General features: G+C 63.8%; 153 protein-coding genes, 2 tRNA genes and 1 pseudogene (1 of these 156 running past the window's edge). 67 read left to right on the top strand and 89 right to left on the bottom strand.

Annotated features, from left to right (window positions below):
- Both CFR76_RS05725 and CFR76_RS05720 read left to right on the top strand, forming a co-directional pair.
- On the top strand, positions 1-303 hold a 303-nt coding region (locus CFR76_RS05725), incomplete at its 5' end, for an EAL domain-containing protein (RefSeq protein WP_146222641.1).
- Between the two features lie 56 nt (positions 304-359).
- Positions 360-2,093 carry a putative bifunctional diguanylate cyclase/phosphodiesterase gene (locus tag CFR76_RS05720; protein ID WP_110556245.1) on the top strand — a complete coding sequence of 578 codons (1,734 nt, stop codon included), beginning with the start codon at positions 360-362 and terminating at the stop codon, positions 2,091-2,093.
- Between the two features lie 299 nt (positions 2,094-2,392).
- On the opposite strand, the gene lpdA is transcribed toward CFR76_RS05720, so the two are convergent.
- The 4 genes from lpdA to zapE all read right to left on the bottom strand — a co-directional run bounded on the left by lpdA (position 2,393) and on the right by zapE (position 10,009).
- Complete coding sequence (gene lpdA / locus CFR76_RS05715) at positions 2,393-4,132, bottom strand: dihydrolipoyl dehydrogenase (RefSeq protein WP_110556244.1); 1,740 nt, start codon at positions 4,130-4,132, stop codon at positions 2,393-2,395.
- Positions 4,133-4,201: 69 nt separating this feature from the next.
- On the bottom strand, positions 4,202-5,458 hold the full coding sequence (odhB, locus tag CFR76_RS05710; RefSeq protein ID WP_110556243.1) for a 2-oxoglutarate dehydrogenase complex dihydrolipoyllysine-residue succinyltransferase: 1,257 nt from the start codon (positions 5,456-5,458) through the stop codon (positions 4,202-4,204).
- Between the two features lie 124 nt (positions 5,459-5,582).
- Positions 5,583-8,459, bottom strand: coding sequence for a 2-oxoglutarate dehydrogenase E1 component (locus CFR76_RS05705; RefSeq protein ID WP_110556242.1), 2,877 nt, complete (start codon positions 8,457-8,459; stop codon positions 5,583-5,585).
- A 347-nt stretch (positions 8,460-8,806) separates the two neighbouring features.
- A complete protein-coding gene (gene zapE, locus CFR76_RS05700) occupies positions 8,807-10,009 on the bottom strand; it encodes a cell division protein ZapE (protein WP_110556241.1) in 1,203 nt (400 codons plus the stop codon).
- Positions 10,010-10,129: 120 nt separating this feature from the next.
- Between zapE and CFR76_RS05695 the strand changes: the two genes are divergently transcribed.
- The 4 genes from CFR76_RS05695 (at position 10,130) to CFR76_RS05680 (ending at position 12,232) form a co-directional block, all read left to right on the top strand.
- Positions 10,130-10,468, top strand: a complete 339-nt coding sequence (locus CFR76_RS05695; protein ID WP_010509207.1) for a carboxymuconolactone decarboxylase family protein — start codon at positions 10,130-10,132, stop codon at positions 10,466-10,468.
- 80 nt (positions 10,469-10,548) lie between these two features.
- Positions 10,549-11,193 (top strand): 2OG-Fe(II) oxygenase, encoded by a 645-nt coding sequence (locus tag CFR76_RS05690; protein ID WP_110556240.1) that lies wholly within the window; start codon positions 10,549-10,551, stop codon positions 11,191-11,193.
- Positions 11,194-11,295: 102 nt separating this feature from the next.
- Positions 11,296-11,628: a hypothetical protein gene (locus CFR76_RS05685; RefSeq protein ID WP_244191799.1), complete on the top strand. Its 333-nt coding sequence runs from the start codon at positions 11,296-11,298 to the stop codon at positions 11,626-11,628.
- Positions 11,629-11,689: 61 nt separating this feature from the next.
- Positions 11,690-12,232, top strand: coding sequence for a Spy/CpxP family protein refolding chaperone (locus tag CFR76_RS05680; protein ID WP_110556238.1), 543 nt, complete (start codon positions 11,690-11,692; stop codon positions 12,230-12,232).
- A 103-nt stretch (positions 12,233-12,335) separates the two neighbouring features.
- On the opposite strand, the gene zwf is transcribed toward CFR76_RS05680, so the two are convergent.
- Entirely contained in the window at positions 12,336-13,859 is a 1,524-nt protein-coding gene (gene zwf / locus CFR76_RS05675; RefSeq protein ID WP_110556237.1) for a glucose-6-phosphate dehydrogenase, read from the bottom strand.
- 285 nt (positions 13,860-14,144) lie between these two features.
- Between zwf and CFR76_RS05670 the strand changes: the two genes are divergently transcribed.
- From CFR76_RS05670 to CFR76_RS05645, 6 genes are all read left to right on the top strand, one after another.
- Positions 14,145-15,164, top strand: a complete 1,020-nt coding sequence (locus CFR76_RS05670; RefSeq protein WP_010509201.1) for an aspartate-semialdehyde dehydrogenase — start codon at positions 14,145-14,147, stop codon at positions 15,162-15,164.
- Positions 15,165-15,417: 253 nt separating this feature from the next.
- Positions 15,418-15,810, top strand: coding sequence for a succinate dehydrogenase, cytochrome b556 subunit (gene sdhC, locus CFR76_RS05665; RefSeq protein WP_081749470.1), 393 nt, complete (start codon positions 15,418-15,420; stop codon positions 15,808-15,810).
- 2 nt (positions 15,811-15,812) lie between these two features.
- Positions 15,813-16,244 carry a succinate dehydrogenase, hydrophobic membrane anchor protein gene (gene sdhD / locus CFR76_RS05660; RefSeq protein ID WP_025439744.1) on the top strand — a complete coding sequence of 144 codons (432 nt, stop codon included), beginning with the start codon at positions 15,813-15,815 and terminating at the stop codon, positions 16,242-16,244.
- Positions 16,245-16,341: 97 nt separating this feature from the next.
- Positions 16,342-18,153, top strand: coding sequence for a succinate dehydrogenase flavoprotein subunit (gene sdhA, locus CFR76_RS05655; protein ID WP_110556236.1), 1,812 nt, complete (start codon positions 16,342-16,344; stop codon positions 18,151-18,153).
- 26 nt (positions 18,154-18,179) lie between these two features.
- The gene (locus CFR76_RS05650; protein WP_110556235.1) at positions 18,180-18,962 is read left to right on the top strand and encodes a succinate dehydrogenase iron-sulfur subunit; all 783 of its coding nucleotides are present in this window, start codon (positions 18,180-18,182) and stop codon (positions 18,960-18,962) included.
- 95 nt (positions 18,963-19,057) lie between these two features.
- The gene (locus CFR76_RS05645; RefSeq protein ID WP_110556234.1) at positions 19,058-19,720 is read left to right on the top strand and encodes a tyrosine-protein phosphatase; all 663 of its coding nucleotides are present in this window, start codon (positions 19,058-19,060) and stop codon (positions 19,718-19,720) included.
- A 9-nt stretch (positions 19,721-19,729) separates the two neighbouring features.
- On the opposite strand, the gene CFR76_RS05640 is transcribed toward CFR76_RS05645, so the two are convergent.
- The 5 genes from CFR76_RS05640 to CFR76_RS05620 form a co-directional block, all read right to left on the bottom strand.
- Complete coding sequence (locus CFR76_RS05640) at positions 19,730-20,179, bottom strand: helix-turn-helix domain-containing protein (RefSeq protein ID WP_110556233.1); 450 nt, start codon at positions 20,177-20,179, stop codon at positions 19,730-19,732.
- A 271-nt stretch (positions 20,180-20,450) separates the two neighbouring features.
- On the bottom strand, positions 20,451-21,995 hold the full coding sequence (lnt, locus tag CFR76_RS05635) for an apolipoprotein N-acyltransferase (RefSeq protein ID WP_110556232.1): 1,545 nt from the start codon (positions 21,993-21,995) through the stop codon (positions 20,451-20,453).
- A 36-nt stretch (positions 21,996-22,031) separates the two neighbouring features.
- Positions 22,032-22,877, bottom strand: coding sequence for a GNAT family N-acetyltransferase (locus tag CFR76_RS05630; RefSeq protein ID WP_025439750.1), 846 nt, complete (start codon positions 22,875-22,877; stop codon positions 22,032-22,034).
- Positions 22,874-23,365, bottom strand: coding sequence for a Fur family transcriptional regulator (locus CFR76_RS05625; RefSeq protein WP_110556231.1), 492 nt, complete (start codon positions 23,363-23,365; stop codon positions 22,874-22,876). Before CFR76_RS05625 ends, CFR76_RS05630 begins: the two co-directional genes overlap by 4 nt.
- 58 nt (positions 23,366-23,423) lie before the next feature.
- Entirely contained in the window at positions 23,424-23,828 is a 405-nt protein-coding gene (locus CFR76_RS05620; RefSeq protein WP_110556230.1) for a MucR family transcriptional regulator, read from the bottom strand.
- Between the two features lie 93 nt (positions 23,829-23,921).
- Here CFR76_RS05620 and CFR76_RS05615 point away from each other — a divergent pair, with 93 nt between their 5' ends.
- Positions 23,922-24,170, top strand: coding sequence for a sulfurtransferase TusA family protein (locus tag CFR76_RS05615; protein WP_110556229.1), 249 nt, complete (start codon positions 23,922-23,924; stop codon positions 24,168-24,170).
- Here CFR76_RS05615 and rimI read toward each other — a convergent pair.
- The 13 genes from rimI to hrcA all read right to left on the bottom strand — a co-directional run bounded on the left by rimI (position 24,151) and on the right by hrcA (position 37,768).
- Positions 24,151-24,585 (bottom strand): ribosomal protein S18-alanine N-acetyltransferase, encoded by a 435-nt coding sequence (rimI, locus tag CFR76_RS05610; RefSeq protein ID WP_110556228.1) that lies wholly within the window; start codon positions 24,583-24,585, stop codon positions 24,151-24,153. The genes CFR76_RS05615 and rimI overlap by 20 nt on opposite strands.
- Entirely contained in the window at positions 24,582-25,295 is a 714-nt protein-coding gene (tsaB, locus tag CFR76_RS05605; protein WP_110556227.1) for a tRNA (adenosine(37)-N6)-threonylcarbamoyltransferase complex dimerization subunit type 1 TsaB, read from the bottom strand. The genes rimI and tsaB overlap by 4 nt, the downstream gene beginning before the upstream one ends.
- 3 nt (positions 25,296-25,298) lie before the next feature.
- Complete coding sequence (locus CFR76_RS05600) at positions 25,299-25,883, bottom strand: malonic semialdehyde reductase (RefSeq protein ID WP_110556226.1); 585 nt, start codon at positions 25,881-25,883, stop codon at positions 25,299-25,301.
- Positions 25,884-25,916: 33 nt separating this feature from the next.
- Positions 25,917-26,480: a NifU family protein gene (locus CFR76_RS05595; RefSeq protein ID WP_110556225.1), complete on the bottom strand. Its 564-nt coding sequence runs from the start codon at positions 26,478-26,480 to the stop codon at positions 25,917-25,919.
- A gap of 116 nt (positions 26,481-26,596) precedes the next feature.
- Entirely contained in the window at positions 26,597-27,979 is a 1,383-nt protein-coding gene (locus CFR76_RS05590; protein WP_025439757.1) for an ATP-binding protein, read from the bottom strand.
- Between the two features lie 11 nt (positions 27,980-27,990).
- Positions 27,991-28,764, bottom strand: coding sequence for a response regulator transcription factor (locus CFR76_RS05585; RefSeq protein WP_110556224.1), 774 nt, complete (start codon positions 28,762-28,764; stop codon positions 27,991-27,993).
- Between the two features lie 193 nt (positions 28,765-28,957).
- Positions 28,958-30,244 (bottom strand): tetratricopeptide repeat protein, encoded by a 1,287-nt coding sequence (locus tag CFR76_RS05580; protein ID WP_244191798.1) that lies wholly within the window; start codon positions 30,242-30,244, stop codon positions 28,958-28,960.
- A gap of 144 nt (positions 30,245-30,388) precedes the next feature.
- A complete protein-coding gene (locus CFR76_RS05575; RefSeq protein ID WP_010509183.1) occupies positions 30,389-31,159 on the bottom strand; it encodes a MotA/TolQ/ExbB proton channel family protein in 771 nt (256 codons plus the stop codon).
- A gap of 87 nt (positions 31,160-31,246) precedes the next feature.
- The gene (locus tag CFR76_RS05570; RefSeq protein WP_244191797.1) at positions 31,247-31,699 is read right to left on the bottom strand and encodes a hypothetical protein; all 453 of its coding nucleotides are present in this window, start codon (positions 31,697-31,699) and stop codon (positions 31,247-31,249) included.
- Positions 31,700-31,815: 116 nt separating this feature from the next.
- Positions 31,816-32,947 (bottom strand): peptide chain release factor 2 gene (prfB, locus tag CFR76_RS05565; protein ID WP_110556221.1). Its coding sequence is split into 2 segments (ribosomal slippage): positions 31,816-32,877 and positions 32,879-32,947, totalling 1,131 coding nucleotides; the frame shifts between segments, so codons are not numbered across the junction.
- A gap of 62 nt (positions 32,948-33,009) precedes the next feature.
- Positions 33,010-35,574 carry a penicillin-binding protein 1A gene (locus CFR76_RS05560; protein WP_110556220.1) on the bottom strand — a complete coding sequence of 855 codons (2,565 nt, stop codon included), beginning with the start codon at positions 35,572-35,574 and terminating at the stop codon, positions 33,010-33,012.
- Positions 35,575-35,684: 110 nt separating this feature from the next.
- Complete coding sequence (locus CFR76_RS05555) at positions 35,685-36,572, bottom strand: aldo/keto reductase (RefSeq protein WP_110556265.1); 888 nt, start codon at positions 36,570-36,572, stop codon at positions 35,685-35,687.
- Between the two features lie 116 nt (positions 36,573-36,688).
- Positions 36,689-37,768: a heat-inducible transcriptional repressor HrcA gene (hrcA, locus tag CFR76_RS05550; RefSeq protein WP_110556219.1), complete on the bottom strand. Its 1,080-nt coding sequence runs from the start codon at positions 37,766-37,768 to the stop codon at positions 36,689-36,691.
- Between the two features lie 147 nt (positions 37,769-37,915).
- On the opposite strand from hrcA, the gene rph reads away from it, so the two are divergent.
- Both rph and rdgB read left to right on the top strand, forming a co-directional pair.
- Positions 37,916-38,644, top strand: coding sequence for a ribonuclease PH (rph, locus tag CFR76_RS05545; RefSeq protein WP_110556218.1), 729 nt, complete (start codon positions 37,916-37,918; stop codon positions 38,642-38,644).
- Entirely contained in the window at positions 38,641-39,258 is a 618-nt protein-coding gene (rdgB, locus tag CFR76_RS05540) for an RdgB/HAM1 family non-canonical purine NTP pyrophosphatase (RefSeq protein ID WP_110556217.1), read from the top strand. Before rph ends, rdgB begins: the two co-directional genes overlap by 4 nt.
- Positions 39,259-39,282: 24 nt before the next feature.
- Here rdgB and CFR76_RS05535 read toward each other — a convergent pair whose 3' ends face one another.
- The 3 genes from CFR76_RS05535 to CFR76_RS05525 form a co-directional block, all read right to left on the bottom strand.
- Positions 39,283-40,227: a hypothetical protein gene (locus tag CFR76_RS05535; protein WP_025439766.1), complete on the bottom strand. Its 945-nt coding sequence runs from the start codon at positions 40,225-40,227 to the stop codon at positions 39,283-39,285.
- A 66-nt stretch (positions 40,228-40,293) separates the two neighbouring features.
- Complete coding sequence (locus CFR76_RS05530; RefSeq protein WP_110556216.1) at positions 40,294-41,568, bottom strand: AAA family ATPase; 1,275 nt, start codon at positions 41,566-41,568, stop codon at positions 40,294-40,296.
- Positions 41,565-42,194 carry a hypothetical protein gene (locus tag CFR76_RS05525; RefSeq protein WP_110556264.1) on the bottom strand — a complete coding sequence of 210 codons (630 nt, stop codon included), beginning with the start codon at positions 42,192-42,194 and terminating at the stop codon, positions 41,565-41,567. Before CFR76_RS05525 ends, CFR76_RS05530 begins: the two co-directional genes overlap by 4 nt.
- A 184-nt stretch (positions 42,195-42,378) precedes the next feature.
- On the opposite strand from CFR76_RS05525, the gene rimP reads away from it, so the two are divergent.
- From rimP to rbfA, 5 genes are read left to right on the top strand one after another with little or no spacing between them, the layout of a single operon-like run.
- Positions 42,379-42,999, top strand: a complete 621-nt coding sequence (gene rimP, locus CFR76_RS05520) for a ribosome maturation factor RimP (RefSeq protein ID WP_110556215.1) — start codon at positions 42,379-42,381, stop codon at positions 42,997-42,999.
- A gap of 20 nt (positions 43,000-43,019) precedes the next feature.
- On the top strand, positions 43,020-44,570 hold the full coding sequence (gene nusA, locus CFR76_RS05515; protein ID WP_110556263.1) for a transcription termination factor NusA: 1,551 nt from the start codon (positions 43,020-43,022) through the stop codon (positions 44,568-44,570).
- Entirely contained in the window at positions 44,518-45,237 is a 720-nt protein-coding gene (locus CFR76_RS05510) for an RNA-binding protein (protein ID WP_110556214.1), read from the top strand. The genes nusA and CFR76_RS05510 overlap by 53 nt, the downstream gene beginning before the upstream one ends.
- Positions 45,234-47,942, top strand: coding sequence for a translation initiation factor IF-2 (gene infB / locus CFR76_RS05505; RefSeq protein ID WP_110556213.1), 2,709 nt, complete (start codon positions 45,234-45,236; stop codon positions 47,940-47,942). The genes CFR76_RS05510 and infB overlap by 4 nt, the downstream gene beginning before the upstream one ends.
- A gap of 23 nt (positions 47,943-47,965) precedes the next feature.
- Entirely contained in the window at positions 47,966-48,379 is a 414-nt protein-coding gene (gene rbfA / locus CFR76_RS05500; protein ID WP_010509158.1) for a 30S ribosome-binding factor RbfA, read from the top strand.
- Positions 48,380-48,568: 189 nt separating this feature from the next.
- Here the strand turns inward: rbfA and CFR76_RS05495 are convergent, their stop codons facing one another.
- On the bottom strand, positions 48,569-49,540 hold the full coding sequence (locus CFR76_RS05495) for an MlaD family protein (RefSeq protein WP_110556212.1): 972 nt from the start codon (positions 49,538-49,540) through the stop codon (positions 48,569-48,571).
- Positions 49,541-49,794: 254 nt separating this feature from the next.
- On the opposite strand from CFR76_RS05495, the gene truB reads away from it, so the two are divergent.
- The 4 genes from truB to CFR76_RS05475 all read left to right on the top strand — a co-directional run bounded on the left by truB (position 49,795) and on the right by CFR76_RS05475 (position 54,953).
- Positions 49,795-50,715, top strand: coding sequence for a tRNA pseudouridine(55) synthase TruB (gene truB / locus CFR76_RS05490; RefSeq protein ID WP_110556211.1), 921 nt, complete (start codon positions 49,795-49,797; stop codon positions 50,713-50,715).
- A gap of 24 nt (positions 50,716-50,739) precedes the next feature.
- Positions 50,740-51,009 (top strand): 30S ribosomal protein S15, encoded by a 270-nt coding sequence (gene rpsO / locus CFR76_RS05485; protein WP_025439775.1) that lies wholly within the window; start codon positions 50,740-50,742, stop codon positions 51,007-51,009.
- Positions 51,010-51,306: 297 nt separating this feature from the next.
- Positions 51,307-53,442: a polyribonucleotide nucleotidyltransferase gene (gene pnp / locus CFR76_RS05480; protein WP_110556262.1), complete on the top strand. Its 2,136-nt coding sequence runs from the start codon at positions 51,307-51,309 to the stop codon at positions 53,440-53,442.
- Positions 53,443-53,534: 92 nt separating this feature from the next.
- Positions 53,535-54,953, top strand: a complete 1,419-nt coding sequence (locus tag CFR76_RS05475) for an NAD(P)H-dependent flavin oxidoreductase (RefSeq protein ID WP_110556261.1) — start codon at positions 53,535-53,537, stop codon at positions 54,951-54,953.
- Between the two features lie 81 nt (positions 54,954-55,034).
- On the opposite strand, the gene CFR76_RS05470 is transcribed toward CFR76_RS05475, so the two are convergent.
- Together CFR76_RS05470 and acnA are read right to left on the bottom strand one after the other, a co-directional pair.
- Positions 55,035-55,931 carry a LysR family transcriptional regulator gene (locus tag CFR76_RS05470; RefSeq protein WP_110556210.1) on the bottom strand — a complete coding sequence of 299 codons (897 nt, stop codon included), beginning with the start codon at positions 55,929-55,931 and terminating at the stop codon, positions 55,035-55,037.
- 231 nt (positions 55,932-56,162) lie between these two features.
- Positions 56,163-58,856, bottom strand: coding sequence for an aconitate hydratase AcnA (gene acnA, locus CFR76_RS05465; RefSeq protein ID WP_110556209.1), 2,694 nt, complete (start codon positions 58,854-58,856; stop codon positions 56,163-56,165).
- Between the two features lie 278 nt (positions 58,857-59,134).
- Here acnA and ccmA point away from each other — a divergent pair, with 278 nt between their 5' ends.
- Positions 59,135-59,779 carry a heme ABC exporter ATP-binding protein CcmA gene (gene ccmA / locus CFR76_RS05460; protein WP_208623938.1) on the top strand — a complete coding sequence of 215 codons (645 nt, stop codon included), beginning with the start codon at positions 59,135-59,137 and terminating at the stop codon, positions 59,777-59,779.
- Positions 59,780-59,802: 23 nt separating this feature from the next.
- Positions 59,803-60,456, top strand: a complete 654-nt coding sequence (gene ccmB, locus CFR76_RS05455; protein ID WP_038508986.1) for a heme exporter protein CcmB — start codon at positions 59,803-59,805, stop codon at positions 60,454-60,456.
- Between the two features lie 114 nt (positions 60,457-60,570).
- Here ccmB and CFR76_RS05450 read toward each other — a convergent pair whose 3' ends face one another.
- Positions 60,571-60,969 carry a copper resistance CopC family protein gene (locus CFR76_RS05450; protein ID WP_244191796.1) on the bottom strand — a complete coding sequence of 133 codons (399 nt, stop codon included), beginning with the start codon at positions 60,967-60,969 and terminating at the stop codon, positions 60,571-60,573.
- 117 nt (positions 60,970-61,086) lie between these two features.
- Positions 61,087-62,217: a type III PLP-dependent enzyme gene (locus tag CFR76_RS05445; RefSeq protein ID WP_025439783.1), complete on the bottom strand. Its 1,131-nt coding sequence runs from the start codon at positions 62,215-62,217 to the stop codon at positions 61,087-61,089.
- A 293-nt stretch (positions 62,218-62,510) separates the two neighbouring features.
- Between CFR76_RS05445 and CFR76_RS05440 the strand changes: the two genes are divergently transcribed.
- On the top strand, positions 62,511-63,539 hold the full coding sequence (locus CFR76_RS05440; protein WP_110556206.1) for a YihY/virulence factor BrkB family protein: 1,029 nt from the start codon (positions 62,511-62,513) through the stop codon (positions 63,537-63,539).
- A gap of 10 nt (positions 63,540-63,549) precedes the next feature.
- On the opposite strand, the gene CFR76_RS05435 is transcribed toward CFR76_RS05440, so the two are convergent.
- Positions 63,550-64,092, bottom strand: coding sequence for a septal ring lytic transglycosylase RlpA family protein (locus CFR76_RS05435; RefSeq protein ID WP_110556205.1), 543 nt, complete (start codon positions 64,090-64,092; stop codon positions 63,550-63,552).
- A 151-nt stretch (positions 64,093-64,243) separates the two neighbouring features.
- On the opposite strand from CFR76_RS05435, the gene aroQ reads away from it, so the two are divergent.
- From aroQ to accC, 3 genes are read left to right on the top strand one after another with little or no spacing between them, the layout of a single operon-like run.
- Entirely contained in the window at positions 64,244-64,699 is a 456-nt protein-coding gene (gene aroQ, locus CFR76_RS05430; RefSeq protein WP_010514708.1) for a type II 3-dehydroquinate dehydratase, read from the top strand.
- Positions 64,696-65,154, top strand: coding sequence for an acetyl-CoA carboxylase biotin carboxyl carrier protein (locus CFR76_RS05425; protein ID WP_110556204.1), 459 nt, complete (start codon positions 64,696-64,698; stop codon positions 65,152-65,154). The genes aroQ and CFR76_RS05425 overlap by 4 nt, the downstream gene beginning before the upstream one ends.
- Positions 65,154-66,506 (top strand): acetyl-CoA carboxylase biotin carboxylase subunit, encoded by a 1,353-nt coding sequence (accC, locus tag CFR76_RS05420; protein ID WP_110556203.1) that lies wholly within the window; start codon positions 65,154-65,156, stop codon positions 66,504-66,506. The genes CFR76_RS05425 and accC overlap by 1 nt, the downstream gene beginning before the upstream one ends.
- A 226-nt stretch (positions 66,507-66,732) precedes the next feature.
- On the opposite strand, the gene CFR76_RS05415 is transcribed toward accC, so the two are convergent.
- The 4 genes from CFR76_RS05415 to CFR76_RS05400 form a co-directional block, all read right to left on the bottom strand.
- On the bottom strand, positions 66,733-68,967 hold the full coding sequence (locus CFR76_RS05415) for an FUSC family protein (protein WP_110556202.1): 2,235 nt from the start codon (positions 68,965-68,967) through the stop codon (positions 66,733-66,735).
- Positions 68,968-69,101: 134 nt separating this feature from the next.
- Positions 69,102-69,632 carry an adenine phosphoribosyltransferase gene (locus tag CFR76_RS05410; RefSeq protein WP_110556201.1) on the bottom strand — a complete coding sequence of 177 codons (531 nt, stop codon included), beginning with the start codon at positions 69,630-69,632 and terminating at the stop codon, positions 69,102-69,104.
- Positions 69,633-69,816: 184 nt separating this feature from the next.
- On the bottom strand, positions 69,817-71,109 hold the full coding sequence (locus CFR76_RS05405) for a multidrug effflux MFS transporter (protein WP_110556200.1): 1,293 nt from the start codon (positions 71,107-71,109) through the stop codon (positions 69,817-69,819).
- An 87-nt stretch (positions 71,110-71,196) separates the two neighbouring features.
- Positions 71,197-71,901, bottom strand: coding sequence for a TVP38/TMEM64 family protein (locus tag CFR76_RS05400; protein ID WP_110556199.1), 705 nt, complete (start codon positions 71,899-71,901; stop codon positions 71,197-71,199).
- Positions 71,902-72,018: 117 nt separating this feature from the next.
- Here CFR76_RS05400 and CFR76_RS05395 point away from each other — a divergent pair, with 117 nt between their 5' ends.
- Positions 72,019-73,089 (top strand): COX15/CtaA family protein, encoded by a 1,071-nt coding sequence (locus tag CFR76_RS05395; RefSeq protein ID WP_167402058.1) that lies wholly within the window; start codon positions 72,019-72,021, stop codon positions 73,087-73,089.
- A gap of 37 nt (positions 73,090-73,126) precedes the next feature.
- Here the strand turns inward: CFR76_RS05395 and CFR76_RS05390 are convergent, their stop codons facing one another.
- Entirely contained in the window at positions 73,127-74,599 is a 1,473-nt protein-coding gene (locus tag CFR76_RS05390; RefSeq protein ID WP_110556197.1) for an ArnT family glycosyltransferase, read from the bottom strand.
- A gap of 414 nt (positions 74,600-75,013) precedes the next feature.
- Here CFR76_RS05390 and CFR76_RS05385 point away from each other — a divergent pair, with 414 nt between their 5' ends.
- On the top strand, positions 75,014-75,571 hold the full coding sequence (locus CFR76_RS05385; protein ID WP_146222640.1) for a hypothetical protein: 558 nt from the start codon (positions 75,014-75,016) through the stop codon (positions 75,569-75,571).
- Between the two features lie 189 nt (positions 75,572-75,760).
- Here the strand turns inward: CFR76_RS05385 and hemH are convergent, their stop codons facing one another.
- The 3 genes from hemH to mutY form a co-directional block, all read right to left on the bottom strand.
- Complete coding sequence (hemH, locus tag CFR76_RS05380) at positions 75,761-76,828, bottom strand: ferrochelatase (RefSeq protein WP_110556195.1); 1,068 nt, start codon at positions 76,826-76,828, stop codon at positions 75,761-75,763.
- A gap of 79 nt (positions 76,829-76,907) precedes the next feature.
- Positions 76,908-77,030, bottom strand: coding sequence for a hypothetical protein (locus CFR76_RS18680; protein ID WP_264986384.1), 123 nt, complete (start codon positions 77,028-77,030; stop codon positions 76,908-76,910).
- 56 nt (positions 77,031-77,086) lie between these two features.
- Positions 77,087-78,247, bottom strand: a complete 1,161-nt coding sequence (gene mutY / locus CFR76_RS05375) for an A/G-specific adenine glycosylase (RefSeq protein ID WP_110556194.1) — start codon at positions 78,245-78,247, stop codon at positions 77,087-77,089.
- Here mutY and CFR76_RS05370 point away from each other — a divergent pair.
- Together CFR76_RS05370 and CFR76_RS05365 are read left to right on the top strand one after the other, a co-directional pair.
- Positions 78,246-78,671 (top strand): DUF721 domain-containing protein, encoded by a 426-nt coding sequence (locus tag CFR76_RS05370; RefSeq protein WP_110556193.1) that lies wholly within the window; start codon positions 78,246-78,248, stop codon positions 78,669-78,671. The two genes, mutY and CFR76_RS05370, sit on opposite strands and share 2 nt — an antisense overlap.
- 222 nt (positions 78,672-78,893) lie before the next feature.
- Complete coding sequence (locus CFR76_RS05365) at positions 78,894-79,220, top strand: hypothetical protein (RefSeq protein ID WP_110556192.1); 327 nt, start codon at positions 78,894-78,896, stop codon at positions 79,218-79,220.
- Here the strand turns inward: CFR76_RS05365 and CFR76_RS05360 are convergent.
- Genes CFR76_RS05360 through CFR76_RS05350 form a run of 3 tightly spaced genes read right to left on the bottom strand, consistent with a single transcriptional unit; the run spans position 79,217 to position 81,046 of the window.
- Positions 79,217-79,840: a phosphoribosylanthranilate isomerase gene (locus CFR76_RS05360; protein WP_110556191.1), complete on the bottom strand. Its 624-nt coding sequence runs from the start codon at positions 79,838-79,840 to the stop codon at positions 79,217-79,219. The two genes, CFR76_RS05365 and CFR76_RS05360, sit on opposite strands and share 4 nt — an antisense overlap.
- Before the next feature lie 20 nt (positions 79,841-79,860).
- Positions 79,861-80,568 (bottom strand): orotidine-5'-phosphate decarboxylase, encoded by a 708-nt coding sequence (gene pyrF, locus CFR76_RS05355; RefSeq protein WP_110556190.1) that lies wholly within the window; start codon positions 80,566-80,568, stop codon positions 79,861-79,863.
- Positions 80,569-80,623: 55 nt separating this feature from the next.
- Positions 80,624-81,046 (bottom strand): LapA family protein, encoded by a 423-nt coding sequence (locus CFR76_RS05350; protein WP_110556189.1) that lies wholly within the window; start codon positions 81,044-81,046, stop codon positions 80,624-80,626.
- Between the two features lie 144 nt (positions 81,047-81,190).
- Between CFR76_RS05350 and CFR76_RS05345 the strand changes: the two genes are divergently transcribed.
- Positions 81,191-81,475: a hypothetical protein gene (locus tag CFR76_RS05345; RefSeq protein WP_025439802.1), complete on the top strand. Its 285-nt coding sequence runs from the start codon at positions 81,191-81,193 to the stop codon at positions 81,473-81,475.
- 65 nt (positions 81,476-81,540) lie between these two features.
- Here CFR76_RS05345 and CFR76_RS05340 read toward each other — a convergent pair whose 3' ends face one another.
- Positions 81,541-83,229, bottom strand: a complete 1,689-nt coding sequence (locus tag CFR76_RS05340) for a glucosyltransferase domain-containing protein (protein WP_110556188.1) — start codon at positions 83,227-83,229, stop codon at positions 81,541-81,543.
- A gap of 435 nt (positions 83,230-83,664) precedes the next feature.
- Here CFR76_RS05340 and CFR76_RS05335 point away from each other — a divergent pair, with 435 nt between their 5' ends.
- The 3 genes from CFR76_RS05335 to CFR76_RS05325 are packed head-to-tail and all read left to right on the top strand — an operon-like array spanning position 83,665 to position 86,796.
- Positions 83,665-85,071: a M20/M25/M40 family metallo-hydrolase gene (locus tag CFR76_RS05335; RefSeq protein ID WP_110556260.1), complete on the top strand. Its 1,407-nt coding sequence runs from the start codon at positions 83,665-83,667 to the stop codon at positions 85,069-85,071.
- Positions 85,064-86,053, top strand: coding sequence for a 4-hydroxythreonine-4-phosphate dehydrogenase PdxA (pdxA, locus tag CFR76_RS05330; protein ID WP_110556187.1), 990 nt, complete (start codon positions 85,064-85,066; stop codon positions 86,051-86,053). The genes CFR76_RS05335 and pdxA overlap by 8 nt, the downstream gene beginning before the upstream one ends.
- Positions 86,050-86,796 carry a pyridoxine 5'-phosphate synthase gene (locus CFR76_RS05325; protein ID WP_110556186.1) on the top strand — a complete coding sequence of 249 codons (747 nt, stop codon included), beginning with the start codon at positions 86,050-86,052 and terminating at the stop codon, positions 86,794-86,796. Before pdxA ends, CFR76_RS05325 begins: the two co-directional genes overlap by 4 nt.
- An 85-nt stretch (positions 86,797-86,881) precedes the next feature.
- Here CFR76_RS05325 and tldD read toward each other — a convergent pair whose 3' ends face one another.
- Positions 86,882-88,342, bottom strand: coding sequence for a metalloprotease TldD (gene tldD, locus CFR76_RS05320; protein WP_110556259.1), 1,461 nt, complete (start codon positions 88,340-88,342; stop codon positions 86,882-86,884).
- A 741-nt stretch (positions 88,343-89,083) separates the two neighbouring features.
- Here tldD and treF point away from each other — a divergent pair.
- Positions 89,084-91,483, top strand: coding sequence for an alpha,alpha-trehalase TreF (treF, locus tag CFR76_RS05315; RefSeq protein WP_408884354.1), 2,400 nt, complete (start codon positions 89,084-89,086; stop codon positions 91,481-91,483).
- 92 nt (positions 91,484-91,575) lie between these two features.
- Here the strand turns inward: treF and CFR76_RS05310 are convergent, their stop codons facing one another.
- From CFR76_RS05310 to CFR76_RS05295, 4 genes are all read right to left on the bottom strand, one after another.
- Entirely contained in the window at positions 91,576-92,340 is a 765-nt protein-coding gene (locus CFR76_RS05310; protein WP_110556185.1) for a polyprenol monophosphomannose synthase, read from the bottom strand.
- Between the two features lie 182 nt (positions 92,341-92,522).
- Positions 92,523-92,599: transfer RNA gene (locus tag CFR76_RS05305), tRNA-Pro, on the bottom strand.
- Between the two features lie 55 nt (positions 92,600-92,654).
- Positions 92,655-93,239 carry an LOG family protein gene (locus CFR76_RS05300; RefSeq protein ID WP_025439816.1) on the bottom strand — a complete coding sequence of 195 codons (585 nt, stop codon included), beginning with the start codon at positions 93,237-93,239 and terminating at the stop codon, positions 92,655-92,657.
- A 45-nt stretch (positions 93,240-93,284) separates the two neighbouring features.
- Positions 93,285-94,487, bottom strand: coding sequence for an MFS transporter (locus CFR76_RS05295; RefSeq protein ID WP_110556184.1), 1,203 nt, complete (start codon positions 94,485-94,487; stop codon positions 93,285-93,287).
- A gap of 197 nt (positions 94,488-94,684) precedes the next feature.
- On the opposite strand from CFR76_RS05295, the gene CFR76_RS05290 reads away from it, so the two are divergent.
- Complete coding sequence (locus tag CFR76_RS05290; protein ID WP_110556257.1) at positions 94,685-95,260, top strand: NUDIX domain-containing protein; 576 nt, start codon at positions 94,685-94,687, stop codon at positions 95,258-95,260.
- Positions 95,261-95,368: 108 nt separating this feature from the next.
- Here CFR76_RS05290 and CFR76_RS05285 read toward each other — a convergent pair.
- The 5 genes and pseudogenes from CFR76_RS05285 to CFR76_RS05265 form a co-directional block, all read right to left on the bottom strand.
- Positions 95,369-96,081, bottom strand: a pseudogene (locus CFR76_RS05285) (IS5 family transposase).
- A 184-nt stretch (positions 96,082-96,265) separates the two neighbouring features.
- Positions 96,266-97,000, bottom strand: a complete 735-nt coding sequence (locus CFR76_RS05280) for a methylenetetrahydrofolate reductase (protein WP_110556182.1) — start codon at positions 96,998-97,000, stop codon at positions 96,266-96,268.
- 29 nt (positions 97,001-97,029) lie between these two features.
- Entirely contained in the window at positions 97,030-97,944 is a 915-nt protein-coding gene (gene folD, locus CFR76_RS05275) for a bifunctional methylenetetrahydrofolate dehydrogenase/methenyltetrahydrofolate cyclohydrolase FolD (RefSeq protein ID WP_167402056.1), read from the bottom strand.
- Positions 97,945-98,126: 182 nt separating this feature from the next.
- Positions 98,127-99,698: a Do family serine endopeptidase gene (locus tag CFR76_RS05270; protein ID WP_110556180.1), complete on the bottom strand. Its 1,572-nt coding sequence runs from the start codon at positions 99,696-99,698 to the stop codon at positions 98,127-98,129.
- A 122-nt stretch (positions 99,699-99,820) separates the two neighbouring features.
- Positions 99,821-100,294 carry a nucleoside deaminase gene (locus CFR76_RS05265; RefSeq protein WP_110556179.1) on the bottom strand — a complete coding sequence of 158 codons (474 nt, stop codon included), beginning with the start codon at positions 100,292-100,294 and terminating at the stop codon, positions 99,821-99,823.
- A gap of 229 nt (positions 100,295-100,523) precedes the next feature.
- Here CFR76_RS05265 and CFR76_RS18675 point away from each other — a divergent pair, with 229 nt between their 5' ends.
- On the top strand, positions 100,524-100,658 hold the full coding sequence (locus CFR76_RS18675; protein ID WP_264986450.1) for a hypothetical protein: 135 nt from the start codon (positions 100,524-100,526) through the stop codon (positions 100,656-100,658).
- Between the two features lie 219 nt (positions 100,659-100,877).
- On the opposite strand, the gene CFR76_RS05255 is transcribed toward CFR76_RS18675, so the two are convergent.
- The 13 genes from CFR76_RS05255 to mnmE all read right to left on the bottom strand — a co-directional run bounded on the left by CFR76_RS05255 (position 100,878) and on the right by mnmE (position 115,542).
- The gene (locus CFR76_RS05255) at positions 100,878-101,654 is read right to left on the bottom strand and encodes a histidine phosphatase family protein (RefSeq protein WP_244191794.1); all 777 of its coding nucleotides are present in this window, start codon (positions 101,652-101,654) and stop codon (positions 100,878-100,880) included.
- 25 nt (positions 101,655-101,679) lie between these two features.
- Positions 101,680-103,788, bottom strand: a complete 2,109-nt coding sequence (locus CFR76_RS05250) for a hypothetical protein (protein ID WP_110556178.1) — start codon at positions 103,786-103,788, stop codon at positions 101,680-101,682.
- Positions 103,770-104,528, bottom strand: a complete 759-nt coding sequence (locus tag CFR76_RS05245; RefSeq protein ID WP_110556177.1) for an RluA family pseudouridine synthase — start codon at positions 104,526-104,528, stop codon at positions 103,770-103,772. Before CFR76_RS05245 ends, CFR76_RS05250 begins: the two co-directional genes overlap by 19 nt.
- Positions 104,525-107,293, bottom strand: a complete 2,769-nt coding sequence (locus CFR76_RS05240) for a DNA translocase FtsK (protein ID WP_110556176.1) — start codon at positions 107,291-107,293, stop codon at positions 104,525-104,527. Before CFR76_RS05240 ends, CFR76_RS05245 begins: the two co-directional genes overlap by 4 nt.
- A 169-nt stretch (positions 107,294-107,462) precedes the next feature.
- Entirely contained in the window at positions 107,463-108,038 is a 576-nt protein-coding gene (gene rsmD / locus CFR76_RS05235; RefSeq protein ID WP_110556175.1) for a 16S rRNA (guanine(966)-N(2))-methyltransferase RsmD, read from the bottom strand.
- Positions 108,038-108,805 (bottom strand): pseudouridine synthase, encoded by a 768-nt coding sequence (locus CFR76_RS05230; protein WP_110556174.1) that lies wholly within the window; start codon positions 108,803-108,805, stop codon positions 108,038-108,040. The genes rsmD and CFR76_RS05230 overlap by 1 nt, the downstream gene beginning before the upstream one ends.
- Positions 108,802-109,542 carry a gamma-glutamyl-gamma-aminobutyrate hydrolase family protein gene (locus CFR76_RS05225; protein ID WP_110556173.1) on the bottom strand — a complete coding sequence of 247 codons (741 nt, stop codon included), beginning with the start codon at positions 109,540-109,542 and terminating at the stop codon, positions 108,802-108,804. The genes CFR76_RS05230 and CFR76_RS05225 overlap by 4 nt, the downstream gene beginning before the upstream one ends.
- Positions 109,543-109,843: 301 nt before the next feature.
- A tRNA-Lys gene (locus CFR76_RS05220) sits at positions 109,844-109,919 on the bottom strand.
- Between the two features lie 82 nt (positions 109,920-110,001).
- Positions 110,002-110,901: a ParB/RepB/Spo0J family partition protein gene (locus CFR76_RS05215; RefSeq protein ID WP_110556172.1), complete on the bottom strand. Its 900-nt coding sequence runs from the start codon at positions 110,899-110,901 to the stop codon at positions 110,002-110,004.
- Positions 110,898-111,725 carry a ParA family protein gene (locus CFR76_RS05210; protein WP_110556171.1) on the bottom strand — a complete coding sequence of 276 codons (828 nt, stop codon included), beginning with the start codon at positions 111,723-111,725 and terminating at the stop codon, positions 110,898-110,900. Before CFR76_RS05210 ends, CFR76_RS05215 begins: the two co-directional genes overlap by 4 nt.
- Entirely contained in the window at positions 111,718-112,326 is a 609-nt protein-coding gene (rsmG, locus tag CFR76_RS05205) for a 16S rRNA (guanine(527)-N(7))-methyltransferase RsmG (protein ID WP_110556170.1), read from the bottom strand. Before rsmG ends, CFR76_RS05210 begins: the two co-directional genes overlap by 8 nt.
- Entirely contained in the window at positions 112,323-114,194 is a 1,872-nt protein-coding gene (mnmG, locus tag CFR76_RS05200) for a tRNA uridine-5-carboxymethylaminomethyl(34) synthesis enzyme MnmG (RefSeq protein ID WP_110556169.1), read from the bottom strand. Before mnmG ends, rsmG begins: the two co-directional genes overlap by 4 nt.
- A gap of 13 nt (positions 114,195-114,207) precedes the next feature.
- On the bottom strand, positions 114,208-115,542 hold the full coding sequence (gene mnmE / locus CFR76_RS05195) for a tRNA uridine-5-carboxymethylaminomethyl(34) synthesis GTPase MnmE (RefSeq protein ID WP_208623937.1): 1,335 nt from the start codon (positions 115,540-115,542) through the stop codon (positions 114,208-114,210).
- Between the two features lie 73 nt (positions 115,543-115,615).
- Between mnmE and CFR76_RS05190 the strand changes: the two genes are divergently transcribed.
- The gene (locus CFR76_RS05190) at positions 115,616-116,071 is read left to right on the top strand and encodes a methylated-DNA--[protein]-cysteine S-methyltransferase (RefSeq protein WP_110556167.1); all 456 of its coding nucleotides are present in this window, start codon (positions 115,616-115,618) and stop codon (positions 116,069-116,071) included.
- A 32-nt stretch (positions 116,072-116,103) separates the two neighbouring features.
- The gene (locus CFR76_RS05185; RefSeq protein ID WP_110556166.1) at positions 116,104-117,075 is read left to right on the top strand and encodes a quinone oxidoreductase family protein; all 972 of its coding nucleotides are present in this window, start codon (positions 116,104-116,106) and stop codon (positions 117,073-117,075) included.
- Between the two features lie 166 nt (positions 117,076-117,241).
- On the opposite strand, the gene rho is transcribed toward CFR76_RS05185, so the two are convergent.
- Positions 117,242-118,552, bottom strand: a complete 1,311-nt coding sequence (gene rho, locus CFR76_RS05180) for a transcription termination factor Rho (protein WP_025439835.1) — start codon at positions 118,550-118,552, stop codon at positions 117,242-117,244.
- A gap of 362 nt (positions 118,553-118,914) precedes the next feature.
- Here rho and CFR76_RS05175 point away from each other — a divergent pair, with 362 nt between their 5' ends.
- From CFR76_RS05175 to CFR76_RS05165, 3 genes are all read left to right on the top strand, one after another.
- Positions 118,915-121,047 carry a phosphatase gene (locus CFR76_RS05175; RefSeq protein WP_244191793.1) on the top strand — a complete coding sequence of 711 codons (2,133 nt, stop codon included), beginning with the start codon at positions 118,915-118,917 and terminating at the stop codon, positions 121,045-121,047.
- 26 nt (positions 121,048-121,073) lie between these two features.
- On the top strand, positions 121,074-122,534 hold the full coding sequence (locus CFR76_RS05170; RefSeq protein WP_244191792.1) for a discoidin domain-containing protein: 1,461 nt from the start codon (positions 121,074-121,076) through the stop codon (positions 122,532-122,534).
- 80 nt (positions 122,535-122,614) lie between these two features.
- Entirely contained in the window at positions 122,615-124,027 is a 1,413-nt protein-coding gene (locus tag CFR76_RS05165; protein WP_146222639.1) for a hypothetical protein, read from the top strand.
- 158 nt (positions 124,028-124,185) lie between these two features.
- Here the strand turns inward: CFR76_RS05165 and CFR76_RS05160 are convergent, their stop codons facing one another.
- Positions 124,186-125,499: an outer membrane beta-barrel protein gene (locus CFR76_RS05160; protein ID WP_110556254.1), complete on the bottom strand. Its 1,314-nt coding sequence runs from the start codon at positions 125,497-125,499 to the stop codon at positions 124,186-124,188.
- On the opposite strand from CFR76_RS05160, the gene CFR76_RS18670 reads away from it, so the two are divergent.
- Entirely contained in the window at positions 125,498-125,620 is a 123-nt protein-coding gene (locus CFR76_RS18670; protein WP_279628922.1) for a hypothetical protein, read from the top strand. The genes CFR76_RS05160 and CFR76_RS18670 overlap by 2 nt on opposite strands.
- Positions 125,621-125,666: 46 nt before the next feature.
- Here CFR76_RS18670 and CFR76_RS05155 read toward each other — a convergent pair whose 3' ends face one another.
- Positions 125,667-126,632, bottom strand: a complete 966-nt coding sequence (locus CFR76_RS05155) for a magnesium transporter CorA family protein (protein ID WP_110556163.1) — start codon at positions 126,630-126,632, stop codon at positions 125,667-125,669.
- Positions 126,633-126,831: 199 nt separating this feature from the next.
- Here CFR76_RS05155 and trpB point away from each other — a divergent pair, with 199 nt between their 5' ends.
- The 4 genes from trpB (at position 126,832) to CFR76_RS05135 (ending at position 131,311) form a co-directional block, all read left to right on the top strand.
- Entirely contained in the window at positions 126,832-128,061 is a 1,230-nt protein-coding gene (trpB, locus tag CFR76_RS05150) for a tryptophan synthase subunit beta (RefSeq protein ID WP_110556162.1), read from the top strand.
- Complete coding sequence (trpA, locus tag CFR76_RS05145) at positions 128,058-128,894, top strand: tryptophan synthase subunit alpha (protein WP_110556161.1); 837 nt, start codon at positions 128,058-128,060, stop codon at positions 128,892-128,894. Before trpB ends, trpA begins: the two co-directional genes overlap by 4 nt.
- Positions 128,895-129,097: 203 nt before the next feature.
- Complete coding sequence (accD, locus tag CFR76_RS05140) at positions 129,098-129,967, top strand: acetyl-CoA carboxylase, carboxyltransferase subunit beta (RefSeq protein ID WP_110556160.1); 870 nt, start codon at positions 129,098-129,100, stop codon at positions 129,965-129,967.
- Positions 129,968-129,988: 21 nt separating this feature from the next.
- On the top strand, positions 129,989-131,311 hold the full coding sequence (locus tag CFR76_RS05135; protein ID WP_110556159.1) for a bifunctional folylpolyglutamate synthase/dihydrofolate synthase: 1,323 nt from the start codon (positions 129,989-129,991) through the stop codon (positions 131,309-131,311).
- 241 nt (positions 131,312-131,552) lie between these two features.
- Here CFR76_RS05135 and CFR76_RS05130 read toward each other — a convergent pair whose 3' ends face one another.
- From CFR76_RS05130 to CFR76_RS05110, 5 genes are all read right to left on the bottom strand, one after another.
- A complete protein-coding gene (locus CFR76_RS05130) occupies positions 131,553-132,968 on the bottom strand; it encodes a sugar porter family MFS transporter (RefSeq protein WP_110556158.1) in 1,416 nt (471 codons plus the stop codon).
- A 44-nt stretch (positions 132,969-133,012) separates the two neighbouring features.
- Positions 133,013-133,558 (bottom strand): hypothetical protein, encoded by a 546-nt coding sequence (locus tag CFR76_RS05125; protein ID WP_244191791.1) that lies wholly within the window; start codon positions 133,556-133,558, stop codon positions 133,013-133,015.
- Positions 133,559-133,614: 56 nt separating this feature from the next.
- On the bottom strand, positions 133,615-134,112 hold the full coding sequence (locus tag CFR76_RS05120; protein WP_110556156.1) for a transcriptional repressor: 498 nt from the start codon (positions 134,110-134,112) through the stop codon (positions 133,615-133,617).
- A gap of 63 nt (positions 134,113-134,175) precedes the next feature.
- Complete coding sequence (locus CFR76_RS05115; RefSeq protein WP_244191790.1) at positions 134,176-134,316, bottom strand: hypothetical protein; 141 nt, start codon at positions 134,314-134,316, stop codon at positions 134,176-134,178.
- 84 nt (positions 134,317-134,400) lie between these two features.
- The gene (locus CFR76_RS05110; protein WP_025439846.1) at positions 134,401-134,895 is read right to left on the bottom strand and encodes a flavin reductase; all 495 of its coding nucleotides are present in this window, start codon (positions 134,893-134,895) and stop codon (positions 134,401-134,403) included.
- 121 nt (positions 134,896-135,016) lie between these two features.
- Between CFR76_RS05110 and CFR76_RS05105 the strand changes: the two genes are divergently transcribed.
- The 3 genes from CFR76_RS05105 to CFR76_RS05095 all read left to right on the top strand — a co-directional run bounded on the left by CFR76_RS05105 (position 135,017) and on the right by CFR76_RS05095 (position 139,080).
- Complete coding sequence (locus CFR76_RS05105; protein ID WP_110556154.1) at positions 135,017-136,075, top strand: enoyl-CoA hydratase/isomerase family protein; 1,059 nt, start codon at positions 135,017-135,019, stop codon at positions 136,073-136,075.
- Positions 136,076-136,103: 28 nt separating this feature from the next.
- Positions 136,104-137,534: a protein adenylyltransferase SelO family protein gene (locus CFR76_RS05100; RefSeq protein ID WP_110556153.1), complete on the top strand. Its 1,431-nt coding sequence runs from the start codon at positions 136,104-136,106 to the stop codon at positions 137,532-137,534.
- A gap of 64 nt (positions 137,535-137,598) precedes the next feature.
- Positions 137,599-139,080, top strand: a complete 1,482-nt coding sequence (locus CFR76_RS05095; protein WP_110556152.1) for a sugar porter family MFS transporter — start codon at positions 137,599-137,601, stop codon at positions 139,078-139,080.
- A gap of 177 nt (positions 139,081-139,257) precedes the next feature.
- Here the strand turns inward: CFR76_RS05095 and CFR76_RS05090 are convergent, their stop codons facing one another.
- On the bottom strand, positions 139,258-141,255 hold the full coding sequence (locus CFR76_RS05090) for a S9 family peptidase (protein WP_110556151.1): 1,998 nt from the start codon (positions 141,253-141,255) through the stop codon (positions 139,258-139,260).
- Here CFR76_RS05090 and CFR76_RS05085 point away from each other — a divergent pair.
- Positions 141,254-142,021: a DedA family protein gene (locus CFR76_RS05085; RefSeq protein WP_110556253.1), complete on the top strand. Its 768-nt coding sequence runs from the start codon at positions 141,254-141,256 to the stop codon at positions 142,019-142,021. The two genes, CFR76_RS05090 and CFR76_RS05085, sit on opposite strands and share 2 nt — an antisense overlap.
- On the top strand, positions 142,018-142,959 hold the full coding sequence (locus tag CFR76_RS05080) for an SDR family oxidoreductase (protein WP_110556150.1): 942 nt from the start codon (positions 142,018-142,020) through the stop codon (positions 142,957-142,959). Before CFR76_RS05085 ends, CFR76_RS05080 begins: the two co-directional genes overlap by 4 nt.
- Positions 142,960-143,071: 112 nt before the next feature.
- On the opposite strand, the gene trmB is transcribed toward CFR76_RS05080, so the two are convergent.
- From trmB to CFR76_RS05050, 6 genes are all read right to left on the bottom strand, one after another.
- Positions 143,072-143,776 (bottom strand): tRNA (guanine(46)-N(7))-methyltransferase TrmB, encoded by a 705-nt coding sequence (gene trmB / locus CFR76_RS05075; protein ID WP_110556149.1) that lies wholly within the window; start codon positions 143,774-143,776, stop codon positions 143,072-143,074.
- A gap of 206 nt (positions 143,777-143,982) precedes the next feature.
- Positions 143,983-145,170: a methionine adenosyltransferase gene (gene metK, locus CFR76_RS05070; protein WP_025439855.1), complete on the bottom strand. Its 1,188-nt coding sequence runs from the start codon at positions 145,168-145,170 to the stop codon at positions 143,983-143,985.
- 147 nt (positions 145,171-145,317) lie between these two features.
- Positions 145,318-146,109 carry a 4-hydroxy-tetrahydrodipicolinate reductase gene (gene dapB, locus CFR76_RS05065; protein WP_110556148.1) on the bottom strand — a complete coding sequence of 264 codons (792 nt, stop codon included), beginning with the start codon at positions 146,107-146,109 and terminating at the stop codon, positions 145,318-145,320.
- Positions 146,110-146,292: 183 nt separating this feature from the next.
- Positions 146,293-147,420 (bottom strand): molecular chaperone DnaJ, encoded by a 1,128-nt coding sequence (dnaJ, locus tag CFR76_RS05060; RefSeq protein ID WP_110556147.1) that lies wholly within the window; start codon positions 147,418-147,420, stop codon positions 146,293-146,295.
- 189 nt (positions 147,421-147,609) lie between these two features.
- On the bottom strand, positions 147,610-149,523 hold the full coding sequence (dnaK, locus tag CFR76_RS05055; protein WP_110556146.1) for a molecular chaperone DnaK: 1,914 nt from the start codon (positions 149,521-149,523) through the stop codon (positions 147,610-147,612).
- Positions 149,524-149,709: 186 nt separating this feature from the next.
- Positions 149,710-150,315: a nucleotide exchange factor GrpE gene (locus tag CFR76_RS05050; protein ID WP_110556145.1), complete on the bottom strand. Its 606-nt coding sequence runs from the start codon at positions 150,313-150,315 to the stop codon at positions 149,710-149,712.
- A 244-nt stretch (positions 150,316-150,559) separates the two neighbouring features.
- On the opposite strand from CFR76_RS05050, the gene CFR76_RS05045 reads away from it, so the two are divergent.
- Together CFR76_RS05045 and CFR76_RS05040 are read left to right on the top strand one after the other, a co-directional pair.
- Entirely contained in the window at positions 150,560-151,270 is a 711-nt protein-coding gene (locus CFR76_RS05045) for a response regulator transcription factor (protein WP_010508610.1), read from the top strand.
- Positions 151,271-151,279: 9 nt separating this feature from the next.
- Positions 151,280-153,058, top strand: coding sequence for a stimulus-sensing domain-containing protein (locus CFR76_RS05040; RefSeq protein ID WP_110556144.1), 1,779 nt, complete (start codon positions 151,280-151,282; stop codon positions 153,056-153,058).
- Here CFR76_RS05040 and pqqE read toward each other — a convergent pair.
- The 5 genes from pqqE to pqqA are packed head-to-tail and all read right to left on the bottom strand — an operon-like array spanning position 153,039 to position 156,213.
- Positions 153,039-154,145 (bottom strand): pyrroloquinoline quinone biosynthesis protein PqqE, encoded by a 1,107-nt coding sequence (gene pqqE, locus CFR76_RS05035; RefSeq protein ID WP_110556143.1) that lies wholly within the window; start codon positions 154,143-154,145, stop codon positions 153,039-153,041. The genes CFR76_RS05040 and pqqE overlap by 20 nt on opposite strands.
- Positions 154,142-154,423: a pyrroloquinoline quinone biosynthesis peptide chaperone PqqD gene (gene pqqD / locus CFR76_RS05030; RefSeq protein ID WP_110556142.1), complete on the bottom strand. Its 282-nt coding sequence runs from the start codon at positions 154,421-154,423 to the stop codon at positions 154,142-154,144. Before pqqD ends, pqqE begins: the two co-directional genes overlap by 4 nt.
- Positions 154,420-155,157, bottom strand: a complete 738-nt coding sequence (gene pqqC, locus CFR76_RS05025) for a pyrroloquinoline-quinone synthase PqqC (RefSeq protein ID WP_110556141.1) — start codon at positions 155,155-155,157, stop codon at positions 154,420-154,422. Before pqqC ends, pqqD begins: the two co-directional genes overlap by 4 nt.
- Entirely contained in the window at positions 155,154-156,077 is a 924-nt protein-coding gene (pqqB, locus tag CFR76_RS05020; RefSeq protein ID WP_110556140.1) for a pyrroloquinoline quinone biosynthesis protein PqqB, read from the bottom strand. Before pqqB ends, pqqC begins: the two co-directional genes overlap by 4 nt.
- A 55-nt stretch (positions 156,078-156,132) precedes the next feature.
- Positions 156,133-156,213 carry a pyrroloquinoline quinone precursor peptide PqqA gene (pqqA, locus tag CFR76_RS05015; protein ID WP_010508617.1) on the bottom strand — a complete coding sequence of 27 codons (81 nt, stop codon included), beginning with the start codon at positions 156,211-156,213 and terminating at the stop codon, positions 156,133-156,135.
- 295 nt (positions 156,214-156,508) lie between these two features.
- Here pqqA and CFR76_RS05010 point away from each other — a divergent pair, with 295 nt between their 5' ends.
- On the top strand, positions 156,509-157,783 hold the full coding sequence (locus tag CFR76_RS05010) for an AI-2E family transporter (RefSeq protein WP_408884352.1): 1,275 nt from the start codon (positions 156,509-156,511) through the stop codon (positions 157,781-157,783).
- Here CFR76_RS05010 and CFR76_RS05005 read toward each other — a convergent pair.
- Positions 157,780-158,547 carry a Crp/Fnr family transcriptional regulator gene (locus tag CFR76_RS05005; protein ID WP_110556138.1) on the bottom strand — a complete coding sequence of 256 codons (768 nt, stop codon included), beginning with the start codon at positions 158,545-158,547 and terminating at the stop codon, positions 157,780-157,782. The genes CFR76_RS05010 and CFR76_RS05005 overlap by 4 nt on opposite strands.
- Before the next feature lie 209 nt (positions 158,548-158,756).
- Here CFR76_RS05005 and CFR76_RS05000 point away from each other — a divergent pair, with 209 nt between their 5' ends.
- The 7 genes from CFR76_RS05000 (at position 158,757) to CFR76_RS04970 (ending at position 165,768) form a co-directional block, all read left to right on the top strand.
- The gene (locus tag CFR76_RS05000; protein WP_244191789.1) at positions 158,757-159,242 is read left to right on the top strand and encodes a hypothetical protein; all 486 of its coding nucleotides are present in this window, start codon (positions 158,757-158,759) and stop codon (positions 159,240-159,242) included.
- 121 nt (positions 159,243-159,363) lie between these two features.
- Entirely contained in the window at positions 159,364-160,149 is a 786-nt protein-coding gene (locus CFR76_RS04995) for an OmpW/AlkL family protein (protein WP_025439868.1), read from the top strand.
- Between the two features lie 4 nt (positions 160,150-160,153).
- A complete protein-coding gene (gene hemN, locus CFR76_RS04990; protein ID WP_110556137.1) occupies positions 160,154-161,521 on the top strand; it encodes an oxygen-independent coproporphyrinogen III oxidase in 1,368 nt (455 codons plus the stop codon).
- 55 nt (positions 161,522-161,576) lie between these two features.
- A complete protein-coding gene (locus CFR76_RS04985; RefSeq protein WP_110556136.1) occupies positions 161,577-162,218 on the top strand; it encodes a 2OG-Fe(II) oxygenase in 642 nt (213 codons plus the stop codon).
- Between the two features lie 146 nt (positions 162,219-162,364).
- The gene (locus CFR76_RS04980) at positions 162,365-164,005 is read left to right on the top strand and encodes an electron transfer flavoprotein-ubiquinone oxidoreductase (protein ID WP_110556135.1); all 1,641 of its coding nucleotides are present in this window, start codon (positions 162,365-162,367) and stop codon (positions 164,003-164,005) included.
- 72 nt (positions 164,006-164,077) lie between these two features.
- A complete protein-coding gene (locus tag CFR76_RS04975) occupies positions 164,078-164,827 on the top strand; it encodes an electron transfer flavoprotein subunit beta/FixA family protein (RefSeq protein ID WP_110556134.1) in 750 nt (249 codons plus the stop codon).
- 2 nt (positions 164,828-164,829) lie between these two features.
- Positions 164,830-165,768 (top strand): FAD-binding protein, encoded by a 939-nt coding sequence (locus CFR76_RS04970; protein ID WP_110556133.1) that lies wholly within the window; start codon positions 164,830-164,832, stop codon positions 165,766-165,768.
- 72 nt (positions 165,769-165,840) lie between these two features.
- Here CFR76_RS04970 and CFR76_RS04965 read toward each other — a convergent pair whose 3' ends face one another.
- Positions 165,841-166,044 carry a hypothetical protein gene (locus CFR76_RS04965; RefSeq protein ID WP_025439873.1) on the bottom strand — a complete coding sequence of 68 codons (204 nt, stop codon included), beginning with the start codon at positions 166,042-166,044 and terminating at the stop codon, positions 165,841-165,843.
- A 518-nt stretch (positions 166,045-166,562) separates the two neighbouring features.
- Here CFR76_RS04965 and CFR76_RS04960 point away from each other — a divergent pair.
- Positions 166,563-167,867: the 5' portion of an MATE family efflux transporter gene (locus tag CFR76_RS04960; protein WP_110556132.1), read on the top strand. It continues 132 nt past the right edge of the window; 1,305 of the gene's 1,437 nt are visible here — the first part of the coding sequence; its start codon is at positions 166,563-166,565; the stop codon falls past the right edge of the window.

The raw sequence follows: 167,867 nt of genomic DNA, 5'->3' as shown, positions 1-167,867 counted from the left end.
GAAATCAAGATCGACCGCAGCTTCATCAACGACTTTGAATACGACACCAACGCGCAGGCGGTGACCATGGCCGTGATCAGCATCGGGTCGCGCCTGGGCGTGACCGTCGTGACCGAGGGGGTCGAGACCGAGCAGCAGTGGCACCTGCTGGAAGAACTGAACTGCGACGTGATGCAGGGCTACCTGTTCGCCAAGCCGCTATCCCCCGATGACCTGGAAAAATGGGTCAGGCAGCACAAGACCATCCGTGAAATCATGCCGGTGGCGCCTGCGGCCAAAAATGTTTCCGACAAAAAGAAATAACACTAGACTGCCTACAGGTAATTACCCGTTTCCTGCTCCGTATCCGAGGTACCAGAATGTCCGCACCCCATGATAACAGGCTTCGTGCCCTAACCCATGAAGATGCCGATTTCTGGGCGGACGTGGTCGATAACGTCCTTATTGTCGCCGTGACCGACCGCAAGGGGATCATTACCTATGTCAACGACAAATTCTGCCAGATCAGCCAGTACTCGCGTGAAGAACTGCTGGGCCATACCCATCGCATCCTGAATTCGGGCGAGCATAACAAGACTTTTTTCCGGGACATGTACCGGACCCTGTATTCGGGGCAGACGTGGCATGGCAACCTGTGCAACCGTGCCAAGGATGGCAGCCATTACTGGGTGGCGACCACCATCATCCCCCACAAGAACGCAAACGGGGAAATAAGCGGGTTTGTCGCGACCCGTTTCGAGATTACCGAGCTTATGAACACCAAGGTGCGGCTGAAAAAGCAGGCCGCGACCGATGTGATGACCGGGCTGCTGAACCGTGGCGGGTTCAATGCCAGCCTTGTCACCGCCGTGGAAGCGAGCAAACGCCGCAATGCCGACCCGCAGGTGCTGGTGATGTTCGACCTTGACGGGTTCAAGCCCGTCAATGACATCCACGGCCACCATGCGGGTGACGAGGTGCTCAAGACCATTGCGACGCGCCTGATCGAACTGATCGGGTCGCAGGATGCCATCAGCCGTCTGGGCGGGGATGAATTCGCGGTGATCCTGCATCACAGCCTGAAGCTCATGCCGTTGCAGACCATCCTGAACAGGATCCAGAACCTGCTGGAAGAACCGATCATGCTGGACAGCGCCACCGTGCGCATTTCCGGCAGTATCGGGGCCACCCCCATCACCGGCGAGGAATCGCTGGAGGCCCTGCAGAAGAACGCCGATGTCGCGGTCTATGCCGCCAAGCAGGCGGGCGGCAAGCAGGCGCGCATGTTCACGCCCAGCCTGCACAGGACCACGATGGAACGCGCCAAGATCCTGTCCGAGGCCCGGCAGGGTGTCGCGCAAAAGCAGTTCGAGGTTTACTACCAGCCCATACTGAACGCCCGTACCGGCCGGATCGAACAGGCGGAAGCCCTGATGCGCTGGCACCATCCCGAACGCGGGCTGCTGTCCGCCGGTGCGTTCACCGATGTATTCGCGGATTCGGCGCTGGCCCAGATCATGGAAACGCACCTGGTGCAGTCCTTCCATGACGACATCCAGAAATGGAAGGAAGCAGGGCTGCCCAGCCTGCGGCTGGCGGTCAACCTGTCGCATCTGGACCTGCTGAACCTGGAACAGCAGATCGACCTGTTCAGCGAGATCCGGCAACTCAACCTTGACCCCAGCACCTTCATGCTGGAAGTCACCGAACAGATGCTGCAGGGACGGCGGGCGGAAAAAAGCCGCCTGCGCCTGCGCGGGCTGGCGGAAGACGGGTTCGGGCTGGCCATGGACAATTTCGGGTATGGCACGGTGCGCCTGTCCACGCTGCGGGAACTGCCGCTGCAATCACTGAAGCTGGACCGCTGCCTTGTGCGTGACATTGCGACCGATGCCAAGGCACGCAGCCTGCTGGCCTCCCTCATCAAACTGGGCCATGGCTACAACCTGGCCGTAACGGTGGAGGGCGTGGAAACACTGGAAGAGTTCGACACCGTGCGCGCGCTGGGTGTGGACTATGTGCAGGGCTTCTTCATCTCGCGTGCGGTTTCCGCCACGGAACTGATCCGCATCACGCGTGAGGATGCGTGGAACCCCGCCCCCACGACCGCGTAAACCCGCGCGTTAGGCCATAAAGAAGTTTTTGGTGAAGCTTTTTTCAAAAAGCTTTAAAGAACGCCGCCTTTTTGGAAAAAGGCGGCACCCAAAAACTTTTATTTTTATCATGAACAATAATTTGGCGTGGATTAAACTATTAAAATCACTTATATTAAATAGTTAACTGAATAAGTTTTCATATTATGGATTATATATCCATTATTATTTAAAATAAATTCAAATAGAATGATTTTTTATAAATAAAAACCCACCCAGCAGCGGACCTGCCGGGTGGGTTTTATTTCTGGCGTGCCCGTTCAGATATGGATGGCGCGCTTGTCCACATCCAGCGCCGCTTCCTTGACCGCCTCGCTCAGCGTGGGATGGGCGTGGCAGGTGCGCGCGATATCTTCCGACGATGCGCCGAACTCAATCGCCATGGTGCATTCGGCAATCAGTTCGCCCGCCATCGGGCCGATGATATGCACGCCCAGCACCTGATCGGTGGTGGAATCGGCCAGTACCTTCACAAACCCGTCCGTCATGCCGATGGCCCGCGCACGGCCATTGGCGGTGAAGGGGAATTTGCCAACCTTGTAGGAAACACCTTCTTCCTTCAGGTTTTCTTCCGTCTTGCCAACGGTCGCGACCTCCGGCCAGGTGTAGACCACGGCGGGGATGGCGCCGTAATTGACATGCCCTGCCTGACCGGCCAGCAGTTCGGCCACGGCAACGCCTTCTTCCTCGGCCTTGTGCGCCAGCATCGGGCCTGCGATCACGTCGCCAATGGCATAGATGCCCGGCACGCTGGTGGCGTAATGCGCGTTGGTCACGATCCGGCCGCGCTTGTCCAGTTCGATGCCCGCTTCCTCAAGCCCGAACCCCTTGCTGGCCGCCGTGCGGCCAATGGCCAGCAGCACCACGTCGGCTTCCAGCGTTTCCGCCGTCCCGCCCTGCGCGGGTTCCACGGTCAGGGTCACGCCCTTGGCGGATTTTTCCGCCCTGGTCACCTTGTGGCCCAGCTTCATCTTCAGGCCCTGCTTGGTCAGGATGCGCTGGAATGCCTTGGCCACTTCGTTATCGGTACCCGGCACCAGGCGGTCGAGGTATTCGATGACCGTCACGTCCGCGCCAAGCCGGTGCCATACGCTGCCCAGCTCAAGCCCGATCACGCCGCCGCCGATCACCACCATCTTCTTGGGAACGGCGGAGAGTTCAAGCGCGCCGGTGGAGGTGACGATCTGCTTTTCATCAACATCCACGCCGGGCAGACCCGCGCTGTCGCTGCCGCTGGCGATGACGATATGCTTGGCCGTGACCGGCTTGCCATCGACCGTGATGCGGCCCGTGCCCTCAACCTTGCCGGTGCCCTTGAGCCAGGTGATCTTGTTCTTCTTGAACAGGAACTCCACGCCCTTGACGTTGGCTTCGACCACGGACTGCTTGCGCGCCATCATCTTCGCCAGATCCAGCTTCACGCTGTCGATGATGATGCCCATATCGGCATATTCATCCTTGGCGGCGTGGAAATTCTCGGACTGCTGCAGCAGCGCCTTGGACGGGATACAGCCAACATTGAGGCAGGTGCCCCCCAGCGTCGCGCGCTTTTCCACGCAGGCCACCTTGAAACCAAGCTGGGCTGCGCGGATGGCGCACACATAACCACCGGGACCGGCGCCGATCACGATCACATCGTAATCCGTCTCGGCCGGGGCGCTGGCCTTGGGCGCGGGTGCGGCAGCGGGGGCTGCTGCGACCGGTGCGGGCTGGGCCGGTTTGACGGCAGCGGCAGCGGGAGCCGTGGCGGACTTGCCGCCGGCACCGGGCGTAAGCGTGGTCAGCACGGTGCCGACCTCGACCTCGTCACCTTCCTTGACGGCATGCGCGCCCAGCACGCCAGCCTGCGGGGCCGGGACTTCCACGCTGACCTTGTCGGTTTCCAGCTCGGCGATCGGTTCATCCGCATTCACGGCGTCACCGGGCTGTTTCAGCCATTTGCTGACCGTAGCCGTGGTCACACTTTCGCCCAGCGTGGGCACCTTGATGTCGATTGTCATGTCTATTCAGTCCTGCTTGCTATGCGGTTGCGCGTAGGGGCCGCGCAGTGGACGCGGCCCCGGCAGGCATCAGACCTGCAGCAGCAGACGGCGCGGGTCTTCCACGTTCTGCTTGACCCGCACAAGGAAGCTGACCGCTTCCTTGCCATCCACGATCCGGTGATCGTAGGTCAGCGCGATATACATCATCGGACGGATCACCACCTGCCCGTTCACGGCCACCGGGCGGTCCTGGATGGCGTGCATGCCAAGGATGGCCGACTGCGGCGCGTTGATGATGGGCGTGGACATGAGCGAGCCATAGATGCCGCCATTGGTGATCGAGAACGTGCCACCCGACAGTTCGTCAATCTTCAGCGTGCCTTCGCGCGCCTTCTTGCCAAAGCCTGCGATGGCGGCCTCGATCTGGGCGAAGCCCATCTTGTCCGCATCGCGGATCACGGGCACGACCAGCCCGTTGGGGCCGCCCACGGCAATGCCAAGGTTCACGAATTCACGGTAGATCACGTCATCGCCGTCGATTTCGGCGTTGATGGCGGGGAATTCCTGCAATGCCGCGATCACCGCGCGGCTGAAGATGGACATGAAGCCCAGCTTCACGCCGTTATGCTTCTTGATGAACAGGTCCTTGTATTCGGCGCGCATCTGCATCACCGCCGACATGTCCACCTCGTTGAAGGTAGTCAGCAGGGCGGCGGTGTTCTGCGCATCCTTCAGGCGACGCGCGATGGTGCGGCGCAGGCGCGTCATCTTCACGCGTTCCTCACGCGGGTCATCCTGACGCGGCGGGCGGGCGGCGGCGGCAGGCTGGGCCACGCGCGGCTGCGACAGGAACGACTGCACATCCCCCTTGGTAATGCGGCCATCCTTGCCGGTGCCGGTGCCGACCTGAGCTGCGGACACGCCCTGCTCGGCCATCATCTTGCGCGCGCTCGGGAAGGCCACGGCAGCCCCCTGGGCCGCGACATCGGACGGCGGCGTTGCCGGGCGGGCGACGGGTCCCGGGGTCGCAGGCTGGGCCTGCACGCCCGCGGGGGCGGCTTCCTTTTTCGGCGCGGGTGCCGCGGCGGCCTTGGGGGCCGCGCCGTTTCCGACCTCGATGGTGGACAGCACGGTGCCGACCTCGACTTCCGCGCCCTCGGGAACCAGCAGCGGGCCAAGCACGCCGGCCTGCGGGGCGGGAACTTCCACGCTGACCTTGTCGGTTTCCAGTTCCACCAACGGATCATCTTCGTTCACGGCATCGCCCGGATGCTTCAGCCATTTGGCAACGGTTGCAGTGGTAACACTTTCGCCCAGTGTCGGTACCTTGATCTCGGCAGACATCTTTTGATTCCCAATCCCTTGGCCACCCTGGCGCCCCAATCGCGCGCCCGGGCGGCCTTATCGTTATTCAGGGGCGCGGCCGGAACGCCGCGCCCGTATCCTTTATGCGCAAGGCCCGTTGCCCTCAGGCGCTGACGCCCAGCGCCTTGTTCACCAGCGCCGTCTGCTCGGCGACATGAACCTTCGCAAGGCCCGTGGCGGGGCTGGCCGCCGCCACGCGCCCGACATAGGTCGGCCGTGTGCTCTTGTGGCCCACGGATGTCAGCACGCCTTCGATCAGGCGATCGACAAAGTTCCATCCACCCATGTTTTCCGGCTCTTCCTGGCACCAGATCACCTTGGCCTGCGGGTAGCGGGCCAGTTCTTCCGCCAGCAGCTTTTCGGGGAAGGGATAGAACTGTTCCAGCCGGATGATGGCGACGTTGTCCAGCTTGCGCTCACGGCGCTCGGTCAGCAGGTCGTAATAGACCTTGCCCGAACAGATCACCACGCGGTCCACCTTGGCGGGGGCGGCGATCTGGTCGATTTCACCGATCACCGGCAGGAAGCGCGTGCCCGGACCGAAATCCTTCAGTTCCGACACCGCCAGCTTGTTACGCAGCAGGGATTTCGGCGTCATGATGATCAGCGGCTTGCGGTAATCCAGGAACAGCTGGCGACGCAGGGCATGGTAGTAGTTGGCCGGCGTGGTCAGGTTGCACACGCGCATGTTGTTTTCCGCGCAGAGCTGGAGGTAACGCTCCAGACGGGCGGAGGAATGTTCCGGCCCCTGCCCTTCGTACCCGTGCGGCAGCAGCATGACCAGGCCGGACATGCGCAGCCACTTGGTCTCGCCCGATGCGATGAACTGGTCGATGATGACCTGCGCGCCGTTGGCGAAGTCACCGAACTGCGCCTCCCACAGCACCAGCGCGTTCGGGTCGGCCAGCGAGTAGCCATATTCGAAGCCGAGCACGCCGAATTCGGACAGCAGCGAGTTATAGATCTCGATCGCGGCCTGGTCCTTGGCGATGTTGTTCAGCGGCACATAGGTGTTCTGGTTGATCTGGTCGATCAGCACCGCATGGCGCTGGCTGAAGGTGCCGCGCTGGCAGTCCTCGCCCGACAGGCGGACATGGTGCCTGTCCAGCAGCAGCGTGCCGAAGCCCAGCGCCTCACCCGTGGCCCAGTCGATGCCCTCGCCCGTCTCGAACATCTTGGCCTTGGCCTTGAGCTGGCGGACGATCTTGGGGTTGGCGTTGAAATCATCGGGCACATGGGCCAGCGCCGCCCCCACTTCCTTCAACCGGTCAATGGCGACGCCGGTTTCCGGTGCGGGAAGGGTGGTATCCACCGGCGGGGGCTTGAGGCCCTTCCACGCGCCTTCCAGCCAGTCAGCCTTGTTGGGCTTGTAGCCCTGGGCCGCCTGGTAGGCTTCTTCCAGCTTGTTATGGAAGCCATCCCACTCGGCCGTGACCTCCGCCTCGGTCACGACGCCCTCGCGCACCAGGCGGTCGGAATACAGCGTGCGGATGGTCGGGCGCGCGGCAATGGCCTTGTACATGATGGGCTGGGTAAACGACGGCTCATCGGACTCGTTATGGCCGTGACGGCGATAGCCCACGATGTCCAGCACCACGTCGGATGCGAATTTCTGGCGGAACTCGGCCGCAAGGCGCGAACAGTAGATCACCGCTTCCGGCTCGTCGCCGTTTACATGCAGGATCGGGGCCTGCACCGCCTTGGCCACGTCCGTGCAGTAAAGGCCGGAGAAGGAGTGGACCGATACGGTGGTGAAGCCGATCTGGTTGTTGACCACGACGTGGATCGTGCCGCCGGTGCGGTAGCCGATCAGCTGCGACATGGCCAGCGTTTCATACACGATGCCCTGCCCGGCGAACGCCGCGTCACCATGCAGCAGCAGGCCCATGTGGCGGCCGCGCTGGTGGGGGTCGTCATCATCCTGCGTCGCGCGGACCTTGCCGATCACGACCGGGTCCACCGCCTCAAGGTGCGAGGGGTTGGGCTGGAGCGAGATATGGACCGGGGTGCCCCCGATCTCGACATCGGTGGAGGTGCCGAGATGGTATTTCACATCGCCCGACCCCTGCACGTCGTCAGGCTTGAAGGACGCACCGGCGAATTCGCTGAAAATGGCGGTGTAGGGCTTGCGCACGATGTTGACCAGCGTATTCAGGCGCCCACGGTGCGGCATGCCGATGGCCACCGAGCGCACGCCGCCGGCGGCCGCCTGGTCAATGATCGCGTGCAGCGCGGGGATGGTCACGTCCTCGCCCTCTAGGCCGAAGCGCTTGGTGCCGACGTAACGCTTCTGGCAGAAGGATTCGAACCCCTCGGCTTCGGTCAGTTGCTGCAGGATGACCTTCTTCTGCTCGGGGCTTGCGCCCTTGCGCCAGTTGTCACCTTCCAGCCGCGCCTGCACCCACATGCGCTGCTCGGGGTCCTGAATGTGCATGAACTCGGCCCCGATCGGCCCGCAATAGACCGAACGCAGGGCATCGAGTACCTGGTTGATGGTCGCGGTGTCGGTCCCGATCAGGCTGGCGACGGTGTGGCCAAGGTAGATCGGGCGATCAAGGTCCTTGGGGCCGAAGCCATAGGTTGCCGGGTCAAGGTCGGCATGGGGCTGGGGCACCTGCAGGCCCAGCGGGTCCAGGCGGGCCTCGAGATGGCCACGCACACGGAACGCACGGATCAACTGGGTTGCCCGCAGGCTGTCATCCGCGGCCGCCCGCAGCCCTTCGGCTGTCACGCCCGCCGGCTTCTGGCCGCCCGGCAGGGGTTCGGGTTCGTCGCCGGTGATGATGTGCGGCCGGGGCGCCCACGACGCCCCTTCCGCATCATGAACGATTTCCGGCCCGTCCTCATGCAGTTCCTGGAACAGGGAGGCAAAGGAAGGATCGACGCTGTTGGGATCGGCCACCCAGCGCGCATACAATTCAGCCAGGTAGGCCGTATTGGCGCCGCTGAATGCGGTCGAAAGAATATCTACGCCCGCCATATTGAAGACATCTCCTCGCTGGCGGCCTTTTTTGGCCGCGCTATTGTCGGGTCCGGCATGCAATGTTCACCGGCCCGATTTGTATCGCTACCCTAGCCGCACCCTTGCCGGGATGCCGCCATCTTTCATCAGGATCAGGTCTGCTTGCCGCGCATACTGACATTTTCGTGCCTGTCCCCCGATGCGGGGGAACCGGCCTGCCAAACATCCCCATCCGTGGCGTTCGTCCCGGCTGATGCGAACTTGCCCATACCCAAGCAAAGACAGTCCGGCTTGCCTACCGCCTGACCAGTCACACCACCGCCATAACCGTCACGATGGCGTGACCCTTTCGCCGATTGCCCCCCTTATGCGTTCAGGTGCGGCAGTTGCATGTAGGCGGCACTCTGCATTTCCTCCAGCCGCGACGCCGTGCGTTCGAAGGCGGTCGCGCCCTGCCCTTTGGCATAGATGGCGTCGGGCCTGTCCTCGGCCGAGGCGAACAGCTTGACGTTCTGTTCGTACAGCGTGTCGATCAGGACGATGAAGCGCCGGGCCTCGTCAAAATTGTCCGGTCCCATGCGCGGGACGCCGTCAAGGACAAGGTTGGGGAACCGCGTGGCCAGCGCCAGGTAGTCGCCCGCGCCAAGCGGCCTGCCGCACAGGTCGGCAAAGCTGAAGCGCGCGACGGGACCAGCCGCCTGTTCCACCTTCAGGCTGCGGCCCATGATGTCCAGCGTGACCGGCACGACCGGCGCGCCATCGGCCAGCCGGGTGAAGATCGAGTCGAGTTCACGCCGCGCCGCGTCATCGACGGGGATGATCCATGTCTGCATGCCATGCGCGTTGCCCCGGCGGTAATCACGCGGGGAATCGAGGACGACGGTATCCACTTCCTTGAGCATCGTGGCGATGAACGGCTTGAAGGCATCGGCGCCGGGACGGTCCTGGAACAGGTCCTCGGGCTTCGTGTTGGATGTCGCCACCACCACCACGCCATCGGCGAACAGGTAGTCGAACAGGCGGCCGAGGATCATGGCGTCGGCGATGTCGTTGACCTGGAATTCGTCAAAGCACAGCAGCCACGCCTCCTGCGCGATCTGGCGCGCCAGTGGCGGGATGGGATCGGCCAGGTCCGGGTCGGCCACCTTCATGTCATGCAGGCGCTGGTGCACGTCCTGCATGAAGCGGTGGAAATGGACCCGGCGCTTGTGTTCCACGGGTGCAAGGCTGAAGAACAGGTCCATGAGCATGGTCTTGCCACGCCCCACCTGCCCCACCATGTAGACGCCGCGCGGACGCGGGCTTTCGGCGGGGGCATGCCCCGACAGGCCCAGCCGCGCCTTCAGCCCGCCCAGCCAGCCCGAGGCCGGTGGCGCGTGCTGCTGGACCACCGGATGGTAGTCGCGCAGTTCCCGCCACAGGCGGTCGAGCCTGCGGGCTGCCTTTTCCTGTTCCGGGTCACGATCAAGACGGCCGGAGGCCACACGGGCCTCATAGGCGGCGAGGGGGCCGGTACCTGCGGGCAGCGCCGCAGCGGACGGGCGGGCGGGGGCGATATCTGTATCCATGATATTTCGGCGATAGTCCGTAACAAATCCCCCATCAAGGCCGGAAACTCTCCAAACTGTGTCATGACAGGGGTTCTCTCCATCTGGTGAACTGAAACCATCCAAAATGGAGAGTTTGTGATGACTGACTGGAACGCCTACCGCGCCCATCTGGGCGACTCTATCAAGGCCTTTGCCGCGCTGTCGCCCGACACGATCAAGGGACTCCAGACGCTGGACGGGGCCGCCGCGCGCACCGGCCACCTGGACGCCAAGACACGCGAGCTGATCGCGCTGGCCGTGGCCGTGACCACGCGGTGCGACGGCTGCATATCCGTCCATTCCACCGCGGCGGTGAAGGCGGGGGCCACGAAAGCGGAAATCGCCGAGGCGCTGGGCGTGGCCGTGGCCCTGAACGCGGGGGCCGCCACGGTCTATTCCAGCCGGGTGCTGGATGCGGTGGACACGGTCACCGGCTGACACCCGCACGCATTGTCTTGCAGGGGGGCGTGTCCGGGCCTAATCTGCGGGTCATTCACTGACCCGCTTGCAGAGATGGCATGATCCGACCCGTCACCCCCGACTATGCGGCGCTGGAAGCGGCCGTGGTATCCACCGCGCCATTCGCCCATGTGGTGGTGCCGCATTTCATCGGGCCGGATGACCTGCATGCGCTGGCGGCCAGCCTGCCCGATATCCGCTCCGGCGGGTCCTTCCCACCCGCGGCCCTGACGCTGTCGCCGCTCATGGCGCAACTGGTGCGGGAGCTGGAGGGACCGCGCCTGCGGGAACTGATCGCACGCAAATTCGCGCTGGACCTGGAAACCGCGCCAACCATGCTGACGCTGCGCGGGCGCACGCGGGCGAAGGACGGGCGCATCCACCGCGATTCCGACAGCAAGCGCGTGACCGTCCTGCTGTACCTGAACGCCGCCGGTGACGCGGCATGGGCACGCCATGAAGGCTGCCTGCGGCTGCTGCGCAACGCGCATGACCTTGAGGATTTCGCCGCCGAGATCCCGCCCGTCAACGGCACGCTGCTGGTCTTTCCCAACGGGCCGGACACATGGCACGGGCACCGGCAATATGTCGGCCCGCGCCATACCATCCAGCTGAATTACATGACCAATGACGCCCGCGCCCGCAACGAACTGCGCCGTCACCGGTTATCCGCCCTGACAAAACGCCTGCCATGGGTCGCCTGACCCATGCCCGGCCATCGTTTCGACACGGACATCGGCCATGATTGTCCTGTTATCCGCCTTCACGACATGTCGAGGTTTCCAAAGTCCATGCATCTGCGCAAATTGACCGCTTCCCTCCTGTCAGCCAGCCTTGCGCTGGGCATGCTGGCGACAGCCGTACCCGCCGCGCAGGCCCAGCCATGGCATGGCGGCCGTGGCGGGCCGCCGCCGCGTGGCTGGCATGGCGGCCCACCGCGTGACTGGCATGGCGGCCCCCGTGGAGACGGTGGCGCGGGTCTGGCGGTCGGCAGCGGGCTGGCCGGCCTTGCGATTGGCGCCATGCTGGGCAGCACGCTGGCCGAACGTGGCGCCGCGGCCCCGCCGCCAGCCTATTATCCCACGCCCGCACCGGCCCCCCCGCCGCCAGCCTATTACCCGTATGGCGGCGGTTACTGATAACCGCAGCCCCGACACATCCCACGCATATCGACACACCCTGCGAAGGAAAACACACAACATGATGTTCCGCCGGTTCCTACCCGCTGTCGCCCTCCTGATGCTGCCCGCCATGGCCATGGCCGCCGACCAGCAGCCTGCGGCCCCCGCCCAGGCAGGGGCAGGCAAGCCCAGCCCGACCGCCCAGCTGGCCCACACCCCGCGCGACCCCGCGCCGGAACAGGTGGAAGCACACATCAAGGCGCTGCACGACGAACTGGGCATCACCAAGAAGCAGGAAGCCCTGTGGGCGCCCTTTGCACAGGACATGCGCGACAACGGGCAGCGCCTGCATGACGCGATCGAGGACCGCCGCAGCAAGCTGCCGACGCTGAACGCCGTGGAAAACATGCAGTCCTATGCCGAGCTGGTGGTCGAGCGCGCGCATGACATGCAGACGCTGAACACCGCATTCGCGTCGCTGTACGAAAGCTTCTCCAAGAAGCAGCGCAAGCACGCCGATACCCTGTTCCGCGAGGGCGACAGCGAACACGCCGCCGCACAGCAGGCCAAGGGTGCTGAATCGCAGGGCGCGACCGCACCCGCAGCCACGCCCGCACAGTAACGCGCATCTTGGTTAGGGGCTGGTTTCCTGCCCCGCCCGTGACTTTCGCGGGCGCGGTCCGGATACGGTCACGACAGGCCCGTATCCGGCACGCCTGCACCCGTCAGGCGCGGTCGAGCGGGTACCAGGCCCGCCCGTCACGGTGCAGCAGTGCATCGGCCCCGCGCGGGCCTGTCGTGCCCGCCTCGTACAGCTCCGGCCCCGCCGCATCCTTCGCCCATGCCTGCAGCACGGGATCGACGGCCTTCCATGCCGCCTCGATATTATCGGCGCGCTGGAACAGGGTTTCATCCCCCATCAGGCAGTCATACAGCAGGGTTTCGTACCCGACATTGGGGGAGCGGGCGAACACGTCCTCATAACGGAAGCGGGCCTGCACTTCGGTCAGGTCCATTTCCGGCCCTGGCTTTTTCGCCCCCAGTTCCACCGTCAGCCCCTGGGCTGGCTGGATGTTGAGGATGATGCGATTGGGAGGCAGTACCTCCGTTTCGGTTTCACGGAACATGAGCATCGGCGGCTTGCGGAACTGCACCACGATCTCGGTCCGCCGTCCCCCCAGCCCCTTGCCGGTACGCAGGTAGAACGGCACCCCGGCCCAGCGCCAGTTATCCACGTGCAGCTTCAGCGCCACATAGGTTTCGGTGTTGCTGCGCGGGGAAACGCCGGGGCTTTCGCGGTAGCCGACCATGGGTTTGCCTTCCACCGTGCCGGCCGCGTACTGCCCGCGCACGGCGTCTTTCGGGTCGATCGGGGTCACGGCCTCGAACAGCTGCTCCTTGGCGTTGCGCACGCTCTCGGCATCGAAGGTATTGGGCGGTTCCATCGCCACCATGGCGAAAAGCTGGAACAGGTGGTTGGGCACCATGTCGCGCAACGCGCCGGTGGGTTCGTAAAACGCGCCGCGCTGTTCCACGCCAATGGTCTCGGCGGCGGTGATCTCGACATGATCGACATATTCGTTACGCCACAGCGGTTCGAATATCAGGTTGCCGAATCGCATGGCGAGGATGTTCTGCACCGTCTCCTTGCCCAGGAAGTGGTCGATGCGGAAGACCTGCGACTCCTCCAGCACCGACAGCACCCGGCGGTTGAGTTCCTGCGCGGAAGCCAGGTCGGAGCCAAAGGGCTTTTCAATCACCACGCGGCGGAAGGCGCCGTCCTTCTGCGCCACCACCCCGGCCTTGCCCAGCGTTTCCACCACCGTGGCGAAAAACCGTGACGGGATGGCAAGGTAGAAGATGGCGTTGCCCGGCAGCTTTGTGCCCAGCCGGCGCAGGGCGTCCACATCACTGAAATCGGCCTGCACGTATTCCAGGCGCTGCGCCAGCCAGTCCCATTGCCCTGCATTGATGCTGGCGGGATGGAATTCGGCGTTGGGGTCGCGGGTGAAGGACTGCATCATGTCGGCCAGCCCGTCGCGCCACTGCGCGGTCGTGCTGTCCACGCGGTCCACGCCGATGATGCGGAAGCCGTCATCCAGCAGCCCGTTGCCCACCAGGTTGTACAGCGCGGGCACGAGCAGCCGCTTGGTCAGGTCCCCATGCGCCCCGAAGATGACCAGGGTGCATGGCGGCGCCCTGCGCGCGCCGGGGGGCATGGTTTTGGAAGTATCGGATGATAGGGCCATGATCTCTCTAACCGTTCTTGCCTGCGCCCTGTACCGGGACGGGTGACCGCCGGGGCCAGCCCGGCATGGCGCGATGGACCGAGCGTGCACCCGGCACGCGGAAACGGACAAGGCCTATCACCGCATGGGACGTGCCACCTTGACCTTACCCCCGATTCGATTCCCTCTCCCGGGGCGGTCCGTGCTGCTTGCGCCTTTGGCGGACAGGCTCTACGTGTCGTTGCAGTGACGGCTAACGGTCCGTCCGCCCGGATGGACCGGCATGACAGGACAGGAAAGAAGATTATGGGTTACCGCGTTGCGGTGGTGGGCGCCACCGGCGCTGTGGGGCGCGAGATCCTCAAGACTCTGGCCGAGCGCCAGTTCCCTGTGGATGAGATCGTGGCCCTTGCGTCCGCCCGTTCGGCGGGCAAGGAAGTCTCCTTTGGCGACAAAAAGGTACTGAAGGTCCAGAACCTGGAAACCTTCGACTTCACCGGCTGGGATGTCGCCCTTTTCTCCCCCGGCGGGGCGGTTTCGGCCGTACATGCGCCGCGGGCCGCGAAGGCGGGCTGCATCGTGATCGACAACACCTCCCACTTCCGCATGGAGCCGGACGTGCCGCTGGTGGTGCCCGAGGTCAATCCCAACGATGTGAAGAAGGCGAAGCGCGGCATCATCGCCAATCCCAACTGCTCCACCATCCAGATGGTGGTGGCGCTGAAGCCGCTGCATGACCTGTTCACAATCAAGCGCGTTGTCGTCGCCACCTACCAGGCCGTGGCCGGCGCGGGCAAGAGCGGCATGGACGAGCTGTTCAACCAGTCGCGCGGCAGCCTGGTGGGCGACCCGCTGAAGGCCGAGCAGTTCACCAAGCAGATCGCATTCAACTGCATTCCCCACATCGACCGTTTCATGGATGACGGCGCGACCAAGGAAGAGTGGAAGATGACGGTCGAGACCCGCAAGATCCTCGACCCCGACATCGCGGTCTTCGCCACCTGCGTGCGGGTTCCCGTGTTCATCGGCCATGCCGAGGCCATCAGCGTGGAGTTCGAGGAACCCGTTGATATCAAACGCGCGCGCGAGGCCCTGCGCGAAGCGCCGGGCGTGGTGCTGCATGACAAGCGCGAGGATGGCGGCTACGCCACCCCGCTTGAGGTCGTGGGCGAGGACGCAACCTACGTCTCGCGCCTGCGCATCGACCCGACCGTGCCCAATGGACTCGGCTTCTGGTGCGTTGCCGACAACCTGCGCAAGGGGGCCGCGCTGAACGCGGTCCAGATCGCGGAAACGATGGTCGCCCTCGACCTGCTCGGGCACTGAAACGCGCCCCGCCAGACAGCCCTGAACGGCGGTCTGGCGGGGCTGTACCGCCCTTGCGGCGGGCGGGCGTCTCTCAACCTCGTGTTCCGGGCGTGCGTTGACCCCGCCTTCCGTGCGGCGTAGGACCGAATTCAGACAAGGCGACGGAACAAACCGAAGCCATAACAGGGAAATTGACGAGACGACCATGCAGGATGTCCGTGATGCGCTCTATGTAGGGCAGCGAAGCGACGGAACTCTGACCAGGCGGCCTATGTCCCCACACCTCCAGGTCTACCGCTTCCGTCTTTCCATGTTCCTTTCAATCGCGAACCGCGCCGCCGGTGTCGCCGCCGCGGGCGGTTCGGCACTTGGCCTGTGCTGGATCAGCGCGGCGGCAAAGGGACCCAAATCTTTCAGCAAGGTCCAGAAGGTGACCGGCAACCCGCTGGGGCAGATGCTGCTCGCGGGGTGGGCACTGGCGCTGGTCTATCACTTCGTGGCGGGGATTCGCCACCTGGTGTGGGATAGCGGCCACCGCTTCTCCAAGAAGGAAATCAACGAGGATGGCCCCGTGGCCGTGGGCGTGACCGTAGGCACCACGCTGGTGCTGGTGGCCAGCATCCTTGGTGTCGCGATCTGTCGTTCCCGCAAGAAGGCGTCCTGACCATGAGCAATCCAAAGAAGCCGCATATCACGGTCATGCGCTCGCAGCTTTCGCGCGCGCGCGGCCTGGGGTCCGGCCAGGCCGGCGTCGGCCACTGGTGGGCGGAACGCGCATCGGCTGTGGCCCTGGTGCCGCTGTCGGGCTGGTTCGTGATCCAGGTGTTCCGCCTGGCGGGCGCATCGCAGCCGGAAGTGGCGAAGTGGGGCGCGCGCCCCTTCAACACCACCATGATGCTGTCGCTGGTGATCCTGACCTTCTATCACACCCAGCTCGGGCTGCAGGTCATCATTGATGACTACGTGCACGGCAAGGCGCACCTGCCGGCAGGGCTGCTGATGAAGGGGATCGTCTTCCTTCTGGGTCTGTTCGGCACGGTTTCCGTACTGAAGCTGGCGCTGGCCGGCAGCAGCCGGGGCAAGGTTGCCGCGGGCTGAAGCCCACGCAATCGCCTGAGCAGAACATGACATTCGCGGACCGGCGGGCCGCAATACCGGCCGGCCGTCCGAACGAGCATCGGGACACGTCCAAGAAATGAACGCGACCACTTCACCACTCACCGGCTCCTACAGGATCGTTGACCACGCATATGACGTGGTTGTCGTAGGCGCTGGTGGCTCCGGCCTCCGGGCCACGCTGGGCATGGGGGCCGCCGGCCTCAAGACCGCCTGCGTGACCAAGGTTTTCCCCACACGCAGCCATACCGTCGCAGCCCAGGGCGGCATTGGCGCATCGCTTGGCAACATGGCCGAGGATAACTGGCGCTGGCACATGTACGATACCGTCAAGGGATCGGACTGGCTGGGCGATCAGGACGCCATCGAATACATGTGCCGCGAAGCCGTGCCCGCCGTGCAGGAACTCGAGCACATGGGCGTGCCGTTCTCCCGCACGGAAGACGGCAAGATCTACCAGCGCCCCTTCGGTGGCCACATGCGCAACTATGGCGAGGCCCCGGTGCCCCGCGCCTGCGCCGCCGCCGACCGCACGGGCCATGCCATCCTGCACACGCTGTACCAGCAGTGCCTGAAGCATAACGTCGAATTCTTTGTCGAATACTTCGCCATCGACCTGATCATGGATGACGACGGCGCGTGCCGTGGCGTCATGGCATGGTGCCTGGAAGACGGCACGCTGCACCGTTTCCGCGCGCAGAAGGTCGTGCTGGCGACCGGCGGTTATGGCCGCGCCTACCACTCGTGCACCTCGGCGCATACCTGCACGGGCGATGGTGGTGGCATGGCGATCCGCGCGGGCATCCCGATGCAGGACATGGAATTCGTGCAATTCCACCCCACCGGCATCTTCCCCGCAGGCTGCCTGCTGACGGAAGGCTGTCGTGGCGAAGGCGGCTACCTGACCAATTCCGAAGGCGAGCGCTTCATGGAACGCTACGCCCCAACGGCCAAGGACCTGGCATCGCGTGACGTCGTCTCGCGCGCCATGACCATCGAGATCAACGAAGGTCGCGGCTGTGGCCCGGAAAAGAACTACATCATGCTCCACCTCGAGCATCTTGGCCCCGAGATCCTGCATGAACGCCTGCCCGGCATTTCCGAGACGGCGCGCATCTTTGCAGGCATCGACGTGACCAAGGAGCCGGTGCCGGTGCTGCCGACGGTGCATTACAACATGGGCGGCATTCCCACCAACTACCATGGCGAGGTCATCCGCCCCACGGCCGATGATGTCGATGCGGTGGTGCCCGGCCTTATGGCGGTGGGTGAAGCGGCCTGCGTGTCCGTGCACGGCGCGAACCGCCTTGGCACCAACTCGCTGCTTGACCTTGTCGTGTTCGGCCGCGCCGCCGCCCAGCGCGCCGCCGCCACCATCAAGAGCGAGGAAGTGATCCCGCCGCTGCCCGCAGGGGCTGGCGACGCCGCGATCGCGCGCTTCGACCGCCTGCGCTACGCCAAGGGCAAGACCCATGTGGCCGACATGCGCAGCAAGCTGCAGCGTACCATGCAAAAGCACGCCGCCGTGTTCCGCAACACCGAAAGCCTTGCGCAGGGTGTGGAGAAGATCAAGGAAATCTGGTCGGAAATTCCCGATATCTCGATCAACGACCGTTCGCTGATCTGGAACAGCGACCTTATGGAAGCGCTGGAATTCGAGAACCTGCTGGCCAACGCCACCGTTACCATGGCAGGCGCCGACGCCCGTCACGAAAGCCGCGGCGCGCAGGCGCATGACGACTATCCCAACCGTGACGACAAGAACTGGATGAAGCACACCGTCGCCCACATGACCGACAAGGGCGATGTCACGCTAAGCTACCGCCCCGTGCACATGAAAACGCTGACAAACGATGTGCAGGTCTTCCCCCCCAAGAAGCGCGTCTACTGACGTAACGGCGGAAAAGGAACGAGACGATGGTCGAATTCAGGCTGCCAAAGAACAGCACGGTGGGCAAGGGCCGCATCTTCACCGCCGCCCCCGGCGCCACCAATGTCAAGAACTTCCGGATCTATCGCTGGAGTCCGGATGACGACAAGAACCCCGTGGTCGATACCTACGAGATTGATCTGGACAAGATCGGGCCGATGGTGCTCGACGCGCTGATCCATATCAAGAACGATGTCGACTCAACCCTGACCTTCCGGCGTTCATGCCGTGAAGGGATCTGCGGGTCGTGCGCGATGAACATCGCGGGCGAAAACACGCTGGCGTGCCTCAAGCCCATCCGGGACATCGAGGGCGACATCGCGATCTACCCACTGCCGCACATGCCGATCATCAAGGATCTGGTGCCCGACCTGGATGGTGCGTACGCGCAGTTGCGCTCGATCGATCCGTGGCTGAAATCCGACACGCTGCCCCCGCCGGATTCCGAACGCCGGCAGAGCATCGAGGAACGCGCCCAGCTGGATGGCATGTGGGAGTGCATCCTGTGCTTCTGCTGCTCCACCTCGTGCCCGTCCTACTGGTGGAATGGCGACCGCTACCTTGGCCCGGCAACGCTGCTGGCGGCCTATCGCTGGATTGCCGACAGCCGTGACGAACATGCGGGCGACCGTCTGGACGCGCTGGAAGATCCGCTCAAGCTGTATGCCTGCCGCACGATCATGAACTGCACCCAGACCTGCCCCAAGGGCCTGAACCCCGCCAAGGCGATTGGCCGGATCAAGGAACTGCAGCTGGAACGCAAGGCGTAACCGGCAGTCACTTCATTCGTGATTGACGCGGAAGGCGCTGGATGTGAAAAATCCAGCGCCTTTTTCGTATCCATCCGTTTGAAAGGACATGGCTGGTGTTTGAGGGAAACCTGTCCACCCCCGCCGGCCGAAGCCGTGCGTGGATCGACAGCCTGTTCGTTGACCATGCGATCCTGCGGCAGACATGGACCAATTTCCGCGTGGTCATTCCCGGCCGTGTCTATCGCTGCAACCACCCCACGCCATGGCGGCTGCGGCTGGCCACCCGTCGCTACGGGCTGAAAACACTGGTCAACCTGCGCGGGCACCGCCAGTGCGGGTCGGACGCCCTGTCGCGCGAAGCCGCCCACCAGATCGGCCTGGCCCATATCGACATGGCGTTCGAAAGCCGCAACGCCCCCCATCGCGACCGCATAGAGCGGTTTGAACGGATTTACCGCGACATCCGCTTCCCCATGCTCATGCACTGCAAGTCGGGCGCCGACCGCACGGGACTGGCGGCGGGGCTTGTCATCCTGTTCGAAGGCGGGACGGCGCAACAGGCGCTGCGCCAGCTTTCATGGAAGAACGGCCATTTCAACAGTTCCCGCACGGGGGTGCTGGACGCCTTCTTCCTGCGTTACGCAGCCGAGGCGGAAGGGCGGCTGCCGTTCATGGACTGGGTCCGCACGGAATATGATGAAGACCGCCTGCGCGCGGATTTCCGTGCCGGGAAAATCGCGTCCTTCATGACCGATCAGGTGCTCAGGCGGGAATGACCCCGCCGTTCAGGACGCGCCCATGGACCGCACAAGGTCAAGGACGCGGCGGCGCGTGCCGCTATCCTCGATCCCGTAATAGGCCCGCACCAGTTCAATGGTCTCGCGCTGTGAAAGCAGGGCCAGGTCATCCTGCGCCACCGTGGGCAACGCGGGCGACAGCAGGGCGGCGGCGGGTTCGCCCATGCCCGGCGCATTGCCTGTATCGGGCTGGTTCGCATTACCGGCCTGCGCGGGCAGGTCCGCGAAAAAAAATCCTACCGGGACATCCAGGACGCATGCCAGGTCATACAGGCGCGACGCCCCTACGCGATTGCGCCCGCGTTCATACTTCTGCACCTGCTGGAATGTCAGCCCCAGGGCATTACCCAATCGTTCCTGTGACATTCCCAGCAATGTACGACGCAGGCGGATACGGTTGCCGACATGCACATCTACAGGATTGGAGGTAGCGGACATTTTCCCGGTCACAATAATGGTCTTACCTTCCCTGCCTGCTATTCCCAGACCGACTGGAAATTAAGATACCTTAACCAGACACGTGTGAACGTTAAGGATTTTTAAATCAAGAATGGCTATAATAAATCCGCTATTTATATGAATTTCCAGAGGATGACGGGCAGGCATTACATAAAATACCCTTTGTCATGCACCGGACGAGGATTTAGGAAAATATTCATGCACCTTAAATGCATCAATTAAGATCGCCAGATAGGCAGGCCTGCTTTTTCTAGGCGGTCCTGTCCCGCGCAACCCCGCGCCACAGGCCGCACAGCCCCAGCATGGCCGCCAGCAGCAACGGGACAAGACGCCCATAATGCCCAAAGACCGTGCATGGCAGGGCATCGGGGACTGCATGGACCAGCACGCCCTGCCTGTCCCAGCCCAGCCGTGCCAGTTCATGACCCCGTCCATCGAACACGGCCGAAATGCCGGTATTGGCGGCACGGGCAACGGGCAGTCCTTCTTCCACCGCGCGCAGGCGCACGGCGGCGAGATGTTGCCGGGGGCCGGCGCTGTTACCGTACCAGGCATCATTGGTGCTGTTCATAAGCCAGTCGGGCCGGTCGTGGGGATCAACGACCTGTCCTGAAAAAATCACTTCGTAACAGATCAGCGGACCAACAGGGGCAACCCCGGGCAGGTGCCATGTCCGCACGCCGGGGCCGGGGGTCATCCCTTCGCCCGGCACGACATGGAAAGGCAGGAAGGCGGGCTGGTATTCGCCAAAGGGCACCAGATGCGCCTTGTCATACACCATGCTGCCCGCTGCATCAGGCGGCATCAGGGCGACCATGCTGTTGCGCCAGTGATGTTCGTCCTCCAGCCAGCGCACGGTGCCGATAATGCCCGCCGCCGCCCCCTGCCCCGCCCGCATGATCATGGGGCGCGCGATGTCATCTTCCAGCAGCAGCCCCGGAAACGCCGATTCCGGCCATGCGAACACAACGGGCCGCCTGTCGCCAGCCTGCCGCAGGCCCTGTTCCACCCCCTGATGGGTCAGGGCGAGGTAACGGCGAAAGATCGCCACGTCCGAATTGCCTGCGATCTTGTCACTCTCGGGCACATTGCCCTGCACCAGCACAACTTCGGGGTTATGCAGATAGGTGTCATGTATGCTGCCGAAGCGTGCCGCGCCACAACCGGCCCAGACCACCATAAGCGCAAGGCACGCCCACCGTCCCACGCGACCATATAGCGGGACCAGCGCCACGATACAGGTCAGCAGCGTCAGGCCATCCACACCGATCCATGCGGCTGGCTGGATCATGATATCCCCTGCCAGGCCGGGAAATTCCCAGACACTGCCCGGCGGGTTCCATGGAAAGCCGCTGAATACATAAACCCGCGCCATGTCCGTCAGCGTCCATAGCGCGGACAGGACCATAAGCCGCCCGGTGCCCCGTGGCACCAGCCGGCTCAGCCCGGCGGACAGGGCGCTTAACGGGGCCAGGATCAGCGCACAGCCCGGTGACGCCAGCGGCACCAGCCACCAGAAATCATCCGCGCGCAGCAAGATGGCGTACATGAGCCAGTACAGGCCCACGGTATAAAGCCCCATCGCGAACATGAAGCCACGCCGCGCGGCCCCACGCCAGCCGGCCGCATTGTCAATCGCCAGCGCCAGCAGGCAGAAGGCGACCGGCAGCACGACAACCGCATGCAGCGGCGGAAACGCAAGGGCGTACACCCCGCCCGCCAGCAGCATGGCCAGATCCGCCCGCCACCCGTGCAGGCGCGCAAGCTTCATATACAGATCATACAGGGACATCATGGAGCGCCGCGACCCGCCTCCCCGGGTGCAGCGGGGCTAGTCCAGCGCGTCACGCAGGCGCCGTTCGTAGTGGCGGTAATACTTGTCTGCCAGCAGTTCGCTCTTGACCAGTACCGCGACATCGGTGGTGTTGAACTGTTCATCGATCACGGCGCCATCACCCACATAGCCACCCAGCCGCAGGTAGCCCTTTATCAACGGCGGCAGGCGGGCCAGCGAACGCCGGTGGTCCAGCACCTGCGGGTCCGCACGCAACATTTCCACCCGCCGTTCCGGCAGGGCGCGCACGCGCAGCGCGGGCGGGGCAAGGTGATTGTGGTACAGGTAGGTCAGTTCATCCGACAGCGCATCGGGATTGGTGCCCGGCAGGCTGGCGCAGCCAAACAGGACATCGATGCGGTGCAGGAAGATGTAGGACGCAATGCCACGCCACAACAGTTGCATGGCCGCGCGCCCGCGATAGTTCAGGTCCACGCATGACCGCCCGACTTCCAGCAGCCGGCCGGGGAATTCGGTCAGGGGAGAGATGTCATATTCGCTGGACGTATAGAATTTGCCCAGCCGCCTGGCCGCATCCCCCTGCATCAGCCGGTAGGTGCCGACCACACCCTTGGCGCCAGATGAAATGGCATGGTCGATCACCAGAAGGTGATCGGCATATTCATCGAATTCATCAATGTCGCGCTTCAGGCGCGCGGTACGGGAATCGGGTTTTGCCCCCATTTCCTCATAGAAGACACGATAGCGCAGTGCCTGGGCGGCGTCGCGTTCCTCATCCGTCGTGGCGATCCGGACACCAAGGTTGCCCCCACGCAATTCAGGAAAACCGTTGCGTTCAAGGTCCAGAGTAGAAAGGGACTGTATGGTTTTCTCGATACTCAAGGCCGTGACCTGCCTTTCTGCTGCGTTTGCGCCGTCTGGCCCGTCTGTTCTTCTGGCACGTCGGGCAGCCTGCGTGCAAACAGTTCCAGCCGATGTGATACCAGCTCGAACCCGAGTTCGGCCGTGATCCTGCGCAGCAGTTCGGCATGGTCGGCATGGGTGAATTCCACCACCTGGCCGCTTTCCACATCGATCAGGTGGTAATGGTCGCCTTCTTCCGTCGCTTCGTACCGGGCACGGCCACCGCCGAAATCCCGCCGTTCCAGAATGCCGTTTTCTTCCAGCAGGCGCACGGTGCGGTACACCGTGGCAACCGAAATACGACTGTCCAGCCGGGATGCGCGGCGGTACAGTTCCTCCACATCCGGGTGGTCATGGGCTTCAGACAGGACGCGCGCGATCACCCGTCGCTGGCCTGTCATTTTCAGGCCGCGTTCGGTGCACATGCGTTCGATACGGGTCTGAAGTCCGTTACTATCTGGTGCCATGTTTACGGGCGTAGCCGATCATGCAGAGACCTGTCCACATTACCACACTTCGTGTGGTTCAGTCCTCACGTTTGGTGCCAAGCCCGATCTTGCGCGCAAGCGACGAACGGTGGCTGGCATAGTTGGGGGCCACCATGGGATAATCGTGGGGCAGGCCCCAGCGTTCCCGGTATTCATCGGGCGTCATGTTATAGGCGGTCTTGAGGTGGCGCTTGAGCATCTTGAGCTTCTTCCCATCCTCAAGGCAGACGATATAATCGGGGAAAACCGATTTCTTGAGGGGCACGGCCGGCACCGGCTTCTCCGGCACGGGTTCCGTGCGGCCAAGCGAGGCCACGGCTTCGTAAACCCGGTGAATCAGATCGGGAAGGGTATCCGCATCCAGCTCATTACGGGACACGTACGCCGAAACGATTTCGGCAGCCAGTTCCCGTGCTTCAACTTCTGCCGCTGCATCAGCCATCAATCTGATCCTGTCACTCTGGAATAATGATGTATCCTATATAAATAATTCTCGACGGACCGCAACAGGTAACAACAAAGGTTCCATGGTAATATGTCTGATATTGGTATGGCAGAAATAGATATCACCCATGAAGTATGCCCCATGACTTTCGTGCGCACGCGGTTGGCACTTGACAGACTGCCCGCCGGGGAAAAACTGCTTGTCCGCCTGCGTGGCGCAACACCACTGGACAACGTTTCACGCAGTCTGGAGCTACTTGGTCATGTTGTAGAAGAAATACAGACAGAAACAGACGGCATGACACATCGGCTGACCGTGCTCAAATGTCCCGCCGCATGACACAGGCATCCATTCCATCGGGGTAATAGTGACGCCGCACGCCCACCTGCACGAATCCACTTGCCCGGTACAGCGCCATGGCGGGGGCGTTATCCATCGCCACTTCCAAAAACAGGGTCCGCGCGCCGGCCGCGCCGGCCTGGCGCATGCAGCACGCCAGCAGGCCACGCCCGATGCCGCGCCGCCGCCATGCCGGGTCCACGGCAAAGGTCAGGATCTCGGCTTCGTCAGGCAGGGTGCGGACCATGATGAAGCCGGGCACGTCCCCGGTCGCCATCACAACGGATACACCGGGCATGTCCAGCAGCGCCTGCATGGCCTGCGCATTCCACCTGTGGGCAGGGGGAAACGCCCGTGCATGGATATGGGCCAGCAGCGTGGCCCGCGCACCGGCAGGCCGGGGGGGCATGGTCATGGCGTATCGATGGGGGCGGGTCGCAGGCCAGCCGCGGGCAGCCTTGCCTCCGGCGCATCGACATAGAGTGGCTGGGCCGCGCGGGGCGGCAGATCACCATGGAAACGACGCAGGGCCACCGTGGCGATGTCCACGGGGTCAGGCTGCGCCAATGCGGATATCCGCACGTCTTTACGCCCCGGCATGGCCAGCGCCACGTCCTGGGCCGCATTACCAGCCAGCAGCAGGGGGCCGGGTGGCAGTTCAAGTGTCTCAAGCATATGGGCGGACACGTTGCCCGCATCCGTCCCATCCGCCAGCATTTCGACGAATACCCGCCCCCGCCGCGCGGTGGTGCAGCACAACGCCCGCGCCGCCAGTGGCCGGGCGGCGTCATGCAGGGCGCGGGCCATGGCTTCGCCCCCCGTCATGCCCATCACGGCGCAGCCACTTCCCACGCCAAGCCCATGGGCAAATGCCAGCGAGGCCCGCAATCCGGTAAACGATCCCGGCCCCACGACCACGCCCACCAGTTCGGGCATGGCATGGGTCCAGCCACATTGTGCAAAGAGTTCGGTCGCCAGCAGGGGAAACTGCTCGGCTGCCCCCCGGCCCGTGGCCGTGCGGGTTGCCAGAACGGACAATGCGCCGTCATCGCCCGACGCAAGGCAGGCAATCACGGCCTGCGCCTGCGTGCCGGTGGCGCTGCCGTCCATCACCAGAATCCGCATGGCCTATACAATCACGCAGGCATCATCAAAATCGGGGCGCGGCGCGCGCGGGGTGGGCGGCGGCCCGTCCGTATAGCCAAGGCAGACAAGGAAATTGGCCTGCCAGCCCTTCTGCGCCAGGAAGCTGTCCTCCACCATCGCGCCATCAAACCCCGACAGCGGCAGCACCGACAGGCCCAGCGCACGCGCGGCCATGATCAGGTAAGCCCCCTGCAACGTGCCATTGCGAAAGGCCGTCTCCTCCGCCAGCCCCACATCGGCCGCGAACCACTGCCGCACGTCCGGCGCGGGATTGAGTGTATCCATCCGGTCGAAGAACAGCGGGTCATGCGCCACGATCACGGTGACCGGGGCGGTCATCACGCGCTGCACGTTGCCCGCCGAAAGGGCGGGACGCAGGCGTTCACGGCAGCTTTCGGTAGTGATGAACACGAAACGCGCGGGGCAGCAGTTACCCGATGTCGGGCCAAGGCGGACCAGATCGTATAACTGCCGCAGCGTCTCCTGCCCCACGGGCCGGTCATTCCACGCCACCGGCGTGCGTGCGTTGCGAAACAGAAGATCAAGCCCAGCGTCATCAAGCGCCATGAAACATTCCCAGACTACCCGCAGGCCTGCCGATCAGGCCTCTACCTGCTCTACCGATACCACTTCCGGCACATAATGGCGCAGCATGTTCTCCACCCCGTGCTTGAGCGTCGCGCGCGACGACGGGCAGCCCGAACAGGCCCCCTGCATGGTCAGCCGCACCACCCCGTCACGATAGCCCCGGAATACAATGTCCCCCCCATCGCCCGCAACGGCGGGGCGCACGCGGGTGTCCAGCAGTTCCTTGATCTGCTGCACGATTTCCTCGTCTCCCGGCGCAATCAGGTCCTCGACCACCTGGGCGTTGCTTTCCACCACGGGCTGCTCCGTCGCCAGGTAATCCGCCAGCACGGCCAGCACCTGCGGGCGCAGGTCGTCCCACTGCGTTGCGTCGCCGCGGGTCACGGCCACGAAGTCATTGCCGAAAAAGACGCGCGCCACGCCGTCCAGATCGAACAGAAGCTCCGCAAGGCGCGACCGGCCGGCCACGGCATCGGGGCTGATGAAGTCAGCCGTGGCCCCGTTGGCCATGATCTCGCGCCCCGGCAGGAACTTCAGCGTTGCGGGATTTGGGGTATCTTCTGTTTCGATGAACATTGCTCGGTCTTCCAGACATGACGGGAAAGCGGGACATGCAAACGTACTTCCCAAGTCCTGTTATATGATCGACCCACGCGTAAATCCAACCCCGCGCGGGCAGGCCCGGCCCGCTTTTAACCGGCCGGACGTATCACAGCATTGCGTGGCAGGACAATTTCCGCGCACAGGCCGCCATTAGTCCGGTTATACAGGCGGAAGCGGCCGCCATCGCGCGCCACTTCGCGGCTGACGATCGCAAGCCCCAGCCCCAGCCCCCCCGTGCTGCGCGAACGCGACCCCTCCACCCGGTAGAAGGGCGTGGTCACGCGCCCGATCTCGGCTTCCGGCAGGCCGGGACCATTATCCTCCACCCGTATGCACAGCTCTTCCGGCCCCACCGTCAGGCTGACATGGGCATTGCCGCCGTAATTCACCGCGTTGTCGATCAGGTTGCCCAGCACGCGCTTGAGCGCCAGCGGCCGCACCACGGCCTGTGCCTGATCCGGCCCGTCATAGGTCACGTCGCGCCCCTGGTCGGCGTCATCATCCACCCGGGTCGCAAGGATCGAGGCCACATTGGCCGACCGCGCGGGTTCAGGGTCCTTTTCCCCCGACAGATAGGCCAGCACGCCGGCGATCATGGCCTCCATTTCCGTGACGTCGGCCTCGATTTCCTTCTGCGCGGCCGCATCCTCCAGAAAGCCCGCCCGCAGCCGCAGGCGGGCCAGCGGCGTGCGCAGATCGTGGGACACGGCGGCCAGGGCCTCGGTCCGGTCGGCGATCAGGCGGTTGATGCGCTCCTGCATCTCGTTGATGGCGCGGGCGAGGTAGCGGACCTCCCGCGGCCCCTTGTTTTCCAGCGGCACCCACCGGCCCGACCCGACCGTATCGGCCACGTCGGCCAGCGCGCGCAGCGGCATGCTCAGCGCGCGCACCAGCATGCCGGCCGCCAGCAGCACCGCCCCCGCCAGGATCGCCGCCGAGACAATGCCGCGCCGCATATGGTGGGGCTGCAGGATGGCGGGGGCGAGGAAGCCCACGTAACTGCCATCGGGCAGGCGCAGCGTGCCGCGCACGTCTTCCGTCGCCGCGATCGTGCCCGACAGGTTCAGCGCGTCGCCCTGCAATGCCGTCAATGGCCCGGCCATGCGGTCATGCAGCTTGCGCAACGAGGGGGATTCCACCTTCATCACCCCCTGCTGCGCGGGGGTGCGCCAGTCCACCGTCAGGTCATTGGTGGACAGCATGGCCGCCAGCACCATGCGTTGCGACGTGGGTGTCGCGGCCAGCACGCGGGCGTCGATCACCAGCCGCTCGCCTACCTGTTCCAGTTGGGCGTCGTCTATGGTGTAGGTCTCGGCTTCCTCATAAAAGACGGAACTGCCGACAAAGACGAGTGCAACCGCGGCCAGCAGCACGAACATGACGCGTCCCACCAGCCCGCGTGGCCACAGCGTGATCCGCCGGGGCGCGGGTGGCAGCGCGCGCGTGGCCTGCGCGGATCGGGACGTGGTCACGCCGCGCGCCGTCAGACCCGCTCCACCTCCGACGTGAAGATATAGCCCATGCCGCGCACGGTGCGGATCAGCCCGTCCGAATCCGGCCCCAGCTTGCGCCGCAGGCGGCTGACCAGCACGTCCACGCTCCGGTCCGACACGTCCCCCAGACGGGTGCGCGACAGTTCCAGCAGGCGGTCGCGGCCGATGACGCGCTGCGGGTTGTCAAGGAAGCTGGTCAGCAGGTCATGCTCCGCCCCCGAGATCTCGACCGCCGCACCGGACGGGTCCGTCAGTTCACGACGGCGCAGGTCCAGCGTCCAGCCGGCGAAACGCACGGTTTCCTTGCGCTGGCGCCCGGCACTCGGGGTCGTGACCCCCCCACCCCGACGGCGCAGCACTGCGCGCACGCGGGCCAGCAGTTCCTTCTGGCCAAAGGGCTTGGGCACATAATCGTCCGCGCCCAGTTCCAGCCCCTGCACGCGGTCCAATTCCTCGCCCCGCGCGGAAACGATAATGACCGGCACCTCCGTCAACGGCGCCTCGCCCGGCGCCACGGGGGCGGGCTGCGTGCGCAGGCCACGGCACAGGTCCAGCCCGTTGGTGCCCGGCAGCATGACATCCAGGATGATCAGGTCAGCCGCCTGCGCGCGCAGCGCGTCCCACATTTCCGGACCATCCTGCACACCGCGCACGCGGTAGCCATCGCCCTGCAGGGCGCGGACGATCAGGGTGCGCATGCCAGGGTCATCTTCCACCACAAGGATACGGGCGGGCAGATCATCAGTGGCAGGTATCTGTGTCATTCTCTCGGCCATGGTTCGGTTCAGGGACAGTCATGATGCCATTCATGCGACGGCCACCAGCATATCCAACGCACCGGGACGGGATAAGACCATCGTTCATATCATAAAATGTCAGTCATGGCCGGATACGAAACGAAAACGGGGCGCCGGACGGACCCGGCACCCCGCATGACACCCGCCGTGCCGGATAAGGTCAGTGCGCGGCGGCAGCGGCTGAATTCAGCTTCAGCACCCAGAACTGGGCAATGTCGCGCGCGCCGTTGGTGCCTTCCACGCTGTTGAAGGTGGCGATGGCGGCATCCTTCTGCCCGGCCGCGGCCTGCGCCAGGCCAAGGTGCAGGCGCGCGATGTTCACGTCCGACGGTCCCTTGGCGATGCCCTGCTTCATCAGGGCGATGCCCTTGTCGCCCTGGCCGAACAGGACGTAGTTGTAGCCCGCCGTCAGCATGGCGTTGCCGGTGGTGGCCTGTGCCGCCGCCGTGTCCAGGCCGGCCTTGCTGTCAGCGACGCCCTGCGTCACCAGCGCCTTCAGCTTTTCCTCACGCGGGGCGCTGGCGTCATGGCCCAGCACGCCGGTGCTGTAGCCCTGGTTGATGATATCAAGCGCAAGCTGCGGCAGCCCCGCCTGCATGGCCAGTTCGGTAATGTCCATGTATTCGGCCGGGGTCTTGACCAGACCGGATTCCAGGCGCACGCGGTCGATATCCAGACGCAGCCCCGGGGCCATGTTCGGGTTGCTCAGGACCGAATGCACCACCTGCGCCCAGTAATCGGGCTTGGGGTAATAGGTGGCCAGCAGCACATACGCCTTGGTCAGCGCCGCGCTGTCCTTCAGCTGCGCCTGACATGCCGCCAGGAGCTGGAGCTGGTTTTCCGTGGGCTTGCCACCCGCCTTGATGGTGGCGTCAATCTGCGCCAGCTGCACGCGGGCCGCGTTGGCGTAATCATGCTGCAGGTAATACGCCTGGATCAGGATCGTCAGCATCTGCGGGTTCTTGCCACCCGCCTTGATGTATTTTTCCGTAACCGTGATCGCCGTGGGGTAATCCTTGGCGGTGAAGGCCATGCTGCCTTCGGCCAGCGCCATCTGTTCCCTGGTCGCCGCCGGCGTGCGCGGGGATGCGATCAGGATGTCATAGGCCGAAATCGCGGCGGGCACATTGCCGGACTGCGCGGCCACGGCGGCGCGCATCTGCGCGATGGTATAGGATTCGAAATCGGACTTGCCCGTCACGGCATCCGCTGCGTCCACATCGGCCATGGCCTGCGGGTATTTCTTGGCGGCCAGGTCGGTCTGCGCCTTCTGCAGCGCCGTGCCGACCTTTTCCCCCAGCTGGTCCGCCGCATGGGCGGCATGGACCGGCAGCACGCCCGCCACCGGCAGCGCCATCATGACCCCGGCCAGCAGGCGCCCGCGCAGCTGGAACAGCGATTTGGATGTGATGTTTTTCAACTGGATGTCCTTCCATGAACGGGTCATGGCCCGATTGATCGGCCAGGGCATCACGATGGACCCGCGCGGCCCATCATTCAATCCGCCCCTGACCGATAGCGGCACGGCAGGCCGCATGATATGCGCCTGCCGTGCCACGACGTGAAATCAGATCATGCGCGGGGAACGGGTTTATTCAGCGGCGTCGTGCGTTTCATGGCGATAGCCGCCCATCAGGATCGACTGCACGTCGGCGGCGAAGTTGCGTACCTCATCCAGCGCGCCCTTGTTGCGGCGGACCAGCATGTTGTAGCCCAGAACCGCAGGCACGGCGGTGCCCAGGCCGATGGCGGTCATGATCAGCGATTCACCGACCGGGCCGGCGACCTTATCGATCGAGGCCTGGCCCGCGATGCCGATGGCCGTCAGCGCGTGGTAGATACCCCAGACGGTCCCGAACAGGCCCACGAACGGCGAGGTCGAACCCACGGTGCCAAGGAAGGCAAGGCCGCCCTGCAGGCGGTTCTGGATGAAATCAACCGAACGCTGGATGGACATGGTGGTCCAGGAATGCAGGTCGATGGTTTCCTGCATCGTGCCTTCGTGGTGTTCGGCGGCCTTGATGCCGGTATCGGCGATGTAGCGGAAGGGCGATGCGGTATCGAGCAGCGCGGCCCCTTCCTTGATGTCATGCGCGGGCCAGAATTTCGCCTTCACTTCCTTGGCGTCCTTCAGGATGCGCGCCTGTTCGAGGAACTTGGTGATCATGATGTACCAGGTCCCGACAGACATCACGACCATGATGATCAGCACGGTACGCGCAATGAAGTCACCATTCGACCACAGCGCGCCCAGGCCATACGGGTTGGAATCGGCAGCCGCCGCCGGGGTGGCGTAGGCAAGGGCGGGCAAGGCGGTCAGCAGCGCGGCCGCGATGACTTGATTACGATGCTGTCGGGTCATTTACCTGAAATCCTCTGACGAAAGGGCCATGGGTCTGGCCTGCAACACATTTCATGACTGTTATCTGACCAGTCCGGGAGATGAAAATCAATCCACCTGTATCGATTTCGGAACAATTTCCGGCATGTGGACCCGTCGGTCACGCCCGATGACGGGTGCGGCAATGACGGGAACCACCGGCTGGACCATGACCGGGCGCACAGGCGGGGGCGCGGGCGGGACGGGTGGCATCGGTTCGGGAATGATCCGCAGCGTCACCGGCGGCAGGGGGCGGTAGGGTTCGGGAAACATGGGCTTTGCCTTGGGCCGCAGCCCGTAGGCCAGCATGGACAGGACAACGACATGGACCGCGATGATGACACCCACCACGCGCACGTACGGCGTGCGCCGTCGCTGCCTGGCCGCATAATCCAATCCCATGACTTCGTCAGACCACATGCCATTCCCGTCCAGGCGCCACCAGCCAGCGCCCCCGGGGGCCTGCGCGCCATTAATTGCCAGATCCTGATTGGGCGTGGTCGGGGCGTATGTGTCAAGCACGATATGCAACAGGTGCGGAACAAATTTCCTGTTGCGGAACAATGACTCCCGCCCGGACATGAAAAAACCCCACGGCCGGAAGCCGTGGGGCCTGTGCCCAGGCGGGCCGTGCCGGGTTACTGCGCCTGCGCGCTGGCTTCCGAGCGGGTCGCCCCCACGCGGGCGGCAAGGGCGGCGGCCATGAAGTCGTCAATGTCTCCATCAAGGATGGCGTCCGGGTTGGTTTTTTCCACGTTGGTCCGCAGGTCCTTCACCAGCTGGTACGGGGCCAGCACGTAGGAACGGATCTGGTGCCCCCAGCCGATATCGGTCTTGTTCGCCTCGGTCTGGGCGGCGGCGGCCTCGCGCTTTTGCAGTTCCTGCTCGTACATGCGCGCCTTCAGCATGGTCATGGCCGTGGCGCGGTTGCGGTGCTGGGACCGGTCGGTCTGGCACGCCACCACGATCCCGGTGGGGATGTGGGTAATGCGGATGGCCGATTCCGTCTTGTTGACGTGCTGCCCGCCCGCACCCGACGCCCGGAACGTATCCACGCGCAGGTCGGCTTCGTTGATCTCGATCTCGATCGAATCATCGACCACCGGGTAGACCCACACGGATGCGAACGATGTCTGCCGCCGCGCCGCCGCGTCAAAGGGCGAGATCCGGACAAGCCGGTGCACGCCCGCCTCGGTCTTGAGCCAGCCATAGGCGTTGGGGCCGCTGACCTGGATGGTGGCGGACTTGATGCCGGCCTGCTCCCCTTCCGAGCTTTCCATCATGGTCACCTTGTAACCATGCTGTTCGGCCCAGCGGGTGTACATGCGCAGCAGCATCTCGGCCCAGTCCTGCGCCTCCGTCCCGCCCGCGCCGGCATTGACTTCAAGGTAGCAGTCATTGCTGTCCGCCTCCCCCGAAAGCAGGCTTTCCGTCTCGCGCCGCTTGGCTTCTTCCGCAAGCGCGCGCAGGCTGGACACCGCTTCGGCCACGACAGCCGAATCGCCTTCCATTTCCGCCAGCTCGACCAGTTCGAGCGTATCGTTCACATCGGCTTCAAGCCGCTGCACGCCCTCGATCTGGTTGGCCAGCAGCGTGCGCTCGCGCATGAGCTTCTGGGCGGCTTCGGAATCATTCCACAACTCGGGGTCTTCGGCCCGGTTGTTCAGCTCCGCCAGGCGGTCGATTGCGACATCCCAGTCAAAGATGCCTCCTCAGCAGTGCCACCGACTGCTTGATCTGGTCGTTCAGGGCCTCTGTCTCGGCAGACATGGGCTTGCTCCTCGCTCAACGGTAAACAATGCGGGCACGCGCGCGGCCCGGCATAACGGGCGTCAATACAGGCCGCCCATGCCAATGTCACCCCCGGAAGGCCGGGATGCGGCAGGGCCGGATGGTGCCGCAGGGTGACCCGCGGATGTGCTGCCATCGCCCGCCACCGCCGGGCTGCCCGGCATGGTGGCCATGTCGGTTTCGGAATCAGGCATGTTTTCAGCACCGGTATCCGCCGCCGTCAGCGCCAGGCCCGACCCCGCGCCAAGGTCAACGCTGACCCCCGGCACCTGCCCGGGCTTGAAGGCGTCGATCGCCATGCCCATCCCGGTATCATAACGGGCCAGCTGCACCCCATCAGGCACGCGGAAGTCAAGGCGCGGGCGGCTGGCCAGCGCCGCCTTCATCACCTGGTTCCAGATCGGGCCGGCGATCACGCCGCCGGTCTCGTTCTTGCCCAGCGACTGCGGGGTGTCGAACCCGATCCACACCACCGTCACCAGATCGGGGGAAAAGCCCGCGAACCATGCATCATTGAAATCCTGGCTGGTGCCGGTCTTGCCCGCGATGGGCCGGTCGATGCCCGCCCCCGCGCGCACGCCGGTGCCCCGGCGCACCACGTCCTGCATCATCGCCACGATCTGGCTGGCGGATGTGGCCGACACCACCTGCGGGCGGGTGTCCTCCATCTGCGGGCCGTCGGCGGCCATGCCGCCGGCCTTCCACGTCATGCCATCGGGGCGCCAGATGACATTGCCGTTGCGGTCCTTGATGTCATCAATCAGGGTGGGCGTGACCAGCCTGCCGCCATTGGCGATGGTGGCATAGGCGGCGGCTTCCCGCATGACGGTGGTTTCCACCGCGCCCAGCGCCGCGGGCAGCACCAGCGGCATGGAATGGGCAAGGCCAAGTTTCTGGGCCAGGTCCGCCACCGGCTTCATGCCGATCTGGGCGGCAAGGCGGATGGTGACGAGGTTGCGCGATTCCCGCAGCGCGTCATGCAGCGTGGTCGGCCCCCAGAAATCCTTTTCATAGTTGTTGGGGTGCCATTCGCCATAGCTGACGGGGGAATCATCGAATTTCTGCGAAGGGGAAATCCCCTGCTCCATCGCCGCCAGATAGACGAAGGGCTTGAACGACGACCCCGGCTGGCGCGCCGCCTGTGTCGCGCGGTTGAACTGCGATTCCCTGAACGACCAGCCACCCACCATGGCCATGACGCGCCCGGTATGCACATCCACCGTGGCCAGCGCCCCTTCCACGCGTGGCACCTGCTGCACGGCAACGCCGCCGCCATCGGCCTGCGGCTCGATCAGGATCACGTCGCCTTCCTGCACGCCCTTGCCGGTGCGCATCCATGCCCGGTCACGCGCCAGCAGGTCGCCGGTATGGGGGATGACGGGATCACGCCCCTCCAGCCAGCCCACGCGCCCGGTGGCGGGGGACAGCACGACCGCGACCCGCCACTGTTCCAGCATGGCGGCGGGCGCCGTGACATGCGCCAGCGCATTGGCCCAGTCGCCGCTTACATCGGCTGCGTCGATATGCGCGAACGCGCCCCGCCAGCCGCCATGCGCGCGGTCATAGCGCAGCAGCCCGTCGCGCAGCGCGGTGGTGGCCACCTGCTGGAGGTGGGAATCGAGCGAGGTATGGACCGACAGCCCGCCTTCCATCGTGGTGCCGATGCCGTAGCGCTCGATCAGTTCCCGGCGCACTTCCTCGGCAAACCATTCGGAACCGGGAACGGGGCCGGGGCGGGTGAAGTTGGCGGGCACCAGCGGCTCCTGCTGGGCCGCGCGCGCTTCCTCCGGCGTGATGACCTTCAGGTCCGCCATGCGGTCCAGCACCCAGTTGCGCCGGATGGTCGCCGCCTGCACGAAGCGGTGGGGGTTGTAGTTGGTGGGCGATTTGGGCAGCGCGCCAAGGAAGGCGGCCTCGGCATTGTCCAGCTGGTCCAGCGGCTTGTTGAAATAGGTCTGGGCGGCGGCCCCGATGCCGTAGGCCCCTTCGCCAAGGTAGATTTCGTTCAGGTAGATCTCAAGGATCTGTTCCTTGCTCAGCGTCTGCTCCAGCCGCATGGCCAGCAGCGCTTCCTTGATCTTGCGGTCGATGGAAACCGCGTTCGACCCTAGCAGCATGATGCGCGCGACCTGCTGCGTGATGGTGGACGCCCCGATGGGGCGGTGCTTCGTCCCGTGCATCATCATGTCGGTCAGGCCCGCGCGCGCGATGGCCATCGGGTCGACGCCGCCATGGGTGAAGAATTTCTGGTCTTCCGCCGCAAGGAAGGCGTCGCGCACGCGCTCGGGTATGGCGCTGTAGGGCACGAATATGCGCCGCTCCGCCGCCAGTTCCGCCATGACCTGGTCATCGCCCGAATACAGGCGGCTCATGACCGGGGGCTGGTAGGTGCGCAGGCCGTCAACCGTGGGCAAGCCCTCGCTCAGGCGTTCATATTCCCCCCACGCCAGCAGGGCCGCCCCACCACCACCCAGCAGCAGGACGGCAAGCGTGCTGCCCGCAAGCCAGCGCACCATGCGGTAACGTGGGCGGCGCGGGCCGCCAGCGCCGGGGCGTGAGGGTCCATCAATCCGGCCATCGCGGCCTGATCCGTCAGCAAGCGTCATCCGGTATCCAATAGGGAAAGAAAGGGGCGGTTCTGTGTCGAGGCCCCTGTCTAGCATTGTCCGCCGCCGCCGTCGCCCCCGATCCGCCGCGCCAGGGCCGTGCCGAACGCCTACGCGCCGTTACGGCTGGCCCATTCCGCGCGGCCGTCATTGTCAAGTTGCTGGAATTCCTCATGGCTCAGTTCAATCGCGGCGGACGCCGCGTTATCGGCCACATGCGCGGGGCTGCTGGTGCCGGGAATGGGCAGCATGACCGGCGCACGGCGCAGCAGCCACGCCAGCGCGACCTGTCCGGGCTGCACGCCCTTCTCACGCGCCAGCCGGGTCAGCAGCGTATCCCCCTTCGTCAGGCTGCCCGCCGCCAGCGGCGCCCATGGGATGAAGCCGATATTTTCCTTCGTGCAGTAATCCAGCACGTCCTCGGAATAGCGGTTGACGAGGTTGAAGCGGTTCTGGACCGTGGCGACAGGGAAATACAACCGCGCGCGCTCGATCATCTCCACCGTCACTTCCGACAGGCCGACATGGCGGATCAGCCCCTGCGCGCGCATGGTGGCGATGGCCTCGAACTGCCGTTCGGGCGTGCAGTCCGGCCCCACGCGGTGCAACTGCCACAGGTCGATGTGTTCGACCCCCAGCCTGCGCATGCTCATCAGCACGCACTGGCGCAGGTAATCGGGGTTGCCCACCGGCTTCCAGATGTCGGGACCGTGGCGCGTATGCCCGCCCTTGGTGGCGATGATGGTGTCCGTATAGGGATGCAGCGCCTCGCGGATCAGGTCCTCGCTGACAAACGGGCCGTACGCATCCGCCGTATCGACGAAGTTGATGCCCAGTTCGGGCAGGCGGCGCAGCGTGGCCAGCGCCGCCGCACGGTCGGCCGGTTCGCCCCATATGCCGGGACCGGTAATGCGCATGGCGCCAAAGCCAAGCCGCGTGACCTCAAGGTCACCACCAATCATGAACGATCCGGACTGCCTTGCATCGGGTGTAAACATGCCATTCTCCTTGCGCGGTGCGGGCACGCCGTGGGCGCTGTGGCCAGGACGCGCGGTTGCTGTGCGCCAAGCATAAGGCCACCCCCGCGAGTCCGGTTGCATGAAACCCCTGCGCCTCAGCCCAGCATGCGCCCGATCACCCGCGCCGTGTAATCCACCACGGGAATGATGCGGGCGTAATTGATGCGCGTCGGCCCGATCACGCCGATCGCGCCCACGATGCGGTTGGAATCGGTGCGCGCCGGGGCCACGACCACCGACATGCCCGCCATGCCGAACAGCCCGCTTTCGGCCCCGATGAAGATCCGCACCCCTTCGGATTCGCGCGCAAGGTCGAGCAGGCGCAGCATGGTCTCCTGCGTTTCCAGCCGCTCGAACAGCATCTGGATCGTGGTCAGGCGCTCGATTTCCGTCACATCGGCCAGCAGCCGGCCCTGCCCGCGTATGAACAGGGTGCCGCCGCGCTCATCCGCGTCGCTCCATGTCGCAAGGCCGCTTTCCACCACCTCCGCCGTCAGGTGGTCCAGTTCGTTGCGGTTGGCGGTCATGTCGGTGCTGACCGTCTCGCGCAGGCGGTCCAGCGTCTGGCCCGACAGGTGGGCGTTGAGGTAATTGCCCGCCTCCACCAGCGCCGAGGGCGGCAAGCCGGGCGGCGTCTCGATCACGCGGTTTTCCACCTGCCCGTCCGCGCTGACCAGGATGACCAGCGCGCGCCCCGGGCCAAGGGCCACGAATTCGATATGCTTGATGGTGGTGCCGTCGCTCTTGGGGGCCATGACAAGGCCCGCGGCGGATGACAGGCCCGACAGCATGGACGACGCCTGCGCCAGCGTATCCTCCAGCGAGCGGCCCTTCACGTCCAGCATCCCCGCGATGCTTTCGCGCTCCTCCTCGCTCAGGCTGCCGAACTGCAGCAGCCCGTCGACAAACAGCCGCACGCCCTTTTCCGTGGGCAGCCGCCCCGCCGAGGCATGCGGCGAGAACAGCAGCCCCGCATCGGTCAGGTCCGCCATCACGTTGCGAATCGTGGCGGGCGACAACGACAGCGGCAGGCGCTGCGACAGGGTGCGCGACCCCATCGGCTCACCCGTTTCGACATACTGTTCCACGATTTCGCGCAGGATCGCGGCAGAGCGCGCATCAAGCCCGGACAGCAGGGCGGGCTGCGATACCTGTGGTCGGTTTTCCATCGCCATGCCTCCCGTGTTGCACGTATCCATTCACCATGCGGACCATCCGCGTCCCCATCCTAGCAGATCCTGCCGCGTCCTGCCCACGCGGGACTGGAAACAGGAACGGGTTGCAGGTTATGCCGCCCCATCACCTTGCGGAGTTTTACGCCCATGCGCCCATCCGGCCGTGCCATTGACGCCCTGCGTCCCGTCTTCATCCAGCCCGGCTTCGCCCGCCATGCCGAAGGGTCCGCCCTGATCCGCATGGGCGGGACCGAAGTCCTGTGCGCCGCCACGGTCGAAACCCGCGTGCCTTCCTTCCTGCGCGGCAAGGGACAGGGCTGGGTCACGGCGGAATACGGCATGCTGCCGCGCGCCACCCACAACCGGGGCCAGCGCGAGGCCGCGAAAGGCCGGCAGACCGGCCGCACACAGGAAATCCAGCGCCTGATCGCCCGCGCCCTGCGCGCGGTGGTGGACCTGAAGGCGCTGGGTGAAATCTCGGTCACGGTGGATTGCGACGTGCTGAACGCCGATGGCGGCACGCGCTGCGCCGCCATTACCGGGGCATGGGTGGCCCTGCGCCTGGCGCTGGAAAAACTGGTGCGCGACGGCACCCTGCCCGCCCTGCCAATCAAGGGGCAGGTCGCGGCCATATCCTGCGGGCTGACGGATGACGGCCCGGTCCTGGACCTGGACTACAGGGAAGACAGCACGGCCAGCGCCGACGCCAATTTTGTCCTGACCGCCGATGGCGGCATTGTGGAAATCCAGGGCACGGCGGAAAAGGACCCCTTTACCGAAGCCCAGTTCAACACCCTCATGCGGCTGGCCCGCACCGGCACGGCCGAACTGTTCCGTATCCAGACCGCCATCGTGGAAGAGGCATTAAAGGCATGAACGCAACCCCCACCCGCCTGAACCGTGGCGACACGCTGGTGCTGGCCACCCATAACCGGGGCAAGATCGCGGAATTCGCGGCACTGCTGGCGGGATATGGCATCCGTGTCATCCCGGCCGGCGACCTGTCGCTGCCCGAACCGGAGGAAACCGCCGACAGCTTTACCGGCAATGCCGCCCTCAAGGCCATGGCGGCCGCGAAAGCCGCAAACCTGCCCGCGCTGGCGGATGATTCCGGGTTCTGTGTCGCGGCGCTGGATGGCGCGCCGGGTATTTTCTCCGCCCGCTGGGCCGGCCCGGAAAAGGATTACCCCGACGCCATGCGCCGCATCCATGACCGGATGGGCGATAACCCCGACCGCAGCGCATGGTTCATTTCCGTCCTGTGCCTAGCCTGGCCCGACGGGCGGACCGAAACCTTCGAGGGGCGCATTGACGGGCATGTCATCTGGCCGCCGCATGGGGAGAACGGCCATGGCTACGACCCCATCTTCGCCCCCGGCGGCGGCGGCCGCAGCTTTGCGGATATGAGCGATGCGGAAAAGAACACCATAAGCCACCGCGCGCTGGCCTTCGCGCTGTTCCGCGACACCTGCCTGCCCGTGGCGGCATAGGGGAAAAGGTTCTGGCGCGGCTCCTCAGTCCAGCGGGCTGCCCCGCCCCGGCTGGGGGGCCGCGGGATCATGCGCCAGGCGGGCGCGCTGTTCGTCGCTTGAGGCCAGCATGTCGCTGTTGAACCCGTCATGCAGGACCTGCGCCCAGCCGGCCATCCATGTATTCGTCCGCTTGACGAAATCGCTGGCGGCAGGCTGCTGGCCCAGCGTGTCCTTGGCCCAGTAATCGGGCGTGCGCAGCATCTTGGTGCTGTCGGTGTTCACGGGGTTGAGGAAGATGGTCACCGTCTCGACATTGACGTTGTGGTCGCCCGCGGGCGTGCTGTAGCTCCACCCGGCCTTCAGCAGCACGGGCGGCAGGATGAACCCTTCTTCCTTCAGCCGGTTGGCGATGATGGCCGTGCGGTTGATCGAGGCAGGATAGACCGCCGTGGTAAACCAGCATTCCATTGCCGGCGGGTGCGCGGTCAGCACGCGCGACATGTAGTTCCGGTCGTCATGGCAGCTGGAATCGATGGAGGTAATGGCCGTTTCCGGCACGGGCTGGGTGCTGCCCTCCGCCCCGATCATGCCGGTGACGACATGGCCTTCCACGCGGATCAGGACGTTTTCCAGCACTTCCCCATGCGGGCCGTTGATGATGTTCATGACCGGGTGCCACGTACCCTCGGGCAGCGGCAGGATGCGGCCGGCAAACGGGATGGCCTTGGTCAGCCGGTCGGTGATCGGCATCATGGTGATGACGCCGTCCTCGCCATTGCCGTCCCCGCCGCCGCCCTCACCCTTGGCCGGGGCGTCATGCAGGCCCAGCCGGTTATGGATGCCGGCGGACAGCGCCGACAGCCGGGGGATCAGGCGCGTCAGGTAGGCTGGCGGGAAGATCAGCGTCAGCACCGTGAACGGCAGGATCATGTAAAGGCAGAACCGCCATACCGGCGCCCGGTGCCATAAGCGCGAAAAAGCAGACATTCAGCAGTCCATGCCACGGGCCGCGACGCCTGGTCGGGGCCGGAAACGGGATACCCTCCGCATGGGTCAGGAACTGATCGGCGCGCGCTGGGCGGTGCGGTCGGCATCCGCGATTTCAGCCACGACGCCATCTTCACTGGAAACGACCCGCACCAGTTTCGCCCCCTGCTGGCGGGCGGTGATGAGCGAGTCGCTTATCATGTCCTCGATGGAGCGCGCCAGGTCACGCGCGCTGGCGGCGGGTCCCATGCGGTCCTGCCGGCGCATGACCTCAAACAGCAGGGCGGGGTCGATGCCGCCGGTTTCGACCTTCAGGCCGTAGCTGTCGATCATGGCCTCGATCTCAAGGGCGGACACACGCGCGATGTCGAGTCCTTCCAGCGGGCGGAAGATGAAAATGCGGTCCAGGCGGTTCAGCACTTCCGGCGCGAAACCGGCCTGGCGCAGGGCCTCGACCGATTCGGCGCGCATCTTGTCGGGTTCATCCACCAGCCGGTCCGCGATTTCGGTCAGGGCTTCGGTGGCGATGTTGGACGTCAGCATGAAGATGCAGCGCACGGTGGAAATCTGCTGCCCGGTGGAGGCCTCGGTCACATGGCCATCGTTCCACGCGGTCAGGAACTTCTTGAAAACGTCGGGATGCGCCTTCTCGATCTCATCCAGCAGCACCACCGCGTCGGGCTTTTCCTTCAGCCCGCCGGTCAGCTTGCCGTACGTATCCGACCCCACATATCCCTTGGGCGAGCCGAACAGCTGGGTCGCGGCGTGGGGGGAACTCATCTGCGTCATGTCAAAGTTCAGCAGCGGGCGGTCAAGCTGGCGCGCAAGCTGCTTGGACAGGTAGGTCTTGCCCGTGCCCGGCGGGCCTGCCAGCAGGAAGATGCCCACCGGCTTGCCACGCACCTGCAGCGCCAGGCGGCGGCGCAGCTGGGTCGCCACGTCCTCGCACACCTGGTCCTGGCCGATCACGCGGGCACGCAGGCTTGCGGCCAGTTCCTCCGCGTCGATCACGGTTTCTTTCTGTTCGCGCGCCAGCATTTCCTCCAGCGCGCTGCGATTGGTCAGCCTGGCGAGTACGTCCATTATCCATCCCCGTCTGCGTCGGATCCCCTTGCGGGCCAGTTTTTCGGCCCGGTTCTCGAACCACAGCCCGGTCAGCGCCAGCAAGGCGCTGGCCGCTGCCACGACCGGATAGGCCGGGGCACACCATTCCATGAAATGCCGCAGGCTGGCGAGCGAAAGATGCAACGCCATCGCGGCCTGAAAGCTGCCCAGCACCAGGAAAATGACCATGATGAGGGGTACCAGCCGCTCCATTAGCGCCGGATAGAGCGGTTTCATTGCACGACTACCCCAATCACGATTTCAGTGTCACGCGTCAGCACGGGCAGCGCCGTGGGGCCGGGCACGAACACCGCGCCCGCATGGATGCCCGCAGGCCCCGGGTCCCCCGCCGCGGTGATGGACACGTTGCCCGCCACGCGGATGGGCAGGATGACGCTTTTGGGCTGCGGGCCAAGGTGCACGGTCTGCACCAGCCCAAGCGACTGCACGTTCACCACCGCGTTGCCGCCGGTCATGTCATACATGGGCATGTCGGCCAGGATGATGTCGCGGCGCTTCAGCGCCGCCATGATCTCGGCCTGCTGCTGTATGGTATAGGATGTCTGGCGCAGCATCTCAGCCGCGCGGTCGGGCGAGATCATGGGCATCTGGCCCATCATGTCGGGCCGGTTCTGCACCGGGGCGTTCAGCATGAGGTGCGTGCCGTCGCCGGCGCCACCGCCGCCCGCCTCGGCGGCGACGGGGGGCGTCTGGCTGCCGCTGCCGCCTTCGCGCGCGGCCATGAACCCGCCCGTGCCCAGGCCGCCGCCCGCGACAACGGCCGCGATCAGCCCCACCACAACCAGCCTGCGGCTGGATGAGCGTTCACTGCGTTCCCGTGCGGGTTCCGGCGGTGAGTTCAACGGCGTCATGCGTGCATAATGTGGGTCAGGCATGTGATATGGCAAGACGTTAAGATGCAGGAAATGTAACGTCCGGCCGGACATATAGTTCTTGCGGTTACGGTGGGCGTGACCTATGGTACCGGCAATTCCTTCATCTCTGGTTTTTTCTTTGGGGGGTGGCCGCAGGGCTGCCTTTTTTGCATTGGACGCTGATCTGCCATTCCTGACGGGCCTTGATGCCCGTATTGCCGAAATGATCGCGCCCGCGCTGGCCGACATGGGCTTTGACCTTGTGCGCGTGGCGGTGCTGGGGCGCGAATCCCCCACGGTGCAGATCATGGCGGACCGTGCGGATGGCACGCTCATCGCCATTGAGGACTGCGAACAGATCAGCCATGCGGTGGGCGCGATACTGGATGTCGAGGACCCGCTGCCGGGCGCCTGGACGCTGGAGGTCTCCTCCGCCGGGATCGACCGCCCCCTGACGCGCGCCAAAGACTGGGAGCGTTTCGCGGGCCACCTTGCCCGGGCCGAGATGAACATGCCCATTGATGGCCGCAAGCGCTTTGCCGGTATCGTGCTGGGCGCGCGCGACGGCCACGGCCTGATGCGGCTGGATGACGGGACCGAGGTCGCGCTGCCTTTCGCCGAAATGCGCAAGGCGCGGCTGGTCCTGACCGATGAACTGATCGAGGCGAGCGCCCGGATGATGAAGCCGGATGCCGCCAGCGACGAAAACGGGCCGGAGGATCAAGACACCCCGGCCGGAACGCAGATGGCCCCCGGCAGGCCCGGCCACAAGCCGGCGCGCAAGGCCAACTGAACGATGTTGTGGAGACACTGATGGATACGTCCGTTGCCCGTCCCGAACTGCTGCTGGTTGCCGATGCCGTAGCGCGGGAAAAGTCGATCGACCGTGAGGAAGTGCTGGAAGCGATGGAGCAGGCCATCCAGAAGGCCGGCCGCGCGAAATACGGTCATGAAAAGGATATCCGCGCCACCATCGACCGCAAGACGGGCGATGTCCGGCTGTCGCGCTGGACCGAGGCGGTCGAGACGGTGGAGAACGAGGAAACCCAGATCCCGCTGTACATCGCACGCAAGTTCAAGCCCGAGATCCAGCTTGGGGAATACCTGATCGACCCCCTGCCGCCCATCGATTTCGGCCGCATCGCGGCGCAGACGGCAAAGCAGGTCATTGTCCAGCGCGTGCGCGAATATGAACGCCGCCGCCAGTTCAATGACTTCAAGGACCGCGTGGGCGAAATCGTCAATGGCACCGTCAAGCGCACGGAATACGGCAACCTGCTGGTCGAGATCGGCGATGCCGAGGCCCTGCTGCGCCGTGACGAACTGATCCCGCGCGAAAGCTTCCGCAATTCCGACCGCGTGCGCGCCTACATCTATGATGTGCGTGACGAGCCGCGTGGCCCGCAGATCTTCCTGTCCCGCACGCATCCGGCCTTCCTTGCCAAGCTGTTCGCGCAGGAAGTGCCCGAGATCTATGACGGCATCATCGAGATCAAGGCCGTGGCGCGCGACCCCGGCTCGCGGGCGAAGATGGCCGTCATCTCCCGCGATGCGTCGATCGATCCGGTCGGCGCCTGCGTGGGCGTGCGCGGCCGCCGCGTTCAGGAAGTCGTGAAGGAACTGCAGGGCGAAAAGATCGATATCATCCCGTGGAGTCCGCAGGCCGCGACCTTTGTCGTCAACGCCCTTGCCCCGGCCGAGGTCAGCAAGGTGGTGATGGATGAGGAAGCGGGCCGGGTCGAGGTGGTCGTCCCCGATGACCAGCTCAGCCTTGCCATCGGGCGGCGCGGGCAGAATGTCCGCCTTGCCAGCCAGTTGACGCGCTGGGACATCGACATCCTGACCGAAGCCGAGGAATCGGAACGCCGCCAGGAAGAATTCCGTCGGCGCAGCAACCTGTTTGTCGAGGCGCTGGACGTTGATGACGTCATCGCGGGCCTGCTGGTGACCGAAGGGTTCCATTCCATCGAGGAACTGGCATTCGCCGACCCCGAGGAACTGGCCAACATCGAAGGCTTTGACGAGGACGTGGCCAGTGAGCTGGTCCGCCGCGCCGAAGGCTACCTTGCGGGCCAGGAAGAAGAACTGGACAACAGGCGCCGGGCGCTGGGTGTCACCGATGACATCGCGGCGCTGGGCGTGTTCACCAACCAGATGCTGGTGACGCTGGGTGAGAAGGGCATAAAGACGCTTGATGACCTGGCCGACCTGGCCGGTGACGAACTGGTTGAAATCCTCGGCAGCGATGCGATTGACGAGGATGCGGCCAACGAAATCATCATGGCGGCCCGCGCGCACTGGTTTGATGAAGATGACAGGGCGGGCGGAAACACGGCCGACGAACAGGAGACGACCGACGTCTGAGCAGGGGGATCCAAACGCGGAAGACGCGGGCGACACGGAACAGGAAGAGCGCGGTCCGCTGCGCCGCTGCGCCGTCACCCGCGTCCGGCTGCCGAAAGAGGAAATGATCAGGTTCGTCATTTCCCCCGACGGAGTCGTGATCCCTGATCTTTCCGCACGTCTGCCCGGACGGGGAATTTGGTTGAGCGCACGTGCGGATGTGTTAGAAACAGCACGCACACGTGGCGCATTCGCACGCGCGGCACGGGGAAGGGTTGTTATTCACCCTGACCTGACCCATCTTGTTGAAGACGGGTTGCTGCGGCGCATGATGGATGTTGCAGGGCTGGCACGGCGGGCCGGGCAGATTGTCTGTGGCTTTGCCAAGGTGCGTGAGTGGGTTGTGGGCGGTCGGGCCGGTCTGGTTATACAGGCCGCCGATGGCAGCCCCGACGAGAGGAAGAGAGTTTTGTCTGGTGCACGGGACCTTCCGGTTACGGTTGTTCCTACGGCATCGGGTCTGGGTGCGGCATTTGGCCGCGACCATGTTGTTCATGCGGCGATGCTGCATGGTGAACTGGCGCGCCGATTCCGTATCGAGAGTGAACGTTTTGCGGGTTTGTCCGGCAGGACCAGCCCGAATTCGGCGGAGCGGTCCGCCGGACGGTGTGAACAGGCGGGTACATGAGCGAAGGCAACGATCAGGATCAGGGTAAGGGACGCTTGTCCCTGCGGCCGGCGGGCCGTAGGGAAGTCGGACGGACGGTGGATGCCGGTTCCGTGCGACAGAGCTTCAGCCATGGTCGTTCAAAGGTGGTTCAGGTCGAGGTGCGCAAGAAGCGCGGGGCCGGGGCCGCAGGTAACGGATCGGGGCCGGCTGGCGGTCGCGCCGGGGGACGGGGTGGTCGCGCGCTGACGGCAGCCGAGCTGGCAACCCGCCAGCGCGTGCTGGACGAACAGCGCCGCGCCGCCATCCAGCGCGAAAAGGAAGCGCGCGAGCAGGAAAAGATCACGATCCTTTCCGCCGCGGAAGAAGCCCGTCGCCAGGAAGAGGAAAATGCCCGCCGTGCCGAAGAAGAGGCACGCGCAAAGGCAGATGCCGCCGCCGAGGCCGAGGCCCGCAAGCACGAAGCCCGCAGCGCCGCGACGCAGGCCATGCCCGAACCGGCCGAGTCCACCGAGCCGGAAGGGCCGGTTGTCTCGTCCGTGCCGATTCCCGGTGAGGTCACGCTCGCGCCGCCGATGCAGCGCCTGCGTCCGCTGGCCGAACGTGCGATCATGCCGGCACAGCCGCTGCGCCCGGCGCGCCCGGCAGGTGGCGGCAATGCAGCCGGCGCCGCCAGTGGCCGCGCCGCCGCCGGTGCTGGCGAGACGCTGCGCCTGCGCAGTGGCCGTGCGGAAGGGGGCGAGGAAGAACGTCGCCCCAGCCGCCGTCCCGGCAACGCCGCACCCGGTCGCCGCCCGTCGGGCGGAGCGAAGAAGAACAATGACAGCCGTCGCGCCGGTCGCATTGACGTGCAGGCCGCGATCGAGGGGGATGACGACAAGACCCGTTCACTCGCCTCCGTCCGCCGTCAGCGTGAGCGTGAGCGCCGCCAGGCGGAACTGGAACGCCTGCGCTCCGATCAGGTCCGCGTGGTGCGCGACGTGGTCCTGCCCGAAACCATCACGGTGCAGGAACTCGCCAACCGTATGGCCGCCCGTCAGGGCGAGGTCATCAAGGCGCTGATGAAAATGGGCGTCATGGCGACGGTTACGCAGTCGCTCGACGCGGATACGGCTGAACTGGTCGTGCAGGAATTCGGCCACCGCGTGCGCCGTGTCTCCGACAGCGATGTTGAAATCGGGATCGAGGGCATCGAGGACAGGGCCGAGGACCTCAAGCCGCGTCCGCCGGTCGTGACCGTCATGGGCCATGTCGATCACGGCAAGACCTCGCTGCTAGACGCGCTGCGCACCACCGATGTCGCCAATGGCGAAGCCGGTGGCATCACGCAGCATATCGGCGCCTATCAGGTAACCCTGGCATCGGGTGCGAAGATTACCTTCATCGACACCCCGGGCCATGAGGCCTTTACGGCCATGCGTGCCCGTGGTGCATCGGTAACCGACGTGGTGGTGCTGGTGGTTGCGGCGGATGACGGCGTGATGCCGCAGACGATCGAGGCCATCAAGCATGCCAAGGCGGCCGATGCCCCGATCATCGTGGCGATCAACAAGTGCGACAAGCCGGGCGCGAACCCCGACCGCGTGCGCCAGGAACTGCTGAACCACGAAATCGTGGTGGAAAGCATGGGTGGCGACACGCAGGATGTCGAAGTCTCGGCGCTCAAGCGCACCGGGCTGGACAAGCTTGAGGAAGCCATCCTGCTGCAGGCTGAAATCCTTGACCTGAAGGCCAATCCGGATCGTGTCGCCGAGGGTTCGGTAATCGAAAGCCGCCTTGACCGTGGCCGTGGCCCGGTTGCGACCGTGCTGGTCCAGAAGGGCACGCTGCGCCGCACCGATATCGTGGTGGCCGGGGCCGAATGGGGCCGCGTCCGCGCCATGATCGACGATCGCAACCGCCAGCTTGGCGAAGCCGGTCCGTCCATGCCGGTCGAAATCCTGGGCATTACCGGGGTACCGGGCGCGGGTGAGCCGTTCGTGGTGGTGGAAAACGAGAACCGCGCACGCGAAATCTCGGAATTCCGTCAGCGCGTGATCAAGGATCGCACGGCAGCCGGCCAGACCGCCGCACGCGGCACGCTGGACCAGATGCTGGCCCGTATCCAGGCTGGTGCGCAGAAGGAAGTGGCCGTCCTGATCAAGGCGGACGTGCAGGGTTCGGCCGAAGCCCTTGAGGCGACGGTGCAGAAGCTGGAGCATGAGGAAGTCAAGATCCGCGTGCTGAACGCAACGGTTGGCCAAATCACCGAAAGTGATGTGCAACTGGCCAAGGCGTCCGGCGCCGTCATCATCGCCTTCAACGTCCGCGCCACGGCGCAGGCGCGTGAGCTGGCGCAGCGTGAGGGCGTGGATATCCGCTACTATTCCATCATCTATCAGGTTGCTGATGATGTGGAGCAGCTGGTCCGTGGCAAGATCGCGCCCAAGCATCGCGAGAAGTTCCTGGGTTACGCCGAAATCCGCAAGGTTTTCGAAATTACCAAGGTGGGCAAGGTCGCCGGTTGTTACGTTACCGAAGGCGTGGTCAAGCGTGGCTGTGGCGTGCGCCTGCTGCGTGACAACGTCGTGATCCATGAAGGTGAGCTGAGCCAGCTCAAGCGCTTCAAGGATGACGTCAAGGAAGTGGCGCGCGGTTACGAGTGCGGCCTGTCCTTTGCCGGGTATAACGACCTGCGCGAGGGTGACGTGGTCGAATGTTATGAAATGGAACTCGTCCCGGCATGAGCCGTAATTCATCCAGAAAAGGGATGAGCGAGAGCGGGCCGGCAGGGAAACTTGCCGGCCATTCCGCGTCTGGTCCCTCGCAGCGGCAGTTGCGCGTGGCGGAAGAAGTCCGTCGCGTGCTGGCGGAAATATTTGCCCGCACCGAATTCCGCGACCCTGACCTGGCCGATGTGCGCATTACGGTGACCGAAGTGCGTATCTCGCCCGATCTCAAGCATGCCACCGTATTCGTGGCGCGTCTGGGTCGCAGCGATGTGGCGGAACTGCTGCCCGCGCTCAAGCGTGTAACGCCTTTCCTGCGCACGCGCCTGTCGCACGCCTTGCGCCTGCGTGGTGTGCCCGACCTGCATTTCCAGCCCGATACGGCACTGGATTACGCAATGGAGGTCGATAACATGCTACGCCAGCCGGAAGTCCGGCGGGATCTGGAGGACTGAAGCCTCCCGCTTCAGCCGTCTTTCCATCAAGCAAAAGTTTTTGGTGAAGCTTTTTTCCAAAAAGCTTCGGGGAACGCCGCTTTCTTGAAAAGGACAGCACCCGGAAACTTCCATTGTTTCCATGAAAAAAGGCCGGTCATGGCATAATGCCGGACCGGCTTTTTTCATGGTCCCGATCCGGGACAGGGATCAGTTACGCCGCCCCATCAGCAGCAGTTGCGGGTTGCGTTCTACGTCGGTGGCGAATCCACGCAGGGCGGCGGCGGCGGCGGCAAGGTCACGCAGTGACGAATCGATATTGGAACGGTCGGCGGAGCTGGGCGCGGTAATGTCATGCAGGCCGGCCAGCGCGCCCTTGGCCTCGGTCACCGTTTCATTGGAATTGACCAGCAGGGTATGCAGTTCGCCGCCACGCGCATCCAGCTGCGCCGTGCCGGTATCGGCCAGGTTGTTGATGGAGGCCAGCGTCGTATCCATATGGTGGTCCAGGTCACGGATCGCATCGGTCGCGGTGTCCACCGTCACCCGCGTATGGTCGGACGTGGCGCGCACGCTGTCCACCAGCGGGGGCAGGTCCTTGTCCAGCTTGTCCGCCAGCGTGCGGATGCTGACCAGCATGGCGTCGGCGTTGTTGGCGATGTTCTTCAGCGGCAGCGCCGTCAGCGCGTCGGTCAGCTTCTGCATTTCCGATTCACGCGCCGGGATTTCCGGCAGTGCGCTGATGCCGGGATGCAGGTGCGCGGGCACGCTGGGGTCGAAGGTCAGGTCGATTTCTTCCTGGCCGGTAACAAAGCTCTGCATATGCAGTTCGGCGCGCAATCCGTTTTCCACCAGTTTTGGCAGTTCGCGGCTGTCCAGCACCCTGCCATGGCCGCCCGCCATACGCGCGCCATTGGCCTGCAGTTCCAGTGTTACGGGAATGAGGGCCTGATGCGTCTGGGGATCGAACTGGACGGCGATATGTTCCACATGGCCGACCTGCACGCCGTCGAAGGTGACGGGCGCGCCTACGCCCAGCCCGTTGATGGGGCTGTCGAACACCACAACGGCCCGACTGGTGGGGGAAAAGGGATGAAACTGTCCGAACAGCGCTATGGCCGTCACACCAAGCAGGGCTCCACCCAACACAAATGCACCGACCGTGGTCTGCCGTTCAGCCATGGTGTTCAGGTCTCCCTAGACGCAGAATAAAAAACGATTGCGGACACATTCGGCCACGTGTCCGTTTGCTGCAAGATGACATTACATCCACGACAGGCAAAGCAGGCTGCGGGGATGGCAGGCATGTGCCCGCTTCGCCTTTTACCACGTGTGGCGCGGGCGGCCAGCCCCGGTGGCGGAATGGGGCATTGCCGTGCATGCGTGCCTCGTCTAAACGCACGGCATTCCCCCCCTCATGATGCAAGGTGCCTGCAATGGGACGCAAACGTGGACGCCCGCTTGATGGCTGGCTGATAGTGGACAAGCCATTGGGAATGACCTCCACCCAGGTCGTGGGCCGTGTGCGCTACCTGTTTGACGCGGCCAAGGCGGGACATGGCGGCACGCTGGACCCGCTGGCGACGGGGCTGCTGCCCGTGGCCTTTGGCAGGGCGACCAAGACCGTGCCTTATATAATGGATGGCACCAAGCGCTATCACTTCACCCTGCGCATCGGGGAAGCACGCGACAGTGATGACGCGGAAGGCAGCGTGACCGCCGTGTCGGACGTGCGGCCCGACAATGCCGCGTTCGAGGCGGCCCTTGCCGCCTTCCGTGGCGACATCATGCAGGTGCCGCCGGTCTTTTCGGCGCTGAAGGTCGGAGGCAGGCGGTCCTATGACATGGCGCGCGCGGGCAATGCGCCCGAACTGCCCCCCCGTCCCGCGCGGATCGACCGGTTTGAACTGATTGCCCGCCCCGATGCCGATACGGCGGTGTTCGAGGTGGAATCGGGCAAGGGCGTGTACATGCGCGCGCTGGCCCGCGATATCGCGTTGGCCTGCGGCACGGTGGGGCATGTGGCGGCGCTGCGGCGGCTGAACGTCGGGCCTTTTGATGAATCCCATGCGATTCCACTGGACAAAATTGTCGCAAGCGCCGACAACGCGCCTGCCCCACCGGATCTGCTGCTTCCGGTCGCGACCGCGCTGGCCGACATCCCGGCGCTGGCCCTGACCCGTGAGGAAGCGGATGCCCTGTCATTTGGCCAGGCGATTGACCTGAACCAGCTGGCGGACCGGATGCCGGAACATACCGACCCCCGCTCGGGTGTCGTGCGTGCGATGGATGGGGCGCGTGTGGTCGGGCTGTGCCGCCCCGAAGGCGGCCTGCTGCGATCGGTACGCATGCTGTGAACCGAATGATCAATGGAGATGACGATGTCGATTACTGCTGAACGCCGCACGGCGCTTATTGGCGAATACCGCAATGCCGCGACGGACACGGGTTCGCCGGAAGTACAGGTTGCCCTGCTGACCGAGCGGATCGTGAACCTGACCGATCACCTGAAGACCCACGCGAAGGATTTCCATTCGCGCCGTGGCCTGCTGATGCTGGTCGGCCGCCGCCGCCGCCTGCTGGACTATGTCAAGCGCAAGGACCAGGCCCGTTACGAAACGCTGATCAAGCGCCTCGGCCTGCGTCGCTGATTTGCGACATGGCGGGAACGCGGTCATAATGCGTACCCGCACGGTCTGAACGGCCACGGTGCATGCAGGTGCATGGCCGTGGCCGATCGGGCCGGATATTTTCTGGCGCCCCCAGGGGCGCTGCCAACACGCTGCCATGTCATGGCGGAGATGTCCGGACCCGGATCGCAGCGTTTCAGGCCACATGGTGTTCTGGCGGCCGTGCCGTCGCGCTCCATGCCGTCCGAGGCGCTGCCATCATACGTTCCCATGTCCGGCCCGCCTGCATTGCGGCAGTCAACGGACAGGGTTGTCTGGATGTTTAATTATTTTCGCAAGGAAATCGAATGGGGCGGCCGCCCGCTGGTGCTGGAAACGGGCAAGATCGCCCGTCAGGCCGATGGCGCGGTTGTCGTAACCTATGGCGATACGGTGGTGCTGTGCACCGCCGTTGGCGCCAAGAGCGTGAAGCCGGGGCAGGATTTCTTCCCGCTGACGGTCAACTATCAGGAAAAGGCCTACGCCGCAGGCAAGATCCCCGGTGGCTTCTTCAAGCGTGAAGGCCGCCCGAGCGAGGCCGAGGTGCTGAACTCCCGCCTGATCGACCGCCCGATCCGGCCGCTGTTCCCCGAAAACTTCCGCAATGAAGTGCAGGTCGTCGCCACCGTGCTCAGCCACGACATGGAAAACGACCCCGCTGTTGTGGCGCTGATCGGCTGTTCGGCCGCGCTGACGCTGTCGGGCATTCCGTTCTTCGGTCCCGTGGGTGCTGCCCGCGTGGGATACAGCAACGGCAAGTACGTGCTGAACCCGACCATTTCCCAGCTCAAGGACAGCGAGCTGGACCTGGTCGTGGCCGGCACGTCCGAAGGCGTGCTGATGGTCGAGTCCGAGGCGGTGGAACTGTCCGAGGACGTGATGCTGGGTGCCGTGACCTTCGGCCATGAAGCCTTCCAGCCGGTGATCGACCTGATCATCGACCTGGCCGAAAGTGCCGCCAAGGCACCGTGGGATCTGGCCGAGCCGACGGCCGAGGAAATCAAGCTGCGCAAGAAGGTGGACAAGGCCGGTCGCGCCCTGATCGCCGAGGCGTACAAGGAACGCGCCAAGCAGGTGCGTTACAAGAAGGTTGCCGCAGCCCGTGAAGCCATCCTCGCCAAGATTGGCGAGGCCGATGCCGATGCCGCCAAGCCCATGATCAAGGACCTGGAAGCCGACGTGGTCCGCACCGAGGTGCTGGATACCGGCTTCCGTATCGATGGCCGTAACCTGGAAACGATCCGCCCGATCGTGTCCGAAGTCGGCATCCTGCCGCGCGCGCATGGGTCCGCCCTGTTCACCCGTGGCGAGACGCAGGCCCTTGTGGTCGCGACCCTTGGCACCGGCCAGGACGAGCAGATCGTGGACGCGCTGGAAGGCGAATACCGCAACAACTTCATGCTGCACTACAACTTCCCGCCCTTCTCGGTCGGTGAGTGCGGGCGCATGGGGTCCCCCGGCCGTCGTGAAATCGGCCACGGCAAGCTGGCATGGCGTGCGATCCACCCGCTGCTGCCGGGCAAGGACACCTTCCCGTACACCATGCGTGTGGTGTCCGAGATCACGGAAAGCAATGGCTCGTCCTCCATGGCGACCGTATGCGGCGCCTCGCTTGCGCTGATGGATGCCGGTGTGCCGCTGAAGCGCCCGGTGGCCGGTATCGCCATGGGCCTGATCAAGGAAGACGAGGACTTCGCCGTCCTGTCCGACATCCTTGGCGATGAAGACCACCTGGGCGACATGGACTTCAAGGTGGCGGGCACCGAGCAGGGTGTCACCGCGCTGCAGATGGACATCAAGATCACGTCGATTACGCCCGAAATCATGAAGATCGCGCTGGGCCAGGCCCGTCAGGGTCGCCTGCACATCCTGGGTGAAATGGCCAAGGCGCTGACCGAAGGCCGCACGGATGTATCCTCCTCGGCTCCCAAGATCACCACGATCTCGGTGCCCAAGGAAAAGATCCGCGACGTGATCGGCCAGGGCGGTAAAGTTATCCGTGAGATCGTTGAATATTCGGGTGCGAAGATCGACATCAACGACGACGGCACGATCATGATCGCCGCGTCGTCCGACGATCAGGCCGAAAAGGCCATCGAACGGATCCGTGGCATCGTGGCGGAACCCGAAGTGGGCCACATCTATAACGGCAAGGTCGTCAAGACCGCCGATTTCGGTGCGTTCGTCAACTTCCTTGGCCCCCGTGACGGGCTGGTTCACATTTCCGAACTGGCGCAGGGCCGTGTCTCCAAGACGACCGATGTCGTCAAGCAGGGAGACGAGGTGAAGGTGAAGGTCCTGGGCTTTGACGATCGCGGCAAGGTCAAGCTGTCCATGCGCGTGGTCGACCAGGAAACCGGCGCCGATATCACCGAGACAGTGGGTGCCAAGCCCGGTCGTGCGCCCGCGCGCTAAGACGCGGCCCCGACCTGTATGACACCCGGCGGCGGGATGTGCCCGGCATGGGCGTCCCGCCGCGCGGGCAGACACATGACGATGGAATGGTGATGAAGCCGATCAATGCGATCCGTATGGGCGGGACGGATATTCTGCCCCTGGTCGAAGGGGGGAAGGGCGTCTCGATCTCAACCGGCATATCCGCCGGGCACTGGGCGGCAGCCGGGGGGGCGGGCACGGTCTCGATCGTGAATGCCGATTCCTATGACAAGGATGGCAACGTCGTCCCGCAGGTCTATCATGGTAAAACACGGCGCGAGCGGCACGAGGAACTGATTGATTACGCCATTCGCGGCGGGATCGCGCAGGCCCGCATCGCGCATGAAATCGCAGGCGGCAGGGGGCGTATCCATGCCAACATCCTGTGGGAAATGGGGGGCGCGGAACGCGTCATAAACGGGGTGCTGGAGGGTGCGCCGGGCATGATCCAGGGCCTGACCTGTGGCGCGGGCATGCCGTACCGCCTGTCGGAAATCGCGGCGCGGTTCGGTATCCATTATTACCCCATCGTATCATCCGCCCGTGCGTTCAACGCCCTGTGGCGGCGTTCGTACCACAAGACGGGCGAACTGCTGGGTGCGGTGGTGTACGAAGACCCGTGGCGCGCGGGTGGCCATAACGGCCTGTCCAACACCGAAAACCCGCTGGCGCCGGAAGACCCCTTCCCCCGCGTACTGGCGTTGCGCAAGCAGATGCGGGCCTTTGGCCTGGATGACACCCCCATCATCATGGCCGGTGGCGTGTGGTGGCTGGAGGAATGGCAGGACTGGATCGACAACCTCGAACTCGGGCCGATCGTGTTCCAGTTCGGCACCCGTCCGCTGCTGACGCGCGAAAGCCCGATTCCCGATGCGTGGAAACAGCGCCTGCTGACGCTGAAGAAGGGGGATGTGTTCCTCAACCGTTTCTCGCCCACCGGCTTCTATTCATCGGCGGTGAACAATTCGTTCCTGCGTGAATTGCGGGGACGGTCGGAACGGCAGGTCCCGTTCTCCCCCGAAGCACTGGGCGAGCATACGGCGGTGCTGGCCATCGGCGCGCGTGGGCGGCAGGTTTACGTTACCCCGGCCGATGCGCAGCGCGCGCGGCTGTGGATCGAGGAAGGCCATACCGAGGCCATGCGGACGCCGGATAACACGCTGGTGTTTGTGGCCCCGGAACGGGCGCGTGAAATCCTGGCCGATCAGGGGGCCTGCATGGGCTGCCTGTCGGAATGCCGCTTTTCCAACTGGTCGCAGAAGCCGCCCGCCTATTCCAACGGGCACAAGGCGGACCCGCGTTCCTACTGCATCCAGAAAACGTTGCAGGCGGCGGCCCACGCCCATGGGCCGGATCAGGCGGATGTGATTGACCATAACCTCATGTTCGGCGGCACGAACGCGTGGCGTTTCGCGACTGACCCGTTCTATGCCAACGGCTTCGTACCCACCGTGGCCCAGCTTCTGGAACGGATCATGACCGGGCGCTGAGCCGGTTCCGGCAGATGCGAAAGAAAAGGCCGACTCCCGGTAAGGGGTCGGCCTTTTTCATGATCAAAAAACAATAAAAGCCTAGCCCTGCCGCAGGACATCCGAAATCTCGATCAGGAAATCCAGCACGGTACGGGTACGCAGCGGCAGCGTGCGCGGCCCCGTATGGACGGCGTAGAATGGCAGTTCCGGTATCGTCCATTCCGGCAGCAGGTGCTTCAGCCGCCCGGCCGCAATGTCTTCTTCCGCCTGGAATGTCGGCAGCATGCCAATTCCCAGCCCGGCCCGCACCGCCTGCAACACGGCTTCGCTGCTGTTGGCGCGGAATGGGCCACTGGCCGCGACCGTGGTTTCGGCCTCACCCTTGCGGGCAAACTGCCAGTCATGGCGGGTGCCCCCATAGCTATAGGCAATGCAGGGATGGTTGAGCAGGTCACGCGGGTGTTCGGGCGTGCCACGGCGGGCGAGGTAGTCGGTCGACGCCACCACGCAGCGATGGACCGAGCCAAGCCTGCGGGCGATCAGCGACCCTTCGGCAATGGAACCGATGCGGATGGCAAGGTCCAGCCCTTCTTCCACCAGGTCACCGAATCCATCGCGCATGACCAGTTCAACCGACAGGTCGGGATGTTCCTCCAGCAGGCTGTTCAGCCGGCTGGTCAGGTACAGGCCGAACGCCGTGGTCACCCCCAGCCGCACCAGCCCCGAAACCGAGGCACGCCTGCGGCCAAGCGCCGTTTCCGCCGTTTCCAGTATTTCCAGCACTTCATAGGCATGCGGCAACAGGCTGCGCCCGTCTTCCGTCATCATCAGGCTGCGGGTGGTCCGGGCAAACAGGGTTGCGCCGTAATGGGCTTCAAGCAACGCAATATGACGGGAAATGGTGGGCTGGCTGGCCCCCGTTTCCCTTGATACCGCCGAGAATGAACCCGTGGCGGCCACACGGACGAAGCTATGCAAGGCAGAAAGCAGATCCATGAAGCCCCAGCATCCTCAACTATGTTATTACATAGTTACAGTTTTAAGCGGCATCTTATTTATGCACAATACAGAGAAAAGACACCACCGATATGTGTAAAATGCAACGGTAACGCCGCTAACCTATGCTGGATATGCATATATGATCTGTTCATAAAAAACGGCGGCCCGCATCATACGGGCCGCCGCCTTATCATTCCATCCCGGCAAAAACCGGGACAGGCCGTGTGATTACGCGGCCTTGGTCATGCCACGCAGCACGGTCTGGAGAATGCCGCCATTGCGGAAATACTCCACCTCATCCAGCGTATCGACGCGGCACAGCAGGGGCACATCCTGCTTGGAGCCATCGGCGCGGGTGATGGTCATGGTCATCGTCATACGCGGCGTGATCTTGTCCAGCCCGCGGATTTCGAAGGTCTCATCCCCCTTCAGGCCCAGCGTCTTGCGCGTTGTGCCTTCCTCGAACAGGAGCGGCAGCACGCCCATGCCCACCAGGTTGGAACGGTGGATACGCTCGAAGCTTTCGGCAATCACCGCACGCACGCCCAGCAGCAGGGTGCCCTTGGCCGCCCAGTCGCGCGAGGAACCCATGCCGTATTCCTTGCCGCCGATCACGACCAGGGGCACGCCTTCCTTCTTGTATTCCATCGCCACATCATAGATGGAGCCTTCCTTGCCGTCCGGGAAGTGCTTGGACACGCCCCCTTCGGTGCCGGGCAGCATCTCGTTCTTGATGCGGATGTTGGCGAACGTGCCACGCACCATCACGCGGTCATTGCCACGACGCGACCCGTAGGAGTTGAAGTCCTTCTTCGCGACACCATGGGCTTCAAGGTACTTGCCGGCAGGCGAGCTTTCCTTGATCGCGCCCGCAGGCGAGATGTGGTCGGTCGTGATGTTGTCACCCAGCAGGGCCAGCAGGCGCGCGCCGATGATGTCGCTACGCGGCTGGGGTTCGGGGGTGATGTCCTGGAAGTACGGCGGGTCCTGCACGTAGGTGGAGGATGCATCCCACTTGTAGGTCTCGGAACCGGTGGCGACTTTCAGCGCCTGCCATTCCTTCGTGCCCTGGCTTACGTGCTTGTAGCGGTTGATGAACTCCTCACGCGTGATCGCGGACCCGATCAGGGCGGCGATCTCGTGGTTGGTCGGCCAGATGTCCTTCAGGTACACCAGCTTGCCGTCCTTGGAGGTGCCCAGCGGCGTGGTGGTGATGTCCTCACGCATGGTGCCCAGCAGGGAATACGCCACGACCAGCGGCGGGCTGGCGAGGTAGTTGGCGCGCACGTTCGGCGAGATACGGCCTTCGAAGTTACGGTTGCCCGAAAGCACCGACACCGCAACCAGCTTGTTGCCTTCGATCGCATCGACGATGTGATCTTCCAGCGGGCCGGAGTTGCCGATACACGTCGTGCAGCCATAGCCCACCGTGTTGAAGCCCATCGCGTCCAGTTCGGCCTGCAGGCCCGCGCGGTTGAGGTAGTCGGTCACAACCTGCGACCCCGGTGCGAGCGAGGTCTTGACCCACGGCTTGGGCTTCAGGCCCAGCGCACGCGCCTTTTTCGCCACCAGGCCAGCCGCGATCAGCACGGCGGGGTTGGAGGTGTTGGTGCAGGACGTGATGGCCGCGATCACCACGTCGCCGTGGCCGATCTCGTAATTGGTGCCGGCCACCTTGGCCTTCTTGTCCTTGTCAGCCGCGGGCACGCCCAGGCTGCCGGTCAGTTCGGTCTCGAACGCCTTGTCGGCACCCTTCAGCACGACGCGGTCCTGCGGGCGCTTGGGGCCGGCGATGGACGGCACGATGGTCTCAAGGTTGAGTTCCAGCGTATCGGTGAACACGGGATGCGCCGATTCGGCATGACGGAACATGCCCTGCGCCTTCAGGTATTCTTCCGTCAGCTTGATGCGGTGTTCCTCACGCCCGGTCTGGCGCAGGTAATCCAGCGTCAGGTTGTCAACCGGGAAGAAGCCGCAGGTCGCGCCATATTCCGGGGCCATGTTGGCGATGGTCGCGCGGTCGGCAACCGGCAGGTGGTCAAGGGCGGGGCCGAAGAATTCGACGAACTTGCCGACAACGCCCTTCTTGCGCAGCATCTGGGTGACCGTCAGCACCAGGTCGGTGGCGGTGGCGCCCTCGGGCAGCTTGCCAACCAGCTTGAAGCCGATCACGTCGGGGATGAGCATGGCGATCGGCTGGCCCAGCATCGCGGCTTCCGCCTCGATGCCGCCCACGCCCCAGCCCAGAACGCCCATGCCGTTGACCATGGTGGTGTGGCTGTCGGTGCCGAACAGGGTATCGGGATAGGCATAGTCCTTGCCACCCACATGCGCCGTCCACACCGCCTGCGCGATGTATTCCAGGTTCACCTGGTGGCAGATCCCGGTGCCCGGCGGCACGACAGAGAAGTTTTCAAACGCTTCCTGGCCCCAGCGCAGGAAGGCGTAGCGTTCGCCATTGCGCTCGAACTCGATGGTCACGTTGTCCTGCAGTGCTTCGGGCGAGCCGGCCACGTCCACCATGACCGAATGGTCGATCACCAGGTTGACGGGAACCAGCGGGTTCACCTTCTGCGGGTCGCCCTTCAGCTTCAGGATACCGTCGCGCATCGCGGCCAGGTCGACCACGGCGGGAACGCCGGTGAAATCCTGCATCAGGATACGCGCGGGCTTGAAGGGAACTTCCTTCGTGCTGCGCCCTTCCTTCAGCCATTCGGCGATGGCCTTGGCATCCTTGACCGAGTAGGAATGCCCGTCCTCGAACCGCAGCACGTTTTCCAGCAGCACTTTCAGGCTGACCGGCAGGCGGCCGACGGAGCCGATCGTCTTTTCAGCTTCCGGGATTGAGAAATAATGATAGGTCTTGCCGTCCACATTCAGTGTGCGGCCCGTTTTCATTGAGTCGTGCCCAACCGTCTTCATTGGCTTTGTTTCCTCCGAGGCATCAGCAACGGATCGTCCCGTATGACCGTTTTCCCGCGCCCCACTTCCATGGGGCGTGATTTGCGGCCTTGTCGGGGACAACCTGCTTGATCTCCCAACGGGGGTAGAACATACCCGGACGCGGTTGCGACACAAGCTGGACCGGGTAACAAGAAAGCGGGAGCAGGCGTTTTTTTCATCCGCCCGCCCCATCACCCACCGATCGGAGGATTTCCGTCATTCCTGCCTTTACTCCCCCCGGCCGCCCCCTGCTGGAAGTGGAAAATATATCGGTTTTCCGCGGTGAACGGCTGGTTCTGGACCGTGTCGGCTTTACGCTGGGCGCGGGCGACGCCCTGCTCCTGACCGGGCCAAACGGTGCTGGAAAGTCCACCTTGCTGCGCGTGCTTGCGGGTCTGCGCAAACCGGAAGGCGGCCATGTCCTGTGGTCCGGGGTCGATGCGCTGGCCGATCGCAGCCAGCATGCCGGACGGGTGGCCTATCTGGGCCATCAGGACGCGCTGAAGCTTGGGCTGACACTGCGCGAAAACCTGACGCTGGCGGCGCGCGCAAGTGGCGGGAATCCTGATTCATGCATGAAATCTCTCAACATTTCCGGGCTGGCCGACCTGCCCGCGCGCATGCTGTCGGCGGGGCAGAAACGCCGCGCGGCGCTGGCGCGCGTCCTGCTGGCGCAGGCCCCGCTATGGCTGCTGGATGAACCCAGCCTGGGGCTGGACATCAACACGATGGGCCTGCTGGGCACCCTGTTTGCGGCCCACCGGCAGGCTGGCGGAATTGTGATTGCAACCACCCATGTTCCCCTGCCCCTTCCCAATGCCCGCACGCTGGCGCTGCCGGGCCTGAACGAATCCGACATCCCGCAACCGATGGAGGATTTCCCCGAGGACGACCTGCTGTGAAATTCCAGATTCCCTCCCTCATCATGGCCATTCTGGAACGTGACCTGCGGCTTGCCCTGCGCCATGGGGCGGACACGCTTGGCGCGGTGCTGTTCTTCATCCTTGCCGGCGCGCTGTTCCCGCTGGCCCTTGGCCCCTCGCCCGAACTGCTGCGGCGCATGGCGCCGGGCATTGTCTGGGTCTGCGCGCTGCTGGCCGCCCTGCTGCCGCTGGACCGCCTGTTCGGCGCGGAGCTGGAGGACGGGTCACTGGACCATCTCCTGATGACCGGGCTGCCCGCCTCCCTCATCGCGCTGGCGAAAATGATGGCCCACTGGCTGACAACCGGCCTGCCGCTGCTGCTGGCGGCGGGGCCGCTGGCCATCATGCTGGGCATGCCCTCGGGCAGCATGGTCGTGCTGCTGACGGGGCTGTTCCTTGGCACGCTGATCCTGTCGCTGATCGGGGGCATGGCGGCGTCGGTGGTGCTGGGCGCGCGGCGGGGCGGCGTGCTGCTGCCGCTGCTGGTGCTGCCGCTGACCACGCCCGCGCTGATCTTTGGCGCGGCGGCGCTGGATGCGGCCCAGACCGGCCTGTCCTGGGGGCCGGACCTTGAACTGCTGGGCGCCTTTCTGGCGGCGGCGATTCCCCTGTGCCCGCTGGCGGCGGGGGCCGGATTGCGGGCTGCTGTGGAATAAAAAAGACGTTTTTGGTGAAGCTTTTTTCAAGAAGCTTCGAAAAACGCCGCCTTTTTGAAAAAAGGCGGTACCCAAAAACTTTTATTATTTATCAATGTGTTATTTGCGAACGCTCTAAGGGTGACTGCCCGGTTTGGGTACCGTGGCGGCGTCAACGTCAAACGGCAACGTCCCCTGCGCCGGATCACCCGTCCGCGCCCGCATGCGCCAGTGCAGGACGTAATGCCCCGGTGTCAGCGCCACGCTGGTGGCAATGGACTGCTGTTCATCATCAGTGGGCGATGCGGGCAGCAGTTGCGGCACCCCGCCGGGGCCAAGCAGCAGCAGGCGGGCGCGGAACGGGTCGATCACGGTGTCGAACGACAGCTTCACGGCCACGTTGCCCGCGGCGACATGCTGGCCCGGCGTGGGTTCGGAATGCACCAGCGCCGGGGCGGCACTGGCCTGCACTATCACCATGCCGGACAGGATGGCGGCCAGGCCAAGCATGCGCAGCATTGAAAAAAGGGACACGGGAACGACACCTCCGGCATGGTTGGACTGCCGTGTGTATTCCCCCGATATGCGAAGGGCGGCAAGACCTTCGTCCCGCCGCCCCGCATTTTGCCTGGCCCCATGGGCCATGGCGTATCAGATATAATGTTCCTGGATCGGCTTCAGCCCGTTGAACCCGGTCGAGCAGTAGGTCGAGACATACGCCCCGGTGGACAGCAGTTCGATCCGGTCCCCCGACTCCAGACCCAGCGGCAGGGCGTAGGGGGTCTTTTCATACATGATGTCCGCGCCGTCGCAGGTCGGGCCTGCAATGGCGACGGGGCCGGTCGCCGTCCCGTCATGCGGGGTGCGGATGCCGTAGCGGATGGCTTCGCCCTCGGTCTCCGCCAGGCCGCCGAAACGCCCGATGTCCAGATAAACCCAGCGCACGCCATCATCGATGCCACGGCGGCTGACCAGCACCACTTCCGACGACACGACACCCGCGTCCCCCACGATGAAGCGGCCCGGCTCGACAATCATTTCCGGCAGGTCGTTGCCGAAATGCTCGGTCATGGCGTGGCTGATCGCCAGCGCGAAACGGTCGATGCCCGGCACGTCATCACGGTAGCGGATGGGGAACCCGCCGCCCAGGTTGATCATGCGCAGGTCAAGCCCCGCCGCCTTGAGGTCGGTGAACAGCATGCCCACGCGCGCGATGGCGGCTTCGTACGCGCCGGTCGCCGTCTGCTGGCTGCCGACATGGAAGGACAGGCCATACGGGTCCAGTCCCAGGTCGCGGGCGCGCAGCATGAGGTCACGCGCATTGTCCAGCGTCGTGCCGAACTTGCGCGACAGCGGCCAGTCGGCGCCTTCGTTTTCCACGATCAGGCGGCAGTAGACGCGCGAACCCGGCGCATGGCGGGCCAGCTTTTCCAGCTCTTCCGCGCAGTCGAAGGCGAACATGTCCACACCGGCGGCAAAGGCGCGGGCGATGTTCGACGCCTTCTTGACGGTATTGCCAAAGGAGACATCGGCCGGGCGCGCGCCCGCATCGAGGCACATGGAAATCTCTTCCCACGATGCGGCGTCGAACGCCGACCCCAGGCCCACCAGGCGGGTCAGGATTTCACGGGCGGGATTGGCCTTGACGGCGTAATAGATCCGGGCCAGCGGCAGCGCGTCGCGCAGCGCGCGATAGCGTTCTTCCACCCGGTCAACGTCAACGACAAGGCAAGGCGTGGCAGGTGACTGCTCAGCCAGATAACGAGCGATTTTGGGAGTCATCGCACCCAAATCCCTTCTGTACTGCCGCCCGGATGGATACAATTCTGGGATTGCACAAACGGACAGATGTTGCGAAACGGTCTAACGGACCAGCGACCAATTAAGGACCCCCACCCTGTGGCGGCCCGATTGCCAGAACGCTTGACGTCGTTGCGTAACCTCAGAGGGCCAGTGGCACGTGCGTTGTTGCGTAAGCAGCGCATATGAGGACAATACGCCCGTGACGCAATAGAAAAATCATCCCTTCCGACAGTTTTTCATCTAAGCTCATCCGACCGTGGCGCAATATACACATGGTCGGCGCCGACCCCGGCCGCCCACGTGGCAGAAGACAGGACACGACGTTCCCCTTGATTGGTACCTCATCCACTGAAATCGACATGACGGACATCCCGCCGCCCGCGCACCACCTGCCGCAGTTTTCCATGCGGCAGGTCAAGAAGGTGGCGCAACAGGTCGCCCGCAACATCGTATCCGACCAGATCACGCTGGCCGCGGCGGGATGTGCGTTCTATGCCACCCTGTCCCTGTTCCCCGCCATGAGCACGCTCATCTCCCTCTACGGGCTACTGTTCGATCCCCAGACGGTGGAGCCGCAGCTGGTGGTGCTGCGCAACCTGCTGCCGCCTTCCGCCTATGACATGATCGGGGACCGTATCCACCTGCTGGTGGCCGAATCGCATTCCTCGCTTACGTTCAACCTGATCATATCGACCACCATCGCCACGTGGTCGGCATCCTCGGCCACGCGCTCGCTGATCATGGCGATGAACGTTGCCTACAACACGCCCGAAACACGCAGTTTCGTGCGGTTCCAGGCCATGGGCATGGGGCTTACGTTCTGCTCGATCTGCGGGGGGATCCTGACACTTGCGCTGATGGTGGCGCTGCCGTTCCTGCTTGATTACCTGCCGCAGCGCCTGTCCCTTGCCCCGCCGCCGGGATCGGTCGAACTGCTGGTGCACATGGGCGGGCCGCTGCTGATGCTGCTGTTCGTGCTGTCGCTATGTTCGCTGCTGTACCGCTTTGGTCCCAACCGGCCCCATACGTACTGGCGCTGCATCCTGCCCGGATCGGTGGGGGCGACGCTGCTGTGGCTGCTCTCATCGGCGGGATTTTCGTATTATGTCAGCCATATCGCGGGCTATAGCGCCACTTACGGGCCGCTGGGCGCGTTCATCGCCATCATGATGTGGTTCTATGTCTCGGCCTATGTCGTGCTGCTGGGGGCCGAACTGAACGCCGGGCTTGAAATCGAGATGAAACTGCGCTGCGCGCCCGAAAAGACCATGGAAGGCTGGACCAAGCACCAGAGCCTGTAAGGCGGGCAGGTCAGCGCGGCGCGCCTGCGACTTCTTCCTCATCATCCAGCATGGGCAGCAGGTCGACCTGCGTCATGCCCATGCCCAGCATGCCAAGCTGGCGCGCGGCCTCAAGCGACAGGTCAATGATTCGGGCGCCATGATATGGCCCCCGGTCGTTTACCCTGACCACGACCGAACGCCCCGTCCGGCGCGAATGCACCAGAATCCGGGTGCCAAACGGCAACTGCCGGTGGGCGGCCGTCAGCGCGCCGGGATCAAACATTTCCCCCGATGCGGTGGCGTGGCCCAGTTGCCTGCCCGAGCCATACCAGCTTGCCAGCCCATGCTGGCGCCAGTGCGCGGGGACATGCGTCATGACAGGCAGCCGCCGCGCGCCGCCGCGCGCCCCATGCCGCCCCACGGGCGCGCCGTGCCGGGCCGTGGCACATGCCACCTGCATGCCCCCGGATGCCGCCAGCATGAGGCACGCCACAATCACCGGCAACGTAAACCGCGCGCCATCGTGGCCCGTCCCCCTGCCACCGCGTGGGTGATCGGGATATCCTGTCATGCCCCCACCATACCATGTGATGCACCGATATCATATCACTACCGTCACGATCGGCTGCCCCCGCCTGGGGCCGGCCGGGCAGGCGCCCGCACGGCATGCGTGACATGATCGGGCTTGGAACCGGACGGCGGGCGTGCTAGGCGCGTGCATCATGGAGCGCCCTCTCATTGCCGTGCTGAACGGCCCCAACCTGAACATGCTCGGTCTGAGGCAGCCCGAGGTCTATGGCCATGCCACGCTTGATGACGTGGAGCAGGTCTGTGTCCAGGCCGCCGAACGCCTGGATGTGGCCATCGACTTCCGCCAGACGAATGGGGAGGGGGAACTCGTTTCATGGATACAGGAATGCCGGGGCCGCGCACGCGGCATCATCATCAACCCGGCGGCCTACTCCCACACCTCGGTTGCGATCCTTGACGCGCTTCTTGCCGTTGATCTGCCCGTGATCGAGGTGCACATTTCCAACATTCACCGCCGTGAAGCCTTCCGTCATCACTCCTACGTCTCCCGCGCCGCCATTGGCGTCATATGCGGGCTGGGCGTACGGGGGTATGCCCTTGCGCTTCAGGCCATGACAGACATGATTCTGGACGAGGACGATCAATGAGCCGACTGCTCGTGGATGCGGATGCCATTCGGGCATTGGCTGAAATTCTGACCGATACCGGCCTGACCGAAATCGAGATCGCGGAAAAGGACAACCGCATCCGTGTTGTCCGCGCGGTGGCACCGGTCGCCCATGCCGTGCCGGCCCCGGCCCCCGTGGCGGCGCCCGTTCCCGTAACGCCGGTGGCCCCTGCCGCCGTTGCGGCCGACCCGTCCAAGCACCCCGGCGCCGTGACCAGCCCGATGGTGGGTGTCGCCTATCTGGCGCCCGACCCGTCTTCCCCGCCGTTCGTGACCGAAGGCCAGCAGGTCAGCGCGGGCCAGACGCTGCTGCTGATCGAGGCGATGAAGACCTTCAACCAGATCAAGGCCCCGCGCGCGGGCACCCTGAGCAAGGTTCTGGTGCAGTCGGGCGACCCGGTCGAATTCGGCGAAGCGCTGGTCATCATAGAGTAATGTTTTCCAAGATCCTCATTGCCAATCGTGGCGAGATCGCCCTGCGCATCCTGCGGGCCTGCCGCGAACTGGGTATCCGGACGGTTGCCGTGCATTCCACGGCCGACACCGATGCCATGTATGTCCGCCTCGCGGATGAAGCCGTGTGCATCGGGCCGCCCGCCAGCCGCGACTCGTATCTCAATGTCGCGGCCATCCTGTCGGCCGCCACCATTACCGGGGCGGACGCGATCCATCCCGGTTACGGCTTCCTGTCGGAAAACGCCGACTTTGCCGAAACGGTGGAAGCCCATGGCATCACCTTCATCGGGCCGACGGCGGAACATATCCGCATGATGGGCGACAAGATCACCGCCAAGACCACCATGATGGCGCTGGGCGTGCCGCTGGTCCCCGGATCGGATGGCGCGCTGGAAAACCTGGAACAGGCGCGCGAAGTGGCGGCAAGGGTCGGCTATCCCGTGCTGATCAAAGCGGCCGCGGGCGGCGGCGGCCGTGGCATGAAGGTCGCCCCCACCGAGGCCGACCTTGAGGAAGCATGGAGCGTCGCCCGCACCGAAGCCCGCGCCGCCTTTGGCAATGACGAGGTGTATCTGGAAAAATACCTCGACAAGCCGCGCCATATCGAACTGCAGATCATGGCCGACACGCATGGCAACGTGGTGCATTACGGCGAACGTGACTGCTCGCTCCAGCGCCGCCACCAGAAGCTGCTGGAAGAGGCGGGATCACCCGCGCTGACAGCCACGCAGCGCGACGAAATCGGTGCGATCGCCACCAGCGCCCTGACAAAGCTGGGATACCGCAACGCCGGCACGCTGGAGTTCCTATACCAGGACGGGCAGTTCTGCTTCATCGAGATGAATACCCGCCTGCAGGTGGAACATCCGGTGACGGAAATGGTGTGCGACGTGGACCTGGTGCGCGAGCAGATCCGCATCGCGGCGGGGGAGCCGCTTGGCTACAGCCAGTCGGACATCACCTTCTCCGGCCATGCGATCGAATGCCGCATCAATGCGGAAGACCCGCAGACCTTCATGCCCACGCCGGGCACGATCACCGTCTATCACCCGCCGGGTGGACTGGGCGTACGAATCGACAGCGCGCTTTATGCGGGCTACCGCGTGCCGCCCTATTACGACAGCATGATCGCCAAGCTGATCGTGCGCGCCCCCACGCGGCTTGAGGCCATCGAGCGCATGCGCCGCGCGCTGGACGAATTCGTGATCGAAGGGGTCAAGACGGTCATCCCGCTGCACCGCAAGATCCTCGATGACCCCCAGTTCCGCAAGGGTGACTACACCATCCACTGGCTGGAAAACTTCGTGGCCCGCCAGCAGGAAAAGAACTGAACCGGATCATCCGCGAAAGCAGAGACCACGAAAAAAAGGGCGGTACTATTGCGGTGCTGCCCTTTTTTAACGACTGCCTGCAAAACAGCGACAGAATAAAAGAAGTTTTTGGTGAAGCTTTTTTCAAAAAGCTTCAGAAGACATCGCCTTTTTGAAAAAAGGCGATACCCAAAAACTTTTATTCTTTATCAATGGATTACTTGAAATGATGCCCTGCCCGTCGGGGTCAGACCATGACCGGGTCGAGATAGGGACTGGAGGCGTCAAAGAACCTCTGGTTGTGATCCAGTTCATAGGAAATCACGTACAGGCAGGTCAACGCACTGTCGATTTCCAGCCGCACACCCAGATTATCCGCCTGTCCCGCTATCTGCTGCAGGTGGGCGATGGCGAATTTGGCGGATCGCGCCGTGCGGCCGTAATGCCCCCCGTACCGCCCGCTGAACTGGGCCATGCGCCCCATCATGTCGCCCACGACGCGCTGGGCTTCAGGCGGCAGCATGTGGCGTTCCAGAATCGCACGCAGGCGGATGATGTTCAGCCCGATCGTCATGGCGGACAGGATGCCCTGCAGGTACGCATCGATAATCGTATCCGGCGTGTTTTCGGCATTGGTCAGCAGGCGCACGAAGCGGTCCACGTTGTGCTCGACCACATACAGCGTGGTTGGCAGGTTGCGCGCGCGCGCGACATAGCGCAGCCCGCGCAGGATGCCGGTACGCATCTGCCAGCGCATGTCGTTCGTATCGAACGGCAGCACCAGCCTGAACGACCACATGGCGTACCACAGCCCCAGCACCAGCGGCATGGCGGTATTGAAGAACGCCACCTCATCCAGCCGCGACTGGTTGCCCGGCCCCAGCAGGATGGGCAGGAACAGGTTGTACGAAACCGCCCCCAGCACCAGTGCGGGATAGGCAAAGGCCAGCCCCCCCGCCAGCATAGGCAGGAACAGGCACACGGCCATGATTTCATACGTGGTGGGTTCAGCCAGGCGCCACAGCACCAGCACCCCCGCCACGACCGAGGCGATGATCGCCCCCCCCAGGAAGGCCCGCGTGGCCAGTGCCGGTTTTTCCAGCGTCGAGAACAGGCTGCACACGATGGACACGAACATCATGAACGTCAGCCCCGCCGACCACGACGTGGTGATCCAGATCAGGCCCGAACCGAAAATGGTGACCGACGCCCGCAGGCTGTTGGTAAAGGCCTGCTGCCAGTCACGGAAGGTCTTGAGCCGGTAGTGGAAATGGTCATGCAGCAGGGGATTGCGGCTGGCGTCAAACTGGATCAGCGCCTGTTCCAGTTCATCGAGTATTTCCCCCAGCGCGTAGTTGAGCATGCGCTGCTGCGAGAGCATCCGCACCAGTTGCGGGTCCACGGGGGCGCTGCCGGGGCTGCCCATTTCCTCATCAAGGGAATCGGCCACGCTCTGCCGGCACGATGCCTGCAGCGCCGCCAGGCGGGCAAGCACGGGCTGGATGTCTTCACTGGCTTCCAGCTGTGACGCCATGTCCTTGAGGAAGGCTTCCACCTCGCTTGAAGTCGCGGTGAAGGCGGCATCGGGCATCCTGCACGGCCCCTGCATCAGGGCCGCAAGATCCAGCCCGCGCGACAGCAGCATGGCCACCCGCGCCAGCGCGGCCCGCGCATGGTCGCCCTCATGCCCGCGATGGGACCCCATCTCCACTTCCGCGAATTCGATCTGGTCGCTCAGGGACGTAATGTTGGAAAAGACGCCACGCGCCTTTTTCAGCACCTGCGTCTCCCCCGACAGCAGGGATGCAAGGGTCTGGGCCGCCCCGTTGATGGCGGTCAGGAAATTGGCGGCCAGCCGGTCCTGCGCGCGCTCCTCCAGCTTGAACTGGAACAGGGAGGAGACGGTGCTTTCCAGCACGATGCCCAGCACGATATAGGTCGCGCGCGCCATGGCCGTCATGAAGATATGCTCGGGGTCGTCAATCCCGTCGAGCGAGATGATGGCGTAGGTAAAGCCGCTCGCCCGCATGCCGTGGATACGGTAATTGGTCATGGTCGCCGGGCCGGGCAGCAATGTCCCGATAAAGCAGAACGCGCCGATCCCGATCGCCAGCATGAGAATGAACATGAGCGGCGCCTGTGGAAAGGCCGCCACCAGCAGCACGGCACAGATCGTGCCGACCACCATGCCAAACAGGTGCCATCGCGCCTTGGCCACGCTCTTGCCCCGCGTGCCCTGCGCCACCATCCAGACCGTCAGCGCCGCCCATTGCGGGCTGCCCAGTTCCCACCACAGCGCGATGCCCAGCGCGATAAGCGAGGTAATGGTGGTCCGCAGCGCGTAGCCGAAGGTAAAGATACCGGGGGCGTAAAGCCAGCGCAGGTGATCCTGCCGCACGCTCATGCCCGGCGGCCACAGCCGCCTGAAAAAACCACGGACCTGATTGCTGAAACGGATCAGGGAAAGCTCAAGACCTTTCATCCCGGCGTCAAGCCCCCCTGTTCAGATACGATCCGTGCACATTGTACATCATACCGGCCCGGCGCACAGGCGGACAGCCCGATGGCTGCATGCGTGGCAGTGCGTTCCGCATACCGCGCGCCCGGCGTTGCCGGTTACTCGTCGTAGGAGACGAGGGTCCTGACCGGCACATCCAGCCGGTCGCGCCCGCCAAGGCCCGTCAGCTCGATCATGGTGGCGGCCCCCACCACATCGGCACCGACCTTGCGCAGCAGGGAGACGGACGCCACCAGCGTACCCCCCGTGGCCAGCAGGTCATCCATCACGACCACGCGCTGTCCCGGCTGGATCGCATCCGCCTGGATATGCAGCGAATCGGACCCATATTCCAGGTCATAGCTGTGGGATACCGTCTCGCCCGGCAGCTTGCCCGGCTTGCGCAGCATGACCAGCCCGCAGCCAAGGCGGCTGGCCAGCGGGGCCGCCGTCAGGAAGCCGCGCGATTCGATGGCCGCCAGCATGTCCGGCGCCCACGGCGCCACAGCCGCCGCCAGACGCCCCATGGCGATCTGCCACGCATCCGCGTTCCGCATCAGGGTCGAGATATCGTAGAACAGGATACCGGGCTTGGGAAAATCCGGGATGTTACGGATGTATTGTTTCAGGTCGATCTTGGCGGTCGTCATGATCGGTGCGCAGTCCCCGTTGCGTGGTCATACAGATCCGGGACAGCCCTGCCCCGTTCACGAAAGCGTCGCCCCTGCGGACGGCCCCCCGCTGTAGCCGCCACACGGCGGGGCGACAACCCCAACCGGGTGCGGGACACATGCTTTGGCGCGCACTGGCGGGCGGATGCGGCAGGGGGAGACTTTATTCCTTCCCCACCTCCGCGCTGGCGGGCGGCCGGGCGGGCCGCAGCAGCACCATGACCAGCATGATCGCCGCCCCCATCAGCATGACACCCGCCATGGGAATGGGGGAGTTGGTCGGCAGCATGCCCACGAACGCCCCGGCCACCGCACCCAGCACATATTGCAGCGTGCCCACGAACGCCGATGCGCTGCCCGCGAAACGCGGGTGGTCGGCCAGCGCGCCCACCGTGGCATTGGGTCCGATGATGCCCGTGGTGCCCAGTGACACCATCATGGTCACGATCAGGCACCCCATCATCCACACGGGCGGATGGCCGCCATGCTGCATGGCGAAGGCGATGATGGTGGCCATGGCGGTCATGGCGATGGTCCCCGCCACCGCGACCACCACCGCGACCCCGAGGATGCGAGCCGCGTCAATACGCCCCACCAGCATGCCATTAAGCTGGGACGCCCCGATCATGCACACGGCGAACACGCCGAACAGCATGCCGAAATGCGCCGCCGACAGGCCGAACAGGCCACGGAACACCGACGGGGCGGCGGACAGGTAGGTAAACGACATGAAGCACGAAAAACCGGCGATCATGGCATGGGTGATGAACCCGCGATCACGCGCCAGCATCATGTAGCGGCTGAACAGGGTGACGGGCGAGAACTCGCTGCGGTTCTGGGGTTTCAGCGTCTCCGGCAGGACACGCCAGATCAGCAGGATGCAGATCAGCCCGTACACCGCCGACGCCCAGAAGATCGACCGCCACGACGCAATCGACAGCACCATGCCCCCCAGCGTGGGCGCCAGGATGGGCACGACCCCCATCACCAGCACCAGCCGCGACATGAGGCGCGCGGATTCATTGCCATGCGACATGTCGCGCACGCAGGCGCTGGGAATGATCAGGCTGGCCGACGCCCCCAGGGATGCGATCAGCCGGAAGAACGAAAACGTGGGAATGTCCCGCGCCATCGCGCACCCGACCGATGCCAGCGTATAGATCAGGGTGCCAACCAGCATGGGCCTGCGCCGGCCGAAACGGTCCGACAGCGGCCCCATGGTGATCTGCCCGATCGCCAGCCCCACGAACCATATGGCCAGCGTCATCTGCGCCGAACCCGCGCGGCCGTGCAGCGTCGTTTCCAGTTCAGGAAAAGCCGGGAGGTAGATGTCGGTGGAAACCGGGCCGACCGCGGTCAGGAACCCCAGCAGGATCGCAATCCACCCCATCGGGCGGGCTGTCGTTTCCGGCACGGGGTTGTCCGCTGAATGGCCCGCCGTTGCGGATGAGCCCATGAGGCACTCCATGTTGAAAGATTGTGGGGACTAGTAGACCAGCCGGTTCCCCTTTTTCACCATCTAATTACGCCATACTGCAATTCGCTATCGCGATACCCGCGCCATGTCGGGGCGGCCCATGCGCACGCGGCGCATAAGCCATAGCCCCACCAGCGCGGACAGGGCGAACAGCGCGACCGCCAGCCCGATGCGCCATGCCCCCCCCAGCCGGATACCCGATCCCACCAGCACGAACACGGCGGTCTGCGGCAGGCTGCCCAGCATGGTGGCCAGCATGAACGGCACGACCCGCACCCCCAGCATGCCGGACGCGAGGTTGAGCAGCAGGGCCGACCCCACCGGCATGAGCCGCAGCGTCAGGACGGACGCAAACGGTTCGTGCCGCACGAAACCATCCAGCCGCGCCATGGTTGCCGCAAGGCGCGCGGGCATGGGCGGCCGTCCCGCCCACCGTCCCCAGCCATAGCCGCACAGGCAGCCGGCCAGGGTCGCGATCGTGGCAAGGACACATCCCGCCCCGATTCCATAGGCGGCGCCGGCGGCAAAGCACACGGCCTGCCGTGGCAGGCCAAACGCGCAGAACGCACTGGCGGCCAGGATGAATATCGCCACCCCTTTCCCGCCCGCATGCACGGCGGGGGCCGCCGCCAGCATCTCCCGCATCGCCGGCAGGCGGCCCATCACCACCGCCAGCCCGACAAAGGCCCCCAGCAGCATGATGGGCCGGGCCAGCACGCGCAACGTGGCCCGGCCGGGGGGTGCAGGCCGTACGGCGTGCGGTACTGTCATGCGTGCATCCTGTTTTCCGGCAGCGATTTGCGTCTTCGCGCCTAGCATCGCCTTGCGGCGGACTGCAAGGGCGGTCTAAATCCGGTTATGTCCGCATATCCTTCCTCCGGCTCCCTGATGGGCCGTACGCCCCCGTCCGCGCAGGAGCTGCGCAACCGGCAGCGTATCTCGACGTGGCTGTTTGCAATCTGCTTCATGCTTGTCGGCATGATCGCACTGGGCGGTTATACCCGCCTGACCGGATCGGGCCTGTCCATCATGGACTGGCGGCCCATTACCGGCATGATCCCGCCCCTGAGCCACGCGGAATGGGAGCGCCAGTTCGCGCTGTACAAGACCATTCCGCAGTACAAGATCCTGCATGACGGATTCGGGCTTGCGGGCTTCCAGCAGATTTTCTGGGCGGAATGGACGCACCGCTTCTGGGGGCGGCTCATGGGGCTGGTCCTGCTGGTGCCGCTGGTCTGGTTTTCCATCACTGGCGCGCTGGGCCGGGGACTGGCGCTGCGGCTGGTGCTGTTTTTCGTGCTGGGGGGGCTGCAGGGCGCGATCGGGTGGTTCATGGTGGCGTCGGGCTTCAACCCCGACAGCACGGCGGTCGCCCCGGTGCGGCTGGTGCTACACCTGTGCTGCGCCTTCGCGCTGTACATCGCCATCCTGTGGACGGCGCTGTCCGTGCGCACGCCGCGCCCGGCCTTCATTCCCGCCACCCCTGAAGCCGTACGCATCCATCGCCTGGTCTGGGCCATCTGCCTGCTGGTGGGCATCACGGTCATCGCGGGCGGCTTTACCGCGGGCACGCATGCGGGATTTGCCTACAATACCTTCCCGCTCATGGATGGCCACCTGATCCCGCCGGGCTACGCGCGGCTGCACCCGTTCTGGCTGAACTGGTTCCAGAACATTCCCGCCATCCAGTTCGACCATCGCCTGCTGGCCACCACCACGGCGCTGCTCATTGGCTTCACCATCGTGCTGGGGCTGCGCACGCCGCAACTGGGTCGGGATGTCCACGGCGCGCTGGTGGTGCTGGGCTGGCTGGTGCTGCTGCAGTACGCGCTGGGCGTGACCACGCTGCTGCTGGTGGTGCCGGTATGGGCGGGCACGGTCCACCAGACCTGTGCGGCCATCGTGCTGACAGCGGCCATCGTCACCCTGCACCGCCTGCGGGGGGTGGGCCGCCCGTAATGCGCAGGCAGGTGGCGGCGCGCCGCCACCGCATCGGTCATGGCGTTACGATATAGGCCGCGCCCTGCAGCCGCACATGGGGATAGCGTGCGCGGATGATGCGCCACAGGGTGGGGAACTCCCAGACCTCTTCCTGTGTATCAAAGCGTGAATTGCTTACGAACGCCGCGATGTCGTGGCGGTCCACCGCCTGTTCCAGCGCCTGCGCGTCATGCGTGACCGCGACATGCTGGGAATAGTTGAAGAAATCCATCACCACCGGCTTGTGCGCCCAGTAGCACAGGGCCAGCGTCTCGCACGCCACATCGCCATCAATCGCACGCACGGCGGCAATCGTTTCATCTGATGCGCCCAGATGCTCCACGATGATGGTCACATTGCTGCGGTAAAGATAGGGCAGGTAGACCGGAAGGCTGACCGCCACCGGCAGCAGGTTCAACCCCACCATGCCCACAAGAAGGGTGCGCCCAGGCAGGCGACCGGCCATTGCCCCGGCGGTCGCCAGGTACGACAGCGCAAGGCCCGCGCACAAGGCCGCCGCAAGCAGGGCCTCGAAACAGGCATTATGCGACACGCCGGCACCTGCCCGCTGCACGATGGCCGATGCAACCGCCAGCAGCAGGTACAGCCCCAGCAGCAGGCCGGACCTGTGGCGCAGGCGCAGCCAGGGCACGAATGCGCACGACACCATCATGCCGCCCAGCCCCACCACGTTACCCAGTCCCTTGAGCATGCCCCGCGCATAGAAAATGCGCTTGTGGCCAAAGACGCCCTGGATGAAATCCGGGCCGAAACAGCTGTAATACAGCCCACCCAGCAGGCACAGGGACACAAGGCATCCCCCCGTCCACGCAACGGCGTGGCGCCGGTCGGTCAGCAGCAGCCACACAAAGGCCGCCGCTGGCAGGGCCAGGATGTTGTGCTTGAAGGTCAGCCCGGCCACCATGACGAAGCCCGCGCAGAAAGGCCGCCATGCGCCGGCCCATCCCGCCTGGCCGCCAGTGCCCGCCAGCAGCATGAACCCCACCATGATGACGGCCTGACCCAGCCATTGCGGGTCATCCATGGCGACATAATCACTATAGAAAACAGCACAATAGAGCATGACCAGCAGCCCTGCGAGCCACGCCCCGCCCCGTGTCCCCCCCCAGGCGAGGACAATGCGCCCCGTGGCCCAGGCACAGAAAAGCAGCGCCAGAAGCGAAATGACGCGCCCTGCCACAATCATGTCCCCCAGCAGCCAGCCAAACAGGCCGACAACATAGAACGAGCTGGGCGGGTAATTATTGAACACCATCTGTTCGGAAGGCGGGTACAGCGGCGCATGATCCAGCCCCATGGCGCGCCGTGCCAGGTAAGCATTCCACCCTTCGTTACTGGATAATGATATATGATCAGTAATGAATGCTACATGCGGGAGAAGGAGGATGAATAAAAAAAATAATCCTATATAAATCCATACAGATTTTTTATTTTCTAATTTCTTTATATCAAAATTCATATTATCCATACGGATTTTATTTTTCATGGCAACGTTAGCGTATTTTCATATAAAAAAATGAAGGGAATATGACGTATCCGGATATTTCCGCAATCCCGCGATGACAATGACCTGATCCCGACGCCCTGACGAACGCATCCATACACGTTTCCCATCCTGACCCGAACCGGGCCGGATGGATACCGTTAGAATACGGCGTAATAATTTTATACATCCTGCCAGCTATTTTTTTATGGCGCCATGCCCCGTCCCGATGCACAGGTGCAAACCGGACGGAAGATGACCATATGGGACATAGGCCGCCCGGGGCCAGATGCCGGCAGCCCGCCCGGTTGGGGGCAGTCCGGCCATATGGCACGCCATGTCTTTTCCGGACGGATGGTTTTCTGCGATACATCGCATTCAGATATGCAGGAATGGAACATGCTCAAGCTGAAACATGTCGCGACGGGTGCGCTGATGGCACTGATCGCATGCGGGCCATCCGCCCATGCCGAACCACATGGCGGGGGCGGTTTCCGTGGCGGCGGCGGTGGCGGTGGCTGGCACGGTGGTGGCGGTCGTGGCGATGGCGGCTGGCATGGTGGCGGCCGGGGTGGCGGCGGTTGGCGCGGCGGCGGTTGGGGATGGGGTGGCTGGGGCGGTGGCTACTATCCCTACTACCCCGTCTATGGCGGCTGGGGCTATCCGTGGGGCGGATGGGGCTGGGGCGGTTACGCCATGGGTCCCGCCATGGGCGCGGCCGCGGCCAGCGCCAGCTATCGGGCAGCACCTGAAATCTATAACGGCACGGGCAATAACGCGCCGGAAGATGATTCCATCTATGATAGGGACCTGTCCACGCTCCTGACCGACCAGACCGCCCCACCACAGCAGGGGCAACCGGCCACGGGCCAGTCCGCGCCGCCCCCCGCTAAACCTGTCACCTGCCCGCGTGGTCAGGCCTATAACACCCTGACCGAAAGCTGCGACCGGCCATAAGGCCGGTACAGCGCAACCGGTACCCCAGGTGACTGCTGGAAAAATCAGCCCGGGAAACATGCTGCAATCATCAAAAAGTTTTTGGTGAAGCTTTTTTCAAAAAGCTTCGACAGAACGCCGCCTTTTTGAAAAAAGGCGGCACCCAAAAACTTTTATTGTTTTTTATCAATGTGTTATTTAAGAAAAGATTTAACCAGAGGTGGCAGGTGCGGTATCTGTGCCCACATGCGGCAGCCACCCCCCCAGTTCCTGCCGCACAAGGGTTTCCAGCAGGTCAATCGCATCGGGGGAATCGTTCAGGCAGGGGATCAGCGCCAGTTCCCTGCCGCCTGCCTTGACAAAGGCCGCCCCCGCTTCATTGCCGATTTCATCCAGCGTTTCGATACAGTCGGAAATGAAGCCCGGCGTGATGACGGCAATACGTTCGATCCCGCGCGCGGGCAGCGATTCGATAAACGGCGCGGTATAGGGTTCCAGCCATTTTGCCGGGCCGAAACGGGACTGGAAGGTCAGCGGCATCATCTGTTCATCATAGCCCATGGCCTGCCGCAGCGCCGTGATGGTGCGCTGGCAGTCGGCGGCGTAGGTATCGCCCTTTTCCACATAGACCTTCGGCAGCCCATGGAAGGACGCCACGATCATCTGCGGCCTGAAATCCAGCGTGGCGAGGCGCGCCGAGATGGACCGCGCAAGGGCCGCGATATAGGCGGGGTGATCCGGAAACGGCGGCAGCGTGCGGATGGATGGCTGGTTACGCATGCGCATGAGCGCGCGGAACGCCTGGTCATTGGCGGTCGCGGTCGTCGTTGCGCTGTATTGCGGGTAAAGCGGTGCGAGCAGGACCCTGTCGCATCCCTGCCCCACGAGTTCATGCAACGCCTGTTTTATCGATGGCTGGCCGTAGCGCATGCCCCATGCCACCGGCACGCCATCCGCCGCCAGCCGTGCGGCCAGTTGCTCCGCCTGCTCACGGGTATAGGTGCGTAGCGGGCTTTCATTCCGGTCGTGATGCCAGATCCGGTGATAGGCCTCCCCCGATTTACGGGGGCGAAAGGTCAGCACCGGCCCGTACAAGACAGGTTTCCAGATCAGGGGACTGGCTTCGATAATGCGCCGGTCTGACAGGAATTCGGCCAGGTACCGACGCACCGCGCCATAGCCGGTGCCATCGGGGGTGCCCAGATTGCTCAGCAGCACCCCGGGGCGCGACGGAGCATTTTCATGCTGCGCCGCACGATTTACGGTAATGAACGTCATGGAACGGCTGCTACATGAAGCCGTTCAGGTATGCAAAGGAACAGGCGGACATACCCGTGACCCTGCCACAGGCGATGCCTCAGCGACGGGTCCGCACACGGACCGGCTGTAGTGCACGTGCCGGCGCGCGCAGGTAATATGCCACACCGGCAAGACCCAGCATGGCGGCAACGGGGGAAAGCATCTGGACAAAAGTGAACATCACGGTCCCTTTCCTGATCGGACAGCTACCAGTCAACCGCGCGTTTCATGCCCGCGTCAATCAAAAATATTACTGTCCCGTGCCAGTTCCACGCATTTACGCATTAATGATGGCAGCGCCACATCATCGCAATCCACATCGTGAATGATCCCCTCCGCCCCTACCAGACTGTTGGGAAAGGTGGATATGCGCGCCGCATAGACATCGACCAGCAATGTGAAGTGGGTAAAGACGTGCTTCACCTGCCCGACCCGCTGCCATCTGGCGCGCAGCCGGGGTGCGGTGGGCGCATGGTCCAGCGCCTCCGCCTGCGGCCACGGCGCATCGCGCCAGTGCGGGCCGGGCAGGCCCATCATGCCCCCCAGCAACCCCTTTTCAGGCCGCCGGACCAGCAGGATGCCGCCTGCCGCATCCACCATGCAGAAATGCACGCCATGGCGCACCGGCCGTGCCACCTTTGGCGCCCGGCGTGGCAGGGAGGCCGCGATTCCCTGCCGGTTCCCCGCACAGGATTCGCGCCACGGGCACAAGACGCAGGCAGGCGTGCGCGGCGTACAGATCCCGGCCCCCAGGTCAAACAGGGCCTGCGCGAAATCGGACGGACGGGCAATCGCCGCCCGGTCCGTATTCAGCGTCGTGGCCTGCCGGGCAATGGCCTTGCGCGATCCGGGTAGCGGGTCGGCCATGGCGAACAGCCGCGCCGTAACGCGTTCCACATTGCCATCCACCGGCACGACCGGGCGGCCAAAGGCGATGGCGGCGATGGCGGCGGCGGTATAGGCCCCGATTCCCGGCAGTTCCAGCAGCCCCGCCACCGTATCGGGAAAGCAACCGCCATTTTCCGCCACCACCCGCGCACAGGCATGCAGGTTGCGCGCGCGGGCGTAGTAGCCAAGACCGGCCCACAGCGCCATGACCCGGTCCTGTGGCGCGCGGGCCAGGGCCGTGACATCGGGGAAGGCGTCCAGAAAACGCTCGAAATAGGGAATGACCGCCGTAACCGTGGTCTGCTGCAGCATGATCTCGCTCAGCCACACGCGATAGGGATCTGCGCTCTGGCCCGGCAGGGCGCGCCATGGCAGAGTGCGACGATGCCGGTCATACCAGCGTAACAGATCGGCGGCAGAAGGTAACACGGACCCGTTTATGACGAACCCGCCGACCCGCAGCAAGCAAAAGAATGAGACCCCTGCGCCCGAACCGCCCCGGCGGTCCATGCGCACGCGCAGCATGGCGGCCCTGCTGCCGCATGTCAGTCGTCCCGTATTTCGCAAGCAGTCCCCCGCCGCCGTGCAGGTCATGACGGACTGGCCCGATATTGTCGGCCCCCACCTGGCGGGCATGACCGTGCCGCGCCGCCTGAGTGCCGGCACCCTGACCGTTGCCTGCCGCGGGCCAGTGGCGATGGAACTGCAGCACCTTGCCCCCACCGTCATCGCCCGCATCAACACCACCTGCGGGCAGGGCGTGGTCAGGCGCCTGAAGATGGTGCAGGACCTGACGGCCCCGCCCCGCTTGCCCACCACGGCACCCCGTCGCCCGCCACCGCCACCCGTGCAGATTGACGACATGCCTGACGGGCCGTTGAAGGACGCGCTGTGCCGTCTGGGTGGCTGGCTGAATGCCGGTCGTGGGCGGTAGGGACGGGCTGGAAAAACCTGCCTTCGGCATAATTCCCGAAATCATAAGGAATTTTTGGTGAAGCTTTTGTTTTTTATTTGTCAGCCCGTTATTTTTAAACAGTTTTCAATCATGAAAATGCCGCACCACCCTGTCACATAACGATATGGACACAGGACTGGATATCAGGCGGGCATATGCCAATATCAGCGGATACGAGATCAGGAAAAGGAACCACCCGAGATGCGTAAGTTGGCCCTGTTGCTGGCCGTGTCCATGGGACTGGTCGGCGTTCTGCCCGCTCCCGCCGCCTATGCATGGCGCGGCGGCGGATGGGGTGGGGGTTGGGGCGGTGGCTGGCACCGCGGCTGGGGCTGGGGCGGATTCGGCCTGGGCATTGCCACGGGCACGGCGCTGGGTGTCGCGATGTCGCCTTACCGCTACCGGGGTTATGGTTACGGCTATGGCTATCCCTATCCAGCCTATGCCTATCCGCCGCCGCCCTATCCGGTTTATGCGTACCCGCCGCCCCCACCGCCACCGCCGCCATATTACGGGTATTACCGCTAGGCGCGGGCCGCCTGCACGAAACGGCGGATCAGTTCGGGCGACTTGACGCCGGGGGCGGATTCCACGCCGGATGAGACATCAACGGCGCGCGCCCCGCTCTGCCGTACGGCGCGCTGGACGTTATCGGAGTTCAGCCCACCCGCCAGCAGCCATGGCACAGGGGCCTGCCAGCCGTTTGTCAGGGTCCAGTCAAAGGCATGGGCATTGCCGCCGGGACGGTCCGACCCGGCGGGCGCGCGGGATTCGATCACCAGCCCATCCACCGCACAGGTTTCAGGCAGGTCCCGCCTGCTGGCAATCCCCACGGCCCCCCATACCGGCAGGCCAAAGCGGGTGCGGATGACCTCGGTCCGGCCTGCATCATCATAAATCTGCAACCCGTCCAGCGGCACATGGTCCAGCACGCGGCGCATATCGTCATCCGTCGGGCGGACAAACAGGCCGATCCGCTTCGGGCTATCCGCGGCCATGTCGCGCGCCAGGCTACTGGCGGCTTCCATCGTGACATGACGCGGCGAACGGCTGAAAAATACGAACCCGACCCAGTCCGCCCCGGCCTGCGTAGCCGCATCCAGCCCCGCATGGTCACGGATGCCACATATCTTGACCCTGACCGGCATGGTGTCGTCCCCGGCCCGGTTCAGGCCGACAGTTCAGCGGCAATCGCCGCCGCCGCCGCCGCCGGGTCTTCCGCGCGGGTGATGGGACGCCCCACCACGATCCAGTCAGCCCCCGCCGCACGGGCCTGTGCCGGGGTCATGACCCGCTTCTGGTCCCCCAGCGCGCTGCCGGCGGGACGGATGCCCGGCACGACCAGTACCGGCCCGTTGCCCAGCGCATGGCGCAAAGGGGTAATTTCATGCGAGGAACACACCAGCCCATCCGCCCCCGACTCCATGGCCAGCCTGCCCAGGCGGACAACCTGTTCTTCCACGCTGCCGGGCACGCCCACTTCATGCAGGCCCTGCGTATCCATACTGGTCAGCACGGTAACAGCCAGCAGCAGCGGGCGGCTGCCGGATGGAAAGGTTTCATCCACCGCCCCGCGCGCGGCCGTGATCATGGCGCGACCGCCGCTGGCATGGATGGTCAGCATGGCGGGCCGCAGGGCGGCAAGGCTGCCGATGGCGGACGCTACGGTATTGGGGATGTCATGCAGCTTGAGGTCAAGGAACAGCGGACTGTCACCTGCGGCTTCCCGCACGGCGGCCAGTCCACGGGCATAGGTGAACTCCAGCCCCAGCTTGACCGCGCCCGCATGGCCTGCCGCCTGTTCGCGCCAGCGCGCGGCCTGCGCCGTATCCTTGGTATCGAGGGCGACAATCAGGCGGGTGGACCGTCCAGTCATTGGCGGTGCTCCATGGTCAGGCATGCAGGTCATGTGACGTGCGGGAATTAAGGGATCAGGCGCCCGGCGGCTTTTCCGCCGTGATGGCGGGCGGGGTCACCACGGCGGGTTCCGTCGCGACGGGGGTGGCGGTGGCCGTGGCCTGTTCCGCTTCATACGCCTTCACCATCGGGGAACTGGCCGGGGCGGATGTCAGGCCGGGGGCACGGGTGGTACCCGTGTCACTTTCCGGCAGGCGGGCGCGCAGGGCGCGCACTTCCTGTTCGGCGCGGCGGGCGCGGCGCATCTGGCGCAGGACCACGACCCACACGCTGGCGGACCCCGTGGCATACAGCACGGCGGCGACCAGCAGCGCCAGCACGCCGGGCGATGACGTCCATTTCCATTGCAGCCATGACAGTTCCACCGGCGCCTGGTTACAGGCCGCGAAAATGATCAGTGCCACGATCACGGGCAGGGTGATGAAAAGACGTATCATGATCCCTGTTCCCTACCGCCAAGAACAGAGGGCTGCAAGGAAATCAATTCATCCGGCGCGCCGCTTGATCGCGCACGGCAGGCATGGTTGCCTGTGGGTCACAGGCCATGACAGGCGACAGGCCACCGGGACAGGGACGAAACAATGGGCAAGGTTGTCGTTTTCCGGACCACGGCGCGACGTGACGAATCCTGGGCGGTGGTTGCCCGCACCGGGGGCAACACGCGAATCGCCAGCATCTACCCCACCCGCGCCAGCGCGGAAGCGGACTGTGAATGGCGCAGCCAGCAGGTGGCCGCCTACCGCAATTTCCTTGAACGCAATGCAATCGCGGCGCCACATTACAGCATCCGCCCCTATCGCCGCGCGGACCTGCCACGCGCATGGCGCCCCCTGCCCGCGCTGGGCTTCCTGCATGGCGGGGGCTGAGCATCCATAATCATGAAAGCCGGATGTGACCCGGACCTATCAATCCGGGCAGGCTGCCTGCGGCGCTATTTACTGGATTCCACCATCCTGCCAAGGAACGTATTCTGCCGACGGGACGGACTGCGCACATATCCGTTCCCGTGCTGGATGCAGCGCTTATCGTAATCCACGATAATGGAATTACCGATCCTGTAGGTCATGAACGGGCCATGCTCCCGGCTACCGTCGATGGCGCAATGTTCCAGTTCAGCCTGTAGCGCTTTCCACATAACCTTTCCTGTATCCGGCGCAGCCCCCCCTGAAAGGATATTAGTGGGCAGGCCATGGGTCAGCATGATGTCATGCATCATCCATGGAGACGGTAAAAAAGGCACGTAAGCCACAAGGATGATATTCGTCAGGATTTCATATTTACGCAGGATGTACAGGGCCAGTGGCGCGATCGGCTCCCCTCCGCGTGTGTTCCACCAAAAAGTTGTATTTTCCGGCTGCCCCGCCTCACGCGCCAGCTGTACCGCGTCATCAACCATGGCCTGCGCCATCTGGTCACGGAAACGGGATTGCGCCGCAAGGGCATTCCCATAGGCTGCCGACATGGTGATTTCCGACCACAGACAGTATCCCGCCACAATGCAGGCCAGACAATTGGCATGTCGCCCGAAAGAAGGTGCCATCCTCACCAGGAAGGTCATGAAACACGCACAGACCATGCCAAAGCCGATCATGACCCGATGGGAATGAATGGGACTAGCAAGCAGGAGCAGGATGCCCGGGATGCAGAAAGGCAGGACCACAAGGCAGCAGCCGACAAGGCAGCCGGCGGTGGGCGTCAGGCTACCTGCGCGCAGCATGCGCACGGTGCGCGATACCAGCATGATACAGCCCGATGCGATTATGACCGAGAAAATGATACTCTGCGGGCCTTTGATCAGGGCAGGGGCAATCGCGTAAAAAAAATCCGGGACATTCCCCAGGACCTGATGAAGCGAATGGATGGCGGCCTTATGCGCATCCGCATAGTTATCGCCACCGGGCAGCAGGCACATTTCCAGTTTATAGGCGACCAGGACCAGGAATACGGTCATGGCGTTTCCGCCAAGTGTATCCAGAACCTGCCTGACCGTTTCCTGTTCCAGCAAGGACAGCATTACGGTCAGGCAACACAGGCAGAAATACACATTCAGGGCTGGCTGATATAAATTGAGGCATGAAAAAAGCGCCAGAAACTGCCATGGCATCAGGTGCTTCCGGCTGTATTGCGGTAGAAAAAACGCAAGCGCAAACGGCATGATGGCGCAGGCAACGGCGCATTCCATGATCATGCTGTCAAATCTGTAGGAAATATTTTCAAGAAAGAATGGGTTACAAACGACAAAAGACAGACATATGATGGAAGACAGCCTGTTATATCCCCATCTTATGCTGAATGCTGCCAGTACTGCTGCAATAAATGGCAGGCCAATGATCTGGGGTAGTGGCGCGTAATCTACGGATGCGAAGCGTCCCATGAACAGCAGCAGTAACTGACCCAGAATCCGACCATCACGTTCCCAGTGTATGTTACTGAACGCATGCAAGGTGTCATCCGCATAATAGACATTGGCATGTATTATTGGGTATGAGAAGAAAAAGAACACTAAAAAAAAGAGTGTTGCACGTATTGCAAACTCTTTCCTGCAGGAAAAATACGAAGAATGAGCGTGATTTCCAGGACCAATTTCTGAAGTAATCATAGATAAATTCTCAATATTCATTCAGAAATAACAATATTATGTCGTCCATCGCCAATCCTCCATGAAAATATAACCATAGATACTTTCCAGTGCCCATCATGGCGGCAAGTTAAAAAAAACCAATCCTGACTGAGTGTACTGATAAATTATTTATTTCCGCCATCAAGTCCTTATTTTTAAATTATGTTTCAGGTATTTTTTAATGGCACGCAGATCATGGCAGCAAGCCCAACGTCTTTGCCTTTCATACCGCCTGCCCTCCTGCTCACCGGAGCAAAACACGCGCGATTGGCCCTGTTTCCCATCCGGCCCACGCATCGCATCCGTGTCGCCCCTGACCCGCGCGTACTGGCGGGCAACCCGGTATGGAGACCTGTTGCTTTTGCCCCCATAACAGGCAAAATCGCACCCTCTCCCGTTCGGGCTGCCTGCCGCATGCTGCAAAATGGAACGTTCATGACCGATTTACCTGCCTCCCTCGCGCCTGTGCTGGAACAGGCGGACCACACGCTTGATGACGCCCTGGCGCGGCTGCTCGCGTTCCTGCGCATTCCCAGCATCTCCACCCAGCCCGAACACGCGGCGGATTGCAGGCAGGCGGCACGATGGCTGCGCGATGAACTCGACAGCCTCGGCTTTGACGTGACACTGCATGAAACGCCCGGCCATCCCATCCTGGTGGCGCATGACCGCACGCCACCCGCTGGCCCGCACGTGCTGTTTTATGGCCATTACGACGTGCAGCCTGTTGACCCGCTGGAATTATGGACGACCGCCCCGTTTGAACCCGCGCTGGTCACGGCGGCGGACGGACGCAGGCAGATCACCGCGCGCGGCGCATCGGATGACAAGGGTCAGGTCATGACCTTTATCGAGGCCCTGCGCGCCATCCGCGCCACGACCGGGCGGATGCCGGTGCGCATCTCGCTCCTGATCGAGGGCGAGGAGGAATGTGGCGGCCCCAGCCTGCTCCCCTTCATGGAAACCCACCTGGAAGAACTGCGCGCCGATGTCGGGCTGATCTGCGATACCGCCATGCTGCCCGGCGTGCCCGCCATCACCACCACGTTGCGTGGCATGGTGGGCGAGGAAATCCACCTGCGCTGCGCAAGCCGCGATCTGCATTCGGGCATTTACGGCAATGCCGCGCGCAACCCGGCGGACGTGCTGTGCCGGGTGCTGTCCTCCCTCCGCGATGACGCCACCGGCCGCGTCACCCTGCCCGGTTTCTATGACGGCGTGCAGGACCCGCCGGAGGCGCTGCGCGCGCGCTGGCGTGAAATCGCCCCCGATGACGCAACCTTCCTGGGGGATGTCGGACTGTCGCAGCCTGCGGGCGAAAAGGGATACACCGCCATCGAGCAGACATGGTGCCGCCCCAGTTTCGAGATCAACGGCATATCCGGCGGCTACACCGCCGAAGGCTTCAAGACCGTGCTGCCGGGTGACGCGATGGCAAAGGTGTCATTCCGGCTGGTGGCGGGCCAGGACCCGGTGCGCATCCGCCAGGCCTTCTGCGCCCATGTGCGTGACCAGTTGCCGCCTGACTGCACGGTCACCTTCACGCCCTGTGGCGGGTCGGTCGCCAGCGTCGTGCCCGATGACACCTTTGGCCTGCAGCCCGCGCTGGCGGCGCTGGGGGATGAATGGGGCACGCCCGCGGTCACCATCGGCTGTGGCGGGTCGATCCCGGTGGCGGCCGACATGCAGCGTATCCTGGGCATGTCCGCCCTGCTGGTAGGCTTCGCGCTGGATGATGACCGCGTGCATTCCCCCAACGAGAAATATGACCTGACATCCTTCCACAAGGGCATCCGGTCATGGATCCGCATCCTGCACGCCATGGGCACGACCGATGCCTGAGACCAGCCTGCCCCTTGCCCTGACCATGGGGGACCCGGCGGGAATCGGGCCGGAAATCACCGCAGGCGCATGGCGGGCCATGCGACAAGGCGCGACACCGTTCGCGGTGCTGGGTGATGCGGGGCTGATCGGGCGGCATGACGTGCCGGTGCGCGAAATCGCCACCATTGCGCAGGCGGCCGAAGTCTTTGTCCACGCCGTGCCGGTGCTGCCGGTCGGGCTGCAGGCGCCGGTCCACGCAGGCCAGCCGGACAGCCGCAACGCCCCCGCCATCACCACGTCCATCGCGCGCGCGGTGGAACTGGCCCGCAATGGGCAGGCCGCTGGCGTGGTGACCAACCCGATCAGCAAGATCGTGCTGAAAAAGGCCGGCTTTCCCTATCCCGGCCATACCGAATACCTGGCCGCCCTGTGTGATGTGCCGGGACGCGAGGTGATGATGCTGGCCTGCCCGGAACTGCGGGTCGTGCCCGTTACCATCCATGTCAGCCTGCGCCGCGCGCTGGATGAGCTGGATACCAGCGCCATCATCGCCGCCACCCGCACCACCCATGCGGCGTTACAGCGTGATTTCGGGATTGCGGCGCCACGCATCGCCATTGCCGGGCTGAACCCCCATGCGGGCGAGGACGGCAGCATGGGCACGGAGGAACAGACCATCATCGCCCCCGCCATCGCCGCCCTGCGCGCCGATGGCATGGACATAAGCGGGCCATGGCCACCCGACACCATGTTCACGCCACCCGCGCGGGCGCGCTATGACGTGGCGATGTGCATGTACCATGACCAGGCACTGATCCCGCTCAAGACCATCGACATGACGCAGGGGGTCAATACCACGCTGGGGCTGCCCATCATCCGCACATCGCCCGATCACGGCACCGCCTTCGACATTGCGGGACGGGGCGTGGCCGATCCGTCCAGCCTTGTCGCGGCACTGCGCATGGCCATGCGGATGGCCGAACACAGGAACAGGTCATGACCACATCCCATCCCGCCCCCATCCGGCTGGGCGTCAACATCGATCATATCGCCACCGTGCGCAATGCGCGCGGCGGCACGCATCCCGACCCGGTCAAGGGGGCGCTGCTGGCGCAGGCATCAGGCGCGGATGGCATTACTGCCCACCTGCGCGAGGACCGTCGCCACATCCGCGACGCCGACCTTGAACGCCTGCGCGCGGACCTGTCGATCCCGCTGAACATGGAAATGGCGGCCACCGAGGAAATGACCACCATCGCCACCCGCCTGCGCCCGCATGCGTGCTGCCTGGTGCCCGAACGGCGGCAGGAAGTCACGACCGAAGGCGGGCTGGACGTGCGCGGGCAGGCCAGCGAACTGGCGCCGCGCATTGCCCGGCTGCGTGATGCGGGCATCCGTGTTTCACTGTTCATCGACCCGGATACGGCCCAGATCGAGACGGCGGCGGAACTGGGGGCAGCCGTGGTGGAACTGCACACGGGCGCCTATGCCGACGCCATGGATGCGGCGGCGCGCGCGGTGGAACTCGGCCGCCTGACCGTGGGCGCGGAACATGCGGCGCGATGCGGGCTGGAAGTCCATGCGGGCCATGGCCTGACCTATGACAATGTCGGCCCGATTGCCGCCCTGCCACAGGTCATGGAACTCAATATCGGGCATTTCCTGATCGGGCAGGCCATTTTTGACGGGCTGCCCGCCGTGATCCGTCACATGAAAAATGTGATCGCAGCAGCACGAAAGTAAAAGAAGTTTTTGGTGAAGCTTTTTCAAAAAGCTTCGAAGAACGCCGCCTTCTTGAAAAAAGGCGGCACCCAGAAACCTTTATTCCTTAACTACCCGTGCCGCCCACGGTCAGGCCAGTCATTTTGAGCGTGGGCTGGCCCACGCCCACCGGCACGCCCTGCCCTGACTTGCCACAGGTGCCGATACCGGGGTCAAGGGCGGGTTCGCCGCCAATCATCGTCACCTTGGTCATGGCGTCCGCGCCATTGCCGATCAGGGTCGCGCCACGGACGGGGGTGGTGATCTTCCCGTCCTCGATCATGTAGGCCTCGGATGCGGCAAACACGAATTTGCCCGATGTGATGTCCACCTGCCCCCCGCCGAAATTGACCGCATACAGTCCGCGCTTCGTGCTGCGGATCATGTCATCGGTCGTGGCGTCGCCGCCCAGCATGATGGTGTTGGTCATGCGCGGCATGGGCGCATGGGCATAGGACTGCCGCCGCCCGTTGCCGGTGGGGGCAACCCCCATAAGGCGGGCGTTGAGGCGGTCCTGCAGGTAGCCGGTCAGGATGCCGTCCTCGATCATCACGGTACGGCTGGTAGGGGTGCCTTCATCATCAATGGTCAGGCTGCCCCGGCGTTCAGGCAGGGTGCCATCATCCACCACCGTCACGCCCGGGGCCGCCACGCGCTTGCCCATAAGCCCGGCAAAGGCGGACGTGCCCTTGCGGTTGAAATCACCTTCCAGCCCGTGGCCCACGGCCTCATGCAACAGGATACCGGGCCAGCCGGCCCCCAGCACCACTTCCATTTCCCCCGCGGGGGCGGGACGGGCATCAAGGTTGACCAGCGCCATGCGCAGGGCCTCGTCCACCGCACCCTGCCACACCTGCGGCGACAGCAGGCGGGTATAGGAATACCGGCCACCCAGACCGTAGCCGCCACTTTCACGCCGCCCGTCCTGTTCCACCACCACCGATACGTTCATGCGCACCAGCGGGCGGATATCGGCCATGCGCTGCCCATCGGGGCGGATGATCTGGATCGCCTGCCATTCCGCGGAAATCGAAGCCATGACCTGCACCACACGCGGGTCACGCGCGCGGGCATAGGCATCGAGTTCCGACAGCATGGCGGCACGGGAGGCAAAGGCCCCTTCTTCCAGCGGGTTGATATCGGGATACAGGCGGTGGTTGGTCGAACGCGGCCCCACGGCCAGCGTGCCCGAACGGCCCGCCCTGATCTGGCTGACGGTTTCCCCGGCGCGGCGGATCGCGCTTTCGCTTATGTCATCGGAATGGGCGAATCCGGTTTCCGCTTCCAGCACGGCGCGCAGGCCGAAACCGGAAGACGTGTCAAAGGTGGCGGACCGGATCACCCCTTCATCCAGCGAAATCCCCTCGCTTTCACGATATTCCAGGAAAAGCTCGCCATCATCCATGCCCTCCAGCGCATGGCGAACCAGACGCTCGGCGTCGGGGCGGCCAAGGCGCGCGCCCGCCCGTTCAAAAAACAGGGCATCGGTTGCAGCCAGCGGGGAAAGACCCTGAAGGGATGAGGGCATGAAACGGTGACTCCGGTTGGCGGAACAGGGGTGAAAGGACATGGACGCGCGGGCCGCGCGGGCCAGGAGGGCAGGCAGCATAGCCGGTTTTGACCTATGGGGAAAAGCTGGTCTCTCTTCATGACAGGCACCATGCGTGAAAATGAACTTCCCTCCATCTGGACGGTTTCCCTTTGTGGTAGGGACGCAAGGCAGGGCATTGTGCAAGGATCAGGTTTTCATTGTTTGGAGAAATGGCGTCTCGTGAAAGTTTCCCTCCTGTGCGGTTCTAGCCTGTCCCGGTCCGCGCCCCGCCAGGCCGGGCTGTTGCTGGCCAGCCTTCTTTACGCGGGCGCGCCCGCCCAGGCCCAGACAGCGCCGACCCCATCACAGGTGGCTCCCACGCCGTCGTCTCCCGCTGCTGTCCCCTCCCCGTCCGCCACGGGCACGGATGGGACAACAGCCGCCCCGGCTCCGCCTGCCTCCGTCACCGGAATATCGGCACAGCCGCAGGGACAGGTGGACCAGACCTATTCCGTCCCAACGCCTGAACCCCTGTCGGGAAGCGGAAACATGCTGCCACCCGCCCACGCCACCACACCGGATGCCGCGACCCAGCCCCCGCCCGCACAGGCGGGCACGGCTGCCGCATCCCCGGCGACGGTCGCCCCCGGCGCGGACAGCAAGGCCCCGGCCAGCCCGACGGACACGCCACCCGCCACGCAGGCAACCCCCGTGCCCGCCGCGCCCGATGGCGCGACCATGCCGGCCGGCACCGGCACGCCCACCCCGGCAGCACCCGTCCCGGCGCCCGCGGGGATGCCTGCGGCCGGCGGTTCCGACCATGCCGACCCCCCCCCCCCCCCCCCCGGTACGAATCCGGTCCAGACCGTGCACAAGGATGGCCCGGCTTCCACCGGCGGCAGCCCCGTGCCGCCAGCCAACGCCCCGCTGTCCGATGCGGGCGCGCCGGCCGCGCTGGTGCAGGACCTGCGCCCCCCTTCGATCGTGCTGGACGGGCTGTTCCAGGCGATTGGCGAGGCGCATATCTATACCGACGCCAAGACGGCAGCCGACGCCGTGCCGGACGAAGCCCCGGCCGACCTCATGGCGGAATACAATGTCGCCAAGCTGCGGCCCGACTTTTCGCTCAAGGATTTCGTGGCGCGGCATTTCACCCTGCCCGAACGCAAGACGGTTTCCTACCAGCGCAGCCCCGATGAAAACGTGCGCGACTACATCAACGGCATGTGGGACGTCCTCAGCCGGCCGCCCGACACGCAGGTGGCGTATTCATCCCAGCTTCCCCTGCCCTATACCTATGTCGTGCCCGGTGGGCGTTTCAGCGAGCTGTATTACTGGGACAGCTACTTCACGATGATCGGGCTGTATGAAAACCAGAAGATCGACCTCATGCGCGACATGGTGCGCGACATGGCGTCGATGATCGACCGGTACGGCCATATCCCCAATGGCAGCCGGACCTATTACCTCAGCCGGTCGCAGGTTCCGTTCTTCTCGCTCATGGTGGACCTGCTGGCCATGCATGATGGCCAGGTGGCCTACACCACCTTCCTGCCCGAACTGCAGGCGGAATACGATTACTGGATGGACGGGCAGGATTCCGTCCCGCCCGGCGGCGCCTACCGCCATGTGGTGCGCTTGCCCGATGGCACGGTCATGAACCGCCACTGGGATGACATGGATACCCCGCGCGACGAAAGTTACCCGGAGGATGTCGCCACGGCGGCGCATTCCGACCGCCCGAAGGAAGAGGTCTATCGCGACCTGCGCGCCGGTTCGGAAACGGGATGGGATTTCTCGTCCCGGTGGCTGGCGGACGGGCATACCCTGTCCACCATCCACACCACCGACCTGCTGACGGTCGAGCTGAACTGCATGATCCCGCACCTGCAGCAGACACTGGCCCACGCCTATGAACTGAAAGGCAACAAGGAGGAAGCCGCCCGCTACAGCCGCCTGGCGCAGGGACGCATCGAGGCGATGCAGCGCATCCTGTGGGATGAACGCCGGGCCGCCTTCATCGATTATGACTGGAAGAAGGGGGAATCGACCTCCATCCTGTCAGGCGCCACCGTCGTGCCGCTGTTCATGCAGATGGCGACACCCGAGCAGGCCAAGGCCGTATCCGAAAGCGTGCGCAAAAACCTGCTCAAGGTTGGCGGCCTGATCGCCACCGAACGCAGCGGTAGCGGGCAGCAGTGGGATTCCCCCAACGGGTGGGCGCCACTGCAATGGATGGCGGTCAAGGGCCTGAACCAGTACGGATATGATGCGCTGGCCAGTGATATCGCGGCCCGCTGGATGGGGCGTGTGATCGGCACGTATGAAAAATCCGGCGTGCTGCTGGAAAAATATGACGTGGTCAATCCGTTCATCAGCCCCAAGGGCGGCAAGGGCGGCGGCGAATACCCGATGCAGATCGGGTTTGGCTGGACCAACGGCACGCTGCTAGGGCTTATGAACCGCTACCCGCAGAACACCCGTGTCGTGCTTGACCGCAACCCGGCGGCCGACCAGCCATCGCCGCAGCCCCTGCCGCCGATGAATGCCTATGGCGTGCAGAGCGACAATGACGCGCTGAGCCGCTACAGCCAGCCCACCGTCACCCTGGCCCCGCGCCCCGTGGCCCCGACGCCCACCCTGCCGCAGATGTCGGTCGTGGGGGCCAGCGCGCCGTCTTCGGCCACACAGATCCCCCCCTCCCCTGCACCTGCACCTGCACCTGCACCTGCACCTGCACCTGCACCTGCACCTGCACCTGCACCTGCACCTGCACCTGCACCTGCACCTGATGCTGCGGCGAATACACCGTCTGCGGCAAGCCCGCCTGCCACCACGGTTTCATCGCCTACGTCCCCTGCCGCGGACCAGCATGCGGACACACCCGCGCCTGCCAGCACGCCAGACAAGGCGGCGGCAGCGCCACAGGCAGCGGCACCAGCATCGGATGCGCCAGCTACGCCCCAGCCGACCCCCGCGCAGCAACCCGCTGCGACCACGACACAGGCCATACCCGCCGTTATGGCCCCGTCGCAACCGGCTGCCCCGGTGGTCCCGGCACCCCCAGCAGCCAGCCCTGAAGCGGGACAGGCAGCCCCCAGACCGTCAGGCCATGACAGCGCCCTGCCACCATCATAAAAAAAGGGAAAGGCATAAGCCTTTCCCTTTTTTTGCCCGCCGGGTGGAGGCGCAGACGCCACGTCCGGATCAGGCAGAAGCCTTCATTCCGGTCAGCTTTTTTTCAGCATGTGATACGAAATCATCTGGGCAAACTGGACCAGCACCTTCCTGCCCATTTTGCTTTCACCTTCATGCCGCGAACGGAAAACAAACGGCAGTTCGATCACCTTGGGTACCGTCTGCTGCGCCATCAGCAGATCCAGCAGGATCTTGAACCCGATACCCGACAGATGCGGCAGGGATTTGATAACCAGGTCGCGCCTGACGGCAAAAAAACCGCTCATCGGGTCGCGCACCCGCACGGACAGGAAGCACTGCGCGATGCGAATCCCCGCATTGGACAGAAACAGGCGCCACGAATTGGCCAGGCCGCTATTGTCGCCGCCTTCCACATGGCGGCTGCCGACCACAATATCGTACCCCTTCTGCTCGATGGCATCGACCATCTGTTCCAGCAGGTTTTCATCATGCTGCAGGTCCCCATCCATCACCGCAACCACAGGGGCGGATGAAGACAGGATTCCCTCGATCACGGCAGATGACAGCCCACGACGTCCCACGCGCAGGATACCGCGCACGCGGCTGTCCTCCTGCGCCAGACGCCATACCTCGTCTATGGTGCCGTCGGGTGAGCTGTCATCAACGAAGATCAGTTCCCAGGCATGGTGCTTTACGGCCTTTTCCACCGCATGGAACAGGGGAACGACATTTCCACGCTCATTATAGCATGGGATGATGATGCTGATTACCGGCCCCGACCGGACCCCGCACCCGACGTGCGTGTCCTGCTGCAATGAGGCGGAAGAAACGTGCATGATCAATAAAGGTCCCCGGGGTTCACATACCAGACGGACAGACGACCAGAGCTATAACCAACCAGATCGTGATCCATTGGGAAGTTGGGGATAAAGGATTTCCCGCACTGCCGCAACATGACGGGAAGGATACCGCAAAACGGAAACAAGCCGGTTATCCGAGAATAACCGGCTTGTAAATCTGGTCGGAGTGAGAGGATTCGAACCTCCGGCCCCTGCGTCCCGAACACAGTGCTCTACCAGGCTGAGCTACACTCCGTTGCAGGCGGCTATACAGGGCCGCTGCATTTAAGGCAAGGGGATAGATGAAAGATTTACAGCGTGCTGACCCTGTCGCGTGCATCCGCCTGCACCGGCAGGGCCGCCAGCGCCGCCATCAGGGTCGCGACATCGGGCACCACCTCAAACAGGTTCCGCGCCGTGGGGGATGCGAACCCATCTGCGATACAGCCATCCACCAGGGCCAGCAGCGGATCGGCCCAGCCCGCCACGTTGACGATGTAGATCGGCTTGTCATGCTGGCGCAGCTGCCGCCATGTCATGATCTCGATCGTCTCGTCAAAGGTGCCAAGCCCACCGGGCATCACCACGAAGGCGTCCGACTGGGCGAACATCCGCGCCTTGCGGTCATGCATGCTGTCGGTCACGGTCAGGTCGGTCACGCCTTCATGCATGATCTCACGCGAATGCAGGAAGGCGGGAATGATCCCGGTCACCGCCCCGCCCGCAGCCAGCACCGCATCGGCCACGGTGCCCATCAGGCCGACATGGCCCCCGCCATAGACCAGCCTGACCCCGGCCTGACCCAGCGCCGTCCCCAGCGCACGCGACTGCGCCGCGTATTCCGGCCGGGAGCCGAAACGCGATCCACAAAAAACGGCAACGGATGAAATCTGCATCTACCCAGCTCAGCTCCCCACAGGACTATCGGCCCGCCACGCCATTCAGCGCGGCAGGAATTTCAACACAATGGTTACACCCACACCCGCCAGCGTGAACAGGGCGGACACCAGAAACAGCGCGCCATATCCCATTGTCTGGATCACCAGCCCCAGCAGGGGGCCGGACAGACCCACGGCGATATCAAGGAATACGGAAAAGGCCCCGAGTGCCGCCCCCCGGTTTTCCGGCCCCACGCGCGCCACCGCCAGCACGCCCATGGCCGGAAACACGAGCGAGAACCCCGCACCGGTCAATGCAGCCCCCAACGCCGCCCCCCTGACCGAGGAACACTGCCACAGCACGCACAGCCCCAGCGTTTCAACCAGCAGCGAGATGAATGTGACAGCCAGCCCGCCACGGCGGTCGATCTGCCGGGCGAACAGGAAGCGCATCATCACGAACGACAGGCCGAATCCGGTCAGCGCGGTTGCCGCCCCGCTCCAGTTGTTATGGGCGTAGAACAGCGCAAGGCAGGCCGAAATCGTCCCGAATCCGACAGACCCGCACGCCAGCACCATCCCATGCGGCAGCACGCGCCGGAAGACGGCATGGAACGGCATGGGCGGCGCCTCGCTGGGCACGGGCGGTACGGGGGCATACTGCCGCGCCAGTACGAAACCGAACAGCGTCAGCCCCGCTGACAGCAGTCCCACAACCGTAAGGCCGCCATATGGCAGCGGCAGTCCCGACAGGATCTGCCCGATGGGCGCGCCAAGAGCGATGCCGCCATACGAGGTCACGCCATTCCACGATATGACCTGTGCCGTGCGGGCCGCGCCGACGCGCCCGATATTCCACATGATGGCGCCTGTGGCCGTCCAGCTTTCGCCAATGCCCAGCAGGATGCGGCTTGCAATCAGCAGGACAACGGACAGGGCCGCAAAATGCAGCAGCAGCCCCGACAGCATGAGCGCCGCCCCGGACAGGGTACAGACCGCAAGCCCGACCACCACCGTGGGTTTCGCCCCCCGGCGGTCCGCCTGCCGCCCCGCCCCCGCGCGCGAGGCAAAGGTGGCGAGGTACTGCACGGACACCGCCAGCCCGGCAAGGACCGTGTTGTATCCGAGTACCTGATGCACAAAGACCGGGATGACCGCCATTGGCAGGCCGATATCAATGTAACACAGGAGGTTGAACAGCACGACGGGCAGTATCCGTCGTGTAGGTGACCCCGATGCAGCCTGCGGCCCGGTCATGATACGCATAAACTCCGTAATGAAAAACAAGCGTCCCGATCAAACGCGGATACCAGCAATACCACCCGCCCCACAAAATCACTGTGGAGCAAAAGCACCATAGGGCTTATGGAAAAACCTGGAAAAACCAATCCATGGCCCTTCGTTCCCGCACGACTGCCCTGTGCGGGCTGCATGCAAGCGTGATCTGGAAGGATTCAGAACCCATGACACAGTCGCCCAAACCGGATGCCGGTGGCTATACAACCGTTTCCACCCGTACCGCCTATGAAAATCCATGGACCCGCGTGCGCGAGGACATCATCATCCGCCCCGGCGGCAGGCAGGGACTGTATGGCGTGGTGGAACGGGGGGATTTTGTCGTGATCCTGCCGCTATGGGACGGCCCGGAAGGCCCCCGCGTCACACTGATCCGCCAGTACCGCTATCCCATCGGCAAGCGGATGTGGGAACTGCCCATGGGCATGTGGGAAGACCGCCCCGATGCAACGCCTGAAGACGTGGCGCGGGGCGAACTGCGCGAGGAAACCGGCCTGATCGCCGGGCAGATGCGCGATGCGGGCCTGATGTACCAGGGGGCGGGCTACACGACCCAGAAAGGCCGGGCCTATCTTGCCACCGGATTGCAGCAGGGTCCGCACCAGCGTGAGGAAACGGAGGAGGACATTACCTGCCATGTCGTCACGCTGAAGGAAATGGAAGCGATGATCGTGGACGGGCGCATCACCTGCATGGTCACGATCGCGGCATTCGGCCTGATCCGCGCGCGCGGCTGGATCTGACCCTGCCGGAGATCCGACTGAAAAGACTGTTTAAAGCAGTCACATCATGACAATGCCTTAAAATCAAAAGACGTTTTTGGTGAAGCTTTTTTCAGGGCCTGTTGGGGATTAGCGTGAATTGATGACTGCGGCCACGAGATAGATCATGGCCGAGAATGACCTGTCTGTCTTGTCGCTGCGCATGGCGATGCGCTTGAACTCCTTGAGTTTGCAGAAGAAGTTCTCGATAAGATGGCGCGCTTTGAACAGGGCTTTATCGAACGGGCGTCTGTCGAGGCGGTTTTTGCGCTGGGGAATGACCACACAGGCGCCTTGCGCGCGTATGCTGTCCACAATCCAGTGCACATCAAATGCCTTGTCGGCAAGAATGCCCCCGAAATCGGCCGGTTCAAGAAGGGGCGCAACCCCGACCGTATCGTAATGCTGGCCGGGGATAAGGGTAAAGCGGACCAGGTTACCCAAGGCGTCGGTCATGGCGATGATCTTGGTCGACCATCCCGTCACACTGCGTCCGATCGCCTGATTTCGGGTCCCCCTTTTGCGCCCTGGCCATGACGGTGAACCCGCACCACCGTGCCGTCGATCATCGCATATTCCATGTCGGCGTCGTCCGAGACAGCCTCGAAAATTCGCTGGAAAACCCCGGCTTTCATCCAGTCGCTGTAGCGCGAGTAGACCGAGTTCCAATGTCCGAAATATGTCGGCAGATCCCGCCATGGACTGCTGGTCCGCGCAATCCACAAGACCGCCTCGATGAAAAGGCGGTTATCCTTCCCGCTGCGGCCCCGATCCGTCTTCTTGCCAAGGCACAGGGGTTCCATCTTCGCCCATTGGGCATCTGTCAGTATGAAGCGATCCATACAGACCTTGAATCACATCCAGATGCTTCAGAAAAGCATAATTCCCAACAGGCCCCAAAAAGCTTCGAAGAACGCCGCCTTTTTGAAAAAAGGCGGCGCCCAAAACCTTTTATCCTTTGATTAACAGGTTGTTTTCAAACAGCCTTTAACGACGCAGCGGCGTCAGGTAACGTTCCAGATTGACGCGCAGCGGCATGAGATAGGTATTGCCGCCTGCCTGCGCCACCGTATCCATCATCTGCCGCGCGAAGGCGATGTTGGCGTCCAGTGTCGGCTCGAAATCATGGGGGAAGATGACGTGATTCGTCGTTTCCCAGTACGAACGCGATTTTGGGCCGACCACGGGGGAAATCCCCCAGAACACGTTTTCCCCATGCAGCCAGTTCATGCACAGCTCCAGCATCCGCATGTCAAAAATAGGCTGGGTGAAGAAACCCGCGGCACCCGCTTCCTTCTTGCGCGCGACCGCCTCCATTTCCTTGTACGGCGCACGGCGGTACGGATCGAATGCGGCATAGACCGCAAGATGCGGTGCCTCCCGCCGGTAACGGGCGATCACGCTCTCGCTGGTATTGGGATAGGTACGGTGCTTCAGGTCCGTTGGCGGATCGCCCTTGACCACCAGCACCTCATGCAGGTCCGGGTCATCCGCGCCCGGCAGCGGCGCATCCGGCGCGATGTCGATGGCGCGGATATGGGGGATCACGCGGGGGAAAACCGGACGGATCAGGGCCGCCGCCTCCCAGCTGCGCATGGGGAAACGCAGCAGGTCGGGAATATTGATCATCTGCGCATCGGGAAACAGCCGGCTGACATCCCCCGCGTCGCGCAGCAGCGTTTCCCGGTCACGCGGGATCAGTTCAACGGAAGTAAGCGTCATGTATTCTCTCCTGTCTGCGGCAAGGGCGCTCAGCGCGCCGGGCCTTCCACAAGTATCCGGGCCGCATCAAGGGTATTGCGCAGCAGGCAGGCGATCGTCATGGGACCAACGCCGCCGGGAACCGGCGTAATCAGGCCCGCGCGCTTTACGGCTTCATCAAACTTCACGTCACCCACCAGCCGCGTCTTGCCATTGGGTAGCGTGACACGGGAAATGCCGACATCGATCACCGTGGCCCCCGGCTTGATCCAGTCGCCACGTACCAGTTCGCGCACGCCCGTCGCCACCACCACGATATCGGCCTGCCGGGCAAGGGATGCGGTATCACGCGTGTCAATATGGGCCACGGTCACGGTGCAGCCCTCACGCAGCAGCAGTTCCGCCATGGGGCGGCCGACAAGGTTGGATGCCCCGATCACCAGCGCGTCCCTGCCCCGCATGTCACCCACATAGTGATGCAGCAGCAGCAGGCAGCCAAGCGGCGTGCAGGGCACGATTCCCGGCAGCCCCAGCGCCAGCCGCCCGGCATTGACCACGCCCAGGCCATCCACGTCCTTTTCGGGAATGATTGCATTGGTCACCACAACCGGGTCCAGCCCTGCGGGCAGCGGCAGTTGCACGAGGATGCCGTGGATTTCGGGATCGACATTCAGCCGTTCGATCAGGCCCAGCAGTTCCTTCTGCGATGTCGTGGCGGGCAGCATGTGCATGAACGACCGCATGCCCGCGCGGTGGGTCTGCAGCGCCTTGTTGCGCACATAGACCTCGCTGGCCGGGTCATTGCCCACCAGCACCACCGCAAGGCCGGGGGTGATGTGGTGCCGGTCGTAGAAGGCGCTGACATCGGCGGCGATATCCTGCGTCATGCGGGCCGCGAAGCCCTTGCCGTCAATCAGGCGCGCGGCATGGGGTTCCTGCGTATCGGATACTGCTGGACCGGTCATCATCCCTCCGGAAACGAACATGGCGATGGCAGCAGATAAGGCAAGAAACCATGGCGCGACAATCATCACCCGGCGTTTTTCTGGCCCATCCGGTAAAAAAACCGGCCTTCCCGCCTTTTGCGCATGAAAAAGGCCGGGGCATGACTACCCCGGCCTGTGTCCCCCCAATGGCGGGGAGGGTGTTACTGGTCGTCTTCGTCAGGGCTGGTCGTGTCAGAATCATCGCTGTTGGGACTGACGGCCACAAAGACGCTCTGCCCGTTGCGCACGACCCGCAGCAGGACGGAATGATTGGCCTGCAGGGCCTGGCGGATGGCGGAAACCGTGGCGCGCGGGTTTTCCACCGGCACATCGCCCACGGACTGGATGACGTCACCCGCATGGATCCCGGCCTGTTCGGCGGCGGAACCGGCCTGCACGTCACTGACCACCACGCCGCGCACGTTTTCCTCCAGCCCGAGCTGCTGGCGCAGGTCAGGCGTCAGGGGCGCGAGCGTCACCCCCAGCTTCGGCCCCTTGTCGGCATCATGGGACGTATCGCCCACCGTGCCATCGGCCGTGCCCCCCTTGCCCAGGCTGGAAATCAGGACGCTGGCGGTCTGCGGCTTGTTGTTGCGCAGGTAGGCGATCGTCGCCTTGGTTCCGGGCACGATGCCTGCCACCTTGACCGCAAGCGTATGCGGCGTGTCGATGGCCTGGCCATTCAGCGAGGTGACGACATCACCCGCCTTCAGCCCCGCCTTTTCCGCAGGACTACCCGAACTGACGCTGGCCACCAGCGCACCCGTAGCCGGCGCGCCGGATGGCGACGGCTTCATGCCCAGCGCACTGGCCATGGACGGCGTGATCGCCTGCGCCGTGACGCCGAGGTACCCGCGAGTGACATGGCCGGTCTTTTCAAGCTGGTCGACAATGTTCTTCACGGTATCGGACGGAATGGCGAACCCGATCCCGATCGACCCGCCAGAGGGCGACAGGATGGCGGTGTTCACGCCCACCACCTTGCCATCCTGCGTGAACAGCGGGCCGCCGGAGTTGCCACGGTTGATCGGGGCATCAACCTGAATGAAGGAATCATACGGGCCATCGCCGATGTCACGGCCACGGGCCGAGACGATACCGGCCGTGACCGTGCCGCCCAGCCCGTAGGGATTGCCCACGGCCACGACCCATTCACCCGGCTCGACCTTGTCCGAATCCCCCAGTTCGATAAAGCGCAGCTTGCCCGACGGCGAGACCTTGAGCAGGGCGATATCCGTCTTGGAGTCGCGCCCCACGATCTTGGCGGGCAGCGCCGTGCCGTCATCCAGCGTCACGGTCACCTTGGTCGCGCCCTTCACCACGTGGTTGTTGGTGACGACATACCCGTCGGGCGAGATGACAAAGCCCGAGCCACGGGCCTCGACGGTATGATGGGCCTGCTGCGGCATCATCTGGAAGGGAAAGGGAAACGGGAAGCCACCGGGCATGCCGCCCTGCCCGCCGTCCTCGCCCACATCCGCGTCCTTGATCCGCGCCGTGATCGACACGACGGCCGGCTTGACCTGCTTGACCAGGTTTACGAAATTCGGCAGCTGCTGGATCTGGGTGTCAGGGTGGATCACCCCGCTGTCATCCGCCCGCGCAAGGGGAGCCGAAAGCAGGCATCCCCCCATTATGGTGCCGGCCACAAGTGTCGCCAGCATCCGGCTATGGCGCCGATGGGGGAAGAGGGTGTTCGACCGCAATACGTCTGACATGGCATCCCTGAACATGGTTGTCCTGCTGAAATCTCTCAAAACGACGGACGGGACCGACCGCCGGGGCTTACAGTCCCATTGACTGCATTGTGCCGCAAGGCAGCCAACCCGTGTCATACCGTTGCATGACAAATAGGTTAGGCACGCAGGCGCTGGAAAAAATCCCGCAACAGCCGCCCCGCCTCGCGCTCACGCACGCCGCCCACGGTTTCGGGGCGGTGCAGGCAGCGTGGCTGCGCGAACAGGCGCGGGCCATGTTCCACCCCGCCGCCCTTCGGGTCATAGGCCCCGAACACGATCTTCCCCACCCGGAAATGCGTGGCCGCGGCCGCGCACATCGGGCATGGCTCCAGCGTGACATACAGCGTGCAGTCCGCCAGGCGCTGTCCGCCACGGCGCACGCCTGCCATGCGCATGGCCTGCATTTCCGCATGGGCGGACGGATCGCCCCATTCCTCCACCCGGTTGCCCGCGCGCGCCAGCAACTGCCCGTCCGGCCCGGACAGGGCGGCCCCCACCGGGACTTCCCCCCGGTCGGCGGCGGCGCGGGCTTCCTCCATCGCGATATCCATGAAATGCGCGGGCGCCGGGCGTGAACGTATCATGCGCATACGATAGCAATCCCCCCTGCCTGCAAGGCCAGCCGACCGTGCCGTACAATTATCCACGACCGGCCATTTTTTTGTGGATAGGCACAACTACAACCTGACAGTATCGTTTCACACAGGTGACAGTCGGGTAAAGATGCCCCATTGGCACAACGGCGGACCGCAACAGGCCGATCCCGTCCCGGATCATGCACCCATCCGGGGTGTGGGTGACCGTACTGGGAGTAAGGTGATGCATACGCTCACGCTTGTTCTTGCCACTGCCGCCATCGTGGCGGGGATGGCCGCGTCAGATGACCTGCGCCGCGCACCGCAGGCCAGCGATACCTGTGTCCTGACCTGCATGCTGCGGTCGCCCCCACGCTGACAACCTGCTTTTTCATGCTGGCATCCTGTCAGGCATGGATTCGGGCATAAAAAATAACAAAAGTTTTGGGGTGGAGCCTTTTTCAACAAGGCCGCGTTTCCTGAAGCTTTTTGAAAAAAGCTTCACCAAAAACTCCTTCATGATTCCCAGGCATCGTAGCTGACCGACGGATGACGCTGGATACAGGCTGTCGCCACATTGCGTTCGTGCACCCTGATTTCAGCAAATCCTGAAATCAGGGGCTACCATCGCAGGCGGTTGCGCATCCTGCGCGGCCCATGCCGGGGTCTCGCCCACCCCGTCGGACCGGGCGGGTACAGGCATGGGCAGTTCATTGACGGTCACGATACGCCATCCCTCCGGCAGGCGTTCGATCACGCTCAGCGCCAGGTTCTGGATGGAAAAATGCAGCGCCGTTTCCGCATGGATGCGCAACGCATGGGCCAAGGCTGCGCGAATGGCGCCCCCGTGGCTGACCACCACCATGTCCTGCCCCGCATGTTCGGCCGCCAGACGGTCAAGGCACGCACCCACACGGGCACAGACCTGCACCATGCTTTCGCCGCCCGGCGGCAGTTCGGTCGCGCCGACGGACCAGAACGGATGGGCGGGCAGGCTCAGCCGCTCTGGCAGGGTATCATGCGTAATGCCGTGCCATTCGCCCATGGACTGTTCGGTCAGGTCGGGTTCCACCTGCCATTCATGCGGGCCATAACCGGCCTGCTGGATGGCGCGCGCCGTCTGCTGCGTGCGTGACAGGGGGGACGTGAACCACAATGCCGGACGCGGCAGGCGACGCGCCAGGGCTTCATACATCCAGCGCTGGGCCACAAGGCTGTCCGGGCACAGAGGCACGTCCATCGCGCCATACAGCCGCATGCGGGCGTTCTGTTCCACCAGTGCGTGACGGATCAGCCAGAATCGGGTCACGCCCTTCTGCAACTGGGGCGTATCAAGGAAATTGCCGTGGTTGGTCTGTATGCTCACGCTGGACATCCATTGAACAGGTAGGTCATGAAATTCATGCAGGCAGAATGGCCCGCGCCCGCCAGCCACGCGGCAGGTAGGTCTGGACCGGCGCCGCCGTGCCAAGCTGCGACCAGTGCCGCAGGATCAGGCTGATCTTGTCAAGAATCCGCCCCACATTGCGCACTTCGCGCCGCAGGCGCTCGGTCGGATCCATGCCGTCATGCGACGGCTCCCCCGCAACCAGCCGGGCGCCCGCGGAAATACGCAGCGCCCCCACGATCACACCGGGCCGGCCGGGATGCGCCAGCGGCACGGGCTGGCCCACATGGCACAGCACGCAGGCCAGGGCCGCATCGGGGTCATCGGGCGGGATCAGGCCGGACAGGTCGGTATTGAGCCAGGCATAAAGCTGTCGCGCCTCCGGCAGGGCCAGCGGGCGGAAAGTCTTCGCGTCACTGTCCGGCGTCCGCACGAAAAAACAGATGATGGTCGGCAGGGTGTCCCACGCATTGTCCATGGGCGCACGATCGGGACGCACCGAAGGCAGGATTTCCAGCGCGGGATCTTCCATGATGCGGGAGGTGACAGCGGACAGGAAACCATGCAGCCGGTCATGGATCACCGTGCGGGGAATGCGGCTGATCGCGGTCATTTCCGCCAGCGCCGCGCACCAGCGCAGGATCAGCCCGACATTATGCCCCGCAGGCAGTCCGGCCACCACCCTGCCCTGCGGCCATGCATGGCGATAGCTGTAATCCCCCAGCCCCACGGGCACGGGGCGCGGGCCATCCAGCCTGCGCCGCACGCCCGCGGGCAGCAGCAGCGCCCCGCAGAATGGCGGGCCAGTAAAGAATTTGGATCCGGTGACCATGACCATCCAGCCCCGGTCCAGATAATCGCGCACCCGCAGCGGGTCCAGCCGGGCCTGGCACGCATCCACCACCACATCGGGGCGGTCTCCCGACCTGTCCGCCGGCATGCAGGCCTGTTCCAGCGCGGGCAGTCCGGGCGCCAGCAGCCCGGTCTTGGACAGGTCCAGCCGGTGCAGCAGCACATGCCGGCCCGCCGCGCGCATTTCATGGGTCAGGCGGCAGGTCTCCGCATCGACATCAGCCGCCGGGCGCACATGGCCCGCCGCATCACGCATCGGCACGTTCACCACGAACGTATCGGTGGGAAAACCGGCAATGGGCATGCCGCGTGTCACCGGATGGCCAAGGGCGGTATCATTGGCGAAATGGCATCCCATGGCGGCCAGCGGCACGCCGCTGCCGGTTTCCTCCGGCGCAAGCAGGATATTGCTGACAGCCCGCCCGCCGGGTGCCAGGGCGGCCAACGCCAGCGCATACAGTTCGCAATCCGTGCCCGATGGGGCCAGCACGACCCCTTCCCCCGCTTCAAGGCCAAAATGCGCGGCGATACGGGCCTGTATGTCCCCATCCAGCGTCCGCGCCGCATCCTCGCCCCGCCCGTGCAACGCACCGGACAGCAGGGACAGGCGCGCGGTCTCCGCCCCCGCAAAGCCCCGTTCGGACAGTGATGACGCAGTGGAGGACGCAAAGGTGATGGCCCATGGCCGGGGCCGGTGCGAACAGCCGTAATGGTTCAGCCCCGTCGCGGGGTCCACGGCCAGGCGGGCGTCACCGCCTGTGGCCATCAGGCTTTCGGTCGGCCCCAATAGGGGCCACAGGGCGCATAATGCGTCATGCAGCGCATCGAAGGGAGATGATCCGTCCGGCAACGACACGGCTGGCTGCAAGGGCGCCAGGGCGGACCATATCTGGCGCAGGGCCGTGGCAGGGGGCACCTGCGCCACCGCCATCTGCGGCACCCATGCCGCCGGTGCATCCGCATCCGACCGGCCGGTATCAAGATACCAGAACAGAGCCGCCGTCCGCGCGGCGCAGAAGGCCGCGCACAGGCCCCTGTGCGGCGCGATGTCCAGCAGCGCGGCCAGTTCCAGCGCGTGCCGCAGGAAAAAGGCCGTTTCCTCCTGCTGTCCCTGCGCAGGCAGCCCCAGCACGATGACCCCGCCGGGCTGGACGCGAAACGGCAGGTCCAGCGTCGGGTCCAGCGTGATCCGCCTGTCGCCCGCAATCACCCGCAGGTCCGGTCGTTCCAGAACGCGCAGCAGCTCCTGCGTCAATGTGTGGGCGAACACCGTGTCACTTCCTTTTCCACGCTGCCAGGCGGCACGGTCCAGCCAGCCTGATCCATGATACGGCGCATATGCTCCGGTGGCATGGCCGTGGCATGCACGGGCACATCCAGTGGCAGATGGATGCTCCGGCTCATAAGGTGTAGCGCCCCCGCGTCGCGCGCGCCATAGCGCGTGTCGCCCCGTATGGGACACCCGAGCGCAGCGCAATGCGCGCGGGCCTGATGGGTGCGCCCGGTTTCGAGAACCAGTTCCAGCCAGCTTATGGGTATCCCGGCATCATCATGCCCCGTCGCCAGCATACGCCAGCGCGTCCGGGCGGGCTGGCCGCCGGTTTTTACCGGCTGCATCCGCCACTGCCTGCCCTGTTCCACCCGGGCAAGCGGCATATCGATCACGCCCTGCGCGGCATCGGGCGTGCCCTGCACAATGGCCCAGTAGGTCTTGCGCGCGCGCCCCGCCGCGAAACATGCCTGCACCGCAACCAGCGCCTGCTTGCGCAGGGCGACCACCAGGCAGCCCGATGTATCCTGATCCAGCCGGTGCGCAAGCCATGGGCCGTTCCGGTGCCGCGACAGGGCGGGAAACCAGTCCTCGACACTCGCCCCCCCGCCACGGCCGGAATGGACCGGCAGCCCCGGCGGCTTGTCCAGCACCACAAGCCGGTTATCGCGGTACAGGACCGTGAATGGCAGGGTGGCAGGCGCCTGCCCTGTCCCGCGCGGCATGACGTGGGGTTTCATTCGTCTTCCGTATTGCGCCGCATCAGGACTTCGCGGCGGCCGACATGGTTGGCCTCGCTGACCAGGCCTTCCTTTTCCATCTGCTCGATGATCTTGGCCGCACGGTTATAGCCGATCGACAGGTGGCGCTGGATGAAGGACGTTGACGCCTTGCCTTCACGCGCCACGACCTCGACCGCCTGCGCGAACAGGCCGTCTTCCTCCGCCCCGCCAGCGGGGGCGGCGAAAGGCTTGCCGGAACTGTCTTCCTCCTGCGGGGAAATGACGTCGTCATCATAGATCGGTTCCCCCTGCGTGCGCAGGAAGGCGACGACGGCCTCGACCTCGCTATCATCCACGAACGGGCCATGCACGCGTGTAATCCGGCCGCCTGCCTGCATGAACAGCATGTCCCCGCGCCCCAGAAGCTGTTCGGCCCCCTGCTCGCCCAGGATAGTGCGGCTGTCGAACTTGCTTATGACCTGAAAGGAGATACGGGTGGGAAAGTTCGCCTTGATGGTGCCGGTAATCACGTCCACCGACGGGCGCTGGGTGGCAAGGATCAGGTGAATGCCCGCCGCGCGCGCCTTCTGCGCCAGACGCTGCAGCAGGGCTTCGATTTCCTTGCCCGCCACGATCATGAGGTCGGCCATCTCGTCCACCACGATGACGAGATACGGCAGCGAATCGAGGGCAAGCTGCTGTTCTTCAAACGTGGGCTTGCCGGTTTCGGGGTCGTAGCCGGTCTGGACGCGCCGGGTCACGATTTCACCACGCGCGCGCGCTTCGGCCACGCGTTCGTTATAGCTTGCGATGTTGCGCACCTGCAGGTGCGCCATGCCGCGATAACGGCGGTCCATTTCCCGCACGGCCCATTTGAGTGCCGCAACCGCCTTGGCCGGTTCCGTCACCACAGGCGTCATGAGGTGGGGAATGCCTTCATAAATCGAAAGTTCAAGGATCTTGGGATCGATCAGGATCAGGCGGCACTGCTCGGGCGAGAGGCGATAGAGCAGCGACAGGATCATGGAGTTCACGCCCACCGACTTGCCCGACCCGGTGGTGCCCGCGATCAGCAGGTGCGGCATGGCGGCGAGGTCACTGTAAACCGATTCGCCCGCAATATCCTTGCCCAGCGCAAGGTTGAGGCGCGCGCGCGCATGCGCCCATTGCGGGTCCATGAGCAGTTCGGAGAAATAGACCGTCTCACGCCGTGTATTGGGCACCTCGATCCCGATCACGTTGCGACCCGGGACGGTTGCGATACGCACGCTGAGCACCGACAGGGACCGCGCCACGTCATCGGCCAGGCCGATCACCCGGGCCGCCCGGATGCCGGGGGCGGGCTGGAGTTCATACAGGGTGACCACCGGGCCTGCGTGATAGGCGACGATTTCACCCTGCACCCCGTATTCCGACAGCACGGTGACAAGCTGGGTGGCATTGGCGTGCAGCAGTTCCTCGGTCGGCTTGGTCGCCTCGTTCGATGGCGGGGGCCTGAGCAGCGAAAGCGGCGGGAACTGCCATTCCGGCTGTGGCGGGGGCGTATAGGTATCTTCCGGCGGCGTGGCGGGCATGGCGGGCGGATAATCCGGCAGGCTCGCCGCCGGCTCCTCCGCCGTCCGCCCCGCGCCGGAGAAAAAGCGCGACAGCAGTGTCGGGCGGGCGGATTCCTTGGCCGCTGTCGGCAGGTCATCATGGGGAGAGGCAATGACGGGCGGGGGAGCCTGCGCGTCGGTATCCTCATGCCACGGCACCTGATCCGATACCGGTGCGGGACCGTCCATCAGCAGGGGCTGGGTGATTTCCTCATCCATGCCCGGCGGGTGCATCCAGCTGGTCTGCAGCGAAACCTGCGCGGGCTTGCCGCCCTCCACCTTGCGGCCACCCAGCGCCGGGCGCGCCTCCTCCCGCTTCGCGGTGGGTGCGGGCATGTTCTTCTGCCCCGACGGCCTGGCCGCCTGCGGGTCGGCCATGGGCATCATGGCCGTGCCGGGCGTTGCGCGCGCCGTGGCGGGCATGGGGTCCACCACCGTTTTGCGGCCTGTATCCACAAGCGGCGCATGGAAGGGAGACGGGGCCGGAGCCGCCATGGCCCGCGCCCGCGGCTTTTCCCCCGTGACCCGCTGCAGCCATATGGCCAGGACCATGGGCTGACGCAGCAGGACCCTGATCGCGCGCCCAATGCCCCGCCATTCGGACAGGGACAGGGCAAGGGCCAGAAGCACCAGCAGCCCTCCCAGCACCAGCCCCAGCAGCCAGACGACAAGCGGACCGCCCCGCCCCACGAAAACCGTGGCGGCCTGAATGGACATATGCGCCACCGACAGGCCGACCGCCCCCCCCGGCCCCGCCTGCGTTGGCCATAGCGGGGCCTGGAGGGCGGGCAGCAGCAGCGGCACGGCCGCGATGTCCGCCGCGATGACCGGCAGCGCGCAGACCAGTGCGATGATGCGCAGCAGGGCCGAGGCCAGCCCATGATGCCGGATCAGCCTCCACCCCCATGCCAGCAGGCAGAAAATGGCCAGTATGTCCACGATCCCGAAATTCTGGAGCATGAAATCAGCCATGTACGCGCCGGGGCGCCCCAGCAAGTTGGCTGGCGGCTGCGCACTGGACGTATTGGCCGACGGGTCGCGGGGATCATAACTCCACAGGGCAATGGCAAGACACAGCGCCAGACTCCACAACCCCAGCCCCCCCGCTTCGGTCAACCGGTCGCGCAGGCGCGACCGCACCGGGCCAGAGGACAGCGAGTCAGGGACAAAACGGCTGAAAATCGCCAAAAATCCATATCCTGATCATAAAGTCCCCCGGCATGGACATGCCAGCAGGGACCGAACGCACACGGGAAACGACCAATTCACTTCAGGCCCGCCATTTCCGTCAGACGGAACCATTATAACCCCGTCCACCCCATAGACAGAAGGCCGCTGGCAAAAATACGGCAATCAATTATGCCGCGTCGCCCGGCCCATGCCGCCATGCATACAGGCACGCGGCCCCGTGCCTGCGTTGCAGCAACAGCCGGTCCGTGGCCACCGGGGCGGATTCCGCCGCCGCCGTTTCAACCACCACCAGAGTTTCGGGATGCAGCCAGCCGCCGCGTTCCAGTACCGCCAGTGCGCGGACTGGCAGGTCCTGGTTATAGGGCGGGTCCAGAAAAACCAGGTCCACAGGACCGGCGGCACCGCGCGCGGGCAGGCGCAGCATATCCATCGCCCGGATCACGGCGCGATCGCCCATGCCACAGGTCGCGACATTTTCACGCAGGGCACGCAGGGCGGCACGGTTCTGTTCGACAAACACGGCACTGGCGGCGCCGCGTGACAGGGCTTCCAGCCCCAGCGCCCCCGTGCCCGCGAAGCCGTCCAGGACGCGCGCGCCACGCAGGCGGTCCGTCCCCGCCCATGGCGCATGGGCCAGCGTGTCAAACAGCGCCTGCCGCACACGGTCCGCCGTGGGACGGGTGGCCTGCCCCTGCGGGGCATGCAGGGTGCGGCCACGACAGTCACCCGCGATGATACGCATTACGCCCTGCGCTGTGACTTGGCGGCGGGCAGGCCGGGCACCTGTTCACGGATGACCTTGCCGGTCACTTCCTCCAGTTCCCCACGCTGGAGCGTGCCAAGCTGGAACGGGCCGTATGATGTGCGGATCAGGCGGCTGACATGCAGGTTCAGCCCGCGCATGACCTTACGCACCTCGCGGTTCTTGCCTTCACGCAGGGAGACGGTCAGCCACGCATTATCCCCCTTGGCGGAATCCAGCTGCGCCTCGATCGGGCCATAGCGCACGCCCTCGAATTCGCTGCCATGGGCAAGGGCGGCCAGCATCCGTTCATCCACCACCCCGAACACCCGCACGCGGTAACGGCGTATCCAGCCATTACTGGGCAGTTCCAGCCTGCGGGCCAGTTCACCATCATTGGTCAGCAGCAGCAGGCCCTCGCTGTTCAGGTCAAGCCGTCCCACGCTTACGACGCGCGGCAGTCCCGGCGGCAGGGAATCGAACACGGTCGGGCGGTCTTCGGGATCACGGTGGGTTGTCACCAGGCCATCGGGCTTGTGGTACCGCCACAGCCGCGTGCGGTCAGGCGCGCTGACCACGTTGTTGTCCACCTGCACGATGTCGCCCGCATCCACGAACGTGGCCGGGTGGGTGACGACGGCGCTGTTCAGCCTGACCCGGCCTTCGGCAATCATGCGTTCCGCATCACGCCTGCTGGCAACGCCAGACCGGGCCAGCCACTTGGCAATACGGTCACCCCGTTCAGGGGAAGAATGGTCCTGTGTCATGTTCGTATCTGCCTCGCAGCGTCGATCAACCCTTCGAACAGGAGACGGTCCCCTGCCGATATGCCAAATTCCGGATGCCACTGCACCCCGATGCAAAATGGATGGCCGGGCAGTTCAATGGCCTCGACAACCCCATCAGGCGCTGTAGCACAGATTACCGCACGCCCCGCATCCCCGACGGCCTGATGGTGGGACGAATTCACCGCCAGCCGGTCCTGACCCACCAGCCGCGCCAGATGCGTGCCGGCGACCACATCCACCACATGCCCGGCCTCGTCACGCGGGTTGGGCTGCTCATGCGCAAGGGCTGCGGGATAGGTATCGGGGATATGCTGCACCAGCCATCCCCCCAGCACGACAGCCAGAAGCTGCATGCCGCCGCATATACCCAGGATGGGAATGCCCCGCGCCATCGCGGCATCGACAAGCGCTGCTTCCGCTGCCGTCCGCCGGGGCTTGGTCTGCACGCTGGCATGTCGGTCGGATACGCCGTACAGGTCAGGCGGCACATCAAACGCGCCCCCCGTCACCACCAGGCCATCCAGCCGGGCCACCATGGCCGCCGCCTGCGGCGCATCATGGCCCAGGGCAACCGGCAGCCCGCCACAGGCCGCGATCATGTCCATGTAATTCTGGCGGATCGCATACCATGGGAAACGGGAATACCCGGCCCTGCCGTCTGTTGCGGGCGGTTCGCTGTCCAGCGTGACCCCGATCAGGGGGAAATGGGATGTCATTCCGCCTGTCCCGGAAACTGTTTCAGAAGCCTGCCCACGCAATATCCTGCAGATCAGTAAGAAAGTTTTGGTGAAGCTTTTTTCAAAAAGCTTCAGGACGCGTCGCCTTTAAAAAGCAGCATCAAGAAACTTTCTTTTTTATCGACGGGGTCTTTTGCAACAGTCCTTTAACGGAATATCCGGTCAAAAGAAATGGCGGGCAACGACGTGCTTATTGCCTCAGGCCGCGCCGGGACCAGAATACAAAAAATCCCCACCGGCGATGCCGTGATGGGGATTTCTGTAATCCTGTCAAACCCTATGGTGGGCGCACAAGGGCTCGAACCTTGGACCCGCTGATTAAGAGTCAGCTGCTCTACCAACTGAGCTATGCGCCCACAGGGTTACCCGCTTGGGTGAGAGGGCTTCTAGCAGTCACCCGATTGTCTGACAAGGGGAATTTTTGATTTTTTTAAATTCCTACCGCTGCAGCAACCGCAGCAGGCCATCAAACTGTTCCAGCGAACGGTAATCAATCCGGATGCTGCCGCCCTTCCCGTCAAAGGCAATCTGCACCTTCAGCCCCAGTCTGGTGGCAAGGTCGCGTTCCAGCGCCGCAATTTCAGGGTTACGGGCCGTCTTTTCCGCCTTTTCACGCGCGGCAGCAGTCTTGCGTTCCTGCTGCCTGGCCAGAGCTTCCGTCTGGCGGACGTTCAGCCCCTGCGCCAGCACGACTTTCAGCGCGGCAACGGGATCGCCATGCGCCAGCAGGGCGCGGGCGTGCCCCGCCGACAGGCTTTGATTGCGCACAGCATCCCGCACGGGCGGCGGCAACTGCAACAGGCGCACCATGTTGGCGACATGCGGACGGGACTTGCCAATGGCGCTGGCCAGTTCATCCTGCGTCAGGTCATAGTCATCCAGCAGGCGCTGGAGGCCCTCGGCTTCCTCGATGGCGTTGAGGTCGGCACGCTGCAGGTTTTCCACCAGGGCCGCCGCCATGGCGTCCCCATCATCCAATGGTCGGATATGGACAGGCACGTCATGCAGGCCCGCGATCTGGGCGGCACGCCAGCGGCGTTCCCCCGCAATGATCTGGTACACCCCCTTGCGCCCCGGATGGGGCCGCACAAGGATGGGCTGCAGGATGCCCCGCACGCGAATGGAACTGGCCAGTTCATCCAGTGCGCCGGGTTCCATCTGCTGTCGCGGCTGGAAGGGACTGGGTTCCATGACATCAACCGGCAGGCTGGAAATGGATTCAGGCGTCTTGCGTGCCTCCACCGCCGACGCGGCGGGCAGCATGTTGACCTGCTCACCCAGCAGGGCTGCCAGCCCGCGACCGAGGCGGGGACGACCAGCATCCTTCTTGGGTTTCATAAGCTGGCCTTCCCTTTTCGTGCCGCGTGCAGTCCCAGACGCTCCGTAACTTCGGTGGCAAGCGCCTGATAGGCCTGACTGCCGGACGAACGCTGGTCATAATTCATTACCGGCTGCCCATGGCTCTGCGCCTCGGAAATCCGGATATTGCGGGGAATGAGGGTTTCCATCACCCTGTCCCCGAAGAAGCTGCGGGCATCATCGGCCACCAGTTCCGACAGGTTGTTACGCCGGTCGTACATGGTCAGCACAATACCATCGAGCTTCAGCATCGGATTGAGTGACTGCCGCACACTGTTGACGGTCCGCACCAGCTGGCTGATCCCTTCCAGCGCGAAGAATTCACACTGCAACGGCACGATCACGGACTGCGCCGCCACCAGGGCGTTAAGGGTCAGCAGGCCAAGGCTGGGCGGGCTGTCGATCAGGATGACATCATAGTCCGCCCCGACCTGCGCCAGCGCATCCTGCAGGCGGTATTCACGCCGGTCGGACATGACCAGTTCCAGTTCCGCCCCCGCCAGTTCGGTATCCGCCGCGATCAGCGACAGGCCGGGTACGGCGCTGGGCTGCACCACGGCGGCTGCCCGCGCACCATCTTCCAGCATGGCGTAGGTGCCGCTGCGGCGGGCATCATACCCGACGCCCAACCCGGTGGAGGCATTGCCCTGCGGGTCCATATCGACAAGCAGGACCTTCAGCCCCGATGTCGCCAGGGCCGCCGCCAGATTGATGGCCGTGGTTGTCTTGCCCACACCACCCTTCTGGTTGGCCAGCGCAATAATGCGGGGGGAAGATGCAAGCCCGCTTCCCGTATCATTCATTGTTGTGGTCTCTGACACGCCTGATATCGCTCAATTCTAGAATCACACCATCCGCATTCGTGCGGCTTGGAATCCGGTTTGTCGCCATGCGCCAGTCGGCGCCGACCGTTGTCAGTTCATCTTCCGCATTCCTTCCTTTCAGAAACAGGCAGAAGCCATCGGGCAGCAGGAAGCGCGTCCCCCATTCCAGCAGGCGCGACAGGGGCGCCAGTGCGCGCGCCGTCACGACCTGTGCGGGGGGCACGTCAGCGACCTCCAGCCGCTGTGCGCAGACATGAACCTGCACGCCCGCCACCCGTGCGGCCTCACGCAGGAAGGCAGCCTTGCGCTGATCCGATTCGATCAATGTCACCCGCGCCTCCGTGGCGCATGCAATGACAAGGCCGGGAAACCCGCCGCCAGAACCCATGTCCACCAGATTTATGGGACCGGGGGGAATCAGCCGCGCCAGTTGCAGGCTATCGGCAATATGACGCGACCATAAATGCGGCAGGTCATGGGGCGAGACAAGATTGATCCGCTGGTTCCACCGCAACAGGATATCGGCATAGCGTTCCAGCCTGTCACGTGTTTCACGTGAAACATCGGGCGTATCGCTCATACCGCAACCTGCCTTTGCCGCACATGCGCCAGCAGGGCGACCAGCGCCGATGGCGTAATGCCGGGAATACGCTGTGCCGCGCCAAACGTCACGGGCCGGACCTGCGCCAGCCTTTCCTGCATTTCCGTGCTCAGGCCACCAACCTGAGCATAATCCAGATCCACCGGCAGGGTCATGCGCCCTTCGCTGGCAAGCTGGCGGATCTCACGATCCTGCCGGGAAATATAGCCGCTATAGCGGGCTTCGGTCGCCAGATGCCGGGCCACGCGGGGCGGCAGGTCCGCAAACCATGGCGCGACCCGGGCGAGTGTTTCGGGCGGCGCATCCGTGGCCAGCACATCCAGAAGCGAGCGCGCGCGCCCATCGGCCGAGACATTCACCCCGGCCCGGCGCAGGATGTCCGGGTTATAGGTTTCATTTCGTGCGCGTTCAGTTGCCACTTCGATCGCGGCATGGTCCATATGGTATCGCTGCGCACGCGCCACCCCTACGCACCCCCATTCCAGTCCACGCGGGGTCAGCCGCAGGTCGGCGTTATCCGCCCGCAGGGTCAGGCGATACTCAGCGCGGGATGTAAACATGCGATAGGGTTCGGACACGCCCTGCGTGGTCAGGTCATCAATCATCACGCCGATATAGGCATCCCCACGATCAAGGGTCACACCTTCCTGCCCCGCGGCACAGCGGGCGGCATTGACACCGGCCAGCAGGCCCTGCGCCCCGGCTTCCTCATACCCGGTCGTGCCGTTGATCTGACCGGCAAGGAACAGGCCCGGCATGTTTTTCAGTTCCAGCGTGGGCGCCAGTTCGCGCGGGTCCACGTAATCATATTCCACCGCGTAGCCGGGCCTGACGATCCGGCAGTGTTCCAGGCCGGGGATGCTGCGCAGCATCTCCACCTGCACGCTTTCGGGCAGGCTGGTGGAAATTCCATTGGGATAGACCAGTTCCCCATCAGGCGTGCCGGGCAGCCCTTCGGGTTCAAGAAATATCTGGTGGGATTCACGCTGCGCGAACCGCACGACCTTATCCTCGATCGATGGGCAGTAACGCGGCCCCCGCCCCGAAATCGCCCCGCCATACAGGGCGGAAAGCTGAAGGTTTTCGCGTATGATCTCATGCGTGCGCGGCGTTGTGGCCGTGATACGACATGACACCATGGGGTTCGTGATGGCATCCGTCATGCGGCTGAAGGGTTCCGGCACGGTGTCGCCCCGGTCTTGCGCCAGAGCGTCCCAGTCGATGCTGTCGCGCGCGATACGGGCCGGCGTGCCGGTCTTGAGCCGCCCCATGCGCAGCCCCAGCGCGGCCAGACGTTCACCCAGCGCATTGGCGGGCCGGTCCCCTACCCTTCCCGCGGGCAGGCTGTCATGCCCGACATGGATCGTCCCGCGCAGGAAGGTACCCGTCGCCAGAACCACGGCGCCACAGGCAAAGGTACGACCATCTTCACAGACAACCCCCTCGACCCGGCCCTGTCCATCGACCAGCAGGTCCCCCGCCGCCCCCTCGACAATATCCAGCCCTTCGGTGCGGGCCAGCAGGTCCTGTATGGCCTGACGATAAAGCGAACGGTCCGCCTGCGCGCGCGGGCCATGCACGGCTGGCCCCTTGGAGCGGTTCAGCAGCTTGAAATGAATTCCGGCCCGATCGGCGGCAACCCCCATCAGGCCATCAAGCGCATCAATTTCGCGTACAAGATGTCCCTTGCCGATACCACCAATGGCCGGATTGCAGGACATGATGCCAATCGTATCCAGCCGATGTGTCAGCAGCATCGTCCGCGCGCCCGTGCGCGCGGCGGCGGATGCGGCTTCGCACCCCGCATGGCCGCCCCCCACGACAATCACATCATATACGCGACTCATTCCCGCACTTCCCCTATTTGCCAATGCAGAACTGGCCAAATACCGTATCCAGCAGGGCTTCCACATCCACCGCCCCCGTCAGCCGCCCCAGGGCGCGCATGGCCAGACGCAGTTCCTCCCCGCGCATTTCCGGCCACGCCATCGTCTGTGCCCGACCGATATGATGCACCGTTTCCTCTATCGCGGCACGATGCCGCGCACGGGTGAACGGTGCGCTGGCACGATCAGCGGTCAGGGCGCGCGCCCTGTCGGCCAGAACGTCCCTTAGCACATCCATGCCTGCCCCCGTGAGCACGCTGATCCCTATTACGCCATCAGGCGCGGGCGACAGGTCGGTCTTGTTGCATACCAGCACACCATCCCCTTCCAGCCGCGATGAGGGAGGATTACCTGCAAATACATGCACCACGCAATCCGCCTGTTTCACGTGAAACAATGAACGCCGCACGCCTTCGGCTTCGATCTCGTCATCGGTTTCACGCAGGCCGGCCGTATCGACCAGCGTGACCGGCACATCCCCCATCACAACCCGGATTTCAATCGCATCCCGCGTCGTGCCCGCCCGGGTGGATACGATTGCGGCATCCCGGCCCGCCAGCGCGTTCAGCAGGCTGGACTTGCCAACATTAGGTTCCCCCACAATGGCGAAGACCAGCCCACGGCGCAGGCGCTCGGCCCCATCCCCCGTGGCCAGATAATCCTGCATGGTCGCGTGCAGGACCCGCAGGCCGTTCACCAGTTCCTGCTCGACTTCCGGCGGCAGTTCCTCATCCGGAAAGTCGATCAGGGCTTCCTGATGCGCCAGCAGCACGCGCAGCCTGTCGGCCCATTGCTGGTACAGGCGGCTCTGCGCCCCATCGACCTGCGCCAGCGCCTGTCGCCGCTGCGCCTCGGTCTCGGCGTCGATCAGGTCGGCAATCCCTTCCGCCTGCATGAGGTCAAGCCGCCCATGGGTAAAGGCGCGACGGCTGAACTCCCCCGGTTCCGCAGGCCGCGCACCCAGTGTGACCAGTGTATCGGCCACGGCATTGATGACCGCCGGCCCCGCGTGCAGGTGCAGTTCCGCGCTGTCTTCCCCCGTGTAACTTTCCGGCCCCGGAAACCATAGCACCAGCGCACGATCCAGCAGGACGGGCGCCTCCCCATCGCGCCGCCACAGCCCGCGCAGCGAGGCGCGGCGGGGGGCCGGCAGGCGACCGCACAGGCTTTCCACAATCCTGCCGGTCCCCGCACCGCTTAACCGCATGACGGCAATGGCGGCGCGGGACAGGCCACTGGCCAGTGCGAAAATGACGGGCGGATGACGATCACTTTCCTGCACAAACATCTCCATGGTGGCCATCATCATTTTGTCAGTTCCGGGAACGGCGTTATCGTTCACCTCTTTGTCCTGATCAAGGTGACACATGCCACAACTTTCGATGCATTCGCCACTCGCCCCCCTGACCCTCTCTGCCGAGGATGGGAAGATCGTGGCGCTGGACTGGGGCTGGGGCCGCGATCAGGAGGAAACGCCGCTGCTGCTGGAAGCCCGCACATGGCTGGATGCCTATTTTGATGGGGAGGCCATGCTATGTCGCCTGCCCCTTGCCCCTTATGGCACACCCGAGCAGATACGCGCATGGCAGTTCATGCAGACCATTCCCGTAGGCCAGCAGGTTTCATGGCAGGACGCGGCCCGCCTGGCCAATGTTTCAACCGACACCATCATCAGCGCCTGTTCGGAAAATCCCATTCCCATCATGATCCCCTGCCATCGCATCGATTTCACTGGCTGCGCCCAGTATGATCCCGAAACCTATCCCGGTGATGAAGGCGCGCGCGACCGGCAGTTCCTGCGTGACCTGGAAACCCTCTCCGCAACGCCGCTGCCATAATTCCCTTACACCTCAAACAGGGATTACATGACATGAATACCGTCATCCGCATCCACGAATATGGCGGCCCCGACGTCCTCCGCACCGAAACGCTTCCCGTCCCCACCCCGGCGACCGGCGAAGTGGTGCTGCGGCAGGACGCGATCGGGGTCAATTTCATTGATACCTATTTCCGCACCGGACTGTACAAATTCCCTGCCCTGCCCGCCGTGCCCGGCATGGAGGGTGCCGGAACCGTAACCGCCATCGGCCCCGGCGTGGAGGGCATCCAGCCCGGCATGCGCATGGCCTATGTCACGACACCGGGCGGCTATGCCACGTTCCGCACCATTGCCGCCGACCGGCTGGTGGCATTGCCCGATGATATCGCCACCACGACCGCCGCCGCCATCATGCTGCGTGGCCTGAGCACGCACATGCTGCTGCGCGAGGTGCATCGCGTGCAGCCCGGCGAGGATATTCTGCTCTATGCCGCCGCCGGTGGCGTGGGGCTGCTTATGTGCCAGTGGGCGCGCCATCTGGGCGCACGCGTCATTGGCGTTGTCTCAACAGCGGAAAAAGCGGAGCTGGCCCGGGCCAACGGGGCGGCGGACGTCATCATCGGCATGGACCGGCTGAAGGAACAGGTCAGCGACCTGACCGATGGCCGGATGCTGCCGGTCGTCTATGACAGCATTGGCCGCGATACCTTTGAAACCAGCCTGTCCTGCCTTGCGCCACGCGGCCTGATGGTCAGCTATGGCAATGCATCGGGGGCCGTGACGGGCGTGAATGTCGGCACGCTGGCGGCCCATGGCAGCCTGTACCTGACGCGCCCGGCCCTGACGACCTATATCGCGCAACGCCCCGCGCTGCTGCATGCCGCCAACGAACTGTTTGAACTGGTGCGCCAGGGTGTCATCAAGCCGCGTATCGGTCAGTCCTTCCCCCTGACCGAGGCGGCGCAGGCCCATATCGCCCTTGAATCGCGCAAGACCACGGGCAGCACGATCCTGCTTCCCTGAGAGTCCACAGCCCGAATGACAGAAGGTTTTGGGTGCCGCCTTTTTTTCAAAAAGGCGGCGTCTTCTGAAGCTTTTGAAAAAAGCTTCACAAAAAACCTTTTCTTTTGAAAACAAAAACCCCGGCCTCACAGCCGGGGTTTTTTCAATCCATCGCAAGACAATCCGATCAGGTATTCATTGCATCGAAGAAGTCGTGATTGGTCTTGCTGTATTTCAGCTTGTCCAGCAGGAAGTCCATCGCATCCATGGTGCCCATCGGGGCAAGGATACGGCGCAGGACCCACATCTTGGCCAGATCGGCCCGATCGACCAGCAGTTCTTCCTTGCGCGTGCCGCTCTTGGTGATGTCGATGGCGGGGAACGTACGCTTGTCCGCCAGCTTGCGGTCAAGGATCAGTTCGGAGTTACCCGTGCCCTTGAACTCTTCAAAGATGACTTCATCCATACGGCTGCCGGTATCAATCAGCGCGGTCGCGATGATGGTCAGCGAACCACCTTCCTCGATATTACGCGCCGCACCGAAGAAGCGCTTGGGGCGCTGCAGCGCATTGGCGTCCACACCACCGGTCAGCACCTTGCCCGATGAAGGGACAACGGTGTTGTAGGCACGGGCCAGGCGCGTGATGGAGTCCAGCAGGATCACGACATCGCGCTTGTGCTCGACCAGGCGCTTGGCCTTTTCCAGCACCATTTCCGTGACCTGGACATGGCGGGTCGCGGGTTCGTCAAAGGTGGAGGACACGACCTCCCCGCGCACCGAACGCGCCATGTCCGTCACTTCTTCCGGCCGCTCGTCAATCAGCAGCACGATCAGGAACACTTCGGGGTGGTTGGCGGAAATGGAGGAGGCGATGCTCTGCAGCATCACGGTCTTGCCGGTCCGCGGGGGGGCGACGATCAGCGCGCGCTGCCCCATGCCGATGGGCGAGACCAGGTCGATCACACGGGAGGTGAAATCGCGGTTCGGGGTCTTGCCCTTTCCCTTGCCATTGGCGGGCGGCTCCGCAACGCCGCCCACGGCCGAGTTCTCGACCTCCATCTTCAGGCGGCGTTCAGGGTAGAGTGGCGTCAGGTTATCGAAGTTGATCCTCTGGCGCACGGCCTCGGGCGGTTCGAAATTGATCGCGTTGACCTTCAGCAGGGCGAAATACCGTTCCCCGTCGCGCGGGGCGCGGATCTGGCCTTCCACCGTATCGCCGGTGCGCAGGCCAAAACGGCGGACCTGACTGGGGGAGATGTAGATATCATCCGGACCCGGCAGATAATTGGCCTCGGGCGAACGGAGGAAACCAAATCCATCGGACAGGATTTCAAGCGTGCCGTCCCCATAGATGGCCTGATCGTTGTCGGCCAGCGTCTTGAGGATCGTGAACATCAACTCCTGCTTGCGAAGAGAAGATGCGTTTTCAATGTTCAGACTTTCAGCATAAGCCAGAAGGTCTGCTGGGGATTTGGCCTTGAGTTCGGCGAGTTGCATGCAGGATGTGCCTATAAGTGGGCAGTTCACGAAGGGAAAGAAAAGCCAGCAATCAGGGGATAAAGGCACGCCAGAAAAGGGCACCTGACCATGTTCAGATAAAACGGCTGATGCTGCTTGACTGATTAGGTGGGAATTCCGGATACGCCAGTGGCACCATCTGGAACACGTTAACCTTAAGGCCATACCCGCCGAATGTCAATTTCTTTCATAACGGTAACCACGGTGCGCGGCCCCGACACAGCATCCCGGGCCAGCCCAGAGCATGACTGCCTGCCCCCGGCTCTTAACGAAACTTTCAGTCTCGCCTCCTACACGTGTCATTTCCGAATTTGATAAATAAAGACGAACGGGGATGTGGAATGCTTGTCGGGCCGAGTTCTGATCTACTGACACGTGACCGGCTGATCAATGCGCGCTGGACATGGGGTGCGCTGAACGAACCGGTCCTGAGCACCCTGTTCTATTTTGGCGCGGATGGCCGCATACAGGGCTTTGACAGCACAAACGAACGCACATGGCAGCTGGATAATGGCGTGCTGCGCCTGTTTGATGAACACGGCACCCTGTTCTGGCGCTTCGATATCGTCTTCACCGATCAGGACCGCCTGACCCTGATCAGTCGCCCGCAGGTTGACCCGGCGTGGGATACGTTCTTCTGCCTGACCGAATACGCCAGCACACAAACGGCTGCCGCCGCACAGGCTGATGCCCTGCCCCCCCCGGGGCAGGACAGGCCAGCAGGCACAGGCAGCGAAGCCATCCGGCTGGTGATCTGGGATCTGGACGAGACCTTCTGGCAGGGCACGCTGTCGGAAGGTGGCGTGAAGGCCATTGCCCGTAACCTGGAAATCGTACGCACGCTGAACCAGCGCGGCATTGTCAACGCCATCTGCTCGAAAAACACATTCGAGGAAGCCCAAGCCAAACTGCAGGAAATGGGGATATGGGACGAATTCATCTTCCCCCGCATTGCCTGGACCGCCAAAGGCCCGCAGATCCGCCAGTTGGTGGCTGATATCCAGCTACGCCCAGAAACCGTGTTGTTCATTGACGACAACGTCATGAACCTGAAGGAAGCACAGTTCTACGTACCCGGCCTGAACGTGGCAGAACCCGACTGCCTGCCCGGCCTGCTGGCCAGCCCCCGCCTGCGCGGCAAACCCGACCCGGAGTGCCAGCGCCGCGCGCGCTACCGCGTGCTGGAGGAAAAGCAGGCCCTGCGCTCGGCACAGGGGGATAACGAGCAGTTTCTGCGCGAAAGTGGCGTGCGCATCAGTTTCCATACCGATATCGACGAGCAGTTCCCCCGCATCCACGACCTGGTCAACCGCACCAACCAGCTCAACTTCACCAAGCGCCGCTGGTCGGAAGATATCGAGACCGCACGGGCGCAGTTCCATGATGAAATGAACACCCTGTTCCAGACCAACGTAGGGTACGTGAAAGTCTCGGACAATTTCGGCAATTACGGGATCTGTGGTTTCTACATGATCCATCATGACCGCTGCTTCCACTTCCTGTTCTCCTGCCGCACGCTGAACATGGGCGTGGAGCAGTTTGTATGGAAATGGCTGGGACGGCCCTTCATGCGCATCGAGGGCAAGGTCATTTCCGATATCGGCATGCCCGTTGACTGGATCACCGTCGTGCCGGATGCCGATGTGGCGACAGCAGCAGACACGGCCACGCAGGGCGACAGGCCTACCCTGTGCATCCGCGGTGCGTGCGACATGCTGATGACATCAAACTTCCTGCGCAACCGCGTCAACACGATTGAGGAAACCAACTATCCCTATCAGGGGTGGGAAATCATCTCATCCCCCCGTATCGCCGCCCTGCATGAAGAACTGTCCCAACCCGGTGTGCGCGACCTGCTGGCCCGTCTACCGGGCATACCACCCAACCGGTTCGAGACCGACATCGTGACCGGCAGGGCAGATGTGTATGTGCTGTCGTTTTCCCAGGAATCCTTCCACGGCCTGTACCGATCACGCTCCACCGGGATCATACTGCCCATGGGGCATTACAAACTGCCCTACTACCTGCCTGAAGGGCCGCATGCCAAATTCGATTATACCACCCTCAGTCATGATGACCTGCTGGCGCGCGACATCTCGGGCATCACGCCCGAGGCATGGGAATTCTTCCGCTCGGAATTCGAGTTTGTCGGCGGCTTCAACCGCAACATCTTCTACCGCGACGTGCGGCATATTTTCCGCCATCTGAAAAAGGCGGGCAAGACGGTCATTGTGGTCGGACTGAATGCCACCGTGGGCCGGGACAGGCCAATCCTGGAATTCTTTGGCATGATCAACAGTATCGTGCAGCCCATGAGCCAGGAATTCGGGTTTCCCTACATTGATGTGAACCGGTTCCTGCATGGGGAAGAAGATCTGGCCAAGGACAACACCTATGGCGGTCCCCATTTTGATCGCAGCGTATACAAGAAAATATCGGATGAAATCCTGAATCTTGTGCCCGCCGCAGCATGAAACATCATGAAAATGGATACGGTGGCATGAAGGTATTCGACTGCTTCACATTTTATGATGAACTCGACATTCTTGACATACGCCTTCATGAACTCGATAGCGTCGTCGATTACTTTGTCATTTGCGAAGCGGATGAAACCTTTACCGGCCTGTCAAAGGAAATGCTGTTCCTCAAGCACAGGGAACGCTACGCGCCTTTTGCTCATAAGATCATCCATGTACCCGTAACGCGGTTCCCCGACCGCTACAATGCGTGGGTGCGGGACTGCTACCAGCGTGAATGCCTGCTGCGCGGGCTGGAACAGGCCGGGGCCATGCCGGATGATTTTGTCATCATCTCGGATGTGGACGAGATCCCGCGCCATGCGGTCATTACGCAGAACCGCCACCAGCCGGGCTATGTCCAGCTTAGCATGGATATGTTCCAGTATTTCATGAATATGCGGCGCAGCCGCAATTCATGGAAATCGGCCTATGCCGCACCACTACGCCACATCCATGCCCTCCGCCTGCCCGGCCATGAACACGACAGCCTGACCTATGCGCGCTTCAATCTGGAAAGCATAGTGGAACAGACGGGCATCCCGCTTTTCATCTGCCTCGATGCCGGCTGGCATTTCACGCATCTGGGCGGCATCGAACAACTGCTGAAAAAATTCGGCTCCTACGCCCACGCTAACGATCCCTGGCCGCTCAAGATGCGCAACATTGATCTGCTGCGCCAGCAGATCACCATGGGCATGTCAATCTGGCACATGAATGACCTCGCGGAATACGTTCCGGTCGATCACACCTTCCCTGCCTATATTCGGGAAAATCGCACATACTTCCATAATGCCGGTTACATAAAGGATATATATGAAGCCTTCCGCGAACTGCAGACGCTTTACCTGAAACTGCGCATGCAATACGCAGGTGCCACCCTATCGCTCACCGGGCCGCTGCCCTACCTTGATAATGAGGTTCCCCTCGCCTTCATTGAAAAGGCTGGCATTACCGACATCGACCCCCTTTATTTCATCCCGGCCAGTGATCCGGGCCACAATATCAGTGAAAACAGGCGCGCCACCCAGAGTTCGGTTTCAGACTGGTCATGCCACCCCGATCCCGTGCTCGATGCCAGCAACGTCCTGCAGGGCAGGCCCGATGGGCGCTACAAATTCCATACCGACATCCAGCATAACCCGTGGTGGATGGTCGATCTGGAAGAGGTTTCGCCGCTACGGACCATTATCGTCTACAATCGCCTGCTGCCTTATGCTCCCGACCAACTGGTGCAGAAACGGGCAGGGGAACTGAAGATCGAGGTTTCCCTTGATGGGGAGACCTTCCTCGAACTGTATGACCATGCGGGCAGGCCCCCCTTTGGCGGGATTGATGGCAACCCGCTGGTGGTTACGTGCGCGGGTGGCATACAGGCCCGTTTCGTGCGGCTTTCGCTGCCTGCGGGTGCGCTCCATCTGGACAAGATCGAAATCTACCGATGAAGCGCCTGGCATGGCCTGCCTGCCTCCTCACGGTCATGTTCACCCCTGCTTCTGTGTGGGGGGCGCCTGCTGGCGGGGAAATGGCAAGCATAGACCCGCATGCCTTTGGCATTGTCATGGATGGCGGCACGGAAGATGACCGCCTGCTGGCGCAGATGTACCAGGCCCTGCCCAACCAGTCGATTGTCAACCTGCCCATCGGCCTGCTGCCCCAATGGTGGAACCCACCCCATATCCGGGGCAGGCACATGTACTGGAAAGACATCGGCCGGGTTGATTATGCCGGTTTCCCCACAGGCAGCGGCATTACCTGCATCGGGGATGGAGATGTGCATTCAGGCTTCTTCCAGGGCAGCCTGCAGGCCATCAAATGCGTACGCGAGGAAGAGGATTATGCCCCCGTCCTCAACCTGATGCTTGATGTGCACCATCGCTACCCGGTGACCGGGTGGGGCGGGCGTGACGAAATTCCGGCGCTGAACATAGCCGCCACGGGCGAAGCAGATTCCGCAGCGTCCACCGTAGGCTTGGCAAGCCACCTGTATTCACACGGGCAGCATACCTATTCCACCAATGACGTGGCGCTCAAAACCTATACCGATGTGTATGGGTGGGACTCGACATGGGGCATCGACATCCGCTCCACCGACCACACGGGCACCCTGCCCCGCAATGATGGCCACAGCCCCGGCGCCTTCTCGCTCGTGGGGCTGGAAGTGGACCTGCTGGCCAACGGACCCGACAACCCCGCCATACGCTACAATCCCACCACGGCGGCCTACCGGCAGTTCATCTACCTTGGTGGCGGCACCAATGAACCCATTGGAAACTGGGCCCCTGATTTTGCCGGCTACCAGCCGGGTGATGTCATCAAGGAGACCGATGACCATGGCGTGGTGTCGATGTTCGTCGTCACCCATGGCGGCAAAACAGGCCATCAGCCCCCGCCCTGGCGGCATGCGGCAGATGATATCACTGATGGCACGGTAGGCTGGAAATGGGGTGAACCCCATGCCACCAGCATTGGCAATGGGATCTACCTGCAGGATGGGCAGGATGTGTCATATGGCTCGTTTCTCAGCACCAATGCCCATTACCTCAATGCCGCAATCGACCTGTCGCAGATGACCTGCGCAACCCCGCCCCTGTGCGCCGCATTGCGAATTCCAGCCGACGTGCCGCTCGACCTGTCCGCCGATGGTACGGCTACCCGCCAGAACCGCCATACCCTCAGCTACAGCGCCACCACGCATGCGCTGGAATACCGCCACGACCAGAAAACGCTGCTGCAGGTGGATGACAGCGGCACCCTGCGCGCGCCAGCCCTGACATTATCTTCCGTCCTGGCACTGCCCTCACTTCATGCCGCCCAGATCAGGACCCTGCCCCACCCCGAAGAAGGGGAAATCGTCAATGACGCCGACAGCCATGCCCCCGCCATATATGAAAAGGGGCGATGGTATCACCTGCAACTTACAGAAATAACGCCCTGAAACGACAGGTCGGTTTAAAATAAAACATTACAGCCAAGATAATATCATTTTCAGATTAAGTGGAATTTTCCACTGTTTTTTTGAAAATATTCGCAAAAAACCACTTTGTTGTTTTATTGATATTACGCAGGCAGGCTTTTCACGCCGCCGCCAAAAGATCAGAACCCGATCACCGCATCCCCGCCAAAGGTGAACATGCCATTGTTGCGTCCCCCGTTAAACGGCATGGTGCCGTTCAGTGCGCGGTCAAACCGTATTTCGGGACGCAGCATGAAGACCCCGATGTGGTGGCCAAGCTGGGGGCGATAGCTGACACCCAGCGTCATTTCACCATATGTCGTGCCATGGCTGGAAGCGGACGGTCCGGGCACGACTGCCCCCCCCGTTCCGGCCAGCGCCTCCATGTACGAATTGTTCCCGCGAAAGGTCGCAACCATGGCGTTGTTGTTGTCGCGGTATATTTCCCCGCGATAATTGAAGGTCAGGTCGCGGTTGATGCGGTAGCTGAGGAAGCTTATGAAACTTTCCGCATCCACGCCTGCAAACTGCCCGCGCGCGCCGATGCCCCGCGTGCCTTCATCATGCAGGTAATTGAATTCCGCCGTCAGGCTCAGCCGGTCATTCACCTGGTAATAGGCGCTGATATCGTTCCAGAACCGCTGGGTATGATCGGCTTCGTAGTGGCCGATGGCGCGCCACGAATTTTCAGGCCCCACACGGCTCAGTTCCACGATGCGCAGCCTGCCATGGGCCAGATGGTTCAGGTTGAAGCCGAAATACCCGGCCGGCGCGCTGTTGTTGTCCGCATGCCCGAACGATGTCTGGTTGCCGGTATCAATGCCGAACGTCACATCCACGACGGGCGTCACATGCCAGTTGAACATCGCGCCCACATGCTCGAACGGCACGGAATATTCGGATGTATAGGCCAGCGTGTAAAAGGGCCGGGAGGTCGGGTCTAGCCCTTCCACCCCCATCGGGGCCTGCAGGATGCCCGCCTGCATGTCCAGCCCGCCATGCGTCAGCCATGGCAGGTGGGCATCCATGTGCGCCTGCGCGGGGATCAACTGGTAACGGGCATTCCATTCCCGGTCACTGATGCCCAGGACCTGGTAATAACGTGCATCGGAACCGTACATGCCCTCCAGCGTAAAACCGACCTGATATGTGCTGCGGGTCGGGTCGATCGCCTTTTGCAGTGTGAATTCAGCCTGGTTCAGCTGGACCTGATTGGCATGGTCCGCAATGAAGTCGCCATAGTTGTAACCGGGCTGGGGGCGTGCGGGGTTGGCCATGATCCCGCCTTCAATCTGCGCGCTCAGGGTAATGTCGCCCAGCCACCGGGCAAGGCCCGTATTGCTGTCATGCCGCAGGCCGGAAAAGACATAAACCTGCGCACGCGCCGTGGTGGACAGCCCACCCAGGATACCGGTGATGACCAGAAAACACCCCAGCGTACGGTTCGGTTTCATGATGGCCTTTCCCTCCCCCGGCATACCCGGGCAGGCACCGATCATTCGCGCGCGCTCCGGCATTCATGAATTTTCTTTTATTTTGTTTCTTTTGCCATTGAAACCTAAATCATTGAAATGATTCGATAATATAATAATAATGAAGCCGATATATCAAGCCGGAACGCCTATTTCCCCAGCCACCCACGCCGCCAGAACCAGATCAGCGGCAACACCACCGTCGCCGCCATGAGAACCAGAGAATACCAGTAGCCGTATTTCCAGTTCAGTTCGGGTATATCATGAAAGTTCATGCCATAGATGCCCGCTACCAGCGTGGGAGCCACGCCAATAAAGCTGACCACGGTCAGGATTTTCATGCCATTATTCTGTTCGATGCTGATAAAGCCAAGCGTCGCATCCAGCAGGAACTGCACCTTGTTGGCCGTCTGGGATACGAAATCGTTCAGTGAACGGATATCGCGCTCCACCGTGGCCAGCCGCGACTGCAGCCGTTCGGACAGGTCATGGCGCTTGTTTTCCCCCAGGAAAATGGAAATCCGCTCCAGCCCCAGCAGGCTGTCGCGCACGGATGAACTCAGGTCGCCCGACCGGCCAACCCGGCGCAGCATGTTGCGCAGCAGCGCGCCCGCCTGCGCCTGGCTTGGTTCCTCCGACTGGAACACATCCTTGGACATGCCATCAAGCGCCTGCCCCAGATGTTCCAGGATATCGGCCAGCCGGTCCACGATGGCTTCCAGCAGCATGATGCCCACTTCGTTGGAAGCCAGCGGCGGCGCCTGTCCCGCCACCGCCCGCGCCACCACGTCAAACGCGCTGAACCCGGTATAACGGATGGTCAGGAGCCGGTTGGGCATAAGCACGAAGCCCACGGGGGATACGAAAAAGTCATCCGGCGTCTTGCGCACCAGTGGCGTGGAAAGGTAGACGCCATTCCCTTCCATGAAAAGGCGTGATGAACTTTCGATCTCATCCAGCTGGGCGCGGGTTGGCACGCGCAGGCCCGTCACCTCGGCGGCAAGAACCTCCTCCTCCTCGGTGGGGCTGAGCAGGTCCAGCCACGCCGCACCGGCCGCATCCTCCGCAGTCGTAACGGTCCGGGCCGGGGCACCGGGACGATGGGCTAGAAACATGGGCGGTCTTTCTGTGGTTCGGGTCGTTGTTCATCCATCATGTGACAGCAAACATGTCAAATCATGACATGCCCCCCGATACGGCGGGGCTGGTATTTTGCCGCCATCCGGTCCAGAACCGCCAGATACGCGGCCCGGGACGGCTGCATGCATGATGATACCATTGAGCCACGCACCTATTTCTTGCGGAGTAGCGAAGTTGAGCGCAACAGACATACAGGCAGGCGCCAACAGCCTGCGCAGCGGGCCGGACGGTCGCGGCCGTTTTGGAATTTTTGGCGGCCGGTTTGTCGCTGAAACCCTGATGCCGCTCCTGCTGGAGCTGGACGGCGCGTACAAGGCGGCACAGGCGGACCCCGAATTCCGGCGTGAACTGGATTATTACCTCAAGGATTATGTCGGTCGTCCCAGTCCGCTGTGGTTCGCGCGCCGCATGACCGAACAGCTTGGCGGCGCGAAAATCTACATGAAGCGCGAGGAGCTGAACCACACCGGCTCCCACAAGCTCAACAACGTCATGGGGCAGATCCTGCTGGCCCGCCGCATGGGCCGCACCCGCATCGTGGCTGAAACCGGCGCGGGCCAGCACGGTGTCGCCACCGCGACCGTATGTGCGCTGTTCGGCATGAAATGCGCGATCTACATGGGCGCCACCGATGTCGAGCGCCAGAAGCCCAACGTGTTCCGCATGCGGCTGCTGGGGGCCGAAGTGGTGCCCGTTACCGCAGGTGCTGGCACGCTGAAGGATGCGATGAACGAAGCCATGCGCGACTGGGTGACCAACGTGCATGATACCTACTTCCTTGTCGGCACCGTGGCGGGGCCGCACCCCTATCCGCAGATGGTACGCGATTTCCAGTCCATCATCGGCGTGGAAACGAAGAAACAGATCATGGCCGCCGAAGGGCGCCTGCCTGATGTGATCGTGGCGGCGATTGGTGGCGGATCGAATGCCATGGGCATTTTCCATCCCTTCCTTGATGACCCCGAAGTCAGGCTGATCGGCGTTGAAGCGGCGGGCTGCGGGCTGGACAGCGGGCGCACCGCCGCCTCCATCGAGCGCGGCAGGCCCGGCGTGCTGCACGGCAACCGCACCTATCTTTTGCAGGATGCGGACGGGCAGATCACCGAAGCCCATTCCATCAGCGCGGGCCTTGATTACCCCGGTGTCGGCCCGGAACATTCATGGCTCAGTGACATCGGGCGCGCCGAATATGTCGGCGCGACCGACCAGGAAGCCTTGGACGCCTTCCAGCTCTGCACCCGGACCGAGGGCATCATCCCCGCACTGGAAAGTGCGCACGCCATCGCCTATGCCGCGAAGATCGCGCCCGGCATGGACCGGGACAAGATCATCGTCATCAACATTTCCGGCCGGGGGGACAAGGATATCTTCACCGTCGCCGAACATCTGGGAGTGAAACTGTGAGCCGCATCGCCCGCCGCTTCGCCACCCTGCGCCAGCAGGGCCGTGGCGCCCTGATCCCCTATGTCGAGGCCTGCGACCCCGATTTTGACACGTCGCTTGCCATCCTGCGCGGCATGCCCGGCGCGGGTGCGGACCTGATCGAGGTAGGCGTGCCCTTTTCCGACCCGTCAGCCGATGGCCCGACCATCCAGAAGGCCGCGCTGCGCGGGCTGAAGGGAGGGTCCACCATGAAGCGCGTGCTGGAAATGGTCGCGGCCTTCCGCGCAGGCGATAACGAGACCCCGATCATCCTGATGGGCTACACCAACCCCATCGAGGCCTATGGCCCCGAACGCTTCTGCGTGGATGCGAAGGCGGCGGGCGTGGACGGCCTGATCGTCGTTGACATGCCGCCGGAGGAAGCCGACCTGCTGGCCGGGCCTGCGGCGGCAGCCGGGCTGGACATCATCCGCCTTGTCGCCCCCACCACGCCGGACGACCGGCTGCCGGTGGTGTTCAATGGCGCATCGGGCTTTGTCTATTATGTCAGCATCACCGGGGTGACGGGCACGCGCACCGCCAGCACCGATGAACTGGCCCATGCCCTGCCGCGCCTGCGCCGCGCCACTGACCTGCCCATCGCCATCGGCTTTGGCATCCGCACGCCGGACCTTGCGGCAAACGCCGTGCGCGCGGCCGATGCCGCCGTCGTGGCCTCCGCGCTGCTCAACACGCTTGAAGGCACGCTGGATGCGGATGGAAAGGCAACAGCCCGCACCGTACCTGCGGTGCTGGAGCAGTTGCGCGGACTGGCGGACGCGGTGCATGCCGTAAGCAAAGCCGTCACAAAATAATAAAAGTTTTTGGGTGCCGCCTTTTTTCAAAAAGGCGGCGTCTTTCCGAAGCTTTTTGAAAAAAGCTTCACCAAAAACTTTCTCATGCCTTGCGGGGCGTTTCACGAATGGTTTTCCCAAACGGCCCCGGCAATGACAATCTGGCCCAATCATTCATCTGCCTGTATGGAACAGGCCTCCAGAAAGCTTAAGGGAGAGGCAACATGAGCTGGCTGACCGAATATGTCCGCCCCAAGATCCGCGGCCTGCTCAAGCGGGAAGTGCCGGACAACCTGTGGACCAACTGCGAATCGTGCGAGCAGATGATCCTGACCAAGGACCTGCGCAAGGCGATGAACGTGTGCCCGCATTGCGGCTACCACATGCGCGCCACCGTGCCCGAGCGGCTGGAATGGACGTTCGATAACGGGGAATATACCCGCATCGAACTGCCCAGGGTGCCGGTTGACCCCCTCTCCTTCCGCGACCGCAAGCGCTATACGGACCGGCTGAAGGATGAACGCGCCAAGTCCCAGCTTGATGAATCCATGGCCGTGGCCCATGGGCGGATCGGTGGGCATAACGCGGTCGTCGCCGTCATGGCGTTCGAATTCATCGCGGGCACGATGGGTGCGGCACTGGGCGAGGCCTTCCTGGCCGCCGCCCGCCTGGCCATCCTGCAGCAGTCGCCGCTGGTCGTCTTTACCGCATCCGGTGGCGCGCGCATGCAGGAAGGCATGATCAGCCTCATGCAGATGCCGCGCACCACGGTGGGGGTGCAGATGCTCAAGGAAGCGGGGCTGCCCTATTTCGTCGTGCTGACCAACCCGACCACGGGGGGCGTTTCCGCATCCTTCGCCATGCTGGGTGACGTGCAGATTGCCGAACCCAATGCCCTGATCGGCTTTGCCGGGCAGCGCGTGATCGAGGATACGGTGCGCGAAAAGCTGCCTGAAGGCTTCCAGCGCGCGGAATACCTGCTGGAACACGGCATGCTGGACATGGTGGTCAAGCGGGGCGACCTGCCCGTGACGCTTGGGCACCTGATCGGGCAGCTCAACTACCGCCACATCGCGCCGCGCCCCGCGGCCTGACCCCGGACAAGGGCGCACCCCATGAAAGCCCCCACGCTTGGACCGGAATTCGTTGGCCGGACAGGGCAGATACTTGAACGGCTCAACCGGCTGTATCCGGCCCTGATCGACCTGTCGCTGGCCCGGCTGGAAACGCTGCTGGCGCGCCTTGGCCACCCCGAACGCCACCTGCCGCCCGTCGTGCATGTGGCGGGCACCAACGGGAAAGGCAGCACCTGCGCCTTCATGCGCGCCGTGGCCGAAGCAGCGGGATGGCGGGTGCATGTGCTGACATCGCCACATCTGGTGCATGTGACCGAACGCTTCCGCATCGCGGGCCGGATCGTGAGCGAACGCGAACTCGCCGGTGTCTTGGAAGAAATCGAACAGGTCAACGCGGGCGCGCCCATTACGGTGTTCGAAGTCCTGACGGCGGCGGGTTTCGTGCTGTGCGCGCGCCATCCCGCCGACCTTGCGATTGTCGAGGTCGGGCTGGGCGGCCGTTATGACGCCACCAATGTGCTGGACCATCCGACGGCGTGCGCGATCACGGCCATCTCCATGGATCACGAGGCCTTCCTTGGCGATACGCTGGGGGCCATCGCGACCGAGAAGGCAGGCATCATCAAACCGGGCGCGCCCGTCACCACCGGCCGCCAGCCAGCCGAAGTGATGGACGTACTCGTCCGCACGGCGCACGCGCATGGCAGCCCCCTGTGGCGGCGGGACCATGAATGGTCCATCGCCCCCGCCCCGGATGGCGCCGGCCTGCGCTACCATGACCATCATGGCACGCTGGACCTGCCCCTGCCCGGCCTGCGTGGCGCGCACCAGATCGACAATGCGGGCCTTGCCATCGCCACCCTGCGCGCCAGTGGGCTGCCCCTGCCACAACAGGCATGGGCGGGTATTGCACAGGCACGCTGGCCCGCGCGGATGCAACACCTGTCCGGCCATCTGGCGGCTCTGCTGCCCGCGGGCTGGGAATTATGGCTTGATGGCGGCCACAATCCCGGCGCGGGTGAAGTGCTGGCACAGGTGATGGCGGAATGGGCGGATCGCCCCACCCATCTGGTCATCGGCATGAAGCAGACCAAGGACGCCACCGGTTTCCTGTCGCCCCTGCTGCCGCGCGCTGCCTCCATCCAGGCCGTGGCGGAAAAGGACCAGCACCTGGCGCAGCCCGTGGCGGACATCATCGCGGCGGCCGGGGGCCGGGCCACGGCTGGCCCTACCCTGCATGCCGCCCTGACGCACTTGGCGGCCACGGCAGGGCCGGATGCGCCGCCTGCCCGTGTCATCATATGTGGCAGCCTGTACCTGGCCGGTGTCGCCCTGCAGCTTGATGGCTGGCAGCCTGACTGAAACGGCACGATATAAGAAAGTTTTTGGTGAAGCTTTTTTCAAAAAGCTTCAGGAAACGCCGCCTGTCTGAAAAAGGGGCACCAGGAAACTTTTATTCTGAAACGATCCCCGGTGGCCCGTCCCTTTCCGACACGCCAGGGCGCGGCGCAGGGTACAGACAGACAATAAAAAACGGGTGCAGCCGGAAAGGCCACACCCGTTCCCATACCGGCTACGGCGCAGATGCCGTCCGGCCTGCTGCTTACTTGCTGTCCGGCAGCGGCCTGCCCTGCCCGATTTCGCGCAGCGGCAGCCCCGCCATCAGGCGCTGCTCGATCTTTTCCAGCGACATGTCGCGGGTTTCGGGAACGAAGCGCCACGTCACCAGCACGAAGAACAGGTTGAAGCCGGCGAACAGCCAGAAGGTCGGTCCATTCCCCATCCATTGCAGCAGTGACAGGAAGCTCGCCCCCACGATCATGTTGGCGATCCAGTTGGTCAGCGTGGAGATGGAAATGCCAAGGTCACGCCCCTGAAGCGGCTGCACCTCCGAACACAGGACCCAGATCAGGGGACCGGCGGACATGGCAAAGCCGGAAATGTAGATCAGCAGCATGAAGACCGAAATGATCTGTTCCGTCTGCCCCAGGTTGGGCCGGTTCAGCATGAAGCCAAGGCAGCCCATGCCCACGGCCATGATGATGAAGCCGGTGTACAGGATGGGCTTGCGCCCCCAGCGGTCCACAAGGCCAATGGCGATGAAGGTGGCCAACATGTTCACCAGCCCCACCATGGCGGTGCACCACAACTGCGCGGGACCAACGTAACCGGCCAGCGCGAAGATCTTGGGGGCATAGTACATCACCACATTCACGCCCGCGAGCTGCTGCATGACCTGCAGCGCCATGCCCAGGAAGATGGAACGGCGGAAATTGCGGTTGTTGCGCAGCAGGCTCCAGCCGCGCTGCTTCTGCTGGAGCTGTCGGCTGATGTTCTGGATTTCCTGCATGGCGGCGCTATGGTCGTCACGCAGGTCCACCAGCACTTCCAGCGCTTCCTTGCGCCGGCCACGCATCATGAGCCAGCGCGGGCTGTAGGGCAGGAACAGCACGCCAATCAGGAACAGCACCCCCGGCACGGCGGCGATGGCGAACATGCCGCGCCAGTTACCGGAATAGCTGAACATGGTGTTGCTGAGGAACGCGATGAAAATCCCCGCCGTAATCATGAGCTGGTACGTCGAGATCATGGCGCCACGCGCCTGTTCGCTGGCGATTTCGGACAGGTAGAGGGGGGCCGTGAACGCCGCCACCCCGATCGCCAGCCCCATGATGAGGCGCCCTGCGATCATGGACGGGATCGACCACGCCAGCGCGCAGGCCAGTGACCCCGCCACGAATACCGCCGCCCCCACCAGCAGCGCATGCTTGCGCCCGATCTGGTGCGACATCCACCCGCCACACAGGGAGCCTATGGCCGCCCCCCCCATCATGGCGCTGACGATCCATTCCTGCTGCAGCGTGCTGGCATGGAATGTGCGGGCCACCAAGTCCAGCGCACCGGATATGACCCCGATATCCAGCCCGGCCATAAGGCCGGCAAGGGCCGCAAGGCAGCCAATGATGAGGGTGCGCAGCCGTGCCGTGTCAAATCCGGTAGCTGCGGGCTGATTTTCCATCTAGGTCCGGTCCTTTGATCTTTTTCTTGTTGCCGGTGATCAGATTATTCCTGCCGGGTAAGGCCGGTCAGTAGAAAGAACGATACACCATGTCGTCGCGTCCGGTCAGGATCATGTTCCAGCAATTCATCGATTACAAATCGTTTTACCCTAAAAACGACCGGAATATCCGCTGTATGCCCTGCCATATCGTCCGTTTCCATGACTTCCATCATGTTTGCAAGCCATGGCGCCACGCCGGGGCGTTCGGTCAGCACCAGCGGCGCGCGCGGTGAAAACACGATGGTGCCCCGGGCCTGTATCGTTTCCAGGTCCGCCTGCGTCGTCACATGGTACAGATACCCGTCCGCCTCCGCGCCCGCGCGCCACTGGCGCACATCCACCCGGCCCAGGCCGATTGCCGCGGTATCGAGATAGGTCAGCACGGGCCGGATGCCGGGCATGGGGGCGGCAAACAGGTCGGGCTGGCCGCCGCCGGGCGGTGTCGCGGGCGGGGCGTCCGGGCGCCGCGACGCCCGGCGGGGCCTGCGACTGCGCGCAAGGGCGGCAAAGGGCAGTTCGGCCATCCGGCCCTTTCGGCGTTGCACCATGTCCGTGCCCCATCCATGACGGGCCGTTACGGCCTGTTGCGGTCAGATCCGGTCCGTTACGCGCATGTCGCGCACAGGCCCTCCGCCTCTATGGTGGTCTGGCGGACCGAAAAACCACGCGCCCGCGTAACCTCCAGCAGCGCCTTGAGGATATGGGGATCATCCAGTTCGGTCACACATCCGCACCTGCTGCAGATCAGGAATTGCGCGGCATGGACATGCCCATGGCAGGCATGCCCGGATTCCAGCATGTGCCGACACCCGGCAAAGGCGGACAGGCGTTCGATCTTGTGGATCAGCCCCTGTTCCATAAGGAAGTCCAGCGCCCGGTACACCGTGGGGGGGGCTACGGGCCTGCCACGGGTCGCGCGGATCTGTTCCAGCAGGTCATAGGCCCCCAGCGGCCGGTCCGCCGCCAGTACCAGCCCCAGCACCAGCCTGCGGATTTCCGTCAGCCTGACGGCGCGCGCCAGACAGACGGCCGCCGCCTGATCAAGCAGGGCTTCCACCCCATCGGGCAGACCGGTTCCGGCCGTCTGTATCGTGCGGGCCACTTCTGGTGCTCCTGTCTCCGGTTGCCGGCATGCCGCCCGCGCCCGATAGCGGCCCGGGCGGGGTCAGTCCGGCAGGTGATCCGCCCACATGGCCATAAGCACCATGAACAGGGCAAGGCCAGCATGTATCCAGATCAGCCCGCGCAGCGTCAAGACAGGAACCCGGTCCGTGCGCATGCCTGCCCTGTCGGGTGTATCCTCCATGCCGTCGTCTCCCTGCGTCTGTCGGTCCATCCGGCCCGTCATGGGGCAAAAGGCTGGATTTTTCCTTAACCCGGACCGGCCAGCCTATTCATCCCCATCATGGGGCAGCATATGGTAGGTACGGTTGAAATAGACCAGCCCACCGCGCGGGCTGCTGTTGCGCAGGCTTTCCACCGCGCCGAACATGACGCTGTGGGTGCCGACTTCCACAATACGCTCGATCCGGCAATCCAGTGACAGCACTGCTTCATCCAGCACGGGCGCGCCGGTGGTCAGCGTGTCCCAGTGGCCGGAACGGAATCGTTCCGCCTGTTCCAGCGGGCTTGCAAACACGCCGGATATGTCCTGCTGGTCGGCGGCGAGCACGTTGATGCACATGGCCGCATCGACACGAAAACGATCGCGCACCCGTGAATTGCGATTGAGGCAGACCAGCACGGTTGGCGGCGTATCGGTGACCGAACAGACGGCGGAGGCCGTAAAACCCGCCGGATCATCGAGTGTTCCGGTCGTTACGACATTTACCGCCGCGCCAAGCCGCGCCATGGCGTTGCGAAAGGTGAGGGCGTCAATCCCCATGGTGCTTATGCCTCGGTAGCTGTTGCATGCCTGTGGTCCGCACGCAGCCGTGACGCCGGACGATAGCGGGGGTAGCGCATTCTGTACCGGTTGAACACAGCAAACCGTACAAGGAGACATCATGAACACCGGACTGATCCACATAAGCCATGCCGGTCGGCTGGGCCGCATCACGCTCAACCGGCCATCAGCGCTCAATGCCCTGAACATGGACATGCTGGACGGCATCGACGCCTGCCTGCGGGCCTGGCGCAACGACCCCGCCATCGAGACCGTGCTGATCGACAGCGCAAGCCCGCGCGCCTTCTGCGCGGGGGGCGACATCCGCGCCATCCGCAGGCGGCTGGAAACGGGGGGGCTGGAAGACGGGGCCATGCCGTTCCGGCGCAGCTACCGCCTTGCCTCCGTGCTGGCGGGGTATCCCAAGCCGGTGGTGTCCTTCATGGATGGCATCGCCATGGGGGGCGGCATCGGGCTGGGCGGGCATGTACGCCACAGGATCGTGACCGAACGCGCCATCCTTGCCATGCCCGAAACCGCCATTGCGCTGACGCCGGATGCGGGCGGGTCCTATCTGCTGTCGCGCGCGCCGGGGCTGGGTGGCCTGCGCCTTGCGCTGACGGGGGGACGGATGAACGCGACACAGGCCCTTGACGCGGGCTTTGCCGACCGGATGGTCCATTCCGGCACGCTGGACGCCATAAGGCACGCCCTGACCCACCAGCCCGCAGGCACGGTGATGGACAGCCTGCCGCCATGCGCACCCATGGACGCAGGCCCGGATACGGCGGCCATTGCCCCTGTATATGAGGCACCGGACATGCCCGAACTGCTGCGCAGGCTGCACGCCCATCCGGCCGCATGGGCGCGCGATGATCTGGCCGCGCTGGGGCGTGCATGCCCGTTTTCACTGTGCCTGACCCTGGCAGCCTGGCATGCCGCCCGCGACCTGCCGGACCTGGACCATGTGCTGGAGCAGGAATTCCAGCTGGTCTGCCACCTGCTGCAACGCCCGGATTTTGCCGAGGGCGTGCGCGCCCGCCTGATTGACAAGGATAATGCCCCACGCTGGATACCCGACCGCGTCGATGCCGTTCGCCCGCATGATATTGCAGCCTGCCTGCGCCACCATGCCTGTCAGCCCCTGGGTCTGGTAACCGCCGGACCGGATGGGCAATAATTTATTATCACACGCGAAGTATATAGAAATGCCATTTTCCGACCATTACACGCCCCTGACCCATCACAGCCGACTGGGGGACGAATTCTATGACGTGGTGCGGGCCGCAGCCTTCCCCGCCCACATCCTGCGCTACCGTAATAATGACGTGTCGCCCCGCATCGGCCTGGACACGCTGACCGATACCGAATGGGTGCGCCATTTCGGGTATTTCGACCCCCTGCCCGGATCGCTGCCGCAGCCACTGGCCCTGCGCTACCATGGCCATCAGTTCCGTGCGTACAACCCCGACCTTGGCGATGGCAGGGGCTTCCTGTTCGCGCAGCTTGAAGACAGCATGGACGGCCGCGTGCTGGACATCGGCACCAAGGGCAGCGGCACCACGCCATGGTCGCGCGGCGGCGATGGCCGCCTGACGCTGAAGGGGGGCGTGCGCGAAATCCTGGCCAGTGAACGGCTGGACGCGGCGGGCGTGCGCACCTCCCGCACGCTGAGCGTGGTGGAAACGGGCGAAAACCTGCATCGTGGCGATGAACCCTCTCCCACGCGGTCATGCGTGCTGGCGCGGCTGAGCCATTCCCACATCCGCATCGGCACGTTCCAGCGCCTTGTCGCCCATGACGACCGCGCCAGCCTGACCCGGCTGGTGGAATACGTGATCGAAACCTATTATCCCCACCTGACGGGCAACGCCGATCCCGCCACCGCCCTGTATGACGCCGCCACGACCCGCATTGCCGAAATGACCGCGCAGTGGATGGCCGCGGGCTTCGTGCATGGCGTGCTCAACACCGATAACATCAACATAACCGGCGAGAGTTTCGATTACGGCCCCTGGCGGTTTGTACCCACGTTCAACCCGACCTTCACCGCCGCCTATTTCGACCATTCCGGCCTGTATGCCTATGGCCGCCAGCCCGAGGCGATGATGTGGAACGTCGCGCGCCTGGGGGAATGCCTGCTCTCCCTTTCCACGCTTGAGAAAATCCAAAGTATTTTTGATGACTTCTGGGAACGATATGAACGTTTTCTTGATATTTCAGTGCTCAATCGTCTTGGACTGAAAGAGAATTCAAGAAAATCATCCACCGACCTGCGCGAATGTCTTTTTTCTTTCATGGATGAAAGCCAGATTGGATTTGAATTTCCGTTTTTTGACTGGTATGGTGGCGAACAGAGCCAGAAACGTGCCGTAACAGGACCGCGTGGAAACTTTTATGCGCAGGACAGTTTTCGCCCCCTGCACGACCGGATCATGCACCATGAACCGGCACGGGGCATCGACCTGTCGCAGCCGTATTTCCACAATGGGGCCGCGTGCGTGATGTCTGTCGAGACGGTGGAAGCCATCTGGCAGCCGATCGCGGCGACCGATGACTGGTCCCGCCTGCATGACGCAATGCGTCAGGTCGCCGGCATGAAGGCCGCCCTGCAGGCCCACCGCCCCCGGGACGGCTGATGCACCGACGGGAACCCGGCCGTGACGGACGAATTATAAAAAGAAGGAAGGAACAGGCACCCGCATGAATAACCAGACCCCACCCGCACAGCACCCCACGCCACCGGCAACGGAACCGTTGCCCGACATGTCCCGGATCGAGATTTCCCCCAACGCGCGAAAGACCTTATGGCTCGCAGCCATCGTGGCCGCAATCTGTGGCGGCCTCTATGGTTACGATACCGGCATCGTCTCGGGCGCGCTGCTGCTGATCACGCGTGATTTCCACCTCAGCAGTTTCTATCAGGAGATGGTGGCCTCCGCCATTCTGGCGGGCGCGGTGATGGGATCGCTGCTGACCGGGTGGATGTCCGAACATTACGGGCGCCGCAAGTCCATCATGATCGTCACGGCCATTTTCGTGCTGGGCGCGCTGGCCTGCGCCTTTTCGCCGGATGTGTACACGCTGATCCTCTCGCGCGTGTTCCTGGGGCTGGCGGTTGGCGGCTCCACGCAGGTGGTGCCCATGTACATCTCGGAACTGGCGCCGGCGCACAAGCGCGGGCACATGGTCACGATGTTCAACATCGCCATCGGCATCGGCATCTTTGCCGCCAATATCATCGGCTTTGCCGCGCGTGATGCATGGGGCTGGCGGCCGATGGTGGCAATCGCCGCCATTCCCGCCGCCGTCGTGTTCGTTTCCATGTTCTTCCTGCCCAAAAGCCCGCGCTGGGCGGCGGAGCATGAAAGTCTGGATTCCGCGCTGGAGCAGCTACAGCGCATCCGCACCTCCGAACGTGACATCCGTCGCGAAATGCGCCGTATCCACGCCAATGCGAACGAGGAAACCGACCCGCGCGACAGTGGCTGGCGTGGCCTGCGCCAGCCCTGGGTGCGCCCGGCCCTTGTCGCCGCCCTTGGCGTCGCCTTCTTCACGCAGGCAGGTGGTCTGGAAATGATGATCTACTACGCGCCGACCTTCCTGTCGGATGCGGGGTTTGGCAGTTCATCCGCACTGATGGCCAGCATCGGCATCTCGATCATCTATCTGGTCATGACGGTGCTGGGGTCGAACATTGTCGACCGCATCGGCCGCCGCAGGCTGGTGCTGGTCATGGGGCCGGGCAGCGTGGTCAGCCTGATCGGGCTTGGCATCATGTTCCTGCTGCACCCGCAGCCCGGCAGCATGGGCAGTTGGCTGATCATCGCCTTCATGCTGCTGTTCATGGTGTTCAACGCCGGTGGCATCCAGGTCGTGGGCTGGCTGCTGGGGGCGGAGATGTTCCCGCTGTCCATGCGCGGCAACGCCACCAGCCTGCATTCGGCCATGCTGTGGGGCAGCGACCTGCTGGTGACCAGCACGGCGCTGACGCTGGTGACCAAGATCACGCTGGGGGGGACGATGTGGTTCTATGCCGGCGTCAACCTGCTGTCAGTCCTGTTCGTGTATTTCATGGTGCCTGAAACACGCGGGGCCTCGCTGGAGGATATCGAGGAAGCCCTGCGCGAAGGCCGCTTCCGCCCGACACGCGGCAATACCGCCATTGTCGAGGAAGAGGAATAATAATATCCAACGCCGCCACATACGGCTGGCACCTTTGAAAAAACGGGCGTTCCGGTCAGGGAACGCCCGCTTTGCGTCAGGTTAAAGTGATAAAAGTTTTTGGGTGCCGCCTTTTTTCAAAAAGGCGGCGTTCCCTGAAGCTTCTTGAAAAAAGCTTCACCAAAAACGTCTTTCCGTTCAAACGGCTTTTACGGATTGCGGGGCCGTCAGATCCACATGCGGGGCAGGGGAGACAGGTAGTTTGAGCACCTGCTGGTAAAACGCCAGTTCCAGCTCCCATGCCCTGCGTATGGTGGTTTCCTGCCGGAAGCCGTGGCCCTCGCCTTCAAATTCATACAACGCACAGGGCACCCCGCGCCCACGCAGCGCCGCGACCATCGATTCCGCCTGCGCAGGCGGCACGACCCGGTCATCCAATCCCTGCAGGAACAGGACCGGCACCCTGATATTCGCCACCTGCGTAATGGGCGAACGGGCAAGATAGGTTGCCTCATCCGCGGGGTAGGGACCAACCAGCGTATCCAGGTACCGCGATTCAAACTTGTGCGTATCCTGCGCCAGCGCACGCAGGTCGGTCACGCCATACAGGCTGGTGCCCGCCGCGAACAGGCGTGAACGCGCCAGCGCCAGCAGCACGGTCAGGCCGCCCGCGCTGCTGCCCCGTATGACAATGCGGGCGGGATCGACCTGCCCGGTCGTGGCAAGGTACTGGCAGGCGGCGATGCAGTCATCCACATCCACCACGCCCCACTGCCGTTCCAGCCGCTGCCGGTAGGCGCGGCCGAACCCGGTCGAACCGCCATAATTGACATCAACCACGGCAAAGCCACGGCTGGTCCACCACTGCACCTTGAATGAAAAGGCCGGGTTGGCCCGTCCGGTAGGCCCGCCATGGGCGACGACAACCAGCGGCGGCTTTTCCCCCTCCGGCCCGCGATAACGGCCGTTGGCGGGTGCATAGAAAAAGGCGTGTCCCGTGCCTTCCCCATCGGGCAGGGGGAAATGGATCGGGGCGGGGCGGGCAATATCGACCGCCGACAGCGGCAGTTCGGTTGCCCGGCGCAATACCTGCGGCACCTGTCCCGGCTGGCCACGGACCACGGCGGCCACGTTATCGGGCGGCGCATCCAGCCATGCGAAGCCGTCGCCTTCCACCGGGACGGGGCAGCCCGACGGATGGCCAAGCCCCACCGGCGTCACCATGCCGTCACGAATGGAAACCATACGGCTATCGCCATCGTTGATGACCATGGCAAGGATGCTGCCATCGGGCAACGGCACGTAGCTGCGCAGGCCGAACACCCAGTGCGGCTGGCCGATTTCGGCCTCCATGGGGGCCAGCGCCACAGGCGCGGAGGAGGTTGTATCGAACCGGTAGAGATTCCACCACTCGCTGCGATCGGACAGCGCCAGAAGCCGTCCCGCCGCGTCCCAGCATGGTTCGATGACCGATTCCGCCTGTCCGTCATCGCCTGCGGCACTCCACGGGGCGGCAAGGCGTGGCGGGTCATCGCCCTCCTGCAGCAGGGTCGCGACACGCAGCCGGGTGGCATCCCATGGCATGGCCGGATGGTCCCATTCGATCCATGCCATGTACCGCCCATCGGGCGAGGGACGGGGCGATGACAGGAAATCCGGCCCCATGACCAGCGGCGTGCCGCCGTTGAACGCCGGGTCCGTCTTGATGGTGCAGTCCAGCACCACGATGGCGGCGGCGGGTTCCTCGTCCTCCGCGCGGTGGTCCTCGCGCACGCAGAACAGGAAACGGCCGTCAGCGCTGAATGTCAGGTCGGCATACCACAGCCCCGCCCCGGTCGAGAGGCAGCGGGGCTTCCCCCCTTCCACCAGCCACAGGCTGCCGTCGCGGCGGTTGCTGAACGCAATGACACCCTGGCACACGGCATAGGCCCCGCCGCCATATTCATGCACCCGCGTGCCGACATCAAACGGGGCGGGCGTCACGTCGGCCACCTGCCCCGCGCGGGCACGGACCAAGACACGGCGGCCGCCCTCGGCCGGGCGGCCCTCGATCCAGTAGATGTCCCGCCCGTCCACCCGCACATCGGACAGGGAAACCGTCTTTCCCGCCACAAGCGCCGCACTGACGGGCGAAGGCCACGTGCCGTAGGGACGTATTGCGGTATCCGTCGTGCCGCTGGCGCCGGACTGGGTCATGTTCTTGCTCCTGCCATTTGTGCGTGCCAATGGTATCGGAATTGCACACACCGCGTTTTACGTTCTGTTGTCCGTAATCTACATACTCTTTCCCTTTGTGACAGGTAGTCCGCTGCTTCAGCATCTTGAACATCTTTTCCAGCATTACGGCTATGGCGTGATTGGCGTGATTGTCATGCTGGAAAGCATGGGCATTCCCCTTCCGGCAGAAACCCTTGTCATTTCAGCCGCGATCTACTGCGCCACCACCCACCGGCTGGATATTGCATGGGTGGCGACGGCCGCCATCCTTGGCGCGATCACGGGCGACAACCTTGGCTACCTGATCGGGCGCGGCCTTGGTTACCCGCTGCTGGAACGCCATGGGGCGAAGGTGGGGCTGACGCCCCGGCGCCTCCAGACCGGGCGCTTCCTGTTCCGGCGCTATGGGGGGATCATTGTATGCGCGGGGCGGTTCATTGCCATCCTGCGCGTATTCGTGGCCCTGCTGGCGGGGGCCAGCCACATGTCGTGGTCCCGGTTCCTGGTCTATAATGCACTGGGCGGCATCGCATGGGCGGGTGGATATGCCTATGCCGCCTATTACCTTGGCCACAGGATCATGCGCATTTCCGGTCCCGTGGGAATGGCAGTCGCAATCGGGGGGGGAATCATGATGGTATGCACCATCATTTTCCTGCGGCGGCATGAAGCGCGCCTGACGGCACAGGTGGAAGCCGAAGCCCTGAAGGAAATGCACCACTCCACAGAACAGGCGGACACATGACCAGACACTGGACCATCCGACAGGCGCCCCGCATGGACGGACGCCTAGCCCTTGTCACCGGGGCCACCGGCGGCCTTGGCTACCAGACGGCGCTGGGCCTGGCTTCACGCGGGGCGCGGGTCATGCTGGCGGGCCGCAATCCCGACAAGGGGCAGGCCGCCCTGACCCGCCTGCAGCATGACGCGCCGGGGGCTGACGCCACTTTCCGGCTGCTGGATGTCGCAAGCCTTGACGCGATCGCGACCTTTGCCCGCGCCTTGGCGGATGAAACCGGCAGGCTGGACATCCTGGTCAACAATGCCGGTGTCATGGGCACGCCGCGCCGCATGGAAACCCGCGACGGGTTCGAACTGCAGTTCGGCACCAATTTCCTTGGTCCCTTCGCGCTGACGGCACGCCTGCGTCCGCTGCTATGCGCGGCCCCACAGGGCGGGCGCGTGGTCACGGTGGCAAGCCTGGCCGCGCTGACGGGCCAGATCGTGTTTGACGACCTGCAGGGCCGCCGCCGCTACGCCCCCTTCCGCGCCTACAAACAGAGCAAGCTGGCGGACCTGATCCTGGCGCTGGAACTGGACCGGCAGGCCCGCGCCCATGGCTGGCCGCTGCATTCCATCGCCGCCCATCCCGGCTGGGCCATGACCGACATCGCGGCCAGCCGCCTGGATACAAGGCAGGGCCTGCAGGAACGCCTGACCCGTTTTGGCGCGATCTGGGCCTTCCGCCTGATGGGACAGTCCGCCGCCCACGGCGCGCTGCCCATCGAATTCGCCGCCATGGCGCCGGAAGCACGCGATGGCGGCTATTACGGGCCGAGCGGCAGGGGCGAACGGCGGGGCCATGTGGCCGAAGCCTTCATTCCCCCCGCCGCGCGTGACCTGACCATCGCACGGCGGCTGTGGCAGGTGGCGGAACGGTTGACCGGCACGTCGCTGTCGTAATCAGGGAATTTTAAAATAATAAAAGTTTTTGGGTGCCGCCTTTTTCCAAAAAGGCGGCGTTCCCTGAAGCTTTTTGAAAAAAGCTTCACCAAAAACTTTTTCAGACAGTCCTTCAGCGCCGGATAAAGGTCCAGTACAATGGCTGGCGTCCCGCCTTCAGCGCCTTGGCTTCGTAACGGGTGGGCGGCCAGCCTTCGGGGCGCTGTGTGGCAGGTGGCGCGGTGTCAAACAGGTCCTGCGCGCCCATCACTTCCTCGACCCACGCCTGATAGGTCGGGTCGTCACTGGCCACGCGCCAGATCGCGCCGGGACGCAGGATCCTCGCTGCCAGTTTCACCGTTTCCGGGTGGACGAAGCGCCGCTTGGCATGCCGGGACTTGGGCCACGGATCAGGAAACATGAGGAACAGACGGTCAATCGACGCATCGGGCAGGCCGCGCAGCAGGATACGCGCGTCCTCATCCCAGATCCGCAGCATGTCGGGGACGGGGGCGGTTGCCTCCTCATCATCCGGCACGATACGGGATAGCAGGGAACATAGCCCGTTTTCAAAGACCTCGCACGCGATATAGCCGACATCCGGATGGGCGGCATGCTGGGCCAGCGAGTGTTCGCCGCCGCCAAAACCCACTTCCAGCCAGACCTGCGCGGGCACATGACCGAAAGCTGAGGCCGGGTCCGGTATCGCTGCCTCGGGGAAGCGCATGCGCGGCAGCGTCTGGTCCACAAGCCGCTGCTGGCGCGGGCGCAGCGGATGGCCGCGCTGGCGTCCGTAAAGCCGGTCAGGAGATGCCTTTACATCCACGGAGGCCGTCATATGTCCGAAAATCCTGCTCCTGCTGCCGTGGCGCATGCTGCACGGCATGATTGAAAAACACAGCGGGGGCCGCCACGACCGGCTTTTGCAAGCAGCCATGGCAAGCCCCCTTTGATACAGAAGTTTCTGGTGAAGCTTTCTTCAAAAAGCTTCAGGGAACACCGCCTTTTTTCAAAAAGGCGGCATCCAAAAACCTTTTCTGTTTTTTAGCGGTTGAACGCACCACGCAGGGCATCGACCAGATCGGTCTGTTCCCACGTGAAATCGTCCTTCGCCGCATCCGGCGTGCGGCCAAAGTGACCGTAGGCGGAGGTCTGGGTATAGATCGGGCGGTTCAGGCGCAGGTGCTTGCGGATACCGCGCGGGGACAGGTCCATGACCTCACGCAGCACGCGACCCAGCTTTTCCTCATCCACGTCCTTGCCGGTGCCATCCAGGTCAACATAGACCGACAGCGGGTGCGACACGCCAATGGCGTAGGAGACCTGCAGGGTGCAGCGATCGGCAAGGCCGGCCGCCACGATGTTCTTGGCCAGATAGCGGCAGGCATAGGCCGCCGAGCGGTCAACCTTCGTCGGGTCCTTGCCCGAGAACGCGCCGCCGCCATGCGGGGCCGCACCGCCATAGGTGTCCACAATGATCTTGCGCCCCGTAAGACCGCAGTCACCATCCGGGCCACCAATGACGAACACGCCGGTGGGGTTGACGTAGAATTCGTCTTCCGGCGGCATCCAGCCTTCCGGCAGGACATCACGCACGATGCTGCCCAGTTCCTCGCGGATGGTGGCCTGGCTGGCGCCTTCAACGTGCTGGGTGGAAATCACGACGGAGGTGGCACCCACCGGCTTGCCATCGACATAGCGCAGGGTGACCTGGCTCTTGGCGTCGGGCTGCAGGGCGGCCGCGCGCGGGTCGCCCGCCTTGCGCAGGTCACGCACGCGATGGAGGATGTCATGCGCATAGAACAGCGGCGCGGGCATCAGGCTTTCGGTCTCACGCGTGGCGAAACCGAACATGATGCCCTGGTCGCCCGCACCCTCGTCCTTTTCACCCGCGCTGTCCACGCCCACGGCGATGTCGGCGGACTGTGCGTGCAGGTAATATTCCACCTCGGCATTGCGCCATGAGAAACCGGCCTGATCGTAGCCGATGTCCTTCACCGCGTCGCGCGCGCCCTGGATCAGCAGGTCGGGGGTGACGGAGGCCGGGCCACGGACTTCACCAGCCAGGATGATGCGGTTGGTGGTGACCATTGTTTCACACGCAACGCGCGATTCACCGTCTGCGGTCAGGAATGCATCAAGAACGGTATCACTGATCCGGTCTGCAACCTTGTCGGGATGCCCTTCGGATACCGATTCCGATGTAAACAGAAAATCGCCTTTATTACGCATGATGGTCCTGTCTGCCTCGTGTGGAGTAGGAGAAATAACGCCTGCGGAACCCGGCGTACGATCGGAAGCGTTTGGCTGAAACCTTATCAGGCGTCAAGCCATTTCCATGAATACCACCATCCCATGGCAACAGGCCACCATGCCCGTTTATGCCGGGCGTTCCAGCCCCAGTACATCTTCCATGTCATACAGGCCGTTCCTGCGGCCCTGTAACCAGCGCGCCGCCCGGACTGCGCCGGTGGCATAGACCCGGCGGTCAAAGGAACGGTGGGTCAGGCTGATCTGTTCATGGGTGGAGGTAAAGATGACCGAATGCTCCCCTACGATCTGCCCGCCACGCAGGGCGGCAAAGCCGATCGCGCCATCGGCACGCGGGCCGGTATGGCCGTCGCGTCCGCTTTCAATATGGTCTTCCAGCCTGATGCCCCGGCCTTCGGCCACCGCGCGGCCCATGGCCAGCGCCGTGCCGGACGGGGCATCGACCTTCTGGCGGTGGTGCATTTCCAGTATCTCGGCATCATAGTCGCTACCGGGCAGGACAGCGGCCATCTGCCGGGCAAGCCGCGTGACCAGTGTGACGCCGGGGGAAAAATTGGCCGCCTGCACCACCGCAATCTGTTTTGCCGCCGTATCAACAGCCTGCTGCTGGACCGGCGACAGGCCTGTCGTGCCCAGCACCCATGCGGTCCCGGTACCGGCCAGCGCCGCCGCATGGGGCACAACCGTATCGGCATGGGTGAAATCGATCACGACATCACAGTGGCGCGCAAGTTCGGCAATATCGGCATGAACGGGACAGTCGATACCAGCGACCGGCTGACCATTCCGCGTCGTGCCCCCGGCCAGCATGGCGCCATCCGATGGCACCTCTTCCGCCAGAAGGCGACCCACGCGCCCACCCAGGCCCGCAATACCGATACGCAATGGCTGCGCGTCCATGCAGTCTTCTCCACCAGTGTCCAGATATAGAAATAGCGGCGCGACCGGGGGATCGCGCCGCCTGAGCCTACCCATGGTGCAAGTTGGGGGGGATTCACCATGAATAGTGTCATGACCCTACACCTGAATAATCAGTCTTTTCAACTGCCCCCCTGTCATGACTGGGTGGGGGATGGGGCAGGGTTACAGTTTGCCTTCAAAAAAATCCTTCACCTTGCTGAAGAAACCGGTGCTTTCGGGGCTGCCCTTGGCGTGGCCCGCGGCGTCGCCCTCGAATTCCTCCAGCAGTTCACGCTGGCGCTTGGTCAGGTGGCGCGGCGTCTCCACCACCACCTGGATATACATATCCCCCCGTGCGGAAGACCGCAGGACCGAGAACCCCTTGCCCCGCAGGCGGAAATGTTCGCCCGTCTGGGTGCCCGCCGGGATCTTCACCTTGGTGCGTGACCCGTCCACGACCGGCACCTCGATCTCGGTGCCCAGCGCCGCCTGCGCCATGCGCACGGGCACGCGGCAGTAGATATTTGCGCCATCGCGCTGGAAGATCGCATGCTGTTCAACCGACACATGGACATACAGGTCACCTGCGGGCACGCCCTTGCCGCCGGATTCCCCCTCGCCGGAAATGCGGATGCGGGTGCCATCTTCCACACCGGCGGGGATCGCGACCTCGATCGTGCGGTTCTTTTCCACCGTGCCGGTGCCGTGGCATTCCTTGCACGGGTTGCGGATCAGGTGGCCCGACCCGTGGCAGGTGGGGCAGGGCCGTTCAACGAAGAAGAAGCCCTGCTGCGCGCGCACCTTGCCCGCGCCATGGCACGACGGGCAGGTTTCGGGCTTTGCATCCTTGTCCGCCGAGCCGGTGCCGTCACAGCTTTCGCAGGTGACACGGGTGGGGACGGTGATCTTTTTCTTAACGCCGGAAAAGGCCTCGGCAAAGGTGATGGTGACCTGCACCTGCAGGTCGGCGCCCGAACGGCGGCCGCCGCGCCTGCCGCCCATCATGTCGCCGAACATCTGTTCAAAGATGTCACCCAGGCCGCCGCCGCCGAAGTCAAAGCCACCGGCACCGGGACCACCGCCCTCGAACGCCGCATGGCCGAACCGATCATAGGCCGCGCGCTTCTGGTCATCCTTCAGCACGTCGTAGGCTTCGTTGATTTCCTTGAACCTGTTTTCCGCATCCGTATCCCCGGGGTTCCGGTCGGGATGGTACTTCATGGCCAGCTTGCGATACGCCCGCTTGATCTCGTCACCATTGGCATCGCGAGAAACTTCAAGGACTGCGTAATAATCTATCTTGGTGGCCATGTGGGTCCTCTAGCAAACGCGGCCGCCCGGCATCCTCGCGGCACGATCCTCGCGTTCCAGAATAGGTGTTGTGGGGCAGAATATGAAAAGCGCCCGCCTTCACAGAAGCACGGGCGCCACCCTGGTGGAGGCGGGGCGAACCCGAAGGCCCGCCCCCCATTCCGGAGCCTGTATGACGCCTTGCGGCGATCAGGACTTCTTGGAGTCGTCCACGTCTTCGAAGTCGGCGTCGACAACCTTTTCATCCTTCGGCGCGCCGCCCGGCGCGGCGCCAGCAGCACCCGGCGCCCCTTCGGCCTGGCCTGCCTTGTAGACTGCCTCACCAACCTTCATGGCAACCTGCGTCAGGCGGTCTGTCGCCGTCTTCAGGGCTTCGGCATCGGTGCCTTCCAGTGCCTTGCGCACGTCGGCAATCGCTGCTTCCGCCTCGGCCTTGTCAGCAGCCGGAACCTTGTCGCCTGCTTCTGCCAGCGACTTTTCGACCTGGTGAGTCAGACCTTCGGCCTGGTTACGGGCCTCGACCTGTTCCTTCTTCGCCTTGTCGGCCGCGGCGTTGACTTCGGCGTCCTTCACCATCTTTTCGATGTCGGACTCGGACAGGCCACCAGATGCCTGGATCTTGATCTGCTGCTCCTTGCCGGTCGCCTTGTCCTTGGCCGAGACGGACACGATGCCGTTGGCGTCGATATCGAACGTCACCTCGATCTGCGGCACGCCACGCGGCGCCTTCGTGATGCCGGTCAGGTCGAATGTGCCCAGCAGCTTGTTGTCAGCCGCCATTTCACGCTCGCCCTGATAGACCTTGATGGTCACGGCGTCCTGATTGTCTTCCGCGGTCGAGAAGGTCTGGCTCTTCTTCGTCGGGATCGTCGTGTTGCGGTCGATCAGGCGGGTGAACACGCCACCCAGCGTCTCGATACCCAGCGACAGCGGCGTCACGTCGAGCAGCAGCACATCCTTGACATCGCCCTGCAGCACCGCGCCCTGGATCGCGGCGCCAATGGCGACCACTTCGTCGGGGTTCACGTTGCGGGCGGGTTCCTTGCCGAAGAACTCCTTGACGGCCTCGATCACCCTGGGCATGCGGGTCATGCCGCCGACGAGGATGACCTCGTCAATCTCACCAGCGGAAACCGATGCATCCTTCATGGCGGCGCGGCAGGGTTCCAGCGTGCGCTGGATCAGGTCGTCCACCAGGCTTTCCAGCTTCGCGCGGGTCAGCTTGACCACAAGGTGCTTCGGACCGGATGCATCAGCCGTGATGAACGGCAGGTTGATCTCGGTTTCCTTGGCCGAGGACAGCTCGATCTTCGCCTTTTCGGCTGCTTCCTTCAGGCGCTGCAGGGCCAGCTTGTCCTGACGCAGGTCGATGCCCTGCTCACGCTTGAACTCGTCCGCCAGGTAACCGATGATGCGGGCGTCGAAATCCTCACCGCCGAGGAAGGTGTCGCCATTGGTGGACTTCACCTCGATCACGCCGTCGGAGATCTCAAGGATGGACACGTCGAACGTGCCGCCGCCAAGGTCATAGACCGCGATCGTGCCGCCATTCTTCTTCTGCAGGCCATAGGCCAGTGCGGCAGCCGTCGGTTCGTTGATGATGCGCAGGACTTCCAGCCCTGCGATGCGGCCAGCGTCCTTGGTAGCCTGACGCTGCGCGTCATTGAAGTACGCGGGCACCGTAATGACGGCCTGCGTGACCTTCTCGCCCAGGTAAGCCTCGGCCGTTTCCTTCATCTTGCCCAGGATGAAGGCGGAAATCTGCGCGGGAGCGTATTTCTTGCCCTGTGCCTCGACCCATGCGTCGCCGTTATCGCCCTTCACGATGGCGTAGGGAACCAGCTCCTTGTCCTTCGCCACGGTGGGATCGTCATAACGGCGGCCGATCAGGCGCTTGACCGCATACAGGGTGTTGGCGGGGTTGGTGACCGCCTGGCGCTTCGCCGCCTGACCGACCAGCATTTCGCCGTTGTCGGTAAACGCCACCATGGACGGGGTGGTGCGTGCGCCTTCGCTGTTCTCGATAACCCGCGTCTCGTCGCCTTCGCGCACGGCAACGCAGGAATTGGTCGTACCAAGGTCGATACCGATAACCTTGCTCATTCAGATACTCTCCTTTTCAGCGGCCCGTCCCGACCCGAAGCATCGGGACCGGCCCTTTCTTTCATATCGTCCGGCAACGGGGTGGACTGTCTGTTTCACATCCATCCGGCGTCACCGCTGTTACTATCCGATGTAGGCAGCCCCCGCGCTGCTTTCAAGGGCCTGAAGACAGGCGCGGAAACGATTTCACCCTGCCTGCGCCGGCCCCTTTGACACGACAACCATGGCCGGCTTGAGCAGCCGCCCGTGCAGCGTCCATGCGGGGGTCCATGCCTCCATCACGGTGCCATGGGCGTGTTCGTCGCTGTGCTGTTCGGCCATGGCCTGATGGTGGTTGGCGTCAAAGGGCTTGCCCTTCGCGTCTTCCGCCTTGATGCCATTGCGTTCCAGGATGCCGACGAACGACCGCTCGGTGCTTTCGATCCCCTCGCGCATGCGGGTCAGGATGCTGTCCTCGCCCTCGGTGGGCTGGGGCAGGCTGGCCACCGCGCGCTTGAGGTTGTCGGCCGCCTCGACCACATCCTTGGCGAATTTCTGCACGGCGTACTGCCGGGCGTCCTCCACCTCGCGCTTGGCGCGGTTGCGCACGTTCTGGGTCTCGGCTTCCGCGCGGACCCATTTGTCGCGCAGGGCCGCGACCTCGGCCTCCAGCTCGGCCACGCGCGGATCGACCGCGGCCTGCCCGGCCGCGGCTTCCGGCGTATGGCCGGCATGCGCGCCAGTCGCGGGATTGGGTGTGCCGTCGCCGGTTGCGGCGTCGGCAAAGGGGGTGGGGTCTGTGTTCTCGCTCATGCTCTTACAAGTAGGTAACGGCTGGCCAATGGACAAGGCGTTGCGTTCCCGGCAGGCATGCCGTTTTTGCGCAACTTGTCCCGATCCAATGGAACAGCCGGAACGCCAGCGGCGTTCCAGTGAAGCAGGATGCCCGCATCCCCTCATGACATGCGGGTGAATATGACGCTATGCTACATGCCTGCGCCGGACAAGGGACCGGCGGGCATGCCCGCATCGGCAGAGGAGCGAAAAGAGAGCCCCCATGGAGCCAACGAAACAGACGATCGTGCTGGTTGACGATGACAGGAACATCCTGACCTCCGTGCAGATGACGCTGGAGGCGGAGGGATTCATTGTCCGCACCTACACCGATGGCGAAAGCGCGCTGCACGGTCTGTCGTCACGGCCGGCGGATCTTGCGGTGCTGGATATCAAGATGCCGCGCATGGACGGGATGGAACTGCTCCAGCGCCTGCGCGCGCGCTCGCAGCTGCCCGTTATCTTCCTGTCGTCCAAGGATGAGGAGGTGGACCAGCTCATGGGCCTGCGGCTGGGGGCGGATGACTACATCACCAAGCCCTTTTCCCAGCGCCTGCTGCTGGAACGCATCCGCGCGCTGCTGCGCCGCAACGAGGTCAGCCGCAGCGAGGCCGCCGGCGTCAGCCCCACCGGCACCATGGTGCGCGGCGGGCTGTCGCTGGATGAAACGCGGCACCAGTGCCTGTGGCACGGGCGTGACATCCAGCTTACGGTAACCGAATTCCTGCTGGTCAAGGCGCTTGCGGCGCGCCCGGGGCTGGTCAAGTCGCGTGACCAGCTGATCGATGCGGCGTATGGCGAGAACATCTATGTCGATGACCGCACGATCGACAGCCACATCAAGCGCGTACGCAAGAAATTCCGCCAGGTGGATGAAGAATTCAACCAGATCGAGACCCTGTACGGGATCGGCTACCGCTACAAGGAAGAATGACCCAGCCGGATGCCGCGTCCCGTTCTTTCCCTTCCTTTTGCCCTTCCCCCCCGACTGCGCCGCCTGATCCCCCGCCGATGGAGCGGGGAGGGCAGGAACGCAGTCGCGGAATTCATGGAATACCGCACGCGCCTGGTCTCGCCGCTCATGCGGCGCATCCTGCTGGTCAACACGCTGCCGCTGGGGCTGCTGGCGCTGACGCTGCTGTACCTGACGCAGTTCCAGAACAGCCTGCTGGAAGCCGAGGTTTCGGCGCTGCGTGAACAGGCGCGCATCTATGCCGGCGCGCTGGGACAGAGCGCCGTCATCATTTCCCGCCATGACGTCACACTGGAACCCACCCTTGCCCGCCCGCTGCTGCTGCGCCTGACGGAACCAAGCCCCAGCGCGCACGCCCGCCTGTTCGCCCCGGACGGGCAGGTTGTCGCCGACAGCCGGGTGGAACAGGCCGACCGGCATGGCCTGACGGGCAGCCCGCTGCCCCCACCGGCGGAGGAGGAGGAACATTCCCCGCTCTACCCCCCATCGGTCAACATGGGCGAGCGGCTGTACAACTGGCTTCTGGCGCAACTGCCCACCCTGTCGGGTGAGCGGATCATGACGCTGGACACGCCGGATTCCGATCCCTCCATCCAGCCCGTGACCCAACCCAACGGCACGCGGGTCATGGAAATCCCGCCCTATATCCGCCGCAACGCCCGCCACCAGCTCATGGTCACGGTGGCCGAACCCGTGATGCATGACGGGCGGACGACGGTGGGCATCATCCAGCTTACGCGCGAAGCGCGTGATGTGGACCGGTCGCTGTTTGCCGTGCGGTCATCCATCCTGTCGCTGTTCCTCATGGCGCTGGCGCTGACCATCCTGCTGTCCTGGTACCTGTCGCTGACCATCGCACGCCCGCTGCTGCGGCTGGCGGCATCGGCCCATACCATGCGCGAATCCTCCAACCGCACGGACATGGTGCCTGAACGCCTGCTGGCACGGCGCGATGAGATCGGGGAGGTCGCCCGCGCATTGCAGGACAGCGCCAGCGCGCTCTGGGCGCGCATGGACGCCATCGAACGGTTCGCCGCCGATGTGAGCCATGAAATCAAGAACCCGCTGTCTTCCATCCGCTCGGCCATTGAAAGCCTGCTACGCATCGACGATCCCGAACGCCAGCGGCGGCTGCTGTCGATCATCAATGATGACGTGCGCAGGCTTGACCGCCTGATTACCGATATTTCCGACGCCAGCCGCGTGGATGCGGAACTGTCGCGCGCCCGGGCCGAACCGATTGCCATCGTGCCGCTGCTGTCGGTCCTGACGGAAATACACCAGGCGACCCGCCAGCCGGGCCAGCCCTACATGGCCGTGGCCAGCAGCGGCGACAGCCCCGAACGGCGGCTGACCGTGCTGGCGGTGGAAGACAGGCTGGTGCAGGTGCTGCGCAACCTGATCGGCAACGCGATTTCCTTCTCCCCGCCCGATGGCAAGATCCTGCTCAGCGCGGTGCCGGCGGGCAGCATGGTGGAAATCGCGGTCAGTGATGATGGTCCCGGCATTCCGCAGGCCAAGCTGGACAACATTTTCGACCGTTTTTATTCCGAACGCCCCAGCAGCGAGAATTTCGGGCAGCATTCCGGCCTTGGCCTGTCCATCAGCAAGCAGATCATCGAAGCCCTGCGCGGCACCATCAGTGCGGAAAACCGCATTGACGCCGATGGCCACGTACAGGGTGCGCGCTTCGTGATCTGCCTGCCCCGGGTGGATGTGAAGGCGGAGGTCAGCCGACCTCATCCGTAGCGCGCGCATACCGGCGATACCGGAAGGGCGGCGGCTCGACCGGCAGGGTTTCCAGCACCCTGACGACCCGTTCATGGTCGGGCGCGCGGCTGCAGACCGGATCGGTCGCCGCGGCATCCCCCGCCAGCGCCAGCGCCTGGCAACGGCAGCCACCCCAGTCCTTTTCGCGCTGGTCGCAGCCACGGCAGGGCTGGGGCATCCAGTCGGTGCCCCGGAACATGGTGAATAGCGGGGAATCGCGCCAGATATGCGCCAGCGTGTCATGCCGCACATCGGGAAAGGCGACATTGGGGATCGTCTCGGCCGCATGACACGGCAGCACCCGCCCGGACGGCGAGATATTGATGAACCGCCGCCCCCATCCCCCCATGCACGGCTTGGGGCGGTCAGCATAATAATCCGGCGTCACGTAATCTATGGTCAGGCGGCCCGCATATTTCTCACGCGCGGCCTCCACGGCCTGCGTGGTCTGTTCAAGCTGCCGCGCCGTGGGCATGAGGGCCGCGCGATTGGCCAGCCCCCAGCCATAATACTGCGTATGCGCGATCTCGACCCGGCGGGCGCCCATTTCCACCGCCGCATCCAGCATCTGCGGCACGCGGTCGGCGTTTTCGCGGTAGATGACGAAATTCAGCGTCAGCGGCATGCCATCCGCCACCACCAGCCTTGCCGCTTCCATCTTGCGCGCCTGCGCGCCCTTCATGCCGCCCACATGCTCGGCATTGGCGGTATCAACGTCCTGGAAGGAAAGCTGGACATGATCCAGCCCGGCCGCCACCAGCGCGGGAAAGGTCTTTTCGTTCAGCAGCACGCCGGACGTGATGAGGTTGGTGTACAGCCCCAGCCCCACCGCGTGGCGCACCAGTTCCGGCAGGTCCGGGCGGCTCATCGGTTCCCCGCCGGAGAAATGGACCTGGAGCACACCCATCTCGCTGGCCTGGTCCAGCACGCTGATCCACTCCTGTGTGGACAGTTCATTGCGGCGCGGTTCCAGCGCGATCGGGTTGGAGCAGTACGGGCACTGCAACGGGCAGCGATGCGTCAGCTCCGCCAGAAGGCTCATGGGGGAAAGGATGGTTTCTGTCATGCCACCAGCACCTGCCGGGTAATAAGGTCACTGACCATGACATGGACATCATGGCCGATCACATCAACCGGGGCGGCGAACCGGGTGGCCAGTTCAGCCACGATCTGGCCCAGCGTGCGCGTGCCATCAACCAGTTTCAGCACTTCCGCAGCAATGGGATCGGGGATGAAGGCCCGCTCCGGGGCCTGTATGATCCACCGTTCGCGCACGCGGTCATGCTGCAGCCGGACCCCGCGCGCGAAACGGATGACGCTGTCGTCCGTAAGCCCTGTGGTCATGCCGCATCCGGGCGGAAGGCGCCGGGTGGGATACGACCGGGATTGACATAGGCGTATTCCAGTTCATCCAGCATGGCCCACAGGACACCGCACTTGAACTTCAGCGCATCCAGCACGGCCTGCTGCTGTTCGGGCGTGCGGGCATGTTCCTTCACGTAGCCCAGCGCGAAATCGGAATCCCGCGGGGCCTGCGTCAGGCGCGGCTTGAAATAGGCCAGTGTCTCGGGCGTGATGAAGTCGTAATGCCGCAGCATGCCGGCCACGCGCTCGCTTATGATGGTGGGCGAGAACAGTTCGGTCAGGGACGAGGCAATGGCTTCAAGGATGGACCGGTCGCGCACGAAGGCGACATAGGCATCGACCGCAAAGCGGGTGGCGGGCAGCAGCCCTTCCAGCGACTCCACATAGGCGCGGTCCAGCCCCAGCCCGTCGGTCAGCTTCAGCCAGCGCGCCACGCCGCCGGTGCCCGGTGCGTCGCCATCATGGTCCACCAGCCGCCGGCGCCATTCGCGCCGCAGTTCCGCCGTGGGCAGGCGGGCGAGCAGGGTGGCGTCCTTGGCCGGGATGCTGGCCTGGTAATAATAGCGGTTCAGCGCCCATGCCTGCACCTGCGCACGGTTCAGCCGCCCGTCATGCAGCGCACGATGGAAGGGGTGCAGGTTGTGGTAGCGTTCCGCCCCGATGGCGCGGAGCGCTGCTTCAAGTTCATCGGGGGAAAGCAGGGGTGCGCTCATGCCGTAATCCTCATCCCGTCATGGGAGACTTCCCACCCTGCCGCCTCGACCGCGGCGCGTTCGGGCGAATCCGCCAGAAGGACAGGGTTGGAATTGTTGATGTGTATGAAAATCTTGCGTTTGATGCCCAGGTCCCGCAGGGCGGCGATGGTGCCGTCCATGCCGTCGATGGACATGTGGCCCATGCGGCGGCCGGTCTTGTCACCCAACCCGGCGCGGACCATTTCGTCGTCCACCCACAGCGTGCCGTCAAAGAACACGGCATCCGCCCCGCGCAGGCGCACACGCAGGTTGTCGGTCATGCGCGCGCAGCCGGGCACGAAACAGACGCGATGCTTCCCGTCGGATATTTCCAGCCCGACCGTTTCGCCATTTTCGCAGATCGCCGCCGGATCAGGCCCGGATTCGGCATAAAGCGGCACCTTGCCCGGCACCACGAACGGCACGATGGTCAGGCCCGCGGGCGTGCCATCGACCAGCTTCAGCGCCATTGGCTGGTCGAGTCCCATGGGCGTGCGGGTCACGACCGCGCGGTTCAGGGCTTCAAAAATGGGATTGGCGTCCAGCATGGACAGCACTTCGGGCGTTGCCAGCAGGGTAAAGGGCTGGCGTTCACGCAGGGTGAGCAGGCCGGTGATGGTATCCACCTCGCCACCCGTCAGGATGACACCGGCGATGGGCGTGGACCGCAGGGCCGCGCTGGGATGCAGGGCCGGGGTCTGGTTTATCTGGGTCCGCAGGTCGGGGGAGGCATTGACCACGAACCAGTTCTTCCCATCCCCACTGATGGCGATGGAAGCCTGTGTGCGGGGCAGGGCTGCCGGATCGCCGGCCCTGGCCCGCCTGCAACCGGGAGCGTTGGAATTCCATTGCGGAAATCCGCCACCCGCCGCCGCGCCGAGAACGATAATGTCGATCATGGACGCAGAGTGTAAAAGAAAAACGCCGCCTGTGCGAGACAGGCGGCGCCATTCCTTATTTCTTTTCGCCGCAGACGTAGCTGTTGATCTCGGCGCCCAGGGGGACTTCAACGATCTTGGGGGTATTCCAGGCCATGGGATTCTCCATTGGTTATAGTGCCAGAAGGCCGCAGCCTCCGTGTCCCGGTATTTGAACCCTGTCCAATCGTGCTTTCAAGTGCCGTCTCCCGCCACAGGGGGGACAAAAATTCACGTTACCGTGTACGCGCGGCCTCCCCCTGCAATGGTTGCGTAGCGGGAATGTGCCAAAAACCTTGGTCCTGTCTTTCATATCCCGCCATAAGGAATGGATTGGTACGATACGAATGAAGCGGGCACAGGAACGCCAAACCCCGATGGGGCCACGCCAGCACGACCTCAGGACCTGATTGATGCCGCCCGAGACAGAGCCGACCCCACCATCACCACCATCACCACCATCTTACGAACAGATACAGCAGCAGCGCGCCATCGAGGTCATGCGCCACAGCCGCATCGACACGCGCACCGCCTGCCTGCTGCTGCTGAGTGTCCTGGCGGTTTTCTATACCCTGTATTTCGCATCCGCCATCATCCTGCCCATGATCCTGGCGCTGGTGGTGAACCTGCTGCTGTCCACGCCGCTGCGCTTCCTGCATACAAAGCTGCGTCTGCCCAAGCCGCTGGCGGCGCTGTGCCTGATCCTGTGTGTATTCGGCGTGGTCGGCGCGGTGGGCACCGCCATATCCGTGCCCGCCACCGGCTGGCTGGAACGCGCGCCCGAGGCGATCAATACGCTGCAGGAACGCCTGGCCTTCCTGCGCGGGCCGTTCCAGCTGCTGAACAGCGCATCCGACCGCATCCACAATTTCATGACCATCGCGGGCGGGCATGTGGACCATCCGGCATCCGTCACCGATACGCCCGACGGGCATGTCATCGTGGTCTCGACCCCGGGCGGGAACGGGCTGGACCGGTTCAGTTCCTCCATCCTGCTGGGCACGCAGGCCTTCATGGGCCAGTTCTTCACCATGATCCTGATGCTGTTCTTCCTGCTGGCGCAGGGGGACAGCCTGCTGCGCCGCTTTGTGGAGATCATGCCCACCTTCGCCGACAAGCGGCGCACGGTGCAGATCGCCTACCAGATCGAACGCAATGTCTCGCAGTACCTGGCCACCATCACCATCATCAACAGCCTGGTCGGGCTGGTGAACATGGTGCAGTGCTGGCTGCTGGGCATGCCCAACCCGCTGCTGTGGGGGGTCATGGCGTTCCTGCTGAACTACATCCCCATTATCGGGCCGATGATGGGGATCATCATCTATTTCCTCGTGGGGCTGTTCATCTACCCGTCCGCGTGGCAGGCGCTGCTGCCGCCGGCCATCTACCTGTGCATCCACCTGACGGAAGGCGAGACGATCACCCCCATGGTGCTGGCGCGGCGTTTCACGCTCAACCCGGTGCTGGTCATGGCGTCACTGATGTTCTGGGACTGGCTGTGGGGCATTTTCGGGGCGTTCCTGTCGGTGCCCCTGCTGGCGGTGTTCAAGATCATCTGTGACCATGTCGAGATCCTGACCCCGATCGGCCATATCGTGGGCGGTCCTGCGCGCACCACCCCGCCAACACCGCTCTTTACGGATACATCCAACCTGCCCGGCGACAGGCAGGCGGGACAGGATGACTAGGTATTGCCCGCCGCCAGCACATCCAGCTTCGGCACCGACAGGATGGTGATGGCGTAGCCCTTGCCGACCTCGATCATGCCCTGGCTGCGCATCCAGCTCAGCGTGCGGCTGACGGTCTCGATGGTCAGGCCAAGGTAGTCGGCAATGTCGCCCCGCGTCATGGGCAGGTGCAGGCGGCCGCCACTGCCTTCCTGGCCGGGCAGCTGGCTTGCGTGCATCTGGTCCAGCAGGAAGCTGGCGACGCGTTCACGCGCGGTCTTGCGCCCCAGCAGCAGCATCTGGTTCTGGGCCGCGACCAGTTCATTGGACGCCTCTTCCAGCAGGCGGCGTTCCAGCTTGGGGAAATCGTCCAGCAGGTCAGCCATCTTGTCGCGCGAGAAACGGCAGACCCGCACCGTATCCACCGCTTCCGCGCCAAAGGCGTAACTGTCCGACACCGCAAGGCCGAGGAAATGCCCCGGCGAGGCGAAGCCCGTGATCTGGCGCCGGCCATCAGGCAGCGCCTTGAACAGCTTGACCGTGCCGGAGGTGACATTGAAAAAATCGGTTGCCGGCGCGCCTTCCTCGATAAAGCCGCGACCGGGGGGAATGATGGTTTCGACCGCTGCTTCGGACAGGCGGGAAATGTCATCCGGCCCGATCACGCTGCATACGCTGGTGGGGCGGACACTGCACGTCGTGCAGAAATCGGCCTGTGCACCACCCGCGCCGATGACGATACGCCGAGGCCTCGATTCAAACTGACACGAAGGCATATCCGACATAATTATTCCTAATCACTTTCAGGCGCCTGCATTCCGGCGCCGAAGTAACCGGACAGGCGTGGCTCCCTGGAAATACACTAATGCATTTGCCAAGAGCGGTGAGTATGGCGGATGGATTGATGTAAATCAATGCGTTCCGCGGGGAAATATCAGGTAAAAACACATTACGTACCCAGCAAAATTCCCCAGCCCCGAGGAAAATCCGACGCGTGCAGGCCGTCCCCCCGCCCCTGGTCCGACGACTGGACCGTGCAGATGTGCCGCTCCTTTATCCCCTGATCCGGATATCCCTGCCGCATCTGTCCCTGCGGGACTGGATACGCATCGGGCGCAGGATGGTGCGATCGGGCGCCCGCGTGCAGGAGGGCATCCTGGTCGCCCATTACGGTCCCGGCCGCCCGCCCTGCGCCATGGCCACCTTCCGCCGCGGGTTCGACCTGTATTCGGGCGACACGCTGACGGCGGACCACATCCTGACCCTGTCCTACACCCACCAGCAGAAGATCATTGATGCACTGCTGCCCGCCATGGAAACGCTGGCGCGGGAAATGGGGTGCGATGCAATACGTACGTTTTCCCATAGTAACCGGGTGCTAAATCAGGATGGTCCGGTCCGGAAACTGTGTTCAACAAGCCACATTACCGAAAGAACAGTCAGGCTGGACCGTAATAAGGAAATAGTTCCCCCATCCTGATTGATTCACATCAAAGCCGAATGTTAGGTGGGCGTGATTTCTGCACCTGACAAATCAAATTGAACATTCTTAACGATCCCGCCTGCATGCCAGCCGGAACACAAACTAGGGTCTGCTCACGATGAAGAATATTCGTAAACTCGCCATGTCGGCTGTACTGGGCGCCACGGCACTGGCGCCGGTCGCGGTCCATGCGCAGACGACAGCGCCCTCCACCTATGTCAACGCACCGCTGGCGAAGCCCGTGCCCGTGGCACAGCCCAAGGGCCGCTGCGGCATCTTCGAGACCTGCGCGAGCACCAAGATCGGCCTGGGCAAGGGTGACTTCATGATCCGCCTGTCCGCCGTGGGCGTGCTGCCCGAAGATCGCGACAGCCGCGTCTGGGCCAACGGCGCGCCGCTGGCTGGCACCCGGATCAAGACCACCAACCAGGTCATGCCGGAACTGACGTTCGAATACTTCGTGACCGACAACATCTCGCTGGACCTGATCGCGACCAGCACCCGTCATGAAGTGGCGGCCGAAGGCGGCGCAGTGGGCGGCAAGCTTGACGTGGGCAGCGCATGGGTGCTGCCGCCGACGGTGACCGTCGCATGGCACTTCCGTCCGCACAAGCGCCTGAACCCGTATGTGGGTGTGGGTGGTACGTTCATGTGGTTCCACAACATGAGCGCCGCGAACAACGGCCTGACCAGCAAGCTGAACTCCGGCTTCACCGGTGGCCCGTCCATCAACGCCGGTGTGGATTACCAGCTGGTTGGCAACTGGTTCTTCAACTTCGACGTGAAGCAGATGTTCGTGCGCATGCACGCATGGGCTGAAAACTCCAGCGAAAGCGTGCATGTCACGGCCCATGACTCGCTGGACCCGACCGTCGTTTCCGCCGGTATCGCCTACCGGTTCTAATGGCATGAACGCGGCGGACAGTTCCCTGCTTTCCCGCTATGGGGGCAACCTGCCGCGTTACACCAGCTACCCCACCGCAACGCAGTTCAGTGATGCGGTGGGACCGGAAGACAGTCGCGCATGGCTGTCCTCCCTCCCGGCGGGCCAGCCGGTTTCCCTTTACCTGCATGTTCCCTTCTGTGACACGCTATGCCGGTTCTGCGGGTGCAATACCGCCGTGCTGCGCAATGCGGATGCGCGGGCCGCCTATGCCGCCCTGCTGCATGAGGAACTGCGCCGCATCATCACCCTGATCGGCCCCGGCCGCAGGCTGACGCACCTGCAATGGGGCGGCGGCACGCCCACGACGCTGCCGGGCAGTGCCATGCGCCGTGTCATGCAGGCCATCCGCCGGGATTTCGACATCGCCCCGGATGCTGAAATCAGCATCGAGGTCGATCCCCGCCATCTTCCGCCCGACTATCCCGCCCTGCTGCATGAACTCGGGTTCAACCGCGCCAGCATGGGCGTGCAGGACCTTGACGCGAATGTCCAGGATGCCTGTGGCCGCATCCAGAGCTGGGAACAGACCAGCGACTGCCTGAACGCCCTGCGGGGCGCGGGGGTCGACTCCATCAACATCGACCTGATCTACGGCCTGCCACGGCAGGATACGGCGGGTGTGGCGCGTACGGCCCGCGCGGTGGCCAGCCTGCGCCCGGACCGGCTGGCGGTCTTCGGTTACGCGCATGTGCCATGGAAGCAGAAACGCCAGGCCCTGATGCCGATGGGCGACCTGCCCGGCCCGCAGGCGCGCCTCGACCAGCGCGCGGCGATTGACGCGGTCCTGCGTGACGAAGGGTTCCTGCCGGTCGGCCTGGATCATTACGTCAGCCCGCGCGACAGCATGGCCCGCGCCATGGCCACGGGCACGCTGCGCCGCAATTTCCAGGGCTATACCACCGACAGCGCGCCCAACCTGATCGGGGTCGGGGCATCGGCCATTTCCTCCCTGCCCGGTGGCATGACGCAGAATGCGGTGTCTTCCGCGGCCTATGCCCGCCTCATGGCCCACAGCGCGGATACCCTGCCGGTCGTGCGTGGCGTAAGGCTGAGGCCGGAGGATCACGTCCGCGCCGCGATCATAGAACAGGTAATGTGCGCCCTGCGGGTCAACCTGGGGCAGGTCCGTGCGCGGTATCACCTGCCCGCCAGCCATTTTGCCCCCGAACTGTCCCGCCTTGCCCCCATGGTGGCGGACGGGCTGGTCCATGTTACGGGCGAACAGGTGCAGGTCACGGAAAAGGGGCGTAGCTTCGTGCGCCATATCGCGGCTGTATTTGACCGCTATCTTACGGCCGATAGCGCCACCCGCCACGCCAGCGCCCTGTAACCACAGGCCGCAAGCCACCATGGCAGCGTAGCCCAAGCAGCAGAACACCCCTATCATGGAAACGAATTGCGTCATCGCGGCCCTTGCCGCCGCACCTGTCACACCATGGCCCTTTCCCCACTGGCAGCTATATGACGTGCTGCCGGCCCCGGTGGCCGCGGCACTGGTGGCATGGGTTCCAGCACCCCATTTCATGGGTGGCGACAACGGCGGGCAGCGCGCGGGACGCAACGGGCACCGGCTGTTCATCACCCCGGCCCTGCAGGCCGCGAACACAGGGCTGGAACACCTGGCGGCGCTGTTCGACACAGCGCAGACCCGCGCCGCCTTTACCAACAGGTGCGGCGCGCGCCTTGAAAACGCGGCCCTGCGGCTTGAACTCTGCCTTGATACGGACGGGTTCTGGCTTGAACCCCATACCGATATCGGGGCCAAGCGGCTGACGCTGCTGATCCCGCTTTCCATGGGGGCGCAGGCGGCGGAATGGGGAACGGACCTCATGACACCGCGTGGCGATCCCGTGGCACGGGCTTCGGGCGTGTTCAATTCGGGGCTGCTGTTCATCCCGTCCGCGCATTCATGGCATGGTTTCATCCCGCGCCCGCTGGCCGCCACCCGCAGGACGCTGATCGTCAATTACGTCGGCCCCGAATGGCGGGCGACGGAGGAACTGGCCCGCAGGGTACCGGCGGTGTAAACGCACCGCCATTGCACGCGCGTAGGACACGGAATGCGCAACAAGCCTTTATTCGCGCCCAAAACGGTTCTAGGAAGCACTGCTATAGAGTGTAATCCCATTCATCCCATGTCACCCCGGTCATGACGCAAGAGGACAACAGAGGTATGAGCGAGACCCCGCGCGAGACTATGGAATTTGATGTCGTTATTGTCGGCGGCGGCCCATCGGGCCTGGCTGCGGCAATCCGGCTGCGACAGGTAGCCCCCGATGCCAGCGTCTGCCTGATTGAAAAAGGCAGCGAGATCGGCGCCCATATCCTGTCCGGCGCCGTGATCGAACCCCGCGCGCTGGAGGAACTCCTCCCGCACTGGCGCGAGGAAGGGGCACCGCTGAACACCCCTGTGACAGAGGAGCAGATGCTCTACCTGACGCAGAAGGGCAGCCTTGAAATCCCGTTCCTTGACCGCGTGATGCCGCATATGAGCAACCACGGCAACCATATCGTAAGCCTGGGCGATTTCTGCCGCTGGCTTGCGGGCCGGGCCGAGGAGCTGGGGGTCGAGATCTATCCCGGCTTTGCAGGCGCGGAAGTGCTGGTGGACGACGGCGGCCGGGTGACCGGCGTCGCCACGGGTGATATGGGGATCGGGCGCGATGGCCAGCCGGGCGACAATTACGCGCCGGGCATGGAACTGCGCGCGAAATACACGCTGTTCGCCGAAGGCTGCCGCGGGTCGCTGACCAAGCAGGTTACGGCGATGTACAACCTGCGCAAGGGCGTGGACCCGCAGACCTACGGGCTGGGCATCAAGGAACTGTGGGAAATCCCCAAGGAAATGCATCGTCCCGGGCTGGTGCAGCACAGCTTTGGCTGGCCGCTGGATGACCGGACCTATGGCGGGGCGTGGATGTACCATTTCGGGGACAACCTGGTGTCCTACGGGTTTGTCACGGGGCTGGATTATCCCAACACGTGGCTGTCGCCGTTTGATGAAATGCAGCGCGTGAAGCTGCACCCGGCCTTCCGCCCGTATTTCGAGGGCGGGCGCCGCATCGCCTATGGCGCGCGCGCGCTGTCCGAAGGGGGTATCCAGTCGATCCCGCGCCTGACCTTCCCCGGCGGGGCGCTGATTGGCGATACGGCGGGCTTCCTGAACGTGCCCAAGATCAAGGGCACCCACACGGCCATGAAGTCGGGCATGCTGGCGGCGGAAGCCGTGGCCGAAGCGCTGGCGACGGACCGGGTGGAACCGGGGTCCTATACCCGCCGCATCCGGGATTCCTGGCTGTGGGCGGAACTGCGTTCGGTGCGCAACATCCGCCCCGCCTTCGCCAAATTCGGCATGAAGGGCGGCGCGCTGTATTCCGGCATCGACGCCATGCTGCTGCGTGGTCGCGCACCGTGGACGCTGCATACGCGCCACAGCGACAATGAAGTGCTGGAACCGGCCTCGATCTCGGAAAAGATCAGCTACCCCAAGCCCGATGGCAAGATCACGTTCGATCGCCTGTCCTCGGTGTTCCTGTCCAACACCAACCATGAAGAAGACCAGCCGGTCCACCTGAAGGTCCGCAACATGTCGCTGTGGAAGACGGTGAACTGGGATGTCTTCCGCGCGCCCGAAAGCCGGTACTGCCCGGCGGCGGTGTATGAAGTGGCGGATGAGGCCACGGACCCGCGCCTGCAGATCAATTCGCAGAACTGCGTCCACTGCAAGACATGCGACATCAAGGACCCCGCCCAGAACATCGACTGGGTCACGCCGGAGGGGGCAGGCGGCCCAAACTATCCCGGCGGGATGTAATCATGCGGCGGGTACGGTATGTAATCCGCCACACCGATTGCCCTTATCCGAAGACAGACAGGCAAATATGCAATGAAGGTTCTTGTACCCGTTAAGCGCGTGATTGATTACAACATCAAGCCGCGCGTGAAAGCCGATGGTTCCGGCGTGGAAACCGCCGGCGTCAAGATGTCCATGAATCCGTTTGATGAAATCGCGGTCGAGGAAGCCGTGCGCCTGAAGGAAAAAGGCGTGGTGAGCGAAATCATCGCGGTTTCGATTGGCGAGGCCAAGGCGCAGGACACGCTGCGCACGGCCATGGCCATGGGCGCGGACCGTTCCATCCTGGTGGAAACCGACGTGGTGACCGAGCCGCTATCGGTGGCCAAGGTGCTCAAGGCGCTGGTGGAAAAGGAAAAGCCCGACCTGATCATCCTTGGCAAGCAGGCCATTGATGATGACATGAACGCCACGGGCCAGATGCTGGCGGGGCTGCTGGGGCGTCCGCAGGGCACCTTTGCCTCCAAGGTGGATGTCACCGATGGCAGTGTAACCGTCATGCGCGAGATCGATGGCGGGTCACAGACCGTGAAGCTGGCGCTGCCGGCCATCATCACCGCCGACCTGCGCCTGAACGAGCCGCGTTATGCCTCGCTGCCCAACATCATGAAGGCGCGCAAGAAGCCGATGGAAAAGATCACGCCGGCCGATCTGGGCGTGGACATGACGCCGCGGCTGAGCGTGGTCTCGGTTGCCGAACCGCCCGAACGCAAGGCGGGGATCAAGCTCGACTCGGCAGCGGAACTGGTGTCGCGTCTGCGCAACGAAGCAAAGGTGATCTGATCATGGCCGTACTCGTTTATCTGGATCATGAAGGCGGTGCGATCCGCCAGGCCTCGCGTTCCGCCATTGCCGCCGCCAGCAGGCTGGGGGATGTCGATGTGCTGGTCACCGGGCCGGACGCGGCGGCAGCCGCGAAATCCGCGGCCGCCATCCCGGGCGTGAAGAAGGTGCTGCAGGCGACCGACACCACCGGCAACAGCGAACTGGCCGAGCCGGTGGCTGCCCTGCTGGCGGACCTGGCGGCGGGCTACACCCACATCCTGGCCGCATCTTCCGCCACGGCGAAGAACGTCCTGCCGCGCGCGGCCGCCCTGCTGGATGTGCAGCCGATCCCCGATATCGTCGCCATCAACGACGCCGATACCTTTGTCCGCCCCATCTATGCCGGCAGCGCGCTGGCGACGGTGAAGTCGGCGGATGCGAAGAAGATCATCACGGTCCGCGCCTCTTCCTTCGACCCGGTTGCAGGCGAAGGCGGCAATGCGACGATCGAGGACGTGGCCCTGCCCGCGGGTCCGGGGGGATCGACCTTCATCGCCACCGAACTGTCGAAGTCCGAACGCCCGGAACTGGAATCCGCCCGCGTGGTGGTATCGGGTGGCAACGGCATGCTGAACGGAGAAAACTTCAAGCTGCTGGAACCGCTGGCCGACCGCCTGGGCGCCGCCATCGGCGCATCGCGCGCGGCGGTGGACAAGGGCTTCGTTTCCAACGAATACCAGGTGGGCCAGACCGGCAAGATCGTGGCGCCGGAACTGTATATCGCCATGGGGATTTCGGGCCAGATCCAGCATCTGGCCGGGATGAAGGACAGCAAGGTCATCGTCGCGATCAACAAGGACCCTGAAGCGCCGATCTTCCAGGTGGCGGATTACGGGATCGTGGGCGACCTGTTCACCATCCTGCCGCAGCTTGAGGCGGAACTGGACAAGGCGGGCTGAAGCCTGGCCGCTTCATGAGGCACGCGAAAGGGGCGCGGAGGGAAACTTCCGCGTCCCTTTTTTCATGCGCGCCTATTCTTCTTCCAGCACGGCATGGGCGCGGGCGACGACGGTATCGTATTCCTGCTGTGTCAGGTCGCCGCGATGCAGCATTTCACTGGCGCGGGCCAACGCGTCACGCGCATGGGTCACGTCCGGTATCGGATAGCGCCGCCCCGGCAGGGCGAAGGCTGAATCCGGCAAGGCGTCGCGTTCAGCCGCAGTCAGTCTGGACATTGGTATTCCTCCCTAAACGGAATGGCCTCCACAGGCGTGGAAACCTGCGACAGGGTAGAGAAAGCCGGCCGGGACAAGATACGTAAAAGACGGATGGCACCCATTATTTTACGCCATACGCAAAAAACAGGGTCCCCCCGTTATGGGGGGACCCTGTCAGTGGAATGCCGACACTGGAGGTGCTGCATCCGTTCCGGTATTTTTACCGGGTCTTATTTGTATTTATGGAAGCCTGATCGCTTCGTGTGATTCTGTATGCCATCCTTATTTTAACTGGTCAACATAAATATAAATAAAAATGGAATTTTACTTTTTTTGCACTGCACAATCATTCTGTTTATTTTGCACCGCACAATGCGCTGGCAATATATACACGACATCACGATATTTTTTCAGGCCATGCAAAAAAGACAGGCGCGACATGGGCCTTGTGCCAGATTTCATTGACCCGCATCATGCAGCCAGAGATCGCGGCAGCTCTGGCCTGACCGTATGAACGCCAGCAGACAGGACACCGAATGGGGGGACATACGACCGCAACCCGACCAAAAGCCGCCTTCTGCACCGGGCATATTGTCCGCCACGTCGTTGTCATGGCGGGCACCGGGGCCATTGGGCTTATGGCTGTCTTCATTGTCGACCTGCTGAACCTTTTCTACATTTCGTGGCTGGGTGATCCCGCGCTGACGGCGGCCATCGGGTTTGCCGGCGTCATAAGCTACGTGCAGATTGCGGTGTCCATCGGCCTGTCCATCGGCATCGGGGCCATTACCGGCCGACTGATCGGCGCGGGCAGGATGGAGCAGGCGCAACGGGTCGCATCCTCATTCGGGATCTTCATGATCGGCGCGTGCCTGGTGATCGGCATGTTCACGGCATGGCTGGCGGCCCCGCTGCTTGCCCTGCTGGGGGCAAAGGAGGAAGCGGCCCGCCAGGCCACCCTTTTCCTTGAAATCGTCTCGCCCGGCCTGCCGCTGATCGCGGCGGGCATGGGGTGTTCGGGCCTGCTGCGCGCCATCGGGGCCGCGCGCATTTCCATGAACGTGACCCTGATGGGGGCCATGATCTCGGCCATGGCCGATCCGCTGCTGATCGTGGTGATGGGGCTTGGGCTGAAGGGGGCGGCGATCAGCACCATCCTGTCGCGCCTGGCCGTGGCGGTAGCCGGTTTCCGCTGTGCCCGTCGTCATGGGTTGCTGGCGCTGCCGGTGCGCACCCATGTCATCACGGATACCAGAACGGTGGGACAGGTGGCCATGCCCGCCATCCTGACCAACCTGGCGACCCCGGTGGGCGGCGTATTCGTTACCCATGCCATGGCCAGTTTCGGCCTGGCCGCCGTGGCGGGGCAGGCGACCATTGACCGGATCGTGCCGGTGGCGTTCGCCTTTGTCTTTGCCCTGACGGGGTCGGTGGGGCCGATCATGTCGCAGAACCTGGGGGCGGGAAAGCTGGACCGGGTGCGCGCCACGCTGGTGGCCTCCCTGTGGCTGGTGGCGTTGTGCGTGGCGATCACATGGGCTGTCCTGTTCCTGACACAGGACATGGTGGTGCGGGTCTTTTCGGCCCAAGGCACGGCGGCGATGCTGATTCACCTGTTCTGTAACTGGACCATTGCCGGTTACGTCTTCATCGGCATGCTGTTCGTCGCCAATTCCGCCTTCAACAACCTGGGTTTCCCGCTTTACTCCACCCTGTTCAACTGGGGCCGGGCGACACTGGGCACCATTCCATTTGTCTGGTTCGGCATGAAATTCGGCCCCGCCGGGGTGCAGGTGGGGCAGGTGCTGGGGTGCGTCCTGTTCGGGTCCTGCGCGGTCATG

This window comes from Komagataeibacter swingsii (assembly GCF_003207895.1).
GTDB lineage: Bacteria > Pseudomonadota > Alphaproteobacteria > Acetobacterales > Acetobacteraceae > Komagataeibacter > Komagataeibacter swingsii.
The sequence above is the reverse complement of the archived record's forward strand: the minus strand, read 5'-3'. Positions and strand labels throughout refer to the sequence as shown.

What these genes read in the sequence shown, in the direction of transcription:
- zapE (WP_110556241.1), bottom strand. Translation starts at nt 10,009, where the DNA reads ATGGATACAGATATCGCCCCCGCCCGCCCGTCCGCTGCGGCGCTGCCC.
- CFR76_RS05170 (WP_244191792.1), top strand. Translation starts at nt 121,074, where the DNA reads ATGAAGGTATTCGACTGCTTCACATTTTATGATGAACTCGACATTCTT.
- CFR76_RS05185 (WP_110556166.1), top strand. Translation starts at nt 116,104, where the DNA reads ATGAATACCGTCATCCGCATCCACGAATATGGCGGCCCCGACGTCCTC.
- CFR76_RS05425 (WP_110556204.1), top strand. Translation starts at nt 64,696, where the DNA reads ATGAGCCGACTGCTCGTGGATGCGGATGCCATTCGGGCATTGGCTGAA.
- mnmE (WP_208623937.1), bottom strand. Translation starts at nt 115,542, where the DNA reads ATGATGATGGCCACCATGGAGATGTTTGTGCAGGAAAGTGATCGTCAT.
- CFR76_RS05265 (WP_110556179.1), bottom strand. Translation starts at nt 100,294, where the DNA reads ATGCGCATGATACGTTCACGCCCGGCGCCCGCGCATTTCATGGATATC.
- CFR76_RS05125 (WP_244191791.1), bottom strand. Translation starts at nt 133,558, where the DNA reads ATGGTGCAACGCCGAAAGGGCCGGATGGCCGAACTGCCCTTTGCCGCC.
- rimI (WP_110556228.1), bottom strand. Translation starts at nt 24,585, where the DNA reads ATGACCATGCCCCCCCGGCCTGCCGGTGCGCGGGCCACGCTGCTGGCC.
- CFR76_RS05225 (WP_110556173.1), bottom strand. Translation starts at nt 109,542, where the DNA reads ATGACATCCCATTTCCCCCTGATCGGGGTCACGCTGGACAGCGAACCG.
- truB (WP_110556211.1), top strand. Translation starts at nt 49,795, where the DNA reads ATGGGACGCAAACGTGGACGCCCGCTTGATGGCTGGCTGATAGTGGAC.
- CFR76_RS05625 (WP_110556231.1), bottom strand. Translation starts at nt 23,365, where the DNA reads ATGGCACCAGATAGTAACGGACTTCAGACCCGTATCGAACGCATGTGC.
- CFR76_RS05290 (WP_110556257.1), top strand. Translation starts at nt 94,685, where the DNA reads ATGACACAGTCGCCCAAACCGGATGCCGGTGGCTATACAACCGTTTCC.
- CFR76_RS05680 (WP_110556238.1), top strand. Translation starts at nt 11,690, where the DNA reads ATGATGTTCCGCCGGTTCCTACCCGCTGTCGCCCTCCTGATGCTGCCC.
- CFR76_RS05230 (WP_110556174.1), bottom strand. Translation starts at nt 108,805, where the DNA reads ATGACACAGGACCATTCTTCCCCTGAACGGGGTGACCGTATTGCCAAG.
- CFR76_RS05415 (WP_110556202.1), bottom strand. Translation starts at nt 68,967, where the DNA reads ATGAAAGGTCTTGAGCTTTCCCTGATCCGTTTCAGCAATCAGGTCCGT.
- CFR76_RS05445 (WP_025439783.1), bottom strand. Translation starts at nt 62,217, where the DNA reads ATGACTCCCAAAATCGCTCGTTATCTGGCTGAGCAGTCACCTGCCACG.
- CFR76_RS05080 (WP_110556150.1), top strand. Translation starts at nt 142,018, where the DNA reads ATGACCAGACACTGGACCATCCGACAGGCGCCCCGCATGGACGGACGC.
- lpdA (WP_110556244.1), bottom strand. Translation starts at nt 4,132, where the DNA reads ATGACAATCGACATCAAGGTGCCCACGCTGGGCGAAAGTGTGACCACG.
- CFR76_RS05085 (WP_110556253.1), top strand. Translation starts at nt 141,254, where the DNA reads ATGTTCTTGCTCCTGCCATTTGTGCGTGCCAATGGTATCGGAATTGCA.
- CFR76_RS05310 (WP_110556185.1), bottom strand. Translation starts at nt 92,340, where the DNA reads ATGCACGTTTCTTCCGCCTCATTGCAGCAGGACACGCACGTCGGGTGC.
- CFR76_RS05135 (WP_110556159.1), top strand. Translation starts at nt 129,989, where the DNA reads ATGAAAGCCCCCACGCTTGGACCGGAATTCGTTGGCCGGACAGGGCAG.
- accC (WP_110556203.1), top strand. Translation starts at nt 65,154, where the DNA reads ATGTTTTCCAAGATCCTCATTGCCAATCGTGGCGAGATCGCCCTGCGC.
- CFR76_RS18675 (WP_264986450.1), top strand. Translation starts at nt 100,524, where the DNA reads ATGCATACGCTCACGCTTGTTCTTGCCACTGCCGCCATCGTGGCGGGG.
- hemN (WP_110556137.1), top strand. Translation starts at nt 160,154, where the DNA reads ATGAACGCGGCGGACAGTTCCCTGCTTTCCCGCTATGGGGGCAACCTG.
- pqqC (WP_110556141.1), bottom strand. Translation starts at nt 155,157, where the DNA reads ATGAGCGCACCCCTGCTTTCCCCCGATGAACTTGAAGCAGCGCTCCGC.
- metK (WP_025439855.1), bottom strand. Translation starts at nt 145,170, where the DNA reads ATGCGTAATAAAGGCGATTTTCTGTTTACATCGGAATCGGTATCCGAA.
- CFR76_RS05115 (WP_244191790.1), bottom strand. Translation starts at nt 134,316, where the DNA reads ATGGAGGATACACCCGACAGGGCAGGCATGCGCACGGACCGGGTTCCT.
- rpsO (WP_025439775.1), top strand. Translation starts at nt 50,740, where the DNA reads ATGTCGATTACTGCTGAACGCCGCACGGCGCTTATTGGCGAATACCGC.
- CFR76_RS05640 (WP_110556233.1), bottom strand. Translation starts at nt 20,179, where the DNA reads ATGTCCGCTACCTCCAATCCTGTAGATGTGCATGTCGGCAACCGTATC.
- CFR76_RS05360 (WP_110556191.1), bottom strand. Translation starts at nt 79,840, where the DNA reads ATGCCGGTCAGGGTCAAGATATGTGGCATCCGTGACCATGCGGGGCTG.
- sdhD (WP_025439744.1), top strand. Translation starts at nt 15,813, where the DNA reads ATGAGCAATCCAAAGAAGCCGCATATCACGGTCATGCGCTCGCAGCTT.
- CFR76_RS05510 (WP_110556214.1), top strand. Translation starts at nt 44,518, where the DNA reads ATGACAGGGCGGGCGGAAACACGGCCGACGAACAGGAGACGACCGACG.
- CFR76_RS05560 (WP_110556220.1), bottom strand. Translation starts at nt 35,574, where the DNA reads ATGACGCTTGCTGACGGATCAGGCCGCGATGGCCGGATTGATGGACCC.
- CFR76_RS05615 (WP_110556229.1), top strand. Translation starts at nt 23,922, where the DNA reads ATGTCTGATATTGGTATGGCAGAAATAGATATCACCCATGAAGTATGC.
- CFR76_RS05050 (WP_110556145.1), bottom strand. Translation starts at nt 150,315, where the DNA reads ATGAGCGAGAACACAGACCCCACCCCCTTTGCCGACGCCGCAACCGGC.
- hemH (WP_110556195.1), bottom strand. Translation starts at nt 76,828, where the DNA reads ATGACGTTCATTACCGTAAATCGTGCGGCGCAGCATGAAAATGCTCCG.
- dnaJ (WP_110556147.1), bottom strand. Translation starts at nt 147,420, where the DNA reads ATGGCCACCAAGATAGATTATTACGCAGTCCTTGAAGTTTCTCGCGAT.
- CFR76_RS05160 (WP_110556254.1), bottom strand. Translation starts at nt 125,499, where the DNA reads ATGAAACCGAACCGTACGCTGGGGTGTTTTCTGGTCATCACCGGTATC.
- CFR76_RS05400 (WP_110556199.1), bottom strand. Translation starts at nt 71,901, where the DNA reads ATGACAGTACCGCACGCCGTACGGCCTGCACCCCCCGGCCGGGCCACG.
- treF (WP_408884354.1), top strand. Translation starts at nt 89,084, where the DNA reads ATGCCGGCCGGCACCGGCACGCCCACCCCGGCAGCACCCGTCCCGGCG.
- CFR76_RS05280 (WP_110556182.1), bottom strand. Translation starts at nt 97,000, where the DNA reads ATGACGCTTACTTCCGTTGAACTGATCCCGCGTGACCGGGAAACGCTG.
- rsmG (WP_110556170.1), bottom strand. Translation starts at nt 112,326, where the DNA reads ATGAGCGATACGCCCGATGTTTCACGTGAAACACGTGACAGGCTGGAA.
- CFR76_RS05350 (WP_110556189.1), bottom strand. Translation starts at nt 81,046, where the DNA reads ATGATACGTCTTTTCATCACCCTGCCCGTGATCGTGGCACTGATCATT.
- CFR76_RS18680 (WP_264986384.1), bottom strand. Translation starts at nt 77,030, where the DNA reads ATGTTCACTTTTGTCCAGATGCTTTCCCCCGTTGCCGCCATGCTGGGT.
- CFR76_RS05105 (WP_110556154.1), top strand. Translation starts at nt 135,017, where the DNA reads ATGAACACCGGACTGATCCACATAAGCCATGCCGGTCGGCTGGGCCGC.
- CFR76_RS05410 (WP_110556201.1), bottom strand. Translation starts at nt 69,632, where the DNA reads ATGACGACCGCCAAGATCGACCTGAAACAATACATCCGTAACATCCCG.
- CFR76_RS05005 (WP_110556138.1), bottom strand. Translation starts at nt 158,547, where the DNA reads ATGTCGGATATGCCTTCGTGTCAGTTTGAATCGAGGCCTCGGCGTATC.
- CFR76_RS05600 (WP_110556226.1), bottom strand. Translation starts at nt 25,883, where the DNA reads ATGGCGCTTGATGACGCTGGGCTTGATCTTCTGTTTCGCAACGCACGC.
- CFR76_RS05110 (WP_025439846.1), bottom strand. Translation starts at nt 134,895, where the DNA reads ATGGGGATTGACGCCCTCACCTTTCGCAACGCCATGGCGCGGCTTGGC.
- dnaK (WP_110556146.1), bottom strand. Translation starts at nt 149,523, where the DNA reads ATGAGCAAGGTTATCGGTATCGACCTTGGTACGACCAATTCCTGCGTT.
- CFR76_RS05370 (WP_110556193.1), top strand. Translation starts at nt 78,246, where the DNA reads ATGCGCACGCGCAGCATGGCGGCCCTGCTGCCGCATGTCAGTCGTCCC.
- CFR76_RS04965 (WP_025439873.1), bottom strand. Translation starts at nt 166,044, where the DNA reads ATGTCCAGACTGACTGCGGCTGAACGCGACGCCTTGCCGGATTCAGCC.
- CFR76_RS05340 (WP_110556188.1), bottom strand. Translation starts at nt 83,229, where the DNA reads ATGAATATTGAGAATTTATCTATGATTACTTCAGAAATTGGTCCTGGA.
- CFR76_RS04970 (WP_110556133.1), top strand. Translation starts at nt 164,830, where the DNA reads ATGGCCGTACTCGTTTATCTGGATCATGAAGGCGGTGCGATCCGCCAG.
- CFR76_RS05495 (WP_110556212.1), bottom strand. Translation starts at nt 49,540, where the DNA reads ATGGCTGAACGGCAGACCACGGTCGGTGCATTTGTGTTGGGTGGAGCC.
- odhB (WP_110556243.1), bottom strand. Translation starts at nt 5,458, where the DNA reads ATGTCTGCCGAGATCAAGGTACCGACACTGGGCGAAAGTGTTACCACT.
- CFR76_RS05345 (WP_025439802.1), top strand. Translation starts at nt 81,191, where the DNA reads ATGGGCAAGGTTGTCGTTTTCCGGACCACGGCGCGACGTGACGAATCC.
- nusA (WP_110556263.1), top strand. Translation starts at nt 43,020, where the DNA reads ATGGATACGTCCGTTGCCCGTCCCGAACTGCTGCTGGTTGCCGATGCC.
- CFR76_RS05440 (WP_110556206.1), top strand. Translation starts at nt 62,511, where the DNA reads ATGGTCGGCGCCGACCCCGGCCGCCCACGTGGCAGAAGACAGGACACG.
- mnmG (WP_110556169.1), bottom strand. Translation starts at nt 114,194, where the DNA reads ATGAGTCGCGTATATGATGTGATTGTCGTGGGGGGCGGCCATGCGGGG.
- CFR76_RS05155 (WP_110556163.1), bottom strand. Translation starts at nt 126,632, where the DNA reads ATGTTTCTAGCCCATCGTCCCGGTGCCCCGGCCCGGACCGTTACGACT.
- CFR76_RS05255 (WP_244191794.1), bottom strand. Translation starts at nt 101,654, where the DNA reads ATGTCCAGCGTGAGCATACAGACCAACCACGGCAATTTCCTTGATACG.
- CFR76_RS05390 (WP_110556197.1), bottom strand. Translation starts at nt 74,599, where the DNA reads ATGGATAATATGAATTTTGATATAAAGAAATTAGAAAATAAAAAATCT.
- pnp (WP_110556262.1), top strand. Translation starts at nt 51,307, where the DNA reads ATGTTTAATTATTTTCGCAAGGAAATCGAATGGGGCGGCCGCCCGCTG.
- CFR76_RS05095 (WP_110556152.1), top strand. Translation starts at nt 137,599, where the DNA reads ATGAATAACCAGACCCCACCCGCACAGCACCCCACGCCACCGGCAACG.
- mutY (WP_110556194.1), bottom strand. Translation starts at nt 78,247, where the DNA reads ATGGACCGCCGGGGCGGTTCGGGCGCAGGGGTCTCATTCTTTTGCTTG.
- CFR76_RS05130 (WP_110556158.1), bottom strand. Translation starts at nt 132,968, where the DNA reads ATGGAAAATCAGCCCGCAGCTACCGGATTTGACACGGCACGGCTGCGC.
- CFR76_RS05435 (WP_110556205.1), bottom strand. Translation starts at nt 64,092, where the DNA reads ATGACAGGATATCCCGATCACCCACGCGGTGGCAGGGGGACGGGCCAC.
- CFR76_RS05190 (WP_110556167.1), top strand. Translation starts at nt 115,616, where the DNA reads ATGCATTCGCCACTCGCCCCCCTGACCCTCTCTGCCGAGGATGGGAAG.
- CFR76_RS04995 (WP_025439868.1), top strand. Translation starts at nt 159,364, where the DNA reads ATGAAGAATATTCGTAAACTCGCCATGTCGGCTGTACTGGGCGCCACG.
- CFR76_RS05045 (WP_010508610.1), top strand. Translation starts at nt 150,560, where the DNA reads ATGGAGCCAACGAAACAGACGATCGTGCTGGTTGACGATGACAGGAAC.
- pqqE (WP_110556143.1), bottom strand. Translation starts at nt 154,145, where the DNA reads ATGACAGAAACCATCCTTTCCCCCATGAGCCTTCTGGCGGAGCTGACG.
- CFR76_RS05270 (WP_110556180.1), bottom strand. Translation starts at nt 99,698, where the DNA reads ATGTTCAGGGATGCCATGTCAGACGTATTGCGGTCGAACACCCTCTTC.
- pqqB (WP_110556140.1), bottom strand. Translation starts at nt 156,077, where the DNA reads ATGATCGACATTATCGTTCTCGGCGCGGCGGCGGGTGGCGGATTTCCG.
- CFR76_RS18670 (WP_279628922.1), top strand. Translation starts at nt 125,498, where the DNA reads ATGATGGCCTTTCCCTCCCCCGGCATACCCGGGCAGGCACCGATCATT.
- sdhC (WP_081749470.1), top strand. Translation starts at nt 15,418, where the DNA reads ATGTCCCCACACCTCCAGGTCTACCGCTTCCGTCTTTCCATGTTCCTT.
- rbfA (WP_010509158.1), top strand. Translation starts at nt 47,966, where the DNA reads ATGAGCGAGAGCGGGCCGGCAGGGAAACTTGCCGGCCATTCCGCGTCT.
- CFR76_RS05385 (WP_146222640.1), top strand. Translation starts at nt 75,014, where the DNA reads ATGCTCAAGCTGAAACATGTCGCGACGGGTGCGCTGATGGCACTGATC.
- CFR76_RS05475 (WP_110556261.1), top strand. Translation starts at nt 53,535, where the DNA reads ATGAAGCCGATCAATGCGATCCGTATGGGCGGGACGGATATTCTGCCC.
- CFR76_RS05585 (WP_110556224.1), bottom strand. Translation starts at nt 28,764, where the DNA reads ATGACACAGATACCTGCCACTGATGATCTGCCCGCCCGTATCCTTGTG.
- pyrF (WP_110556190.1), bottom strand. Translation starts at nt 80,568, where the DNA reads ATGACTGGACGGTCCACCCGCCTGATTGTCGCCCTCGATACCAAGGAT.
- infB (WP_110556213.1), top strand. Translation starts at nt 45,234, where the DNA reads ATGAGCGAAGGCAACGATCAGGATCAGGGTAAGGGACGCTTGTCCCTG.
- CFR76_RS05720 (WP_110556245.1), top strand. Translation starts at nt 360, where the DNA reads ATGTCCGCACCCCATGATAACAGGCTTCGTGCCCTAACCCATGAAGAT.
- CFR76_RS05395 (WP_167402058.1), top strand. Translation starts at nt 72,019, where the DNA reads ATGGGCCGTACGCCCCCGTCCGCGCAGGAGCTGCGCAACCGGCAGCGT.
- CFR76_RS05580 (WP_244191798.1), bottom strand. Translation starts at nt 30,244, where the DNA reads ATGACCCGTTCATGGAAGGACATCCAGTTGAAAAACATCACATCCAAA.
- CFR76_RS05365 (WP_110556192.1), top strand. Translation starts at nt 78,894, where the DNA reads ATGCGTAAGTTGGCCCTGTTGCTGGCCGTGTCCATGGGACTGGTCGGC.
- CFR76_RS05595 (WP_110556225.1), bottom strand. Translation starts at nt 26,480, where the DNA reads ATGTTCATCGAAACAGAAGATACCCCAAATCCCGCAACGCTGAAGTTC.
- CFR76_RS05300 (WP_025439816.1), bottom strand. Translation starts at nt 93,239, where the DNA reads ATGCAGATTTCATCCGTTGCCGTTTTTTGTGGATCGCGTTTCGGCTCC.
- CFR76_RS04975 (WP_110556134.1), top strand. Translation starts at nt 164,078, where the DNA reads ATGAAGGTTCTTGTACCCGTTAAGCGCGTGATTGATTACAACATCAAG.
- rph (WP_110556218.1), top strand. Translation starts at nt 37,916, where the DNA reads ATGCGCCCATCCGGCCGTGCCATTGACGCCCTGCGTCCCGTCTTCATC.
- lnt (WP_110556232.1), bottom strand. Translation starts at nt 21,995, where the DNA reads ATGATGTCCCTGTATGATCTGTATATGAAGCTTGCGCGCCTGCACGGG.
- CFR76_RS04980 (WP_110556135.1), top strand. Translation starts at nt 162,365, where the DNA reads ATGAGCGAGACCCCGCGCGAGACTATGGAATTTGATGTCGTTATTGTC.
- rsmD (WP_110556175.1), bottom strand. Translation starts at nt 108,038, where the DNA reads ATGCGTATCATCGCGGGTGACTGTCGTGGCCGCACCCTGCATGCCCCG.
- CFR76_RS05690 (WP_110556240.1), top strand. Translation starts at nt 10,549, where the DNA reads ATGATCCGACCCGTCACCCCCGACTATGCGGCGCTGGAAGCGGCCGTG.
- pqqD (WP_110556142.1), bottom strand. Translation starts at nt 154,423, where the DNA reads ATGACCACAGGGCTTACGGACGACAGCGTCATCCGTTTCGCGCGCGGG.
- CFR76_RS05575 (WP_010509183.1), bottom strand. Translation starts at nt 31,159, where the DNA reads ATGACCCGACAGCATCGTAATCAAGTCATCGCGGCCGCGCTGCTGACC.
- aroQ (WP_010514708.1), top strand. Translation starts at nt 64,244, where the DNA reads ATGGAGCGCCCTCTCATTGCCGTGCTGAACGGCCCCAACCTGAACATG.
- hrcA (WP_110556219.1), bottom strand. Translation starts at nt 37,768, where the DNA reads ATGGCGATGGAAAACCGACCACAGGTATCGCAGCCCGCCCTGCTGTCC.
- CFR76_RS05555 (WP_110556265.1), bottom strand. Translation starts at nt 36,572, where the DNA reads ATGTTTACACCCGATGCAAGGCAGTCCGGATCGTTCATGATTGGTGGT.
- rho (WP_025439835.1), bottom strand. Translation starts at nt 118,552, where the DNA reads ATGCAACTCGCCGAACTCAAGGCCAAATCCCCAGCAGACCTTCTGGCT.
- CFR76_RS04985 (WP_110556136.1), top strand. Translation starts at nt 161,577, where the DNA reads ATGGAAACGAATTGCGTCATCGCGGCCCTTGCCGCCGCACCTGTCACA.
- CFR76_RS05670 (WP_010509201.1), top strand. Translation starts at nt 14,145, where the DNA reads ATGGGTTACCGCGTTGCGGTGGTGGGCGCCACCGGCGCTGTGGGGCGC.
- rdgB (WP_110556217.1), top strand. Translation starts at nt 38,641, where the DNA reads ATGAACGCAACCCCCACCCGCCTGAACCGTGGCGACACGCTGGTGCTG.
- pdxA (WP_110556187.1), top strand. Translation starts at nt 85,064, where the DNA reads ATGCCTGAGACCAGCCTGCCCCTTGCCCTGACCATGGGGGACCCGGCG.
- CFR76_RS05010 (WP_408884352.1), top strand. Translation starts at nt 156,509, where the DNA reads ATGCCGCCCGAGACAGAGCCGACCCCACCATCACCACCATCACCACCA.
- CFR76_RS05325 (WP_110556186.1), top strand. Translation starts at nt 86,050, where the DNA reads ATGACCACATCCCATCCCGCCCCCATCCGGCTGGGCGTCAACATCGAT.
- dapB (WP_110556148.1), bottom strand. Translation starts at nt 146,109, where the DNA reads ATGGACGCGCAGCCATTGCGTATCGGTATTGCGGGCCTGGGTGGGCGC.
- CFR76_RS05530 (WP_110556216.1), bottom strand. Translation starts at nt 41,568, where the DNA reads ATGAAACCGCTCTATCCGGCGCTAATGGAGCGGCTGGTACCCCTCATC.
- CFR76_RS05210 (WP_110556171.1), bottom strand. Translation starts at nt 111,725, where the DNA reads ATGAATGATACGGGAAGCGGGCTTGCATCTTCCCCCCGCATTATTGCG.
- CFR76_RS05295 (WP_110556184.1), bottom strand. Translation starts at nt 94,487, where the DNA reads ATGCGTATCATGACCGGGCCGCAGGCTGCATCGGGGTCACCTACACGA.
- tsaB (WP_110556227.1), bottom strand. Translation starts at nt 25,295, where the DNA reads ATGCGGATTCTGGTGATGGACGGCAGCGCCACCGGCACGCAGGCGCAG.
- CFR76_RS05090 (WP_110556151.1), bottom strand. Translation starts at nt 141,255, where the DNA reads ATGACCCAGTCCGGCGCCAGCGGCACGACGGATACCGCAATACGTCCC.
- CFR76_RS05650 (WP_110556235.1), top strand. Translation starts at nt 18,180, where the DNA reads ATGGTCGAATTCAGGCTGCCAAAGAACAGCACGGTGGGCAAGGGCCGC.
- folD (WP_167402056.1), bottom strand. Translation starts at nt 97,944, where the DNA reads ATGACCGGTCCAGCAGTATCCGATACGCAGGAACCCCATGCCGCGCGC.
- CFR76_RS05165 (WP_146222639.1), top strand. Translation starts at nt 122,615, where the DNA reads ATGGCAAGCATAGACCCGCATGCCTTTGGCATTGTCATGGATGGCGGC.
- CFR76_RS05245 (WP_110556177.1), bottom strand. Translation starts at nt 104,528, where the DNA reads ATGAAACCCCACGTCATGCCGCGCGGGACAGGGCAGGCGCCTGCCACC.
- CFR76_RS05705 (WP_110556242.1), bottom strand. Translation starts at nt 8,459, where the DNA reads ATGGCGGGCGTAGATATTCTTTCGACCGCATTCAGCGGCGCCAATACG.
- accD (WP_110556160.1), top strand. Translation starts at nt 129,098, where the DNA reads ATGAGCTGGCTGACCGAATATGTCCGCCCCAAGATCCGCGGCCTGCTC.
- zwf (WP_110556237.1), bottom strand. Translation starts at nt 13,859, where the DNA reads ATGGCCCTATCATCCGATACTTCCAAAACCATGCCCCCCGGCGCGCGC.
- CFR76_RS05535 (WP_025439766.1), bottom strand. Translation starts at nt 40,227, where the DNA reads ATGTCTGCTTTTTCGCGCTTATGGCACCGGGCGCCGGTATGGCGGTTC.
- trmB (WP_110556149.1), bottom strand. Translation starts at nt 143,776, where the DNA reads ATGACGGCCTCCGTGGATGTAAAGGCATCTCCTGACCGGCTTTACGGA.
- CFR76_RS05335 (WP_110556260.1), top strand. Translation starts at nt 83,665, where the DNA reads ATGACCGATTTACCTGCCTCCCTCGCGCCTGTGCTGGAACAGGCGGAC.
- ccmB (WP_038508986.1), top strand. Translation starts at nt 59,803, where the DNA reads ATGGCCATTCTGGAACGTGACCTGCGGCTTGCCCTGCGCCATGGGGCG.
- sdhA (WP_110556236.1), top strand. Translation starts at nt 16,342, where the DNA reads ATGAACGCGACCACTTCACCACTCACCGGCTCCTACAGGATCGTTGAC.
- CFR76_RS05040 (WP_110556144.1), top strand. Translation starts at nt 151,280, where the DNA reads ATGCCGCGTCCCGTTCTTTCCCTTCCTTTTGCCCTTCCCCCCCGACTG.
- CFR76_RS05470 (WP_110556210.1), bottom strand. Translation starts at nt 55,931, where the DNA reads ATGGATCTGCTTTCTGCCTTGCATAGCTTCGTCCGTGTGGCCGCCACG.
- CFR76_RS05175 (WP_244191793.1), top strand. Translation starts at nt 118,915, where the DNA reads ATGCTTGTCGGGCCGAGTTCTGATCTACTGACACGTGACCGGCTGATC.
- CFR76_RS05405 (WP_110556200.1), bottom strand. Translation starts at nt 71,109, where the DNA reads ATGGGCTCATCCGCAACGGCGGGCCATTCAGCGGACAACCCCGTGCCG.
- pqqA (WP_010508617.1), bottom strand. Translation starts at nt 156,213, where the DNA reads ATGGCCTGGAATACCCCCAAGATCGTTGAAGTCCCCCTGGGCGCCGAG.
- CFR76_RS05695 (WP_010509207.1), top strand. Translation starts at nt 10,130, where the DNA reads ATGACTGACTGGAACGCCTACCGCGCCCATCTGGGCGACTCTATCAAG.
- CFR76_RS05215 (WP_110556172.1), bottom strand. Translation starts at nt 110,901, where the DNA reads ATGAAACCCAAGAAGGATGCTGGTCGTCCCCGCCTCGGTCGCGGGCTG.
- CFR76_RS05620 (WP_110556230.1), bottom strand. Translation starts at nt 23,828, where the DNA reads ATGGCTGATGCAGCGGCAGAAGTTGAAGCACGGGAACTGGCTGCCGAA.
- tldD (WP_110556259.1), bottom strand. Translation starts at nt 88,342, where the DNA reads ATGCCCTCATCCCTTCAGGGTCTTTCCCCGCTGGCTGCAACCGATGCC.
- CFR76_RS05100 (WP_110556153.1), top strand. Translation starts at nt 136,104, where the DNA reads ATGCCATTTTCCGACCATTACACGCCCCTGACCCATCACAGCCGACTG.
- acnA (WP_110556209.1), bottom strand. Translation starts at nt 58,856, where the DNA reads ATGAAGACGGTTGGGCACGACTCAATGAAAACGGGCCGCACACTGAAT.